Source organism: Pelagimonas varians (assembly GCF_003208435.1).
Lineage (GTDB): Bacteria > Pseudomonadota > Alphaproteobacteria > Rhodobacterales > Rhodobacteraceae > Pelagimonas > Pelagimonas varians.
In genome coordinates, this window is record NZ_QKMF01000001.1 from 1 (window position 1) to 229,589 (window position 229,589).

A 229,589-nucleotide genomic window follows, 5' to 3' on the forward strand; every position below is an offset into this window, starting at 1 on the left:
TTTACATAGATTTGGTGCAAATCCCCAGTCGCTCAGCCACGCTCAACGACCTGCGCCACAGCGTCCTGCTAAAACTCATCTGTAGACCGAATTCCTTTGTTCATCTCCGTCTGTCCTTGGTTTCAAAATTACCAAGCAAACCGTATGCAGATCTAGGGGCACTTCGTCGGTCCTGTTTTGTAAGTAGAGTTTTTTGCGTTATTTTTGCAATTGGTGGCAATATGTTTAATTTCGATGCCGTTGTCGGATCTGCAATTGACTTGCTGTGATGAGAGAGTTCTGTATCCATTGCCAATAAATGCAATGGCAATGGACCATACGTATTTGAGGATTTTTATTCGTGTTTCTTGAGGTATATTAGTGTCCAAAATATCATTTTGTTATTTTTTTCAATTTTGGAGATGGTGATTGAAGGAGTTGTGATTGCTGGATATTTCTTGAGATCTTTGAAATTTCACACTATTTATTTCGTTTTCCATGTCCGACCGTCTAGTAAGAAGCGAGTGAACCCTGCTTGTCGTTAATTCGTTGAGGTTGTGCCAATATAGTCGTTCGAACCTAGACAATCTGTCAGGGCAATTGTTTTTGCAAATATCGTGCTGTTTCATTCCATTTTCTGTCCGCATGCAGCACTGAATTGACCGGGTCTGGCAACACCGTCTGACAGATATCTTTACCATCATCCGAGGAACGCTCGTTTTTAGAGCCGGTGAGCGGCACTGAATTATGGGGATGGATGGCAGCGGGTGACGCTCAGGTACATTGAACCACGTCCGAAATGCTACCGCCGAACGTGGTGGCAATGCATTTGTCCTTACTCAAAATGTTCGGGTGAAGCTGGCACTGTCATCCAGGCGGATGCCTACAAGTGTAAGTAGCACCGGCGAACGGCTCAAAGCCGCCGTTTGGGATGACCGGCGGTCGTGCACTGCTATATCTTCAAACCAGTCATTCGGAATATCTAATGTGGAGGGTTGCGGCCCGCTTGGACCTTGGCTTGGCGTGCGGGCCAGGTCGATGCGATAAATGCCAAAACTTGCCAGATTTCGCCGTCGCTCAAGGCCCCCGAAAAACCGGGCATGCCGCTAGTGAAACCAGTGACGCCGGAGCGGCCCAGAGCCTCCTGACCGCCCAGCTTGGTGTAGTCAAACAGTTGGGTGTTTGAATGATGCCAAGTGTGGCCGGTTTCATCATGCGGGGGAGCAGGTAACACACCGTTTTCGTCAGCGACACGCCAATTTGGCTGACCTTCAAGATTGGCCCCGTGGCAGTCGGCACAATGTTCGGAATATAGCACTGCCCCGGCCGCCAGATCGCGCCCGTCGAATTCATGCCCGGCATTTGCAGTGGATGCAGCTATCAGAAGCACAACAACAGCCCCCCGCATCATGTGACCTCCACCCAAGTTTTCATGCCCGAGGCCTGATGACCCAACATGTGGCAATGCAGTAGCCATTTGCCCGGATTATCGAAGACACATAAGATGTCGCGTGTTTCAAAGCGATCGAGCAGAGTTGTGTCGCGTAAATCCCCTATCGTTCCACCTTCGGCAACTTCGTAAAAGTGATGCCCATGAAGATGGATGCCATGTGAAAAGGACGTGTCGTTGATCAGGCGGATGCGGGCCGTTTCACCGCGTTTGAATCTGGCGAACGGCGTCGTTGGCAGGCCCGACACACCATTAAAGGCCCAGATGTCATCGCCTTCGTGACGACTTCCCATGGCACCACCTTCCATCTTGAGCGTCAAATCATGAACCGGGGTACCGGGTCTGACCACTTGCGCGGCCGGAAGCGCAACGATCTCGGTGTCAATTGGTGACGGATTGTCGCCATCAATTTCAATGCGGCCTAGCTCATAAGGATCTTCGCGGGTTGGAAAATCGAAACGAACGACGTTGGCGACATCGACAATCAGGTCAATACGCTGAGCGGGGGCAAGCACGATGTTCTTGATTGGGCGCGGTGCGGGCAGTGGCATACCATCCAGCGCAACGATCTTGCCTTCCACACCCGCCAGAGAGATCGGAAACACACGGGCCGTGGCGACATTGATCAGGCGCAGGCGCACCCTATCACCGCGCCTTACCATTGAGACAGATGGCAACGCGCGCGCATAATTCCCAAGCCGCCCGCCGTGGGCGAAATCGTGCATATTGCCAAAATCACCCATCAAGGTCCCGTCAGGATCGATACGCCAATCATCAATCAGAACGGTCACATCATGGTCAACCTGCGGCGGGTCACGTTCTTCAACGATCAAGGGCCCATAAAGCCCCCTCTCAACCTGTTCCCAAGACCGGCTATGCGAGTGATACCAAAACGTGCCAGCATCTGGCGCAACGTATGAATAGTCAAAACCACCACCATCCGGCACCGCATCTTGGGTCATTCCCGGTACACCATCCATGGCGTTGTCGATGCGGATACCGTGCCAATGCAAGGCTGTGTCAGAACCAATCCGGTTCTCAAATCGGACGTCCAACCGCCCCCCTTGGGTTACCCGCAGTTCAGGCCCCGGCGTCTGTCCGTTCAGGCCAAGCATTTGCGTGGTTCCATCCCCCTTGGGCAGGATTTGCGCAGTTACCGGTTCAGCTTGCAGGATAAATGGCGCAGCAAATCCGAAGCGTGGAAAAGCAAAAGCCGCCGCTCCGGTAGCAAGAAGGCCACGGCGGGTCAATTCAAGTCCGGTCATTTGCGATACTCCTTGTGGCATGCTTTACAGGTGGCCCCCAATTGGATCATTCCGTTGCTCAGGTCCTCAGGGGTCGACAAGGATTGGGATAAATCGTTTGCGGCCTTTTCCATGCTCTGTGCCTTGGCGCTAAAATCGTCGAACCGATCCCATATCGCTGGCAATGCTTCGGATTTCGGGTCGGTTTCCGGGGCTTGGAAAAGCAGTGGCGTTTGAGCAGCATGCAAGGCGACTGTTTTCGCGGCTGTTCTGGCCGTCTCAACATCAAATGCTACAGTGCCCTTATTCATAGTGCCCATGATCTTCACTGCATCACCGATTGATTTCATGGCGTCCATCCGGGCCATAACAGCCGCGTTTTTCACCCCACCATGCGCCAAAACAACAGTTCCCAAACATGCGGTGACCACCACCGCAGATAGGCAAGATTTTATCTGTTTCATTCTATTTCCCACCTAATTCTAAAGAATACCATTGGCGCGCTGCAACGCGCGAATGTAGGCAATGATGGATACGACATCGCCGCGTGTCAGCCCGTCAACGGCCGCCATGTCGCCAAAACTCCAGTGGTGAGAACGAACACCAGCAGCAACTGCGCGTTGAAAGGATTCGTCACTGTGATGAGACGGTTCATAGATTTTGTGAACCAGCGGCGGCCCCATGCCATTTCTGCCAGAGCCGTCCTTGCCATGGCAATCAATACAAATCGATTGATAGGCTGTTTGACCGATCTGGGCCTTTCCGGAAAAGGCGTCTGGTACAGTGACTGAAACAAGGGCCGCCCCGAATTCAGAAGCGTCGGGCGTAGAAGAGTGCGAATTCGAGCTATTTGCGAATATAGCCCACCCCGCAATACCAGCAGCGAAAAGCGCCCCGGCAATAAGGAATTTGGAAGTCATGTTGTCTCCTTGAAGCGTATGAAGGTTGTTCCCCATGAAAGGGGTTTGCCTTCACGCGCGAGGAGGAGGAGGGTCGAACCCTATTTCGGATCCGTTCGCCATGCTGGCGAAAGGAATGCGAAGGTCCAAGGATGCGGCCACAAACAGCAACAAGCCATCCTGCGTCGTTTCCCGAATTGCCGTACAAACCAAACAAATTGCGCAGCTTTGACCGTCAATGTGGGACATGTCACTATGGTCGCTGCATGGCGGAGGGCAAGGATGGGTGACGGTCGATTTTTGCATCAGCGCAGCGCTGTCCCCCGATCCGACAGAGGAAATCCCCCATCCGCCGAAGGCCAAGATGGTGACAACCACGAGTAAGCACAATGGTTTCAACAATGTCCCCATAAGGTCAAACTGCCTGCTGATGGCGTCAGACGCAAGAGGCAGAAGATCACATATGCTCCATCGGCTGGTTGTCTTAAAGGCTGACCCTTTGTGAAGTTGGACGCTTAAACGTCCGCCGTTGTCTCTTGGACACCAGCTCTACACGCACCCAGCGAACGGCTCTTGTCAGCCCTTGGTGTCGAAGGTAGCGATCTGGCGCGCAGGGAGCTTTGTGCAGGCTGCCCCGCAAGGTAGTAACGAACCCATAGTCACAAATTTTGCTCATCTCGGATCAGGGCAAAAGAACACAATTGTGAATCAGTACTAAGATTTGACCGAAGACGGGTAAATGGATGGAAATCAATTCACTCGTGCTGGCAATTTCAGCTGCTTAGGTGACGTTGATGTAGGCGCGTTCAGGAGATCCGCTTCGAAACTCAGCGCGGCCACTTGGCTCTGTTATTGCGAAAGACCATCTGTAGCGGGAACGTATTTGTCTAATCTCTGTGCGCTTTTATCAATCTGGACATGAAACGTCTAAGCAAATTGCCGGACTAGCTAGGGGCAGAAGATCTTGTCTAAACACAGCCGCCACTGCTGGCCTGCGCAGTTGTCGGGCAATGTTTTCATGGAAGAGGGGGGATGATGCCAACGTCTGCAAACTTCTTTCCAATGACCGTGCAGCGCGTATATTCGCCCGGCATAAAATTGCAGGTAATCTGTCCGGTGCTATGGGCGTTGTTGCCATAGGTTTACCGTCTGCACACACATCAAACCCTTTTTCATAAACCATTCGTACTCAAGCGATTTTTGTGAGTGCGAAAGTCTCTGAACATGCGGACAGGCGTGTCCGTCGCTTCTTTCGTTGCGGGGCACGGCGCGTTTGGGGCAATCGATGTCGATCTGGATTGACAACGATCAATTCCACTTCGCCTGACCATGCGAAAATTACCTGAGCTACTTGATCATTGCACCCGACCCGGACCGTCCATGCTTCGGATCGGGGTGATCAGGTCAAGCCAAAGTGATTTGGAGTGAGCCATGCCAAGACCAAGTGACAAAAAACCGGCGATGACACGGCGCGCGCTTTTGGGGACTGGCGCGATTGCGGGCTTGGGGCTTGCGGCGGGCAGTTCTGCTGCTGCGGGACCAATGCCTGTTCCGAAAAGCTGGGACGAAGACGCGGATGTCGTTGTGATCGGCACCGGTTTTGCAGGGTTCTGCGTGGCTTATGAGCCTGCCAAAACGGGGGCCTCGGTGGCGTTGTTGGAACAGATGCGATCGCCGGACGGGAACTCGATAATCAACGGCGGGCTGCTGGCGGCGGCAGGGACACCTGATCAAGGTGTCGAAGGCAGCGCCGAGAGCCTGCTTTCCGACAAGACGAAGGCCGGTTTGAATCTGAACCACCCGCATTTGGAACGTGTCGTTGCCGAACGGTCTGCTGAGACTGCACAATGGACGATCGACGAGATCGGGGTCGAGTGCTCTGGCATGATGCAATTGGGCGGCCGTTCGGTGCCGCATTCGCTGGCTTTGGCGGCAGGGAGCGGGTCAGGCATTGTGGTGCCCTTGTTGGGCAAGCTTGAGGAAATGGGGGTCAAGCCGAAGACCCGTACGATGCTGCGAAATCTTTTCCGCGATGAGGATGGCCGGGTACGCCGAGTACAAGGGGTGCTGGTGCATGAGCGTAGCGACGCCAAGGATCCCGAAAGCGGTGCGCCCAAAACGATCCGCGCGCGATTACCGACTGTCTCGGTTTTGGCCGCATCGCAGGTCAGAGCGCAGTCGCGACTTGAAGCCTCATCGCACTGAAACATCGCGAACAACAACTCGGGCGGGCGACCGGTCCGTTCGTCCCCAATCGTTCAAAAAGGAGCCATTTTAATGTCTGACAAAATTAAAAACAGGTTTGGAAAATCCGTTACACGGCGTGAAATTCTGGGCGCGGGCGCAGCGGTCGGCGCGACCATTGCACTTGGGTCCGGGGCCAAGGCCGCGCCGATGCCGGAAAGCTGGGATGAAGAAGTCGATGTCGTAATTGTCGGCACTGGCTTTGCGGGTTTGGCGGCCGCCTATGAGGCGCAAAAGGCCGGTGCTTCTGTTGCGCTGCTTGAGAAGATGCGCACACCGGGCGGCAATTCGATCATCAACGGCGGCGTGTTTTCCGCAGCAGGTTCACCGCAGCAGGCTGATGAGGGGATCGAGGATTCTGCCGAGCTGCTCTATCAGGACATGCTCAAGGCAGGTCTATATCTCAATCACCCCGAACTTGCGCGTCTGGCCGCTGAAAAATCGGTCGAAACTTGGCAATGGACCGTGGATGAAATCGGGGCCGAGTGGGTTTCGGACTTGCGCCACATGGGCGGACATTCAGTGCCGCGCGCCTACAAGACCAAAATGGGAACCGGCGCGGGAGTAGTCGTTCCGCTGCTTGCCAAGCTGGCAGAGATGGGCGTTGAACCTCGGACACGGGCGTTGCTCAAGAATATCATCCGCGATGACGACGGACGGGTAAAAGGTGTGGTTGTGCATGACGGCTTTCGCCATCCGGATTTAGAGAGCGGAACGCCTAAGACGATCAAGGCAAACAGGGGCGTGATTTTGGCGACCGGCGGGTTCGGAAACGATCTTGCTTTCCGTACCATGCAAGATCCGCGTCTGGATGCATCTGTGGACACCACGAACCATCCGGGGGCCACCGCCGAAGCGCTTCGCGAGGGGATGAACATTGGGGCCTTTTTGATCCAGCCCAGCTGGGTCCAGCTTGGCCCTTGGACGAGTGCGGATGAAAAGGGATTTGGCCGCTCGCCGTATTTCGTGCAGAGCGTCACAGCCGCCTATGGTTTGTGGGTCAACTGGGAAACGGGTCGCCGCTTTGTGAATGAGTTGGCAGACCGCAAAACCCGTGCCGATGCGATCATTGCAGAGGGAAACAAGGCCATCGCGTTCTGTGACGCGGGGGGATACAAGGTGGCGCGGCGCCGTCTGGGCGACAAGATGCTGGATGGGCTGAAATCCTCGGGCGTCGTCAAGGAGTATCCTACGCTCGAGGCTATGGCGGAAGAGTTTGGCACGCCGCTGGCAAGTTTGCAGGCGACAATCGAGCGGTTCAACGCGTCTGTGGATGCTGGCAAGGACGCCGAAATGGGCCGCTATATGCAAAAAGACCAGTTCAGAATCGGAGCGGGTCCGTTCTATGCAGTGCGCCTGTTGCCCAAAGTTCACCACACGATGGGTGGTCTGGCAATCAGCGCGCGGGCCGAGGCACTTGATGTGGTCTCAATGGAGCCAATTCCGGGGCTTTTTGTTGCGGGCGAGGCCGCAGGCGGCGTCCACGGCGCATCGCGGTTGGGATCCTGTGCCTTCCTTGACTGTCTCGTGTTCGGCCGCATTGCCGGACAGAACGCTGCATCGATGAACAGCTGGAGCTGATCTTAAAATTTCGATGCATAACAATGACATGGCGCAATCTGCGCCGTGTCGTCAGATGGGTTGATCTGACATGTTGAAAGGAGCGGCAGGTGTACTTGCGGAACATACTGATTGCCGGGCTGGCCATGTTGGTCCTGACGGCTGCGTCTGGGGTTTATGTACTGGCGCAAACCGAGAGTTTGTGCGTTCTTGACGCGCAAGATGCCTGTGTCTGGCCCGCTGCGTCGGGAGATGAAAAGCCCCGACAACAAAGAAGCAAATCCCATACGGGCGAACCGGGCATAACGGGCCATGACGGAAAGCCTGCACCGGACCACGTTTGCACGGACTGCCACGCAGAGCCGGACCTGTTACCCGACGGTCATCTGCGCACCGCCGGAATGTCGATGCGTGGCTGCCGGATATGTCACGGCACAGAAGCGGCTGCGTCGCTAGACGACCGGATTTTTCAAAGCCATACGCATTTCTTTGCCGGAGGCAGCTGCGTCAGTTGCCACGAAGATCCCGAAGACGTCTCCGAGCCGGCGACAGAGGTATGCACCTCTTGCCACGGCACGCTTGAGGCCCTCGCGCTAAAGACCGAGCACGTCGAACACGCCAACCCGCACGCTTCGCCGCATGGTGCGCCCTACGCGGAATGCGTGCTTTGCCATTACCAACATGAACCGCCGGACAACTTTTGCGCGACCTGTCACGATTTTGAGTTCGAAATGCCATGACGGGAAACATGCTCCGTAAGGAAAGAACCAGTTTCAAAGAAAGACATGAGTTATGATACGCGTATCTCTGGCATCGGTCTGCTTTATGGTCATCGCGCTAGCGGGTGGAATGGCTTTGGCCACGCCCAAACTGGGCGACGACTGCAAAGCGTGTCACAACAGCAATGTTTACCTGCCCCCGGCGCACCCCAACGTTAGGAATATGACCTCTGCGGTTTGTAAGACCTGCCACTTAGGCACCATGGATCAGGATCAGGCGCGAATAAACTCGCAGATCCAGCAGCAAGACCGAGAACAAGATCGCGAGCAACAGCGCGACCAGGATCAGACCCGGCGGCAGGTCCGGCTTGGCGGTGATCCGGGTGCCAACCCCTTGGGAATCCGGTCCGCCGCACGAAATGTCGATCCGGGCAAAAAGATCGAGCTGTATCTCGACCGTGAGAGCCGGACAGAAACAGAAACCGGTGAGGGCCACGGTGACGACGACAAATTCAGTCACGAACGTCACTACAGTGAGACGAAGATGGCCGAGGATGCCAACAAATGGAGCTACCGGTTCTTGCTGGGGTATCTCTATTCATCGGATATCAACCTTCATCAGTCGGGCTCAAATCTGGGAGCCGGTGGTGGGCACGGGGAAGGCGGGGGCGGCGGGCACGGAGAGGGCGGAGGCGGCGGGCATGATCCGGACGCAGAGTACGACGACGACGGCGATGAGGGTGACGGATCCTATTTGCGACTTGGTGCGAGGGCGGACTACACCAGCTACATTGGAAACGATCAGACCCTGACCTACAGCTTTGCTCTCAATCGGGACGCCTTTACCGGGCTGGAACAGATTCGATATATCGGCCGGGCTAGGCTGGAGTGGAAAAGAAAACTGGACGACGGGTCGTTCAAGATATCGCCTTATCTACAGCGATCCCTCTATGACCGCGCGGACGATGAGGACAAGGCTTTCTGGGCGCTGGGCTTGAACGCCAACCGCCACTTGTCAGTGTCGCCGACCGCAACGCTCAGCTTCACTTTCCGATACAAGCAGCGGCTGTATGATGGTGAAGATGCCGCGCGCAGGGCCGATTTGCGGCTGGGAACGGTCTATCAGGATGCGCTAGGCGAGTGGGGCCAGTACCGTTTGGGAATTGGATTGTCTGCCCGCAATAATCCCAAACATGAAGATAAGCGATACATCGAGCAAATCCTAACCGCTGGTTTTGGCGGGACACTGGCGAATGGGGCGTTCGGGTGGTTGTCCGGTGAACTGGGCCGACGCGACTATCGTGCGGTGGACCGAACGGCGGGCTACACCCGTCAGGACAGCTATATCGGATTGGGCGCGTCTTATGTTGATAAGCGGCTCACGGTCTTGGGCTCCGTCCCGCAACTGTCGTGCCAGACAGAATGGACAGGGTCAAATATTGACGATTATGACGAGACGTCGACCTACTGCTCCGTGCTGTTCGAAAGGCGATTTTGAGGGCAAAGCGAACCACATCAAGGCGAAAGTAAAACCCCGAGATGCCTCTTTTCAACTTTGTGGTTTCTTTTCGAAAGAAACCCTCGAACGTTTCCTTCGTTTTGCGCATCGTGTTGACTGACATAAAAGGCCCCGAACCGATCAGGAACCTGACGTAAGTTCTAAAGTCATTGCTTTTTAAAACAGGCATCATCGGTGCAGCCGCAGGTTTTTTGTCACATGGAGTTGCCATGCAGGAAAGCCAGCCAACGGCGTTTCCCACCCGCCCGACGTCCAGTGGCACATCAGAGAAAATGCCTCACCGAAAGCCCGGTTTGAAGTCAATTGCGCGGTGCAAACGGATACAAGTCCGCACGCGCCAGCCCCAGCAAAGACAGGCCTTTGTTACGCGGTTTGGCAGTGCCGATTGTGACCGGTTTCAGGCTGATTTTCCCAACGATAGAAAAGCCGGGGAGGAACGGTATGAAAGGCGGTGGAGAGGGTGGATAAACCACTGCAAGGGCAAGTGCATACAGATGAAACGGTCAATCTTATGACGGCAGAAAACGACAGAAATTTCTGCATTTCGATTGTTAAAACGGACGACAGCGAATGAACTGTTTGGGTTTACTAGGTGTGACGAGACCGAAAGGCCGGTTCGGAAAAATGCGCCGCACCGCCAAATTCCCGTGCGGGTTAGCACTGACTTTGACTGCGCCTGCATCGGCGGCAGGCTGCATTGAGCAGACGTCGGCAAGCGCGGGTTTGGTCTGTAGTATGCCCACTTTCAGGCTACCTGTGGGTGAGATTTGATACCCGCAGCTTGGTATCGCCGAAAATCCGTCGCTCCAAAGCCAAAGTGTTCCGCCCTGAACTTGTATATTTACTGGTGGAGACCGAATAAAATCCCCCGTTTGATGCAATTGGCTCTTCGTTTCTTTCGTGGAGTCCGCTGTTTGGATGGTCAATGTCTTGGCGGCCATGTGCAACGATCACACCCGCTTTGATCAGGTGTGGTTTCAGGGCTGGAAACTCGGGAAAGATCTGTTGAAACCCCAGCCAGTTGTCTCTTAGCAGTCGCGTTTGGACATCTTCTGGGATGACACCACGCAGAGGGGATTTCCACTCGGGCGGTATAGCTTGGGCCGCAATGAGCTTTTCAACACATGCAGGGTACCAAGACACAAATGCTGTCGGAGAAGTATCATCCACGACGACAGACCCATAGGCACCATGTGTTATGATGACAGAACCCAATTTGCGCAAAAAGGGGTCTGCCTTGACCAGTAAGCTGAATTTTAACCGCAGGCTTTCGTCCGCCTTTCGGACGCCAAGACCCATCATTTGATCGAAACCGTGCCTCTCTTCCCAAAGGCAATTGACCACTGTTTCGGCATCAAGGGCCATCTTTTGCTTGTTTCGGTCCGTCAGGGTGATGCGTATTTGTCCAGCCTGATGTTGTGCAACACCGGCGACACGGCTTTGTAGAAAAAGCTCGATCCTTGAGTCAGCTTCGACGGCGCGACGGATCAAGGCGTTAAATGCAACCTGATCGACAAAGGCCTCTGCGGTATCGAACGCCGCGGTGATTATGTCTGATGCGGCCTCTTTGGGGATAGCGGTCTCTTGAAACATCTGGGGCGGTCGCTGGCCAAGGTAGTGGAGGCTCGGATCTTCAAAAGCCTCGTTGAACCGAGTTTCAATTTGTGTCCAGAACTGTTGCAAGCTTTCGGCTTTCAGGTTGCTATCGCGGTGGACCAGATAACGCGAACCCGGCAATCGGTAACGTGCCCAATCGATTGGCTCGCCAAGGATCGCTTCAATCGCAGGTGCAAACGTCACTGCGTCTTGCACCATGCGATCAGCGGTCGCAAATGAGCGGTCCATCGCATAAAGCATGCCGGTGTGAATGCGGCCTTCGTAATTCAGGCTTGCGCCGGTCAGAACGTCGTCGCGCTGGTCTACTATGGCAACCCGCAACCCGCGCTTGGCCAGCATCAGAGCCGATAGACAGCCCTGGATGCCTGCGCCCATTACGATAGCATCATGCAATGCCATTTGAACTTTCACGCCAAGAAATTGCCGCGTCCAGTCGCCCTGCCACGACTTGATCATAAAGGCTATGATGCACCAATTCGAGGCCTTGTCCTTTTCGGATACCGCGCCGACGACAAGCAGCATTCAGCATTATGTCTCGGATCACATCCTCGCGCCGTTCGGGATCAGAGGCAAAGATCGCTTCGGCATAACTGATCATCACCTTTTCGAGGTCCAGGAAAACTGTTGGTGACATTTCCCAACTACGGTGCGTGCTTTCCGGGTAAAACCGTTTCTTGAACATACGCACTGGTTCAAACACAAACCCTCCTGTGAGCGCCAAAGCAAACAGCCAGGCTCGCTCGGACAGGATTGTCGATTTCGTCGATTGGAATTGCAAGGCGGGATTGCGCAACACCTCCGAGCGGATTACGCCCTTGAACGCTCCGTTAAACCTATCCATCCACATCAGCTCTAACGCGTCGCTTAACCGCCATGGCGATGGCCCCAACAATTCTACGGCACCGCGGGGCTGGTCTGCGTGTGGGATGTGTTTCCAATCCAGCGTGTAACCTTCGCTGTACCCATAAGCCAGAACGGCGTCCGGCGCATCCATAAGAGCAGTGTAAAGTTTGTCGGCAGCCTCCCGCGAGGTCACATCATCATGCGGAACGATTTGGAAAGTCTCACCTGAAGCCCGCGCCATCAGATCCGACATGTTGCCGACCCATGTGAGATTGCTGTTATCGCAGATCACCTGAACGTTTGGCAGATTTGCAAACCGGTCACGCAAAGAGGAGCAAAAGGCTTCGTCGCCGTTTCTATCAGCCAAGATGACTTCGGTGTCTGGCCGGGCGAGCTCTTGGATATTGTGAGCTATGGAATCAAGAAACCTTCCTGACCGGTACATTGGAATAAGATGCGACAAACGTATCTTCGACATGGTCATCAGTTGTCCTTCAAACGATCCAGCGCCATCGCCAGGCTGCAAAGGATTAGCCCAGAAGTTATTGAACCGCCAGATCACGTAAATTTACGGCTCACTGGTTCTTTTCGATTGAGGAGGCACAGTTACATAGGCCAAACCCTTTTAAAAAAGAGATCGGAGGTGATCGCGTCGACGCTAAGGTTTCTGGCGAATAAATCCCCTTCGATGGTTCGGTCTGCGGCGACATCCAGATCAATTTTCCGGCCTATGTACTCTTGCGCGGGTGTCACGGCAACACAGCAAGAAAAGACAGACCTCTTGCTTTGGATAAACGGTGCGGGGTTGCTGCGCTGCTCTGACTGGAGAACCTTTCACAGCATGCGTCCGAAAAACCCTAGCTTACATTTTTAACAGTGCAGTTAAGGCCGCAAATAACGTAGGGATCTGGTCCGCACAGGGCTGGTAACGACAGTGGGTGCCAATGCATTGTTTCGACGTATGCCCAAACCCATTGCCACATTTCAAAGGTGAAACTAGCCTTGCCATAAGAGCTGGATGCTTGGAGGGTGAATGGTGTCGTGGACGAAGACTGTTTTGATGGTTGGAATGCTTTGTTGGTTGGCGGCATCCAAAGCAGATGCGGATAGCGAAGGGCCTGATGCAGGCTATTTGCGTGGACACAGTTTTGTAACGAACTTTGATGCGATTTGCGGTCTTGGCAAAGCGATGTCGAAAGGGTGTGAGGCAATCAGAGGCCGTGAAATTGTCGATGCTTCGTCTGAGCCATGGCGGGGGATAGGCCGGGTCAACTTTTCAAGTGTCCAAATAAGGCAACACTGTACGGGCACGCTGGTATCTGAACGAATTGTGCTTACGGCGGCGCACTGCCTGTACAATTATGCGCGGAAAAAGTGGGTGCAACCGGAAAGCATCACTTTCATAGCCGGGTTTCAACGTGGCTCTGGGCTTGCTGTTTCGCGTGGAGAAAGATTTATCCTGAATGATGTAGAAGATGTCACCAGCCGTGACTTTCAATCGACTCCTGATCAGGATTGGGCACTTTTGGTCCTGCAAGACCCGATCGGACGAGACGTGGGATATATGGAGATTGTCAAATTGGCTCCCGAGGCGCTAGAGCAAATGGATTTCAAATTAGCAGGCTATTCCGGCCTCCGTCCAAATGTTCTTTCAGTTGCTTCTGATTGCGGTCATCCATTGAAAAGTGGGCCCAACAAGATTTTGCAAAAATGTTCCGCCATGCGAGGCGATTCCGGCGCGCCACTCCTTGTTCTCAAAGAAGATAGATACCTAGTCGTTGGCGTGTTTTCTTCCATACTTGATCGGGGAGGGGATTACATGAGCCTTTCAATTTCTGCGTCCGAGTTTTTGGAGGCTTGGTCGCTGGAACAAGGGAATTGAAAACCGGCCCTCGATCTTGGTGCAAAAGGCATTGTTTTTCCGTTGGTAAAAACAGCCGATGAAGCTGCTGCTTGTGTCGCCTCAATGCGGTATCCGCCTGAAGGAATTCGTGGATGGGGCGCATCTGTTGCGCACCCGCGGTGAGGTGTTCCGAGGATGGATTGCCTTCCCGACTTCGGAGAGAAAATTGTTTGTTCTTTGCTGATCGAAACAAGGGAAGCAGTGCAGAATATCGACGCCATTTTCGCAGTTGACGGCATCGACAATTCGATCGTTGCCCCCTTTGACCTATCCACCTCGCTTTGTGTGTCAGGCCAATTCGATCCCCCTAATTTTCTGGAGGTCGTTGGTGCGATTGAAGCCGCCGCGAAGGCCAAAAGTGTACCGCTGGATGCCGGTCCTGCCAACATACAAGCGGAAATCGACAACCTGTTCTCCCGCGGTTACCGGTTGACCGGAGGGTTTGATGTGCTTCAAATCAGGCGTGTCGTGGCTGAACTCGTCGGGAATTTTAGGCTTATTCCGGTGCGACTTAGATGTTCGTCCTATCCGTCAAAAGGCACTGGATGAGGCCCGTAATCCGTTGGTCCCCAGACCTCACGGAGAAGGTCCGCTTTCACAGCCGTAGGTGATTTTCTCGGCGTTTCCTTCAGGCCTGGGTTTCGCCATTGCGTATGGCGGAGTGAATGGCGGTTTTTTCTGCTGACACCCAAGCATAGAAAAAAGTGAAATTTCGAAAACTCTATTCGGAGGCGCAAGGTGAAAGCCAAAGCCGGATACTTCGAAACTCATTTGTCTTACTGGAACAGTGCGGGTGACTGGCAGCTAAGGGGAGGGTAGGGCGGATCGGGCCGGACACGTGACCGCATCTGACAAATACACAAATCAGCTCGACAATGCCTTGCTATGCAGGAGCCATCCACACAGGGGCTTCGCTGTACCTGCGCGGTCGCCACCTCAGGTTGATGAGGGGCCTCGCCATTCACGGCCATCGTGACCTGAACACCCATGTTGCGACAAGCCCCAAGGCCAGCTGTGCGCCGAAAACATGTGTTTTCTAAGTTGCGTAAACCTGTCGACCGTCCATCCACGTCTCGACAACCCGAACGTTTTTGATCTGGTCGGGTGCAACCTCGCGCGGGTCTTTGTCCAATATGACCATATCCGCAAGCTTTCCGGGTTCTAGGCTTCCAATCTCGTGGTCGGAGAAGAGCTGCCAAGCGGCCTCCGAGGTCACCGCCCGGATTGCAGCTTCGACCGAAATTGTTTCCTGAGGTGCCAGAACATAGTCCGGTTCCTTCCATGTGCGGCGGGTCACGGCCATTTCGATCATATGGAGTGGCACCGGATCGGTGACCATGAAATCGGAGTGCAACGTGAATCCGACACCAGCTTGTTGAACGCTGCGGCAGCGGTCCAGAAGCTGAGCTTTTTCTTCTCCGAATACCTCGTCGCGCATCGCGATGCCCCAGTAATGGACGTGACCAATCAGGAAGCTGGCCGAGACTCCAAGGTCGCGCATTCGCGCGATCTGTTCGTCATGCAAGATCGAGCAATGCTCGATCCTGGGCCGTACACGTGACATGTCAATTCCCGCATCAAACAGCGCTTGGCAAGTGTCGAGGATGTTGTCGATTGCGGCATCCCCATTCCCATGGATCGCAAGGTGCCAGCCCTTTTGGGCGCGTTCCAATGCAGCAGCGGTCAATGCCTCAGGTTCCATATAGGCAATGCCCAAGTTGTCACTGTCGAGATAGGGTTCGCGCTGAAGGCCGGTGAAGCCTTGGTTAGAGCCGTCGGCAACCAACTTGTAACCCGATATGCGTGCCAGTGCATTTCCGTCGCCCGGCTTCACATTGGCCTCGTCCCACGTTTCAGCGCCAATCGTATAAAAGGGATAGGCGCGGATCCGGGCCTTCATGCGGCCGGACTGCGCAGCTGCCACCATGACCTGTGCATCGGCGGGGGATTGCGCCAAAGCGCCGAGGCTGAGTTCGGACACTGTGGTCAAGCCAAACTCTGACCATTTTTCAAGAAGCCCCAAGAGTCCGCCAACCGGATCTGCTTCCTTCATGGCAGGATAGTTTTCGGCAATCCGCAGAAAGGCGACGTTGTTTTTTATAACTCCGTTCAGATTGCCGTCGGCATCACGCACAAATTCGCCGCCCGGTGGGTCTTCAACATCATTTGCGATACTGGACACTTCGAACGCCTTTGAGTTTGCGTAGGCGAGATGACCTGAAGCGTTTAGAACGAAAATCGGATGCTCGGTCGAGATCGGATCAAGATCGTCGAATGTCAGGGCATCAGCACCGTCTTGCACCGCTGGGTCGAAGTTGCGGAAGACCAGCCACTCGCCAGCAGGCGTTTCCGCCACGCGCATTGCAATTTGCTCAAGCACAGCGTCCACCGACGTATAGCGGGCCATGCCCACATATTCCATTGTGGCGTCGACCACCGAACCTGTAATCACATGCGTATGTGCATCGATGAACCCGGGTAGGACCACTTTTCCGCCAAGATCAACAATTCTAGCCTCGTCTCCAGCAAGGGCGCGAACCTCGCTGTCAGTTCCCACAGCCAATATCAGGTTGCCACGAATGGCAATGGCCTCGGCTTCGGAAAAGTCGCCATTTACCGTCAAAATAGTGCCGTTGGTGAAGACGGTGGTGACTGTTGCAACTGTCTGCGTTTGTGCATTGCCCTCAGTCGCCATCAGGGCTGCAAGACCTGCAGCAGCCCCACCCGTTTTCAAGAAGTCCCTCCGTCCAAGACTGGCCCAGTCGATGCCCCAATTGCATGACCATCCATTCCCGCTTGCGGCTTGCTTCTTTAAGTTTCGCACGTTGTCATTGACTTGAAAGATTCCGCTGAAAGTACCGCTGCAACAGGGGCAGCCGTAAAGTTCATGTTTTGCCATGTCTCTCTCCAAGTGTTTAGAATTGCCGGCCGGAAGGTGGCTGATGATATCAATAATATTTGCAGAAATAGGGCCTCAGGGAAAGGTTTTGCATGGTTGATGCGACCGAAAATGCCGCGACGTGAACGGCTGTTTACGTCGCTTTGCAGTCCTTCGCCTATGAAAAGCGCTGGGCGGAGGGTCGAACGTGGGATTGGGAAACCTGTGCCCAGCATTTCCCCATCGATGGGTCGTTGAAAACCAAAGGGGCGGTAAGCTCGGCTTAGCGCCCCGAAACAGCCTTATACTTTATTCAGGAGTAACCCAGATCGGCGAAGAATAAGCGCGCTCTTGCTCCCATGCCTCAAGGTGATTTGGCCGATCAACGCCGAATACAAGCGCATCAAAAGTTGTCCAACGGGGCGTTGGGATTTCGAGAACGCGCACATAATAAAAGGCGCGCTGGCTTGCCTCAAAATCTGGATCCTCCCAGAAGGCTTCTAAAAACGGTGCACCGATTGAATTTCTGTAGGTTGCTGTGTCAACGTCAACGGTGTTGCCAACAGGGGGCAATTTATTGTCAGAATCTGGAGTGCGATCGTCCGACCACGCCACATCGTAAACCTGTTCATTGAGAGCACCACTCTCGGTCATCCAGCCTTTAACGATTTGAATGCGATCAAGGTTTGCCCCATTGGGATCACGCACTGCCCGCACCAACAGTTTGGGCGCGGTTGCATTGGCCCCTGAGGTTAAGTCGCCGCCCATCGGCACACCTTTTTCGTAACCGTATTTTGCAAAATCTGAACGGGTCAAATCTGGTTCCACAAAATCAAAACCCGCGAAAACACGCACACGTATTCTGGTGCCTGTTGTCGCGAAAACTTCTTTGCGCATCAACGCATCCCAAATGGACTCTCGGGTGTTTTCGCGTGCCCAAACCGCCGCAAGGCCGGAGGCCAAACCATCAGCATGAACCAGATCATCTGTGGGGTCATCTGGGGTGAAACGGCCGGTAATGCGTTCTTCGAAACGGTGCGGATTCGAACTAGGCTCCACGAGGGAAACCTTCCCAAAAAAGTTGCTTTCCTCAGCCGTTGACAGCCCGGTGTGAGAGTCTGTTGATCCCAGAACGCCAAACTTAAAAGGGTTCACGCCAAAGTCGTCTTCATAAGTTAAGCCGCGCTTCCAAGCGCTCCGAGCGTATTCTCTGGGGAGCATGTCTTCGGTTTTAGGCTCGGGTCCGAAGCTGCCCTTGTCCCATGTGCCATAGTCAGCGAATTCATCGCGAGGGGATAAAAGCGGGTGCGTTTCCCCATCGCCTTTGATCTGTGTAATTTCATAGATCGGCTCCCACCTTTGACGGCGCTCGGCGTAGGCGCGGTCAATCGGTTTGCCCGACATGGTGACATCATCAAACATCAGCCCGTTTGATAGATTTCCGTTGTGCGGGATCGCCAATACGCGCCCCCCAGTAAGGGCTTCATAGTTTTCAAGCCAATCCCAAAGCTTCTCGGGGTCTTCCGTATCGTAGGCACTTAGCGGAATAATTTGGTCTGCCTGTGCTTTGCCATCGCGGAAAATCACATTGCGATGCAAGTTGTTTCCATTGGGGCCGGATGTCCATTCAAAGCCAATCATTGCGGTAAACACGCCGGGCTGGTTATGGTCCTTTGCCGCTTGAGTGATGCGCGGCCACATTGCTTCGCTAAACCCTGTCCCCTCCAGCGGGTCGGTCACGATGTTAAGCGCATCTTGCATCCATGTGTCATACGCCAGCGCTCGGGATTCATCCGTGCGCGGCGCGTAAATCTCGCTGATTTTCGACCCCAATCGTTTGCCCGAAGAATCGGGCTGTCTTCCTCAAGGGCAATTGGCAGGCCCAGGTTTTCCGCATGATCGGTCACCACCAGCCAATCCAAAGGCTGCTGTAAACGGGCAGGCACGCCATTGGACGACATGACTTCTTCGCCCTTCGCAAACCTATATGCATCAACTGGCGTCAAAATCGCGCCAACCAGTCCAGCATCCGCTGAATAGGCCGTGTGCAAATGGGTGTCACCGAAAAAAACCTGATTTGGAAAGTCGTCGTTGATAAACGGGGAGTATTCGATCTCTTCTGTCGGAACCGATCCGAGATCCCCTAACTCTTGCGAAAAGGCCTGAGACGGCGCAACGAACGCGCAACTGGTAAACAAGATACGAACCATGGTTGAATGTGCTGAGACTGACATATTCTAGGCTCCAAATTGGTTTGAAAGTTCAAATTAATTAGTAACGAATTTGTCATGGAAAAACAGGCACCTCAACCTCTGATATCTTCCTCTGACGATTCCATTCCTAGAAAACTGCATCCTTTCCAAATTCCACATGCATGAATTTTGCACTCATAGCGTCCAAATTCGGGCTGGGATGCCAATCAAAATGGCTAACAAAATTGCAAAAGGAAGAACACTTTGGCTCGCCTCAGTTGCGCAAACCCTCTGATGCCTCGCGCGGTGCAACCGTTCATGACGGCGATGCGGATCTGGACCTCCACGACCCGCCGGTCAAAGTCTCGTGCCATGGGGCGCTGTCCCAGCAGTTTCTACAGTGCATCTTCGTTTCTTGCCACAGCACCCGCAGAGATAGCCTTCCACGGCTTGGCGTTTTTGACGGGTGGAATGACGGCGTTCGCGCCATGGTCGGCTATGGCGTCATGGCACTTTCGGGTATCATAGGCACCGTTTGCTGTGACGCTTGCAATCTCTTTTTCGGTCGGGGTTTGGTTGAGCAGGTCAGGCAGGACAGGTGAAACACCGATTTGGTTTCCGGTGGTTTCAACGGCTCGGACTTCCAATGTTTGCCCGTCGACCCCAAGATGGATCTTGCGCCAGACCCGCCGCTTGAGCGCTTCATTGTAGGCCGGCCAGTTTCTGGTCTTGTAGCTCTGGGGGGGCTCATGCGATTCAGCTAGCACACTGGATTCACGACATGAATCCCTCACGGTATTTGTGCAAAAGAGCAGCGGACATTCCTTGTGCTCGACGAAGGGTGCCCGCGTTGCAGTCGCCAAATAAGCAGCAGTTATTCGATTTTCGGCCTGGAGTGCACCTGATCGGGGGGCTCAATTTGCGTGTCGGGTGACTGCAGGCAGTCATTGCTTTTGGGTAGCTATCCGAGTTGCGAAATTTTTTGCAAATCGAAATGCGCGCCTGTGTATGCGTCGAAGAAATGCGCGAAACGTGGATTTTACTGGATTCATGACGTATTGTCAGTTGTTCTAACAGAATGTCAGAAATCACGAAGCACGCTTCTCCGTCCGGTCGGCCCTCGCGTCGCATGGAGCCAGGCAAGGCCGCGCTTACCCGGTCGGCGATACTTGACGCCGGAAGCCAATTTCTTGAATCTCGTCCGTTTCGAGAATTGACCGTTGGCGGCCTTATGGCTGCAACAAAATACAGCCGCGCAACCTTCTACCTATACTTCAATGATCTTCATGGATTGTTGGAAACGCTTTTGGACGAGGTGAAGGGTGGTATTGTCGAAGGGGCGCAAGCATGGCTTTCAAACGAGGGCGATGCAGTATCGGGTTTGCAAAACAGCCTAAGGTCACTTGTCGATGTTGGGTATGAACACGGGACTATCCTAAAGGCTGTCTCAGATGCTGCGCCAAGCGACGCAAGACTGGAACACGTCTGGGAAACTTTCTTGAGTTCATTTGACGAGGTTGTTTCAGCACGCATTTCACGGGATCAAGCCGAAGGTTTCACTCCTGAGTTTGACCCTCTTCTTGTGGCTCGCGCATTGAACCGAATGGATGCGGGTTTTTTGATTCGCGCGTTTGGTTCACATCCAAAAGCAGAGAAAGAGAGCGTTTTTTCCGCAATATCGCACATTTGGCTAGCCACACTTAATCCGTTCGATACGCAGACCTTGGACGGTTTCAAGAGCAATGGAAGCGCGGAAAACTCTTAAACAATCGACAATTGGCAGCTGCGATCCAGCAGCAACGAAGCACGATCCAAACTAGGGGGAGAGAGATTTATGAAACTCAGAAACCGACTGACAGGTACTGCCTGCTTTGCCGCTATAATCGGAGGAATGTGGCTATCACCATCTTCGGCCCAAGAAGTGCCAAAGATGATGATGACGACCGAAATCCCCGAAGGAATTACGACGCCTGACAACATTCAAACACGAGTTGGCGAATTGAACTTTTTTGATGGCGTGCCGGATGTTGAGTCCGCCCAGAAGGTTTATAACCTACTCGACTTCACCCATGCTTATCAGGCGTTTTTGGACGGCACTAAAATCGCTTCAATGGATGCCATACGCAAGGGCATTCTTGAGTTCGGGCCCGCAAACACGACTGCGGTCTTGTTTGAAGGATTGATGGACGCCAAGGCGCTGTTTCTGACCGCCAATACAACCAGCGTCTATATGTTCTCGTGGCTTCAACTGGGCGACGAACCAATGGTGATCGAAACTCCTCCGAACGTGCTGGGGTTCATAAATGACCACTGGTTCAAGTACGTTATCGACTTTGGTAATCTGGGGCCTGACGAGGGGCAGGGCGGTAAGTTTCTGGTTCTGCCGCCAGGCTATGAAGGCGAAGTCCCTGACGGGTATCACGTGGCGCGCACGAACACGAACGGCAATTGGGTAATATGGCGCGGTTATCAAAAGGATGGAACAACCGATTTGGCCATCAGTCAGACCAAAGAACTGTTCCGCATGTATCCGCTATCTCAGAAGGACAATCCACCTGAAATGAATTTCGTAAATGCATCAGGACAGGAGATGAATACAATCCACCGAATGGATGCGGAGATATTTAGTGAAATCAATGATGTGGTGCAATCCGAACCATTGATGGGTGAAAATCCTGAATTGCTTGGCCATCTCGCGGCAATTGGTATCGTGAAAGGCCAACCATTTGAACCCGATGAAAGAATGCAAGCTATCTTGGAAGCTGCTGCTAAGGCGGGATCGGTGACGGTCAAGACGATTATCTCCAAACCCAACGACGAACGGTTCTATTGGTACCCGGGCGAAAGTTATTGGCAAACAGCGTTTCCCGGCGGTGCATATACTTGGGAACTGGATGGAGTGACCGTTCAAGATATTCGTGCGGCGTTCCACTTTTACGCGACCGGAGTTACTCCGGCCATGGCGCTTAAAGCTGTTGGAAAAGGGTCCCAATACGCTTTCACTTATGTAGATTCCAACGGCACCCCCCTGGATGGTGCGAAAACTTACAAAGTCAATGTACCAGCTGACGTACCTGCCGAAGACTTCTGGTCATTTACGCTTTACGACAACCAGACGCGCTCAATGCTCCAGACTGACGCGCAGTTTCCGGCCATTGGGAGCAACGATAGTGATGTCGTTCAAAATGAGGACGGGTCTTATGACATCTACTTTGCGCCTGAGGCACCTGAAGGCAAAGACAGCAATTGGGTTCAAACAGTCCCAGGAAAAGGGTGGAATACAATCTTCCGTCTCTATGGCCCGCTAGAACCCTGGTTCGATCAAACGTGGCGCCCGGGAGACATTGAACTTGTTGACTTTGCTTCGTCAGTAGATTCCGCGAACGCAGAAACCGCTGAGGATATTACACTGCGCATAACAGTGGACGGGCGCGTGGCGGTTTATGGTGTCCAGTTTGATACCGGTTCCACTTCAATTTTGCCCGGGTCGGAAGGAACTCTGTCGGCAATTGCCGAAATGATGAAGGAGCTGCCAGATCTCAAAGTTGCCGTCGTAGGTCACACTGACAACGTCGGTGGCTACGACACCAATCTTGACCTGTCCAAACGACGGGCTGATGCCGTCGTTGCTGACCTTATCAACACCTATGGTATCGACAGCCTGCGCCTGTTTGCAGCAGGTGCGAGCTTCCTTGCCCCTATTGCAAGCAACGAGACCGATGATGGGCGTGCCCTTAACCGACGTGTGGAGCTCGTCAGAGCCCCCTAAGAAACTGGATGGGGGGCATTCGCAGGTGCCCCCCATCCAACGCAGAACCTCGATGCATAATAGAGACCTGCAATCAAAAAGCTGCGTTTCAGTAATGCGGTTCATTCAAACCCATGGATCAATTTGATTTGTGTCAGTAGGTCCAGAATTAGATTGCGCGCCATTGAGATCAAAGAGGCCGCGCGGCAGTGCAGTGTCTGTTTCTTGCCAAAACTATACCCTAGGGGCGGTTTGACTGGCTGCCCCGGACGGCAACTGTCGGCCCTTTGCGGACTTTCACCCACCCTCGGTGATGTTGCGGTGCGGCCCGTCGAACCGGACCTTCGCTACAGTTGCAAAACGTGCGATGGTCGAATTCACACAATGCGAAGTTTAGTTCCAACATATCACGCTAGGCCGACGTCCGTTTTTAGCGATCATATTGCGTTGGTTGGCGCCGGGTGAACTGCTAGTTTTCAACGTTGCTTTCGGTTGCACTGAGATGTAATCGTTTTGAATAAATTGGGGGATTCAGTTTGATCGGAGTCGAGATCTTTGCAGGTGCGGGTGGACTGTCTTTAGGAGCGGAAAACGCGGGCCTCAAAGTTGCTGTCGCAGTTGAGAAGGCTCCTGCTGCTGCCAGCACATACCGGTCCAACCATCCAAATGTTAGATTGTTGTGCGACGATATCAGAGCCGTCGACCCCGCTGCGCTTGGTTTGCCGTCGGAAAGCTTGATCTTGTTTGGAGGGCCACCATGCCAAGGGTTCTCCACCTCCAACCAGCGGACTCGTGGAAAGGAAAACGACAACAACTGGCTCTTCGAAGAGTTTTTGCGTTTCGTTCGCGTGCTGAATCCGGAAATCGTTGTTTTTGAGAATGTTGCGGGAATTGTACACACTTCAACAGGCTATTTTCTTGGTGAATTGGTCAGTCGCCTTGAGCAGCTAGGTTACAAAGTATCTTACTCCGTGCTCGACGCCACTCGCTCTGGCGTACCGCAACGTCGAAATCGCTTTTTCTGTGTGGGATGCAAATCTAAGGCAATCAACATATCAAACAATCTGGGGCGCGAAAGTTCAATAACGGTCGACGATGCAATAGGAGACCTACCTGAGTTGAAGGTTGGAAACTTGGATGATCTGCTGCCGTACGGGCGAATGGCAAACTCCGAATACGCACAGAAACTTCGAGGTGAAAAAACAACCTGCACTGGTCATTTGGTCACAAAAAACGCTGACCATATTGTTGAGCGATACGCGCACATTCCTCCAGGTGGAAATTGGTCAAATATTCCACCTGAACTGATGGGTTCGTATAAGGATGCCACGCGATGCCATACTGGCATCTATAAGCGCCTAGATCCTTCGGAACCTTCAATTGTGTTAGGGAATTTCCGGAAAAATATGCTTATTCATCCATCGCAAGATCGCGGGCTTTCGGTCAGAGAGGCGGCACGCATCCAATCCTTTCCCGATACCTACACATTTTCAGGGTCAATAGGACAGCAACAACAACAAGTTGGAAACGCAGTGCCCCCCTTGATGGCGGAGACTGTTTTTAATGAGATTTTTGATCAGATGTTAGCGAGCCGACCAGTATGAGTGATGGATTAGATATCAACCTCGACAGTCCTTTGGAAGTTAGGCTTAAGGAGCTTGTACAGCTTGAGAATGCTCACAATGAATTCCCCTATACTGGTGATAATCGGTTCGAACTGTACTCAAGTATAAAATCTCAACTCCAGAGGGACTACTATCGAGATATCGATGGGGCGTTGACCAAAGACTCAGGTGGTGGAGCTTACACTCGACACGATCTCGGGCATGTCGACGATGTGATAAGAAAAGCTGGACAGGTATTAGGCGCAAATAGTGACGCTGTTGAACCTGCGATGAATAGGCTTAAACCCTATGAGGTTTTTGTGCTGTTGGTGGCCTGTTTAATTCACGACGCCGGTAACATTGATGGCCGAAATGGTCATGCCAATCGGGCGCGTCGCGTGCTACAGCATGTTGCAGGCAATAGGCTTGATACGAAAGAAATTAGTCTGATTTCCAAGATCGCAAGGGCACATGGCGGTAAAACCACCGCAGGCAGCCCAGATACCATCGGTGAATTACCCATTCGTGACGGCGTTGAGCACATCACCGTGAAACCAAGATTGCTTGCTGCGACATTGCGGTTAGCAGATGAATTAGCAGAAAATGTGCGTCGAGCAAATCGACGAGATGAAGAAGGCTCAAGGTTTCCTAATCTGTTTTGCTCGACGATTTCGGTTAGCGTTGACTACAAGGGCCGTTGGATATCATTGGATTTTGCGGTTGGGGATGAGAACTGCATTCTGTTCGGTAAAGATGAAAAAGGTGACGAAATGTTTCTTCTAGATTACATTTCGCGGCGCGTCGAAAAGACTGAACTTGAGCGTAGATACTGTGACCGATACCTAAGAGGTTTTGCTACTTATGACGGTATCCGAGTGAACGTTGAGTTGCTAAAGGACCATGACGAATGGCGTGCGATTTACTTTGAGTTGATGGAAGACGGTTATCCAACCTCAAACGATCTGGAGTCCTTTCGACGCAGTAAAATTGATGGCAAGTCCATAGCAACCGAGTACAGGGCCCAGTTTGGAGGAGATTCAAAATGAGTAACCCATTCAGCGTCAAGCCGCCCGAAGATTTGACCCCGCAAAACATCGCAGATAATTTCGTTGAAATGTACACGGATTTTCCTAGCCTGAAGGAGCCGATGAACCTCTTTATTCATGGCCCCAGAGGTGCTGGAAAAAGCATAATGTTGCGGAGCCTTGAACGGCAAGTTCAACTACTGATAACGGCTGAAAATCGAGAGCAGCTTCCATTTTTTGCTATCCACATACCAATCAAAAGAGAATTCTTCGGGAATCCAGAGTTTTTGCGGTTGGAAGGTTGGAAAGCAACGACCGTTGGTGAGCACTTGTTGACGGTTCACGCAGCCCAATATCTTTGTGATGCCCTATTTGAAAATTGTGTTGAGTTAACTGAGTCGTCCAAGGCGGAGTTTAGTGGACTTTGGGAAGATTGTGGTGGTGGTAATGACTCAGAAGCGATTGAGGCTTGGAACAGCTTTGAAGATGCATCTCGGTTTTGCGAACGGGAGACCCGTAGAGTTCGACAGTATTATGTTCGGTTGCCAGAGGTCGGTGATAGCGACGTATACAACGGGGCGCTGACAGGTTTAAGTGATTTTCTACTTCTGTTTGTACGCGCATTGATAGCTGAGGGTAGCGTCAAAGACGGTCCTGTTTGCTTCATGGTGGACGATGCTGACAATCTACCGGAAGACTTGCAGAGAGTTCTGAATAGTTGGGTGTCGGCCCGAGTTGCTAAGCTCGCGTGTTTCAAGGTCACTACACAGCTCGCATACAAGACATTCAAGACGATGGATGGACGTATTATTGAAAGCCCACATGATTTCTCTGAGATCAACATTGGAAGCGTTTATACCTCGAACAAGGGCAACTTCGCGAAGCGCATAGAAGCGATTGTAGCCAAACGGCTTAAAAATGCAGGCATCGAACGATCACCCGATGACTTTTTTCCAAAGGATCGTGCCCAACAAACCCGAAGAGATGAAATATTGGAGGATTTGCGCCAAGGTCGAGCTGAGCCATATATCGCCTTGAAGGGTGACGGTCCCTCGAGAAGTAAGGACTTGGCGCAGAGATATGCTATACCTGCTCTCATGAGAGAAGCTGCCGCAACAAAATCGGCTCACACTTTCAGCTACGCAGGGTTGCAATCGTTGACTGACTTGTCCTCAGGCGTGGTTAGATGGTTTTTGCAGCCAGCCTCACAGATGTATTCGGCTGTCCAGAGCGGAATAGATCAAGTCGATGGATCCGACAAGGTGACCGAAATCCCAGTGAGTGTTCAAGATTCCGAAATAGCTATTTGGTCCAAAGAGTTCCGAGAAAAGCTGAATGTTGATCCCGGCGGAACGGCCGGAGAAAACTCAAGAAGTTCACTTCAAAGTATGGGGCACAGCAAAGAAAACTACGAGATGCTAGGGAATTTGCTCGATGCTATCGGCGCTTTCTGTAGAGAGCGATTGCTAGATAAGACTGCCAGCGAGCAGCGCGTATTCTCGTTTGCTTTGAATGACGACCCTAACCGCGAACTGTCCGAAATACTTCACCTTGGAGTGCGCTTAGGCTATTTGCAGAAAACCGACCTTGCGTCAAAAAACACCTTGGGTGGTCGGCGACCGAGGTACATTCTATCGCGTCGGCTCGGACCACATTACCGTCTAGATGTTTCAGGTTATGCAGCGCATTTGTCGGTTACGTGTCAAGATCTCACACTTGCGCTGAAAGATCCAAAGTCGTTTGTCCGCAATCGGCTGAATCCAGCGAAAAAGGATGATGGGCAGGCCACAATTGACTTTGGAGAGCCTCAATGACAGTTTCAGCACGCATAAATAAAGCTGAACTTCCGGATAAGTTCATCTGTAATTCATTAGCTTTTTTGGGGCGATCCAGTTTTGAGGAACGATGCGTTTCGGCGCATGATGAATTGGCTTCGTGCAACTTCGTCTACAAGCATTTCTTCAAGTCCCGTGACGAGGCAAAGCTTGCTACCCACATTCGAAAGAAACTGGGCCTTAGCGAGAAACAAATTTCGGAAATCAATATCAGTGATCCGTTGCAAACTCAGAGGACGATTGCCAATCAATTTATGACAATCGCAGAGATTCCCGATGACATCTCTTTGATCATTGACATAACAACGTTCCGTCGCGAAGAGCTCCTCATTCTACTAAAAGAAATGAGGCGTCTTCCAGAAGCGCTACTGGATGAGGCCAGCTTCGTGTATTCGGTTGCCGCAGAGATGGGCGATTGGCTTTCAAACAATGTGCGCCAAATCAGGCCCGTTATCGGCTACCCAGGTGATATGATTTCGCGGCAAAGCACTCATCTGGTGATTATGGCAGGTATTGAGCACCATCGCGCCGTTGCTGCCATTGATGCCTATGAACCATCAAATATTTCACTTGGTATAGTTCCACTTGAAGATTCAGTTTCTCTAGAAATCCATGAGCGTAACCTTCAACTTCGTGACTATATTGTAAGGCATTTTGACAATGTGACAACGGAATTTGATTTCTCGGCAAAGAGTCCACAAGCGGTGATTTCTAAATTGAGACAAATCGTTAGCAGTCGACCGGATCAAAATACCATCATAGCGCCGTTGAACACAAAACTCTCAACACTTGCCTGTGGCGTTTATGGTTTGGAGAATCCGGCCGTCCAGCTTTGCTATGCCGAAGTGGAAGTTTACAATGCAGGCAAATACTCAACCGCAGGCGATGAGGTGTTGCTAATCCCTTATCGATCATTGGTTTCTAAAGAGTAGCGCTGCCCTGTTGTGATATTATGCGTGGTAGGCGTTCCTGTGCTTGTAGAACTACTGCTATTTGCGCATTGTCGACCCGTAGAAACGAGGCGTCCAGTTTCGCAGCACGCGCTGGCCAACTGCTGACAACAGAACACTGGTTACACATTGCCGCATCCTTCACAACAGGCTCCTAGGGCAACAGATCACTGCCTTTCACATTTCAGTATAAACCCACATCAACACCCGTTTGAATGTCGGCTCAGCCCGGCAATGCAGTCATACCTCGCAGATGCAGCGAAAGTCCGGAACCCGCCCTCGCTGGCGCGTCACCTCATGCTGCGCGAGGACCGAGTGTTGTTGAAGGACTGGGACTAGCCACCGCGCGCATTTGGAACATAGGGTCAGCGACCGCAGTTTTCGAAAATGTTGGCACAACACTGGACGACGGAAATTCAAAACTGGGTGCAGGGCCCAATGCGGATATTGGCCTTCGTATATGCAATCTTTCATAAGCGGGCATTGATGCTGATTGCGGCATTTTGAATGACTGTGGATTGGCTCAGCGCGGCAAATGTTTCTTGGGTGTGCATGGGTTTGGGCTTGAGCGTCGCCCTCTCACGTTATGTGCACTGGGATTTGCACGTCTTGACACCAATGTCGTGGAGACTGGCCATACATGCGTTTGAATTCCCGACTGAATTGCGAGGAGCTTGCATAGCCCACGTTCCGGGCCGCCTCGGCCACGTTCATGCCCCCGGCAATTTTCATGGCGGCGTTGTTCAACCGCATGGACTTCACAAACTGGATCGGCGACATCGTCGTTGCTTCTTTGAACCGGCGATGGAACACGGCGCGGCTCATTCCGACCTGCGCGGCCATGTCGGTGATGGTGACCGGTTCGCTCAATCGGGTGGACAGGTAATCGATGGTTCGGGCGATCTCGTTGCCAACGCCGAAGGCGCGCTTCGCAGCGGGTCCCGCCGCGCCTTTAAGGACGGCATAATACAGTTCGCGCAGGCGCCCTTGTCCAAGCATCCTTGCATCTGCCGGAGCGTCAAGCAGTTCCAACAACCTGTGCAGCGCCTGCGTAAAGCCCGTGTCCCAATGCGCCAGCGCCAACCCCTGCAGGGCTGCGCCATCGGGTCTGCGAATGGTGCCGGCTGCATTCTCCATTTCGAGAGAGAGGTCCCGCATGACTCGCGGATCAAGCGCGATCATGGCACCGATGAGCGGGCACTCTGGCGTAGCTTGAGGCGTGCCCGCCTCAACCGGCATGGTCATTGGGCAAAGCATGTATTGGTTGCTGTCATAGGCGTGTCGATGGCCGTCGAGGATGGCTTCTTTCACCCCGCTGACGATGGCCACAACAGTGGGTTCGTAGACTGCAGGCACGGAGGGCACGGCCTCGGTGACACGGAAGAGCTGCACGCCCTTCAAAGGGGTTTCCACCAGACCTGCTTCGGGGAGGTAGCGTTCAATTTGCTGTTTGATCTGCACCTTGTTCATGATGGTTAGGTGGCATGACAATTGGCGCTTTGCAACACAGATGAGACTATCAGGCATGTATTCAAGATGATCACGCCTATTTTTGTGAAAATGCGAGAGTTATCTACCTTGCCAAGATGAACGCAGACATCCGGCAAAGGCTGGTAGGAGTAAGAAAATGGCTGACAAGACTTTTGGACCAAACGGCTGGACCCCGGAACGCCTGGGCAACCTACAAGGCAAAACCTACCTGATCACCGGTGCCAATGCCGGGGCAGGATTTCAGGCGGCGCGGACATTGCTGACCAAGGGGGCCAGGGTTGTGATGTTGAACCGATCAGCCGAGAAGTCACAAACCGCCGTTGCGGAGCTGAGACAGGAATTTGGAGTCGGTGCCGATGTGTCTTTTATCCGCATGGACCTTGCCTCGCTGGCCAGTGTGCGGGATGCGGCGGCGGAGGTCCTGAAGACGGTTCCGCAGATTGACGCGCTCATGTGCAACGCCGCCATCGCCCAGGTGCCCAAGCAGAAGCTGACCGTGGATGGTTTTGAGAGCATGCTCGGCACCAACCACTACGGCCACTTCCTGCTTTCGGGCCTGCTCATTGAGCGCATTGAGGCCAGCAAGGGCCGGATCGTGATCGTAAGTAGTCTTGGCTACAACATGGGGATCAGGACCATCCAGTTTGACGATATGAACTGGAACAAAAACTATCATCAGAACAAGACCTATTCGCAGAGCAAACTGGCGCAAATGATGTTCGGCTATGAACTACAGGACCGGCTGTCTGCGGCGGGCAAAACTGGCGTCGAAGTCTATGTTTGCCACCCCGGATCGTCGCGGACCTCGCTTATCACTTCGAGCGGAAACCTGATGACACGGATCGCATTCCGGCTCATGTCGTTGTCGCCGATGGTGCAGTCGGCCGAGAAAGGCTCTTGGCCCGAAGTCATGTGCGCGACAGAGGGTGGGCTAGAACAACGGGCACTTTATGGCCCTACAGGCCGCGCCGAGTTTGTTGGCCCGGTTGGCAAGGGAACCCTACATCCACATGCTTATGACAAAACTGCCATGGAGCAGCTTTGGACGATCTCGGAAGAGGCGACAGGGTTCAATTGGTCTTTATGACCCAACCCCAGACGCAATCACCGGCTGGGTGACCGGAACCGGCTGAGATGCTCCCTAGATGGTTGCGTCATTGCGTCATAGGCGGACTTGACCGTCTCCGCCGGATACTGATTGGCGTTGGGAAGCGCCAGCGGCGACACCTGATGCGTGCGAGAAAGCCATTTAACCAACTGCCAATACGCCCTTAATCACCCAAATACTCCTTACACTGCAACGTTCTTACAGATTGCCTTGGGGTCTTTGGCGGCCGCCTATGGCTGTCAGGGCCGAGATGCGATTGCGCGGGGGAGCGGCCCCCAAACTCGTCATATTGAACTGCTGCATGCGACTGGCCGGACGGCTGCAGAAGGCCCATAGCCAACTTGTCGTAACCCTGAGCGCATGGCCGCGGCATCTGGTCGGGAGCTGGCTCTGGAGTTTTTGCGCGTGAGTGTCGGTAAACATGCCTTGCCGGCCAATGGATATGTAGTGATCCATGTTTTCTGCGCCCGCAGAACCGGTCTTTGGGTGGCCGTTAAAACCCGATGTTCGCAAGTTGGTGCAATGCCGCTGGAATAGGAGGGGGATCTCAGTTGACCCGCCTTGGTCCATGTGGGCATGGATCATGTAGAAAAGCCGGTCTATCTGATCACGCTGGACGCGGGGAGATATTCAGCCTTTTAGCAGCTTTCTTCTTTTGGTTTGCAGACATGCGTCGTGGATCTCGGCGTGTCGCCGTGGCAACCGGACACGCAACGGGATGGACGTCGTGGGTATGGCGGCGGCGTTTGTGCAATACCATGTTCAAGCGTATGGAGTGTCCTGCTGTATTTTGGGTTACAGAGGACTCGACAAAGTGATGTGACCTTGCTAAGAGGCGGCTTCCTGCAATTCATTGCAACTTCAAACTGGAAAGGTGGTGTAAACCACATGCAGGTTAGTGTTCGCGACAACAATGTCGATCAAGCTCTTCGGGTTCTAAAGAAAAAGCTCCAGAAGGAAGGCGTCTTTCGCGAAATGAAGCTTAAGCAACATTTCGAAAAACCGTCAGAGAAGAACGCGCGTCAGAAAGCTGAAGCTATTCGCCGCGCCCGTAAGCTCGCACGCAAGAAATTGGAACGCGAAGGTTGATGCAAATCAATCCTTTGTGCTGAAAATTTACCCCCGTTGTCTTTGGCAGCGGGGGTTTTTCGTTTCAAAGAGCTGTCTGCAACTGGTCAGACCGAAAAGCCAAGCTTTCCAAACCGGTCATTCGCATCAAATCATATTTTGGTCCTGAATTTCCCCGGAAACTAGTCCGCAAGGTATCTCGGGAAAATTCGTTATTTTGGAATGGCGTAGGTGTCGAAATTGCCATTTTTTGCACACCCACAGACGGCATGCCCGGCATTTTAGGATTGGACGGTGACCCATGCGCTGTCGTCTTCATTTGACGCCACACATGCCGAAATGAACTGCATCCCTGCAACCCCGTCACGGACGGTTGGAAAATGGATGTCTTGCGGGAGTGGTTCGTTGGCTTGAAAGGCACGAATGGCCCGTGCGGCTTCGCTGTAGATGTTGGCAAACCCTTCAAGGTAACCTTCGGGGTGGCCGCCGGGGATGCGCGACAGGCGTCCCGCGCTCTGGGTTGCGCCAGAACCGTTACGTGTCAGCAGGCGTTTGGGTTCACCAAAGGGCGTGCTCCACAGATAGTTGGGGTCTTCTTGCGACCATTCCAGACCGCCTTTGCTGCCGTAAATACGCAGCTTCAAAGCGTTTTCATTGCCCGGTGCAACCTGACTGCACCACAGCATACCGCGTGCACCGCCTGCAAAGCGCAGCATGATATGGGCATTGTCATCCAGCTGGCGACCGGGAACAAAACTGTGCAAATCCGCCGAGAGCTTTTCCACCTCTAGGCCGGTTGTGAAACAGGCCAGATTGAAGGCATGTGTGCCGATATCGCCAATTGATCCACCTGCGCCAGAGCGGGCAGGGTCAGTGCGCCAGCCAGCTTGCTTTTGGCCGGTGTTTTCCAAGGCTTCGGTCAACCAGTCTTGGGGGTATTCGACCTGAACAACCCGAATATCACCCAGATCGCCGCTGGCAATCATGTCGCGGGCCTGCCGGATCATCGGGTAGCCGGTGTAGTTATGGGTGAGAACAAACAACGCCTCTGCGCGTTCTGCGACCTCTAGCAGCGCCTGCGCATCTTCAAGTGTCGACGTCATCGGCTTGTCGCACAGGACATGGATACCCTGTTCCAAAAACGCTTTGGCGGCGGGGTAGTGCATATGGTTTGGCGTCACAATCGCCACCGCATCTATTCCGTCCTCGCGGGCGGCTTCGGCCACGGCCATGGCATTGAAATCGTCATAGGTCCGCGCCGGGTCCAACCCCAAGGCGGCACCGGATGCGCGGGCTTTGTCCGGTGTCGAAGACAGTGCACCGGCGACCAGATCATATTGCGCATCCAGCCGCGCGGCGATGCGGTGCACCGCGCCAATAAAGGCGTCGTTGCCGCCGCCGACCATGCCCAGTTTGATAGGTTTTTGATAACTCATGTCAGTCTCCTATGCCCAGCATCCTGCGGTTGGCGGCTTCGTCGCTGCCCCCGTCGGCAAAATCGTCAAAGGCTTTTTCGGTGACACGGATAATGTGGTCTTTGACAAATTGCGCGCCTTCGCGGGCTCCGTCTTCGGGATGTTTCAGGCAGCATTCCCATTCAACCACGGCCCAGCCATCAAAATCCATCGCTGCGAATTTCGAAAAGATAGCGCCAAAGTCAACCTGACCATCGCCAAGGGAGCGGAAGCGTCCTGCGCGGTCTACCCAAGGCTGATAGCCGCTGTAGACGCCTTGGCGGCCCGTTGGGTTGAATTCGGCATCTTTGACGTGGAACATTTTGATCCGGTCTTTGTAGATGTCAAGGTTGTCAATATAATCAAGGCATTGCAGCACATAATGGCTGGGGTCATACAGCATATTGGCGCGGGGATGATTGTTCACCCGTTCCAAAAACATCTCGAAGGTGACGCCGTCATGCAAATCTTCGCCGGGGTGGATTTCGTAGCAAACATCGACACCCATTTCGTCGGCGTGATCCAAAATCGGCTTCCATCGCGCGGCCAATTCATCAAAGGCCGTCTCAATCAGACCGGCGGGGCGTTGTGGCCACGGATATAGGTAAGGCCAAGCCAAGGCACCTGAAAAAGTTGCATGGGCATTGATGCCAAGGTTCCGGCTGGCGGTCAGGGCTTGTTTGACCTGATCCACAGCCCAAGCTTGTCGCGCTTTGGGATTACCGCGTACTTCGGGGGCTGCGAAACCGTCAAAACCTTCGTCATAGGCGGGATGCACGGCGACCAGCTGCCCTTGCAGGTGGGTCGAAAGCTCGGTGATTTCCACGCCGTTTTCACGCGCAACACCGGCCAGTTCATCACAGTAGTCCTTGGACGCTGCGGCCTGTGCCAGATCAATCAGGCGGCCATCCCAGCTGGGGACTTGCACGCCCTTATAGCCGCAATCCGCAGCCCATTTTGTAATGCTGTCCCAGCTGTTGAAGGGGGCTTCGTCGCCTGCAAACTGCGCCAGAAACAGGGCGGGGCCTTTGATCGTTTTCATGTGGTAGATCCCTGCAAATAAGAAAATAAGATGGAAAGGGGCGAAGATCAGTATGACCTAGGGAGTGCCCCTTTCCAATGCTTCCTAAACTCTTAGAACGGCGAGTCGGGGAAGTAGAAGCTGGCTGCGTTTTCCTGAGTGATCAGGGTTGCGCCAAGGATATAGCGGCCTGCAACGGGACCGTTGGATTTGAATGCGGCCACGGTCACATCCATCGCAGTTGCAATCATCGATGGCGGGTACAGCACGTCAACGGGGACCAATTCATTGCCCTCCATGATGCCTTTGATGGTTTCCTTCATGCCAGCACCGCCGACAACAAACATACCGTCGCCATCACGGCCCGCCTGTTTTAAAGCCGCGACAACGCCAATGGCGATGTCATCATCTTGCGCCCAGACCGCATCGATATCAGGGAAGCGCGACAAGAAATCCTGCATGACTTCAAAGCCGTCATCGCGGTTCCAGTTTGCATGTTTGTGATCCAGCACATTGATGCCGGACCCTTCGATTTCTGCCATAAAGGCATCGAAACGCTCGTTATCAATGATGGTTGGAATGCCGCGCAGGACAACGATGTTGTCCCCATCCTTGAGCCGACCCTTCATATAGACCGCAGACACGCGGCCCAGCTCGGGGTTGTTGCCCGCAACATAGATGTCTTCGATACCCGGCTGGCTAAGACCGCGGTCCACAACGGTGATCAAAGCACCGGATTTTTTGACGTTCAAAACCGGATCCGTCAGCGGTTCGGATTCAAACGGCAACACAACCAGCGCGTCGATTTGGTGAACGGACACTAGGTCTTCGAGGGCCGAAGCCTGCGCAGATGGATCAGGCGAGTTGATCAAAACCAGATCAATATCGGGATACAGCGCCTCAAGCCGTTTTTCGGCCTGCTCGGCGTGCCAGTTCATACCAGCGGCCCAAGCATGGGTTGGTGTTGGATAGCTGACGCCGATTTTGATCGTGTCCTCGGCCCAGGCTGCTGCGCCTGTTAGGGCCATAACACTGGTCAGTGCAAATGCGCTAAGGGTCTTAAGTTTCATGGTTTCTCCTCCCATGGTGATGGACACACCTTCCCTGTCCGGTGTCTCCGGTCTTGGTCGTTCTGAAAGGGGCAGGGCCCTTATTCGGGTTGTTCGTTAGTCTTCGGACTTTCGGGATTTTCCCCAATCGCCGCGTTGTAGGAAAACCGCCACGATGATGATCAACCCCTGCATGGTGCCATTGAGGTAATTCGAAATCATGTCGGTAAAGTTCAGGATGTTGCCGATGGTGGTCAGGATCAATGCCCCAAGGATGGTGCCACCGATACGCCCGTATCCGCCTTTAAGAACTGTACCACCGATGATGACCGCTGCGATGGCTTCGAGTTCCCAAAGCACGCCGGTCGAAGAGGAGGCAGAGCCAAGGCGTGGCACATAGATGATCGTCGCGAGCGAGACGCAAAAACCTTGGATCACATATGTCATCGTCTTGATCCGGTCGACCTTGATGGCCGAATATTTGGCAACCGCTTCGTTTGACCCGATGGCGGTACAATAGCGGCCAAAAGCGGTCCGGTTGAGCAAAAGCCATCCCAAAATGGCAACCACGATGAACACCCAAACAGGGATCGGCAGGCCAAGGAAGCTGTCGTAATAAACCGGGCGGTAGGTGCCTCGAATGTCAAAGTTCAACGAAAGCGTGCCGCCGTCGGCAAAATAGGTGACCAAGGACCGGTAGATGCCCATGGTGCCGAGCGTGACAATAAAGGCTTCGATCTTACCTTTGGTGGTCAGGGCACCGTTGACCCAGCCCGCGCCGATCCCAAGCAAGATCGATACGCCGCAGCCCAATAGAACAGTGGCCACACCGCTGCCCATGGTATCAATCGCTGCATTCATTGTGATGATCATGACACCGGCGATGGCCGCTGCCATGGACCCGACCGACAGATCAATACCGCCTGCGGTGATTACAAAGGTCGCGCCAACCGCAATAATACCGATAAAGGCAGATCGGGTCAGCAAATTGGTGATGTTGCCTTCGCTTAAAAAGGCGGGATTCAGCAAAAAGCCGATAACGCAGAGGATCACCAGCGCGACAGCGGGACCTGCGGTTTTGAGATCAAAACTAAGCCGTTTGGCGGTCTTTTCATAGTCTGTGGTCACGGCGCTCATCCTTGTCCCTCGTGTTCTGGTTTGGCTTTCAGGCCTGCGGCATAGCGCATGATGTTGGTTTCGGTGATGTCATCGCCTGTCAACGTGCCAGTGATCTGGCCTTCGCGCATGACGATCACACGGTGGCTGATACCGATCAGTTCGGGCATCTCTGATGAGATCACCACAACCGATACCCCTTCGGCGGCCAGTGCGGCGATGAAGTGGTAGATCTGCTGTTTGGTGCCCACGTCGATCCCGCGTGTGGGTTCATCGATGATGACAATACGCGGATCGGTTTCCATGATCTTGGCAAGTAACAGTTTTTGCTGGTTGCCCCCGGACATGTTGCCCACAAGAGTTTGCGGATCGCGGGCCCGAATATCAAAGCGGCGGATGGCGCGGGTCAGGGCGGCATCTTCGGCTTTGGTGTCTAGCCAGTGGTTTTTGACGAAATTCGGAAGGGCAAAGAGCGTGAGATTGGGGCGCATCTTTTGCCCAAGCAAAAGCCCCTTTTCCTTGCGGTCTTTGGTCAGATAGGCAATCCCCAACGCACGGGCATCGGCCACGGATTGGAACTTGACCGGATGTCCGTCGACTCGGATTTCGCCGGATTCTACGGGTTCAAGTCCACAGATCGCTTCAAATACGGTACTGCGGCCTGCGCCAATAAGGCCGGCAAACCCCAGAATTTCACCTTTCCGCAGGTCAAAGCTCATGTCTTGCACGATACCCGCGCAAAGGCCTGTGACTTGCAAAACATGCGGGGCGTCAACATCGGCCTCATGCATGGGGGGGTACAAATCCGACAGCTCCCGGCCCACCATCATCTGTGCCATCGTATCGGGTGTTAAGGTCTCGGCTGCCTTGGTGTCGATCCACTGTCCGTCACGCAGCACGGTGACACGGTCGGCGATTTGTTTCACTTCGGCCAGTTTGTGCGACACGAAGACAATGGCCACGCCGCGTGCCTTGAGCTTTTCAATCTGGCGGAAAAACAGCTGGGTTTCTGCTTCGGTCAACACCGCGGTGGGCTCGTCCATAATCAGGACACGGGCATCACGCGAAATGGCTTTGACCACCTCGACCATCTGTTTTTGGGCGATTGCAAGATCGCTGATACGGTCGGTTGGCGATATATCGAGCCCGACTTCTGCCAATAGACTGGCGACGCTGTCATGCATAGCCTGACGCTGCAAAACGCCGTTTTTGGTCAGCTCGCGCCCGAGAAAGATATTCTCTTCAACCGTCATCTGTTCGGCAAGGTTAAGCTCTTGGTGGATCAAAACGATCCCGAGGCTTTCGGCTTGGCCATCTGCGGGCAGGGTGGTTTCAACTCCGTCCAGCAAGATGCGACCGGAAGAGGGGGGATATAGTCCCGACAGGATTTTCATGAAGGTGGATTTGCCAGCGCCATTTTCGCCGATCAAGGCGTGCACTTCGCCAGCGCGAATGTCCATTGTGATGGAAAAAAGAACTGGCACAGGACCAAAGCTCTTGCTGATCCTCTCAGCGCATAGCACAGGCGCATGGCTATTGGTTTGCCCGTCAGGCATCCTTGGTCTCCTCCCCTTGGTCGTGTCGTCTTGGGGCGGTTTCCGCCTCCGTTAATGAACCTGAGTAAACGTTTTCATGGCTTGTGTAAACCTTTACATCGGGCATGAAAAGGTTTTCCAAGGGGTGTCTGGCCGCTATACGGGTTGGCAAGAGCTTGGAACTAAACGGCGATTGGCCGAATTAGAATTAGCACGAAAAGGGCAGGCACCGGGTGAGTGATACGCCAGATAGACCCATCGGAAAACCGGCCACCATCGAAGATGTGGCGCGTTTGGCGGGCGTTTCGATCGCCACCGTAAGCCGTGCGATTCGAAAGCCGGAAAAGGTTGCAGACAGCACCCGCAAAAAGGTGACGGCGGCCATTGCCAGAACCGGCTACACAGCCAACGCAATGGCCCAGAGCCTGCGCACACAGAAATCCAAGATGGTTATGGTTTTGACACCGTCCATCTCGGACCCTAACTTTCCGGGGCTTTTGACGGGCATGGAAAAGGCGGCGAATACCAATGGCTACGGGGTTTTGATAGCCAACACCGAAGGCTCCATAGCGCTTGAGCAAAACCACATGCGGTTCTTGTCGTCTGGAATGGTGGACGGTTTGATCTTGCTGACGGGACATTTGCCCGTTGCGGGGCAGGAAAAGCCCGCAGGGTTTGCCTATCCGCCGCTCGTTGCGGCCAGCCGTCCGGTTACCGCAGCGCAGGTGCCTTATGTCGGTGTGGATGATATTGGCGCGGCCAAAGTCGCCACCGAGTATTTGATTTCACTGGGGCACAAAAAGATCGTTTATGTTGGGTCCGATGGCACTGATCCTGTTTCTGATTTGCGCTACCAAGGGTATCTGGAAGGTCTCGAAGAAGCCTCTGGCCGGATTGTTCCGTGGCGGGTGGAGGGCGGGCATAGCAACGAAGGTGGCCGGGCGGCGGTGGAACGTTTGTTCATCAAAGACACGCTGCCAACGGCATTCTTTTGCTACAATGATGATGTTGCGGTGGGTGTGATGAGCGCGCTTCGGCTGCGCGGCTATGGGGTGCCGCAGGATTTTTCGGTCATTGGATTCGACGACACTTCGATCGCCAGTTATATCTCTCCCGCTTTGACGACACTGCGCCAGCCGCGCGGGTTGATTGGTGCCGCGGCAATGGACTTGCTGCTCCGCATGGTGTCGGGCGAACCTGCGCTTCAGGACAAACAGTTGTTTCGCGGTGACTTGACGGTGCGCGAAAGCTGCGGACCTGCGCGGGAATAATGGCCGTTGTGGCGGTCTGTCTCATTGCAGGGAACTTTGGACAAAACTGCTTTCCATTCCGACGCAGCCCATGTTCAATCGGCAAACTCATTTCCGAATCTCGCCCAATATTGTGTTGGCGCGTGCCGGATTGTTCACATCGCGTTTGCTAGAATTCAAACGCCCGAAAAAAGGACGGCCCGTGATGTTTAAGGCTCTTGTTGTCACCAAAGATGCGGAAAGTGGTAAAACCGCAGCGTCGGTTCAAGAACTCACTTTGGATGATCTTCCAGCGGGTGAAGTGACCGTTAGTGTCGAGTTTTCGACTGTAAACTACAAAGACGGTCTGTGCATCGGACCGGGCGGTGGTTTGGTTCGGAATTATCCGCATGTGCCGGGTATCGATTTTGCGGGCACGGTCGAAGCGTCAGATGACCCGCGCTATGCGCCGGGTGACAAGGTGGTTTTGACCGGCTGGCGTGTTGGCGAGGCACATTGGGGCGGCTATTCCCAAAAGGCGCGCGTCAAAGCTGATTGGTTGGTGCCTTTGCCAGACGGTCTGGATAGCCGGCAAGCCATGGCTGTCGGTACTGCGGGTTTGACGGCGATGTTGTCGGTTATGGCGCTTGAAGACCACGGTTTGAAACCAGGGCAGGGGCCGGTCTTGGTCACGGGGGCCGCGGGCGGTGTCGGATCTGTGGCCACGGCCATTCTGGCCAGCCTTGGTCATGAGGTCGCTGGCGTGACCGGGCGGCCTGAAACTGCGGATTACCTGCGCGAATTGGGGGCCACCCAGATCGTTGCACGCGAAGACATCAACGAAACAACAAAACGTCCACTTGAGGCGGAAGCATGGTCGGGCTGTGTGGATGCTGTCGGCGGCGCGATGTTGGCACGGGTTCTGGGTCAAATGAAGTATGGCGCGTCGGTCGCCGCGGTGGGCCTTGCTGGCGGCGCAGGTCTGCCCGCAACGGTTATTCCGTTCTTGCTGCGCGGTGTGAACCTTTTGGGGATCGATTCCGTGATGCAGCCTTATGACAACCGGTTGCGGGCATGGCAGCGCATCGCCAAAGACCTGCCAATGGCCAAACTTGACGCCATGGTGCATCCGGCAGGTTTGCAAGACTTGCCGCAACTTGGTGCGGATATTCTGGCAGGCCAGATCAAGGGCCGCGTTGTGGTTGACGTGAATAGCTAACGCAATGTGAATCGGGACTGGCAGGCACAAAGAGCGCCTGCCAGAACCCATCTACTTTTTGTGCTCAAAGAAACCGACTGAATTTCCATCCAGATCAAGCGCATAAAAGAACCGGCCTGCTGGCAGGGAAATGGGCTCTGACACCACCTCTCCTCCGGCGTCCCGGACACGCTGCATGGTGTTTTCGAGCGATCGGGGGGCGGACAAATGCAAGGTCGGGCCACTGCCTTTCGGTGCGGGCGTGCCAGGATATAAGTTAAGCGCGACGCCTTGTTTCGGGTTTTTCGGTAAAAACACCGCCATGGGGTTCGGGCCGTTGTTATCGACGGTCAAATTGGCCTCGGTGACCGCTTGGTAAAAGGCTATGGCACGGGTCATATCCGTGACGGGCAATTCGCCCCAGACAAGAAAGTTTTCAGGTTCATAAGTCATTCAGGTTTTCCTGTTTCTGTTTTGTTCGTATCGCTACTTCCCACAGAGCCCTGTCATAAAATGGCAGTATCTTGCCCAGATCAGATGGATGCTTGACCAGGCTGGCAAACCCCGCTTTTCTACGCTCAAACAGTGCAAAAAGGGGTTTCGTATGCTGGACATCAATTTTGTCAGATCTCAGTTTCCGGCCTTCTCCGAAGCCTCTTTGCAAGGTCAGGCTTTTTTCGAGAATGCAGGCGGATCTTATACCTGCCAACCCGTGATTGACCGGCTGACCCGCTTTTACCGGGAACGCAAGGTACAACCCTATGCCGACTATACGGCAAGCCGTCTGGGCGGGTTGGAAATGGATGAGGCACGCACCGGCTTGTCTGCCCTGTTGGGGGTGGAGGCGGACGAGCTGTCCTTCGGGCCGTCGACCACGCAAAACACTTATGTTTTAGCGCAGGCATTTCGCCAGTTCATGTCGCCGGGGGATGCGATCATTGTCACCAATCAGGACCATGAAGCCAACACCGGCCCTTGGCGGCGTTTGGCTGACGAAGGTTTCGAGGTTCGGGAATGGAAAATTGACCCCGTCACAGGGCGGTTGAACCCCGAAGATCTGGAGCCGCTGTTGGATGAAAGTGTCCGGCTGGTGTGTTTTCCGCATTGTTCCAATGTGGTAGGCGAGATCAATTCAGTTGTGGAAATTACGGCGCTGGCCCATGCAGCGGGGGCTTTTGTCTGCGTTGATGGTGTCAGCTATGCCCCGCACGGATTCCCGGATGTCGGGGCGTTGGGCGCGGATATCTACCTGTTTTCGGCCTATAAAACCTATGGACCGCATCAGGGGATCATGGTGATGCGGCGTGCTTTGGGGCAGTCTTTACCCAATCAGGGGCACTATTTTAACGCCGATAGTCTCTATAAGCGGTTTACCCCAGCGGGCCCCGATCACGCTCAGGTGGCGGCCTGCGCGGGTATGGTCGATTATGTCGAAACACTTGCGGATCATCATGGGGTTAACACTGGCCAAGTGCATGATCTGATGCGCGGCCATGAAACCAAACTGTTGCAACCGTTACTGGAATTCTTGTCTGACCGAAATAATGTGCGTCTGCTGGGGCCGTCCGATGCGCAGGGGCGGGCACCCACCGTGGCTATCTCGGCCAGCACGGCCGGGGCTGACTTGGCCCGACAGCTGGCAGACCACGGGATCATGGCGGGCGGCGGTGATTTTTATGCGGTGCGCGCATTGGAGGCAATGGGAATTGATCCGGCGCACGGGGTCTTGCGATTGTCTTTCACGCATTACACATCGGTTGACGAAATCGAGAAACTTATCAAGGCGTTGCAGGTTGTACTTTAGCGCATTTGGGTCTTGGCTCTTGTCTTTGATGCAGACGATCTATGTCCATTGACATGACACAACCACCTATCATCGTCTGGATGCGGCGCGATTTGCGCTTGCACGACCATACTGCGCTGTTCGAAGCCTCTCGTTCCGGGCGGCCCGTGATTCCTGTATTCATCTGTGACGAAACCGTTCAGGCCTTGGGGGCAGCCCCAAAGTGGCGTTTGGAGCAAGGGCTTTCATGCTTTGCGCACTCATTGGAAGAAGCGGGATCGCGGTTAACCTTGCGGCTGGGAAATGCTGCGATTGTTCTGGACCGGTTGATCGAAGAGACCGGCGCAACCGATGTCTATTGGCAACGGGCCTACGATCCGGAACGCGTCGCCCAAGATACGCGTATCAAAGCCGATTTAACGACACGCGGGATACACGCACGCAGTTTTTCAGGCGCAGTGCTGCATGAACCGATGCAGATCAAGACCGGTCAGGGCGGGGATTACAAAGTCTATTCGGCCTTTCGTCGGGCGGTTTGGCAACGGCCCATCGTGCCCGCGATGCTTGCAAAACCTGATTTGACGGCACCTGAGACATGGCCCGATAGCGACCGGCTGGCGGATTGGGGTTTGGGGCGCGGCATGAAGCGGGGCGGTGCGATTGTCGCGCAACATACCTTGGTTGGTGAAAAGGCAGCGCTGGATCGCCTCTCCGAGTTTTTGGAATCACGGCTGGCGGGCTACGCGGGGGATCGCGATGTTCCGGCGCAGCCTGCAACATCCCGTCTTTCTGCGCATTTGACCTTGGGCGAAATCAGCGTGGCCCGCTGTTGGACCTTGGCATGGCAGGCGTTGGAAACTGGAAACCCCGGTGCCGAGACCTTTTTGAAAGAACTGCTTTGGCGCGAATTTGCAGGCTATTTGTTGTGGCATAGCCCACATATGGGCACAGAAGTTTGGCGACCGGATTGGCAAGGGTTTCATTGGAATGAGGACCGCCATGATCCAAAGTTCATTGCCTGGACGCAGGGGCGTACGGGAGTCGAGCTGGTCGATGCCGGAATGCGCGAGATGTATGTCACAGGTGTTATGCACAACCGGGTTCGGATGATCGTCGCCTCCTATTTGACCAAACATTTGCGGATGCATTGGCGGTTGGGCCAAGACTGGTTTGCGGAATGTTTGACGGATTGGGATGTCGCGTCAAACGCAATGGGATGGCAGTGGGTGGCGGGCTGCGGCCCTGATGCGTCACCATATTTCCGTGTGTTCAATCCGCAAACGCAACAGGTGAAATTTGACGGCAAGGGCGCGTATATCAATCACTGGCTGGCAGAGCACAGGGGCACATCTGCCCACAAAGATGCACTCAGTTACTTTGAGGCTATTCCCGAAAGCTGGAACCTGTCGCCTGAAGCCGCATACCCCGCACCGATAGTATCGCTGGCTGAGGGGCGCACAGCAGCACTTGCCGCTTATGACGACTGGAAGTCCCAAAAACCATAGGTCTAGTTTGTCATCTCTACCAAAGGGGCAGGGCGCAACACCGCTATATCTTGCGTTTTGCCCATTTGCAGCGCTATGTCTTGGGGACCATTCCTTGCACGAGTCTGTCTCACATGCCCACGGCCGCAAAACTCATTGCCGCGCTTTTCCTCGCAGCCCTCGGCTTTGCCGTGTCCGAGTTGATTAAAACCCAGATGCCTGCCAGCACCGGATTTGGCCGGTTTTCGCTGGTCAATGCGGGCATAGGATTTGCTTGCGGCTGGGTTGTTGTGGGGACGCGGGCCGGGCGGGGCTTTGCTGCGGGAATTTCGAACGGCTTTACCGGCGTTGCAGCCTTGGTGTTTTGGGGTTTATTCGTCCAATCCGCAAACGAGATGGTCATCCGGTCGATGAAAAACCGTTACGACGGCGCTGTCGAAGCCTTCGCCGCTGTCTTTGAGCTTTTTGTTCGGTTGGGTGAGAATTTGGTCAATGTTCCGGTGATATCCAGCCTGATTTTGGGCGCAGTCGTCACAGGTCTTGTAAGTGAATTCGCCGCCCGCCATTGGAGGTAACCCCCTGTCTGATTTATTCTTTTACGGCACCCTACGGCATATTCCGCTGTTGGAGCTGGTGATGGGCCGCGCGGCGGACCAGCTTGATTTTGTTCAAGCAGAGCTGCCGGACCACGCTATTTTTTGGGCCAAAGACCAGGCTTTTCCGCTGATTTTGCCGCAAGAGGGCGCGTCGGCCCAAGGTGTTTTGCTGCGCGGTTTGTCCAGCGAAGATGTGGCGCGTCTGAATTTCTATGAAGGCGGGTTTTCCTACGATTTGCGCGTGATGACGGTGATGGCAGATGGCCATGAGGCGTTTGCCGAAGTCTATTTCGCCAATGACGGCGTTTGGGCGCATGGTGATCTTTGGTCCTTGGATGCTTGGCGCGGGCAGTGGGGGCAGATCACCATGGGGGCGGCCCAGGATGTAATGTCCCGATACGGCAGCTCGTCGGCCGCGGAGGTCGCCCAGTTGTTTCCGTTTTTGCGCGCGCGGGCTTGGGCGCAGGAACTGGCTGCTACGCCGGCACCTCAAGAGTTGCGCAATAAAATGACCTCCGAGGACGTGAAAATCACCGGCGATCGTCCGGGGTTTAACGGGTTTTTCCGCGTCAAAGCCTTTACGGCGCGGCACAAACGGTTTGACGGCAGCACAAGCGCCGAGCTGCCTCGCGAAACCTTTATGTCCTTTGATGTGGCTTTGGTGTTGCCCTATGATCCGGTGACGGACCAAGTGTTGTTGGTTGAGCAGCTGCGTTTGGGCGCGTTCAATCGCGGTGATCCGGCCCCTTGGGTGTTGGAACCGATTGCAGGCTTGGTGGACGCGGGCGAATTGCCGACTGCCGCTGCCCACCGCGAAACCGCCGAAGAGGCCGGCCTTGCGCTGGATCGGTTGATCGACATGCCGGCGGTCTATGCGTCTCCGGGCTATTCGACCGAGTTTTTCCATTGCTTTTTGGGGCTCTGCAGCCTGTCAGGGCGCGGGCAACAACAAGGCGGTTTGGCTGAGGAAAACGAAGATATCCGCAGTCACGTCATTTCATTTGACCACGCCATGGCGCTTGTCGATAGCGGAGAAGTGAATGTCGCACCCCTTGCCATGATGTTGCTCTGGCTTGCTCGGCAGCGGCCAAAGTTGCGGGTCCCTTCTTAGGGCATTTGCGGCGCGTTCCAGCCTTGAGTTCACCGGCGCGCGGCCCTAAACCTATTGGGCAACGCGACGAAAGGAACTGGCATGCGCATCGCCTCTGATCTGGCACAGGCCATCGGAAATACACCCCTGATCCGCCTGAATAAGGCGTCTGAACTGACGGGCTGTGAAATCCTTGGCAAAGCTGAATTTATGAATCCCGGCCAGTCGGTCAAGGATCGCGCCGCGCTGTTTATTATCCGCGACGCAGTGGCCAAAGGGTTGCTGAAACCCGGCGGTACAATTGTCGAAGGCACCGCGGGCAATACAGGCATCGGTTTGGCGCTGGTCGGGGCCTCGATGGGTTTCAAAACTGTTATCGTAATTCCTGAAACCCAAAGTCAGGAAAAAAAGGACATGTTGCGCCTTGCCGGTGCAAAGCTGATCCAAGTGCCTGCGGCCCCTTATGCCAATCCCAACAACTATGTACGCTATTCCGGTCGATTGGCGGAAAAGCTTGCCCAGACAGAAGCAAACGGCGCGATCTGGGCGAATCAATTTGACAATGTCGCCAATCGCCAAGCCCACGTCGAAGGCACTGGCCCCGAAATTTGGGAACAGCTGAATGGCAAGGTCGATGGCTTTGTTTGTGCTGTCGGATCAGGCGGCACGCTGGCAGGCGTGGCCGAAGCCTTGCAGCCCAAAGGCGTGAAAATCGCACTCGCCGATCCCGAAGGCGCGGGTATGTTCAAGATTTACACCGGGCAGGACAACCCGGGGAATTCGATCACCGAAGGCATCGGGCAGGGGCGCATCACGGCCAACCTTGAAGGGTTCACACCTGATTTCAGCTACCGCATTCCCGATGCGGAATCGCTGCCGGTGGTGTTTGATATGCTGTCCGACGAAGGCCTGTGCCTTGGAGGATCGGCAGGGGTCAATGTCGCCGGTGCTATTCGTATGGCGCAGGAAATGGGGCCCGGGCACACGATTGTGACCGTGCTGTGCGACTATGGCACGCGCTATCAGTCCAAACTGTTCAACCCTGAATTCCTGTCTGAAAAAGGTTTACCGACGCCGCCATGGATGACCCGTGCACCGGCCAGCATCCCCGGAGTGTTCGAGGACTCATGACCTATCTCACCCGCTGTGTTTTTGCTTGGGCACTTGCCTTGTGTCTGGTGGTGTCTCCGGTGTGGGCTCAAGGGCTTGGTCCTGACTACACCGAATGGGATCAACTTGCCCAGCGGGTCGAAGCAGACCTGGAGCGCGGTGATGCATCGAATGCGCGGTTGGAAAGCTGGCGCAGCGACGTTGTTGTGTGGCGCGACCGGTTTTTAGCGGCGCAAGGCGACAACGATGTCCGGCTGGGAACCCTTCAGTCGCAACTCAAGACTTTGGGACCAGCCCCGGTTAAAGGGCTGGAAGAGGCGGCCGAAATAAGCAGCAGGCGGGCCGATCTGTTAGAAAAAATCGCACGGTTGTCGACGCCGGGTAAACAAGCTGTCGAAGCATTTACCCATGCGGACGGTATTGTCAGCGAGATTGACCAAACCATTCGCAACCGCCAAGCGGATGCCCTGTTGAAATTAGGGCCTTCGCCGATGAATCCGGCGTATTGGCCATTGGCTATCGCAGATCTCAGCAAGTCACTGGCGCTGTCATTTGAGGAACTTGCGAAAAAATGGGCAGCCCCGAGCATCAGGGAAAATGCGCGCGCTCAGTTGCCGGCCATTATTATGTTGCTGTTTATCGGCTTTATGTTGATTTCCCGCGGTCGAAAATTCGCACTGCGGCTGGCAAATGCGGTGCAGACCAGTTCCCGCAGGGGGCGCCGGGTATTGCGGTTCTTGGTGTCACTGGGGCAGGTTTTTCTGCCATTGGCCGGTGTCTATGCCGCGACCCAAGCCTTTGTCCTATCGGGGCTGGCCGGTCCACGATGGACATTGTTCTTGGAACATATTCCGATTTGGTTTGGGATTCTATTGGGGATTCACTGGCTGTCTCAGCAGGCTTTCCACAACAATGACGAAGTTGCTGTTTTGCAGCTTGCACCGGATGAGCGCGGCAAAGCCCAATGGTTTTGTGATGTACTGGCTGTGTTATATGTGGCGCATAGCGCGCTGGTCGTTCTGACCCAGTTCGACAATTATTCGGTCGAGAGCCTGTCTGTTGCTGAATTTCCGCTGCTGGTTTTGTCGGGCTATTACCTGTTTCGTTTGGGCCGGGTGCGCAATGATGCGGCCATGGCAGGAACTGCGGCTGCACGTGAATTGGACGCCGGAGTCTTTCGCTTGCGTTTGGCCAGATTGCTTGGCCGTGCAGCCATGTTCATCGGTGTGATTGGACCGGTTATGGCGGCCATCGGATACACCAAAGTTGGATATGCAGCCATATACCCCACAATTGCGTCGCTGTCCGTGGTTGGATTGGTGTTTGTCTTTCAGGCCTTTTTTGCAGCAGTCTATGCAACGTTACGAAACCAGGACGAAGACACAGAAGAAGGGCTTTTGCCAGTTTTGGCTGGCGTTGCACTGACCCTTTTGGCCCTGCCGGCACTGGCCTTGATCTGGGGGGCCCGCATGGCGGACCTGACCGAATTATGGTCGCGGTTCCGCGAAGGCTTTTTGCTGGGGGACACCCGGATTTCACCGACCGACTTTATACTGGTCGTGATTATTTTTGTCCTCGGTTACATGCTGACCCGCCTGTTGCAGGGGGCCTTGCGCAGCTCGGTGCTGCCGCGCACCAAAATTGATCAAGGTGGCCGCAACGCGATTGTGTCAGGGGTTGGCTATGTCGGAATTTTCCTGGCTGCCGTCATTTCGGTCACCATTGGCGGGCTTGATCTGTCATCCTTGGCAATTGTTGCCGGTGCCTTGTCTGTTGGTATTGGTTTTGGTTTGCAAAACATCGTATCGAACTTTGTGTCCGGTATCATTTTGCTGATCGAGCGTCCGATCTCGGAAGGGGATTGGATTGAGGTCAACGGAACGCACGGGACGGTGCGCGATATTTCGGTCCGTTCCACGCGGATCGAGACCTTTGACCGCTACGATATGATCGTGCCCAACGCCGATATCGTGTCCGGCGTGGTGTCGAACTACACACGTGGCAATGTTTTGGGACGGGTGATTGTGCCCGTTGGGGTGGCCTATGGCACCGACACCCGCAAGGTCGAAAAAATCTTGATGAACATCGCGCGTGACCATGACATGGTTTTGATGAATCCGGCCCCTTCGGTTGTATTCAAGGCCTTTGGTGCGGATTCGATGGATTTTGAAATCCGGGCCATTTTGCGGGACATCAACCAAGGTCTGAGTGTCCGGACCGAGATCAACCATCAGATTGTCGAACGGTTTGCAGCAGAAGGTATCGAAATTCCATTTGCCCAGCGTGATATTTGGATACGCAATCCAGAAGTCTTGCCGGGTGCCACGCCACCAAAAGATGAAAGCACGACATGACCGAGCCCCTTTACCGCCAAGACGCCTATGCGCGCGAAGCTCAAAGTGTTGTGGTCGGCCATACGGACGAGGGCGGCATCTTGATGGAACCTTCCTTGTTTTATCCGACAGGCGGCGGGCAACCGGGGGACAGTGGTTGGCTGGAATGGGACACACGGCGGTTGTCGATTGCTACATCGGTCAAAGCACAAGACGGCACATCTATTTTGGTGCCAGCGGAGCCTGAAGCATTGCCCCCTAAGGGCGCGCATGTGATGCAGGTGCTGGATTGGGAACGTCGCCACAAACACATGCGGGTTCATACGGCGCTGCATTTGCTCAGCGTTGTTGTGCCGCTGCCAGTGACGGGCGGTGCCGTCGGGGCGGGAACAGGGCGTCTGGATTTCAAAATGCCGGAGCCTCCGCAGGATATTCAGCTGTTGGAAGATTCGCTGAACCGGTTGATAGACCGGGATTTGCAGGTAACCGAAGGCTGGATTTCCGAAGAGGAACTGGATGCCAACCCAAGTTTGGTCAAGACGATGTCGGTACAGCCGCCCCGAGGCAGGGGACGGATCCGCTTGGTGCGGATTGGCACCGGCACCGAGCAGGTGGACTTGCAACCCTGCGGCGGCACGCATGTTGCCCGCACGGGCGAGATTGGCAGCCTTCGCATTGGTAAAGTGCAAAACAAAGGCAAGCAAAACCGGCGTATGAGCATCATTCTGGATTAGAGTAGGGCTGGCAGGCTGAGTGTCGGGCCCGTTTTACGGTGTTAAGCGGCATGCGTCTGCATGCTTGGTTCAGGTGTGTGGATGGGTGACGTGACACACCGGGGTCAAGGTTTCTGGTGAGTTTAAGGGGACTGCAAGGTTCACCAAAACAAAAGACCTTTGTTGCGGCCCCACCTCTTACCTGAATGTGCCCTGATCTATCCACCCATCCGAGCCAAGAATAATAACCGTCTCCCCGCATTTGCGGGGCCCCTCGGCGATTTGTCTTGTCACTGCTGTGCGGATAGATCGTTTCGGGCACAGGCAAGAGGTGGCTCCGAAACAAAGGTCAAGGATCAGGTCTTTTTCAAAGGGACGCCGTAGAGTTCGAGCTTATGCCCTTTGAGCTTATAGCCCAGTTTTTCGGCTATCTTTTCCTGCAAGGCTTCGATGTCCGGATCAACAAACTCAATAACTTCACCGGAATTCATATCTATCAGATGATCGTGATGTTCGCGCTCGGCGTCTTCATAGCGGGCGCGGCCGTCGCCAAAATCAACACGCTCGAGAATCCCCGCTTCTTCAAAGAGTTTGACGGTGCGGTACACTGTGGCAATCGAAATACCGGCGTCGCGGCTGGAAGCGCGGGTATAAAGTTCTTCTACATCCGGGTGATCCTTGGAGGATTCTAGGACTTCGGCAATGGTGCGGCGTTGGCCGGTCATGCGCAGGCCCTTGGCAGTGCAGCGATCTGTGATTGTATCGGTCATGGAATGCGTGGCCTACCTAGAATCTGGTCACCCCTCTTAGAGAATGCCGCGCCTCAGGCCAAGACCGAAGGCGCGGTTTATTGCGTCAGTTATACAGGGGTTGGATGCCCATCTGCATGTGCAACGTGTTGACCGTTGCTTCGTCCAGACCCATCGCTTTGGCCAGACTATCCAGATATTGCGCCTCGGCGGCGGTATCGACACGGATGGTCATCAAAGAAGCGGAATAGACCTGCATCCGCTGCGCTTCGGGCGTGTCAGCAGCCAAGGCAGCGGCGTCAACATGCGCCACAAGCTGGTCTTGGACAAATGCCAGATCCTCGGGGTCTGCATCGGCACCGATTGTGTCCAGAAGCTTGGCTTTTTCAGCGGCATCGATATCGCCGTCGCATTTGGCGGCTTGGATCATCGCACGCAGCATCAGGCCCGCGGCTTCCTCGGCCTCGGGGGCGGTGTCTTTGGTGTTGAAACTGTCGAGTATCCCGCCAAGCCCCTGACCTTGGCTGGCTGCGCCTGCGGCCGCCATCATCCCTGCGAGGCCTGCTCCGCCGCCCATGGACGACAAGATGCCGCCCTGAGACCCATCGCTGCCCCCACCTGTCAGAGCCGACATATCAAAACCGCCTTGCAGTTTTTCCATCATCTCAGCCATCGGATTGGCTGTGCCGCCTGCGCCGCCGCCCAGAGCGCCCATCATTGCGCCAAGACCCCCGTCTTGGAATTTGGACATCATATCTTGCATCGGATTGGCTGCGCCTTCAGGCATTTTACCTGACATCATTTGGCCCATTTGCGCCTGCGCTTCAGAGGCCGGCTCCTTGCCTTTGACCTGTGCACCGCCGCCCAATAGGCCGTTCAGCCCGCCGCCGCCTGCAAGTTTGTCGACACCGCGCGCGGTGGCATATCCGATGGCAACCTTGGCCAGCGTACCCATGAGACCCATTGTTCAATCCTTCCGGTTTTGAATTCCAAACCAGAGTGGCAGATTGTCAGCCCTTTGATAGGGGGAAATTTGGGCAATGTGCGGATATGCCCTTAGGTCCCGCAAAATGTCGCGCGTACGATTTCGGCGGGCTGAGGCGGTGCTTGTAGGTCTTCGCTGCCGGGTTGATCCGCAAAAGGATCGGCCAAAACGCGGTTCAACCGGTGGAACAGTGCGTCGTCGCCAGAGGTGGCTGCGCTGATCATTTGCTCCATTCTGTGGTTGCGCGGAATGAAGGCCGGGTTTGACCCCAACATCACCGTTTCGGGATCGGCTTCAGCTTCGATCCGGTCTTGCCAGCGCGCGCGCCAAGCATCGAAGGCGGGGCGGTCTGCGAATTGATCGCGGGCGGTGTCACGGCTCAGGGCCCGAAAGGTATTGGTGAAATCTGCCTGACCATGGTGCATAAGGTTCAGAAGGTCTCCAATCAGGTCGCTGTCTTCGGGGGCCGGGTTTGAAATGCCGATTTTGGCGGCAAAGCGGGCCAGCCATTTTGCGCGAATAAGATAGGGCATCGCGTTGATTTGATTGGTGAACTGATCAACTGCCGCATCAGTGTCCGGCATCAAGAGCACAAGTGAGGTCGCCAGCTGGGCCATGTTCCAGACAATTATGTCGGCCTGAGCGCTATAGGAATATCGCCCATGGCGGTCGATGGATGAATAGCGCGCTTCGGGGTCAAACCTGTCCATGAAGGCACAGGGGCCATAGTCGATTGTTTCACCGGACAGCGTGCAGTTGTCGGTGTTCATCACGCCGTGGATAAAGCCAAAAGACATCCAATGCGCGATCAGCTCTGCCTGCTGGTCCATGACCATTTGCAACAGATCACCGGGATCTTTGGCATAGGGGTAGTGCCGTGCCACTGTGTATTCATAGAGCCTGCGCAACGAATCCACATCGCGCTGCGCGGCAAAGACTTGAAACGTACCGACGCGAATATGGCTTTGGGCGACGCGGGTCAGGACCGCGCCGGGTAGGGGGCGTTCACGGATGACCTCTTGGCCGGTGCGAACCGCGGCGAGCGCGCGGGTGGTGGGCACACCAAGTGCGTGCATCGCTTCCGAGACCACGTATTCGCGCAAGACCGGTCCAAGCCACGCCCGCCCATCGCCGCGCCGGCTGTAGGGTGTTTGCCCCGAGCCTTTGAGTTGAATGTCACGGCGGATGCCGTTTATATCAACAACCTCGCCCAGCAACACAGCCCGCCCATCGCCCAATTGGGGATTGAAATGGCCGAATTGGTGTCCGGCATAGAGCTGCGCCAGTGGTTCCGCCCCATCAGGAATGCTGTTGCCAGCCAGATACGCCGCCAATTGGGGATCATCCGTACCGGTCAGGCCCAGCTCGGCTGCCAGATCAGCGTTAAAGGCAACCAGTGAAGGGGCCTTAACAGGAATCGGCCGCTGCGCGAGGTGCATCGGCGCAGGCAGGCGTGCATAGGTGTTTTCAAAGGGTATGTTTAAGGTCATGAGGGATAGATAGGTCAGTTTGCGCCATTGGAAAACCGGTTAGGCCTCAAAATTCCTTGTGCCGGTCCGGATCCACGGTCAAGGGGCCTACAGCTCTTTGCTCATCAACACATATTTTTCGCGAAGGGCAAAGCGGGACCGCTTGTAAAGGCGTTGGGTGTCCTCATCTTCGCGGTCAACTTCCAAGTGTAAGGCGCGTACGCCGCCTTCGCCCAAGGCTTTGGAAATATTGACCAAGGTTTCGGTCCCCATACCACGTTTGCGCACGGCTGGACGAATGTATAATTCATCGACAAAGGCATCCATACCGCCAAATTCCAGCGACCAGCCGAAAGTAACAGTGATATAGCCAACAGGCGCTTTTCGCGGACCGATCAACCAGATTGCACCATGCGGAGAACCGGCAAGCAAGGGGGCTATCGCTGCTGTCTGGCCCTCTTGCGTTGTGTTGAACCCACGTTCCAGATGAAATGCTGTCACAAGGGGGAGCAGTTTGGGCATGTCGTCTTCGGTTGCCAAATGGAGGGACTTCATAGCCGGGCCAAACGGTCTGTGAGCAGGGCAAAGAAGCCGTCGGCATCGACATCGCCGATAAAGGTGGCATTGGGCGGGCGGTCAGTGACCCCCCACCAATCGGCAACAGTCATACCGCGGGTCAGGTCAGACTTGGTTTCAATTTCGACGTTGATATGGCGGCCTTTGAACAGGTCGGGCTGGATCAGGTAGGCCGTCACACAGGGATCGTGCAGTGGCGCGCCCTCCGAGCCGTATTTTTCTTTGTCAAACCGTTCGAAGAAATCAGTCATTTGGGCGGCTGCCACTCCGACCGCATTGCCAAGGGCCCGAAAGGCATCGTTGCGCGGTTTGGTGACCAGGGCTTTGTGCGTGACGTCCAGCGGCATGACAGTGATCGGGGCACCACATTTGAAAACAATTTCTGCGGCTTCGGGATCAACATAGATATTGAATTCCGCCGCGGGAGTGATGTTGCCCACCTCAAAGTAAGCTCCGCCCATCAGAACTATTTCCGCAATACGCCCTGCAATATCAGGCGCACGCTGCAAGGCCGTCGCGATGTTGGTCAGTGGTCCGAGCGGGCATAGGGTAACTGTGCCGGCTTCTTCGCTGCGCAATGTGTCAATGATATAGTCAACCGCGTGCTGGTCTTGGATTGGCATGACCGGTTCGGGAAGGGTAGGGCCATCCAAGCCAGATTTGCCGTGAACATGCTCGGCGGTGACCAAGCTATGCGCCAAAGGTCGATCACAACCCTGGTATATCTTCGCGTCCGGTTTGCCAGCCAGTTCACACACCATCCGGGCATTGCGGGTTGTCAGCGCCAGCGGCACATTTCCGGCAACTGTGGTGATTCCAATAACGTCAATGTCCTGCGGGGATGCCAGTGCAAGAAGGATGGCCACAGCATCGTCCTGACCGGGATCCGTATCGATAATGATTTTGCGAGGGATCTGGCTGGACATGGGGCGCTCCTATTGATGAGGGCATGTGGTCGCATGCCGCCGGACAAGGATCAAGCGGGTAAGATGCTTGCACAGCTTGACATTTATAGCCTTTTTTGAATAATTCACGGCGAGGGTCTCATTCACCCATCGGGAGAGTTTCCGTTTAGGGAACTCTCCTAGGTAGTTAAAGCTTTGACATGCAAGCGCAAAAGTCATATTCTAAGATATGATTGTTCGTCTTATTACTTGTAAATATTGTAATCATCGCAACAGGTACGGATCGCCTACCTGTAGCTACTGTTTTCGCCCAACGGCCATTCGGAACAGGTGGTGGGTTTTGCCGTTGATAGGCTGCATCGCCGCCGGAGGGCATTATATCACAACGCTCTAGGTGTTACGCGGAGCAGCTTGCTCCACCCAAAACACAAAATTTTGAGCAATGAGGATGGTTGAGCGGCACAGCGCGCTCGGCTTCCTTTAGGGTTTCGCCCATTTCGAATTCGGGGTCGTAAGGCAAGAGGGTGCAGGCAAGAACGCTTGGCCGCGCTGCGCCCTTGCGTTTTACCACCATGCGAGAGCTGGCGCACATCACGTCGTTGGGTGATTTATTCAATATTCCCCAACACTCTGTCGTGATTTCAGGAACTTCCACGGATTCGTCCATCTCGGGAAACAAGACCGTCTGACCGGCATTCAGGGCGTCTATGGCAAAACCTTCCCGCGCATAGAGGGCAGCAAATCCCGCTCGCGATTCAGAATCACTTTCGTTCCACATTGTTCGACCCGCAACCGCCATGGGAATGCTTTCACTTTGAAGCCACCGCATGCCGACCAGGGTTTTTTCAAACGTACCGGTTCCGCGTTCCTTGTCATGATTTTCGGCTTGATGATGATCAATCGAAATCCGCAATGTCAGTTTGCCCGGAAACTCGGCATTCAGCGCAACCAAGCCTTCTTTGACCCGCTTGCGCATCATGGGCAGCATTGCATTGGTCAAAATCAACACGTCATAGCCCGCGGCCAAAGACACGCGGGCCATGTCGATCATTGCGGGGTTCATAAACGGTTCCCCGCCGGTAAAGGCGATTTCCCGAACGCCCCAGTTTCGATCCTCAAGCTGGTCCAGATATTCACGCACTTCGTCCGCCGTGATATAGACCAAACGGTCATTGTCAGGCGAGCTTTCGATATAGCAATTCGCGCAGGTGATGTTGCACAGCGTGCCCGTATTGAACCACAACGTCTGGGGATCATTCAAAGCGACATGCGCACGTTTTTCACCTTTGGCGGTGATGCCGGGGTGTTCGAACTTGCCAATATTGGCGGCTGCAGTGTCTTTCATGGTCGTCCTATGTCTGGTTTGAAATCCATGTAAGGCGACCAGCCCCTTGTGACCAGTGGATGAATATTTGCCTGACGCCATTGTGATGGATCAATTGGGTGTTAGACATTTAACAAAAGATCGGCTAAACGCAGCGAAGACACTTGCCGTTAGCGCTAACGAAACCCAGAGAGGCCCCGACATGGTATCACGCGTCATCCCAGTCGATAATTTTGACCTTGTGATTTTTGGTGGAACGGGGGACTTGGCCCGCCGCAAAATCTTGCCGGGCTTGTTCCGACGATATTGTGCCGGACAGATCCCGGAAGACGCGCAAATCATTGGTGCAGCCCGGTCTGACGAAGGGGACGAAGGGTTTCGCAAATTGGTCGGCGATGCCGTGCGCGAATTCGGTGGTGGCCGCCATTGCGAAGACGGGACGCTGGAGAACTTTCTCGAACGGGTCAAATACGTTCGCGTCGACGCCATGGGCGATGATGGATGGGAAGAGCTTCAGGGCCGTTTGCGCCTAGGCGTTGTCAAAGCATTCTACTTTTCGGTCGGGCCGAGCCTGTTTGGCGCCTTGGCCGAACGGCTGCGCAGTTTTGGTTTGGCCGATGATGACAGCCGGGTGGTTGTCGAAAAGCCGTTTGGCCATGACTTGGAAACCGCGCGGGCCTTGAACGCCACTCTGGCGCAACATTTCAAAGAAGAGCAGATCTACCGGATCGACCACTATCTTGGAAAAGAGACAGTGCAAAACCTGATGGCTGTGCGCTTTGGCAATATGCTGTTCGAACCGCTGTGGAATTCCCAATACGTCGATCATATTCAAATCACTGTCGCTGAAACCGTCGATGTGGGCGGGCGCGGCGGATATTACGACAAATCCGGTGCGATGCGCGATATGGTGCAAAACCATTTGATGCAATTGCTGTGCCTGATTGCGATGGAACCCCCTGCACGATTTGAACCAGACGCCGTTCGGGATGAAAAGCTTAAGGTGATCCGGGCTTTGGATCCGGTGGATTACCATCATATTGCCCGCGGTCAGTATGCAGCGGATGATGATCAGCCGGGTTACCGTGTTCATGTCGGCGATCCGCGTTCCAAAACCGAGAGCTTTGTTGCGCTCAAGTGCCATATTTCCAACTGGCGTTGGGCCGGCACACCGTTTTATCTGCGTACAGGTAAAAAATTGCGTGGACGTGGCTCGGAAATTGCCGTGGTTTTCAAGGATGCGCCGCATTCGATTTTCGGCGATGAAGCTGGCCGTCACAACAATATTTTGGCCATTCGTTTGCAACCAGACGAAGGCATGACGCTGGGGGTTACCATCAAGGAACCGGGGCCGGGCGGAATGCGTTTGATCGACGTACCGCTGGACATGAGCTTTGCCGAAGCACTGGGGGCAGAGGCCGAAGATGTACCAGACGCTTATGAGAGGTTGATCATGGATGTGATCCGCGGCAACCAGACACTGTTTATGCGCGGCGATGAGGTCGAGGCGGCATGGGCTTGGACCGATCCGATCATCGAAGGGTGGAACCGGCGCGGCGAAGTGCCAAAGCCTTATGATGCCGGATCATCTGGTCCGGAAGATGCCCTGATGTTGATGCATCGCGACGGACGCAAATGGCGGGAGATCAAAGCGTGAGCTATGAATTTATTGAATATCCAGACCGCGATATGCTGGCCATTGATTTGGCCAACCAACTGTCGGACGATCTGGAAGAAGCGTTGCGCCATGATACGCGGGCAGCACTGGCGGTTCCGGGCGGGACGTCACCGGGGCCGGTATTTGACAGCCTGTGTGGGTCTGACATTGACTGGAGCCGTGTAGATATTTTGCTGAGTGACGAGCGGTGGTTGCCCGAAGATCACGAACGATCAAACACGCGGCTTTTGCGGCAGAGGTTGCTGGTGAACCGCGCGGCAGAGGCGCGGATTTTGCCAATGTATGCTCCTAAATCGGAGCCAGAAGAGGCTTTGGCTGAGTTGGAAAGCCTGATTTTGCCGGAATTGCCCTTGGCGGTTTTGTTGCTGGGCATGGGCGAAGACATGCACACGGCATCAATTTTTCCCGGTGCAGACAAGCTGGACGAAGCCTTGTCGCCCAAGGCACCGGTTTTGGTGCCGATGCGCGCACCCGGCGCACCGGAGCCACGGATCACTATTTCGGCCCGTGTGTTGGACGGCGCTTTGCGCAAACATGTTTTGATATTCGGCGGGGCGAAACGCGACGCGCTGGAGAAAGCCAAAGGGTTGCCTGCAACGCAGGCCCCGATTAATGCCGTTTTGAACGGTGCCAAAGTCCATTGGGCGGAGTGAATTTATGTGGATCGATCTGAAAAACCATGCCCGACGCGTTGAGAAACGACGTATCGAAGATTTGTTTTCTGATCCGGACCGGGCGGGAAATTTTAGTGTCTCTGCGCTTGGGATGTTGTTTGATTTCTCCAAGACCCAGCTAGATGCAGAAGTCATGGACACCCTGATCGCGCTGGCTCAAGCCTCTGAAGTGGATGCCCGCCGGGATGCGATGTTTTCTGGCGAAAAAATCAACGAGACCGAAGGTCGGGCGGTGCTGCACACAGCCTTGCGCAATCTTGATGGCGGCGCGGTGAAGGTTGATGGCGAAGATGTCATGCCTGAAGTTTTGGCGACGCTTGACCGGATGGAGGCCTTGGCTGAAGAGATCCGTGCTGGTGATTTCACCGATGTCGTCAACATCGGAATAGGCGGATCAGATCTTGGCCCCGTGATGGGCGTTTTGGCCTTGGCACCGTACCATGACGGGCCGCGCTGTCATTTCGTATCCAATGTGGATGGCGCAGATATTGCAGATACTTTGCGCGGCTGCGATCCGGCGCGCACTTTGTTCATCGTGGCATCAAAAACCTTCTCTACTATTGAAACATTGACCAATGCCCGCACGGCCAAAGCATGGTTGGCAGACAATAATGCGCCGATGGACGGCCGGTTTGTGGCGCTCAGCTCAAACGTTCCTGCGGCTGGGGACTTTGGTATTCCGGCGGACCGTGTGCTTGGCTTCGAAGACTGGGTGGGCGGACGTTATTCGATGTGGGGTCCGATTGGTTTGTCACTGATGATTGCAATCGGTGGACCGGCGTTCCGTGCATTTTTGCGCGGTGGTCAGGCAATGGACCGGCATTTTTGTTCTGCCGAGCTTCATGAAAACCTCCCGGTTTTGCTGGCTTTGGTTGGGATTTGGCACAATCAGGGCATGGGGAATGGCACCCGTGCTGTCCTGCCCTATGACAACCGTTTGATGCGGCTGCCAGCCTATCTGCAACAGCTTGAGATGGAGAGTAACGGTAAAAGTGTTGCGATGGACGGCAGTGATTTGCGGGTGCAATCCGGTCCCGTTGTCTGGGGGGAGCCGGGGACAAATGGCCAGCACGCATTTTATCAACTGATCCACCAAGGCACAGCTGTTGTCCCGTGTGAATTTTTGGTCGCCGCCCAAGGGCATGAGGCTGATTTGACCCATCATCACCAACTGCTGGTTGCCAATTGCCTCGCGCAATCAGAAGCATTGATGCGCGGCCGGAGCTTGGACGAAGCCCGCGCCAAAGTGGCGGACAAGTTCGACCGGGATGAGTTGGAGCGACAGGCCCGCCATCGTGTGTTTCCGGGAAACCGGCCTTCGACAACTTTGATATACGACAAGCTGGACCCTGAAACCTTGGGTAAGATCATTGCGCTCTACGAACATCGCGTGTTTGTGGAAGGCGTGATTTTGGGCGTAAACTCATACGATCAGTGGGGGGTTGAACTTGGCAAAGAGCTGGCGACCGCTCTTGGGCCTTTGGTCACCGGAGAAGTGCCGGTGGACGGCAAAGACGGGTCAACCGCGCAGCTGTTGAAGTTTGTGCATACCCACGCAGGGTAGCGATTTTTCGTCGAAAAATCGATCAGCGATTGTTGATAGGTAAGGCAGGTGCAACGCGCCTGCCTTTTTTATACGTCATCACGGAATGTTAAAACCGGCGGCGGCCAGTTCAAAACCTGCGAACTGAAAGGCAGGCGACACGGTGCAGCCCACCAATGTCCAATCGCCGGTGCTGCGTGCGCATTGCCAATGATGCGTTGGTACAATTAGTTGCGGTCGTTGAGCTGCCTCCAAGTCGGGACCTAGAACATATTCGTGCTTTGGGCCTACACTTGTTTCGCTAAGCGACAGGACCAAAGGGGCCCCCGCATAATAGTGCCAGATCTCAGCGGCATCGACACGGTGCCAATGGCTGGTCTCACTGCCTTTGAGCAAGAAGTAGATGCAGGTTCCGGCAGCACGCTCCCCATCTTTTGCCGGTGCCATCCAAGTTTGCCGATAATGGCCACCTTCGGGATGCGGGGCCAATTTCAAATGCGCAATTATCTCATCAGCTGTCATCGACCGTTCGGTCCTCTCAAGATTGGTTAAGATACTAGGGACACTTTGACACCGTCACTATCCGCTTCGAGCAGGAGGCACAAATGGCGGTAATACAGAAGAATATTCGGCAGATGGCTGAGGATATCGTTGCCCGGGAGGGCGGCTATGTAAACGATCCCGATGATCCGGGCGGCGCGACCAAATATGGTGTCACGATCCACACCATGCGGCGATTGGGGATTGATCTGGACCAGGATGGCCGGGTTACGTCCGAAGATGTCAAACAGTTAACCAAAAACAAAGCGGTTGATATCTTTCTAAATCACTATTTTTTGAAACCCCGTATCGCAGAGCTGCCCGCAGTGCTGCATGCGACGGTCTTTGATATGTATGTGAACGCTGGCGGCAATGCGATCAAAATCTTGCAACGTATGCTGAACCAAATGGGCGAAACTGTTGTTGTTGACGGCGCTCTTGGGCCGCAAACTATTTCTGCCTGTGCAAGCGCGGTGTCGCAAGCCCCGGATCATGTTGTCGACGCCTACGGTATTTCCCGGCGCAACTACTACTTCAGTATTGCTGACCGCCGTCCTGCTAGTCGCAAATATGCCCGAACACGGGCAGGGGGCAAAGGCGGATGGATCAAACGTGCCGAAGAATTCATGTCTGATCGCTACCATCTTTCTGAGGCGCAGTTTGCGGCGCGGGTGTCGACATGGGGGTAATTGAACGCATCTTCGGGATGGTTTTTGGCAGCGGGCGCAATGTTGTTGCTGAAACGGCCGAAGTGTTTCGGGTGAATGCCGAAGCAGAGGCGGCCCGCGGCCACGGTCTGCGCGGCGCGGCGCTAGAGCAGTTTGGGAAGGAGTTCAAAGTGGTCCGGCGTGGCTGGTTTGACAGGCTTATGGACGCACTAAACCGGCTACCGCGCCCTGCGATGGCGCTTGGAACCTTGGGGCTGTTTGTCTCGGCGATGGTTGATCCGGTTTGGTTCGCGGCACGCATGGCCGGGATTGCCTTGGTGCCTGAGCCGCTTTGGTGGTTGCTGGGCGCGATTGTCAGTTTTTATTTTGGAGCGCGCCATCAGGCCAAGGGGCAAGAGTACCGGCGTGATCTGGCAGCTTCGGTTGCTGCAGTGCCGCAGGTACTGGAAACGGTGCGCGATGTTCAGGCGCTGGCGCGAGCCTCCCCAGTGGCCGCAAATACATCGGGCGATCCATTTGATGACAATCCGGCATTGGCCGATTGGAATGCCACCCGCCGGTGACCCGTGCAGGGGCAAAGCGCGACAATGTGAAGTCAGCGGGCTAACATAAGTCATTGGCCCGCCGAATTGATCCGCGTATAAACGCGCCATGATAACAGAGCTTGGCCATTTCACCCTGATCCTCGCCTTTATGGTCGCCATCGTGCAAGCGGTGGTGCCATTGATCGGCGCCCATAAACGTCTGCCCGGCTGGATGGCCGTCGCGGAACCCGCTGCCACCACACAATTTGTGCTGGTGGCAGCTTCATTTGCAGCCCTGACATACGCGTTTGTCGTGTCAGATTTTTCGGTTCAACTGGTTTACCTAAATAGCCATTCTGCCAAACCCATGCTGTACAAAGTCAGCGGCGTTTGGGGGAATCACGAAGGCTCCATGCTGCTATGGGTGTTCATCCTTGCACTCTTTGGTGCCATGGCTGCTTGGTTCGGTGGCAATTTGCCGCCCAGCTTGCGTGCCCGTGTGTTGGGCGTCCAAGCGGCGGTCGGCGTTGCGTTTTACGCCTTTATTTTGTTCACATCGAACCCGTTTTTGCGCCTGGATGTGGTGCCAATGAACGGTCAGGATTTGAACCCGCTGCTACAAGACCCCGGTTTGGCGTTCCACCCGCCGTTTTTGTACCTCGGTTATGTTGGGCTGAGCATCTGCTTCAGTTTTGCCGTTGCGGCGCTGCTGGAGGGCCGTGTTGACGCGGCTTGGGGGCGCTGGGTGCGTCCTTGGACATTGATTTCATGGGTCTTCCTGACCATCGGGATCGCACTTGGATCTTGGTGGGCGTACTATGAGCTTGGCTGGGGTGGTTTTTGGTTCTGGGATCCGGTTGAAAACGCATCCTTTATGCCTTGGCTCTTCGCAGCTGCCTTGCTGCATTCCGCCATTGTCGTTGAAAAACGCGAGTCACTGAAAAGCTGGACCATCTTGTTGGCTATTATGGCATTCAGCTTTTCGCTGATCGGCACATTTATCGTGCGGTCCGGTGTTTTGACCTCTGTCCACGCTTTTGCCACCGATCCCGAACGTGGTGTCTTTATCTTGGGGATCTTAGTGATCTTCACAGGCGGGGCACTGACCTTGTTCGCAGCCCGTGCCAGCACCATGCAAGCCAAGGGTATCTTTGGCATAGTCAGCCGCGAAAGCGCGCTGGTGGCGAATAACATCTTGCTGGCAGTGTCTAGTTTGGTGGTTTTTGTGGGCACTATGTGGCCGTTGGTTGCCGAAATGGCTTTTGATCGCAAATTGTCGGTCGGGGCACCGTTCTTTAACATGGCCTTCACCCCGTTTATGGTCATTCTCGGTTTGATCTTGCCCATCGGTAGTATGCTGTCGTGGAAACGTGGTCGCGCTGAACGGGTCATTAAACAACTTGTGCCCGCCTTTATGCTGGCTGTTGCGCTGGCTGGTCTGGTCTGGGCGATGCAGACGGGAAGATCCATGCTTGGTCCGGTCGGTGTTTTCCTTGGCGCTTGGCTTGTCTCCGGTGCGACGATCGATTTGCTCAACAAAACCGGCAAGAAACGCAACTACGCGCGTCTTTTGCGCCTTCCTCGCGCCGATTGGGGCAAGGCGGTGGCACATGGCGGTCTTGGGATCACCATGCTTGGCATTGCGGGCCTGATGGCATGGGACGAAGAGCGCGTGCTGGTGGCCCAAATTGACGAACCCTTTACGGTTGGCCAATTCGAGTTCATCTTGAAAGGCGTCGAAACCGTGCGCGGACCCAACTATGTGTCCGACATGGCCGAAGTTGCGGTTCTAAAGAACGGGACGGAGTTTTCCCGCGTCTTCCCGGAAAAGCGTAACTATCCAGTCCAGCAGATGCCAACCACCGAAGCGGCCATCGACTATCGCTTTTTGCGCGATATCTATGTGGTCATCGGCGATGCGCAGGCTGACGGTGGCTATGTCATGCGGGTCTACATCAAGCCCTTTGCCAATTGGATTTGGGCCGGTTGTATCTTGATGTCACTGGGCGGGTTGCTGAGCCTGTCTGACCGGCGGTATCGCGTCGCGGCAGGCGCGCGCAAAGCAGCCCCGATTGCAGGAGTTCCAGCAGAATGAAACTGCTTCAATCCTTGATCCTAAGTCTGGTTCTGGCGCTGGGGGTTTCCCCGGCGCTGGCCGTCCAACCTGATGAAATGCTGGCTGATCCAGCGCTCGAACAACGGGCGCGCGACATCTCTGCGGGGCTTCGGTGCCTGGTATGCCAAAACGAAAGCATCGACGAATCCAATGCCTCTTTGGCGCGGGATTTGCGCCTTTTGGTGCGTGAACGCATCATGGCGGGGGACGACAACGATGAGGTCGTTGAATACGTTGTTGCCCGCTACGGAGAGTTTGTTTTATTGCAACCCAGCACAGGCGGCTGGAACTGGCTGCTTTGGGCGACGGGCCCTTTGGGGCTGCTGTTTGCCTTGATCATTGCGGCGCGATACTTGCGCGGCCGATCAGCTACGCCCGCTAAACCTGATGCGGGCCTGAGCGATGACGAACAGGCGCGTCTGGACGAAATTCTCAAAAGCTAACGTTGCGGCCCCTTTGCGGGGCTGCTACATCTGCGGGCAGGGTGACAGGATCCCTAGGCTCCGCCATATGCTAAACCTGTTGTTTTGAACATGTTTCTCCTGTTTTTTCAGGTGATACCTCTGGACAAGGGCGGACCTCCTTCCCGATATTCGGGATCGGTATTGCCGAAGCGGAGAGCAGCTCGTGACCCGAGACACTATTTCAATTGAAATTTCCGACCTATCGCAATTTGCCCGCAGCCTGCGGTCGCAGTTGCCAGAATTGAATGACAAACCAAGCCATGTTGAAATGCTCAGCCTAGTGGCGCGCGCCGCCGGTTATCGCAACTATCAGCATTTGCGCGCCCGAAATACGCCGACCCCCAAGGCAGACGGGCGCCGTGTGACTCGCGCCGCGGCGCATTTCGACGATGCAGGGCACCTGCTGCGCTGGCCGGGAAAAACCGCGATCCAAGCCCTGTGCCTTTGGGTGCTTTGGGCCCGATTGCCTGCCCGCCAAACCCTGAGCGAGCGGGAAATTAGCCAGTTGATCGATACCCAGACGGTGTTTCGCGATGCGGCCCAAATTCGGCGCGGTATGGTCGAGCATGGCTTGGTGACGCGCAATCTGGATGGCTCTGCCTATCAGCGTGTCGAACAAGCCCCGCCGCCAGAAGCCCGCGCGCTGATGGTGCAATTTCCCCGGCGCGAAGTCTGACGTTGCGTTTCGCTTTGCCATTCGCGGATCTTCGGTATTTGATACGGACAACAAGTTAACGGAGTTCCCATGAAATACGATACGATCACCTATGGGGTCGCGGAGGATGTCGCGACCATCGCGATCAACCGTCCCGACGTTATGAACGCGCTCAACACCCAGATGCGGGCAGAACTGGCAGACGCCTTTGTTCGCGGCGGCAAAGAGGCGCGTGTGGTGGTGTTGACGGGGAATGGCAAAGCCTTTTGTTCAGGGCAGGATTTGGGCGACCGCAAAAGCGTTGCCGAACTGGATTTGCAGCGGACCTTGAACGACGAATATGTGCCGATGTTGCGGGCGATCTATGAATGCCCTGTGCCAACCATCGCCGCCGTCAATGGACCAGCTGCGGGCGCAGGGGCCAATCTGGCGCTGGCTGCCGATGTGGTTATCGCTTCGGAAAGCGCCTATTTCCTACAGGCGTTTTCGCGTATTGGCCTGATCCCTGACGCAGGCGGAACATGGTTCCTGCCGCGCCAGATCGGTCTTGCCAAAGCTATGGGCAAAGCCCTGTTTGCCGAGAAAATCAGTGCCCGTCAGGCGGATGAGTGGGGCATGATCTGGGAAGCCGTTCCAGACGCTGAATTTGAGATAATCTGGAAGGCCCGCGCCGCCCACTTGGCCAATGGCCCAACCGAAGCCTATGCCCGCATCAAACAGGCCATGCGCGCGTCTTACGACAACACGCTAGAGGATCAACTGTCGCTTGAAGCAACCTTGCAAGGCCAGTGCGGAAAGACGCGGGACTTTATGGAAGGTGTCATGGCGTTTTTGGACAAACGTCCACCGCAATACGAAGGCCGTTAAGCTTTTTTGGCATCTGACAGATTGAAAAGGGCGCGGGTGACCGCGCCCTAATTCGTTTTCCGGCCCCGTCAGGCCCCGCGGCAAAGGCACAAAAAAATCCGACCCCTTTTCAAGGACCGGATTTGATGAATTCGAAAGGGGCTAGAATTAGCGTGTTTCGATGTCTGTATAGTCGCGCTCTGTCTCACCGAGATACAACTGGCGAGGACGGCCAATTTTGTGCGCTGGATCGCTAAGCTGTTCTTTCCACTGCGAAATCCAACCAACAGTCCGCGACAGCGCAAAGATGGGTGTGAACATCGATGTGGGGAAACCCATGGCTTCCAAGATGATGCCCGAATAGAAATCGACGTTCGGGAACAGCTTTTTGTCAGCAAAGTATGGGTCAGCCAGTGCGGCCGCTTCCAAAGCTTTTGCAGTCGCGAGGATCGGGTTGTTTTCAACACCCAGCAGGTCCAGAACTTCGTCCGCGGACTGCTTCATCACAGTGGCGCGTGGGTCGAAGTTTTTATAGACGCGGTGGCCAAAGCCCATAAGGCGGAATGGATCGTCTTTGTCCTTCGCGCGGGCGATATACTCCGGAATGTTCTCGGGCGAGCCGATTTCCTTAAGCATTTCAAGACATGCTTGGTTGGCACCGCCATGCGATGGGCCCCAAAGACATGCGATACCAGCCGCAATACAAGCGAAGGGGTTGGCACCCGAAGACGATGCCAGACGCACAGTCGATGTCGACGCGTTCTGTTCGTGGTCCGCATGCAGGGTAAAGATACGGTCCATGGCGCGCGCCATGATTGGGTCAACAACATATTCTTCTGCGGGAACAGCAAAACACATGTGGATGAAGTTCGCAGCGTAATCCAGATCATTGCGTGGGTATACAAATGGCTGACCAACCGAATATTTGTAAGCCATCGCAGCAATCGTAGGCATTTTCGCGATCAAACGGTGTGACGCGATTTCGCGCTGGATCGGATCTGCGATATCGGTGCTGTCGTGGTAGAACGCGGACATTGCGCCAACAACACCAACCATTGTCGCCATTGGATGCGCATCGCGGCGGAAACCACGGAAGAAGTTGTGCATCTGCTCGTGGATCATGGTGTGGTTGGTGATCGTGCTTTCGAACTTTTCCAGCTCTGTTGCTGTTGGCAGTTCGCCGTAAAGCATCAGGTAGCACACTTCGAGGTAATGCGATTTTTCAGCCAGCTGATCGATCGGATAACCACGGTGCAACAATTCGCCTTTGCCGCCATCGATAAAGGTGATGGTGCTGTCGCAGCTGGCGGTGGATGTGAAGCCCGGGTCATAGGTGAACACGCCCGCTTGGGCATAAAGCTTGCGGATATCAAGAACATCCGGTCCGGCCGTAGGCGAGTGGATTGGCAATTCGAAGGATTGCCCATCGATAGTCAGAGTCGCGGTTTTGGTCGTTTCAGCCATGCGTGTTTTTCCCTTATTCTCGAACGTTGGCGGGCCGCTTTGGCGGCCCACGGTGTTAAATCTTCTATTCGGGAAACCGGCGCGATCTGCGTCAGCTGTCCCCCTTTGAAGCGGCCTGATTCAGCCGATCAAGGCTGACATCCCGTCCAAGCACAAGCATCATATCAAAAACACTTGGCGTAGCGGCCCGACCTGCCAGTGCCGCCCGGAGCGGGCCGGCCAGCTTGCCGAATTTCATGCCGTTCTCCTCAGCAAAGCGGTTTAGAACCGCCTCGAGTTCGTCTCGGGTCCAGCTAACATTTTGCAGCTGCGGCGTCAATGTGCGCAGTATACCACGGGATACCGTATCGAGGTGTTTTGCTGCTTTGTCCTCAACGTCCACCGGACCTTCAATCAGGGCAAAGTGTGCTTTATCAAGGAGTTCTGGGAAAGTCTTTGCCCGCTCCTTGAGGCAATATAGCGCGGCTTTCAGACGCTGCGACTGGACGTCGTTCAAAGCAGGAAGACCGGCAGATTGGCGATAAAGCTGTATTTCATGCAGCAACGCAGCATCATCGGTGACAGCATTGTGCTGGCCGCAGATGTTTTCAAGCTTTTTAAAGTCGAAGCGGGCCGGGGATTTGCCGATACCATCGGTCCCGAACCATTCTTTTGCCTGCGCGTCGCTAAAGAATTCATCATCCCCGTGCGACCAGCCAAGGCGGGCAAGGTAGTTGCGCATGCCAGCCGAGCAATAGCCCATCGCCTGATATTCTTCTACACCAAGCGCGCCGTGGCGTTTGGACAGCTTTTTGCCATCCGGCCCGTGGATCAACGGGATATGCGCATAAACTGGCAAGTCCCAGCCCATGGCAGAGTAGATCCCGATCTGGCGCGCAGCATTGTTCAGGTGGTCATCTCCGCGAATAACGTGAGTCACGCCCATGTCATGGTCATCGACCACAACGGCCAACATATAAACAGGTGTACCGTCGGACCGTAACAAAACCATGTCATCCAGGTTTTCGTTCTTGATACGAACGTCGCCCTGGACTTCATCATGAATGACGGTTTCGCCGGTAGTCGCCGATTTCAAGCGAACCACATAAGGTGCGTCAGGGTAGCTGCTGGGATCGGCGCCGCGCCACGGGCTTTGAAAATGCGTCGAAGTGCCGGCTGCACGGGCGGCCTCGCGAAAGGTTTCGATCTCGTCTTGGGTCGAGAAACACTTGTAGGCCGCGCCTTTGGACAGCAATTCATTGGCGACCTCGGCGTGGCGATCCGCACGGTCGAACTGGCTGATGACCTCGCCATCGAAATCCAGCCCCAGCCAATCCATGCCCTTCAAAATGGCAGCAGAAGCTTCGGGAGTAGAGCGGGCGCGGTCAGTGTCTTCGATCCGCAGCAGGAATTTACCGCCACGGCCACGGGCATACAGCCAGTTGAACAGCGCTGTGCGCGCGCCGCCGATATGAAGGTAGCCGGTGGGCGAAGGGGCAAAACGGGTTACGACAGCAGTCATCTTGGTTAACCTTTTGCTAACAGGGATTAGGGTAGCTTGAGGCGTTCCTTAAACACAGGTCCGGCCCAGAGCAAGCAAAGCGCGTGTTCGGGCCGCTTCAGGGCAAATATGGCACAAGCCTTTCACATGGTTGCAGCAGTGATGCTGGGGCAACGCGGGCACTTGTTTCCATGGTCTCCGGTCTTTCTTGCGGCCGGGATTGGCCTGTATTTTTCTTTGCGCGTTGAACCGGCTCTTTGGATGTTAACGGTGATAGGCCTATGTGGGGGTATCTGTGTTCTTCTTGGGGGGCGGATAGGTCCTGCGTTCGGACCGCTTGTGGCCGCGCTATCTCTGGCGGCGGTCGGGTTTTCACTTGCAGGGGCACGGGCGCATATGGTGGCGGGGCCGGTTCTGGATTTTCGCTATTATGGGCCGGTTCAGGGCCGCATTGTTGGCATTGACCGCTCTGCCTCGGACGCGCTGCGTCTAACGCTGGACCAAGTGGTGCTGGAGCGGATGGACCCTGACGATACACCGATACGGGTGCGGGTTTCTTTGCACGGGACCCAAGGCTACATTGATCCGCAACCGGGCGCTGTTGTGATCCTGACCGGACATCTATCGCCCCCTGGTGGTGCAGTGGAACCGGGCGGTTTTGATTTCCGCCGCCATGCATGGTTCAAGGAACTTGGGGCTGTTGGCTATACGCGCGCGCCTGTCTTATTGCTTGAATTTCCCGGATCCGGACAGGTCTTGTTCAAAGCCCGAATGTGGTTGTCGGAGCGTGTTCAATCGCAGTTGGACGGAGAAACCGGAGCCTTTGCCGCTGCCTTGATGACTGGTGACAGGTCGGGAATGGGCCAAGAAACCCTGCGCACCCTGCGCGCCACAAACCTCGCGCATTTGCTGGCGATTTCGGGGCTGCATATGGGGCTTTTGGCCGGATTTGTGTTTGCATCGGTGCGGATTGGCCTGTTGTTGATCCCCTATGCGCGTCACAACTGGCCGGTGAAAAAACTGGCAGCGGCGGCGGCGCTTTTGGCGGCCTTGGGGTATTTATCTTTGTCGGGAGGCAGTGTCGCGACCCAGCGCGCGTTTATTATGGCCGCGACAGCGCTGACGGCGCTGATGCTGAACAGGCGGGCATTGTCGTTGCGAAGTGTGGCAATGGCGGCCCTCGTTGTCTTGGTCTTTCGGCCGGAGGCTTTGGTCTCGCCGGGGTTTCAGATGTCTTTTGCAGCCACAACCGCGCTGGTGGCGGTGTTCGAGCAGATCACGATATGGCAACAGGGCCGGCAGATGCCGCGCTGGTTCGCGCCGGTGATGGGGTTGGTGGTGTCATCAGCTGTAGCGGGCTTTGCCACAGCGCCGGTGGGCATGGCGCATTTCAATATGGTGTCACAATACGGTTTGATCGCCAATTTGGTCTCGGTGCCCGTTATGGGGGCTGTAGTTGTACCGATGGCGGTCCTTGCGGCGTTGTTAATGCCCTTTGGGCTAGACTGGATTGCGCTGACAATCATGAGCTTTGGGCTGGACTGGATTTTGGGTGTTGCTGCCTGGATCGCCAGCTGGGACGGGGTGACACGGCCGGTTATAGCACCGGAGTGGCGGGTTCTGCCGCTGATGGCCTTCGGTGGGCTTTTCTTGTGTCTTTGGCGCGGGCCGGGACGTTCAGCCGGGCTTTTGCCAGTCGGTGCCGCGATCTTCCTTTGGATGGGCACAGAACGTCCGGTGCTTTTGGTGTCTGACACGGGCACGTTGGTTGGACTTATGACGGAGGAGGGCCGAGCTTTGTCGCGGCCCAAAGGATCGGGATTTGTTGCAGAAAACTGGCTTGAGAACGACGGACAGGGGGGCTCTCAGGAACAAGCGGCAGCCCTTTGGCCCGGTGAAATTGTCGCGCGGGTGGCGCGCGCTGCAATCGGGACGCGCGAAGTGCTGCATTTGCAGGGGAAACGCGCGGTTGCCAGCGTTGAAAGCTGCGAAGCCGCGCAAATTGTGATCTCAAGCGCAGAGGCCCATCCAACGGGCCCTTGCCAAGTGTTGGACCCCACAACCTTACGCTACACGGGCGCTGTCGCCTTTTGGCCAAGCGATACTGGGTTGCTGATGGTCACAGACAGGCAGGTATCGGGGCAGCGGTTGTGGCACGGACCCGAGTCCGAGCCCATGCAGCTTGCCGCCAAAGGTCAATAAGTCCGGATAAGTCCGACCAAACGGCCCTGCACACTGACCGACCCTTCGGGAAGGATGCGAGGCTCATAGGCTGGGTTTGCGGCCTCTAGCACAATCATACCACCACGGCGGCGAAAGCGTTTTAGCGTTGCTTCATAGCCTTCGACCTGCGCGACAACGATATCGCCCTCTTCGGCGTCGCTGCTTTCACGGATCACGACAACATCGCCATCATTGATACCAGCGTCGATCATGGAATCGCCTTTGACTTCAAGCGCATAGTGTTTTGAACTGCCCTGAACCATCTGGCCGGGAACCATCACACCGGGGGGGGCATCATTGATCGCCTCGATCGGGCGACCGGCCGCGATACGGCCCATCAAAGGCAGCTCTGCAATTGCACCGGTCGCAATGGCCAGTGCTGCCGCCGGCACCGCAGCAGGGCGGTCGCCCTCAATCACTTGTGGGCGGAAACCAGCAGGGGCACCGCCCAGACTTTCGGGGAGTTTCACAATTTCGATGGCGCGTGCGCGATGCGCCAGGCGGCGAATAAATCCGCGCTCTTCCAAAGCCGTGATCAGCCGGTGAATTCCCGACTTTGACCGCAGATCCAAAGCATCCTTCATCTCATCAAAACTGGGCGGCACGCCATCACGTGTCATGCGCTTGTTGATGAAATCCAAAAGATCCAATTGCTTTTTTGTCAGCATGACCTGCTCCCAACCTTGTGTCAGGTTTTGTTCTACCCCTGTTCCCGTTTTGTGTCAACGGACCTGTGGGTAAATCAATCAAAGCGGGATGTAATCAACCAATTCGCCTGTTTTGCGTGCCGGGTCATGCGGGGGCCTGACGAGCAAGGCATTCGAAGCGCCAAGCACGCTCAGCAGGCTGGAATCTTGCCGCTCGAACGCGGTCAAGCCACCCTGCGTGACTTCGGCACGCATATAGTGTTCGCGTGGACCATTTTCAGCAATTGGCGCGGCAAGCGGGCATTGGAGCCGTGCTGCGGGGGCCGTGCCCAAACCCTGCATCGCGCGAATAACAGGGGCGACAAAGATGTGCCCGCAAACCATGGCCGAGACTGGATTGCCGGGCAGGCCCATCATCATTGCGTCTGACATGCGACCAGACATCAATGGTTTTCCGGGGCGCATGGCGACTTTGTAAAAGGCGCGGTCCATCCCCAGATCACCGGCCACTTTGGCGACCAGATCGTGATCCCCGACCGAGGCCCCGCCAATGGTGATCACAAGATGCGCATCATCAATCAGGTCAAAAACTGCCCGCAGGGAGGCTTCGCTGTCGCGAGCGATGGGCAACAGCCGCGGCAGTGCCCCAAGGTCGCGCAGCATCGCATGCAGGCCAAAGGTGTTCGACGCGATTATTTGATCTGGTCCCGGATTTTCACCGGGCATCACCAGTTCATCGCCGGTCGAAATCAGGGCAACTTTGGGTTGCCGCGCAACTGTCACTGTCGGGATGTTCATTGCCGCCAAAAGCGCGACATCGTTGGGAGTGAGGCGGCGGGGGGCGCTGATGGTTTGACCAATTCCAAAATCACCGGCGGCCGGGCGGATGTTGTCTCCTGTGCCGATATCATTGATGGTGATCTGATCGCCGACGCGGGTGACGTTTTCTTGAATGGTGACATGGGTGACGCTGGCAGGCACCGGCGCGCCGGTAAAGATGCGAATGCAGCTGCCTTGGGCGATTTCACCATCAAATCGGTGTCCGGCAGCGGCCTCTCCGATCACCTGCAACTTTTGACCAACGTGCGGGTTTTGCGTGCCGTATCCATCCATGGCCGAAGCCGCAAAGGGAGGCTGATCGCGCCGCGCCGTTGCAGGCTGCACCATGACGCGGCCAGCGGCTTGGATCAAAGGCACCTCTTCGTGGCCCAGCGGATTTGCAAGGGCAAAGAGATGGTCGAGCGCTTCGGTGACAGAGATCATTCTTCGGCCTTTTCAAGTTGTTTAGCTTCCCAATCGGCATATGTTTGTCCGCTTGGTAATTTCCAACCTTTCCGCCCATTAGCGGAACGACCGGCTGCAATTGAGGCGGCTGCAGAAGGGCTGGTGAAAGCAACGTCTTCGGTTAGTATGCCTGCCTGACCGTCCTTACGAATGGTTCCGTTTGCGACGAGCTCGTCGTGTAACTTCCAGTAGTAAGTCTTTGGTTGGCGGTCACCGGCCCATTCAGAACGAACCCTAGACCCTTTTCGCATCACGAGTTCGTCCTCAACTTGGATAGCAGTTGCACAAACGTTGTTGCGTTGAACAGTAAATTCAAAAATGAGTTCACTTTTCGTAATTGGTGTTTCGATCTGATGTGGGGATAGAGTGCGTTTTCGAGACTGAAACAGATCCACTCGAATGGCCGGCAACACCATATGAAGCGTTTCTAGAAAACTCTCCATATTCGCGGTGGCAGCTTCGTTCAGGCTGGCCCGTGTCGGGATGTTGCCATTTTCCAAACGCATGACACCGGCATCTTTGGCGATTTCAACCAAGCGGCTTTCCAGATACTTCACGTGGGCTTTGTGCAAACCGTCGCCGGCTGTCGTAACCAGCACTACCTCGTCCCACCAATCTTTTTGGCTGGCGTGTTGGCGCAGCCGGTCGGCCATGTTTTCTGCCTCACCGATATAGGCCAGTGATCCGCTTTCATCTTGCCCCAGCAAGACGTAAACGCCGGTTTGTTTGGCCTCTGGGCGGCGCAGGCCGTCCGGCAGCCGGATCTTTGGGATACGCAAAACATGACCGGTCCAATTGAACACTTCGGCCGTCAGCATCCCGTCGGGGCGGCCGTCTACAAAGTAGAGTTCAAGTGACCGGCCCTTGTTCATGAGGCTTCGTAGCGTCCTGATTTACCGCCGTCTTTCAAGATCACGCGGGTGCCGCCGATCTCCATGGCTTTGTCCACGGCTTTGACCATGTCGTAGACCGTCAGGGCTGCGACGGACACAGCGGTCAGCGCTTCCATTTCGACGCCGGTTTGGCCGGTGGTTTTGACCGTCGCCTCGATCCGCAATCCGGGCAGGTCGGGGTCTTGGGTCAAATCGACGGTTACCTTTGTGACGGGCAGGGGGTGGCACAGTGGGATCAGTTCGGGTGTCTTTTTGGCCCCCATTATGCCAGCCAGACGCGCGACACCAATGACGTCGCCCTTCTTGGCGCGTCCTTCGGTGATCAACGCAAAAGTTTCGGGGGCCATTTTGACCCAGCCTTCGGCAGTGGCCACACGTGATGTCACGGCTTTTTCCGAGACATCAACCATATGGGCGTGGCCTTGGTCGTTGAAATGGGTCAGATCGCTCATGGTGTTTCCTTTACGCGGGCACCGGATTGGCCAGAAGGGTTTGGGTGGCGGCGCGCACATCGTCTTGGCGCATCAGGCTTTCACCAATCAAAAAGGCACGGGCACCGTATCCAGCCATGTCAGCCAGATCTTCGGGTGTGTTTAGCCCGCTTTCCGAGATCAAGAAACGCCCCTTTGGTAGGCCTTGCGACAGCACGCGCGTGGTATCCAGCGAGGTTTCAAAGGTTTTCAGGTTGCGATTGTTGACACCGATCAGCTTTGATTTCAGCTTTAATGCGCGCTCCAACTCGTCTGCATCATGCACTTCGATAAGGGCGTCCATGCCCCAGCCGAATGCAGCGTCTTCCAGCTCGGACGCTTGGGTGTCTGAAACGGAGGCCATGATGATCAAAATGCAATCTGCGTTCAGCGCGCGGGCCTCAGTGACCTGATATGTGTCATACATAAAGTCCTTGCGCAGAGCTGGCATATTGGTGGCGGCGCGGGCGGCCACCAAAAACTCTTTGGCCCCTTGGAATGACGGGGTATCGGTCAAAACGGACAGGCAAGTCGCGCCGCCGTCTTCATAAGCTTTGGCCAGTTTAGCCGGTTCAAAATCCGCGCGGATCAATCCCTTGGAGGGAGAGGCTTTTTTGATTTCGGAAATCAACCCATAGCCGGATTGCGCCGCGGTTATCAGCGCCTCGGCAAAGGGGCGGATCGGATCGGCGGATTTTGCGGCGGCTTCGATTTCGGCCAATGGGCGGGCCGCTTTGTCGGCGGCCACTTCTTCAAGCTTATAGGCTTTGATCTTGTCGAGGATGGTCGTCGTCATGCGTCTGTCCAGTTAATTTCAGTGTCTCCATTGGCTTTAAGCCACGCGTTGACCTTCGAAAAGGGGCGAGAGCCGAAAAAGCCGCGGCGGGCTGACAATGGCGAGGGATGTGCGGTTTTTAAGATGAAATGGTGCTTGCCGTGGATATGAGGCACAAAGCCCTGTGCGTGATTGCCCCACAAGACAAAGGCGCGCGGTTTGGTGGACAGCTCGGTTAGGACTTGTTCAGTGAGTTTGGACCAGCCAAGGTTTTTATGCGCATTGGCTTCGCCCGCTGGAACCGTCAGGGCTGAATTGAGCAGCAATACACCTTGGGCGGCCCAGCTGCGCAGATCTCCGGTTGTCGGAGCGGTTCCCAAGTCTTCGGCCATTTCCTGGTAAATGTTTTTCAGGCTGCGCGGCAAAGCAACGCCGGGTTCTACGGAAAATGCCAATCCATGCGCATGGCCGGGGGTCGGGTAGGGGTCCTGGCCCAAAATGACCACGCGGGTTGTGTCGGGTGAACACGCGTCCAATGCAGCAAATATTTGGCGTTCCGGTGGCAGGATGAGGCGCTGTTCCCCGGCAAGTTTGGTGGTGATTGCGGGAAGAGTGTCTTTGAAAAACGGCAGGTGGGTCCAAGCGGCGGGCGGGGTAAGGGGCATGGATTTTCCCTGTTGTCTGCGGTTTCGTTTTTGGCCGAATTCAGGCGGAATTGGCGGCGGGGAATGGGGGCTCTGCCCCCGTCCTTGCGGACTCCCCCGGGATTTTTGGGGACAGAAGAAACCGGATGCGGCCCTTCTGTTTTATGTGCTGGTCGTTTGTGTGGCCTTTGCCAGTGCTTCGATTTTAGCCAGGGCGGCACCGCTGTCGATGCTGGCACGTGCCATTTCGACACCGATGCGCAGGTCGTCGGCCTTGCCGGCAACGGTTAGGGCGGCGGCTGAATTAAGCAGGACGGCATCGCGATAGGCATTTTTTGCGCCGTTTAATATGGCGCGGAAAGCCATTGCGTTTTCTTCTGGTGTACCGCCAAGGATATCTTCGAAGGGGTGTACGGGCAGCCCTGCGTCTTCGGGATGCACTTCGGCCTCTTTGATTGATCCGTCTTCTTCGAGAGCTGCAACCCAAGAGATGCCGGAAATCGCCAACTCGTCAGTGCCATCGGACCCGTGGACCAACCATGCCCGTTCTGATCCGAGCTGGCCAAGTGTTTCGGCCATGGGGCGAATCAAATCACGGGTGAAAGCCCCGGTCAGCTGACGTTTTGCGCCAGCCGGGTTGGTCAATGGCCCGAGAATATTGAAAATTGTCCGTGTGCCCAGTTCCATTCGAACCGGCATGACGTGTTTCATGGCCGGATGGTGCATCGGAGCCATCATGAAACAAATGCCAACCTCGGCCAGCGCTTTTTCGACGGCTTCGGCCCCGATCATCACGTTGATGCCCATCTGGCCCAAGGCATCAGCCGCGCCGGATTTCGAAGACAGATTGCGGTTGCCGTGTTTGGCGACAACCTGACCTGCGCCCGCCACAACAAAGGCGGTGGCGGTTGAAATGTTCAAGGTGCCTTTGCCATCGCCGCCGGTGCCGACAATGTCCATCGCGCCGGCGGGGGCTTTAACCGCGTTGCATTTGGCGCGCATCACAGCGGCGGCAGCGGAATATTCATCAACGGTTTCGCCGCGGGTGCGCAGCGCCATCAACAGACCTGCAATTTGGGCTGGTGTCGCGTCGCCGTCAAACAAGACGGTAAAGGCTTGTTCCGCCTCGCTGCGGGTCAAAGGGCGGTCGGCCGCGGTGCCAATCAGCGGTTTTAAAAGATCGCTCATGCCGGTTCCTTGGTCAGATCGAGAAAGTTTTGCAGCATTGCGTGGCCATGTTCGGACCGGATCGATTCGGGGTGGAACTGGACGCCCTGAATGGGCAGGCTTTCGTGTTGCAGGCCCATGATGGTCCCGTCTTCCAGCTCTGCTGTGACTTGCAAGCAGGACGGCAGATCATCGCGGCGCACGACCAATGAGTGATAGCGTGTGCCCAAGAGAGGTGAGGGCAGGCCTTTGAACACGCCTTTGCCTGTATGGCGGATTTCGCCCATTTTGCCGTGCACAATTTCATCGTGGCGCACGACCGTACCGCCAAAGGCCTGACCGATGGTCTGATGGCCAAGGCACACACCCATCAGAGGGGTGCGGGTTTCGGCTGCGGCTTGGGTCAGTTCGAGACAAATACCAGCTTGGTCAGGGTCACACGGACCGGGGGACAGCAAGATCGACGATGGTTTTAACGCCATCGCATCTTGCACAGTCAGGCTGTCATTGCGGTGAACAGCAACATCTGCGCCCAATTCACCCAAGTAGTGAACAAGGTTGTAGGTGAAGCTGTCATAGTTATCTATCAGAAGAAGCATCGAATTACGCTCTTATGGCTGGCGGCGGGCCGCTTGGTCGCGGTATACATGCACAGGCAGGCCAACCGGCGTCAAGAGGTGCAGGACGGCAAGAGCAGGCGCAAAGCGCCGCAAAACGGGTGAGGACGAGCACATGGCACGTGGTTTCTTAGGCGGAGCGATCTGGGGTGTGGTGATTTCCGGCGTAGGTGCCGGAGCACTGTCTGTGGCGATGGGCCCAGCCGATCGGGATCGGTTCGCCGCTGTTGGGCAAGACAATATCCCGCTTGTGGCCGAGGATTTGGTGCAAGCGCCCGAACCTTCGCAAATCCCTGAAATGCCTGTGGAACCCGAAACGCCAAAGGCATCAACGGTGCCGTCAGAGCCGGATGCCGAACCGATTTCCGAGCCGGAACCCGAGCCAGAACCCGAACGAGAACCCGAGCCAGAGCCGGAAACTTCGGCAGCTGAACCCGCTATAGACCCGGCCAAACCGGGCCGCCGCCCCAATCCGGAAACCGCATTTGAGACACCTCAAGCGCCGGGCGGTGCTTTGGATGCACCGCAAGCTCCCTTTGCCGTGGGAGCCGACACCGCTTTGCCAGTTCCACCAACCGTTGGCGGCGCGCCTGTTGCGCCCGCCGGGGCGGAGCCTTCCTCGGAGGGCGCACAGGTGACTGTGGCCACCGATGCACCGGTTTTGCCCGCGGCGCAATCAGCGGTTCCCGGAGCACCTGAACCCGAAACATCGCTTGATATTTCGACCGAACCCGCACAGCCACCGCTTCCTGCGATATCGGCCGAAGAAACCGCATTGATCACTGAAGAAGCGCCAATTCCGGATAACGCGCTGGTCGCGTTGATTCCGCAAGAGGCTGAGGAAGAGCCCGTCCGACAAGAGACGGCTGTTGTTCCCGAACCTGTTCCTGCACCGCAACCTGCGCCGATTGCAATCGTGCAGCCCACCCCTGAGGCCGATCCGGATCGCCCTGCCATCGGCAAGCCCGCCGGATCGCTTTTGGACCGGACACAAGCCGTGCCTGCATCGCGGCTACCGCGATTGGGAAGCGAAGCAGATCAACCGCTTGAGAGCGCCGAATTATCGGGTACGCCATTGGTGCAGTTCGCAGTGAAGCCTAATCCGGTGCCCGCCGCTGACGTGCCGCGCATTTCCATCATTTTGATCGATGACGCGGTGGACACTTGGGGGCCAGAAGCAATCAAAACCCTGCCTATTCCGGTCAGCATTGCCATTCCTCCCTCGCACCCCGAGGCCGCAAAAACCGCAGCAGAATACCGCCAGTTGGGCTTTGAAGTCTTAGCGATGGCAGATATTCCGCTGGGCGCGACTCCCTCGGATGTCGAAGTGACCTTGTCAGGTACTTTGCAAGCTGTGCCAGGCGCGGTTGCTGTCTTGGAAGATCCGGACGGCGGTCTGCAATCGAGCCGCGATGTGTCCAGTCAGACGGCGACCTTTCTGGCAGCAAGTGGCCATGGTTTGGTCATGATGCCCAAAGGGTTGAACACCGCGCAGCAATTGGCGTTGAAGGCGGGTGTCCCCTCGGCCAGTCTGTTCCGTGATATGGATAATGACAACCAGGATGCTAGTGCAGTCCGTCGGGCTTTGGATCAGGCAACGTTTCGCGCCAAGCAAGAAGGGGCAGTGGTGATGTTGGGACGGTTGACAGCCAACACGCTGTCCGGTGTGATCCAATGGGGCCTGCAAGACAAAAACGCGAGCATCGCAATTGTGCCGGTTTCTACAATCTTGCAAGAGGCTGTGGCGCAGTAACGGACAGGGAACCGTTTCAGCCATCAACAGTGTCACAGCCGTGCGCGTTCCGGAGTTTGACCAAAGTTTGGCAATCCACGGGCCTCTAAGCCGATAAAATTGTCTTTGAGTCCCCTCTTGGCAATTGAACGCAGGGTGTTAAGCTGATCGCTTTAGAAAGACTTTGGGTGGCTGAAATGGCATTCTTGCGTTTGATGAGATCAGATTTTTTCACCGCTCTCGTGCCTTTTGAGGAGGTGTTTTCAAATGGGAGGCGGGCTTTGCCTGACCCGCCGACGGCAGAAGTATTTGAAATCCAGTACGATGTTTCGAGACCCGTTTTGGAAAATGATACGGATGTTCCCCCCCCTATAGAAGTGGACCTGTCTGGGATTGGGGATGAAGAGAGGGATTTCAATCCTGCCCTCTTAGAGCCTCACTACGACGCCGATCATTTTGAATTCGTGGGCAATAGTGATGCCGATGTCCCGGCATTCTCAGGGCAGGGTGCTACCGGGCCGACAGAGCCGGACTTCACACCAGTGACCATGGTCGCCGTTTCTGGAGATGGTCGCGGTGATCCTGACCCCGAACCGGACCCAGCAGTGGTTGAAGACAATGATCCGGACCCCGCGCCGGAACCGGTTGTGCAACCAAATACGCCAGCAGCGCCGACAGACATGGGGCGCAGTTCCGGGGCCACTGCGGGAACCCCATACGATTCGCCGCGCACTCCTGCTCCGGGGGATGACAATGCTGTATATGGCCGTGCGCCCGATGCCACACCTGAGGTCATCCCGGATTCCGGCCCCGTCACAACTTACACCAGCGGCGGGGCTGCGGCGACATCCTATAACGTCACCATCGATTTTACCGGCACTTGGACGACACAATTGCAGGCGGCCTTTATAGACGCTGCCGACTATCTAAGTACCATCATTCTTGCCGATATTCCTGATGTGATTGTTGATGGTTTGCCCGTTGATGACATCACGATCACCGCCACGCTTGAGGCTATTGACGGCGTCGGAGGCACCCTTGGCAGTGCTGGCCCGCGCGATGTGCGCTTTGACGGGACGTATCTTGCCTCGACCGGGGCGATGACCTTTGACAGCGCCGATGCGTCAAACCAGTTTGGTATCGGAAACTGGGAAACCATTGTCTTGCATGAAATGTTGCACGCGATGGGCTTTGGAACCTTGTGGTCCTACATGGGGCTTACCAGCGGATCGGTGGCCAGTGGCGATATGCGGTTTACCGGGGTGAATGCCTCTGAAACCTATTTGATAGAATTTCCGGGTGTCGCAGCCTCTGACCTCGGGTCGGCGCTTGGGGTGCCGATTGAAACGGATGGCGGCGCAGGAACAGCGGGCGGTCATTGGGATGAGGTGTTGTTCGATACGGAGATTATGACCGGCTATGTCGATCCCGACAGTTTCGTTTCGGATATGACCATCGCGGCACTTGAAGACATGGGATACGACACCGTCTTCGACAACCCATACGATGGGATAGACCTGTTTGGTCCGACACCTGCCAACCCGTTAGCAGATTTGTTTGCCTAAGCCTTTTGCGAAAAACAGGGCCGTAAACTTGGGCATTTGGACCTATGGGGCGGCCCAGCCCTCAAGCGTTGTTTCTAGATCACCGTAGCCTGTCTGGCGATGTTCAAAGCGCAGGCCCATGCGCTCAGCATGGGCACGGGCCATTTCCACCAGAGCCGGATCATGTGTTTGAGCCAGATAAACCAAGGCTTCGTAATTTCCGAAATACATGGACAAAAGCTCCGGATGCCGATCAAGGCCCAAGGGCTTCCAAACGAAGCTGTCGAACTGGCGTACCAAAAAATCCGTCAAAAAGAAGGACGTCACTTCGCCCCTGTCTTCAAAGGCTTGCACCCCGTCAAAGAAGGCATAGCAATGCGGACCTTGGACCATTTCAACGCCAAGCTCGGCGCAGGCAGCTTGTAGCAACCCACCGGTGCCGCAATCGGCATAGACGACATAGATTTTGGCGTATTGATCTTTGTGTTTCGCAACTGCATCGCGCACCGCATCGGTGATACGCTCGGGATGGACGTGTAAAATTGCGGGCAGGCAGGTCAGATCCAGGTGATCCCACCCGTTGCGGGCTTTGATATCAAGGATTTCGCGGGCCAATGCCCCGCAGGCCAAAAGCAAAATTTGCCCGTCGCCGTCAGGGGCCAAGCCAGTGGTCGCCAGTGTGGCGTCGTCAGCTGTGTGAGTCATCGAAGGGGACATGCGCCAGACCCCAGCGGGCCAGCAGCGCAACAATCAAAAGGACCGGCAGAACATTCACCACACCCCAAGCTGAAACGGCCATAACGGTCACTGCAGCGGCAGCGATGACGGAGACAAGTAGTAGCGCAAAGGATGTTACAGGCATTTTCGATTCCTCTTGAGGCGAGTATGTAACAGATAGATCTAAAGAAAAAGCACGTTTTCACGCCCAGTTTGTTTCCGAGGCGTTCCTCCGCCTAGAGACCAGATTTCCGCTTCAACTTGATGGCGGTTCCATAGGCGACAATTTCCGAGGCACCGCGGGTAATGGTCGATGTTTGAAGACGCATGCAGACAATCGCGTCGGCCCCCATGGCGTCGGCATCCGCGATCATTCGGTCCAGCGCCTGTTCGCGCGCACCTGCCATCAGGGATGAATACCCGCTCAACTCGCCTCCGACGATGGATTTGAGCGCAGCAACGATATCGGTGCCAACGTGTTTGGCGCGCACAGTTGCACCGCGTACCATACCAAGGGTCTCAACAGTTTCATAACCGGCAACGTGTTCAGTGGTCACAATCAGCACACTCAATACTCCATTTTGTCGTAGTGGTCGTCGTCTTCGCTGTTAAGCCGGTCTTGGATGACGCGATAAACGACATAGGCTGCGATGGCGGCGGGGATCAAGGCAAGCCAGGCAAAGGGAATGGATATTGCCGCAAGGATCAACGTGGTGATCCAAAAGGTGGCGACTGCGCCAGCCAGACAACACACAACAATCAGTACAAATCTATCTAGTTTCATCCGGCTCTCCCTTACTTAAACATAGGGCGGTTATGAGATAAAAAAAGACCCCGGCGATGTGCCAGGGTCTGATCGTTTGCCATGGGCTGCGGGATTTAACCGGCCGCCAATTGGTTGTGCTTGCGCGCCATGTATTCTTTGGCGGTTTCAACCGCGACCGCGGCGTCGCGACAATAGGAATCCGCGCCGATGGCTTTGCCGAACTCTTCGTTCAAAGGAGCGCCGCCAACCAAGACGACGTAGTCATCGCGGATGCCCATTTCGACCATCGTGTCGATTACCACCTTCATATAGGGCATGGTGGTGGTTAGCAGGGCCGACATGCCCAGAATGTCGGCCTCTTCGGCCTTGATCGCGTCGATATACGCGTCAACGGCGTTGTTGATGCCCAGATCGACAACTTCAAAGCCCGCGCCTTCCATCATCATCGACACTAGATTTTTGCCAATGTCGTGGATGTCGCCTTTGACCGTGCCAATCACCATTTTTCCCATACGCGGCGCGCCGGTTTCCGCCAATAGCGGCTTGAGGATGAACATGCCGCCCTTCATCGCATTGGCGGCCAACAGAACTTCGGGGACGAACAAGATGCCATCGCGGAAATCGGCACCGACGATTGTCATGCCACCGACAAGGGCTTCGGTCAGGATGCGGTAAGGTTCCCACTTGCGTTCCAGCAAGATATTGACGGCCTCTTCGATCTCTTCTTTGAGACCGTCATAGAGGTCGTCGAACATCTGTTGAACAAGTTCTTCGTCGTTGAGTTCGGACAGGATGATGTCGTCTTCTTCGTCGGACATTGGGGGCGTTTCCTTCATGCTGGCAGGTCGCGGCTGCACGTGTTCTTACGCGACTATTCTTCATTTTTACCTTCGGTCAAATGCCAGATTGCGACATTGGGCACTCTGGCAACGACTTTGGTGCTTTGATCGGGTTTTAAAACGACGGTTTCTTGTGTGTGTTCTTATTATGTTCTAACGTGTGGTATGTCTGATCCCTTGCGCCCTGTTGATCCCGATCGCCGCAAAGGCCGCGCGGCGCTGAGCCGTGATTGCGGTCGTTTTGAGCGGTTCTCCAAGGTGGACGAGGGGGATGGCTGGGACATTCCAGAAGACTTGCCGGTGATCCGCACCGAGATCCGCGAAGAGCGTCCGCGCAGTGTCATCAATTACGTGCGCTCTCCGGATTTGCCGTTTGACCGGACCTTGAACCCGTACAGGGGATGCGAACACGGATGTATCTATTGCTTTGCCCGCCCGACACATGCCTATCTGGGACTGTCGCCCGGTCTTGATTTCGAAACCAAACTGATCACGCGGCCTGATGCCCCCAGTGTTCTGGAGCGCGAATTGCGGTCCAAGCGCTACAGTGTTGCACCATTGGCGATTGGCACCAACACGGATCCCTATCAGCCGATTGAACGTGATCGCGGCATCATGCGCGCCTGTCTTGAGGTGTTGCGCGATTTTCGCCATCCGGTGGCGATTGTCACCAAGGGCACGCTGATCGAACGCGACATAGATATCCTGAGCGATATGGCGGCGCAGGGGCTGGCGCGGGTTGGGGTTTCGGTAACCACATTGGACGCGAGGCTGAGCCGCAAGATGGAGCCGCGCGCGCCTGCGCCGGTCCGCCGAATGCAGATGATCCGCCGGCTGACGGATGCTGGCATTCCCGTGCGCGTTATGGCCGCTCCGATGGTGCCAGCGCTGACTGATCCCGAACTTGAGGCGATTTTGGCGGCGGGCCGCGATGCCGGGGCCGATGCGGCCAGCTGGATTATGCTGCGCTTGCCGCTGGAGGTGGCACCTTTGTGGCAAGACTGGCTGAAGGTGCATTATCCGGATAGGGCAGGGCGTATCATGGGTCATCTGCGCGACATGCACGGCGGCGAAGCCTATTCGGCCGACTGGCACAAACGGATGCGTGGCCAAGGTGTATACGCCGATATGATGGCGCAGCGATTCCGCAGAGCGGTTCGCGCCTTGGGTTTGGCGCAAGAAACCGCGGCTTTGCGATGCGATTTGTTTCAACCGCCGCTGCGCACCGGTGATCAGATGAGTCTGTTTTAGGGAATGCGCCCCAAATTCCGTTGACGGAATTTGCAAATTCCATTGATGGAATTTGGGTCCCGCCTGCCACGATCTAGCGTAGAATCCGGACCGGGTGGTTGTTGCAAAAGATGACAGTTTGCCCGGCGTTTTCGACGGCGTGAAAGCCGCGTTTGTGTACTTCTGCCAAGAACCTGTCACGTCCAACTATCCTGTCGATATCCCGAGATTGACGACGCACTATTCCACCCTCTGCCGCTGCACGGGCAGAGAAGACAGAGTGCATCCAATCCTCAGGTCTTTGAGTGAACGGTATACGAGCCATGCCCGAAGCCTGCCCGCATTTCAGTTAACACTCGCTTAATGCTGTTCAGCCGCGGCGGCGTTTGTTCTTTCGGCTCGGGGCCGCACCACCGGCGTCGGTTCCGTCACTTTCCGAACTAAAACCACCCATCTTTTCAGTGATCAGTTCCAGCGTCGGGCTGTCACCCTTTGGAGTGTTTTCCAAGGCTTCGCGCATGGCCCGCAAGTGGTTCGGCATGGTGCCACAGCAGCCGCCAATGATCTTGGCCCCTGCGTTGCGTGCCAGAACCGCATATTCACCCATCAGTTCGGGTGTGCCGTCATAGTGTATGTGGCCGTCGTGGTACTTTGGAATGCCTGCGTTGCCTTTGGCAATGATCGGGGTTTGCGTACCCTGAGCCACAAAACCCTTGATGGTGCGCAGCAAATCCGATGCGCCGACGCCGCAGTTGGCCCCAAAAGCGATCGGCGTGTTGGGCAGGCTGTCCACCAGTTGAACCATCTGCGCCGAGGTCAGACCCATCATGGTCCGGCCTGCGGTGTCAAAGCTCATGGTGCCGCACCAAGGGGCACCGACATTGGCAAAGGCTTCGGCAGCGGCGCGGAATTCTTCGGGGGCAGAAATCGTTTCAACCCAAACCACATCTGCACCGCCGTCCATCAGGCCCTTGGCGGTTTCTTCGAACATCTCAACGGCGCTCTCGTGGCTCAGCGATCCGGCTTCTCCCATGATTTCGCCCGTTGGTCCGACAGAGCCGGCAACGATGATTTCGCGGTTTGCGGCATCGGCAACTTCGCGGCCCAGTTCAGCTGCCAGTTTTGACAGTTCATAGGCGCGGTGACCGGCGTCATGCAGTTTGAGGCGTGACGCATTGGCGCCAAAGGAATTGGTCAAAAACAAATCTGAACCCGCATCTACAGCGCCGCGATACAGCGCGCGGATCTTGTCTTGTTCAGTTTCGTTCCAGAACTCAGGCGCGTCACCGGACTGAAGGCCCATGTTGAACAAATTGGTGCCCGTGGCCCCATCGGCCAACAGCCAATCACGGGTTTCCAGAGCGCGGGAGAGAGCATTGGTCATGGGGTCTGCCTTTATAGGTTTGGGCGCGGTTTTTCACATCCCGCACTTATAAGCAAATTCATAATCTGCAAGATGGTTATGAATTTGGCGGCTATTGTCGGCCAATGATTTCATAGCTGTTCTGAATACCGGTTGGCATGTCCGACCAATCCAGTGCTTGTGTCCGAATTTGATGCGCCCAAAGGCAAACTGCCACAAGGCCTCTTAGTCTAAAACACGTTCTGCATTCGGGACGTGAAAGAACAGGGCCATTGAATAGACCGGTATTCTGGCCAGATTGAACCAATACGCCCCAGCCTCTCGCAAGATAGTTTTGGAGTTGGGCCCCCACTTTCTGCGTCCTTTTACATGCTGGCTCGGGAATACGGTGAGGTCAGAGTACCCGGCCCAGTAGAAAGATATCCAACTTCTGGGCAGGTGAAAACTGTCGGTGACAACACGCACAGAACTGCCTTCGGGAATTTGTGGCAATGAGAAGAGCGCATTTTGGAGCGTCGATCTGGCCTCGGGTTCAACGAAAATTGCGGTATCGGGGACACCAAGGTCGATTGCATGCCGAGCCATCAAGGCTGCAGCAGACGGCAAGTTTTCCGAAATGCCAGCCCCCGTGAAAACAATAGTCTTAGCTTTCCCCGATAGATAGAGCCTTGCGCACGTTGTGGCCCGTTGTGTGACCATCGGCTGCAGTTTTCCGGTTGTATAGGAAATTCCACCGCCTAAACACACAATAACATCAGTGGGCGCTAGATCGGTCCCAGAAGGCCAGATGTTTGCACGGGACGACACGACAACAATAGTCAATGTAGCAAGAAAAAGGCCGGACCCGAATAGGCCCAGCCTGAGAAGTAGTTTGATTATTCCCATTCAATCGTGCCCGGAGGCTTGGAGGTGATGTCATAGGTACAGCGGTTGATGCCCTTGACCTCGTTTATGATCCGCGTTGCGGTTTCACCAAGGAAGTCGTGGGTAAATGGATAGTAGTCCGCAGTCATACCATCGACCGATGTCACAGCGCGCAGGGCGCATGCGAAGTCGTAGGTGCGGCCATCGCCCATGACGCCAACGGTGCGCACAGGCAGGATGGCGACAAAGGCTTGCCAGATGTCGTCATACAGACCGTGTTTGCGGATTTGGTCGATGAACACGGCGTCTGCTTCGCGCAAGATCTCAAGCTTTTCGCGGGTGATTTCACCGGGGCAACGAATGGCAAGGCCGGGTCCGGGAAAGGGGTGACGGCCGATAAAGCTGGTCGGCAGGCCCAGTTCCAGACCCAAGGCGCGGACCTCGTCCTTGAAAAGCTCACGCAGGGGTTCAACCAGTTTTAGCCCCATTTTCTCGGGTAGGCCGCCAACGTTGTGGTGCGATTTGATTGTCACCGAAGGGCCGCCAGAGAAGGATACCGATTCAATCACATCGGGGTAGAGCGTACCTTGGGCCAGGAATTCGGCCCCGTCGATGGTGTCGGCATGCTTCTGGAACACGTCGATGAACAGCTTGCCGATGATCTTGCGCTTGGTTTCCGGATCAGATTGACCGTCCAATTCACCCAAGAACAGATCGCTTTCGTCGGCGTGAATCAGCTTGATGTTATAGTTGTCGCGGAACATGGCGACCACTTCGGTGGCTTCGTTCTTGCGCAGCAATCCGTGATCGACAAACACACAGGTCAGCTGATCGCCAATGGCTTCGTGCAACAGAATCGCCGTGACCGAACTGTCGACGCCGCCGGACAAGCCACAGATCACCTGTTTGTCGCCAACCTGGGCGCGGATCTTGCCGATCATTTCTTCGCGGTAGGCACCCATGGTCCAATCGCCGGAAAAGCCGGCCAGTTTGACAAAGTTCTCATAGAACTTTGCGCCGTTGGGGGTGTGGTGCACTTCGGGGTGGAACTGCACGGCATAGAAATTGCGCGACACATCTGCAGTGATCGCATAGGGCGCGTTGGGTGAGGTGCCATAGACCTCAAAACCGGGGGCCAACTGGCTGACATGGTCGCCGTGGCTCATCCAGACCTGTTCGCGGTCGGTATCATCTGTAAACCAGCCATCTAGCAAAGGCAGGGACTTGACCGAAGGCGTGACATAGGCGCGGCCAAATTCGGCGGTGCCATGGCCGCTGGTGACGGTGCCGCCCAGCTGCTGCATCATGGTCTGTTGACCATAGCAGATGCCAAGGATCGGCAGGCCAAGGTCAAAGATTTCCTGCGGCGCGCGGGGGCTTCCCTCACGGGTCACACTATCAGGTCCACCGGACAAGATGATCGCACGCGGCGCCATCTGTTTGACCATGTCGATGGTCACGGCCTGATAGGGGTGGATTTCGCAATAGACGTTCAACTCACGCAGGCGGCGCGCAATCAATTGCGTCACCTGAGAGCCAAAGTCGATGATCAAAAGGCGGTCATGCTGGGTGCTGTTCATGGCCTCGCGGATAGTCCGCGCGCGGGCTATGTGCAAGCCTTTTGGACGTGTTTAGAGCAAATCTGCCAATCCGTCAGGGTAAAGGGCGACGCGGCCAGCACGTGCTTTGGCCAATGAGATCCATTTCGCGTGCATTTCGATGCCGTCTTGTTCGGCAAAAGACAGCTGGTCGGCTGCGTAGATGTCAGCGTTGACAAAGCGGGCTTCGAAGATCAGCGCGATCTCATGACCGGTGTGGCCATGGTGGGTGAATAGGTTTTCCATCACGCCAATCTGCTGCAGGTCGCAAATTTCCTGACCAGTTTCTTCGCGCAGCTCGCGGATCAACGCGTCACTGGCGTGTTCGCCGAATTCGATCCCGCCGCCAAGGGGGCGCCAGCCTTTGATCTGTGCGTTATCGTCATGGACCGGACCAGCAAGGACATAGTCGCCGCGCCGAAAGATCGCGATGGTCAGTGCGCGCACCTGTTGACGCGGGCGCCAAGGCGGCGGGATTTGTGCAACATCGGGGCGGGGACCGTGGTCATGTCCGCCGCCGCATCCGCAACCCGATCCGCAAGACTGATCATGTGGCATGTGCTGTTTCCTTGTTGGGCCGGTTTGCCATGTGTCGATGTTCGGCTTGTGCACATGTTTGGCGTGCAAACGCCTCATTGACAACGGGGCATAAGAAAACAAGCCTAAGGGTGATTTGACCGTATGGCTTGTAAAAGGAATGTCCTATGTCGTGGCTCCCCACTTTGATCACCAAAACCCCCGAAGAAGGGTATGATCTGGCTATCAAACTGTCACGTATGGCCGTGAAAAAGACCCAGCCGGATGATGCGGCGCGCGGTGCGATGCGGCCCGACTATGCCAATAGTGCCGATAGCCTGACACAGGTGTCACATGTTGTTGCGACCAATTTTCAGACAGTGGCGCAGGCCAATAATTTCTGGCGTGACTAATCGAAGACCCCGAGCGGGCAACGCGCCAATCTTTTAGGGTTTTACAAGCAGGCCAGTGGCCGGAGCGGTGCTTTGCTTGGGTCGCGGGCGTGTCGATGGCGGCGGCGCGATAACAGTGCCGGGATCTTGGGCGATCTGTTTGCGCATGGCGCGAGGCGAGACATCGCGCGCTTCATATTCGGCGCAATCCTTGGTCTCTTTGTTGCACATCGTACAATAGGTTATGTCGCTCGCCGGATCTTCAAAACAGCATCCGATGGAACTGTTGGTTTCGATGGTGAAGGTGTCCGGGGTCTGGCTGCACAAAAACAGGTTTGAATTGGCTTCGCTGCGGCTGATCGGGGTGCGTTTGGCGGCATGTGCTTCGCTGCACATCATCATTGCGGCACAGGCGAGGGCGGCGGTTTTGAAAAACAGGGACATGGCAGGACTTTCTGGGTTGGGAAAGGGGCGTGTGTCTGCCCCTGACCCTATAGACCTCAGGATACTTTTATAGTCTGGCTTGCCCTACCGAAGGTATACCTTACTCAGCGGGCGGTTTGCTCTGCGCGTCAAACACTTCAAGGGCAGCGTTTAGCGCGTTGATTGCTGCGGGCATGCCGCCATAAAGCGACATTTGCCAAATGGCTTCGGCGATTTCTTCTTGGGTCAGCCCCGCCTTGAGCCCGCCTGCGATATTGACCTTGAGCTGGGGAGCGGTTTGTCCGCCCAAAGCAGTCAAGGCGGCAATGGTCGCCAGATAGCGATCACGCAGGGGCAGACCGGGGCGGGCATATTGGCGGCCATAGGCAAAGTCCACAATGCCTTCGGCCATTCCGGGCAGCAGATGGCCATAGCGCGCGTTCAATGCGTTTTCCATTCCGGGGTTGAGCTGCTCTGACAAGATACGGCCGGTTTCTGTGGTATTGGTCATTTGAAATATCCCATGCAAATTAGAAGTTTAGAGATGGCGAATGCGCGGAAAAGATCAAGACGCAGCCGCAGAAAAGGTGTTTGGTATTCTATAAGAGGGCACTGCATAGCACTCTACCTGCGCAAGCCTGCAGAATGGGCAGATCAAGGATAGGCTGATGACCAACATTGTTTACATCGCGACCAGTTTGGACGGGTATATCTCTGCGCCGGATGGAAATCTGGACTGGTTGTCGATGGTGCCGAACCCCGATGACGACGACTTGGGCTTTGCCGCGTTTATGTCACGCGTGGATGTTGTGGTTATGGGGAGGGTCACATTCGAGAGCGTTGTCGGTTTTGACGTCGGTTGGCCGTATCCGGTCCCCGGTCTGATACTCAGCAGGTCTTTGACGCAGATCCCTGCGGGCTTTGAAGACAAGGTTCAGATCATCAGCGGCACGCCCGAACAGATCATCGCGCAAGCGGGCGAGTTGGGACATGAAACGCTTTACATAGACGGCGGTAAAACCATTCAGGGGTTCCTTCAGGCTGACAAGATTGATGAGATGATCCTGTCCGAGCTGCCGGTCTTGCTTGGGGGCGGTGACCGGTTGTTCGGGGGCTTGGTTGCGCCGCTTGAATTTGAACATATCGGTGTAGAGGTGTTGTTGGGGCAGATCACCAAGCGGCACTATGTGCGCAGGCGTGACAAATAGGACTTGTCTGCCAAAAGGCCCCCGCACAAAACGGCGGATAGGCGGATAGGCGGATAGGCGGATAGGCGGATAGGCGGATAGGCGGATAGGCGGATAGGCGGATAGGCGGATAGGCGGATAGGCGGATAGGCAGGGTAACCATCATCCATGGCCCGCCATAAGCGGCTAGCCCATACTCTCGGCTTTGGACGCGCCGCGCTTTTTGCCGCGTTCAATGTCTTCGTTCCAGGACCAATAGGCGATGCCAGCCCATGTCACCAAGTATATCAGACCGACAATCATGACAGCTTCGCCGGGGATTGGTCCAATGTCGGCGCGCTGGGCGGCCTCGTCGAAACTTGTGGCGGCGGTGGGGTGCACAGTCAGTTTGCCCGCAAAGGCGAGGGACTGAATAACCAATATCCAAAGATAGTTGCGCCGGATGCGCCTGCCAATCGCCGTCATGATCGACACATGGTAAGTCGGCTTCATATAGTCGTCGGCCAACACCTTTTGCCAATCCTCTTCAAGGTGGAGATCGCCGTCATACAGCATGGGCGCATAGAAATGCGTTTCCAGCCAGCGGGCACGCGCACGCCAAACGTTGAAATACCGATAGCGACGGGCCTCAAGCATCAAGAACAAGATGATCAGCACCCCAACCAGCACCAAAGGCAATGGAGACGCATCAGGAGAGGCAAAGCTGATGGACAGCGCCACACCCAACGTGACCACAGCCCAATTGGTGGTGGTATCAAGACGGGTGCGCCAGATGGTGCTGCGATACACCTCGCCACGATACAAATGTGCCACGGCGCCAAGCTCGGCCGGGGTCAGCGTGCTGCGCTTCTTGTCGTCCATACCTATCTCCTCCTCAGGAAGGGCTATCCTGGCCCAGCGTCCCGACATCGTCAAAGGCCGCTTTGACGCGGCAAATGTCGCTTTTGCGTGTGGGGTGCCGTTAACTTGCAGCGGGGGGCGCTGGGCATGGGATATGAAAAGCCCAAGCGAATATCAGGACGGATACGAACCCATGGCAGAACCAGCGCGCAAAAGAACTCGTGGCGGTGGCGGCGCAGCCCGCAGGGCAGAGCGCACCGCAGTCAGCATCGAAACCGCCAAATACATCGAACGCAACATCCCGAACTATGAGGTGTTGACCGAAGATGCGCTGGATATCATCGAGCAAAACGCCGAAACTGTTCTGGAAGAAATCGGGGTGAACTTTGTAGATAACCCTGCCGCTTTGCAGCGCTGGCGCGATGCTGGCGCAGATGTTCAGGGTGAACGGGTGCGTATCCCGCGCGGATTGGCCCGCAAGCTGTGCGAAACCGCCCCTAGCCAATACACCCAGCATGCCCGCGATCCGAATAAATCGGTTGTCGTCGGGGGCAAGAATTTGGTTCTGGCACCTGTCTATGGCCCGCCGTTTGTCCGCGATGCCGAAGGCGGGCGCCGGTATGCCACGATGGATGATTTCCAAAAATTCGTGAAGCTGGGCTACATGTCGAAATGGTTGCACCATTCTGGCGGTACAGTGTGCGAACCCACCGATGTGGCCGTAAACAAGCGCCATCTGGATATGTTGCTGGCGCATATGACTCTGTCCGACAAACCGTTCATGGGGTCGGTCACTGCGCCCGAACGCGCCCAGGATTGCGTCGAGATGTGCGAAATCCTGTTCGGCAAGGAATTCGTTCAGGAAAATACCGTGATGACTTCGCTCATCAACATCAACTCTCCGATGCAGTTTGATGACGTGATGATGGGGGCCCTTGAGGTCTATGCCAAGAACAACCAGGCCTGCATCATTTCTCCGTTCATTGTGGGGGGGGCGATGGCTCCGGTTTCTGTGGCCGGAACGCTGACGCAGGTTCTGGCCGAAGTTCTGGCCGGTATTGCCTACAGTCAATTGGTGCGCCCCGGCGCTCCGGTTATTTTCGGGGCCTTTGTGTCGTCGATCGACATGGGGTCGGGGGCACCGACCTTTGGTACACCCGAGGCTGCGCTGATCACCTATGGCGCTGGGCAGCTTGCCCGCCGCATGGGATTGCCCTACCGGTCTGCGGGTTCGTTCTGCGGATCGAAACTGCCGGATGCGCAGGCAGCCTATGAAACGGCGAATTCGTTGAACATGGGCTTGTTGTCGGGCGTGAACTTTATGCTGCATTCCTGCGGTTGGCTGGAAGGCGGGCTGGTGTCATCGTTCGAGAAGTTTGTCATGGACGCAGATCAGCTCGGGGCCTTGCACGGGCTGGCCAAGGGCGTGTCCGTTGACGAAAACGCCCAAGCTATGGATGCAATCCGTGAAGTGGGGCCGGGCGGGCACTACCTTGGGTGCGCGCATACACAAGCCAACTTCAAAGAAGCCTTCTGGAAGACGGAGCTACTGGACTACAAGCCTTTCGAAACATGGTCCGAAGAAGGCGGGCGCGACACGGTGGCCTTGGCCACAGCACGGGTACAAAAGCTGTTGGACAACTACAAGCAACCACAGCTGGATCCAGAGATAGCAGAGGCTTTGACGCAATACGTTGCCGACAAAAAGGCGTCGATGCCGGATAGCTTCACCTAGGCTTTGTGTCTGGCGGCTATTGCCGGAGATTTTCAGCGGGCGGTCCGATCGAACGCGCCCGTACATCTATACTGCGCCCTCTTTCCATGGCAGTTGGGGGGCGCACAGCATTTTCTGTTAGGGATTTGCAGTGCCCAATAGTCGGGCTTCGCCCATCATAGCGACCAAAACCTCGACATGCCGGCTCACTGAATAGCCCGAATCGTCTCCTTTGCGGCGATCGTTCAAATCTGCCTCAATTTCCATAAGACGCATTAACGCAGCACCGGACCGTGGAAGGCTGCCGTAGCCTAACAAACGGTGCAATTGCGGGTTGCGGCGATAATCTTGAGATCCGATGCGAGCTGCCCGGATCAACAAGCGTGGGCGGCGTAGGTCTTTGAGAATGCTTAGGATATCTTTCATTTCTGAACTCCAGTCCAATGTGATTCTGATTGAACTTTCGCACAGGTTGTGCGGTGTTGCGCAACGCAACGGCTGGGCGTTCGCAGGGGTTAGGAACGTTTAGACTTTGGGCACAATGATGGCATTTGTGCGGCTTTGTTAACCTAGCAGTAACAGACACACGTCTAGGTTGCGACATCCCCAGCTGGGGATAAATCTGTGGAAAACAGCCGATAACAACGGGAATGCGCAAAATGGGCGAAGTCATCTTGGACACAGCGGGTACGGGGCTTCCTAAGTGGGTGCCAGATGCGGCGCGTGTCTATCTTGCGCACACGGAAAAAGGGTGTTCCATCCGCGAACTTGCACGTCAGGCTGGCTGCCATGCCTCGACGGTATTGCGTCAAGTGCGCCGGATCGAAACCCGCCGTGATGATCCCTTGGTCGATGCCGCGTTACGCCATCTTGGTCAGACGCGTGCTGCCACAGATACATCCAACAATGCTGCTGCACGTCTTGTCGAAAAGGACATGAATTCGATGAATGCAGCCCAATCACTCCCGACACCGCCCGATGAGATGACATTGTCGCGCGAAGCCCGCCGCGTTTTACGCCGCCTGTGTGAAAGCGGGGCCGTTTTGGCCGTTGCGGCGGAAATGGACAAGGCTGTGGTGGTGCGTGACACCGGCGAAGGCGGCAGTGCCCGCACCGCAGTGGTCGAAGTGCAAATTGCCGAAGCCATGGCGCTCAAAGACTGGATCGCCTGCGACACACCGGGCCGGATATCGCGCTATCGTATCACGGCCGCAGGACGCGCAGCTTTGAACCGTATGGTCGCTGAGCAAGAAAACCGGGTCCGCGGATTTGCAGAGGCGCAAGCGGGCTTTGATTCAGGACGTGAGGCCGAGGCGGCCTTGGATGAGGTTGATCGCGACCCGCGTGTGCGCAAGGGCCGCTATTTACTGGCCGAAAGCCCGCTCACAGCCCTTTCGCGCCGCAAAGACAAAGAAGGTGTACCGTTTCTGGCCGATCCTTTGGTGGCGGCGGGTGAACGTCTGCGCGAAGATTTCGAGCTTGCGCAGCTGGGGCCGCGCGCCGCCCAGAATTGGGATCAGTTTTTAACCTCGGATACGCCAGCTGACAGCTCAAAGAAAAAAGGCGCTGACGTGGCCCAAAGCCGTTTGCAAGCAGCGCTCAAAGATCTCGGACCGGGGCTTGGGGATGTGGCTTTGCGCTGCTGCTGTTATCTGGAAGGATTGGAGACTGCGGAAAAGCAATTGGGTTGGTCTGCACGGTCCGGCAAAGTTGTTTTACGGATCGCGCTGCAGCGCCTGCGCCGTCACTACGAAGAGCTATCGGCGCGCGGCGGTGACCTCGTCGGCTAATTCACGCCCATTATAACCCAAAAAGGCCCGTCAGTGAGACGGGCCTTTTGAATGTCGGGCAATCCGGAGATCAAGCGGCGGATGCGGCTTTTTCTTCGAGATGCTTCATCAGGTTTTCGGGGCTGGATACGCCATAGGGGTCTTCGCCGTGGTTGTCCGACAGGCCGGGCTCTTCGAACCAAGCTTCAACTTCACCGTCGTTGATGATCGCGGCGTAACGCCAGCTGCGCATGCCAAAGCCCAAGTTGTCCTTGGCGACCAACATGCCCATCTTGCGGCTGAATTCACCGGAGCCATCAGGAATAACGCTGACGTTTTCCAGGTTCTGGCTTTCGGCCCATTTGTTCATCACAAAGCTGTCGTTTACAGACAGGCAATAGATCGCATCGATACCGTGCTTGGCGAAATCCGCCGCGCCTTTTTCAAAGCCGGGCAGCTGGTATGTCGAACAAGTCGGGGTGAAGGCACCGGGCAGCGAGAACAAGATGACGCGCTTGCCTTTAAAGTAATCGGCAGTTGTCTTGTCTTCCCAACGGAAGGGATTTGGACCTTCGATTGACTCGTCGCGAACGCGGGTGTGGAAGGTCACGTCGGGGAGGGTGAAGCCAGCTTTCATAAGGCACCTTAACAGTTTGGAATGTTTCTAAACTGGAGCTAACGCGACCCGCCGCGAGTCGCAAGCGCATTTGGCACATTTAAGACGTGACTTTTCAGATGCATGGCAGCAATTCGCAGAACGCAAGACTAAAGGTGCGAATTGTGGATTAGGTGCAGGGGGAAATCGTTACAATTGGGGATGCGCCGCTGATGTCTCAGCAAAGCTCTACTGGAAAAACCCCCTGCAATTCCTTAGTAAGGACGTAGCGTTAAACCTTCGCGGGGAAAAAACTGTGCGTGATCTCAAAATTCCATCCGAGCGGCATCCTGAAAAGGCCCATCGCCCGGACAATGCCCAACCCAAGAAGCCGTCTTGGATTCGAGTCAAAGCGCCCGGCGGCGAAGGATATAACGCCACGCGCCGCATTTTACGCGAACACAACCTGTCGACAGTCTGCGAAGAGGCCGGCTGCCCGAATGCGGGCGAATGCTGGAGTCAGGGACATGCGACCATGATGATCATGGGCGAAATCTGTACCCGCGGCTGTACATTTTGTAACGTTGCAACCGGCAAACCCGATACGCTGGATGCGTTTGAACCAGGTCGCGTGGCTGATGCGGTGCAAAAACTGGGTCTCAATCACGTTGTGATCACTTCGGTTGACCGCGATGATCTGAAAGACGGCGGAGCCGAGCATTTTGCCCAGACCATTCGGGCGATTCGCCATCGGTCCCCCGGCACAACAATCGAAATTCTGACGCCTGACTTCCTCAAATGCACCGATGATGTTTTGGAAGTTGTAGTGGATGCGCGCCCCGATGTGTTCAACCACAACCTTGAAACCGTGCCGGGTCTGTACCCGACAGTGCGCCCCGGCGCGCGCTATTTCCACAGCTTGCGCTTGTTGCAAAGGGTCAAAGAGCTGGACCCGACCATTTTCACCAAATCCGGTATCATGGTTGGCCTTGGCGAAGACCGTCAGGGCGTGACGCAGGTGATGGATGATATGCGCGCCGCCGACATCGATTTCCTGACAATTGGCCAATACTTGCAGCCAACACCAAAGCATCACGTCGTTGACCGCTTTGTCACACCGGACGAATTCAAAGCTTATGAAAAGGCCGCGTTCGGCAAAGGGTTCTTGATGGTCTCTGCCACACCTTTGACCCGGTCCAGTTATCACGCTGGCGATGATTTTGATCGGCTGCGCAAAGCCCGCGAAGAAAAGCTGGGCCAAGCGTAAACGTGCAAATCAGGCTCTTGAGCCAAATAAGCGGGTAGGGGGCTAAGCCCCCAACCCAACGTATCGAGACGAACAGTTTACTTAGTGCCCGGCGCTGGCAGAGCTTTGATATAGGCCGCAACAGCAGTTCGATCTTCTGCGCTCAGATGGCTAAAGTTTTCCACAACCTCTGCCATATGACCGCCAACACTGTCGTAGTCAGGTGTGAATCCGCTCTCTAGGTAATAGGCAACGTCTTCGGCTGACCATGTCAGTTTGTTTGGTGTCAAAGCCGGAATGCTGCCTTTGCCCGACGGGTTCGGGGCACCTGCCATCCAGCGCCCTGTATCTAGCCCGCCCAAAATGTTGCGCGGTGTGTGACATTCGGCGCAATGCGCCTGCGCCTCGGCCAAATAGCGCCCCCGTTCCAGTTCTGGTGGCACATCGATGACCCACTGATCGTTGAAAAACAAGAATTTCCAGCCGCCCAAAGACCGGCGAATGTTGAACGGAAATCCGACATCATGCGGTTTTGAAGGGACCGCGCTGGCGGGCAGGGTTTGCAGATAGGCGTGCAGATCCGCTATGTCCTGATCCATCATCTTGTTGTACGCATTGTAGGGGAATGCGGGGTAGTAATGCTGGCCTTCGGGCGACACACCGCGTGTTACCGCATTTGCCAATTCCAACAGCGTCCAGCCGCCGATCCCTTGTTCAGAATCGGGCGATATATTGGGCGCATAAAACGTGCCAAAATCAGATGGAAAGGCCATTCCGCCAGACAGGGTCAGCTTGTCTTCCGCCCCCGGTACATGGTGGCAGGACGCACAGCCCGACGCGGTGAAAACATGTTCCCCCTTGATGCTATCCCCGGTTAAATTGGCGAAACGCTCTGGTGCGACCCGGTTTGGGGCTGTCAGCCAGAGACCAGTTGCGGCGCTGACAACAGCCGCCGCAACCAGTAATTTCAACAGCCCACGCACGGCTTATTGAGGTGCGCGATAGGTGTCGTGGCAACCTTTGCACGAACCACCCAGCTTGCCCATATTGGGACCAATTGCGTCTTTGCCGGTTCCGGCTGCCGCTTGCATGGCAAGGGCGGCTTCACCAAAGGCACCCCATTTTGCCATCACATCGTCGATGTTTTCCCAGATCACCGGCTGTGCGCGGGTGCCGTCAATTGACATGTTATCTGTGCCTTCTGGCCACAAGGCGGCCTGATGGATTGACGAAACCGCAACCAAATTATCTGCGGCGGCCTGTGCGGCCTCGGCACTGTAGTCGATCTGGCCTTTGGCCATCCCGCCAAGAATGCCCAAATTCAACGCCATCAAATTGAATTGCCCCTGACGGGCTTTGACGGCCTGAGGCAGTTCGGCAACGGCACCAGTGGCGAGCGTGGCGAGAACTGCTACGGTGGCTAAAGTCTTTTTCATTGGTATCTCCCTGTTCTTCAATACTTGTCAGCATAATAGCGCTGAGCAATGTGGCAATCCTATACTGCATCCCCTCACTTGACCCGCTCACATTATTGTGGGTGCTTAGGGGACGTTGGGTTGATTTTAAAGTGAAGTGGAGTTGGGCATGCGCCTTTTGACAATCGTGCTGGCCTTGGCCCCAACCTTGGGCTTTGCGGAAATATCAGCCGAATTATCGCAAGCAAGAGAACGATATTTGTCTTTTGATTTCAAGGGGATATGGGTGGTTGTGCAGCAAGAGGCCGAAGCCGGAGAGCCCATCGCCCAAAACATGCTTGGCGCGGCTTTAACGACCCAGGACGGCACCAAGGGGTTGGATTATGATCCCGCAGCCGGCCTTGATTGGTATGAAAAGGCGGCTGCACAAAATCTCGACAAGGCTGTCTATAATCTGGCGCTGTTTTGGCAAGAAGAACATGACGGCTTTGAACCTGACTACGATCTATCACAGGTTTTGGCAGAAAAAGCTGCGGCCTTGGGTTATGTGCATGCGCCGGTTTTGATCGGGGACATGTATGCGGCGGGAAAAGGGTTTGAGCAAGATGACCTGAAGGCGCTGATCCACTACAGACGAGCGGCTGACATGGGGTCATATTCCGGTTTGCGCGCAGTGGGTTATGCTTATTTTCACGGTCAGGGAATTGAACGTGATATCACCCAGACCCGATTGTATCTTGATCGGGCTGTGGCCGCAGGTGACACGCGCTCGATCCCTGATTTGGCGTATCTTTATGAGGGCGACGAAGGCATCGCAGCTGATCCTTTGCGGGCCTATACCTTGTATCTGTACGGGGTGACTCGCGGAAATGCCAAGGCGGCAATGTGGTTGGCCAAGTTTTCAACCGACACGCGATTCGACGGCGTTTGGCGTGATCCGGTCAAAGGCTATGCCTATTGTCTCAAGGCGCTTGCATTGGGGTTTGATGACGATGACAGCCGCGCCCAATGCGACGGTATGGCGTCAAACCTGTCGGTCAAACAGCGCGCCACAGCCCAAGCTTTGGCTGAGGATCTGTAGCGCGCCGCGATTACCTTTGGGTGTTTGCCAAAGCGGCCCGCACCGCGCCGATCAAACGGTCGATGTCTTGCGGTGTGGTTGCCCAATTGGAAACGCTGATCCGAAACCCTTTGCGTCCCTGCCATGTGGCGGGGCCAAACCACGCCTCGCCCGAGTTTTGTACATGCGCGGTGATCTCGGCGCAGGCGTCTTCGCGCCCGGGCAGGGTGGCAAAAACCTGATTGAATGCCACATCATGTGGAATCTCAAACCCAAGCGCGCGCAAACCCTTGGCAACGTCCAAGGCGTGGCTGTGAAACCTGTTTACCATGTCCTTTAGGCCGGTTTGGCCCAACGAAAGCAGCGCCGCCCAGGTTTCCGCTCCGCGGGCCGCGCGGCTGAATTCCGGTGCCAAATCCGCAGGTGTTGGATCAACCGCAGGCAAATAGCCCGCCCCAATCGCCATCGAGGCGCGCATCTCTTCGGGGTGTTTGCACAGGGCAATGCCGGAATCGTAAGGCGCGTTCAGCGTCTTATGGGCATCGACAACCCAACTGTCGGCGCGCTCAAGTCCGGTCAATCTGTTCCCAATCTTGTCGCTAATACGCGCCCAAAGGCCAAAGGCCCCGTCAACGTGTAGCCATGCGCCAGCGGCCTCGCACTTGCCCGCGATCTGGTCGAACGGGTCAGATGCGCCGGTGCAGACATTGCCCGCTTGGGTCAAAACAATACAACTGGCGTCAAGATCGGGCAAAAGTTCGGCGCGCATCCGGCCTTGGGCATCGGTTGGAACAAATTCGATGTTGTCGCTGCCCAGACCAATCATGCGTAGGGATTTTAGCACCGTGGCATGAATCTCCGCGCTGGCAACCACCCTCAGGGCAGGGGCTCCGATCAACCCTTTGCCGCGCGCGTGGCCTAGCCGGTCCAACTGGCGATCCCGCGCGGTGGCCAGCAAGGTCAGATTCGCCATGGTCGCGCCAGTGGTAAAGCACCCTTCGACCTGCGGCGGTAGGTCCAGCAAGCCGGTGACCCAGTCAATGGCCGTACTCTCCATCGCCACGACTGACGGACCTGTGTCGGCGTTTGCGCATTGATCCCATGCGCTCAGCATCGCCCGCGCACCAGAGGCGGCAGGCAAGCTGCCTCCAATCACATAGCCAAAATAGCGGCCAGCGGCGCTGGCAACGCTACCGTTTGCGCCTGCGCTTTCTATCAAATCCAGCACGTCATCCGGCCGCATCCCATTGTCCGGCAAGGGGAAACGCAGGTTGGCAATATTGGCTTTGTCGGCACAAACCGCCCGCGACGACAGGTTTTGCAAGTACTTCCCGCCTTTTTCTGCACCCGTAGCAAAGGCTAGGGCTTGGCTGCGCAGGGGATCTGGATCTATAGTCATATCGTCAACAACCTATATAGGAAAACCTCTATATTGACAATCGACGATATAGATCAGGAGTCAAGCGTCAAGGTTTTTGCGGCGCTGTCCAGTCCTGTGCGGCTGCAAATTTTACTGTGGTTATTGGACCCGCGCCCGCATTTTCCGGTTCAGCGCGATGGGGAACTGGTCAAAGACGGGGTTTGTGTCGGGGCAATCACCGAAAAAACCGGTCTGACGCAGCCAACAATCAGTGCGCATATGAAAAAACTGGCCGGTGCCGGATTGGTCACGGGGCAGAAATTCGGCAACTGGATTTTTTATAAGCCGGATCGGGATCGTTTGGCGCGCTTCGGCGGTGCGTTGCAAGACGCGGCGCTTCGGCCGCCGCGTTAACATCCACAAAGCGTGAAACCCCGATCAGTCTTCGAAACGGACCTTGCCGATAAAAGGCAGGTTGCGATTTCGCTGCGCAAAATCAATGCCATAGCCGACAACAAATTCATCGGGGATTTCAAATCCAATCCAATCGGCACGAATATCGACTTCGCGGCGGCTGGGTTTATCCAGCAGTGCAATGGTACGCAGGCGGGCAGGGCCGCGCGATTCCAACAGATGAATGACGTGATTCAGCGTGTGGCCGGTATCGACAATATCTTCGACCAGCAACACGTCGCGCCCTTCGATAGGGCCGCGCAAGTCTTTGAGAATGCGCACTTCTCGGCTCGATTCCGTTGCGTTCCCGTAGGAAGAGGCCTCAAGAAAATCCACCTCGACCGGCATGTCCAATTCGCGCACCAGATCCGCGATAAAAACAAAGGACCCGCGCAGCAGACCGACAACAACCAGCTTATCCGTCTCGGAGAAGTCGTTTTGGATTTCGCGGCTGAGTTCTTCGATCCGCGCGGCGATGGATTTGGCCGAAATCATCTCGTCTACGACATATGGACGCTGTGTCATGGCTTTGCCCTTGTATTTTCCGCGTTAGAATACGACATCTTACCGACAAGTCACGGCCAGAAAGTGCTCAATGATCGCATTTTGCATAGCCGTTAACGCCCCGGTCGCAAGAGAGCAAGATGCCTTCCCATTCCGAGACAAAACGCCTGCCTTACTCCGCCCAACAAATGTATGACCTTGTTGGGGATGTGGCGAGCTATCCGAAGTTTTTGCCGTGGACGGCTGCGGCCCGTATAAGGTCCTCCGATCAACATGCTGATCACACCGAAATGCTGGCTGATCTGGTGATCAGTTTCAAAGTGTTTCGTGAACGTTTCGGCAGCCGTGTGCGTTTGTTCCCGGGCGAGATGCGCATTGAAACCGAATATCTAGATGGACCGTTCAAATATCTGGTGTCGAACTGGCGCTTTGTTGATGCGCCTGATGGCGGTTGCGACGTGTCCTTTGACGTGGATTTCGAGTTCAAAAACGTGATTTTGCAAAAGGCTGCGGGTCTGTTCTTTTACGAGGCCATGCAGCGCATTGTCCGGGCTTTTGAGGGACGGGCGCAGGTTCTTTATGACACATGACTGGCTGATCCCGGCTTTGGCCGATCCGCCCCCCGAGGCGCTGGACATGATGCGTTTGTCTTTGGTGGATTGGGCGGCCTGCGGAATAGCCGGCCGGTCTGAACCTGTCGCGCAAATCACCCGCGCCATGGCATTGGATGAAGGCGGAACAGCTCAGGCATCGCTGTTTGGCGGCGGCCAAGTGCCTGCCCGTGCGGCGGCTTTGGTCAATGGGGCAACCAGCCATGCGCTGGATTACGACGACACACATTTCGCCCATATCGGCCACCCGTCTGTTGCCGTGAATTCCGCCGCTTTGGCGATGGCGCAGCTACAAGGTGCGGATTTCGATGCATTTTGGCGCGCCTGTTTGGCTGGTTGTGAGGCTTCGATCCGGATCGGGTTGGAACTGGGGCGCGGACATTATCAGGTCGGGTTTCATCAAACCGGCACGGCCGGAGCCTTTGGGGCGACAGTTGCCGCAGGGGTTCTTTTGGGGCTGACCAAAGGCCAAATGGCACATGCCATTGGCTTGGTCAGCACCCGCGCTTCGGGGTTGAAATCGCAATTCGGAACGATGGGAAAACCTTACAACGCGGGGATTGCGGCCTCGAACGGGGTTGAGGCGGCTTTGCTGGCGTCACGGGGTTTTATCTCAAATCCGGATGCTTTGACGGGCCAGAACGGGTTTTTGCCGACGCATCATGCAGACGGCACGGGCGCACAGCCGGACGGGTGGTTGATGACCCAAATCAGTCACAAGTTTCACGCCTGTTGTCACGGGTTGCATGCGGTGCTTGAAGCTGTAGAGACGTTGAAACCCTGCGATCCAGCAGCGATTGAACGCATAGACATCGCAACCCATCCGCGTTGGTTGACCGTGTGCAATCTGCCCGATCCGAAAACCGGTCTTGAGGCGAAATTCAGCTATCGGGCTGTGGTTGCCTTGTCATTGTTGGGATTTGATACTGCGGCGCTGTCGACCTATGAGGACGTGGTTCTGTCGCATCCCGAGTTGGCCGGACTACAGAGTAAAATCAACGTGACGGGCGATGCAGGTCTCCCTGAAACCGCATCGCGGATTTCCATTGTGTCTTCTGAAAGTGTGGCTGCCTATTTTGACTTGAACAGCCCGATAGATGTTCAAACCCGATCCGCGAAAATCAAATCCAAAGCCAAAGCTTTGACCGGCGACGACGCCCTTTGGCATGCGGTTGCAAACGAAAACCTGCAGCAGATTGTGGCTCTGATCGGCGCTGCCTAACGTGGATTTTCTCGGCGTTTTGCACTGGCTTTCTTGAAACCCCTCAGACTGCATTGTTTCCACGGCTTTTAGGCGTGCAAACAAAAAGGGGCCCCGCGAAGGGCCCCTTTGTTATGTCGCAAGCGTACGAAAATCAGCTGTTGTGATCGTAGGCGCGTTCGCCGTGCACCATCAGGTCCAGCCCGTTGGTTTCGGTTTCCGCGTCAACCCGCAGCGGTGTGATGGCTTTGACGATAAAGATCAGCGCCACTGTCACAACTGTGGTGAAGATCCCCACGATGACCAAGCCGCCCAGCTGGGCCGCCCATGTGCCAGCGCCAAAGACGGCGATCATGATTGTGCCAAAGATGCCGCCAACGCCGTGAACCGCAAACACATCCAGTGTGTCGTCGATTTTCAACTTGTTGCGTACCAAGGTCACCGCTTCCTGACACAGCACACCGGCGATGGCACCGATGGCCAAGGCTTCTATCGGGCCGACAAAGCCGGATGCGGGGGTGATCGACGCCAGACCGGCGATTGTACCGGTGACAAGGCCAACCAGCGATGCTTTGCCAAACTTGATCTTTTCCCACAAGGCCCATGACAGCGATGCTGTTGCCGCTGAGATATGCGTTACAGTCAGCGCCATGGCCGCGCCGCCATCTGCCGCCAGTTGAGAGCCGCCGTTAAAGCCGAACCAGCCGACCCAAAGCATGGCCGCACCGATCATGACATAGCCGGGGTTGTGTGGCGGAGTGTTGTGGTTTTTGCGCGGGCCAAGAAAGACCGCAATCAAGATCGCTGCCAGACCGGCTGTTTCGTGCACCACAATACCGCCTGCAAAGTCTTTGACACCGATCTCGCCGAAAATGCCACCATCTGCCAGAAATCCGCCGCCCCAGATCCAGTGAACCACCGGTGCGTAGCACAGCAGCATCCAAAGGCCGGAAAACAGCATCACAAAACCAAATCCGATGCGTTCGACATAAGCGCCGACGATCAGCGCCGGTGTGATGATGGCAAAAGTCATCTGAAAGGCAAAGAACAGCACTTCTGGAAGTGTGCCTGACAGGCTATCCGCCGTAACACCGTTCAAGAACGCTTTGTCCAAGCCGCCCCAAAAACCGGTTCCGCCGCCGCCAAAGGCGATGGAGTAGCCGACAGCCAGCCAAAGCACGCTCATCAGGCAGGCGATGGCGTAGCAATGCATGAAAACGCTGAGCACGTTGCGCGCCCGTACAAGCCCGCCGTAAAACAATGCCAAACCCGGCAGTGTCATGAACAGCACCAGCGCAGTGGCGACGATGATCCAGGCGGTATCCGCTCCGTTCATTGGTCTTTCCCTTCAGTTGTCCCGTTTGACAGGGCTTCAAGCGGGATTCGGACGCGGAAAAAAGATGCAAGGTGGTTTCAGGCTGCGTAAATCTGCGCCGGTTTGCGTATTGCTCAAAATATAGGCTCTAAAATTCCAATACGCCCCAAAATAGGGCGTTTTGGAATTTTTCAATTTGCGTAGCAATTGGGCGGCAATTGATGTGCCTGCTTAGTTTGAGAGCGCTACCAAGATCAAGGACAGGGCGTGCAGGGTGGCCGCGCTGCGGACCTCGGCGCGCCCCAAGGCTCCGTGTTCGACGGTTTCGCTGGTGACGCCTTGGGCGGTGGCAAGGGCATAGCAGACCCTGCCTTCGGGTTTGAAATCAGAGCCACCGGGCCCTGCGATGCCGCTGATCGCCACGGCAATATCGGCCTTGGCGGCGGACAGTGCCCCAAGCGCCATCTCGCGCGCGACCTCTTCGGAGACGGCACCGTAGGTTTCCAATGAGGCCGGGCGGACGCCCAGCATTTCTGCTTTGGCGGTGTTGGAATAGGTGACAAAGCCGCGTTCAAAAATCGCCGAACTGCCCCCAATGTCGGTCAAAGCTGCTGCAACCTTGCCGCCTGTGCAGCTTTCGGCGCAGGTGACGGTCTTGCCCTGAGTGCGGGCAAGATCCAGAATTTGGGCTGCAAGCGCTTCGGTCACATCAGCACCCCGTGATAAAGAGAGGCAAGCGCAATGGTGCAAATCGCGGCGAACAGGCCAGCGACAACATCATCCAGCATGACTCCCAAAGGGGTGCCCATACGGTCGGCTTTGCCAATCAGCCACGGTTTGGTGATGTCAAACAGCCGGAACAGCACAAATCCGGCGATCCAGCCGGGCCACAGCCGCCAGATCTCGATCCCCATCATGCCGGCACCGAAGCTGACCGGAAACAGGGCGATCCACTGACCAACCAATTCGTCGATCACCACCCAGCTGGGATCATGGTCTTTTTCGGTCACGGCATTGGCGGTGACCTGCGCAGTTGCATACCACCCCAATCCAAAGGCGAGGGTGGTCAGCGCCACCAGCAAGGTGAACCCGCCTATCTGGTGCACAAGATAGGCCAAAGGCAAAGAGGCCAGCGATCCCCAGGTCCCGGGCGCAGGTTTCAAGAACCCGACATAACAGAGCGATGCGATAGCTTTCATGTTTTCACCAATGTTGCGGTGGCAAGCGCCGCAATCCCTTCTTCGCGTCCTGTAAATCCCAGCCGCTCCGAGGTTGTCGCCTTGATCGACACACGATCAGAAGGCAGCCCCATAATACGGCCCATTTCGGCCATCATAGCGTTGGCGTGTGGCCCTACTTTGGGCCGTTCGCAGATCAAAGTGCAATCGACATTGCCGATCTCAAACCCCTTGTCGCGGGCCAGATCGCAGGCATGGCGCAAGAAAATCTCGCTCGCGGCCCCTTTCCACTGCGGATCAGAGGGCGGAAAATGGCGGCCGATGTCACCCATCGCCAGCGCGCCATAAATCGCATCGGTGACCGCATGCATGCCGACATCGGCATCGCTATGACCTTTCAGTTTGCGATCATGCGGCACGCTGACCCCGCATAGAATGACATGATCACCCTCCTCGAAGGCGTGTACGTCAAAGCCGTTGCCAAGCCGTATGTCCATGCTGTTCTCCTTAGGGGCCAGTAATTGTGCTGCCCGATCAAAATCATCGGGGCCGGTTATTTTCAAGTTCCGCTCATCACCCGGAACGATGGCGACGTCCATCCCTGCGGCGCGTGCCACTTCTACATCATCCGCCGCGCCGCCGGGGTGGGCGCGGTGCGCGGCTAGAATGGCAGCGTAGTGGAAGCCCTGTGGCGTTTGGGCGCGAAACAGCCCGCTGCGATCGCGGGTGCCGGTGACACGTTGCGCCGCGCCGGTCCAAAGCGCATCCGTTACCTCAAGGGCAGGGGCCGCGCCTGAGTAGGCTTCAAGCGCGTCCAGCACCGATTGTGCAACCGGCCAAGGCAGGCAAGGGCGGGCGACATCGTGAATAAGAACGTGGTCGGGCGGCGATATTGCCAAGGCCTCAAGCCCGTTTCGGACCGATCCGGCGCGATCTGCTGCACCATGTACCAGCGTCACTTCCAAGCCGTTGATTAGATCCATAGCGCGGGTTTCATCGTCCGGGTGGATGACCATAATGACCTGATCCAGCGCGCAAAACGCCTCAAGCGTCCAGCGCGCGACAGGTTTTCCGGCGACCTCTTGCCATTGTTTTGGCAGTGGCCCTTTGGCTCGGGTGCCGCGCCCTGCGGCGACGATGATGGCAGCTGTTGTCATGGTCTCACCTTCTACTGGCACGGGTTTATGCGCTGCGGCGCGCATTCGCAATCTGGCAAGAGAGGTGATTAAATATTAGGCAGTTGACAGGAATTGCTGCGGCGCAACATGCAAAAATGGCTTGAAATATTGTAGAGTATGGGCGCAGGGGCTACGTAATAGGCAATGCACAAGGATTAGGCGTTTGGGCTTTTCTCTCGGAAAACAAAGGATATCGGCACCTGTGATACTCGCCCCTCTGGCGGGAATCACCGATTTGCCGTTCCGCAATCTGGTGTCCAGCTTTGGCGCAGGCTTGGTGGTGTCCGAGATGATTGCATCGGGCGAATTCCTGACAGCCCGTCCCGGCACCCGTGAAAAGGCAGAACTGGGCGCGCAAATCGAAAACACATCGGTCCAGATCGCGGGCCGTGACGCGGGGGCCATGTCCGAAGCGGCAAAGCGTGTGGCTGACATGGGCGCGCGGGTGATTGACATCAACATGGGGTGCCCCGCGAAAAAGGTCACAGGCGGTTGGTCCGGCTCTGCTTTGATGCAGATGCCAGACCATGCACTTAGCCTGATCGAAGCCGTCGTGGCGGCGGTGGATGTACCAGTTACGCTCAAGACGCGGCTGGGTTGGGACGGCGCATCAATCAACGCGCCAGTGCTTGCGTCCCGCGCAGTTCAAGCCGGCGTTCAGATGGTGGTGATCCACGGCCGGACGCGCTGTCAGTTTTACAAAGGTCGGGCCGATTGGCACGCGATCCGCGCGGTCCGCGAGGCGATTGACGTGCCGTTGATTGCCAATGGCGATATTGTCGGATCAGGATCGGCGCGGGCGGCTTTGCGCGGCTCTGGCGCAGATGGCGTGATGGTTGGACGCGGCACGCAAGGTGCGCCTTGGAAGCTGGCGGAAATTTCGGCGGCGCTCTATGGGACGCCGCAACCGGACATCCCATATGGAAAGGCCTTTAGTGACATGGTTTCAGGCCATTACGAAGCAATGCTCGGCTTTTACGGTGAGGTGCTGGGCAATCGCTGCGCCCGCAAACATCTGGGCTGGTATATGGACCGCGCCGCGACCCCGCGTGCGCTTAGGGCCCGCGTATTGACTGAAAAAAGCAGCGCAGAGGTGCTGCGCCTGCTGCCCGAAGCCCTAGCCAACGACATGCAGGAGGCCGCATAATGCCACAATCTGATGCTATCTGGTCTTCTTTGCCGGTTCCGGCGCTGTTGATTGATCCCGATCAAAATATCGGTGGTGTAAACCCTGCTGGCGAAGGCTTTTTGAACGCGTCGTCCAAGTCCCTGATGGGGCAACCGGTCTGGGATCGTGTTCATATTGACGCCCCGCTTGAGGAAAGCCTGGCCCGTGCGCGAAAAAATGGCACGGCACTTTTTGTGAATGATGTGGATGTGGGCACCGGCAATCGCGCGCCTTTGGTGTGTAATTTGCAGATTGCCCCGCTGCAGGGGCGGATAGGCTGGATGATGATGCTGATTTCACCGCGCGAATTGGCGGGGCGGATGACGCAAAACCATTCGGTGAAATCCGCAGCCAAATCCGCCATCGGCATGGCCGAAATGCTGGCGCATGAAATCAAGAACCCGCTGGCGGGCATCACCGGCGCGGCGCAGTTGGTCAGTATGAATTTGCCGCCAGAAGACCTTGAACTGACCGATCTGATTGTTGAAGAAACCCGCCGGATTGTGAAACTGCTTGAGCAGGTCGAACAATTCGGGAACCTGTCGGAACCTGTCCGGCGCGAGGTCAACATTCACGATGTGTTGGACCGGGCCCGCAGATCCGCGTCGCTGGGCTTTGGTGGTCATATGACCATCATCGAAGACTATGACCCGTCCTTGCCCATGGCATCTGGCGACCCTGACCAGCTTGTCCAGGTGATCCTCAATTTGCTTAAAAACGCATCAGAAGCTGCGGATTCCAAAGGCGGCACCATTCGGTTGCACACCTATTACGACCATAGTTTTCGCACTCGCCGTGCGGATGGGTCGGCGCAAACCCTACCGCTGCAAATCGAAATCATCGATGACGGCAAAGGCTTGCCGCCGGACATTGCCAGCGATGTGTTCGATCCCTTTGTATCCGGCCGTGAAAACGGCACAGGCCTCGGCCTCGCTTTGGTGAGCAAAATCATTTCAGACCACGACGGCTGGATTTCGGTGGACAGTGTCCCCGGCCGGACCGTTTTTCGTATATCGTTGCCCCGCGCTGTTACAAAGCCGACGGGCCATGCCAAGGAGACTAAGTGATGGATGGAACCGTCCTTGTTGCCGATGATGATCGCACAATCCGTACCGTTTTGACCCAAGCGTTGACCCGCGCGGGGTGCAAGGTGCACGCCACCTCAAGCTTGACCACGCTTATGCGCTGGGTCGGCGAGGGCAAAGGGGATGTGGTGATTTCCGATGTGGTGATGCCGGATGGCAATGGTCTGGAAATGCTGCCTAAGATCCATCAAGACCGGCCCGGTTTGCCGGTGATTGTGATTTCGGCCCAAAACACCATCATGACCGCCATTCAGGCCGCCGAGGCCGAGGCATATGACTATCTGCCCAAGCCGTTTGATCTGCCCGATTTGATGAAACGCACCGCCAAGGCGCTGGATACGCGCAACCGTGCGCCACGCCGAGAAGAGCCGGTGACCGGTGCAGATGCGCCCGAAGAGCTGCCCTTGGTTGGCAAGACGCCAGCGATGCAATCGCTCTACCGTTTGGTCGCGCGGGTGATGAATACCGATTTGCCCGTTTTGGTGACGGGCGAAAGCGGCACCGGCAAGTCTTTGATTGCCAAGGCATTGCACGATTTTTCAGATCGGCGGAGCTTGCCTTTTGTGACCGTCACGGGTGCCGATTTGACAGAGCTGGACGGGCCTGCACGGGTTCTGGCGCGGGTGCGCGGCGGTACGCTTTTGATCGACGAAATCGCGGATATCGATGACGAAGTTCAAGGCCGCATCGTGCGTATGATGGATGTGCCGGGGGACCACGTGCCGCGATTTATCGCGTCTTCGCAGTATGATGCCACGTCCTTGATTGAAGACGGCAAGGTGCGCAAGGATCTGTTCTATCGTCTGGACGGGGCCGCCATTGAGGTGCCGGGCCTGCGTGAACGGGTTGAGGATATTCCCCTTTTGGCGCAGCATTTCCTGACCCGCACCGAACGTGACGGATCTCCGCGGCGGGTGTTGTCAGATGGTGCAGCAGAGCTGTTTCGCGTCTATTCATGGCCCGGAAATGTGCGCCAGTTGGAAAACGCGGTGCGCCGCCTTAGCCTGACCAGCCGGTCCGAAGAAATCAGCCGGTCCGAAGTTGAAACCGTTTTGGGCAACCAGCCGGACACGGGGCCGGTTCTGCGCGGCGGGGATGGCGACAAGCTGGGCGATAGTGTTGCGCGCCATCTGCGCCGGTATTTCGATCTGCACGGTGCTTTGTTGCCGCCGGCGGGTCTGTATGGCCGGATTTTGCGCGAAGTAGAGGCCCCGCTGATCGAGATCGCCCTTGAGGCAACGGGCGGGAATCAGGCCAAATGTGCTGATTTATTGGGAATCAACCGAAACACTCTCAGAAAGAAAATCACAGAGCTTGATATTAACGTGACACGCCGCCGCAAGTTGATGTAAAAGGGTCACATAACTGTGGCGCCGATGCTTTGTTGTGTTGGAAAGACCACAAAATGTGGCGGTAGCTGGCTTGGGGAACCCTAAGTCGGCGCATCAGTAAGAGGTTTGGCTGTGGCCACTAGGGCACGCTCTTGGACATGGAGCCGGTTTACGCGGCTGCGCCGGAAACGGCGTGTTCAGAATGCAATGACGTTGACTGTGGTCGCGTTGGGGCCGATTCTGGCGTTGGTGACTTTTTTGGTTTTGGGCCCTCTGGATCAGGGGGCCACAGAAATCAGTCTGCGTTTGGTCATTTTGGCCGATCTGGTTTATGTGATGCTGCTGGCCGCGATGGTTTTGGGGCGTGTTGCCAGAATGATCGCGGACCGGCGGGCAAAATCTGCCGGATCACGCTTGCACATGCGTTTGACCGCCGCTTTTGCCTTGATGGCATTGTTGCCAACCATCACCGTTGCGGTTTTCGCGGTTCTCACCATCAATATCGGGCTTGAGACATGGTTTTCCAGCCGTGTGCAAAACGTGGTCGGGGCGTCGCTGGCTGCAGCAAAATCCTATGATGAACAACAGCGGCAGGGGCTGACGCAGGATGTCTGGGCGTTGGGGGGGTTTGTTGACGCCAGCCGCAGCCGCAATTTCAGCATGGACGACGGCGATCTGCGCCAAGTGCTAAGCCAGGGCCAAGGTCAAATCCAGCGTGGTCTGCGCGAAGCCTATATCATCAACGGGGACGGCGAAATTCGCGCCCGCGGCGAACGCAGTTATTTGTTTGATTACGAAAAACCCGATGAGGCACAGTTTGACGGACTTGCCGATACGCCGGTTGTGTTGATCCCGGACTGGCCCAATAACGAATATCGGGCGTTGATCCAGTTGCGCGCCTTTAACGACCGCTATTTGTATATCAGCCGCGAAGTTGACGGCGCGTTGCTTGAACTGCTGGACGAAACCCAGGAAACCGCGCGATTATACCAACAACAAGAAAGCGAGCGTGGGCGTCAACTGTTTGATTTTGCTTTGCTATATCTTGGGTTTGCGGTGCTTTTGATCCTTGCGGCAACATGGGCCGGGTTGTGGTTTGCCGAACGCCTCAGCCGCCCTGTTGGCCGTCTGACTGGCGCGGCGCAACGGGTCGGGACAGGCGATCTGGATGTTCAGGTCTTCGAAGACGACGGCAATGACGAAATCTCCATGCTGGGCCGGTATTTCAACCAGATGACCCGTCAGTTGAAAGGGCAACGCGAAGAGTTGCTGGAAAACACCCGCCAGATTGAACGCCGCCAGCGATTGTTCGATTCCGTTTTGACCTCTGTTACCTCTGGCGTTGTCGGGCTGGACGCGGATGGCAAAGTGACTTTTGTGAACCGGTCCGCCGAAAGGTTGCTTGGCTGGCATGAAACCCACCGCTCTGACCCGATTTCGGTTGCTGTTCCGGAATTCGGACCAGTCTTTGATCGTTTGCGCGATGAGGGCCGCGAGACGGTTCAAGAAGAAATCAAAGTCAGCCGTGAAGGCCAGATGGAAAACCTGTTGGTGCGGGTCTCGCGCCGCCGCAGGACCGATGGCAGCCTTGAGGGGTATGTTGTGGCTTTTGATGACGTGACCGATCTGGTCAGCGCACAGCGCACCGCAGCATGGGGGGATGTCGCGCAGCGGATCGCCCATGAGATCAAGAACCCGCTGACCCCCATCCAGTTGTCCGCAGAACGCATTCGCCGCAAGTTTGGCCGTCAACTGGATGAAAAAAGCGCCGAGCAGCTGGAAGATATGACCGATGTCATCATCCGCCAGACCGGCGATTTGCGCCGCATTGTGGACGAGTTCTCGAAATTTGCACGGATGCCGGAACCGGAACGCAAGCCCGAAGATCTGGGTGAATTGTTGCGGGCTGCTGTATTGTTGCAAGACAACGGCCAGCCGCACGTGCGTTTTGTATCGGACATTTCGCGCAAACCAATGCCCGCGGATCTGGATTCGACCATGATCGGGCAGGCGCTTACCAATCTGATGAAAAACGCCGGCGAAGCGATTGAGAGCCTGCAAAAGCAAGGGGCCCCGGACGGGCACCGGCCTGAAATCCGCGTATCGGCCAAGCTGATCGACGAAGGCAGCGCAGAAATTCGTATTATGGACAATGGTATAGGCCTGCCTGAAGACCGCGCCAGCCTGTTTGATCCATATGTCACCACCCGCGATGAGGGCACCGGCCTTGGCCTGCCCATCGTGAAGAAGATCATCGAAGAACACGGCGGCACGCTGGTTCTTGAGAATGCACCGGCCTTTTCGGATGGTGCCAATATAGGGGCTATGGCTGTGATCAAACTGCCGCTGACCAAAGCGGTTGACGGCGAAGATCACGCCCGGCTTTTGGAAGGAGTTTAACATTGGGTTTGGCGAGGAGCATGACATGAGCGATATTCTAATCGTCGATGACGAACGTGATATTCGGGAACTGATCGGGGATATCCTTGAAGACGAAGGATATACCACCCGGTTGGCCGGCAACAGTCAGGATGCAATGGCCGAGATCGAGGCGCAGCCACCGGCGCTTTTGATCCTCGATATCTGGCTTAAAGACAGCAAGATGGATGGAATCGACATCCTCAAATGCGTCAAGCGTGACAACCCCGATGTGCCCGTTGTGATTATCTCGGGCCATGGCAACATTGAAATTGCCGTCGCTGCGATCAAGCAGGGGGCGTATGATTTTATCGAAAAGCCTTTTAATATTGACCAGTTGCTGGTGGTCATCCGCCGCGCAATGGAAGCATCCTTGCTGCGCCGTGAGAACAGCAAGCTCAAGCAGGGGGATAGCAAACCCTCCGAGATGATTGGCGACAGCGCGTCCTTCCGTATTTTGCAAGGTCAGCTTGATAAGGTCACCAAATCCAATGGCCGCGTTATGCTAAGCGGTCCGGCTGGCAGCGGCAAAGAAGTGGCGGCGCGCTATGTGCATGCCAATTCCAACCGTGCCAACGCGCCCTTTGTGACCGTCAATTGTGCTGGCATGGAACCCGAAGTCATGGAGCCGATGCTCTTTGGCTATGAGGGCGGCCAACGCGGTGTTGAACCCGGTCTGCTGGAACAGGCGCATGGCGGGGTGATCTATTTTGACGAAGTGGCGGACATGCCATTTGGGACGCAATCCAAGATCCTGCGGGTTCTGGTGGATCAGCAATTCACCCGTGTCGGCGGATCTGACAAAGTGAAAGTGGATTTGCGGGTGATCAGTTCGACCAACCGCAATCTGCAGGACGCTATTGCCTCGGGCCTGTTTCGCGAAGAATTGTATCACCGGCTGAATGTGGTGCCGATTGCTGTGCCGTCCTTGGCCGAGCGCCGCGAAGATATTCCGGTTTTGGCACAGTATTTCATTGAGCACTGCAATCAAAACCAAGGTCTGCCGCTGCGGATGATGTCCGAAGATGCGGTTGCTTTGATGCAAACGATGACTTGGCCGGGCAATGTGCGCCAGCTTAAGAACCTGATCGAACGGGTGTTGATCCTGGGCGACGGAACCGGCCCGATTGAGGCGCGCGAATTGCCTCAGGACGCTGGCCCAACCGAAAGCGACGATGGCCGTGTTGTGTTGTCCGGCACTCTGGCCACCTTGCCGCTGCGCGAAGCCCGTGAGGCCTTTGAACGGGAATACCTGCTGACACAGATCAACCGGTTTGGCGGCAATATCTCTCGCACGGCATCCTTTGTCGGGATGGAACGCTCGGCGCTGCACCGCAAGCTGAAGTCGCTTGGGGTTGTGACGTCGCAAAAAGCCGGCGCGCGGGTGGCCCAATTGGAAGAAGAAGTGGAAGAAGCCTCCTGATCGGGGCTTTGGTCGTGTTCGGGGGTGACATGCGGTTAGCAACCAAGGGTCTGTGCCTGAGTTTGGCGGTATTGGCTGTGGCGGGATGCGCCGCGCCAAGAGCTGATCAGGGGGTGCCGCAAACAATGGCTTTTGCCCAGATCGATGCAGAAGAGGCCAAGATCGCCGATTTGGCAGACGCGATTGCGCGGTTGTCACCATCGATTGATCCGGATGAAGCGGCGCGCGTTGCCCGCATCGCAGTCGAGGAACCCCTGCAATGGGCGCGTGATTGGGGCATGGAAGACGCCCCTTACATTCACAATATCAAAGTGAACCGGGGGACCAAACCGCGCGGATTGTGCCGGCATTGGGCGGATGATTTGCAAGCCCGCATGGCCCGCGAAGGGTTTCAAACGCTGGATTGGCATCGGGCAATTGCCAATCACGACAATATATTGGTGGAACATTCGACCCTGATTGTGTCGGCCCGCGGCGCATCTATGGAACAGGGGATTTTACTTGATCCATGGCGGCTCGGGCAGGGGGAGCTATTCTACAGCGCCGTGCGCAAAGATCCCAAATACGACTGGGTGCCGCGCCAAGAGGTGTTTGCCCAAAAACGTGAATGGAAAGAACGCCGCGCTGCCAAGGCTATGCGGTAGACCGGTGGGATTGCCAGCCGTGCAGACATTTCTAATCCGGATTGGTCTCCGGTCGCGGGCCTAAGTTTTTAGCAAATGCAGTGGCCTGCCATGCAAGGGCTGCCGTCTAAACATGCCAGATGATTGACGGTGGCGCAGGGGCGTGTCATGCCTCGGATCTAAACCATTAAAGAGGATGGGCATGAAGGTCATCATTTGCGGGGCAGGGCAGGTCGGCTGGCAGATCGCGCGGCATTTGTCTGGAGAACGGAATGATGTGACCGTTGTCGACAACAATCCCGAACTGGTCCGGCGCGCCACCGACACGTTGGACGTGCAGGGCATTGCAGGCTTTGCCTCCTATCCCGATGTTCTCGAAAAGGCAGGTGCGCGCGACGCAGATATGTTGATTGCCGCGACTTATTCTGACGAAGTCAATATGGTCACCTGTCAGGTGGCCCATTCGGTTTTCGAAGTTCCGCGCAAGATTGCGCGGCTGCGGTCTCAAAGTTACCTGACCGCGATTTATTCTGACCTATATCGGCGCGACCACCTGCCTATTGACGTGGTGATCAGCCCCGAACGCGAAGTCGCAGAGGCGGCCTTGCAACGTTTGGCGGCCCCCGCAGCCTTTGACACAGAGACTTTTCTAGACGGCGGCGCGCAGCTAATGGGGCTGTCCATCGAAGAAGACTGCCCCGTGGTGAACACACCGATCCGCCAGCTTAGTGATTTGTTTTCGACACTGCGGTCCGTTGTTGTTGGTGTGCGCCGCGAAGGTACTTTGTTTGCGCCCGAAACCAGCGACCAATTGTTTGTGGGTGATAGCTGTTATGTCATGGTCCATCAGGACGACATTCCACGCACTTTGGAAATTTTCGGCAAACGCCTGCGCAAACAAGAACGGGTGGTCATTGTCGGCGGCGGCAACGTCGGTCTGGCTGTGGCCAAGCACCTTGAGGCGGGCACCAGCCGTGTGCGCGCCAAAATGATTGAACGCAAACGCAAATGTGCGGAGCATGCCGCAGAAGAGCTGGAGCGCACAATTGTGCTGCATGGCGACGGTATGGATGGGGCGTTGCTGGCCGAGGCGGGGGCAGATCGCGCGGATGCGACGCTCTGCGTGACTGACGATGATAAGGTCAATATGCTCTCTGCCGTGCGTGCCAAGGCGGCGGGCTGCAAAATGGTGATTGCGCTGATCAACGATCCGACTTTGGTGCCGTTGATGGAACCTTTGGGGATCGATGCCTATATCAACCCGCGCCAAACCACAGTGAGTTCGATCTTGCGCCACATTCGTCACGGGCGGGTGAAATCTGTGTATTCGATTGGTGACGCAGAGGCAGAAGTGATCGAGGCGGAGGTGTTGTCCACGTCGCCGATTGCGGGCACCAAAGTCCGCGATATCGATTTTCCCGAAGGCGTGTTGATTGGTGCGGTGCGCAAAGGTGACAAAATCGTGCGGATCACCGGCGGTCTGCAAATTGATGAGGGCGATCACATCGTCTTGTTTGCGCTTAGTCAGGATGTCGCCGAAGTGGAACGCCTGCTTCAGGTCTCGATCGACTTTTTCTAACCCGAGAGGCCCCGCCATGCCGAAAGGCCCCGCCCTGAACAAGGCCGCCCGATGAACACGATCAAGAACCTGCCGTTTTTCCTGTTGATGTTGGGGATTTCGTCGCTTTCGGCGATGGTTCCCGCGACCTATGCCTTGATGATCGAGGAATTTCACGACGCGCGGTCGTTCTTTTATGGCGGGTTGATCGGGCTGATCATGACCGCAATGTTTGGTATCGCATTGGCCACCCGACCTCACAACGGCAGCGCCCTTAGCCAGTTGGTGGCCTTGCTGGCGGGTTTTGCCTTGTTGCCGGTCTTGCTGGCTGTCCCGTTTCAAGAAGCGGTGCGGAACACGTCCTTTACCAGTGCCTACTTCGAAATGGTGTCTGCGATGACCACCACAGGGGCAACCTTGTTTGATCCAAGCCGGTTGTCCGGACCCGAGCACCTCTGGCGGGCCCAAGTGGGATGGATGGGCGGTTTGTTGATGTGGGTTTCTGCCTCTGCCATCCTTGCGCCCTTGGCTCTTGGCGGCTTTGAAGTCACGGCCGTTGGCGCTCCCGGTCAGACCTTGATCCAAGGCGGGGGGCGCGGCGAAAAAAATGACCCAGCTGCACGTCTGTTACGCAGCACCCAAGTGCTGTTCCCGATTTACACCGGCCTGACACTTGCGCTGTGCGTGATGCTGTTGGTGGCGGGTGATCCGCCCTTGGTGGCGCTGAGCCATGCGATGTCCACCATGGCAACATCGGGTATTTCCCCCCTTGGCGGTGTGCAAGGCAGCCCCAGCGGAATGCCCGGTGAGATGATCGTTTTTTGCTTTTTGTTCTTTGCTCTGTCGCGGCTGACGTTTTCAGCGGACACGGGGCATAAAACCCGCAATGGACTGTTGTTTGATCCAGAGTTTCGCATGGGGCTGGTGATTGTCCTGATAATCCCGGCACTGCTGTTTTTGCGCCATTGGGTCGCCTCGTTCGAAGTTGGCGAAGAGCAAAACCTGCTTGCGGGCTTTCGGGCACTTTGGGGCAGTTTGTTCACCGCAATGTCCTTTTTGACGACAACCGGCTTTGTCAGCGGCGATTGGGGCGCGGCGCAGGGCTGGTCCGGCCTGTCGACGCCGGGGATCATCCTGATTGCTCTGGCGATCTTTGGCGGCGGTGTTGCAACGACAGCGGGCGGGGTGAAACTGCTGCGGGTCTTTGCCTTATACGTCAACGGTGCGCGTGAAATCGAGAAACTGGTCCACCCGTCGTCGGTTGGCAGCTCTGGCCCGGTGATGCGGCGGATCCAGCGCAAAGGCGCTTTTATCGCTTGGGTGTTTTTTATGCTTTTTGCGGTGACCTTGGCGATTTTGACGATGATTTTCGGGCTTTACGGGTTGGACTTTGAATCCTCGGTCGTATTGACCGTAGCCTCCTTGTCCAACACCGGGCCGTTGATTTCAGCCGCTCCATCGATCCCGATTGATCTGATTGCACTGCCGCCATCCGCCAAACTGGTTTTAAGTGGGGCGATGGTCTTGGGGAGGCTGGAATTGCTTGCGATTATTGTGATGATCAGCCCCGATATCTGGCGCGGATAGGACACTGTTTGTAAAAGCGCGATTTTTGCGCTGGCAACTCGTTAATTAGTTGGACATACTCATTTGAATGAGGGACGGCCCGTATTGGGGGCACAAGCAAGAATAAAAGGCAATTCAATGGCTTCGGATAGACAGAACCTGCAGGACGCTTTTCTAAATCACGTCCGCAAGACCAAAGTTCCGGTGACGGTTTTTTTGATTAACGGGGTGAAGCTGCAAGGCGTGATCACTTGGTTTGACAATTTTTGTGTGCTGCTGCGTCGCGACGGACAGTCGCAACTGGTATACAAGCATGCGATTTCGACCATCATGCCAAGCCAGCCCATCAACCTCTATGACGGTGAAGACGCCTCTTGAAGGAACATTCCGCGCATGTGACCCGCGCTTGGGTTCTACATCCTGACATTAAATCGGATCGGGGCCGGCGTGATGCGTCTATGGCCTTGGAAGAGGCTGTGTCTCTCGCTCATGCTTTGCCTGAGCTTGAGGTGGTCGGTTCGGATATTGTTCCGCTGCCCAAACCGCAGCCGGGAATGCTGTTTGGTTCTGGCAAAGTTGCAGAACTGGCGGCTAAGCTTGAAGCCAATGACGTCGAACTGGTGCTGATTGACGGGCCGGTGACACCTGTCCAGCAACGCAATCTGGAAAAAGAATGGGGGGTCAAGCTGCTTGACCGAACCGGTCTGATCCTCGAGATTTTCTCGGATCGGGCAGCAACGCGCGAAGGTGTGTTGCAGGTCGAAATGGCGGCTTTGTCCTACCAGCGGACCCGCTTGGTGCGTGCATGGACCCACCTAGAACGCCAGCGTGGCGGGCTTGGCTTTGTCGGTGGTCCCGGTGAAACCCAGATCGAAGCAGACCGCCGTGCCATTGACGAACAGTTGGTGCGCTTGAAGCGTCAGCTTGAAAAAGTTCAGAAAACCCGTGAATTGCATCGAAAAGCGCGGGCCAAAGTGCCCTATCCGATTGTGGCGCTTGTTGGGTATACAAACGCCGGAAAATCCACACTTTTCAACCGGTTGACCGGCGCAGAAGTGATGGCGAAGGACATGCTGTTCGCGACGCTTGACCCAACCATGCGGTCGGTGCGTCTGCCTACCGGGGCGGATGTAATTTTGTCCGATACGGTTGGGTTTATCTCTGATCTGCCGACCGAGCTTGTGGCCTCTTTCCGCGCCACCCTCGAAGAGGTTCTGGCTGCAGATGTGATTGTGCATGTGCGCGATATTTCACACGCCGAAAGCGCCGCGCAGGCCCGTGACGTCGACACAATTCTGGACAGTCTGGGGGTCGACAAGCGCACGCCGCAGGTCGAACTGTGGAACAAGCTGGACCGGCTCGATCCCGAAGAGGCAGATGCAGTCCGCCAGCGCGCCGCGCGCGAGGATACGATCTTTGCGGTCTCTGCTTTGACTGGCGAGGGCTTGGATGAGTTCCTTGAGGAAGTGACCCGCGCTTTGGGCGAAGAACAACGGGTTGAGGATTTGATCTTGGGGTACGAATTTGGGCGGCAACGGGCTTGGCTCTTTGAAAAGGGTCTGATCGAGGAAGAAGCGCAAGAGGAAGACGGCTATCATCTAACCGTGCGCTGGTCTGCCAAAGACAAAGCCCGCTTCGAAAGTCTCTAGCATCGTGAGGGCAGGCGGTTAACCGGCTGCCCATTTCATGTCAAACAAAGCCTGTGCCATTTTCAGCCGTGCGGCCTGCCGTTTAGACGGCGTGGCGGGCGTGTTTGCCCAAAGCCCAAGGGCGAATGCACGGCACAAGAATGCTGCCACCTTGGGATCGGCGGTTTGCGGACCGTAGCCTTGAGCGAGCGCTGGCAATCCTGCTTGTCCCAAGTCCAAAGCCAGTGAAAATAGATCTCGAAATGGTTCGTCCTCTCTCGCGTTTTCAAAATCGATTCCAAAAAGCGCGTCTTCGCCTTGGATTAGATTGCCCAGCGTGAGGTCGCGGTGGGTAATTGTTTTTGCCGATGGCAACCCGCGCAGGTCCAGTGTTTCATTTGCAAGATGCGTAGCAGCCGCAACAAAAGCGTCGGCTTTGGGCGGTGTACGAGTGCCGTCTCCGCACTGTTCGACCAGCCGCAATAGCCATGTTTTATGCCCAGCTGGCCGGAATGGATGGGGGCGCAGACTATGACTGTGATAGTTTGCAAGCCATTGACCGGACTGCAGTGCAATCCAACCTAGTCGCTCTGGCTGATCGCGAAGATCATCTGCCAGTGTCGTTGTTCCGGCGTCTTGCATCACCATTGAACATAGATCGGCATCAAAGGCCAGAACCTCGCTTGCCCGATAGGGACCGGTGTTCATAAGGTTGGCAACCGCGCATTGCCGCGTGGTTTGGGCGGCGGCTTTGTCGGCATTGCCGGGCCCCCAGATTTTGACCACAGCGGGCACCGGTGCTTCGGTGATCCGAAACACCGTGGCGCGCAGAGGTGCGACCAGTGGTTTGAGCGGCAGCAGATCCCCTGACCAGTCCGGCCACAGCCGCCGCACGGATAGGCTTGCGCCCCGATATGCGGTTTCAGCATCAAGGTGGGTGGCCAAATTCATAAGCGGCTCATGGTTTGGTTAGTTTGGTGATCCCAACCGAGGCAGCCCGTGCCAAATCAACATCCAGCGACATCGGAATATACTCTCCGCGCCGCCAAAGCTGACCAAGATCATCATAGTGGCGCGACAAGAAATGCCCGGATTGGCCGGTCGAAATCACAAACACCGAGCTGTCGGGGTCGGCAAAGTCATAGACGCCGCGATAGGCTGCGCCATGCACATTGGAAAAGGGCGTCGGCCCGATACCCGAGGTGCGCCCGCGCATCAACGTGTTGTCGCCGCCCGATGTGGATTGGGTGATATTCACAAAGGACCGTAGAATTGGCACATCGCCCAAAACCGTGTGTTTGTGTGTGGCTTCATGGGCAGTGCCCCAGCGCAGGCTTTCGAGAGCGGAGCCGTGGTTTTCCTCAATCCAGATCAGCGCATCGTCCAGCGCAAGGCGAGAGATGTCAGCGCAAGATTCGATCTTGACCGACCGGATAACGTCGCACCACTTGGACGCACCGCCGACATTGCGAAACACCCGTTCGATGAACAAAGGCTCTACATGGGTGTATTTATCGGCCAACGTCCCAAGGTCGTCGCGGATCAGACGTTCTTGCAACGCGCGAATCCACGCCGCATAAATCAGCGGTTCGGGCAGATATTCGTTCATCTCACCGTTCCAATTGGCCAGCAGATCCAGCGCGCGTTGGCGCAGCCGTTCCGGTGTGCCTGCCGCGGCCGCTTCGCCGGTGTACCATAAATCGCGGCCCATCAGCGGCAACAGGCTGCGGGCGGTGACGGAAACGGTATCGAGCTGGGCTTCGATGAAACTGTCGCGGGTGTGGACTTTGCGGCCCTGCATCAAGCCCTGCCACCGCTGCACCCGCTGGCTGTCCCCCCAGTCAAAACTGACGTGATTGGGAAAGGACCGGTCGACGGTTTTGTTGTTGGTGTTGCCAACGATGCCGCCTTCGGGGGCCAGAAATTCAGGGTTGGAGGAATAGGGCAGGGTGCCTTGCCAGCGGTTGTCCGCGACCCAACCGGGGGAGGGCATGCGGCCTTGGCTTTGGTGATTTGGGCTGCGGCGCGGCATGGCGCCGACCAGTTTCATCGCGACGTTCGAACCGTCAATCAAAGTCAGGTTCTGCGACGGTGCAATATGGATGCGCGACAGATCAATGGCGTCTTCGACGGATGTTGCGGTCATCAGGCCAATGGCTGCCGACATAGAGGTGTCTTTGGGGGACAGCGCTGTCCAAGACAGGGCGACGACATGTCCCGGCGGGGTCACCGCCTCAAGATCATAGGTTGAGCGCGGCAGCACGGGGCCGTTGTCTGTCCAGCGCAGGGTCAGCGTAATCGGCGCGGCGTCTTTGATATTGATGATCGATTTGCGGGTGACAAACGGTTTGAAACCGTCCGGTGTGCGGTATTCTTCGGTATTGTCAGGATTGATTTCTTCGATGAACAGGTCTTGGTCATCAAGATAGCTTGACGTAACCCCCCAAGCGAGCTTTTCCGACCGTCCCACGGCAATGGTTGGGATACCCGGAACGGTTCCGCCAATAACGCCGCCTTCGGCCAGTTCCAACCTTGCGAGATACCAAAAAGCAGGTGCGGTGAAGCCGAGGTGCGGATCGTTTGCCAAAAGTGTGCCTTGGCTGGCACTGCGTCCGGGGGCGGCGGCAAAGGCATTCGACGCGCCGGCCAAACCGCGGCGCGGGGCAGCTGGCAAGAAGGTGTCATCGGGTTGATTGGCTGCCAACCGGTTCAAAGGACCGGGCACAAGGCTGGCGTACTCGGGCAGGGCCGCAACCCCGATCCCCGGCATATCGGGCAAAATATCGGACAGGCGTTGATTATCGTCGAGCAGGAGCGAAGTGCGCGCCCGCAGCACTTCTTCGGAAATATGGCCCGACAATTGCAGGGACATCAGCTTCATAATGGCGATGGAATCTGCGGGTTGCCACGGTGCCATGGGGGCGTTGAACACAAACAATTCCGGCGCGCCGCGCCCAAGGCTTTTGCTGTTGATCTCGGAAATGCGGGCGTTGACGCCGGCGGAATAGGCCTCAAGCGCATCAAGCGTAGCTGCATTTTGGTGCGGCACCGATTGCACGGCCAGCGGATACAGATCGAGACGGCGCAGCAAGGTGTCGGTTTTCAAGGTGCGGGTGCCAAAGATCTCGGACAACCGGCCCTGCGCGGTGCGGCGCAAAACTGTCATTTGCCACAGGCGGTCTTGGGCATGGGAATAGCCAAGTCCAAAGAAGGCATCGCGGTCGGACAGTGCCATAATATGCGGCACTGCGGCGTTATCGCGGATAATTTCGATCGTGGCGGTTATGCCAGAGACGGGCAATTCTTTATCGTAATCGGGCAAGGATCGTTTGGCGAGATATTGCGTGGCCAAAACGCCCAAAACCACTGCAACAACAGCCAAAGTTGACAGACGGAGCAGCCACCGGAACACAAGCACCATTTCCCTTGTCCTCGCCTTACGTTAGTTGAAAGTGAGATTGGACCTAACTGGTGTGCGGCAACTTGCCAAGGGCTGGGGACGAAGTGGGAGATTGAGAATGGCGAAATTGGCGTTTTTGGGCCTGGGCGTAATGGGCTACCCGATGGCGGGACATCTGGCGAAAGCCGGGCATGAGGTCACGGTGTATAACCGGACGGCCTCCAAGGCAGAGGCTTGGGCCTTGGAATTTGGCGGCGAAGCTGCCGCAACCCCGCGCGAGGCAGCGGCGGGCGCAGATTTCGTGATGAGCTGCGTCGGCAATGATGACGATCTGCGCGGCGTTTGTCTGGGCGATGACGGGGCCTTTGCCGGAATGGCGCAGGGCGCGGTTTTTGTCGATCACACCACTGTGTCGGCGCTGGTGACGCGCGAATTGAATGCGGTTGCGGGCGATTTGGGCGTGAAATTCGTTGATGCACCCGTGTCTGGCGGGCAAGCCGGGGCCGAAAACGGTCAGCTGGTTATTATGTGCGGCGGCGAAGCGGCTGTTTATGATCGTGCCGAGCCGGTCATGGCGAGCTATGCCAAACTGTGCAAGCGCCTTGGCGAAAGCGGCGCGGGACAGATGTGCAAAATGGTCAACCAGATATGCATCGCCGGTCTGGTGCAGGGCTTGTCCGAAGGCTTGCATTTTGCCGAAAAAGCCGGGCTGGATGGCCGCGAGGTTGTTGAGGTTATCGGCGGCGGCGCTGCGGGCAGCTGGCAGATGGTAAACCGGTTTGAAACCATGATCGACGGCGCGTTCGAGCATGGCTTTGCGGTGGACTGGATGCGCAAGGATCTGGGGATTTGTCTGGACACAGCTGATGAAACCGGAGCGTCTTTGCCTGTCACAGCGTTGGTCGATCAATTCTACAAAGATGTTCAACAGATGGGCGGCGGGCGTTGGGATACCTCTAGTCTGATCAAACGGTTGAACAAGTGATGATGTGCCCTCAAGGGGGCCGTTGTTAAGCGGACTTGGACCTTTGGTCCAAGGCTCTCTCTTCTCGGCCCCCAACCTGTCCTTCCCCCGTAGTCGGGGGAAGGGAGCGCGCTGCAGGCCTACCCTGCCAAAGCAGTCTGGTCGGGTTTTGCGGCTGTATTTGCCCGAGCTGGTGCCGAAGCGATCAACTTGCAGTGATTAACTGGATGTTTATCTCTTGTTGGAAACAACGCTTGGCTGCCTTTGGGGAAACACCCATTTTAGCAAGGTGATGCAGGGCGAATGCGATTTTGCCCATTGTCTTTTCCACAGACGTGCCTTTATGTTACACAATAGGTGCGTGTGACTTTTTACACCGCCAGAGAGTTTCGCTGTTTTTGGACCTTGATCAGTATCTAGCTGACCCAAAAACAGGCCGATTGGGCCGAAAGGCCAATTTACTGTGCCCGGACCGCGACATGCGACGGGCCTCGAACGGGCGCCGCCCACCGCACTTGGTGGGATGAGCGTCGGAGAAGAAACGCGATGAAGCGCGCGACACACATGAGGCATCAGGACGGGGCGCATTCGCCCCGCCATGCCCGCGCGCCTATGCTCGCCCTTACAAGCCACGCCTACCGCACTTCTGCACCACCTGGAATGATCACGGGGATTCCCCCCTCTGTTCGGTCCGTGTTGGACAGGGGATCGGCCGCGTGCAAACGGATAACATGGCTAAGAAAATGCTCATCGATGCCACCCATGCGGAAGAAACCCGCGTTGTGGTGGTCGACGGAAACAAGGTTGAGGAATTCGACTTTGAATCAGAAAACAAGCGCCAGCTAGCTGGCAATATCTATTTGGCGAAGGTGACACGGGTTGAACCGTCGTTGCAGGCTGCCTTTGTGGATTACGGTGGAAACCGCCACGGCTTTTTGGCCTTTTCGGAAATTCACCCCGATTACTATCAGATCCCGATCGCGGATCGTAAGGCCTTGATGGAAGAAGAGGCCGCTTTGGCTGCTGCGGCAGCGGAAGAGGATGATGAACGCGACAAGCCAAAGCGGTCGCGGACCCGGACACGTCGCAAACCCAAAACCGCCGATGTGCAGGCCGACGCCAAGCCCGACACGGCCCCTGAGGTGAAAGCTGCTGACGGTGCGGTCGATGCGGCTGCGCCCAACAAGGCACCTGATGCACCGCGTGAGATCAGTGGTATGGAAACCATTGATTTGAACGACGGGGACGATAGCGAAGCCGGTGCGCCGGGCGAAGGTCTGTCGCCGATGGAAACTGTGCACGAGCAGTTGATCGCCGAACCTATTGATTCTGTAGAGGATGTTCAGCCGGAAACGGAGACCGCGCCTGCTGACGTGGTTGAAAGTGCCGAGGCCGAGGTCGTTCCTGCGGCTGACGCTGCCGAAGACGTTCCCGCGGAAGCCGGTGAAGCAGAAACCATTGCGGCAGAGGCCGTAGAAGTACCTGCTGTGAGTGACGAGGTTGAGACCGAGGCCGAGAAACCACAGCGTCCTATGGCTGCTGATTCCGAAGACAAACCTGTTGTCGTCAGCGCGGATCCATCCGAAGTGACTGATGCGCCGGACGAAGCGGCAGCGCCGGTTGCCGAAGAAGCGGCAGCGCCAGTTGCTGAAGATGCGGCAGCGCCAGTTGTTGAAGAAGCGGCAGCGCCGGTTGTTGAAGAAGCGGCAGCGCCAGTTGCTGAAGATGCGGCAGCGCCAGTTGTTGAAGAAGCGGCAGCGCCAGTTGTCGAAGACGTTGCCGTTGACGCTCAGGATGACACCGAAACCCCAGAGGCACCGGCCCAAAAGGCCAAAGCATCCGAGCGCGATTCTTCAATCGAATCCGTGGCCGATGATGACAGCGAAGAAGACATCCGTCCGCGCCGTAAACCTCGCCCGCGCCGGTATAAAATCCAGGAAGTCATCAAAGTTCGTCAGATCATGTTGGTGCAGGTCGTCAAAGAAGAGCGCGGCAACAAAGGCGCTGCTTTGACCACTTACCTGTCTCTGGCCGGTCGTTATTGTGTCTTGATGCCCAACACCGCGCGCGGTGGCGGAATCAGCCGCAAAATCACCAACGCTGTGGACCGCTCAAAGTTGAAGTCGATCGCTAATGAGATCGACGTTCCAACCGGTGCGGGTCTCATCATTCGGACAGCCGGTGCCAAACGCACCAAAACCGAAATCAAGCGCGACTATGAGTATTTGCAGCGTCTGTGGGAGCAGATCCGCGAGTTGACGTTGAAATCCTCGGCCCCTGCGAAAATCTACGAAGAGGGCGATCTGATCAAACGCTCGATCCGCGATCTTTATAACCGCGAGATTGACGAAGTGTTTGTAGAAGGCGAGCGCGGCTACCGCATTGCCAAGGACTTCATGAAGATGATCATGCCGTCCCACGCTAAAAACGTGAAAAACTACAATGAATCGATTCCGCTGTTTGCGCGCTATCAGGTCGAAAGCTATCTGGGGGGGATGTTTAACCCCACTGTTCAGCTGAAATCCGGTGGCTACATCGTGATTGGCATCACCGAAGCGCTGGTTGCGATTGATGTGAACTCGGGCCGCTCAACCCGCGAAGGGTCAATCGAGGACACCGCGACCAAGACCAACCTTGAAGCTGCCGAAGAAGTTGCACGCCAGCTGCGGTTGCGCGACCTTGCCGGTCTGATCGTCATCGACTTTATCGATATGGATGAGCGTAAGAACAACGCCGCCGTTGAAAAACGCATCAAGGACAAGCTGAAAACAGACCGTGCCCGCATCCAAGTCGGCCGCATTTCGGGCTTTGGCCTGATGGAAATGTCACGTCAGCGTCTGCGCCCCGGTATGATCGAGGCAACCACGCAGCCTTGCCCCGCCTGTCATGGCACCGGTTTGATCCGGTCGGATGACAACATGGCTTTGCAGGTTCTGCGCCAGATCGAAGAGGAAGGCGTGCGCCGCCGGTCTCGTGAGGTTCTGGTGAAGTGTCCGGTCTCGATTGCGAACTATTTGATGAACCAGAAACGCGAACACATCGCCCAGATCGAGTCGCGTTATGGCATGTCGGTGCGCATCGAAGGTGATCCGCATTTGGTTGCGCCCGACTTTACTGTCGAAAAGTTCAAGACCGCGACACGGGTTGTGCCTGTGGCCGCAGCACCTGTGGTGTCGGTGGACACCTCTTTGATGGATTTGATTGACGAAGAGACCGAGGCCGAAGAGGTCGAGATCGAAGAGGCGGAAATCGTCGAGGAGCCCCAAGAAGCCAAGGAAAAACCGGAAGCGGTTGAAACTGGCGAAGATGGCCAGCCGAAAAAGCGCCGTCGTCGCCGGCGTCGCAAACCTTCCAAATCCCGTGAAGAGGGCACCGAAGGGGTTGAGGCTGACAAAGTAGAGGGTGCTGCCGAAAAAGCAGGTGAAGCGAAAGCCGAGACAAGTTCGGATGCGCCAGAAGCGCCTGCTGAAACGGTTGACGGAGAAGAAAAGCCTAAAAAGCGCCGGTCGCGCCGGTCCCGGTCGCGCAAAAAGCCAGCCGATGCAGCAGCAGAGGGTGTTGAAACACCAACAGCAGAAGCGACGCCTGTTGATGCGGCTCCGGCTGAAGCAGCACCTGCGGATACAGCCGCGCCTGTTGCGGATACAGCGATTGCAGATGCGCCCGTTGTTGAAGCGCCCGTTGTTGAAGCTCCTGTAGCTGAAACGCCTGTGGTTGAAGCGCCTGCTGCCGAGGTCGCGGTTGTTGAGGCAACTGCGGTGGAAGCCAAGCCTGATGCCGCAGAGCAAGCAGCTCCGGTTGCCGAAACTCCGGCACCTGAGCCTGCGGTTGATGCGGCTCCTGAAGAATCTGCCGCTGCTCCTGCCGAGCAGCCCGCAGAGGCTGTTGCTGAAGAGACCAAACCGAAACGGGCCCGCACGCGCCGCAAAGCGTCGGATGTGATTGCATCCGTTGGCGTGGCAGTGGACGCGCCGGTCAACGGTGAAACCTTGGTGGCTGAGGAGCCAGCAGCTGCCGTTGCGGCCCCCGAAGCTGCAGAAACCGCCACGCCAGAGCCGGAAACGGCCCCTGACAGCGACAAGCCCAAGCGACGTGGTTGGTGGTCCTTAGGCAGTTAAGCCAAAACAAGAAAAACCCCGGCCATCGCGCCGGGGTTTTTGATTCTCTGCGTTATTAATTGTTCTGTGGGGCGAGCGAGGCCAAATCCGCAGTCCGTGTTAGGCTTTGCGCAATGTCCAGATCATCACCGCGCCGTCTTCGGATTGATCGACCAGCGCATGTCCGGCCTCATGGCAATAATGGGGCATGTCGATCACTGCGGCAGGATCGTCGGTGCGCACAATCAACACATCCCCGATATTGAGCGCCTGCATACGTTTGCGCGCTTTGAGAACGGGGAGGGGGCATAGCAGCCCGATGGCATCAAGTTCATGGGTCATGGGTGTGAGATAATCGCAATCCGCACCGACGTCCACGAGGATGTGACCGGATGTGCGCGTGACGGCGCGGCGGCGATAGCCTATGACCGCAGTATGTTTGGAATCGAAATCATCGACGCATCGCTTTTGCCCGCCATGTTTGTGGCGCTGCTGGCTGGAATTGTCTCTTTTCTCAGCCCCTGTGTGCTGCCTATTGTGCCGCCCTATCTGGCCTATATGTCCGGGATGAGTATGGGTGACGTCACCGAAGGCCAAGGCCGGGGCCGCATCATTATGGCGGCTTTGTTCTTTGTTATGGGCCTGTCGACCGTGTTCATCCTGCTGGGCTTTACCGCCAGTTGGATCGGGTCGTTTTTCTTGCAAAATCAGGTGCTTTTGGCACAGATTTCAGGTGTTGTGGTCGTGATTTTCGGTCTTCATTTTCTGGGCGTATTCCGCATCGGCTTTCTGGACCGCGAGGCACGCATGGAAACAGGTGAGGCAGGCGGATCGGCCTTTGGGGCCTATGTGCTGGGTCTGGCCTTTGCCTTTGGCTGGACACCTTGCATCGGGCCACAGCTGGGCGCGATCTTGTCTTTGGCGGCGTCAGAGGCATCGGTGGCGCGCGGCACGCTGTTGCTTGCAGTCTATGCTGCGGGTTTGGGCATTCCCTTTTTGCTTGCGGCGATTTTTCTCACCCGCGCTATGGGGTTGATGAACAAAATCAAACGCCACATGGGGTTGATTGAGAAAGTCATGGGGCTTTTGCTTGTGGCCGTTGGTTTGGCGCTGATCACTGGTGCCTTTTCAGCGATGGCCTTTTGGCTGCTTGAGACATTTCCGGCGCTGGCCACCTTGGGCTAACGGCTGATATTGCCATCAAATCATGTGTCTTATTGTGGGCTTACTCTTGCCGAAATGGCGGGGTAGAGTTTTCCTCAAGAGAGGTGATTTGTCATGGTCCAGCAAACCGTTGCCAAGCGGCGGGTGTTTTATATTCCCGGATATGATCCCATTCATCCGCGCCGCTACCGCGAGCTGTACCGCAAAGAGGGCGCGGCGCAGGCGCAAATTTCCGGCTATGACTTGAGGCTGAAGCCCAAATCCGGCGGCGGCACCTATGGCTGGCACGTTCATGCAGAAATGGGCGGTCAGGCAGTGCAAGCTGACGTCGAGGTGCTGGTATGGTCCGACATCGTGCGCGGCAGCATGTCGAACACCATCCCCGCGACCTATGCGCAATTGGTCCGCACGGCGTGGGAATACATCGCCACCGGCGCGCTCTGGCGGTTGATGAAACTGCGCAAAGGGCCGGTGATAGCGGCGCTCTACCCGATTGGCGCACTGATCTTGCAACTGCTGGTAGCTGTTTTGCTGGGCTGGGCGGGGTTTGCCTTGGTTGATCTTGGCCGCCCGTGGCTGGGGCCCGTTTCCACCGTGATTGGCGCGGCGGTTTTCGGGGCAGTTGCATGGGCTGTGCTGCGGTGGTTTCAGGCCAAAGACGGCAAACTGTTCGCCTATTATCTGATGCATGATTACGCATATTCGGCGCAGTTTCGCGGGGCAAATCCCCCTGATTTGGAACAGCGCATGAGCGAGTTCGGCAAGGTGATTGCCGAGGCGCTCAAGGGCGATGGCGATGAGATTTTGGTGGTCGGGCACAGCTCGGGCGCGCATTTGGCTGTGTCAATTCTGGCGGATATGATCCGTGCAGGTGAAGTGCCCAAAGACGGGCCGAAACTGGCGTTTCTCAGCCTCGGGCAGGTGGTGCCGATGGTGTCTTTTCTACGCGGAGCGTATCGGCTGCGGGCTGACCTGCAATTCTTGTCCAGCCAGGAGGCGCTGACTTGGGTTGATGTGACCGCGCCCGGCGACGGCTGCGCCTTTGCGCTCTGTGATCCGGTGGCCGTGTCCGGTGTCGCGCCAGCGGACAAACGCTGGCCTTTGGTGTTTTCGGCGCAATTCACCAAATCGCTCAGCCCTGCGCGTTGGAAAGAACTGCGATGGAAGTTCTTTCGGCTGCATTTCCAGTATCTGTGCGCCTTTGATGCGCCTTTGGACTATGATTATTTCCAAATCACCGCTGGTCCGACCCTGCTAAGCGACAGGTACGCAGGCAGGCCGCCGTCGGGTAGCCGGATAGACTGGCCGGTCTCCAAATACACGAGCACACAGCCATGATCCCGCCCAAACCCGCAGCGCGCGGTGAAAAGACGTCGCTGTGGCGGTATATGAAACTGTTTCGCCAAGATATTTTGTCGGCGCAGCCCGCCAAGCTTTACCGCGCGTGGATGGCGGAATTTAAAACCCCGTTTTTCCGGTCCTACCTGATGAATCAGCCAGAACTGGTGAAGACTGTTCTGAAGGACCGGCCCATGGATTTCCCCAAATCCAGCCGTATCTCGGAAGGATTGCGACCGCTGCTTGGAGAGTCGGTTTTTTTGACCAATGGCGCGACATGGGAGCGACAGCGGCGCATCATTGATCCGGCATTTGAAGGTGGGCGGCTGCGCGATACCTATCCTGCGATGTGGGCGGCCAGTGTCGCGGCGCAATCGCGTCTGGCGGCGCAAGCGGGGCAGGTGGTTGAGATTGAGGAGCTGGCCAGCCATGCGGCGGCAGATGTGATTTTCCGCACCTTGTTTTCCATTCCGATAGAAGATGATTTGGCTGCAGCGGTGTTTCGCGAATTTCGCGCCTATCAACGCAGCCAACCGATATTGAACCTAGCGGCGTTTTTGCCGATCCCGTCGTGGATGCCGCGATTTTTTCGCAAGGATACCAAGGCCGCGGCCAATCGTATCCGCAGTTTGATCCGGCAATTGACAGACCGCCGTATGGAAGAAATCAAATCCGGCACCGCGCCCGATGATCTGGCGACCAAGATCATGACCACCAAAGACCCCGAAACGGGCGAGGCGTTCTCGAGTGAAGAAATGGTCGATCAAGTGGCGATCTTCTTTCTTGCCGGACATGAGACCAGCGCCAGCGCCCTTGGCTGGGGGCTGTATCTGATGGCGCTGTTCCCTGACTGGCAAGACAAGCTGGCGCAAGAAGCACAAGACACAGGCCTAAGCGGCACTTTTTCGGAGGTCAGCAAGCTGCGAGTTAGCCGTGATGTGTTTCGCGAAACGCTGCGGCTATACCCGCCGGTTCCGATGATGGTGCGCGAAGCCAGTTGCCCCGAAACATTTCGAAACCGCGACGTGCCCAAAGGTGCGCAGATTGTTCTGAGCCCATGGCATTTGCACCGGCATGAACGGATCTGGGACAGGCCGGACGACTTTGATCCGGGCCGGTGGCAAACCGAGAATGGCAGGCAGTGCGCGCGCGATGCCTATATCCCGTTTTCGGCGGGCGCGCGGGTCTGTACGGGGGCGGGCTTTGCCATGGTCGAAGGCGTTCTTTTACTGTCCTTGCTGCTGCGGGATTTAGAAGTTGCGCCAGTGGAAGGCCGGATTCCGGTGCCCGAAGCGCATCTAACCGTACGCGCCCGCGACGGAATTTGGCTCAAAGTGACCAATCGGTGATCGCCGGTTTTAATTCAGTGACCGAATAAAATTGGTATACCATTTCGTTAGCGCTAAACCACTCAGGGTGCTCTACCCAGCACGGCAAGGCTCGTTTAAGGAAGGCGTAAATACGTTTTCCAACGAGGATCAGACATGGCATTTGAAAAGCAAACCCAGCAGATGGCATCGGGCAAGGGCTTTATTGCGGCGCTTGACCAATCGGGCGGCTCAACCCCCAAGGCCCTGCGTCTTTATGGTGTCACCGAAGACATGTATGACGGCGATGAGGCGATGTTTGGCGAAATCCACGCCATGCGGTCGCGGATCATTCTGGCCCTTGATTTCACCAGCGAAAAAGTCATCGGTGCGATCTTGTTCGAACGCACGATGCGCGGCGAAGTCAACGGCAAGCCAACGGCGCAGGCGCTGTGGGAAGATCGCGGTATTGTGCCCTTCTTGAAGATCGACAAAGGTCTAGAAGACAAAGCCAATGGCGTTCAGTTGATGAAGCCTATTGATGGTCTGGCCGCAACTTTGGCAGATGCCAAAGGCTTTGGTGTATTTGGTACCAAGGAACGCTCGGTTATCTATGAAGCCAATGCAGACGGCATCAAAGCGGTTGTTGCGCAGCAGTTCGAGCTGGGCAAAGAAGTGGTTGCCGCTGGACTGGTTCCGATCATCGAACCCGAAGTCGACATTCATTCAGCCACTAAGGCAGAAGCCGAAGACATTCTGAAAGCCGAAATCGCGGCGCAACTGGATGCACTGGCGGATGACCAGACTGTTATGCTCAAGCTGACTATCCCAACCCAGGACGGTCTATACGACTCGCTTGCGGATCATCCGCGCGTGTTGCGGGTTGTGGCCCTTTCGGGTGGCTATTCAACGGATGAGGCTTGTGATCGTCTGTCGCGCCAACCCAAAATGATTGCCTCGTTTAGCCGCGCGTTGACAGAAGGCCTGTCAAAACAGCAAAGCGAATCCGAGTTTAATGACGCATTGGGAAGCAACATTACAAAGATTTTCAACGCCTCTGCCTAAGGTTTTTTGGCCAAGCAGAGGGTGAAAACCTGACAAAACCCCGCCGGACAGCGTCCGGCGGGGTTTTTTCTGTCTTGGCGTCAAGCAGACCGGTTAACGTTGGCCCGCTTGTATGCTGCGGTAATCTGCAAGGGTTTTGCCCGGTTCATCCACAAATAACCCCGGCAGCGGCACCAATGTGGTGATCCGGTCAACCCGCAGGCTTAGGAATGCACCGGTGGTATCGCTGTAACACACACAAGACCAAACCCGCCCCCAATAATCGAGATGCAGCGGCCGCACGTCGTGGGTGTCTTCGCCGGCCACCAACCGCAGCCGTTGGTGGGCGCGAATGGCCCCTCGAATGGCTGGCATGTGCACAAAGCCGCGCGCGGCCTCGGAAAACCCTTCGGTCGCAAATCCGAAGGGGGCAGGCGGCGGGCCTGATTCCTCGGGCAGCACCGCGTCGATCTTGCCCGACAGGCTGCGGGCATCATCGCTGAAATCCTCCAGCCCCGATGCGGCAAGAGTCGCCAAAGCCAGATGCAGCGCTTCCAATTCGCCTTCGGTCAGGTTCAGAGGCGGCAGTGTGACGGCGGCGCGCACGGTGTAGCCATATCCGCGGGTGCCTTCGACCGGCACCCCGGATTCGGCCAATGTCTCCATATCGCGGTAGATCGTGCGCACCGAGACCGCCAAATCCTGCGCCATCGCCTCTGCCGTGTGCAGTTGTCCGTCACGCAACCGTTGCATAAGGGCGTATAGCCTGTCCGACCGCTTCATTTTTGCCCCATATTGCTGTCGCTCCTGACAAAATCCTGACAACTGACAGTCTCATGACAAATTGGACAATGCAACGCGTCGCTTTGGCGCTTTTCGTGGGGACAAAGGCGCATTAGATACCATAAGTAACATTTATCAGGGGGCGACATGCCCCTTCGCGTTAAGGAGAAACCCAATGGGTATTGGAAATATCGGCCTTCCGGGCCTTTTGCTGATTGCAGTTGTTGTACTGGTTCTGTTTGGCCGCGGCAAAATCTCGTCGCTGATGGGCGAAGTGGGCAAAGGCATCACAGCGTTCAAAAAGGGCGTGGATGAAGGCAAAAAAGAGATCGAAGACACCGCCGCTGATGAGGCCGTCGACGTGACCCCAGCGGACGAAAAAGACAAGGTTTAAGCCATGTTTGACTTCTCCATGGGAGAGTTGCTGGTCGTTGGGGCTGTCGCGCTGATTGTCGTGGGTCCCAAAGATTTGCCGGGGTTGTTTCGAAATGTCGGCCAGTATGTGGGCAAGGCGCGCGGAATGGCGCGCGAGTTTAGCCGCGCCATGAATGACGCTGCTGAAACCACCGGTGTTGGCGACGTCGCCAAATCGTTCAAAGCGGCCACTGATCCTGTGGGCACAGCCATGGATGGCGTCAAAGATGCTGCCAAATCCATGAGCGGAATCGACCCCGACAGCAACACCGGCAAATTGTCCAAAGAGCGCGAAGAGGCCAAGAAAAAGATCGAGGCCAATGCTGCGCGTGTGGCCGCCAAACGCAAGGTGCGCGAAGCCGAAGAGGCCAGTAAAAAGGCCGAAGAGCTGGAACAATCACTGACGCGCGATGACAGCCCGGCCAGCGACGGCGGGCCTGATGCAGGCGGCGACGCTGGCGGCGATGGGGGGAACGCATGAGCGCGACTGAAAACGATATCGAAGACAGCGCTGCCCCATTGATCGAACATCTGGCCGAGCTGCGCACGCGGCTGATCCGGGCCGTGATCGCTTTTGTGATTGGGATTTCGATCTGTTTTATTCCGATCAACGGCGAATTCATCGCGGGTCATATCCTCGAATTCCTGTTGAAGCCGATTGAAGATACTTTGCGAACGTTGGGCGATCCGTCTCCGACGTTGCAGTACACATCGCCGCAGGAATATCTGTTCACGTTGTTCCGCATTTCTATGGTGTTTGGCTTTGGGATGGCCTTTCCGGTCATTGCGCACCAGCTTTGGCGCTTTGTGGCACCGGGGTTGTACAAGACTGAAAAGAATGCGTTTTTGCCCTTTATCATCGCCTCACCGGCGATGTTCATGCTTGGGGCTAGCTTTGCGCATTTCGTGGTGACACCGCTGGCTATGGCGTTTTTCCTTGGCTTTGCTGATGTCAGCTCGATCTTGAACCTTCTGGCCGCTTCTGCACCGGATTTGCCCGCTGACGCGGTTGTGACACCGCCGACGGAAGAGGGCATCAAGGTGACCTTCTTTGGCAAGGTCAACGAAAGCCTTGATATCACGCTGAAATTTATCATGGCCTTTGGCCTGTGTTTCCAGCTGCCTGTCTTGTTGACTTTGATGGGCAAGGCCGGGTTGGTCAGTGCCGACGGGCTTGGCAGTGTGCGTAAATATGCGATGCTGGGCATTTTGGTTCTGGCCGCACTGGTGACACCGCCAGATGTTGTGACACAGCTGATTTTGTTCACAGTGGTTTACGGACTCTATGAGATCTCGATTTTCTTGGTTCGTATGGTCGAAAAGAAGCGCGAAAAAAATCTGCGTGAGCAGGGCTTGTGGTTCGAAGACGACGATGAAGAGGCAGAAGACCCTTTGATTGCCGAATTTGACGCTGATGAAAATTCAGAGGATGAGGACAAGAAGTGATCGATCCTCTGAATGATCCGATGGAACGCATTGCCGCGGCGCTGGAGCGTATGTCTCCCGCGCCGTTGGCAGCCCCCGATTTCAGCGCCGAGGCTTTTGTCTGGCACACTGGTCCCGAGCGGCTGGAACCGGTTATTAACGTCAGCCGTGTGGATTTGTCTTTGCTTTTGGGCGTTGACCGGTCGCGCGATACGCTGCTGGCCAACACGTTGCAATTTGCCCGTGGGTTGCCCGCCAATAATGCCCTTTTGTGGGGGGCGCGCGGGATGGGAAAATCCAGCCTTGTCAAAGCGGTCCACGCCAAAGTTCAAGCCGAAGGCCTGGATCTGAAGCTGGTTGAATTACAGCGCGAAGACCTGCCGACTGTGGCCCGCTTGATGGATATTTTGCGTGGGGCTCCGTTTTGCTTTGTGCTGTTTTGTGACGATCTTAGTTTTAGCCATGACGATCAGCATTACAAAAGCCTCAAGGCTGTGCTGGATGGCGGTGTGGCCGGACGGCCCGACAATGTTGTGCTTTATGCGACGTCGAACCGACGTCACTTGATGCCGCGTGACATGATCGAAAACGAGCGTGGCTCGGCCATCAATCCGTCTGAGGCGGTTGAGGAAAAAGTATCTCTGTCCGATCGGTTCGGCCTTTGGCTGGGCTTTCATCCGTGCAGCCAAGACGAATATTTGGCGATGATCCGTGGCTATTGTACGGCGCATGGCGTGACGATTTCTGACGATGACCTGCGCGCCGAGGCGATTGAATGGCAGGCGACACGCGGGGCGCGCTCGGGGCGGGTTGCTTGGCAATATTTTACCGATCTGGCCGGTCGCAAGGGTGTTTCCATTTATTAAGGCCCCCTGTGCCCATTGCCCCATTGAACGGGAATTTGGATTTGGAACAATCGCTTGACTGCGATGTCTTGATTGTTGGCGGTGGGCCGGCTGGCTTGGCCTGCGCCGCACAGCTGCCTACGCATTTTAGCTGCCTTGTGGTGCATCAAGACGCCGAAATTGGCAAACCGGTGCGGACCTCTGGCGGCAGCTGGGTGGCCGATCTTCAGACGCTCGGCGTGCCGGATCATCTGTATCAAGTCATCGACGAGATCGAGATCCGGTCTGACAACCAGCGCTCTTTGCATCAGATGCAACGCCACAAAATGGCGGTGCTGGATATTACCGGCACCTACCAATGGCTTGCCGATCTGGCCCACGCAGCAGGGGCCGACATCCGTACGGGGGCCAAGTTCCTCTCAACTGTTGTGAAGGGTGATACGCAGGTTTCGCAAGTGCGGTTCAAGGGCGAAGGCACGCGAACAGTGCGTTCAAAATACCTGATCGACGCCTCAGGCACACCGCGCGCCGTTCTCAGCGCCCTTGATCTGGGCAAGCGGGCCGAGCGGGTCGGTGTCGGGATTGAATATGAATACGAGATCGAAGAAGCCCCGATGAACCGGGCCGTGTTGTTTGTCGGGCAACCGGTTCTCAAAGGCTACGGCTGGATTTTTCCGGCCCCGAACAATCATTTGCGCATCGGTGTCGGGGTGATCCAGCCCGACACCGATATCTCGCCGCGTGATATCATGGAACCGCTTTTGACCCCCGCGTTTCTAGACAGCTATGGGTTAAGACTGGGCAAGCGTATTGCGGTCAATGCGGGCATTATCCCGTCCGAACCCTATGACCCGCGTTTGGTATTTGATCGGGTGATCCGGGTCGGGGACAGCGCCAATATTGCGACGCCAACTGTCGGCGAGGGCATCCGGTTGGCGATAGAGATGGGCCGTGATCTGGGGCAGCGCCTATGCGACGTCAAAGATCAGGGCAGCCCTGCGCCGCTGGCCCTGTATCAACGGCGCTGGCGAAAGCGGTTTATGCTGCAATATTTGTTTGGCTTTTGGGCAAACCGAAAAATTTCGCGCTATGGTGTGGCGCAATGGGACAAATCTATCGCACGGGTGGCAAGGATGTCCGAAAGTCAATTGGCAGCGCTTATCCGTTGTGAATTGCCCTTGAACCGCATGCTGTCTGCCGCTTGGGCACAGCTAAAGGCGCGGGTTTGCGCATGGTTCTCGTAAAACGGCCCTTGGGATTGTGCGTCTGCGCACGCTTGGAACCATTCTAACGACTTTTAGACCGCAATGATCTGCGATATATGTATGATTGAAGAAGCAGGAGCCCCCTATGTCCCGACCCATCGTCGGCATCATCAGCAATTCATATCTGCTGAATGATCAATACCCAGCCCATGCCGGTGGCACGATGAATTCCGAAGCCGTTTCAGGCGTGTCGGACTGTATGCCGATCTTGATCCCCGCCGATCCGCGCTTTGTATCCGTGGCTGAATTGATGGATGCGTGCGACGGGTTTTTGCTGACAGGCGGACGGCCCAATATTCACCCCGAAGAATACGGCGAAGATTACACCGATGCCCATGGGGATATGGACCGCGCGCGCGATGCGATCACCTTGCCGTTGGTGCGGGCCTGCGTCGAGCGGGGACAACCTTTCTTTGGCATTTGCCGTGGCTTCCAAGAGGTCAATGTCGCAATGGGTGGCACCTTGTATCCGGAAATTCGTGATCTGCCCGGACGGGACAATCACCGCATGCCGCCCGACGGCACGCTTGAGGAAAAGTTCGAACTGCGCCACCTTGTGTCTTTGGAAGAAGGCGGGGCGTTTCACCAATTGTTCGGTGCGGCGCAGGTGATGACCAACACACTCCATGGGCAGGGCATCAAATCCGCCGGTTCCCGGATCAAGGTCGAAGGCCATGCACCGGACGGAACTCCCGAAGCGATTGTTGTGCGTGATGCTCCGGGCTTTACAATGTCTGTGCAATGGCATCCTGAATGGGACGCAGCCAATGATCCGGTTTCGCGCCCCTTGTTCCAAGCCTTTGGTGCCGCGGTGAAATCCTTTGCTGCGGACCGCAAGGAACAGCTGCGTCAGACGGCGTAAACAGCGCCGCATAATTTGGTGTTTTAAACTGAAATGCCCGGGCTGAACCGCCCGGGCATTTCTTTTGAATTCAAAGGGGTCAGACGAAAAAGCTGAACTCTTTGTTCAAGGGAAGGCTGCGGGCGCGGGTGCCCGTCAGGTCGAACAGGGCGTTGGCCAAGGCCGGCGCGGCGGGCGGTGTGCCGACTTCGCCAATGCCGCCGATGTGTTCCTGGGTCTCAAGGATACGGACATTGACCTTGGGCATTTGTTGCATGCGCAGCGGGTCATAATCGGGAAAGTTCTGTTGTTCGACCTCTCCGGCGTCCCATGTGATCTCTTCTCCGATGGCGGCTGAGAGGCCGTAAGCCATACCGCCAAACAGTTGCGCTTCGATAATGCTCGGGTCCAATGCCACACCGGGGTCGGCTGCAATCCAGGCCTCGGTCATTTTGATATCGCCATCGACCTCTGCCACCTCGATGACAATCGCGGTCGGGGTGCCAAAGCTGTAGACCATCGCGACGCCGCGCCCTATGCCATCAGGCGTCTCGCCGGTCCAGCCGGACATCTCTTTGACCGCAGCCAGAACGTTATAGGCCGGTTCCCATTCATCGCGGGTCAGGCCAAGGCGGAATTCCATCGGATCAACGCCCGCCTTCTGTGCCATTTCATCGATAAACACCTCGGAAAAGAAGCCGTTAAAGCTGGCCCCGACAGAGCGCCAGAATCCCATAGGCGGGTTGGTGTCTGCCAGATAGCCGCGCACCTTGTAGTTTGGAATGCCGTAAGGTTGGTTGAACAGGCTGTCAGTGATCGAACGATCCGGCCCACCTGGGGCAAAGCCCATCCAGCGACCCATAGCTTGACGTGTGACTGATGGTGCAGAGACGCGGGCGTCGAGCATCACAGCACGGCCGTCTTTGACCCCGCCGGTCATGCGGGCAATGGCGCCGGGGCGGTAAAAGTCGCGGGCCATGTCTTCTTCGCGGGACCATGTGACCTGAACCGGCGTGCCGGGGATCGCCTTGGCAACGCGGGTGGCCAGAACCGAAAAGTCGAGCTCGCCGCGGCGACCAAATCCGCCGCCCATCAGGGTGGTTTCGACAATAACATCGTCCGTGTCCAAACCTGCTTCATCAGCGCAGGCGCTTTGGGTGAAGCCGGGGGCTTGGTTGCCCGCCCAGATCCGTAGCTTGCCACCGTCAAACCACGCGGTGGCGTTTTGCGGCTCCATCGTGGCGTGGCTGAGAAAGGGCACGCGGTATTCGGCGGTGACCTCGGTTGCGCCTTCGGGCAGCGCATCTGTGTTGCCATCATCGCGCAGGGTTGAATTCGGCTCTAGCTCAAAACCGGCTTCGATTTTAGCGAAAATGGCGTCGGTCGTGGCCTCATACGGCGCGTCCTCCCATTCTATCTCGATCGCTTGCAGGGCTTGCATGGCCAACCAGGTGTTGTTGGCTATCACGGCCACTCCGTCGCCCATGTCGACGATCTTTTCGACACCGGGCAGGTCGCGGGCATCGCGGTCATCGTAGGATTTCATGCCGCCGCGTTTGGGAGACATCCGGACCGAGGCAAATTTCATGCCGGGCAGGCGGGTGTCGATGCCAAATTTTGCGGTGCCGGTGGATTTTCCGGGAATGTCGACACGCGGAATGGAGGTGCCGAGGATTTTCCAGTCGGACTGCGGGCGCAATTTGACCTTCGGTGGATCAATCTCGGCGGCAGCCATGGCCAATTCGATATAGGTAAGGGTGGTGCCGTCCGGGGCAATGACGGTGCCGTTCTCGGTTTTCAGGTCTTTGGCTTTGACGCCCAATTGCTGCGCCGCTGCCTCTTTGAGCATTTCGCGCGCTGCTGCGCCCGAAACACGCATTCTATCATAGCCGTCGCGCATGGCCGTGGAGCCACCTGTGACTTGCAGATTCAGGACTTTGCCGACTTTGCCCATGACGCTCGCCAATGCGTGTTGCAGAGCGCTGTCGTCATAGCCTTTGGTGTTCATTCCTTCGCCCATCAGGGCGGAATTGTAGTAGGCCTGCGCGGGTTCGCCGTGCAGCACTGTGACCATGTCCAGCGTCACATCCAGTTCTTCGGCCAGCAGGGCGGCCCAAGTGGTATGGGTGCCTTGGCCCATTTCGGCGCGCGGAGCGATCAGGGTGATGCCGTCGGCGTTGATCAGAACAAAGGGGTTGAGCGCGGCCTCATCCGGACCTGGTTTCAACGGGTTGGGCGCAGGTTTGTTGACATACCACGCCCCGACGGCGACGCCGCCAACAATGGCAAGCGATCCAAACAAAAACGTGCGGCGGGCGATTTTTCCGATTGATGCCATGGGTTAGCTCTCCAGTCCTGCGGCGTCTTTGATGGCGGCGCGAATGCGCGGATAGGTTCCGCAGCGGCATAGGTTGCCAGCCATGGCTTCGTCGATGTCTTCGTCAGTGGGGGTCGGGGTGGTTTCCAGAAGCGCTGCGGCTTGCATGATCTGGCCGGACTGGCAGTAGCCGCATTGTGCGACCTGATGATCAACCCAAGCCTGTTGCAGCTTGTGCATCATGTCCGGCGTGCCCAGACCTTCGATGGTTGTGATGTCGCCATCAACATCGGACAGGGGCATTTGGCACGACCGCACGGCCTCGCCGTTGATATGCACAGTACAGGCCCCGCAGGCGGCCACGCCGCAGCCGAACTTGGTTCCGGTCATGTTCAATGCGTCGCGCAAGACCCACAACAGGGGAACGTCATCGGGTAAATCGACCTGATGGGCCGTTCCGTTGACAGTGATCGACTTGGCCATGGAAATCTCCTTCTCCGCGCTGTTCTGACAAAATGTGAGAAAAGTGTCAGGATGTCAACTGTGCGTTTGACAAAATCAACAAATATTGTCAGAAAGTCCGTATGAAAGACGATACAGGTAAAGAGGCTGCGAAGGTTCAATTGATCCTAACGGCGGCACTGCAGACATTTGCGCAATATGGGTATCGCAAGACCTCGATGGAGGATCTAGCGCGGGCGAGCGGTATGTCACGTCCGGCGTTGTATCAGTATTTCCGAAACAAAGAAGATCTGGCTTGCAGTTTGGTGCGCGGATATTTCACTGACGCGGCGCAAAAGGTAGCCGAGGCTTTGGCGCAGACCGGAACGCCCGAGGCGGTTTTGGAAGCGGCATTTCGGGCCAAACTGGATGGCATGGAGGCGCTGCTGTCTTCGGCGCATGGGGAAGAACTGCTGGAGTTGGGGCATTCCGTATCGGCCGATGAGGTAGTCGAAGGCGTGGCGCGGATTGAGCAGCTGTTTACCCAGTGGTTGCAAGCGCAATTGGCGGCAGGAACGGTCCATTTCGACGCTGAAGCCGAGGAGGTTGCGCAGGTTATCATGGCGGCGCTGGATGGGATCAAGAGGCCCCCCTTTGACCGGATCGACCGCAATCTTGTGCTTCTGGCCAAATTATTCGGGCGCGGATTATCACGCTAAAACAAATCATTGGACGCTGTTGTTAAGCGGGGCGGCCCCTTTGGGGCCGCGCGCGATATCTCGTCATCCGGCTCCGCCTGCTTCCTCGGGTTGGCATCCGGACGATCCGGGGCGCAAGGGCCGCGCCGGTTAGACTTCGCCGCCGGCGATGCGGATGTCCTGACCATTTACGCTGCCCGAGTTTTCACCGCAAAGCCAAAGAGCAGCATCCGCGACCTCTTGGGGGGTGATCAGCCGACCATGCGGGTTGAGATCCGTCATCAAGGCGCGGGCTTTTTCTTCGGGCAGGCCGGTGCGGTCCATGATCGAGGCAACATTGCGGGTGATAATGTCGGTCGCAACATAGGCCGGGCATAGGGCGTTGAAGGTGTAGGGCTTGGTTGCGTAATCGGCGGATAGGGCACGGATAAGGCCCAGCAATCCATGTTTGGTGGCGCTATAGCAGGGCGCGCCTTTCAGACCGCGCACCCCGGCGATGGAGCTGATGGCAATGACGCGGCCCCAATCGGTTTGGGTCATGGACCGCAGGCTTTCGCGGATGGTTAAAAATGCGCCATCCAGATTGGTCGCTGTCATGTTGCGCCAAAATTCGAGATCGGTTTTGAGTATCGACTTGCCCTCGGCGATGCCTGCATTGGGCACACAGATTTGAATGGGGCCATGCGCCGTGACGGCACCTGCGATGCCTTGGGTGACCGATAATTCATCGGTGACATCCATCACCAGCGGGTGGATGCGGTCGCTGGCAGCTTGTTCCAGAACGTCGGCGCGGCGGCCGGTAATGGTGACTTGTGCGCCATTGGCAGCAAGGCTTTGGGCGATGGCAAGACCAATTCCGGTGCCGCCGCCGGTGACAATGGCGTGTTTGTTGTTGAGCATGACGTTCCTCCGTTGAAGGCTAGCCTAGCGGGGGCGGGGCGTAAGGCAAGGCAGCGGCTGGCATGTGACGCAACGACGCTTGGCTTTTGAATTCACGCATGCGAATATGTTTTGAAATAAGGAGGAGTCCCCTGTATGTTCCGCACTGCTTTTGCCATGGTATTTGCCGGCACCGCTGCCTTTGCCAGTGAAGATATCGCCGATAAGTACCCCCAATCCGAGCTTTACGACAAACCGGTGCAGGTCATTCCCGGTGTATATTCCGCCATCGGGGCGACCGCGCCGCCGACCTATGAAAACGCGGGTCATAACAACAACCTGTCGTTTATCGTTACTGGGGACGGTGTCGTGGTGATCAATGGCGGCGCGTCGGTTCGATTGGCTGCGGCGCTGCATGAAGAAATCAAAGCCGTGACCGACCAACCGGTTAAGCTGGTGATCAATGAAAACGGGCAGGGGCATGCGATGCTTGGCAATGCCTATTGGACAGATCTGGGTGTTGATGTTCTGGCCCATGCCGATGCGATCCATGAAATGGTGGAGCGCGGCGATTTTATTTTGCAAGGGATGCAACGGTATAACAAAGACAAGGCGGAAGGCACGCGGGCCGTGCCAGCGAACCTGTCGTTCGACGACAGATATGTGATCGAGATGGGCGGTCTGACGATCGAGGCGCTGCACCTTGGCCCTGCCCATGATCCCGGCGATGTTCAGGTTTGGATACCAAGCAAAGGCATTGTGATTGCGGGAGACATCGCATTTCACGAACGCATGCCGCCGATCTTTCCGGAAACCGATACCAGCGCCTGGATTGAAACTTTTGAGGGGCCGTTTGCCGGTCTGGGGGCGACTTATGTGATCCCGGGGCACGGTCATCCGACAAACATGGCGATGGTGACGATGGGAACCGTGGATTATCTGCACGACTTGCGCGAGAAGATTGGCGCGCATATTGACGCAGGAGGCGATCTGGCGGGCGCTTATTATGTTGATCAGGACCGGTGGAAGCATCTGGATACGTTCGAAGAACTGGCAACGAAGAATGCCGGCCGGGTCTTTGAGCAGATGGAATGGGAATGAGGGGCCAGCCCCTCTTGGCCTTGCGGCCAATTCACCCCGGGATATTTTAGGACAAAAGAAGCATTAGGGGATACCTTGTGAAGTGGATTGATATGCCGCCGGTCTGGCTGGCGGGGGCGCTGGGTTTGGCCTGGTGGCAAAAGACGTATTTTTCGCAAGGACTCAGCTTTGGCCCTGGTTTCGCTGATTTTTTTGGCGGCATTTTTATTGGTGGGGGGCTTATTCTTATGGCTTTGGCGGTGCATGAGATGCGCCGATATCACACCACAATCATTCCCCATCAAACGGCCAGCCGGTTGGTGTCTTCGGGCATTTTCAAACGCTCGCGCAATCCAATCTATCTGGGGGATGTCATGATCCTGACCGGATTCATTTTGTATTGGGATGCGGTGCTGGCCCTGCCTTTGATTCCGGTGTTTTTCTGGATTTTGGAAAAGCGGTTCATCGAGCCGGAGGAAGAGGGGCTACGACGAAAGTTTGTTGCCGATTTCAAGCGGTACTCGCAACAAACCCGCAGGTGGCTTTAACTTTTTCAACTATTGTGCTTTACAGCGCGCGCTGCCTGTCGCTGCAGCGCCTTTTGGTAAAGGCGAAATGCGAATTAACGCCTCATCAGGGGCGTAGGAGTACCTGAGCATAAAGGGGAATACCGTGAAAATAGGGACGCCGTTAGAGGTCGAAGCTGGTGAGAATCGCGTTGCGATGACACCGGACTCGGCGCGTCAATTGCAGAAACTGGGTTATGATTGTGTGATCGAAGCCGGAGCCGGTGCGAAAGCCGGATTTTCGGATGCCGATTACACCGCCGCAGGTGTCGAAGTTGTCACAGGGGCCGACGCCCTTTGGTCAGCCTCTGATATCATTGCCAAGGTTCGCATTCCACAAGAAGCAGAGTTGGGCCGTCTGACCGCAGATAAAACGCTCATCACTTTCTTCAATCCGGGCGGCAACGAAGCCGGTTTGGAACAAGCCAAGGCAACCGGCGGTAGCGTCATTGCCATGGAAATGGTGCCTCGCATTTCGCGTGCCCAGAAAATGGATGCATTGTCGTCCATGGCCAACATTGCCGGTTATCGGGCTGTAATCGAAGCAGGCAACAACTTTGGCCGCTTCTTTACCGGTCAGATCACTGCGGCGGGTAAAGTGCCTCCGGCGAAAGTTCTGGTTGTTGGCGCCGGCGTTGCCGGTTTGGCCGCGATTGGGACATCTACTTCGCTAGGTGCAATCACATATGCATTCGACGTGCGCCCCGAAGTGGCAGAGCAGGTCGAATCGATGGGCGCTGAATTCGTCTATCTGGACTTCGAAGAAGAACAGCAAGATGGCGCAGCCACCGGCGGTTACGCCGCCGTGTCCAGCCCCGAGTTCCGCGAAGCCCAGTTGGCCAAGTTCCGCGAATTGGCCCCTGAGGTTGATATCGTCATCACCACGGCCCTGATCCCCAACCGCCCAGCCCCCAAGCTGTGGACGGCGGATATGATTGCGGCGATGAAGCCCGGTTCGGTCATTGTTGACCTTGCAGCGGAAAAAGGCGGCAACGCCGAAGGCACCGTCATGGACGAGAAGGTTGTCACCGAAAACGGTGTGACCATCATCGGCTATACCGATTTCCCATCGCGTATGGCGGCGCAGGCTTCGACCCTGTATTCCACCAATATTCGCCACATGATGACCGATCTGACCCCTGAAAAAGACGGTCAAATCAATCACAACATGGAAGACGATGTAATCCGCGGCGCGACTGTTGCGCATGCCGGTGCCATCACCTTCCCGCCGCCGCCCCCAAAAGTGGCCGCGATTGCAGCCAAGCCCAAGGAAGTTGTTCCCGAGCTGACGCCAGAAGAAAAACGCGCTGCCGAAACGGCCGCGTTCAAAGCGCAAACCAAGAACCAAGTGACGTTGCTTGCCGTTGGCGGGGCGTTGCTTTTGGCGGTTGGCCTTGTCGCGCCGGCCAGCTTTATGCAGCACTTTATCGTGTTTGTTCTGTCGGTCTTCATTGGTTTCCAAGTGATCTGGGGCGTGGCGCACAGCTTGCACACACCTTTGATGGCGGTCACCAACGCGATTTCATCCATCATTATTTTGGGTGCATTGATGCAGATTGGATCCGGCTCTTGGCTGGTGATTATTCTGGCATCGCTGTCGATCTTCATGGCGGGGATTAACATCTTCGGCGGCTTCCTTGTAACACGGCGCATGCTTGCCATGTTCCAAAAATCGTAAAGGACCGGGATTATGGATTTTGGATTCACAATTGCCGCCTATGTGGTTGCGGCTGTTCTGTTTATTCTGTCGCTGGGCGGGCTTTCGGGCCAGGAAAGCGCTAAGCGTGCTGTTTGGTACGGTATCGCGGGTATGGGTCTGGCCGTGGCGGCGACGCTTGTCGGACCGGGCTCCGGCTTTTGGTTGTTGTCGCTGATCTTGATCGCGGCGGGCGGTGTTATTGGGTACATTGTAGCCACACGTGTACAAATGACCGAGATGCCACAACTGGTTGCTGCCATGCACAGCCTTGTTGGTCTGGCAGCCGTGTTCGTGGGCCTGAACGCCCATATCGAACTGGGCCGTGTTCTGGCCATGGACGACACAGCGCGCCACGCTTTGGAAGGCTTCGCTGGTCTTCTGGCGCATAAGTCGCCGGTTGAGATCAACATTTTGCGCGTCGAAGTCTTCTTGGGCATCTTCATTGGTGCGGTGACTTTCACCGGTTCCGTGGTGGCCTATGGCAAACTGGCAGGTAAACTGACGTCATCGGCGCAAAAGCTGCCGGGTGGCCATATGCTGAACGCTGCTGCTGCTGCTCTTTCGGTGCTGTGTCTGGTTTGGTACTTCAACACCGGCGGTTTCTTTCCGCTGTTCTTGATGACACTGGCGGCGCTGTTTATCGGCTATCACCTGATCATGGGTATTGGCGGCGCGGACATGCCTGTGGTTGTCTCGATGCTGAACTCTTATTCGGGTTGGGCTGCGGCTGCGATCGGCTTTAGCCTTGGCAACGATCTTCTGATCGTCGTTGGTGCGCTGGTTGGCTCTTCTGGTGCGATCCTGAGCTACATCATGTGTAAGGCGATGAACCGTTCGTTCGTCAGCGTTATTCTGGGCGGCTTTGGCGGTTCAACCGGTCCCGCAATGGAAGTCGAAGGCGAGCAGATCGCAATCGACGCCGATGGCGTGGCACAGGCTTTGGAAGAAGCCGACAGCGTTGTGATCATCCCCGGTTACGGTATGGCCGTGGCTCAGGCCCAGCAGAATGTTGCTGAACTGACCCGCCGTCTGCGCGCAGCTGGCAAAGAGGTGCGTTTCGCGATCCACCCCGTTGCGGGCCGTTTGCCCGGGCACATGAACGTGCTGCTGGCCGAAGCCAAAGTGCCGTATGACATCGTTCTGGAAATGGACGAGATCAACGACGACTTCCCATCGACCGACGTTGCGATTGTTATTGGTTCCAATGACATCGTGAACCCTGCGGCGCAGGAAGATCCCAACTCTCCCATCGCCGGTATGCCGGTTCTGGAGTGCTGGAAAGCCAAGCAGGTGTTCGTTTCCAAGCGTGGTCAAGGCACCGGTTATTCCGGCATCGAAAACCCGCTGTTCTACAAGGAAAACACCCGCATGTATTACGGTGACGCCAAAGCATCCCTTGATGAGTTGCTCAAGCGTATCGACTAACCAAGCGCGGTTTTTAAAACCAAGGTCCGTCCCCTGTAAAAGGGGGCGGGCCATTTTTTTGTGCACTGTCCTCAGAGGGGGCCTGAAACGCGACAATCGAATTGACATTGAGGGGTTTGCATATTACCAAGTAAAAAACTCAGGTATTTATGTATTATGGCTACACGACAAGCAGCGCACGCATATTGGTCCCGCCTTTGGGTGCAGCATATGGATGTCAGTTACGACCCTTTGCTGGAAACTTTGCGGATCGTTTCGGCACACTTGGGTCACGACGGTGTCACACAGTCAGAAGAACCGGTTGCAGATATGTTGCTGCAATTGCCGCGGCTATTGGCCCGCGATCCGGCGTTCAATCCCCCCGGTCAATCGACCCGCAGCTTTGATGAAAGCTGGATTTTGGCGCTCAGCGGCGCGCTGCGACTGGCCGACGCCGACAACTACCGGTTTTTATTACTGTCACGCATGACGCCGCAAAGCGCGTCCGAATTCCACTTTTTGCTGCGTCATGCGTTAACGATCTTGGATGAAGCAGGGTAGGTCTAGACCAGCTCTGTTTCGATCTGGGCCCCTTGTTCCAAGGTGCGGTGCACGGGGCATTTGTCGGCAATTTCAATCAATCGGGTGATCTGTTCCGATGTCAGATTGCCTTGCAAGGTAATGCGCCGCTTGAACCGGTCGATACGGGTGTCCTTGGCGGTTTCTGCGTCTTGGGCATGCACCTTGTCATGCACCACATCGACTGAAATCCCATCCAGCGGCCAGCCTTTGCGCCGCGCATACATGCGGATGGTCATCGAGGTACAAGCCCCAAGGCCCGCTGCCACAAAGCCATAGGGTGACATGCCACGATTGGTGCCGCCATAGGCCAGCGGCTCATCCGCGACGGCGTGATGGAACGGTCCGTTCTGCACGTCTTGCAAAAAGCCGGCCGCATCAGCCTCGGACACGCGCACCACGCCTTCGGGGGCACCGATAGGGGGGGCAGGTGGGCGTAGATCCAAATAGCGCCCGACCCAAGCGGAAATCACTTCGGCGGCGTATTCTGCATCGCATGGATCGGTCACTAGATGATCGGCGTTGTCCAGTGTGACAAAGCTTTTTGGGTGTTTGGCCGCAGTAAAGATCTGCGTGGCGTTTGAAATGTCGACAATCTCGTCGCGCGGCGCATGCAGCACCAACAGCGCGCGTTTCATACCGCTGATGATTGGCCCAAGGGTTTCTGCCTGCACGTCTTCGACGAACTCCTGGCCCAAAATAACCGGTCTGCCGCCCAGCATGACTTCGGCGCGGCCATTTTCACGGATTTCCCCCAGCGCATCGCCAAAGTTATGGGTGACATGGCCCGGATCAAACGGTGCGCCGATTGTTGCCACAGCCTTTGCCGACGCGATTTCAGGCGCAGCACGTAGCACCGCCGCGCCGCCCAATGAATGGCCGATCAACAGGCTTGGGGCCATGCCGCGCCCCTCCAAATAGGTCGCAGCCGCCCGTAAATCGCCGACGTTTGAGGTGAACGTCGTATTGGCAAATTCACCTTGGCTGTGGCCAAGGCCAGTGAAATCGAACCGCAAAACGGCGATACCCATGGCAGACAGGCGGGCGGCAATGCGGCGAGCGGCGGGAATATCCTTGCCGCACGTAAAACAATGGGCAAACAAAGCGGTCGCCAGATGCGGACCGGTGGGCAAGTCCAACCGCGCCGCCAGCATTTCGCCGCTGTGGCCGGGAAAGGTGATACGTTCAGTCGGCATGTGATGTCCTGATTGACCAAGGCACAGCCGCAGCGGCGTGCCCTTGGTTGGTGATTGTTTGTAGATGTCTTTGGGCTAAAACTGCGCGCAGGACGGTCGCCATGCAAGGGATGTGTCGGCCAGATGACACGAAGGTGAGGGACGTGAAGTTTATAGTGAAGGCTATTGCGTGGATGGCTGGGCTGGCCTTGGCCGTGGGCGTAGGGGGCGCGGTCCACCCAATGGGCGATTCTTGGGCCGTGTTTCGCGTTGAAATTGCAGTAATTTTCGCATTGGCGGTGATTTGGACCGATTGGTCGAAACAGATCCGTTGGGGGCTGGCCGGGTTGGTGTTCGGACTGCTTGGCTGGCATGTGTTACAAAGCCGAGGGGCGGCTTTGGTGCAAAGTGACCTGACCTTGTTCCAGCAAAACCTGCTGTTTGACCGGGCAGATGGCGGCGCGCCGATATTGGCTATGATCCAAAAGACCGGGCCGGATTTTATCGTGTTCCAAGAAGTGTCTGATCGCAACCGCCCGATCTTGAAACAATTGCGGGGTGACTACCCGTTTCAACAAGATTGTCCGTTGGCCAGCAATCTGGGCGAAGCGGTTTTGTCGCGCCACCCCATGGTGGCTGGAACAGGGTTTTGTTCGAGGCGCGATGGTTTGGCTGCAATGCAAGTCCGCACGCCTGATGGCCCGGTCTGGATTGGCTCGGTGCATTTGAGTTGGCCTTGGCCGAAAGGGCAGGCGGCGCAAGTGGATCAAATCTTGCCAGACATGGCCCGCCTGACCGGTCCCGCGGTGCTGGCCGGTGACTTTAACGCCGTTGCCTGGTCTCATACCGTGGCGCGGATCGGGGCGGCTACGGGGACGACGCGGCGCGGTCCCTTTCGGGCAACCTTTCATTTGCCGGTCTTCGGCTTGCCAGTTGGATTGGATCATGTTCTGACCAGTCCTGATTTTTCAGCAATGGTGCAGCGGACTCCCAAAGCGGGCGGCGATCATCATGGCAGTTTGACCCATTTGGAGTGGCGAAATGACGGCTGACCTTTTTGGTATCGGTCCCTTTTTATTTGAAGATCCGCGTGAACGGTCCGAGAGAGCCAAATTGACCGCCTTTCTCAAGGCCACTGGTTTGGCGGGATTTTCACGTGATCCTACCTTAGGCGGTCATGTCACAGGTTCAGCGTTTGTTTTGTCACCGGACGGTGGCTCGGTGTTGTTGACGCATCACGCAAAACTGGACCGCTGGCTGCAATTGGGCGGGCATTGTGACGGGATTTGCGACGTCCGGTTTGTGGCGCTTAAAGAGGCTTATGAGGAGTCGGGTTTGGCGCATATTCGCATGCTGAAAACGGAGGTTCTTGACCTTGATATCCACGTCATCCCGGCCTCGGCAAAGGAGCGGGAACACCTGCACTATGATCTGCGGTTCTTGATGCAAGCAGAGGTCGGGGATTTGCATATATCCTCTGAATCCAAAGCGTTAAAATGGGTGCCTTTGGACCAATTGGAGCAGTATTCAACCGACCCTTCGGTGCTGCGTTTACGCAACAAAGCCCGTGACTTCGGGGGGTAACGGCCCGGCAGGGCGTGGCCGCTGCACAAAAGTCAGTACAAGAATTGGCGCAAAACCGAATGCATTCGGTCCGTGTTGTAAAGCAGCACGAACAGGCCTGTCACAACCATCACCTGCGTGACCAGTCTAAAATCCATCCCGCGATAAATCCCGACCAAAAACATCGCGATCCCCACTGGCAAAAAGATGATCGCGGTGACGCCGCTGAGCAACCATCCGGCTGCAGTGATGCGGGATTCTTTTCGCGATTCGGCTTGGGTTGGGGCTGATACCGCATCGGCTGCGACAAGTTCAGTGTCCAGATCCTCTGATGGCATATCATAGAGCGCGGACAAGGTGTCGCGCTTGGCAGGTGTTGGCGTGTCTATTGCATCTTCCAGCATCAAGGGAGCAGGCCGGTCGACCAAATCGGGTGCTCCAAGACGGACGGTTTTCTGTGTTTCGGCACCGGGTGTTATCCGGGCGCGCTTGGGGGACACATAGCTGCGCAGCCGGATGAAATCCTCGGCATCCAGCAGCACATCGGGCGAATACCATTCAATAATATCCGCTGACGAGATCTTGAGTGCGAACAAGACTGTGTCGGACAAAATTTGCGCGGCCGCCTCATCTTCGGTCGGCGTTCCGTCCTTGGTGACAACCTCGAGCATCATGCGCGGGCCATAATCGCTGTATTCTTGCGGAGTAACACGCAGGCCAAAAACGCCGCCACGGACCATATCGGCAGTTTCACTGACACGTGATCCGCCTTTTGGATGGGGGTCCAACCGTGCCAGAACACGGCGCGCGGCCTGCAAGTAGGGGCGTGGATCTAGATCCCGTGCATCGGGCAGAATCAACCCCGCATATGGATACTCAGTGGCGTTCATAACATCCTCACAGACTTAAAATACGTGTCGTGTGGATATGTTATTGCGCCCGAATTTGGTGAATTTCGGGCGCAATAAAGATTTTACTAGAATTTTATCGCCCTGCTTTGACCGTAATGGTTAACGCAGGGTAAATTTTAGCGGTCGATCCGAATGGCAGAGGCGGCGATTGCCTGTTGATAGACCGTTGCCGCGTTCCATTCGTTCAGCACGCGGTAATTTGGCTCGCCCTGTTGATAGCCTTTGCCGGGCTTCCAGCCTTTCTGGCGCAAGAAGTTGGCGGTCGAGGCCAGCGCGTCGGCTTCGTTATAGAAATCGACGCGGCCATCGCCATTGCCGTCTACACCGTAGCGCATCGCATTTCCGGGCAGGAACTGGGTGTGCCCCAGTTCGCCGTGATACGCGCCTTTCTGGTTGGCACTGAGCATACCGCGATCCACCATTTTCAAAGCGGCGATAGCATGCGGCTTAAAGAAAGCAGAGCGGCGGCAATCGTAGGTCACAGTCAAAATAGACGATACAACGGTTGGCGCGTTTTTGGGCCACATGAATTTACCGTAGGCAGTTTCCATCCCATGGATTGCAATGATAATTCCCGCAGGCACCCCGTAGCGCTTTTCCAAACTGGCGTAAAAATTGGCATTGCGCGCTTTGCGTTTCCGCGCTGTTGCCGCAAATCCGTCAAGCGACCCGAGGCGAATTTTCACAAATTTATCAAAGGAGTATTTGACGCCTTTCTGGCTGCGATCCGCCTTGATGGTGCCATTTGAATAGCTGGACCCCATCAAGGCATCTATACCGCGGCTTTTGACACCAGCCGCTTGGGCGTCGCGGGCGAATTCTTTTTTCCAGGCATTGAAGCCCGAAGAATCGTTGCCGCAGCTGGCGGCGAACGCGGGGCCTGCGGTCAAAAGAGTAAGGCAAAGGGCGGTCACAAAACGGCGCATCAGGCTCTCCGGAAATGGGTTACATCCCCGCGACGATACTCGGTTTGCCCCCCAAGCGCCAAGGGGGAATTCCTGACTGTATGGGCCTGAACCGGCTGATGCGTTTGCTGCGGTCTTGGGTCACGCAAGTGGGGGCTTGTGAACACATCAAGGATTTAGCATCTTTGTAACTGCGTTAAAGTCAGGCCTCGTTCATCAAGGAAGCGCAATGTCAGACCGTTCAATCTTCCGGATAGAGTCCCTGTGCGGGGCAGTGCTGTCTCTGGTGGCATGCACGCTCCCGCCTGAGCGCGAGTTTCCGAAGGATTCGGACCAGATAACCCTAGAAGACATTTGCTGTAAAACCATCGATGTGTATCCCGATCCCATCGTTGATCTGATGGAACCAAAGGCCGAAACATCGAGGTTGTTGAATGGCAGTCATTATATCCGCCGGCCCTATCTGGAAGACAAGACCCAGACCCATGCCTATATTCTGCGCCACCTTCAGCCGATGGATATCTTGCTGACCAGTGACAAAAGCCAAGTCAGCGGCTGGCTGATACCGGGGTATTTCACCCATTCGCTGCTATATCTCGGAACCGAGCAGCAGCTGCAAAGCGCGGGTCTTTGGGATGCGACCGCGCTTCGACCTCATCTCGGCAAAATTCGCGCCGGAAATCTGTTTTATGAGGCAACACCGCCGCAGGTTACTTTTTCACCAGCGCAGGACATTTTCGATGTGGATAGTGTGGCGGTTTTTCGCCCCGATCTATCCAAAGGGCAAAAGCGGGCCGCCATTTCCCGGATGATTTCCCATCTGGGTAAGCCATTTGATATGCGCATGGATCTGGCGACCGCTGATTGCCTGTTCTGTGCCGAACTGCTGAACTTGGCACTGCCGGAGCTGAACTTCAAACGACAAAGCGCTTACGGTCGACAGCTGATCGCGCCGGATTCGATTGCCGTTCAAGGCCTTAACCCGCAGTCTAATCTCCGGTTTATTGGCGTTGTTTTCGGGCAAAGGCAGATGGCGGAAACCGGTTCAGCTGAAATGCTGGCGGCCACGATCCAGCGTCATTGGCCGGATCGATCCCGTCCTAGTGAAGCGAACTGAGGACTGGCCGTGCTGCATCTGCCAAACGTTCGATCATGGTTTTTGCGGGCGCGGGCGGCCGTCGTTTGGAATAGGCTGTTGGGGGGGCAGGGCGCGATTGCAGGGAGCTGGACGCCGTTTGGATCATGGATTGCAGGGCGTCAGCATCGGGCAGACTGACTTGCGGCCGCTCATTGCGGTTGACGCTTCTGGCATTGCGGTTTGGTGAAAAGCTGTCCGCCAGCCCTTCGACAAAACGCAAACGCGGAATATGGACGTCTGACGATGGCCACAGCAAATAGGTCGCTGGCAAATTGAGAGCCAGAGGAAACAATAAAAATGCCAGATGGGCGCGTTTGGCGTCTTCGTGTGTGTCGGGGCCTTTTTCCAGATCGGTGACACAGACCGCCATTCTGGTTTCGTGGTCGCTATAGGTCACCTCGACATGTGTGGAAAACCGGTCGCAGATGACAATCACACCGGTATCGGTTTGCTCGATGGCAGCGACCACTTCGCGGAGCCTTAACAAAGCCGTGGACAAGATTTCGGTGACTTTGGACAGGGACACAAAGCGGTCTTGTGTGAATACCAAAGATGCGGTGGTGGAAGGGTGGCGCAACATGTCCTCTTGCTCCTGAAGTGGGGGCTTTGGCGGAGATGATGCCTTTGGTCTGCGGCTTTGATACGGCTGCTTGGAGCTAAATATGGCAAAAGTTGGGAAGGGTGGCCGCAGCGGTGCCGCAATGGGCAGCAATTCTGGCCAAAAGGCCGCAAACCGCCCGGTTTGCCATCCAAAAGCCGCAAACCCGCGCCGGATTTAATAAAATACGTGGCATTTTCAAGGCCGCTTCTGCGCCTGAAACGCGAAAAAGGCCCCCAAAATGGAGGCCTTTTCCAATCTGAAATCCAAAGTGGATTAGCAGCTGTAGTACATACCGAACTCAACAGGGTGCGGTGTGTGTTCGTACAGCTCGATCTCTTCCATTTTGAGGGCGATATAGCCGTCAATCTGGTCTTTGGTGAACACGTCACCAGCGATCAAGAAATCGTGGTCCGCAATCAAGCATTCCATGGCTTCGCGCAGGCTGCCACAAACTGTCGGGATACCGGCCAGTTCTTCTGCAGGCAGGTCATACAAGTTTTTGTCCATGGCTTCGCCAGGATTGATCTTGTTTTTGATGCCGTCAAGGCCGGCCATCAGCAGAGCTGCAAAGCACAGGTAGGGGTTTGCCGCTGGATCCGGGAAACGGGCCTCAACGCGCTTGGCTTTGGGGCTTTCGGTCCAAGGAATACGAACACAACCCGACCGGTTGCTTGCCGAATAGGCGCGCAGAACGGGGGCTTCGAAGCCCGGGATCAGACGCTTGTAGCTGTTGGTCGATGGGTTGGTGAAGGCATTCAGCGTTTTCGCGTGCTTCAGGATGCCGCCGATGAAATACAGCGCTTCGTCCGAAAGGTCAGCGTATTTGTCACCCGCGAACAAAGGCTTGCCGTCTTTCCAGATCGACATGTTCACGTGCATACCGGTGCCGTTATCGCCATAGATTGGCTTGGGCATGAAGGTTGCCGTTTTGCCGTAGGCCTGTGCCACGTTGTGGATGACGTACTTGTATTTCTGCAGCTCGTCGGCCTGTTTTGTCAGGCTGTCAAAGATCAGACCAAGTTCGTGCTGGCACGATGCAACTTCGTGGTGATGCTTGTCGGTTTTCATGCCGAGACGCTTCATCGTCGACAGCATTTCAGAACGGATGTCCTGTGCGTCGTCGATTGGGTTTACCGGGAAATAACCGCCCTTGATGCCGGGACGGTGGCCAGTGTTGCCCATTTCATATTCGGTGTCAGTGTTCCACGATGCGTCGATTGCGTCGACTTCGTAGGACACTTTGTTGATGGTGTTCGAGAAGCGAACATCGTCAAAGAGGAAAAATTCTGCCTCTGGACCCATGTAAGCAACGTCGCCGATTCCGGAAGACTTCAGGTAGGCTTCGGCTTTTTGAGCGGTGCCGCGTGGGTCACGCTCGTAGGATTCACCAGTGTCAGGCTCTACGATTGAGCAATGCACACACATGGTTTTTTCGGCGTAGAAAGGATCGACATAGGCGCTGTCGCAATCTGGCATCAGTTTCATGTCTGACGATTCGATCGATTTCCAGCCCGCGATGGAGGAGCCGTCAAACATGAAGCCCTCTTCGAGGAAGTCTTCGTCGACCAGATCAACATCAACAGTTACGTGCTGCAGCTTGCCGCGTACGTCGGTAAAACGAATGTCGACGTAGGCGACATCTTCGTCTTTGATCAGCTTGAGCAGATCTTGTGCGCTCATATCACTATTCCCTTAGTTGCTTTGTTCTATTGGTTCATTTGGAGCGGCATCGAATTTTCGTCGAAAATTCGCGCACCCCAAGATGTTGGAGACCCCGAAAGGGGTTACAGCGCGTCCGAGCCGGATTCACCGGTCCGAATGCGGATGGCTTGTTCGACGGTCGAGACAAAGATCTTGCCGTCGCCGATTTTGTCGGTCTTCGCTGCCGATGTGATGGCTTCTATAGCACCATCAACCTGATCGTCATCCAAAACGATCTCGATCTTCACTTTGGGCAGGAAATCGACGACATATTCCGCACCACGATACAGCTCGGTATGGCCTTTTTGACGGCCAAAGCCTTTGACTTCGACCACGCTGAGACCCTGGATGCCGGCGTCTTGCAGCGCTTCCTTGACCTCATCAAGTTTGAACGGCTTGATGATCGCTTCGATCTTTTTCATGGCCAGAGCTCCCCTTCTGAAAATCCAAATTTCTTGCAGTGAGGGAGACCACTTCTATTCAGGAGGGACAATCGGTTAGGGTGACGCAGGTGGATTTTGATGTGCTGAAAAATTCATCACGCCTAATTAATATGCGTATTGCCCAATTTATGGGCGAAATTGAATCGGGTGGGTTTTGACTATGGCTGAGGTACTGACGGCTGCGCAGATGCGGCGCATCGAAGAGTCCGCGATTGCAAGCGGCGCTGTAACTGGGGCGACCTTAATGGAGCGGGCCGGGCAGGGCGTTGTTGATGCGATTCTGGCTCATTGGCCAGAGCTGAACCACTCAGAGGACGCAGGCAGTGGGATGGCGGGAGAGGGTGCGGTTCCGACAGGGCTTCCGCTGCGGGCGGTTGTTTTGTGCGGGCCGGGGAACAATGGCGGCGACGGATTTGTTATTGCTCGCTTGCTTAAACGCAAGGGCTGGGCTGTTGAGGTTTTTCTGTTTGGCGACCCGCTACGTTTGACCGGCGATGCGAAGCTCAACTACACCCGTTGGTGTGCTTTGGGGTCCGTTCAGTCCGATCTGGACCTTATAGATCGTTTCGCCGACGCGGGGTTGGAGGCCGATCTCTTTGTGGACGCCATTTTTGGCACCGGTTTGACTCGTGCTTTGCCCGATAGGCTGGCCGATCTTTTGGGGAAGGTCGCTGGCTGTAGAACCGTTCGAACTGTTGCCGTGGATATTGCCAGTGGGATTTGCACGGACAGTGGCCGGATGTTGCAACCGGCGGACCCGCAGCCTGCGGTTTCGAAGGCAAGTTTCGATCTGACCGTTACGTTTCACCGCGCCAAGCGCGGGCATCTGTCCCAAGAGGGGGCATTGGCAAGCGGACATTTGGCGATTGTCGACATCGGGTTGGATCTAGCGCATCAAACATTGCGCCGGAAACTTGCGGTTCCTTCGCTGGAAGATGCGTGTCTTGGCAGCATTTCCCACTGGGTGGGGCAGACGGATGACGCGAACCCTGCCTTTGACGTGCCCCTTGCTGGGGTATTGGCCAAGGATGCTTTTGGCCATAAATTTCGGCATGGTCATGCCTTGGTGTTCTCGGGCGAGACCTGCAAAACCGGAGCTGCGCGACTGGCGGCGCGCGGGGCCTTGCGGATAGGCGCGGGGCTGGTGACATTGGCTGTGCCGGGCAACGCGTTGTCCGAAGTGGCCGCGCAGGTCACTGCCATCATGATCGCGCCGGTGTCCGGATCGGGGGACGCTTTAAATCTGTTGCAAGACAGCCGGTTAAACGCACTTTGTATCGGCCCCGGATTGGGGGTGGCGCTTGCACGCAGCTTGGTGCCGATTGCCTTGAAGCAAACCCGTGCTGTGCGCCGGTCGGTGGTTCTTGATGCGGACGCATTGACGGCCTTTGCGGCGGCTCCGGATGATTTGTTTGCACTGTTGCATTCGAACTGCGTGCTTACACCGCATTTTGGCGAATTTACCCGTCTCTTTCCCGATCTTGCGCAAAAGCTTGTCGCACGGCCTACCCATGGGCCTGCCTATTCGCGGTATGATGCTGTGTGCGAAGCGGCAGATCGGGCCGGATGTGTTGTGTTGCTTAAAGGGCCTGACACTGTAATCGCCAGTCCGGAAGGGCAGGTTTCGGTCAATGCAGCTTTGTTCGAAAACCAAGCTCCTTGGCTGGCAACCGCCGGATCAGGGGACGTTCTGGCAGGTTTCATCACCGGCCTCATGGCACGCGGTGTTCCGGCCATGCGGGCCGCCGAAATGGGGGTTTGGTTACATGCGCAATGCGGTCGCAATTTGGGCCCCGGGTTGATCGCCGAGGATCTGCCGGAAGAGCTGCCCCATGTGTTTCGCTCAATTCTGTCTTAGCCGCATGCTGGAACGGGGCAAGCCGAGGCAAGTTCCAGCCCGTCCGCATAAAGGATGTGAGGGGCGTCAAAGCGCAACTGGTACAGGTCCAACTCAATCACGCCGACGGATCGGATAAACTCGCCGTCAATCAAACGCCCGGCAGGCACCAAAGCCTGCGAGGCACCGAACAACACACCGGCCCGCCAGTCCCTAACCAACAATTCTTGGCGCGCTGGCACAACCGCGTCGCGATCCGGGCGCGACACGCCCAAAGTTCCACGACGAATACCAATAGCGTCTACTCGGCGACGGCAAGTCGATACGTCCGCCAAGGTCGCAACGCCGCTGTCGCGGGTGACCACCCGATCACCGGCGTTCAAAAACTCAACCGGAAGCGCGCCGTCCAGCGTTAGCACCACCATGCCGGCGGGCAGCGCATTCCAGGCGTGATCAGGCGCGATATGGCGCGCGGGGAATAGAGTTCCCAATGGGCACCGGACCGTTTTAGGCTGCATTGGCGGTATGCCTCTTGTGACTTCCGCCCCTTTATCGCCACAATATTCCAACATCCGGTAAATGCTGTTGATTTTAATCGCATGCGTGGTGCATTTTTCCTCTCGCACTTCTGCAAAAGCTTTGCTAAACCCCGCGGCACTGGGACCGGCTAAAACCGAGTCACCAGTATGGATGCGGGTGTGGCGGAATTGGTAGACGCACCAGATTTAGGTTCTGGCGCCTATGGCGTGGAGGTTCGAGTCCTCTCACCCGTACCAGTTTGTTATTTATCATTGATAAGAAATGTAACACCTTGAATGAAAAAGGCCATTTCTGAGGTTCGAACCCCTTTTCTTCGACTAAACGATGGTGGCTTGGCAAAGACGAGCCTGAGCACGATCCGCTTAAGGTTAAAGCTTCCTATTTTCCATATTTTATAGGGGTTTGCTTGGAACTGCATCGAGAGTTCGAACGTTTCGCCAAAACTTAGCGCTGGAACGGACAATTTTTCAATTTCAGCGTCGTTTGCTGCATTCTGTTTGCGAAGCTCCTATACACGGGCTTCGTATGCACCAGCGTTAGCATCGGCTTCTATCCTTACGGCCCGGTTGAGGTTTAGCTCTACCATTTTTTCGATCTCTTGTGACTGAGTGCTACGAATTCTGACTTCCCACGCATCGCGAAACATTTGCTCTGCGACATTTAACGGTGTCTGATCCGGAACTACTTTTCCTAAAAGCTGTTCGAACTCGTTTTCTACTTTTTGTTTTGGCGTGGATTTTCCGCGCTCAGGACAATTTCGGTATTGGCAAAGGTAGTACGGGTACTTTCTACCGGTGTGACATTGAGACCAACATGAAGTTATTCGCCTGCCACAATGTTCACAAACTAGAAAGGATCGCAAAGGAATATCTCTAGATAAATTCTTTCGCGCTGGAACAACATTTTTTCCTTCCAGTCTTTCTTGGATCGTTAGGTAGGTATCGTATGAGATTAGTGGAGGGTGTTTGGCTTTGGTAAGTGGTACAGCCCAATTTTCATATTCAAGATACCCAGCGTATAGATTGCAACGAAGCATCTTTGTGATGCCATCGATTCTGAGTGTTTTAGATCTAATTCCCTTTTTTTATCTCGGCTTTCTATCCAAGAATCGCAGTACCTCCATTGGCAGTTGGAATTTACCGTCGGAGAACCTTTGCAGAGCATCTGAAATGATGGACGCAAGGGACTCTTTCCTAACTAGAGTCTTTCCTCCCATTGGTGATTTCTCATATATGTTGCCATTCGGGGGCTGGAAAATCCAATAACCTGCCTTTAATCGCTCAAGGCTACGGCTATGTGAGCGTTCAACAATGTCCTCGCGTTCATAATCCAAAACTACAGCAACAACATGCTCTTGTAGTCGATCTGCAGCTCTGTTGCCGAAGGTCTATTTCGAGCTGTCCAATAGTGCTCCGAGTGATCCAATTTTTGAGCGAAGTTTTGCGTGTGTTACAATTTCGCGAGCCCGGCGGCTACCGTCTTCAACAATTACCACGTATTCACTATCATTTTCGTTCTCCAACGTTTCGATCAGTCTTTGCATGCCAGCGCGGATAAACAATCGCCCCGATTTAGAGTTATGAAATACGTCGGCCACCTCGTAGCCCTTCGCGTCGCCGTGCTTGCATCGACCTTGTGAGCAGCCAGATGAAAGTTTCTGAGCGGCGGATTTATCGGGTGCTGGGCCAACATCGATCCATACAACAGCGGGTGCCGAAGGGGCGTGCTGACGAAGACCGACTAAGACCGGTTCCGTTAGCGTTGCTTCGCTATTTGTTTGTGCCTACGACCCGAAATGCGCGAATATGTTATTTCAGAACGGACATTCGGATAACTTGCAGCATAAGGCACTTTGGGCTCAAAGCCGCCATGTGGCAGCGCACCAACTCGCCTGAAGCGAAGCGCTAGGTGACAACGGCTGACCAGTGACCGATCTCAGCCCGAAGCAGACATGGCCTGATTGTACGGTTATTTGTGTAGTGGACAGTTACACAACCGAGCTGTGCGCCTTCACTGCGGAAAAATGCTAATTCGCCGGGCTGGCACTTAGGTCTGCTGTTGTGATCGGATGCTAAAGCACCCTCTTAAGAAATTCGATTTGTGTGGTCACGGCCTTCACAAAACTCGGACTGTCTTCCCACAATAGCCCAAAGTGCCCGCCCGCGATAATTGCTTTCTCTTTCGGTCCGGCAATCCGATCAAACACTGCGTTTTGTAGCTCGGGGTTGCAGTGGACCATCTCATCGTTCCGGCCGTTCATCATGAGGACCGGCATATTGAGATGTGGAGCGGTAACCAAAGGAGAACAGGGAACAGTCGTCCTTGGGACAACGCGGGTCACTTTGTTTTCCCAGCCGCTTCCATGGCGACCGCCATATTCCAGGAACCACCGAAACGCCTGTGGCGGCGTCAGCAGTGAGGGCGCATTTATCTGGTCAAGCGATACAACGGGCATAGGTCCAACCACATCGGCGGGCCCTCCGCCAACATCTCCAGTTTCAAACAGTTCGCTGAGGGTATCAAACGCATTTTGGTCTGCCGCTCCATCGGGCCAAGTCGCTCCACATACAGGTATTTGGGCAACGATTGCCGAAACGTCCCGGATGAGAGCGCCTGCTACCATAACGAGACCACCTGAGTAGCTATCCCCCCAAAGAACGACGCGATCTGTCTGATGGGACGTTCTGAGAAACCTGACAGCGTCACGGTATCCTCGTGCCTGCACCCAAGGGTTTATCTCTTGCCTTGGCTCACCACCACTTAAACCGAAGTTTCTATGATCATAAAAAAGAACATCAAACCCTGCTTCAAAGATGGCTTTCGCGTAACGATCAACCATCATCGTGATCGTCGCGCTAGTCCCGTGGGTCATAACGATTGTGGGTTTGGAGGTTTCCGCATGACAATAATGCCTGCCTCGCAAAGTGGCGTTTTCGGAAACAAATTCGACTTCTTGATACATGTGCCGTTCCATCTTTAATTGATAGAAGCAGTGAAACAGCGCATGTGGGATATACGCATGAGGCAAATGTCCCATTCGAAAGAAATTGATGTCTCTTTCTTTGGGACAAACACCCTATCCGTCGGACAGAACTTTAACAATTAGCTCTGATCTGCTGCGTACACCGACCTTTTCGAGTGCTACAGTGATCTGATTGCGCACTGTTTTTTCAGATTTTCCGAGAGTGGTGGCAATTTCGCGGTTGCCCATGCCTTTGACGACCAAGTCAACAACATCTCCTTCCGCTTCAGTCAAATGATAGCTGCCTCGAACGGGTTTAGATGATGTTGTTTCGGGTAAGAATGCGCGGAGGCTCGAGAGGAACGCCGCCCAAGCTGGTTCGTTTTCAAGCAAGATGTGGTTTGCGCTATCTAAAGCGACAAACTGCGCGTCAGGAATTGCAGCGGCTAGTTTGCGCCCTTCATCAAACGGAATGCGCGCATCGTCCTTGGCATGAAAGATTAGAGCCGGGACGCAGAGCTTCGCTGCATCTGCCAAAACGTCAATTTTATGCATAACCTTTAGGGTGCGCAGAGCGATCTGTGGCGAAGCGCTCTCTCTTTCAAGGCGTCGCCACCAACTGTGCTGTTCCGGCGTGCCAGATGGAACAAACAGGTGGGTAAACACCTGATTGAAGGCTGGCACCTCGTTGCCCCAACCAAGTTGAACTAGGTTTGCGAGAGTATCCGCCTCAAGCTGTGCATTTTTCGCATCGCTACGCGCCAACATGCCCTGTCCATATGCACCTATCAGAACGAGCCGTTCCACTTTTTCAGGATGTCGCAAAGCGAATGCGATGGACAGAGCGCACCCTTGTGACAGGCCCAATAGAGTAACTGGTCCACTAATGGTGTCCGCCACGACTTCCAGATCGGATAACCAAGCATCGAAACTAATGTCGTCAACATCACGATCTGAAAGCCCGCAGCCGCGTAAATCATACCGGATGAATCGATGATCCCGGGCAAGCTCTTTCAACCAATGCTGCCATATAGGGTTCTCTTCATCGTGCGCAGCATGGCTCAGCCAATTTCCGGCCTTAAGAATCGTTGGGCCCACACCCATTTCTGCCACCGCAATACGGGTCCCATCATCTGCAGTAACGAAAGAAACCTTTTGACGCGCATGGTTGGATGCAGTGTTCATTTTTTTAGACTAGCAGAAGCGGTTTGGGCAGTCAGCCCCGTGGTTCAGGCGAAGTAATACGACAAGCAAAATTCGGAGGTTTCACCTCGCGTTTTGAAGCTTTCGGAGCGCCCCATGCCGCCAGCATCGCGGCCATATTGGAACGAGGCATGAACTCAACACGTCCTGACCGATCCGGTGCACTTGGTCGCCGCCGATATGAGCGTTCGATGTTGGACGGGCGTTGCGTCATGCGTCATGCGGCTTGCTCTCGATGTGGCGCGCGGGACATCGGTTTCTGGCCGAGCCGGAAGAATTCGATCACGCGCATTGGGCCACCGCAGCAGGGGTATGTTTCGCGCAAGGTGGGCGGGGCAGGTTCCGCCCACAACTCGACTTTGCCACGCTAAGATGCTGTTTTCTTGCATTTTCCCCAAAATGTGCACCTTTTTTGACGCTTGCCATATAGCCTCCCAGACCAACAGTGCATCGGGCTCTCTTCATGATCCTCGAGTCAGGTAAGACGTTCAGGGTTCGAAAGCCAACTGGATCATGTTTTACGTGCTATTGCCGGAGTGCTCGCTCCCAGCGAAGAAGTTCAACGAAAACTTGGTTCGAGGTTTGTGCCTTCAAGTGTCCCATCTTACTCCCAAACTTGCACACAGATGCCCGTCAGCGCGTGTAAAACCACGGTTTGTTGTGGATACCCCCATCGCGTGGCCCGCAGGCAACCAAGAATGTGCAACGCTGTGCGCATAATTCCTGCGCGGAGTGTAATTGGCAGGGCAGCATAGCATCATTTCCAAAACTCAAAACCGGTTGGCGGGCAGGAGTATATCGCGGCCTTTGATTAACCGGCGGCCAAGGTGTTGTGCTGACAGCTGCAAAACAGGTTGAAGGCCAGCTTTTGGGCGCTCGGCAGCATGCTTTGTGTGTGCCTGCCGGCAACAGATGGGCGGGGTTGCGACGCTGAAACATCTGTGTCGAACGACAGTGGCGGCCGTTGAAGCAGGTGACCGTCAATGTGCGTGAAATTACAGATGGCTTCAAAGTAAAGTAGATCAGTGGTAACTGGATCGAGTTCAACACCTCTGACCTGCCTCACACCGCCTTTGACAAGCGCGCGCCGGACGCCACAAATTGCGATCAAGCGGAGTTTCCAAAAGCCGCATGAACATGAAACAAGACCCAATCTTGTCTCGAAAAACAGAACTGTTTCATACACGCCATTGACGGTGAGCATGGCTTCACCGTTGAAGTCTGGAGCCGGATGTCCCTCCAATGGCGGTTCCGGCCCCAAAATCTGATGATGTCATGGCAGCGATCTTTGGAATAATATAGGCGGGGCAGGGCACCCTTGGGGTATTGCGCCGGTCAACTCCAATCCGGTGGTGCGGACAGAGCGCGGTTTGCTGTCATTCGTCTCCCGACACATCAATAATCCGGATTTGGGGCATAATCCGCTCCGCTTGTTCCTTGTTCAGGTGCAAGGGCGGCTTGCTTTCACACCTGAATTCGTTGAACTTTCAGCTTTGTCTTCAGGTCTGTTTTGCAAAACGCGTGCAAAAAACAAGTCTGTTCCGAGATGTCCAGCATCTCACGGGCGACATCATCGCTTTCGTTGGTTTCCAAATAAACATGCGTTTCCAAAGGATCGGCCTGGCCCGCTTTGCCCGTACCGCCAGACGCGCCGCCAAGCGAGAAATGACTATCTTGAACAACGCGGTAATCGCTCAGATCCAAATTCAACATTTTCACGAAGCGACCAAACTGGGTCATGAAGCAGAACCCGATACCGGCACTGACATAGCTGTTGGCATCTGGTGCACGTCCCAATCCGCCATTTTCGGGCGCTTCTTCGGACAAGAACTTGAACGAAGTCCCGTGCGGGCTGTACTGCAATTGCAGGATTTCTTTCATCCCGTCTTCGCGCAGCGTGCAGGTGGCACCGATATTCAAGGTCCGGTTTTGCTCATCAGCAAGCGAAGAGCCTGCCTTGGCAGTTCCGCCTTGTACCGGTTTTTTCGGTGTAACGCCTTCGGGCCAAACCACCGGGTCAAATCCGGGATCGGCAATTGGATGGGCTGCGGAAAAATGGTCGCCGGGATCAGGGTAAACCGCACCGTCCATGCGCGCCGCCTTGCCATTCCCTATTTCGGTGCCGTTTTTGGACAGGGTGAACAGGCTTTCCAGTTGGCCGCGCATGAGCCCGTTCAAGGGCGAGGCATACACAGCGTTCATCAAAAACTGGGCCAGCGCGCTATCATCAAGATCACAATCAATTTCAACCAACAGCTCAACCGGCAATGCCCCCCCAACCATCGTACGTTTCGGCATGGAACCGGTCATTGTATAGTAGTTGTCTTGAGTCAGCTTGAGTTTGCGGATTTCTACTCCCTGCTTTTTGGCCAGTGCCGTGATCTCGTTCATGTAGCTGGCGATCATTCCGGTTGTCAGAAAGGCCAACGGGCAGGGCGCGGCGTCGTGCCCGTCAAGGTAGGGGCCCTCATCGCTGGCCAGGCGCCAGGTTTTTCCGGTGCGGCTAGACGCAACCAATGCCTCTTTTTGAAAAACCGACAAGGACCGAACCCAAGTGCGCAAACTGTCCCCCATCCGGTTCTGAGGGGGGGTGATGCCGACTTCTTCGGCGTTGACGAGGTCAAAGAATAGCGGGATCCCGCTATCAACGAGTACATTTGGGCCTTGCGCCATGAGGATCTCCTTAGACAAAGCTTGAGCCGCCCGCGCGGATTTGTTCCGCGCGGGGTGTGAAAAAGTCGCCTGACAAAAGTCAGATGTATTGTGTATTTCTAGTCTGCAGCGCCGGTTTCCGGCTGCAAATTCCCGATGCCGGAATAGCTGATCAGATCGGTTATGGTTAGTTTTTCAGTCCGCTTCTCAAAGACTTCGATGTATTCAACCATTGTGTTGGAATGCTCACGCATCATCCCTTCGGCGCGCACTGCGTCACCTTTCTGGATCGCCGCATAGATTACTTTGTGTTGCGAGTTTCCGAGCTTGAGACGAAAGAGGCTCCGCTCAACACCTTCATCCGTCGATAGCACTTGTCGATCAAAAACCATGGACCCGACTTCCAGCATCGGAAGGTGGCTGATTCGGGTACACGTGAAGCCAACGAAATCATTGCCGCAGCCATCCAGTATGGTTTTGTGGAATTGCGCGTTTTGATGTTGGAATAGCTTGAGGGACGCGTCATCCATGTTGCCTGCTGCCAACAATCGGTCAATTTCATCGATGGCCGCCCCGAGTGACGGCAACATATTGCCCCGTCCGGGCGATTGCGCAATCAGGCGCGCGGCCAGACTTTCGAGATGTCCACGTACCTGAACCGCTTGCAGAATGTCTGCGACTGTCGGGCTGTGTACAAGGTATCCCCGCCCTTCGCCGCGACGAACGACACCTTCTTGTTCCAGTAATCGCAATGCCAGACGTACAGGCGTTCGCGAAACGTTATACGCCTCACATAGCCGCGCCTCAGAGAGCCGTTCCCCCTCGGAAAACGTGCCGTGGAAGATGTCATTGCGAATGCGTGCCGCGAGTTCTGTGTCAATTGAGTCCATGGCGTTATTCACCTCACTTGGGATCCCAAAGTCAAGCGGAATACGTGGAAATCTGCCGGATTCGCAAAATATTCCTTGATTTGGGATCCCTAAACGGTGTTTCTTAGCCTCAATCCACAAGGAATCGGTACTTTCGGGGACTTGAGGAAATGTTTGGGATCCCGAAACCAATCCGGTTGTTGGACCCGAGCCAGGGAGGAAAACATGGCATTTTCACGTATCACTTTGTCCATCGCGCTGGCATCAGCGCTTGGCTTTTCAGCACATACGGCAACGGGTGAAGAACTGAGCGTCGCTACCTTTGTGCCGCCGCAGCATCACACCAACACAGTGTTGTTCAAATGGTTCGGTGAAGAACTGGAAACGCGTTCGGGCGGTTCGCTTTCGATGAAGCTGTTCCCCGCGGGTCAATTGGGGGCAGGGCCGGTACAACAATACAAACGGGCCGTAGAGGGGGTCGCCGACATTACCTTCGGAATCGCAGCTTATTCGCCTACGTTATTCCCCAAAACCATGTTGGCGATTTTGCCCGGAAAAGCAGAGAGTTCTGGTGAGGCGACCAAACGCTTGTTGGCCGTTTTTGATGAACATCTGGCCAGTGAATACAGCGACGTAAAGATGATTGCCTTGTCCACAGCGGCGGGTATCGGCATTGCCGCGACGCGCGATGTGTCCACGCTTGACGGGTTAAAGGGACGCAAAGTTGTACCCTATGCTGCGCTGACCACGCCAATCATCGAAGCCATGGGGGCTGTTCCGGTGCAAATGCCGGTTACTGAAATGTATACCGGCTTGTCGACGGGGACGATCGATGCGGCCTATGCCACCTACAACAACATGACTGCACCGTGGAATTTTTGGGATGTTGCGTCGCATTTTGTAACCAATGTTCCGGTCCAACATGCAGTGATCTTTGTTGTGATGAACAAAGAGCGGTACATGGGTCTGAGCGATGAACACCGCGCTATCATCGATGCGCTTTCGGGCGATCTGGCATCGATGAAACTGGCAGACAGCTTTGACGGTGCCGATGCAAAATCCCTAAAAATCATGGGCGAAACTGATGGCAAAAACTATGAGCTGATCGCCGTTTCTGATGACGAGCGCGCCAAAATGGATGCCGCTGTGGCAGATGGACTGAAGGTGATCTTTGCTGATTACGCCGAGCGCGGGATCGACAATGCCGAAACCATCTACAACGCAATCAACAAGTGATTGCGTCACCCGCCGGGGGCACGTTCCCCGGCAAATGAAACCGAACCACCAACTCTAATCAATCACAAAAGGAGGGCGAAACATGCCTGGTTTCCTGCGTTTGCTGGACCGTGCGTTGTTGTGGATATCAATTGTCTGCGGCGGGCTAACCCTGATTTTCATGACCGGATTTTCTGTCTGGAATGTTCTGATTATGCGCAAGGCATTCAATTCGCCCATCGTCGGGGCCGAAGATCTGTTGATCTTGGCGCTGGTGGTGATTGTCGCTCTGTCCATCCCTCTTGGGGCCCGCACTGGCGCTCATATCGAAATCGAAGTGCTTGAAGCGCATATGTCCGCAAAGTTTGCCAAAATCTCGATGGTCGCAGTCAAGTGCCTCGGCCTTGCTCTCTTGATCATCATGGCCTGGCGTCTTTGGCATGCGGGGCAAAGTGCCGTGCGGTTTGGCGAAACCACACAGCAGCTCCTGATTTCTTTTGAACCGTTTTACTACCTGCTTTCACTGTCTGTCTCGCTTTATGCCATTGTGTTGGTCTTCGACATTTACGGGCTGTTGCGGTCGAACCATATTGAACCTCTGCGGATCAATGGTGGCCCGTTATGATCAGCATGACCCTCCTTGGGCTTTTTGGCTTGCTCGCCCTATTTGTCCTTTTGGCATTGCGCATGCCTGTCGCCATTTCGATGCTTGCCGTCGGGTTTGCCGGAACGATCATCGCCAATGCCAACAAACTTATCGGGGTTGGCATGTCGTCAGATCAGGCTTGGGCGCGCGGCTTGAAAATCGCCTATTCCAATCTGGCTGGCGAAACATTCGAGGCCGCATCGAACTTCAACTTGCTGGTGATCCCTATGTTTGTCCTGATGGGCAACTTGGCGGGGGTATCGGGCATGTCCAATGACCTTTTCACAGCGGCGTATCGCTGGATGGGCCATATGCGCGGCGGGCTGGCATCCGCAACCATCGCGGCCTGCGCAGGGTTCGCGGCTCTCTCGGGGTCATCCCTGGCCTCAGCCGTTACAATGGGCCGTGTCGCCCTGCCTGAAATGAAGCGTTACAAATACTCTGACAGTCTGGCTACCGGGTCAGTGGCAGCGGGCGGCACGCTCGGGTTTTTGATCCCACCGTCCGGTGGGATGATCATTTACGCAGTTCTCACCGAACAATCGATCGGGCGTTTGTTCATGGCTGGGGTTTTTCCCGGCATCGTCCTCACTCTTTTGTTCATCGGCGCAATCTATCTGACGGTGCTTCGCAAGCCCGAAGCCGGTCCGTGTGGTGAACGATCCAGTCGCCAAGAGAGAATGGCCGCTCTGTGGCAAGCGCTTCCTATTCTCGGTGTCGTCATGGTGACCATTGGCGGTATGTATACCGGCTTTTTCACCCCTGTTGAGGCGTCCTCGGTCGGTGCCTTCTTTACCTTCCTTGTGGCGGCGATGCGGCGCTCCTTGACGCTCCAAGCGATGAAATCGGTGATTTTGCAGACGATGAATGCGACCGCGACGGTCTTTTTGATCATCATTGGCGCCTTTGTCTTTATCCCCTTCATGTCGCTTACCGAATTGCCCGCGCAATTGGTGGTGATCCTGACATCTTTGCCCATTGGTGACATCGGCGTCCTGCTGGTGATCATTTTGGCCTATATGTTCCTAGGCATGTTTCTGGAATCCATGGCGATGTTGGTGCTTACCATTCCGGTGGTGATCCCGATTGCGATTGGGCTTGAATGGGATCTGATCTGGTTCGGCATCATTGTGGTGATTGTTCTGGAGATGGGCATGATCAGCCCGCCGGTGGGCATCAATGTCTTCATCGTGAAATCCATCGCGCCCGAAGTGCCCATGGCCCAGATTTTCCGCGGGATTTGGCCGTTTTGGTTCGCCATGGCGGCGATGATCGGCCTTCTCATTCTTTTCCCTCAGATCGCGCTTTTCTTGCCTCAGACAATTGTCGGCGGGTAGTCGCAACAGGATGTAACCTATGAAACCCCTTTCCAAATTTCCCCCGCTTCAGCACTTTGTCAACGGTGTATGGGTTGATGCTGAAAACGGCGCTGTTTTTGATGTGATGAACCCTTTGGATGATGGCTTGTATGTACAGGCCGCCAAAGGCACCGATGTAGACATCCAAAAAGCGGTTGCTGCCGCCAAAGCCGCCTTTGCGACCTATCGCGAAACCCTGCCCAAAGAGCGTGAACGCTGGCTGTTGCGCGTGGCCGAGATCATGGAGGACCGCAAATCCGAGCTTTTGGACTGTCTGGTCGACGAAATCGGTTCACCGATCCAAAAGGCCATGTTCGAGTTTGAAAAGGGTCTGACAATGGTGCGCGCCGCTGCGGGGCTGTGCCGAAACGTACGCGGTGAGACCATACCTTCCGATGCGCCGGGAAAATTTTCTATGTCGGTCCGCGAACCTCTTGGCGTGGTGGCGGTGATCACCCCGTTTAACGTTCCGTTGATCAAAACCTCGCGGCTTGTGGCCAACGCTTTGGCTGTCGGCAACACGGTTGTGCATTTGCCCTCCGAAATGGCCCCGCGCCTCACCACCTTGTTTGCAGGCATTGTTGCCGAAGCAGGCTTTCCAGAGGGGGGCTATAATGTCGTAACTGGCTATGGCCATGAGATCGGTGACGCGCTGACAAGCCACAAGGATGTCGACTTTGTCACCTTTACCGGATCAACAATGGTGGGTCAGCACATCAATGAAATCTGTGCCAAAAACAAAACCCCGAATACGCTTGAACTTGGCGGCAAAAGTCCGACCGTCATTTTGGCAGATGCGGATTTGGACAAAGCCATGCCATTGGTTGCGCGGTCGATCTTTATGTTCGGGGGGCAAGCTTGTATCGGGTCAAGCAGGTTTTATGTCGAGCGCCCGTTGTTTGACGAATTCGTCAAACGGTTCTCTATGATTGCCAGCAAAGCAGGCATGGGCGATTTGCGCGATCCAACCACCGTTATTGCCCCGATTATCTCGGATCGTCAGCGACAACGCGTCAAAGACCACATCGCTGACGCCGTCGCCAAAGGCGCAACGATTGCGGCCGGCGGCGATTGGGAAGGCAACCGGTGCCAGCCCACATTGCTGACCGGTGTGACCGAAGAGATGACCGTGTGCCGGACCGAAACTTTTGGGCCGGTCACGTCAATCTACCCAATCGACAGTTATGAAGAGGGCTTGGAAAAGGCCAATGACACCGAATATGGCCTGTCTTCTGCGATTTTCACTAAGGATATCAACAAGGCTTTTCATTTCGCCCGCCATATCGACGCCGGAATGTGCCATGTCAACGGCCCGACCATCCATGACGAAGCGCATGTGCCGTTTGGTGGCAATGGTGAAAGCGGTGTCGGCCGCGAGGGGACCGATGCCGACATGGAAGCGATGACCGAGCTGAAATGGATCACAATCCAGCTTTGAACATTGCGTATAATTCGAATGGCTACCAAGGACATTTTTATGTTTACTCTCTATCACCACGGATCGTCGGTTTGTGCCGCTAAAGTGCGCTTTGCGATGGCGGAAAAAGGGTTGGATTGGGAAGGTGTCTATATCGACATCCTCAAAGGCGAACAGTTCAATCCGGACTATATGAAACTGAACCCAAAGGCGGTTGTTCCGACGCTGACACACGATGACACTGTCATCGTCGACAGCACAGTGATCGTGGAATATCTCGATCAAATCGCCCCGGATACCAGCGTTCACCCAACCGATCCAGCACAGCGCGCGCAAGCCCGCTATTGGACCAAAGCCGTTGACGAAGACCTGCACCCTGCCTGCGGTGCGGTGACTTTTGTCTGCTCCCATCGCCACACCGTTTTGAAAAATCTGGGCGCGGACGGTGTGAAAAAGTTTCTAGAGGCGACGCCAGCCATGTCAGTAACATCCAATTGGAAAGACCTGAAAGACGGCTATACGCGGTACGGGTTCGACGCCCCGGGCGCGGCGGAAAAGGTCAAGCTTTACGACAGCTACCTTGCCAAAATGGAAGCCGCGCTTGACGGTAGGCCTGAGGGGGGGCTTGAGGGTGGAAATGACCGTGGAAATAACTGGCTGGTTGGCAACGCATTCTCAATCGCGGACATTGCCATGACGCCTTATGTTAACCGGCTGGCGATGATGTCGATGCGTGGGATGTGGGAAAACGGCCGCTTGCCCAATGTCGAAAAATGGTTCGCCCGGATCGAGGCGCTTCCGAATTTTAAGACGTGCCTGATCGACTGGGTGCCCGAAGACCTGACCAATGATCTGCGAGACAACGGTGCCCAAAGCTGGCCCGACATTGCCAAGATCCTTGAAATCGAAATTTGATACGAGAGGAAGAACCTATGGGACGTTTGCAAGGTAAAACCGCTGTCATCACTGGTGCCGCACGTGGGATCGGGGCCGTCATGGCCAAACGCATGGCCGAAGAGAGGGCCAACGTTGTCGTCACGGATGTTTTGGACACTACCGAAACTGTCGAGGACATCAAAAAGGTAGGCGGAACGGCCATTGGGCTGAACGTCAACGTCATCTCGGATGACGACATCGCCATCATGGTCGCGACAACCGAAAAGACCTTTGGCAGACTGGATATATTGGTCAACAACGCGTCGATTTTTGCTGCGTTGGAGCCGAAACCGTTTTTGCAGATCGAAAATGAAGAGTTTGACAAGGTCATGACCGTCAACGCACGCGGAGTGCATCAGGTCACCCGTGGAACTGTCCCGGCCATGATACGCTCAGGCGGAGGCAAGATCGTCAATATTGCATCCGGCACGTTTTTCTACGGGCCTCCGGGACTGTCACATTATTCCGCGTCCAAGGGGGCCGTGATTGCGATGACACGCGGACATGCTCGCGAGTTGGGGGACAAGAACATTCAGGTCAACGCCATTGCCCCTGGACTGACAGAAAGCGAGGCGTTGCAAGGTCACGCAGGGTTTGATCCGGCGCGGGGGCCGACGGTGCAATCGCGTTCCATCAAGCGTGACATGCTCCCCGAAGACTTGCTGGGCACGCTGATGTACCTGATCACACAAGACAGCGATTTTGTGACGGGTCAGACGCTGAATGTGGATGGCGGCAAAGTGAACCTCTAAACTAAATCCCCGCGGCGTTTAAGCGCTGTGGGGCGGGGGAGCCGTAGACAAATTGTGCAGAATGAGAGGGTTTATTGGCCCTGAGTGTTACGTCTTTTCCCGGTTGCAAGGGGGGAGGCGCAAGCACCAAAAGCGATTGGCCTCAGGCACGGCCAAGGGCCAAAGTGAACCCCGATCGGTCTTATCATGCAAGGCGGTCCAATGCAGGGGCATAGGTTGAGCGCCACGAGGTTTCCCAAGATTTCCCCAAGCAACGCAAAAAGTCCTTGAGGGGGCAGCAAGTGGGATGAAGATCTAAATCGCCAGCCAGTCTGGATACACAATCTTGGACTACCAGCCAGCACCCGGGCGGCACTTCCCAAGCCGGTAATGCATGCAATCGTGGGCAAGGTTGCGTGGCCAAAGGCCGTGTCACCATGACTAACAAAACCGATTGTTGTCTCAAGTGTGTCCGCGTTGAATTTGCGAACAGGTCAAGTGCGGCGCGCTTGAGCCGAGACATTGTTGTGGTGGGTTGCAAAGTGATCCTTTGCCCCCCAGCGTGGCCCGCTGGAACCTCCTCCAGCCAGATCCGGCAATCACAAAACGGATCATGGTCGGCGTTAAATTGTGGCAGACTTTGACGATCCAGATACCGGTGCCGGAGCGGCCTAAAACTTTGCACCCAACCAAAACCAATTTGGAGAGGACCGTCATCCAAGATCACCCATTGCGCAGCGCCGTTAATGAGAGATTGAAAGGGGAAGGGCCCCCATAGGACGCCCTGAAAGCTGCGTAAAATCTGATGTCACGCTTGGGGGAGCGTTCGGCAAACAGGTCAAAACCTAAAAACTCTTTCTGCACCATCGCAGACGCCGGTGGAATGCTGGGTGGATCGAAACCCGATGTATTTATGGGTATTTTTTAGAAAGTCACGTGGGCCTGTGCCCCGGCGAAACCTTCCTCGCCGCTGCTTTTACATTTTCAGGAGCTTGTCCGCTTGGGTCTCTTCTCCTGATCGGTGTCAAATGATGGCGGCACGGGGGGGAGCCGCGCCGCTTTTGGAAAGTTTACTTACCGGACAGTTGCTGTAGCGCCGTCGCCCAGTCTTCCACATGGTAGGTCCGAACGATCTTGCCCTCTTCGAATTCGTGAATATCGATCGTCAAAATATCAAAGCTACGGCCTTGGCCGTCGACTCCAAAAAAGGGGGCGACAGGCGTACCGGTTGCACGGCTCCGAACCACAACTGTGTCACCATCTTCGTGCATATCCTGAATCGCCCAGTCCAAATCGGGCATCAGTTGCGCGAACCCACCCATCTGGCCAATAAACGCGTCGCGGCTTTTGTTCTCACCGGTATAGTTTCCGATGCTGATCCACTCGGAGGTTGACGCGTTCTGGAACGCCTCAACCATGGCCGCATCACCGGGGTTGCTTAGCAAATCGTAGAATACGGATGCAGTTTCTTTGTTGTCGGCCAAACCAGCCGTTGCTGACAATACAAACGCCAGCGAAGTGGCTCCAAACAGGCTTTTCATAGTCATCTGTGTACCTCTGAGTGTTTTCATTGGACGGATCATCAATCCGCGTTTCAAACAGATAACGCTTGAGATTATTCTGGATTACCCGATAATTTCAGATGAATTAATTCTGCTGAGGCGAACAATGATTGAGAAACTGCGCAGCATCGCAATCTTTTCAACAGTGGTTGATCAAAACTCGTTCCGCGGGGCATCTCTTTACCTTGGTCTCGCCCCGTCGCGCGTTAGCGAAGTTGTCTCCCAGCTCGAAGCGGACCTTGGCGTAACGTTGCTATACCGGACAACGCGTCAGCTCTCGTTAACCCATGAAGGGCGGCTTTTGCATGAAAAGGCGCAGACCATGTTGGCCGCCGCAGAGGCCGGGCTTGATGCGGTTAGCACATTGTCACACGAGCCTTCTGGCTCTCTTCGCGTGTCAGTGCCTGCATTTATCGCGCAAACGCAGCTCATGGACCGGTTTGCAGAGTTTTTGGCCAAATACCCCAGTGTGGATGTAAATTTTCATTTTTCCGACCGGCGCTCTGATCTCATAAAAGATGGCTTTGATGCAGTTATAAGGGCCGGATGGCTTGACGATAGTGAGTTCATGTCGCGTAGCATTGGCCACACCGAACGTTTTTTGGTCGCCAGCCCTGAATATGTGACGTCAAAGGGCGCACCCACATCTCCCAAGGATTTGGAGAACTGGGACTGGATACGGTTCAAAATGCGCACCGCGCAAACGGAGCTTACGTCACCCTCAGGCGATACCGTTTCCGTTTTGGGAAAGTCGAATGTAACCGTGAATTCGGCTGAGGCACTGCATGAATTTGCAATCCGGGGATTGGGGGTTTCCAGTGTTCCCAAACACTTGGCATCCCGAGGGTTTGAGCGTGGAGAATTGGTCCATATCTTGCCTGAATGGAGCCTGCGGCCTTTGGGCTTGTACGCTGTTTGGCCAAACCAGTCGCGTCGCGAAAACCTGACAACGCTATTTGTACGGTTTTTGTCAGCAAGCGAAACCACCGCAGGTGTCGAGTAACCAAGCTTGCGCGGCCCCGCCAAGATTTGACATCATACATCTGGTCAACAATGTGGTTGTCGCCGCAAAACTGGAGTTTCCACATTGCCAAAGCCTTGGTCGGGGCAGTGCCAGGTTCTGTGTATGACGGTGTGGCAGACAACACCTTGGCGCACGATGACTTGGATTTGGAATTCAACGCCAGTGACCAGGTGGAACTGACACACCTCTGGATACAGTCTATAAATGTGGATGAACCGCTTGTCTTTCAGGCATAGGCACCCAAAGCGGTGCCGAAACCGGATAGAAACGGTCGGAGGTTGTGGACAGCCAAGGATCGGTGGTTTGGGTCTTTGCGTTCCAATTGTCAGTGCCGCGCTGTCTCAGTCAGTCCTGAACTTTGACGACTTGTCCGCTTGAGGCCAGCGGCGCAGAATCCCTGATTGTTCCCATAAGTTGATAGGCCAAAGCGGCAGAAAGAGGCGGGCCCTCGAGCGCGGTCATTGCATCTGCCAAGGGCACGGCGCTGCCTTCAAACAACAAACAGGCAACCAGCGTTTGAGAGGCCGGTCCCATCGCTGGCCAATACATCCGCGTGCCGTCTGGCAAGGGCGGCAGATCATCCGGCATCAGCAGGTTCTGCCCGCCCAGCACCCAAGGCGCTGCGGTATAGGCATTGGGCACAATCACCGATAGGCTGCCCGCGTCATCTATTGAAAAGCACATTACTTGGCCGGGCCGGTCCGTTGTCACCGACAATTGGATCAAGCTGTCAGGGCAAGCGGTCAACAGGCGGTTGAAGTCGGATGTCTTGCAGATAGGGTAGTGGTCTTCGCGGCCGCCAAGCGTTTGCAGTTCCATACGGGCGGGTCCAATTCCTTGGATCAATCCGAGAAGCGGTTCAAACCCGCTTTGCCCCTGTTCAAACCGCGGATCCAATCCGGCACGCAAATGTGGGGCCAGTTGCAAGGCGGACAGATCAAGCGTGCGGGTCGCCAGCAAATCCGGACCATCCGACAACCGCAAAACCAGCTGAAACCGGTCGGCATCGATCAGGCGAATGGTTCCGGATAGATAAAACCCCTGTGGCGGGGCTGCGCCGCGCAACACACGCGGCGCGCGCGCATCTTGGATCATTGCGGTGATGGATTGTGCCGATGAAAACCACGCTTCTATCGTGATGTCAGACAAGGCCTGCCCAAGCGGCGTTTCAAAACCGGACCGTTCGTTGACAAAGGCCCCAATGGTGATCTGGTCGCGGGCTTGCGGCACAGATTGTTGAAGCTGCGCCACAGCTTGTGTGATGCCGCCGCGCGGGGTTGCGGCCATCGCGGTGCCTTGGGTGCTGACAGGGACGTCCGAGGTTTTCGCCAAGACCCGCCCGTCGCTCAGGGCTACAAGGGTCAGGCGCAGCGTCGCGCTGCCCGCGCCGATACCGGTTTCGCCCACCAAAACAAATTCCGCCTCTTGGCGCAGGGTGGTGGATATTGCTTGGGTCCATGCTTCTTGGCCCTGACGTCCCCGGACCAATGCCAGAGTGCTGCGCAAATCAGCACTGCCCGCCAAAATGCGCGGCTTGGCTGGCCAATCAGCAACCATCAATTGCGCCACCCGGCTCATGATGGCTTCGACCTGCGCCATGGGCAATGCGCTGTCCATCGGCGGGGGCGGGGCAAGGGCGATGCGGCTGCCCGTCGGCATATCCGAAAAGCGGACCAAGGCCGCAAGTTGGCTGGACAGTGCCGTTTCTTCAGGGGTTTGCGCAGCGGCAGGGGACATGGCCGCAAACATCAACGTCAGGGATACAAGCGCCAGTCTAAGCGTCAGGTTTAGGGTTTCACGAGCAGGGTGTTTCATTGCGGCTCAGTTTCCCTTGGGGATTTCAGTCAACACGGAATCGGCGCTGCCGGGCAACAGGCTGGGCGATTGCCGCAGGTCCGAAAGGGCCAACCCCTTGTCGATATAATTGCGCAGCTCGCTCAGGTAGATCTGGCCATCAGCGTCTTTGTCGGCTTTGCCGCGCAGCCCTTCGAGTGCGAACCACGAAAAGGCTCCGTGCTGTTTTTCAGGCAGCCAGTGCGCGAATTGCGGGCTTTGAAAATCGGTTGCGGTCAGGACCGACACTTTGGCTTTTTCAATCGGGGCAGCGATGGCGACGCCAAAGGCACCCGAGACACCGGGCACAAGGCTGCCTTGGCTGGACAGGCCGGAAAAACAGGCATCAAGCAGCACAGTGACACGCGCTACCGGCAGGTTTTCAAGACGGCGGATCAGCATATCAAGCGGATAGGCCCCAAAGCCGGGTTCGGCGGCAGGTACATCCACGGGCAACAAATATCCAATCGGCAGGCCTTCGCTGCGAAACACCGGTACGCCATGGCCGGAATAGAAAACGATGATTTCATCGACAAAACGGGCGCGGCGAAACAATTTGCCTTCGGGCAGGTCATCGGTGCCGAAATACCGCGCCATTCCGATAGAATTCAGATCGGTTTCAATCAAGATGTTTTCCGGAACGACGCCCAACATGTCTTGAAACAATTCGGCAAAGGCGACGGCGTCGTTATGGGCGTATTCGACGGGGGGCGCTTCGGCATATGTGCGGTTGCCGATTACCAAAACCAAAACGTCATCGCGGAGCGGTACGGGCGGTGCTGTAGGAACCGGCGCAGGGGCAGGCGGCGCAGCCGGTCGCGATGTGGCCAGCTGCGGGGCGGGCATATCGGGCAGGTCCGGCCATAAGGACTGTGGCAAAGACCAAAGCCGCGCCGTCAGATCCCAACTGCCGGTCAGGATCTGTCGGCCATCGTGGCTATAGGCGACGGCATCAACCGATGCTTCGTGGCCGGAAAACGACTGGATGGGCTTTCCGGTTTCGACATCGCAAATCCAGGCCGTATTGTTCCAGTCACCTGTCAGAATTGTTTTGCCATCACGTCCAAAAGCCACTGATCGGATCGATGCCCCATGGCCGGGGAACACGCGGGTTTGCTGACCGGTTGCGACATCCCATAACCGGGTTGTGCTGTCCCAGCTTCCGGTCAGGGCGGTTGCGCCATCGGGGCTGAAATCTACCGATAGAACCGCCGCGTCATGGCCGGTGAGAACTTGCACTTGCTGCCCTGTTGCGGTGTCCCAAATTCGGGCGGTGGTGTCAGCACTGCCGGTCAAAATGCGGGTGCCATCGGTGCTAAACGCGACTGATGTCAGGGCGTCGCCATGGCCTTCGAATTGCCGGATTTCGCGGCCTGATGCGACATCCCACAGGCGCGCCATCCCATGGTTGGTCGCCGCCAGCGCGTGTCGCCCACTGGGGCTAAAGGCGACGGCAGTGATCCGGTCGGCCTTGCTGTCAAACTGCTGCAATTGCGCGCCGCTGACCGCATCCCACATGCGCATTGTGCCATCCATAGAACCCGTTAGAACGCGGGCACCATCCGGGCTAAAAGCAACCGAGGTGACGCGTTCGTCATGCCCTTCAAAGCCGATAATTTCGCGGCCTGATGCAACATCCCACAACTGCGCGCTCCAATCCCAACTGCCCGTCAGGACCTGGGTGCCGTCTGGGGAAAAGGCAACGGATTTGATCGCGCCCTGATGGCCTTCAAGGACCCGCGCTGTGGTCTGTTCGGTTTGGGTACAGGCGGCGTCCGCCCAGAAAACCAGAAACGCCAGCGCGGCGGCATGGACAAGGTTTTGGCCAAAGCGTTCGTACGAGATATGTTTCATTGCAGGCGCTTTCTGTGAAAGGGGCAGAGCGGTGCGCTGCGGCCAAACCAAGGCGGCCGCATCACATTTTTATCGTGGCTTACCAAGTGATGGTGATATTGCCGTCTTTGTCAGTGTTCATGGTGCCCGGTGCCTGTGTATCGGGCTGTGCGGTTGGGGCGGCTGGCTCTGCAGGTGCGGTTGGTGCAGGAGGCGCGGCAGCTTCGGGCGGTTGTTGGGCCGGGGCTGCGGCAGCATTGGCCTCGGGGTCATAAGGGGGGTAGCCGCCAACGGGCACCACCAAGGTCACCTCGACCCGGCGGTTGATCGCAGCGGTTGGAGACGCCGGAGTTTTCAGACGGCTTTCCCCCCAGCCGACCGATAACAAGCGGGCCGGATCAATGGGGAAGTTGTTGATCAAATACCGCCGCACTGCATCTGCGCGCCGTTCGGACAGCTGTTGGTTATAGCGTGCATCGCCGCGAGAATCCGTATGACCAGCGATAAGATAGGTATACCGCCGCAGCCGGTTTGATGCCAAAGCATGCCCCAGCGCGCCCAGATCCCGACGCGCTTGCACGCTCAGATCAGAGCTGTTGAGGGCAAAGAACACCTCAAGATCAACGCTGACGCTGCGTAGCAAATAAACCGTGGTGCCGCGAATTTCGGCGGCTTCGGGCATCGCCGAGGATTCTTGTTGGCCTGCAATCGGCGCCAGTTGGGTGATCAAACCTTCGATATCTGCCGATTGATCCCCCCAAGCGGGCATAGTGGCTGTGCCAAAGCACAATGCGACGGCAAAGGCCTGCTTCAAGCTGCGTGTTGCGTTTTTCATATGCCTCTCTCCTTTTAAGACTGGATGCGGGTCAGTTGCCGCGCAAAAGATCGTTGATACCGCCGGCCGACATTGGCGCGCCTAGACCATTGGATGGGTTTGCCGGACGAACGGATTCCGCGGGCCGGGATGGGGCGGCGTGCCCTTGGTCCCTGCCTTGGGCTGCGATGTCGCGCAACAGGTCCGACTGGGCCAGAATTGCGGAAATCCGTGTGCTTTTGTTAAAGCTGCTGTCGTCGGTTTCCGTCATCCCGCCGCTGTGGTGCAGCGCCACCGGCCGCATCTGCCGGTCAAACAAGATTGAACCGGAACTGCCGGGCTGGGTGTCACAGCGGTGGCGCAAAATCGGGCCGTCTTCTTGGGTTTTATCGGCAAAGCAGCGGAACCGTGTCATGACCTGCGGGCGGCCGAGCGGGTGATGAATGACCATCAGACTGTCGCCGGGATCAACATGGGTTTCGACAAAATCAAGCGGTGTCACATCGGGCGGGACGTCTGTCAGCCGCACAAGGCTAAAATCAAGAAATTCGTGCCAGTCAGAGGGGTTCACAGACAGCCGGTAGCGGTTGTTGTCCTCTTCGCCCTGCCTCAGATAGCCAATCAGGATGGACGCCGCCAAAAGCGTATGGCCGTCATGACCGGGAATGCAGTGATGGTTGGTGATCACCCATCCACCGGGCAAAACCGACCCTGTGCAGGTGCCCAGTCCGCGCGTGCCGTCAGGCCCTTCGCTGAGCAGATCAACCCGCCCCACCGCCAAGGCCATTTGGCGGATGGGGTTGTCCAAGGGCAACTCGCGGATCGGCTCAAAGGCCCCTTTGTTGGCCGCAATATAGGTGCTGGCATTGCCGGTGCTTTCGCGCGGCAGAAGGTCGGTTTGACCATAGTCTTTGGGGTCGAAATACGCCATCTGTGCGGCGGCGCTGCCCGATATGGCGGCCAATACGGCGGCCAGAACCATAGGTTTCCAACGGTGTGTCATTGCGTTTGCTCCCCTCAATTGAACATGCCCGGCACCAGAGTAAAGTCGCGAAACTCGACCTCTGTGGTCTCACTGCCCCAGCTGGTGGCGGTGAGGCCGATGCGGTTGAAATTGTCTTTGACCGAGGTCTCCATGGTGCCCAGCTCGCTCCAGGAGCTGGTGGCAGGATCGAAGTATCGAAATTTGAAAAAGGATCCGAATTTGACGACCTGCAAAATGCCTTCGTCGCCGCCTTGTGGTGCTGAAAACGCCCCGGAGTTGCCGGAATGCCGCGCCAGATCAGTGGCATGAGAGGTGCAATCATCTGAATAGGACCCGCCAATATTCAGCCCTTTTTGATTGATCGGCCCAAAGGTAATCTGTTTGGTTGATCCGTGTTCTGCCCCGTTCCAAAGCGTAATTCCCGCAGTGGTATTGCTGTGGCGTGTGCCCATCCGATAGCGGACCTGTGCCACCCAGGCGTCGCGCGGCGGCACAGCGACAGACAAGATTGGTGCTGTATTGCGATTGCAGCTCCAAACGCCGTTGTGGCCACCTGTGGTTTGCATCCGCACCGCTGATCCGCGAATTTCGTGGACCGAATTGCCGTCTGGATCGCTCCATTCGAAATCTGCGAAATCCGTGCCTGCAAAGGTTACAGGTTCGCCCAAACGCAATTTGGCATAGTACGCGGGGAACCAGCGATCCGGTTCGGTTTCGCCAGCAATGATGCGAAAGTTGGAAAAGGTCACTGTAACCGGTTCAGATCCCCATGTTTTGGCGATCATGCCGACCTTGGAAAAGGCATCGCGGACCGACGCTAGCGTCGTGCCGATGTGTTCCCAGTTTCGACGTTCCGGCGCTTTGACATAGAACGAAACCTTGTCGCCATCGCGCGAGATGCGCAGCCGTCCGCTGCTGCGGCCATACTTGATGTTGAACAAGCCTTCGCTGCCCAATTGATAGCGCAAGTCATTGGCACCGCTCGAACAATCAATTGCATTTGATCCTGCGACACCCAGATCACCGGTGTCTGAGGGGCCAAAGTACAGGTTATGCACGGGGGCATCTTCGAATTCACCGTTCCAGACAACAAGCCCGACATGGCTGCGGCCGATCCGAGCCGGCAGATCAAAATCCACTTCGGCGGTCCACCGGTCAACGGGCGGTGTATCCACGGATAAAATCGGCGCGGTGCTGCGGTCGCAATTCCACATGTCTCGGCCACCGCTGGCTTTGATTTTGACCGTATCGTCGGTGATCTCATGGATGGAATCTCCGGCTGGATCATTCCATTCGAAATCTGCAAAATCCTCGCCCTTGAAGGTGAATTCCCCGTCATTGGCCAGTTTGCCAATGTAGTCCGGTGTCCATGTTTCCACATCTGCATGACCGGGGATCAGGCGGAAATCGGCAAACGACGCGACCACCGGTTCAGAGCCCCAAGTCTTTGTAATCAGGCCGACATGGGTCAGGTTGTCTTTGCCTTCGACCTGCATCGAACCAACATGGTGCCAATTGTGCATATGTGGAGATTTGAAATAGAAGCTGAGGGTGTCGCCTTGGCGGGCCATACGCAGCCAGCCGCGCCCGCCGCTATACTCGACGTTAAACCGGCCTTGCGTATCGTCGCGGCGGCTGAGGTCGCCATTGCCTGCGGAACAGTCTTCGCGGTAGGAGCCGCCAACAGGCAGGCCCTTGGTTTCTGCAGGGCCGAAATAAAGTGAATGCACCTTTGAATTTTCGGAGGCCCCATTCCAAAGCGCGAGACCAACATGGGTGCGGCCAATGCGGGCGGGCAATTGGAACCAGACCTGTGCAGACCATGTATCCAAGGCTGGGGCAGGCACCGATAGGATAGGCGCAAGGCCGCGGTTACAGTTCCAGATGTCGTGGCTGCCGGGCGCACGCATGTGAATCCATTCCTTGTCCACTTTGTATTGACTGTCGCCTTGGGGGTCTGACATGTTCCAAGCGCTGCCCGCGACGCGGTAGCCTTGCGGGCCGACATCGCGGATTGCGGTTTTGTCTGGCGCGTCCAGCTCTTCGGCAGCACCGCCGCTGCCAAAAAAGCCCTGCGGCAGGTCGCGGCGTGCTGTCAGCTGAAAGAAGTCGCCATCGCCCTCTGACACACTGGGCAGCCAATCGGATTCGCCGCCGTCGCTTTCGGTTTTGGACAGGTTGACGCCGCCTTTCAGTTCAAGCGGCGCTTGGTCCGTGTCGCCCAGATCGGGCATAAAGGGAATGTCGACAGTGGCAGTTTGCGGATCTGCGTCAGGGTCAGCATCCGGGTCAGCTGCGGCATCCGTTGCAGGGGCTGTTGCGGGATCGGTCGGGGCCTGTGCGACCGGTTCACCTGCGGCGGCTGCTGCTGCGGCCAGTTCGGCGGCTTCGGCTTCACGCGCGGCGATCAGTGCCTTCAGTTCTTCGATCCGTGCAATCGCGGCTTTTGAAAAACGGCCAGTGGGATAGGCATCCAAATAGGTCTGCACCACCTCGGGGTCTTGGCTGATAACCAGCGTTGTCCACAAGGTGATTTCGGCCATGGCTTCGGTGATGTCATCGGGGCTTGTCGGGCCTGCGGATTGCGGGAAGTCATCCAGAGGCGCGGTGAGCCGGCCAGGTAAGGCAAAGACAAAATCGCCGCGATCATAATCCGGATCACGCAGTTTTCCATAGCGCGGGGTTTGCGAATCTTCGGTGTAATTCACCATTGTATCAGACAGATACAGCCCCAATTCGGTGCCGGTCAGATACCCGTCGCCGTTGGAATCCGCATCGCTTTCGCCCGCTAGGGCGCGCAGGAACAGGCGGCGGAAGGTGCCGTCATCGCTGACTTGTTGTTCCGCATCGCCAGAGGTCATGAATTGCCGCGTCGGCAATGTAGTGATCCGCGTGATCGCGGCGGGGACTGCGCCGGCGCGGGTGGTAAAGATCGTGCCGCTAAAGCAGCTGTCAAAGATCGCCAGAACATGTTTGGAATCGGCCAGACGCATCAGCCCGCCAAAGTCGCGCATATGCAGCGCTTGGACCTTAAAGGCAGGTTCGGACGGCGCGGGGGCGTCGATGGGCACCAAGAACCCTTCGCCCTTGATCGAATGCCCATGACCTGCGTACCACAGCAGCAGGCGGGCTTGGGGATCGGCCCCTTGGATGGCGAAAAATTCACGAAGGGTTTCGCGCAAACCGGCACTGTCCAGATTTTCTGCAAGGGTCACTTCGAACCCCTGATCGGTCAAACCGGCGGCGATGTCGCGGGCATCTGCGATGGCATTGGACAGGCTGGGCCAGCCTTGGGAATAAGCGTCATTGCCGATCACCAGTGCGTAGCTGTTTGCATATAGTTCAACATGGCCAGCGACGGGCGCTGTGGCATCGGGGGCGGCGCGCAGCTCAACAGTCAGACCGCGCGATTCAGCCAAGGCGGGGGTGCCAAGGGCGATGGGCAAAAGAAAGGCTGTGCCAAGGGCAAATGTGCGAAACATAGCGATATCCGTTTTCAAATTCCCTGGAAATGGACGGTGCTGTCTGGGCAGCACCGTCCGTCAGCTTTGGGGAGGGTTAGCGGTTAGCCCCAAGGCCGATTTTTTGAACATCAAAGCGGTTGCCCACCATTGAGATCCGGGCTTGGACACCCAACTGCTCTGCCATCAGACGCAAATTGCGATTGAGACGGGCAGTGTCGGAACATGTCTCGTACCAGTATTCGGCCGATGTCATGGTCACCCGCACGGGGCGGTGGTGATCGTAGCCTTTGAAAACAACCAGATACTCTTCGATGCGGGTCATTTCCTCGGGGGCAAAACCGCTAAAGGCCAAGGTGTAGGCGGTGGTCAAACCCACGCAGCCGGTTGTGGCCATTGGTGCGGTTGTGACAGGTGCCATGCCTGCTTGTGGTGCAGGTGCTTGCAGTGGAACCTGAGCGCGGGCAGGTGACAGGGCATCCAGTTTGATTGCCAATACCGCGCCGACGTCTGCAGCAATCCGGCGGGCTTCGCCGCCGACCTGTTCCAACACGCAATCGCGGTTACAACCCGGTGGCAGAGGGGGCAGTTCGCCGGGGCCATAGGCCACTTCGAAGTTGCCCATCGCGCGGCCGGTTTGCACGTGAACCATGCGGCCCGTGACGCGGATGCGAAGATCGATCACACCGGGGGCATAAACGTTCTGTTCAGCCGAGGCATAGATCTGGAACACAACCACCGCATCGATCGGCACGTTTGGCACGCGCTTGGCGACGGTCAGCAATTCGGCATCGGTGCGGCGCACGCGGGCCGGATTTGTCACAGCCATGGTTACGGCGGTTTCGTCATACACCGCAAAGCCCATTTGCTGCATTTCGTTGGACAAAGCCAGCAGAACGCGGTTGAACACCCGTGAATTGCGCGGAACCGTATCTTGGTCGGCGTCTTCGCCCATAATCAACAGGTTGGGCTGTTCGCCCGCCATGACAGGTGCGGCGGTGAGAGACAGAGCCAACATGAGCGGAAGCGCCATGAAGGATGTCATCAAGGCCTTGATGAAAGGTTTCATTGAAAAGGTCTCCTTTTGGGCCAGTTCAGGACCCCGAACCAGAAACAGTCCGGAAGATCGCAACAGGTTTATCTAAACGGGGCCAGTTGTTGGCCCGATTGGTTGGGATGATCGGGGCCCTATGGCGGGCCGCGATTTTGGGGTTAAGGCTGGACGATTATCCGGCCATCAGGCCGCACGATGACTGAGCCGGACCGTTCAAGGTTCGGATCACAATCCACACCCGGTTCGGGGGCGAAATCATCCAGATCCAAAGCACTGCCTTGGGCACCGGTCACCCCCACGGGGCAGGGCGGCAGAGCAGGAACATAAAGCCCGCTGACCTGCGGCGGTGTGATCGGCTTGACCGCCGCGGGCGGCGCAACTGGTGCAAGCGGCTGGGCCACATCGATTAGCGTGAATTCGACCCGCCGGTTGACTGCGGAATAGGGATCCGCAGGATCGCGTGGGTACATCTCACCCCAACCCGCCACTTCAAGACGCCAAGAGGCGATCCCATGGTGACGCATCAGATACCGTTTCACAGCCCAAGCACGGCGATAGGACAGATCCATGTTGTAATCATGGGGCCCACGCGCATCGGTGTGACCGGCAATCAGATAGCGGTGGCTCGCCAATTCGGGCGCACGCAGCGCTTCGCCAAACAAGTCCAGATACTGCCGCGCAGGCGGTGTCAGGAACGCGCTGTCATAGGCGAAATACACCGTGACATCCAAGCTGTAGCGGTAATCCAAGATGATCGGCCTGCGATCAATGATGATCTGGACCGGACGATCAAGGACAACCGGTGGCAAGAAGGCCCCCGGCAAGTGCCCGACCACAGGCGCAGTGGTTTGCCCCGCAATCGGGGCCAATGACCTGATGATGGCCGTGACATTGTCGGCATGAGACCCGTCTATGGGCGATCCGCTAACGATGGCGCTGTTTTGCTCTACTGTGTCGGCGTAGGCCGGTGGCAGTGCCCAAGCAATGAGGGCAAACAACGTTGGTAGTACAGTCAATATTTTGTGCATAGCGGCTCCTCCTGCTGTTATGCATTCGGCTTCCACTCGTTACGTTCACCATTCAGCAGCAAACCGTTTCAAGTTTCGCCGATGTATTCAGTTTACGTTATATCTGGTTTTCTGTATTTGAGGTGGATCAAGGACCTCGGGTGCCGCTATTTTGACGGGGCAATTGTGATCGTCACACTGGCGGAAGACAGCCGAGTGTCCGGCAGGTCTGCAAAAATCGTGTCGATCTGCGCGGCGGTTTTGGTCGCAATTGGGTCAAAGCTGATCCCGCGCAACACCTCTGGCAGATCATCCGTGACATTGCGGGTGGTGGCCATGCATTTTAAACGCTCTTCACCCAGCGTGTCGGCATTGATGCGAAACCGGAACGGATCTTTGCGCGGGTCGGGCAGGGCGTGCAGCACAAAGGGTGTCAGCATGTGCCCGTCGGCAAAGTCCTTGCGGTAAAGGTTGGGCAGGACCTGCGTCACATCCCCGACCGCATCAATATAAAAGCAATACAGCCACACCCGCCGGTCAGCGCGAAAATAGACCACCAGCTCTTCGCCGGGATGATAGACCGGATCGTCGCCTTTGGGCGAGGTCATCAAAATGGCAAAACTGTCGGTTCCTTCGATGTCCGCATCCAAACCGGCGTTGCGCGGCGCGACGGCGATGTCCCCTAGCTGATCGCGGCGCAGGCGGGTTTGCCAACTGGTGGATCCTCCATCGGCGTCCAGCAAGGTCAGGGTCAGGTCGATGACTGTGTCAAAGACCCAATAGGTGCCGCGCAGTTGGTACAAGCCTTCGGATCCGTCGCGATCCGCGATACGGGTCAGCGGGTCCAGATCACGGGCCGACAGGGACGCCCCCAAAGCGGGGCTGAGGTCAAATTCCGGTTCGATGATCTGCAAACTGCGGTCGGTCAGCGTATTGGAAGTGCCTTCAACCAGTGCGGTGATCAAGCGGTCTTGGAAATAGCGGCCAAAATCGGGTTGGGCACCGGACCCTTGGTAGAAAACCCCAACCGGAACCAGGCGGTTCATGTCAGGGGTTTGATCCGCCAAAGCACGGGCAGCATCAGCAAGAGCCGCCTCTAGATCACGTGCTGTATCCACCATCGCCGATGCGGTGACCTGCGCGGGCACGTCATAGCGGGCGGTTTGCGCAATCGTTTGACCGGTGTCCTTGGCAACCGCCTTTAGCGCCAGAGAGACTATTCCATTGCGAAAGGCCAGTTGCGGCAACGCGACGATATCGACCTCTTGATTGGCTGCCTCAAGCGCGGCAACCGGATTGCCGCCCGCATCGCGAAGCGCGCCTGTTTTGTGCAGATAGGCCAGAACCGCGCCGATGCCGTTGCCGTCCATGACGTCAAAACACCCGCCTGATTGGGCTATTAGATTGGCCAGCAAGTCACCATAGAGTTGGTCAGCCGCTGCGGCACTGATGGGTTGGTTTGCGGGGTCAAATGGCCAGATGCCGAGTTTGGCTTTGGTCTCACACACACCCGCCTGAGCTTTGAGAGCGTTGCTGAATTCTGCGGTCAGGTCGGAAAGACTATCGGCCTGCGCCATAGGTGCCGCGTTCAAGGCGGCAGCCAACCCAAGGACCAGCCCAAAACGCTGCGCTTTTTGTGGAATAAAACGATGGATGAAACCCGTCATCGACTCGATCTCCGCTTATACATTCTAATTATATGATGTTTTGGCGGTTGAATCTATGGGGGCGGATTTGAAAGGGCCATTTTGCACCGGCGGTGGGGAACCATGTGCAATAAAAAAGAGCCTGCGTGATGTCTCCGCAGGCTCTGTTCATTCAAAAGGCGCGAAAATCAGGACGCCCGTGCAACCCGAAACTCAAAATCGCGCAGGGTTTGCGGTTTCATTTCGATGGAAAACCCGGGGGCCTGAGGGGCCATATAAGCCCCGTTTTGGACCACGCAGGGGTCAACAAAATGCTCATGCAGATGGTCGACATATTCGATGCGCTTGTTGTCTTTTTCGGTGGAGATCGCCACGTAGTCGATCATCGACAGATGCTGGACATATTCACAAAGTCCAACGCCGCCCGCATGCGGCCACACCGGTAAATCGAACTTCGCCGCCATCAGTTGCACCGCCAACACTTCGTTCAAGCCGCCCAATCGGCAGGAATCGATCTGCACGATGTCGATGGCTTCGTTGGCGATGAACTGTTTGAACAAAATACGGTTTTGACACATCTCGCCTGTGGCAACCTTGATCGGGGCAACAGCCTTGCGGATTTTCGCGTGGCCAATCACATCATCAGGGCTGGTGGGTTCTTCGATGAACAAGGGGCGGGCGAAGTTTAGTGCCTTGACCCATTCAATGGCTTGATCCACTTCCCAAACCTGATTGGCGTCTATCATCAGGTTCATGTCTTCGCCCAGTTCTTCGCGGGCGATGGTCAGGCGGCGAATGTCATCGTCCAAATTTTGGCCGACCTTAAACTTGGTATGGGTAAAGCCTGCTTCGCGGGCCTCGCGGCACAGGTGGCGCAATTTGTCGTCCGAATAACCCAGCCATCCCGCCGAGGTGGTGTAGCAAGGGTATCCTTCGGCCTTGAGCTTGGCGATACGTTCGGCCTTGCCGGGCTCGGCGCGGCGCAAAATGTCTAGCGCTTCGTCTTTGGTCAGGACGTCGGTGATGTAGCGAAAATCGACCAGTTTGACGATTTCCTCGGGGGACATGTCGCCAACCAACTGCCAGACAGGTTTGCCCGCTTCTTTGGCCAGCAAATCCCACACGGCGTTGACCGCCGCGCCGGTTGCCAGATGGATCGCACCCTTGTCCGGTCCGATCCAGCGCAACTGGCTGTCACCGGTGATGTGGCGCCAAAACCGGCCCATATCTGCGCGGATCCAATCCAGATCAAGGCCGACCAACAAGGGTTTGATCGCATGGATGGCGGCGACGCAAATCTCGTTTCCGCGACCGATGGTAAAGGTCAGCCCGTGCCCCTCATGATCCCCATCCGTATGTAGCACCACATAAGCGGCGGAATAATCGGGGTCGGGGTTCATAGCGTCCGACCCGTCAAGCGAGTCGGACGTCGGAAACCTGAGATCATGGGTGCTGAGCCCGGTGATCAAAACCATCAGCCCGCAACCACGGTTTGATGTTGTACGCCAAGTCCTTCGATGCCCAGTTCCATTTTATCGCCGGGTTTCAGATAGACTTCGGGTTTTTGACCCAAACCAACTCCCGGAGGTGTTCCGGTCGAGATCACATCGCCGGGCTGGAGCGACATGAATTGCGACAGATGGGAGATCACGGTTGCGACGTCAAAATGCATGGTGGCGGTTGAGCCGTCCTGATAGCGATGGCCGTTCACCTCAAGGTACATGGGCAGGTTTTGCGGGTCTGCAACTTCGTCGCGTGTCACCAGCCAAGGGCCGATGGGGCCGAAGGTATCGCAAGATTTGCCTTTCACCCACTGTCCAGAACGGTGCAGCTGAAAGTCGCGTTCAGACAGGTCGTTGACGACGCAATAGCCGGCTACATGGTCCAGCGCGTCTTCTTTGCTAACGTATTTTGTGTGTTTGCCGATCACCACACCCAGTTCGACTTCCCAATCGGTTTTGACCGAAGTGCGGGGAATTTCGGTATCATCGTTCGGGCCACAAACAGACGAAGTTGCCTTGAAGAAAATCACTGGCTCTTCGGGAAGGGCCAAGCCGCTTTCGGCGGCGTGATCGGCGTAGTTAAGCCCGATACAGATGAACTTGCCAACATGGCCGACGCAGGCTCCAATGCGCGGCGATCCATCTACAACCGGCAGGCTGGCGGGATCAACGCTGCGCAGCTTATCAAGGGCCGCATCGCCAAGGGTGTCGCCGGCAATGTCATCAATCACGCCGGAAAGATCACGGATCTGGCCATCTGCATCCATCAGGCCGGGTTTTTCAGCGCCAAGCGCGCCATAACGTAATAATTTCATTGTAAGTCTCCTGAATTTAGATTGACCAGCCGCCATCGATTGCGTGGGCTTGGCCGGTTGTAAAGGCGCTGTCGTCACTTGCGAGATACAGGGCAAGAGCGGCGATTTCTTCGGGTCGGCCAATGCGGCCCATGGGTTGGCGGGCGATGAAATCCGTCAGCGCGGTTTCATAATCGCCGGTGTCGCGCAGGCGTCCATGCATTGACGGGCTGTCCACGGTGCCGGGGCAGATGGCGTTGCAGCGAATACCCTTGGCAACAAAATCAGAGGCGATGGCTTTTGTCAGCCCGATCACCGCAGCCTTGGACGCGCCGTAAGCAAACCGGTTTGGAACTCCGATCACAGAAGAGGCCACCGAGGACATGTTGATGATCGATCCGCCGCCATTTTCCAGCATGGCCGGCAGGGTCAGTTTGATCATCCGGTACATCGCGGTGACATTCAGTTCAAAGCTGAAGTCCCAGTCCTTGTCCGTGCAATCCAAAATCGTGCCATTGGCGACAAAACCGGCACAGTTGAACAAGACGTCCAAAGTCGGCAAGTCAGCGGCCGCTGTGGCAACGGCGTCTGCATCGGTGACATCCAAAAAAAGCGGCGTGATGCCGGGCAGGGCGGCCAGCTCGTCCAGTGCGGATTGGTTGATGTCGCTGGCTATGACCTGCGCGCCCTCGGCGGCAAAAAGTTCTGCCGTGGTGCGGCCGATCCCTTGGCCTGCGGCGGTGATCAGGATGGTTTTTCCGGCCAAACGGCCTGAGGTCTGGGTCATAGTTCAATCCACATGAAAGACTTCGGTCATCATCGACCATTGTTCGCCCGGTGCGCGGGTGCTTAGGGGCTGTTGGCACGGGTCTGTCAATGTCCACCATTCAACGGTTTTGGGGTCGTCGGCCATCCGCGCCAGATCGGCAGCGATGTCGGCGCCATGATATTCCCAATAGCCAAATAGCAGGTTTTCCGGTTCACGCAAAAAGATCGAATAGTTGCGGATGTTACTGCCTGCGATTTGTGCCAGCACTTCTGGCCAGACAGCCGCGTGCAGGCGTTTGTAGTCGTCGATCCTGTCGGGTTTGAGCCCGATCAGCATACCCATACGTTGCATTACGCGCCCGCCTTTATTGTCTGGGTCGGGGTCAGTTGATCGATTGCCGTCCAATCCCAGTGAATCCCCAATCCGGGGGTATCAGACGGAATACCATGACCGTCCTCGATCTGCATGGCGCTGGCGGTGATACTGTCCAGCTGCGGAATGTATTCCAGCCATTTGGCATTCGGAATGGCGCAGACCAGCGGCAGATGCAGTTCCATCAAGAAGTGCGGACAAACCATAACGTTAAACGCTTCGGCCAGATGCGCGACCTTGAGCCACGGGGTGATGCCGCCGATGCGCGCGACATCGACTTGCACAATGCTGGCCGCGCCCATCTGAAGGTAATCTTTGAACTGGCTCAGCGAATACATGCTTTCGCCGACAGCAATCGGCACGCTGGTGCGCCGCGCCAGTTCGACATGACCGGCGACATCATCAGCGGGCAGGGGCTCTTCGAACCAGCCGATGCCATGGTCTTCTAACACGCGGGCGCGGCGGATCGCTTCGGATAGGGTAAAGCCCTGATTGGCATCGGTCAGGATCTCATAGCCATCGCCGACAGCAGCGCGCACGGCGGATAGGCGGGCGGCATCTTGGGACAGGTGCTGAGATCCGATCTTGATCTTCGATCCGCGAAAGCCCTGTTCCTGCATGGCCAGCGCATCTTCGACCAAGGCCGATTGTTCCAGATGAAGCCAGCCGCCTTCGGTGGAATACAGCGGAATGCGGTTACGGTTGCCGCCAGCGGCTTTCCACAAGGGCAGACCGGTCTTTTTGCAATGCAGATCCCAAAGCGCGGTGTCGATGGCGGCTAAAGCGAGTGATGTGATCGCCCCGACAGCCGTAGCATGGGTGGAAAACATCAAATCGCGCCAGATATGATCGATCCGCGATGGATCGCGCCCGATCAACTGCGGTGCCAGCGTGTGTTCCAACAGTGCCATGACGGACGGTCCGCCCGTGCCAATGGTATAGGAATATCCCGTCCCGCTGGCCCCGTCGCTGTCGTAGATTGTGACAATCGGGGTTTCCTGGCTGACAAAGCTTTGGATTGCATCCGTACGCTTTACCTTGGGGGCCAGATCAACCATGCGCAATTCGATATGGGTGATAACTGTCATAACATCAGCTCCTTATCGCAGTGCCGCTGGCCGCATCAAAGACGTGGCATTTATCCAGTACAAGGCGGAAAGTCATCTGTTCGCCGGGGCGGACAGGGCGTGGGTTGAACATCTTGGCCTGCACCTCGATCCCGCCAAAGGTTGTGAACAAAATGGTTTCGGTTCCCAGCGGTTCGGTCAAGGTGATGGTTAGATCAACCTGATGGATTTCGCCCACCTCATCAACGGCATGGCCAAGGGGCATCAGGTTATCGGCGCGAAAGCCGAATTGCACATCCTGACCTTCGCGGACCAAGCCGCGCGCGCCAACGGGAACCGGCAAGGACTGCCCATCGGTCAGTTGAATGTTGCCGCCCCTGACGGTGCCATCCACAAGGTTCATCGGCGGCGATCCAATAAAGGTGGCGACAAAGGTATCAACGGGGGTGTTGAACAGCTCCAGCGGCGTGCCGACCTGAACGATATGACCGTCGCGCATCAATACAATACGGTCTGCAAGGGTCATCGCTTCGACCTGATCGTGGGTCACATAGATGATGGTATTGCCGATTTTCTGGTGCAGTTTCTTGATCTCGGCGCGCATTTGGGTGCGCAGCTTGGCATCCAGATTCGACAGGGGTTCGTCAAACAAGAAGACATCCGGGCTGCGGACAATGGCGCGCCCCATGGCAACACGCTGTCGCTGGCCGCCCGACAGCTCCGCCGGTTTGCGGTCCATCAACTCATCCAGACCCAAAATGCCGGCTGCCTGATCGACCGCAGTTTTGATCTGCGCCGGTTCTTGCTTTGCGATATGGAGCGAGAACCCGAGGTTTTCGCGCACCGTCATATGCGGGTAAAGCGCGTAGTTCTGGAACACCATCGAGATGTTGCGTTCGCGTGGCGGCAGGTCATTGACCACCCGCCCGCCAATGGACACCTCACCGCCCGTAATGTCTTCGAGACCGGCAATCATCCGCAGCGTTGTGGATTTTCCGCAGCCCGACGGGCCAACCAAAACGACGAATTCTCCATCAGCGATATCAAGGTCAATGCCGTGGACCGCCTGATGCGCGCCATATTTTTTGACGACATTGGAAAGGGTTACTTCTGTCATTGTCTTATCCTTTGACGCCGCCGAAGGTCAGGCCGGCAATCAGGTGTTTTTGAACAAGGAAGGTCAGGATCAGCGCCGGAATAATCATCAGCACTGCAAGCGCGCACATGCCGCCCCAGTTGATGGTGAATTCAGCGGTGAAATCCAAAAGGCCAACCGGCATGGTTTTCGATCCAACAGATCGGGTCAACTGCGATGCCAATGCAAATTCGTTCCATGAGGTGAGAAAGGCAAAGATTGCAGCCGAGGCGACGCCGGATTTGGCCACCGGAAATTCGACCTTCCAAAAGGCCTGCCAGCGGGTGCAGCCGTCGATCTCGGCGGCTTCGTGCAGTTCTTTCGGGATTTGGCGGAAAAATCCGTCGGTCAGCCAGATCGTAAATGGCACGTTCATCGCAACATAGACCAAGATCAGGCCCAAATGGGTGTCGATCAGGCCGACTTTGGCGAAAACGATAAACAGCGGCAACGACAGTGCCACGCCCGGAACCGCCCGAAACAGCATCAAGCCAACAAAGTAGCCTGACTTGCCTTTGAACTTGTAACGCGCAAAGGCATAGCCGCCGGACATGCCGATCAAGATGGCGATAGCAGTCGAGACGACCGAGATGATGAGAGAGTTGCGAAAATAGCTGAAGACCGGCACGCCGCCTTCGCCGGCACCGCCGAACATGGCGCGATAATGGTCTAGCGTGAAACTCGGGTTCCAGACAGGCGGTTTCGCCATGATCTCGACCGTGGGGCGAAAGGAATTCAGCACGATCCACAGGCCGGGGATGCAGATGATCGCCATGGTCAGGAACAAAGCGGTAAAGTGGAGCGCGGCCAGAATGCGCTTGCGATTGCGGTGGGTTCTATTGCGATCCATGTGGTTATCCCCCCATGCCGATTTCAGCGCGCGCAGCGCTGAGTTTGCGGAAAAAATACACGGTGAAGAAAATCGACAGCAAGATCGACACATAGCCCATGGCGTTGGCCAACCCCATGCGGGCATCGACATAGCCGGTGCGGCTCATCAGGGTCCACAAAAGCTCGGTGCGCCGTGCGGGGCCACCGCCAGTCATGATCTGCACGATGTCATAGGCGCGCGCCACATCGAGGCTGCGGATGGTCATGGCGATGTAGATAAACGGCATGAGGAAGGGCAGGCTGATATGGCGAAAGCTTTGCCATGGGGTGCAGCCATCGACTTTGGCGGCCTCCAGCGGGTCGCGGGGCATGGCGAACAGACCGGCAAGGATCAAGATTGCAAAGACCGATGTGCTCATCCAGATCTCGGCAAAAGCAATCGAGAACATCGCCAGTTTGCCATCCACCAGCCAAGGCAAGGCGACGTTAAAGCCCATGGATTGCAAGACATTGTTCACGAGGCCGATGTTGTCGTTAAAGATGAACTTGAACTGAAAACCGACCAGAATGGGCGAAAACATCATCGGGAACATTAAGACCGTGCGTAGGGTGCGCTGGCCCCAAGTGACCTTGTTGACCAGCAGGGCAATCCCCAGCCCCAAAAGCATTTCAACGTTCAGCGCGATGGTCAGGAATAAAACGGTCCGGCCAAAAGCGGCCCAGAACTTGGCGTCTGTCAGAATTTTTTCGTAGTTATAGGTTCCAATCCATTTCCACAGCGTCGACGGCCGCGTCAGCTTGTACGGGGTAAAGCTGGAATAGAGCGAGAAGATCAGCGGGATCAAAACCACTGCGGCAATCACGATGATCGCAGGCAACAGTAATAGAAACCACTCGGGCAAGCGGCGGCGGGGCATGGGTCACCTATCAGGATCAATGGGGCAATAGCCGGAGGGGCGGGGAGTACAAAGTCGCCCCTCCGGCTGTCGAAATCCGGGGTTTAGTAGTAACCGGATTCGCGCATCAGCTCGTCCACGGCTTCGGCCGCATCATCGAGCGCTTCTTTGACGGTCTTGTCGCCAACAATCGCTGCCTGAAGTTCAGGGAAGACGATATTGGTGCTTTCGCCCCATTCCGGAATAGGCGGCACGGCAAAGGCGTATTCCGCACCCTTGGCAAAGGCTGCCAAAGATTCCGCGCGAAAGGCATCGTCACCGGCTTCGGCGGCGGCAACATTGGCTGTCCATACTGCAGAACGTGTCGGAAGCGAGCCACCGGCAGATTCCGCCAGCTGGCTTTCTTCGCTGGTCAGGAAGGTGACAAGCGAGACAGCCGCGTCTTGGTTTGCGCAATCATTGGTGACCGAAAACCCGTGATGTCCGGACCAACCGGTGCGGGTCACAGAGCCCATGGGCTGTACTGCAACGCCGACATTGCCCGCAGCCTTGGACGATTCCGGATCGTTAAAGAAACCTGCCCAGCCCGGCCAATCAAGGTTAAGCGCAACGGTGCCCGAGGCAAAGCCCTGACCAAGGTCATCCCAGACGTAGCTGGTGGTGCCCGCAGGAACGGCTTTGGCTTCGTACAGATCGACAAACCACTGCAAGGCGCGCTGACCGGCGTCCGAGTTGAAGATCGGTTTTTTATCTTCGTCTAGATAATTTCCGCCTTCGGCAACAACCATCTCATAGAAACGGCCAACGATGGCTTCGTCTTTGCCAGCATATTGGGTGCCGTAGAAATTGGGCGGATCCGCAAAGAAGATCGCCTGATCCTTGACCTGTTCCCAAGTGTCGGGCACGGCCAGATCATAGCCATATTCAGCTTTGAACGCCGCGGCTTTGGCCTCATCCGTGTAGTTCGACTTCAGATAATACAGCACCGAAACGTCAAACTGAGCGCGTGGCAGCATCAACAGCTCGCCGCCAACGGTGGACGCCTTGATATTGCCGGGAACGAATTCACCAACAGTTTCGGCGGCAACCTTGCCTGTCAGGTCAACATAAAGCCCTTCGTACTGTGGGGCAAAAGATGAATGGTTTGATCCGACGCACCATTTTGTGGTGCCGGCTGCCATGTCTGATTTGATTTCTTTGTCGATTTCAAAGTGGCTCTTCTTTGAAATGATTTCGACTTTTGCACCGGTCGCCGCCTCCCAGTCGGCGATGCGGCCATACAAGCCTTCATACTGCTGTCCACCGATCAGTTTGGCTTCGATTGTGACGCCATCAAAGCTTCCGTAGTCAGCGGCCAAAGCCGATTCGGCGACGGTCGTAATTGCCGTGGCTGCCAGTAAGCCACTTAAAATATTAGAATTTCTCATCACTTCCTCCCAATTTCGTGGTTGGTGTCCACGATTTCTCGCTGTTGCGATATTCGAATATAAATCAATTATTCAAAAATAAATCAAGCTTGACAGTGAAGGTTGTTTTCGTGACCCTGAATGATGTGAATGCGAAATTGAGGAAACGCTATGGACGACACCGGTGAGAAATATCGCGCTCCGGCCTTGGAAAAAGGGCTCGATATCATCGAGTTGTTGGCAGACCACGGCGAAGGCATGACCCAAGGTGAGGTGGCCAAAGCGCTGAACCGGTCCCAAAGCGAAATTTACCGCATGCTGTCGACACTGGTGCGGCGCGGGTATGTATCGCGGACGCCAGCGGGGGACCGTTACACACTCAGCCTCAAGATGTTCACGATCAGTCAACGTCATTCGCCGATTGGACGGGTGATCGAAGCGGCTTTGCCGATGATGCGGGCGGTGACGCGCAAAGCCTGGCAATCGTGTCACTTAGGCATGGAAAGCAACGGCGATATTGTGATTGTCGCCTCAGCGGAATCCCCTGGAAATTGGGGACTTGCCTTAAGATCGGGCACGGTGGTGGGGTTGTGGAACACCGGGACGGGGCGGGTCTTGGCGGCCTTTCGATCAAACGAAGAGGTGGACGGATTGATCGCAATCCACCGCCGCGCCATTGGCGAGCCCGAGCTGGACCGTGCCGAATTCAACAGCCATTTGGACAGGATCCGCCGCGTCGGTTATGAACGAATGCCATCGGCCACAACGATCGGTGTGACCAACATTTCGTTCCCGATATTTGGTCCGTCCGGAGAAATCGCGGCGGCGCTTAGCTGTCCGTATTTGAAGCGGGTCGATGATCATGTGGTTCCGAGCGAAGCGGAAATCGTCAAGATGTACGGTGAAATGGCGGCCGAGCTGACAACGCTCTATTGCGGCGGCACGCCCTACAAACGCGAGACAGAAAAATGAAGCTGACAAAGCGGCAGATTGGCCAGACCGGCCTGATGGTTCCAACCTTGGGTTTTGGCGGCGCGCCTTTGGGCGGATTGCTGGGGGCCGTTGATGCTGATGAGGCCGCGCTGACCTTGCGCAGCGGTTTTGACAGCGGAATGCGCTATGTCGATACCGCGCCGTTCTACGGGTTTGGCCGGTCTGAACGGTTGATCGGGGACGGGCTGCGCGGGCGTGACTATATCCTGTCGACCAAGGTTGGCCGGTTGCTGGTCCCCGGCGCGGCCGAGGATCCCGCCGCCATGGGTTGGCCCGACGCGCTGCCGTTCCATCCGGTATATGACTACAGTTATGACGGCATTATGCGGTCCGTTGCGGATTCACTGCAACGTTTGGGTCTGGACCGGATCGACATCTTATATGTGCATGACATCGGTGAATTGACCCATGGTGTGCAAAATGCGGGCCATTTCCGGGATCTTGCCAAAGGCGGCTATCGGGCTTTGGATGAATTGCGAGTGTCTGGCGTGGTCAAGGCGATCGGGCTGGGTGTCAACGAAGAACAGGCCTGTCTTGATGCTTTGGACATCGGGGATTGGGATGTGTTCTTGTTGGCGGGGCGCTACACTCTGCTAGAGCAGGGGTCGTTGACCGGACTGATGCAGATCTGCGCGGATCGCAATGTATCAATCGTGCTCGGCGGGCCGTTCAACTCTGGCATTCTGGTCGGTGGCCGCACGTGGAATTACAGCGAAGCCCCGCAAGAGGTGATCGACAAGGTCGCCGCATTATCCGCATGCTGCGCAGAGTATGACGTGCCATTGCCCGCTGCGGCACTTCACTTTCCACTGGCCCATGCTGCGGTGGCGTCGGTCATTCCGGGGCTGCGCAGCCGCAAGGAACTGGCCGCGACCCAAGAGTGGATTCGCACAGATATCCCGCCAGCGCTTTGGGCCGATATGAAGGCCAAAGGCGTGCTTGATCCCCAAGCCCCCGTTCCGGGTGAAAACCTGTATCGCGCCGGTTGAACGCGCCAAACGCGCCCCATACATCATTATTGGCCTGTTTTCCTTAGGGGACAGGCCCTGCATGCCAAAAGCAGCTTGCGCGGGCGGGCGTGCATGCTAGAAGAGCGCAGATTTATTCATGTGCTGGGGTGCGACGCGCCACGGCCAAGCCGAAAAGAGGACGAAGCATGCAGGTCACCGAGACCCTGAACGAAGGCTTGAAGCGCGGTTATTCGATCGTCGTATCAGCCGCTGAGCTGGACGAAAAAGTCACTGCCAAGCTGGTAGAAGCGCAGCCCGAAGTTGAGCTGAAGGGCTTTCGCAAGGGCAAGGTCCCTATGCCATTGCTGAAAAAGCAGTTCGGCCAGCGCCTGATGGGCGAAGCGATGCAAGAAGCCATCGACGGTGCCATGAACAAGCATTTTGAAGACAGTGGCGATCGTCCTGCGTTGCAGCCAGAAATCAAAATGACCAACGATGACTGGAAAGAGGGCGACGACATCAACGTCGACATGTCCTACGAAGCATTGCCCGTTGTTCCGGAAATCGATCTGTCGGTCATCGCAGTCGAAAAACTGGTTGTCAAAGCAGACGACGCAAGCGTTGACGAAGCGCTGGCTTCTTTGGCCGAAACCGCTCAGGATTTCGAAACCAAAGACGGCGCAGCTGAAGATAAAGACCAGGTTGTCATCGACTTCTTGGGCAAAGTTGACGGCGAAGCCTTTGAAGGCGGCGCGGCTGAGGATTACCCTCTGGCCCTCGGAACCGGTTCCTTCATTCCGGGTTTCGAAGAGCAGCTGATCGGTGTCAAAGCCGGCGACGAAAAGAACGTTGAAGTCAAATTCCCCGAGGAATATGGCGCGGAAAACCTGGCCGGCAAAGACGCTGTGTTCGAGGTCAAAGTCAAAGAAGTCAAAGCGCCCAAAGCTGCTGAGATCAATGACGAGCTGGCCACCAAATTCGGTGCCGAAGACCTTGATGGCCTGAAGGGTCAAATCCGTGAGCGTCTTGAAGCTGAATACACTGGTGCCGCACGTCAGGTGATGAAGCGCGCAATGTTGGACAAGCTGGACGATCTGGTTTCCTTCGATCTGCCGCCGTCGCTGGTCGAAGCCGAAGCTGGCCAGATTGCGCACCAGCTGTGGCACGAAGAAAACCCCGACGTTCAGGGCCACGACCACGATCCGGTTGTCCCAACAGACGAGCATAACAAACTGGCCGAACGCCGCGTGCGTCTAGGCTTGTTGTTGGCCGAACTGGGTCAGAAAGCCGAAGTTGAAGTCAGCGAAGCGGAAATGACTCAAGCGATCATGAACCAGGCGCGTCAGTACCCGGGTCAAGAGCGCCAGTTCTTTGACTACGTCCGTGAGAACCCGCAGATGCAGCAACAGATGCGTGCGCCGATCTTTGAAGACAAAGTGATCGACCACATTGCTGAAAAAGCTGAAGTGACTGAAAAAGAGATCTCCAAAGACGATCTGCAAAAAGCAGTTGAAGCGCTCGACGACGAGTAAACGTCTGTTGATTGAATTGGGAAAGAGCCGCCTATTCGGGCGGCTCTTTTTTTGTGTACGGCGTCGGGGCAGGGCTTAGGAGGCGAGAGATTTTCGGGGCATATCCGTCTGCACCGTCCAGGGCGCGCTTTCTGAGCTGGTTGTATGAAACGAAGCCACCTGATTGCTGAGTTTTTGACTGTCCCCTTGCAAAGACTTGCTGATGTCAGCCGTTTCCAAAACCATGGAAGCGTTGCTTTGGGTCACATGATCCAGCTCGGACACTGCGCTATTGATCTGCGACAGGGTTGATGACTGCTGGATCAAGCTGCCCGATATCTCTTTGATGTTTGACGAAATGACACCGACCTCGTCAAAAATTTGGTTTAGCTGGTGGCTGGTCCGTTCGACCAATTCGACCCCCTCAGATACATGTCCGGTGCTTTCATTGATAAGTTTGGTGATGTCGCGGGCAGAATCGGCCGAGCGTTGCGCCAAGGCCCGCACTTCGGTCGCAACAACGGCAAACCCGCGGCCCGCTTCGCCAGCGCGGGCGGCTTCTACTCCAGCATTGAGCGACAAGAGGTTCGTTTGAAACGCCAGATCGTCGATTACTGTGATGATCTGAGAAATCTCACCAGCCGAAGTTTCGATCCGGCCCATGGCTTCGGTAGCGTCTGCTACGACACGTCCGCTGTCTTGTGCCGCCAATCGGGTGTTGCTGGCGATGTCGTTAACGTTGCGAGCGTTTTCAGCGGCGGCCGTGGCGTTCGAGGTCAGCTGTTCGATCGCGGCAGCGGTCTGTTCAAGCGTTGCTGCTTGGGTCTCGGTGCGTTTGGATAGCTGATCGGAGGATTGACGCATCCTATCACTGCCTTGGCTGATGGTCAGATTGGCCGCCTTCACTTGCGATACGAGGAATTGTAACTGATCAAGCGCATCATTAAAGGCCGCAACCAGCAGTTGGATATCGGGTAGCTCTGATTGGTCTAATCGAAAAGACAGGTTTCCATCTTTCAAAGCATTCAATCCGGCAGCGACAGAATCAATTCCAGCCTTGCGGTCGGTCACATCGCTGGCAATCTTGATGACCTGTGAAACTTCGCCAGCGGCATCTATTACAGGGGCATAGGTGGCCTGAATCCAGATTGTTGTGCCGTCTTTTCGGAGCCTCGGAAACTGATCCGTAAATGATTTTCCGTCGCGCAAACCCGTCCAAAATTGGGTGTATTCGGCGCTGTGACCATAGTCTTGGTCCACAAACATCGCATGCTTTTGGCCGTGAATTTCCTGCAATTCATAGCCCAAGGCCGATTGAAAGTTTTTGTTTGCATGTGTGATTGTGCCATCGGGCTTGAAGTAGATGACTGCCTGGGACTGTTCAATCATCTGCAAGAGAGCCTGCTCATTGTCCGTAGGCTGTTCGTGATTTTGGCGCTTTTTGCCGAAAAAATTCATTTCTAATCCTCGTTGTAGGCTACCAGCATCGGGTGGGAGACACTGGAAACTGCCCGCAAATGGTGACCAATTTACTAAAGGAATATTTGAAACTATCCTTTCGGGGAAATTTTCCTTGCTGTAACTTTATCAGCCATCCTTGTCGCATCATCCAACCACGGCATGGCCTCGGTTTTGCAAACAGCGAATGACGATATTGCGCTGTTCGGTTTGGCTGGCATCCTGTGCAGCTGCGGCTCCGGCAACAGCTCCGATACCCGCACCCGCCAATACGGTCTCAGAGTCGCTGTCTTCGTCAAGCGCGCCAAAAATCGCCCCGCTGGTGGCCCCAATGACCGCACCCGCTGCGCCGACCCCCTGTTGGGTTGTTTCCGCGAGATGTTTGCATGATTTGAGGTCGACGCCGAACATCGCGTTGCGCGGTCCGTCGACAATGTAATCGCGCTCTATTGGCGGGGTGCAAGCTGCCATCGCCATCGCGTTGATAAGAAGAATGATTTTAAAGTTTTCCATATCGGTATACCTAGATGAAGTCAGATTGTTTGATCCGTGGACGTCATCTAGCCAATGGTGCTGCGATCAGGAATTGACTGTTTGTGCATAGACATCAGACCAAATTGCATGGGCCAAGGAACTGAAGTCTGATTTACCACCTCGAAAGATTTGTCGTGCTAACTGACCCTGAATGATTTTGCCAACCCTCTGTTATTTGGCCAGTTAGGATGTTTTGAATGCCACGCAAATACCCGACATATCCGTATATTGAACCTGTCACCTGCGGTAAGTCGGATGAGGAAATTGCCTTGATTGTGCGAAAGCTCACGGCGCAAAACCCTGAACTCTCGATGCAAGACGGCGGCCCGCTGGATTCGCTGTGCCGCGCGTTGGAGGTCGACGTTGAGTATTCGGATCAACCAAATGAGGTGCTTTTGGATGTTCCGCTGGCCCGAAATGCTGTGATCTATTTGGCAAAGGATGCCAAAACGCGGCACGACCGTTTGGCAACCGCGACGGGGCTTGGCCACTGGCTTTTGCATGTGCCACCCACCCGCAAGGCGCACCCTGACTTTGGCATTCAAGCACTTTATGCGCCAACAAACCCTGATGCATTCCAAGAGGCACGGCGCTTTGCCTTTGCGCTTTTGATGCCGATCGAGGCGTTCAAGAGCTTGTGGTATGAGGGCGGGGGGCAGTTGACGGCTGAAACATTGAATGTGCCGACACAGTCGGTTTATGACCGGGCAAAGACGTTGGAACTGTCGTAAACATTTGGCAAGAAGGGACGGGCTGGGCCTTTTGTTCTATGTGACAAGCAACAAGAAAAAGGCCGCCAGAGCGATGCTCGGGCGGCCTCAAACTTGAATTGTCCAAAGACAGATTAGTCTTCGGATGTCTCTTCAGCGTCTTGAGCCGGAGCGTCGTCGCCATCTTCATCGGCGGCGGAGCCCAAATCGTCAAACAACTGGGACACTTCGAATTCAGCTTGCGCTTCTTCTTCAGCGGCCAGTTCTTGGATCGACTTACCCGAGGCTTGCAGTTCTGCTTCTTCAACAGAGCGTGCAACGTTCATTTGGATTTGAACGGTCACTTCGGGGTGCAGAACAACATCAAGGGTGTGTAGACCCAAGATTTTGATTGGATCGATGATCACAACCTGCTTGCGATCAATCGAGAAGCCTTCTTCGGTGGCAACTTCGGACGCGTCACGGGTGGTGACCGAACCATACAGGTTGCCGCCGTCAGACGCAGAACGAATCACGATGAACTGCTGTCCATCGAGCTTCTCTCCAAGCGCTTCGGCTTCTTTTTTGGTTTCCAGGTTGCGCGCTTCAAGCTGTGCTTTTTGGGCGTCGAACTGAGCGATGTTCTCTTTCGAGGCGGTCAGTGCTTTGCCTTGCAGCAGCAGGAAGTTACGTGCGTAACCGGCTTTGACGTCAACGACTTCGCCCATTTGGCCCAATTTGGCCACACGTTCCAGAAGGATAACTTTCATTGTCAGTTCTCCTTATTTCACAGCATATGGCAGCAGAGCGAGGAAGCGGGCGCGTTTGATGGCTTTTGCCAATTCACGCTGCTTTTTCGCAGACACTGCGGTGATACGGGAAGGAACGATTTTGCCGCGCTCAGAGATGTAGCGTTGCAAAAGACGGGTGTCTTTGTAATCGATCTTAGGTGCGTTGTCGCCCGAGAAGGGGCAGACTTTGCGACGGCGGAAAAACGGTTTTGCAGCCATGGTTTAGCTCCTCTTCTTGGGGTTAGTCGCGTGGGCGACGTTCGCGGCGGTCGCTGCGTTCGTCACGTTTTTGCATCTGAACCGAGGGACCTTCGGCGTGCTCGTCGACGCGGATGGTCATGATGCGCATTACGTCATCATGCAGACCCATCAGGCGTTCCATTTCCTTTACGGCCGGTGCAGGTGCATCGGTGCGCAAGAAGGCATAATGGCCCTTACGGTTCTTGTTGATTTTGTAGGCCATCGTTTTGACACCCCAGTACTCGGATTCAACGACTTTACCGCCGTTATCCGCAAGCACTGTGCCAAAATGTTCGACTAGGCTTTCAGCCTGCGCGTTGGACAAGTCCTGACGCGAAATGAAAACATGCTCATATAGCGGCATGTGCACTCCATTTATATCTAGGCGTATTTCAAAGGGCCGGGCGCTGATCCTTCCGCCCCAACCCACGAGAGACTACGCGGTTCAAAACAAATTGCGAAAGGATGGCTCCTTCTACACGGTTTTATCTGCCGCGCAAGGGCCGCGGCACCGCTTTGTCCGGCATATCCCGTGTGGCCTGAAAGGACGCCTGCAAATTCCCCTGAACGCGCCCAATTTACGTCATTTTTTAACGGAATTCTGGAAGAGTTGAAACAAGGGACACCAGTTATGGAAATCGCAATGGCACAGCTCGCAAAACAAGATCCGACTATGCAGGTTCCATCGCGGCTTGTTCAGCGGCTGCTTTTGTCTTTGTTTGGATGTTCGACAGGTGTTGCGGCATTGGGAATTTGGATAGTCTCTGGCGTTGCCGCAGATCCGGTGATGTTGATGATCAAATTGGGTGTCTCGTTGTTGATGCTTATAATCGGTCTAAGTTGCCTGATGCTCGCACGGGAATGAAACGGCGATCTCGCGGTTTTGTGATTGTGCGAAAAAACACTAACCGTGTTGGAAATGCGGTAATTGTGCACAGCCCCCGATAGGTTAGCTCCTTGGTGTAGATGATACGCACACAAGGAAACCGCGATGAAATCTTTGCTTTTGGCCGCCGCTTTGACCGCAGCCCCAATGGCGGCACTTGCCGCTGACACATATACACTGGATGCAAGCCACAGCCAGATTGTCTTTAGCTACAATCATTTGGGCTATTCGACCAGCTACGGGATGTTTTCCGGGTTTGAGGGCGAAATCAAATGGGACCGCGAAGAAGTAACCAATTCATCTGTCACCGTTGCCTTTCCTGTGCGCAGCATGCTGACCGGATGGGAAGAACGCTTTACACATTTCATGTCACCTGACTTTTTCGACGCTGCCGATGATGAAATGGTCAGCTTTGCTTCAACGGGCATCGAAGTCACCGGCGATACAACCGCGAAGATCACTGGAGAGCTGACATTGAATGGCGTGACCAAGCCGGTTGTTTTGGATGCGACGTTGAACCAAGAGGGCGATCACCCGATGGCGGGCAAGCCTTGGGCCGGTTTTGATGCAACAACAACTGTGGTTCGGTCGGAATTCAATCTGGGGGCCTTTGCGCCATACGTCAGCGACGAAGTCCAACTGATGATCTCGGTTGAGGCGATGAAAGCGGAATAAGCTCTTTCAGCGAAGCAAACGAAAAAGGCCCCCGCCAGTTCTTGGTGGGGGCCTTTTTTGTGGACGGGTGTTACGGGCGGGTTGCTGTCAGCGACAAAGCCACATCCACGGCAAAGCCAAGCTGGCCTGCGTCTTGCATTGCCTCACCAATACCAAAGGCCCGGCGATCCAATGTGACCATTCCAGTCATAGTGGCCGTGTTCCCGTCCAGTGTCAGTTCGAACGGGAAGGCAACGGGAACATCTTGGCCGCGCAGGGTTAGGGTGCCGCTTGCCTGATGCACGCCGTCCACGCGGCTGAGCGTTGCGGTAAACCTGGCTGTCGGAAACTTTGCTGCGTCAAAATAGTCACCGCCAAGGGCCTGCGCAGTGACGGACCCAAGGGATACAGACGCAATGGCGATTTCGACATCGACCTGTCCCAGATCCGCATCATCGCCTTCAGGCTCATACCGGATCGCAGCGGTCCAATCTGAAAACTGGCCGGAAACCGCATTGCCGAATTGCTGGACTGTCAGGTCAATCGCACCGCTTTCAACATTCCAGTCAGAGGCAACCTGCGCCAATTCCGCAGGCGCAGCTGCCGGGTGTTTGGCAAACAGTCCAAGGCCAGCGCCAATGCCAATGGCCCCGATCCAGACCACCAAGGCCGCAACAACCGGTTTCAAACCCAAGGGTTCATGGGGTTTGGGGACGGTGAGTGTGTGGGTCTCGCCGGGCAACATGCGCGCCAAGGTTTGATCACGGTCCCAAACGGCATGCTTCAAAGCCCCGCCGATGTGCAAAATCAAGGAGATCACCAAGACACGTTCGAAAATAATGTGCATGGCCGCTGCGATTTCGGCCAGTTCCGGGCTTTGCGGTACAAACGGCAGGTTTTGTCCCAAGGGCCACAGGATCGGAGCAAAACCTGATGTGGCGGCATGTTCAATCCATCCGGAGATTGGAACCAACAAAAGCGACCCATACAGCAGCTTGTGCACGGTTTCGGCGGCGAAATGTTCAAGCATGCGGTCGGGATGCAGCGGGGCCGGTTTCGGTTGGCTCATTGCCCACACGATCCGCAAGACAGCAACTGCAAATACAGCAATGCCGAGCGTTTTATGGGCCGAGAACAGCTGAACCTTCCAGGCAAGTGCGTCTGGCCCGTCTTGGGGGGCTCCATTTGCGATGATGCCAAGGGGGATCATCACCATGATCCCTGCGGCGGTGAGCCAATGCAGGATTTTGGCAGCGGAGCCATAGCGGGCGGCGGAATTGTGTAACGGCATGAGGGGTGTCCTATCAGCGGGGCTGTACTGGTCATACCCTCCGCTGCGTTTCGCGCAATCTGTGCCAATGCACAGCAACGGTGCAGGGCACGCGTATCATGGATGCTGCATTGTATTCAGGCATGGCCGTTGCACGAGAGGCTTCAGGATTGTAAGGGCTTGGGTCAGGATAAGAATAAATTAAGGAGACAGGCATGACCCGCGCTTTCATCTTCCCCGGGCAGGGGGCACAATCCATCGGGATGGGCAAGGATTTGGCAGAGGCCTATCCACAAGCCCGCGCTGTGTTCGACGAGGTCGATGAGGCCCTTGGTGAAAAACTGTCTGATCTGATCTGGGACGGCGATATTGCCGATCTTACCCTGACTGCAAATGCCCAACCGGCTTTGATGGCAACATCAATTGCCGCTATGCGGGCGCTCGAAGCAGAAGGTGTTTCGATTGAGGCTGCGTCTTTCGTTGCGGGCCATTCGCTTGGCGAATATTCGGCGCTGACAGCGGCCGGGGCTTTGACGGTTACCGACGCTGCAAAGCTGCTGCGCGCGCGCGGTCTGGCGATGCAGGCGGCGGTGCCTGTGGGCCAGGGGGCGATGGCGGCTATCCTTGGTCTTGATCTTGCAGCAGTGCGCGATGTGGCCAGCCAGGCGGCACAGGGCGAGGTTTGTGCGGCGGCTAATGACAATGATCCGGCACAGGTTGTGATTTCCGGCTCGAAAGCGGCGGTTGAACGCGCGGTTGTGATTGCCAAAGAAGCCGGTGCCAAACGGGCACTTTTGCTGCCCGTAAGCGCGCCGTTCCATTGCGCTTTGATGGAACCTGCTGCTGAGGCAATGGCCGAAGCGCTTGAGAGGGCTCAGATTTCAGCGCCAACCGTGCCACTTGTGGCCAATGTTGTGGCCGAAGCTGTCACCGATCCGGCGATGATCCGGTCATTGTTGGTTGATCAGGTCTGCGGGTCTGTGCGCTGGCGCGAATCTGTTGAATGGATGGTGGCCCATGAGGTGACCGAATTCTGGGAAATCGGCGCGGGCAAAGCGCTGTCCGGCATGGTAAAACGCATCCACCGCGGTGCTGCGCTGCGCAATGTCGGTGCCGCTGCGGATGTGAAGACCGCTGCAGAAAGCCTGAACGGCTGAGGCGAGCGCAAAACTTTTGGGATAAAAGTTTTGTAAAAGTTTTAGGTAAAACTTTTGCGCCCGTGGATGGGGCAGAGGAAGGACAAGAAATGTTTGATCTTACTGGTAAGTGCGCTTTGGTGACCGGTGCTTCTGGCGGTATCGGTGGTTCTATCGCCAAAGCGCTGCATGGTGCAGGCGCAACTGTGGGCCTGTCTGGCACCCGAACAGAACCGCTTGAGGCTTTGGCCGCAGAACTGGGCGAGCGTGCTTTTGTATTGCCATGCAACCTGTCCGATGCCGATGCTGTGAATGCATTGCCAAAACAGGCGGCCGAAGCGATGGGATCCGTTGATATTTTGGTCAACAACGCCGGCATCACCCGTGACAATCTGTTTATGCGCATGTCCGAAGACGAATGGCAGAGCGTTATCGACGTGAATCTGACGTCGACATTCCGGCTGTGCAAAGGCGTTATGCGCGGCATGATGAAATCGCGTTGGGGCCGGATTGTGAATATCTCTTCCATCGTTGGGGCAACCGGCAATCCGGGGCAGGGCAATTATGCCGCTGCCAAAGCGGGCATGATCGGCATGTCCAAATCATTGGCCTATGAAGTGGCATCGCGCGGTATCACAGTAAACGCAGTCGCCCCCGGCTTCATTGCCACGGCAATGACGGACAAGCTGAATGACGATCAAAAGTCTGGCATCATGGGCCAGATTCCCGCAGGCCGGATGGGCAGCCCCGAGGAAATTGCAGCCGCAGTGTTGTATCTTTCCAGCAATGAAGCCTCATATACCACCGGTGCGACGTTGCATGTGAACGGCGGCATGGCCATGTTGTAACCACTGCGCCAAACAGGCAGCGGCGTTGGAAAGCATTTGCCATCGCCTCAGCCTGTGTTATAGGCGCGCAGGAATAGGTTTGGGCAGATTCCATCTGGCCAGACTGGCCCGGCGAGCCGGGGGACGAGCCGCCCGAAAGGGCAATCCATGCCACCCCGGCTTGGGGATAGGGTAAACGGGCCAAATGGCCTGCTAGAAGTGAGGAAAGAATATGAGCGACATCGCAGATCGCGTTAAGAAGATCGTTGTTGAGCACCTGAGCGTGGAAGAAGACAAGGTCACTGAGGCCGCGTCTTTCATCGACGATCTGGGCGCAGACAGCCTCGACACCGTTGAGCTGGTTATGGCCTTCGAAGAAGAGTTCGGCATCGAAATCCCGGACGACGCGGCAGAGACCATTCAGACGTTTGGCGATGCGGTTAAGTTCATCACAGAAGCGTCTTAAGCGCTACGTGTGACAGAATTACGAAACGGCGTCCCTTCGGGGGCGCCGTTTTTCGTTTCTGCGCGCCAAAGGATTGGGGCACCAATGAGCAGACAGGTGCCAAGTCAATAAACGTCATGAAAAAGCCCTCTCGAAAGAGAGGGCTTTTGTCGTTTCAATGTTGCCGTTCAATGAGCGGCGCAGGTTCAGCCGTCAAAATCGACTTCTTCGACCAGTTTCAAGGCTGTGGCGCGGTGGCCGGCAACGGTCATGAGATTGACGCTGTCCGCGTCGAAGGACCCCCAGCTTTTGACCAGATCTACCGCTTCTGAACCCGGTGCGATGGGGTATTCGAAATTCGCCTCTGCATAGATTTCCTGAGCCATTGGCGATGACAGGAATTCCATCATTTTCAAAGCATTCTCGGGATTTGGGGCGGATTTGGTCATTGCGACGCCAGAAACATTGACGTGGGTGCCAGCGTCTTCGAAGGTCGGGAAGAGCACGTTGACCGAATTGGCCCATTCTTGCTGTTCGCTGTCGGACAGCATTTTTCCCATATAATAGGTGTTGCCCAAGGAAATATCGCATTCGCCGGACCAGATCGCCTTGACCTGTGCGCGGTCATTGCCCTGAGGTTTGCGCGCGAGGTTAGACTTTACACCTTCAAGCCAGGTCTTTGTTTCTTCTGCGCCGTGGTGTTCGATCATCGCCGAGACCAGACCGATGGTATAGGCGTGGGTGCCGGAACGGGTGCAAATGCGGCCCTTCCATTTTGGATCGGCCAGATCTTCGTAGGTGGTGACTTCGCCGTCGGCAACACGATCCTTCGAGGCATAAACGATGCGGGCGCGTGTGGTCAGGCCCCACCAATGTCCGTCGGGATCGTGGTAGATGTCCGGCACATTGGTGGTCAGGACATCAGATGTCACGGGCTGGGTCAAACCGGCGTTCACCGCCGCCGCAAGACGCGAGATATCAACCGTAAAGATCAAATCCGCAGGGGAGCGTTTGCCCTCGGCCTGAAGGCGTTCAATCATACCCTTGTTCAAAAACGCGACGTTCACATTGATGCCGGTTTCAGCGGTAAAGGCATCGGTCAGGGGCTGAAGCAGCGCCGGTTCACGATAAGAATAGATGTTGATTTCTTCCGCAATCGCAGGGGCGGCAACGGCCAGTGCAGTCAGGGCGGTGGTGAGGCGCAAGAACATTTGGTTCTCCAGTAAGATACAAAGTTTGTCTGCCGGTTTTTTAGCCTGACTAAAACAGTCAGGTCAATACCTGATTGGGTTAGTCGGGTTTAAATTATTGAAAGGGTCACGTCGCTTTTTCGGCCCGTTTTGCGGCGTCCCAAAGCGTGTCCATCTCTGCAAGATCGCTGTCGCTTGGCGCTTTGCCCATGGCCTGCAGCTGCGCCTCAATGAATTCAAACCGGCGGGTGAATTTGGCATTGGCGGCCCGCAAAGCGGCCTCGGGGTCTATTTTCCAGTGTCGGGCAAGGTTTGCCATGACAAACATCAAGTCGCCGAATTCCTCGAACCTGTCTTCGGGGGTTGGGGCTTCTTGTACCTCCAAGACCTCCTCGGCCAGCTTATCAAGAACCTCATCGGTGCTTGGCCAATCAAACCCGACACGTGCCGCGCGGTTTTGCAGTTTAACCGCCCGCATCAAGGCTGGCAGCCCCATAGCAACCCCGTCAAGAACACCGGATTGGGCCTTGGATGCGCGCTCCGCTGCTTTGATTTTCTCCCAATCGACAGTTTGCTGATCTGCGGATTTATCTGGGTTTTCATCCCCGAAAACATGCGGATGACGCGACACCATTTTGTCTGACATGGTGTCGGCTATATCGTTGAATTCAAAATATCCGGCTTCTGAGGCCATTTGCGCGTGAAACACCGATTGGAACAGCAAGTCTCCCAACTCGCCTTTCAGCTCGTCCCAAGCTTCGCGTTCAATGGCGTCGGCGACTTCAAAGGCTTCTTCAATGGTATAGGGGGCAATGGTCGCAAATGTCTGTTCCAGATCCCAAGGGCAGCCGCCATCCGGATCGCGCAACCGGCGCATGATTTCCACAAGACGCGGCATGCCGCCTTTTGGATCATGGACCAAGGTGTCAGAGGCGGCTTTCGTCAGGTCGGTCATTGCATATCCCCGTGGTTTTGCGTCAACAAGAGGGATGCGGCATCAAGACAAAGGAGTCCAGCCATGGCAATTGTGAACCGGATTGCGGGATTTGCGCAAGACATGGCGGGCTGGCGTCAACACATCCACCAAAATCCTGAACTGGGATTGGAGTGCCACCAAACCGCGGCTTTTGTAGCGGACCGGTTGCGGGAATTCGGCGTTGACGAAATCCATGAAGGAATCGCAACCAGCGGCGTCGTGGCGGTGATCAATGGCACTGGGGACGGCCCGGTGACCGGATTGCGGGCCGATATGGACGCCTTGCCGATGGAGGAAAAGACCGGCGCGCCTTATGCCAGTCAAATCGCCGGACGTATGCATGCCTGCGGTCATGACGGGCACACAGCAATGTTGCTGGGGGCGGCGAAATATCTGGCCGAAACGCGCAACTTTACTGGCCGCGTGGTGCTGTTGTTCCAACCCGCAGAAGAAATCATCGGCGGTGGCCGGATCATGGTCGAAGAAGGGGTGATGGACCGCTTTGGCATCGAAGAAGTCTTTGCCCTGCACACCGATCCCTTTGGCACTTTGGGCGAATTTCGCACCAACGGCGGGCCGATTATGGCAGCGGTGGATGATTTCACCGTCACCGTGCGCGGGACGGGGGGGCATGCGGCCTATCCGCAAAAATGCCGTGATCCGTTCCCTTGTGGACTGGCGATTGCGCAGGCGTTGCAAACCATCGTATCGCGCAATGTCAGCCCTCTTGAACCGCTGGTGGTTTCAATGACGCAATTTCACGGCGGATCCGCAATGAATGTGATCCCCGGTGAGCTGATGATCGCAGGCACCGCACGCAGCTTGACACCGGACGTGCGGGCGCTGGCCGAAACGCGCATTCGCGCCATCGTCGAAGGGCAGGCGGTGGCCTTTGAGATGGAGGTGGAGCTGGACTACGACAAAAGCTATCCGCCCTCGATCAATCACGAGGCGCAGGCGATGTTTGCGGCCAGTGTTGCGCGCGAGGTGTCGGGGCAGGTCATTGACGATTTGCCGCCCGAAATGGGGGCCGAAGACTTTTCCTATATGCTTGAAGCGCGTCCGGGGGCCTTTTTGTTTTTGGGTCAGGGGATTGGCGCGTCTGTTCATCACCCTGAGTTTGATTTCAACGATGAAGCCGCTCCGATTGGGGCGTCCTTCTTTGCCCGCTTGATCGAGACCCGTCACAAAGCCTGAGGTCAGGCCAGTGTCCCATGCAGCGTGACGTCACGCTTGAGCTTTAACAGGATCTGAATGAGGATCAGGCGCAAAGGAGATCTGCCAATGCCCATCGTGAATTCTATCGCCGCCATGCAAGATGATATGACAGCATGGCGCCGCCATTTGCATCAACACCCCGAACTGGGTCTTGATTGCTTTAAGACGGCTGCGTTTGTGGTTGAAAAGCTGAAAGAATTCGGGATCACTGATATCCATGAAGGGATTGCTCGCAGCGGTGTGGTTGCCATCATTGAAGGGCGTTCAGAGGGCCGTACAATCGGATTGCGGGCCGACATGGATGCCCTGCCGATGGACGATTTGTCAGGCACGGACCATGCTTCGACCGTGCCGGGGGTTGCGCATACCTGCGGGCATGACGGGCACACGACGATGTTGCTGGGGGCGGCAAAATATCTTGCCGAAACCCGCAATTTCGCAGGCCGTGTGGCGCTGATTTTCCAGCCGGACGAAGAGGGCGGCGGCGGAGGCCGGATCATGGTCGAAGAAGGCATGATGGAGCGCTTTGCAATCGACGAGGTCTTTGGCATCCACAATTCACCCGAAGACGCCGAAGGCCACATTTTGACCGCGCCGGGGCCATTAATGGCAGCGGTGGACAGTTTTCAAATCAATATCAAGGGCGTTGGCGGGCACGGCGCAATGCCATATTCCACCCGCGATCCGATCATTGCGGCTGTGGCGATGGTGCAGTCGATCCAGTCGATTGTGTCGCGCAATGTCGATGCAATTGATCGTTTGGTGGTCAGCGTCACCCAGATCCACGCAGGGACCAGCCACAACATCATTCCGGACACCGCCTTTCTTGAGGGGACGGTGCGCAGTTTTGACAAAGACGTTCAGGCATTGGTCATGGAAAGGATGGCGGATATCGTCGAACATCAGGCCAAAGTCTTTGGGATGGAGGCCGAACTGAAATACGAGCAAGGCTATCCAGCGACTGTAAACCATACTGCCCAAGCCGCTTTTGCAGCTGAGGTTGCCCGTGACGTGGTCGGGGCTGATCATGTTGACGGGAACTGCAAACCGATCATGGCCGCCGAAGATTTCAGCTACATGCTTGAGGCGCGGCCCGGTGCCTATTTGTTTTTGGGGCAGGGCGGCGGACCAGTGTGCCATCACCCTGAGTTTGATTTCAACGATACGATTGCGCCGATCGGTGCCAGCTTTTTTGCACGCTTGGTAGAGAAAGCCTTGCCCTTGTGATCCGATCTGCGGCAGAATTTGATCAAATGTGACGGGCTGGTCGTTTGTGCCGATGCACGTCCCCCATGTTGAAACAGAAAAGAGCCGCAACGATGAGCCTGGAAGACGCAAAAACCGAAGTTGATCATGCCTTTACCCGCACGGATTTAAAAGGACCGTCCTTTGAAAACGTCTTTGGAGGGGCGGCGTCGTTTTTGCGGCGCCGGTATTCCAAGGACTTGACCGGTGTTGACATTGCGGTGACGGGATTGCCATTTGATCAAGCGGTGACCAACCGGCCCGGCACCCGCTTGGGGCCGCGCGCCATCCGCGAGGCCTCTTTATTGCAGCCCTGCGATGCGCCCTATGGTTGGGGCTATGACGTGCTATCGGAATTCGCCATCGCCGATTATGGCGATATGGCATTCGATTATGCGCGGCCCGATTTGGTGCCCGGGCTGATCGAAGCGCATGTCGCCGGTATTATGGCACAGGGCAGCGCCTGTGTGGCCATTGGCGGCGACCATTCGGTCACCCTTGGCTGTTTGCGAGCCCATGCAGCAAAACACGGCCCTTTGAGTGTTATTCAGTTTGATGCCCATACCGATACTTGGGCCGATGATGATGCTGCACGCGTCGATCACGGCACCTTTATGTATAAGGCGGCCAAAGAAGGTATTGTTGTCCCTGAAAAATCGGCGCAGATCGGCATTCGCACCGACAACCCCGATACTATTGGCTTTAATATTCTGGATGCGCGCGCGGTTCATGCCCAAGGACCTGAGGCGATTGCCGGTCAGGTGCGCGAGATTGTCGGCGATAGCCCTTGTTATATCACGTTCGATATCGACGCGCTTGATCCGGCCTTTGCTCCCGGAACGGGAACGCCGGTCTGGGGCGGGCTGACCAGCCATCAGGCTGCCGTGATGCTGCGCGGTTTGGCCGGAATAAACATGGTTGGCGGCGATGTTGTCGAAGTGTCCCCCCCATTTGACACAACTGGCGCAACTGCAATCGCCGCCGCCCATGTCGGGACCGAATTGCTCAGTCTTTGGGGATGGACCCGTCGCTGATCGATGATCGAATTTTCGCCGAAAATTCACCTTGTCCGCAAACAAGGCTTTCAGAATCGTCAGCGTCTTGGCATGGCGTTGGCAAGTCACATTACTCAGAGCAGAGGCCGCCGTGCGCATGGTATTTTTCGCGATTCTTGTCGTCGTTGTGGGCGTGTTGGGCTGGGTGCGTCTGGCACCGTCCGATCCTGCGGTTTGGCATGTCGACCCGCAGGTGTCCGCAGATCAGGATCTGACCAATGGTGTCCGCCGGCGGGTTGTTTTAGGCGAGGGCGGTTTTGCCCGGTTGGACGCACAAATTATGGCAACACCACGCACCGAGTTGCTGGCAGGTTCCCCCGAAGATGGGCATGCAACCTATATTACCCGCAGTTTGTGGATGGGTTTTCCGGACTACACCAGTGTTCAGGCCCAAGGTGATGTTCTTGAGATCTGGGGCCGGGCGCGTTTTGGCCGGTCAGATGTCGGGGTAAACAAAGCCCGCGTTGACGGCTGGTTGGACCAGCTAACGCAGAACGGCGCTTGACCCGAGCAGCGTGATGGGCAATTCAACTGGGATGATCCCATTTGAACGCTTGCAGAAAATCAAAGAACGTCTTGAGTATGTTGAGGCCCGCATGGCCCTCGGCGAAGGCGATATTGCGCAGCTTGGCCGTGAATATTCAGAGCTGAAACCGGTTGTGGACCAGATCCTTGACTGGGAACGTCTGGTTGCCGATCTCGCTGAGGCCGAAGCGATGCTGGATGATCCAGAGATGCGCGAACTTGCTGAAGAAGAACTGCTCGGCCTGCGCGAACGCCTGCCAGAGGTCGAACACGCGGTTCAGTTGTCTTTGTTGCCCAAAGACGCAGCAGACGCCCGCCCGGCTATGCTGGAAATTCGTCCCGGAACCGGCGGCGATGAGGCGGCCTTGTTCGCCGGTGACCTCGCGCGGATGTACCAACGCTATGTTGAGCAACACGGCTGGCGCTGGGAAGTCATCGAAGAGGCGACATCAGAGCTGGGCGGTATCCGAGAGCTGGTGGTGCGTATCAAAGGCGACGGTGTTTTTGCGCGGCTCAAGTTTGAATCCGGTGTGCATAGGGTGCAGCGGGTTCCGGAAACGGAATCGGGGGGGCGAATTCACACCTCGGCAGCCACGGTTGCGGTACTACCCGAGGCCGAGGAAGTTGATATTGCGATCAATCCCGGCGACATTCGGATCGATACGATGCGTGCCTCCGGGTCTGGAGGGCAGCACGTGAACACCACGGATTCGGCCGTGCGGATAACCCACATGCCTTCCGGGATTGTTGTCACCAGCTCGGAAAAATCACAGCACCGGAACCGCGATATTGCAATGCAGGTTCTGCGGGCGCGCTTGTTTGATCTGGAACGCCAGAAGGTTGCGGATGAGCGATCTGCGCACCGCAAATCGCAAGTCGGGTCCGGAGACAGGTCCGAGCGAATCAGAACCTATAACTTCCCGCAGGGGCGTCTGACCGATCATCGCATCGGGCTGACCCTGTACAAGCTTGACCAGATCATGCAGGGCGATCTGGATGACATCATCGATGCGTTGACAGCGGAGCATCAAGCCGCGTTGTTGGCGGAATTGGGGACTTAACCGATGCGCGGGGCAGAGCTGTGCGCGCGTGCCACAAGGCAGATGACTGCGGCGGGTGTTCCGGATGCCGGGCGCGATGCGCGGCGGTTGTTGGCGCATGTGCTGAAGGTGCCAGCGGGCAGATTGACCTTGTTTTTACCTGAAGATGTGGCTGCTGACCTTGAAGGTGCCTTTAACGTTTTGGTTGAAAGACGCTGCGAACGGGTGCCGGTCAGTCATTTGATCGGGCGGCGCATGTTCTATGGCCGCGAGTTTTTAGTGACGCCAGAGGTGCTGGACCCGCGTCCGGAAACGGAAACCTTGATCGAAGCGGCCCTTGCCGGTCCGTTTGAGCGAGTGCTGGATTTGGGGACCGGCTCGGGGTGCATTCTTTTGACATTGCTGGCTGAACGGGACGGCTGTGTGGGTCTGGGCGTTGATCTGAGCCCCGAAGCGTTGCATGTGGCGTTTTGGAACCGCAATGCGTTGGGGCTGGACGGGCGCGCGGCGTTTGAGGTTGGCAGCTGGTATGATCCGCTGGCCGGTCAATCTGAACGGTATGATTTGATTGTGTCAAACCCACCCTACATCGCATTGAATGAAATGGCGGACTTGTCTCCGGAGGTGCGCGACTACGAGCCGCGCCTTGCGCTCACCGATGAGGCAGACGGTCTGACGGCCTATCGCTTGATCGTGGCAGGGGCACCAGCCCATCTTGAAGATGGCGGGCGGATTTTGGTGGAAATTGGCCCGACCCAAGGTGCAGCCGTCAGTGCCATGATGGTGACATCCGGATTTACCCAAGTTAGCGTGATTCCCGATCTTGATGGCCGAGATCGTGTGGTCTCTGGCAAAATACACGCAAAATAGCGCCAATTAGACGGGAAACCGGGAATTTCGTGCCATTGCCTCTTGTTTTGAAGGCAACCTTATGGTTATTCAGTCTTAGTTAGGAAAGTGGATCGCATATATGTGTCCGCCCCGACGGTAAGCCACACATAACGGTGATCGGTAATTTGGCTGGTGCATGACGCATCCCGAACGGTCCCTCCACAGTCGAAAACAGGCTGAGTATCAAATCATTATGCGCTCTTCCAAATCCCGTTCGCGGAACAAGAACAACCGCAATCGCAGCAACAATAATAACAACCTTGGCAATGTGATCAATCGTGTCTTTGACAGCTCGGGTCCCGAAGGCAAGGTTCGCGGTACACCGCAACAGATTATTGATAAATATAATCAGTTGGCCCGCGACGCCACTCTGAGCAATGACCGGGTTGCTGCCGAAAACTTTCAACAGCACGCTGAGCATTATATGCGTCTGCTGAGCGAAGCGCAGCGCGAGCAAGATGCGCGGCGCGAGCAGCAGGAAAAAGAAAACCGCGAACGTCAAGCTCAGCGCGATCAGCAGGAAAAAGAAAATCGCGAGCGTCAGGCGCAACGCGACCGTGAGCGTACTCAGCGAGAGTCGCAGCCAGAGGAACAGCCCAAGCCTCGGGTGCAGCAACAACCTGATCCGTCTCAGGCTGAACAGCCTGACGTTATAGAGGTGGTAACACCAGAGGACGCAGGTCCGGGACTGGTCGAAACGCCCGAAGCGCGTGCCGAAGCGCAGCCTGAACCCACACCCGCACCGGTGCCGAAACCCGCTGCCGAAGTTACAGCCGCACCAGTTGAAACGCCGGTTGCGGAAGAAAAACCAAAAGCTGAAAAGCCGAAAAAACCGCGTGCGCCCCGCAAACCGCGTGCGCCGCGCAAACCTAAGGCTGAGAAAGTTGCGGAGACCGCGCCAACATCTCCGGCAAGCGACGCACCTGACGCCGCAACCGAATAACTCCGGCGACAAGATACAAATAAAAAAGGCACCCAATCGGGTGCCTTTTCGCGTTTTGGTTAGACGTCGTCTTCGAATTGTCGCGCTAGGGCGCAGAAGGCTTCTAGCGGGACCTGTTCGGCGCGCTCTGTGGGTTTGATCCCCGCAGCCAGCAGACGATCCTCAATATCCGGAGACAAGGTTTTGAGGGCAGAGCGCAGCATTTTTCGGCGCTGGTTAAAGGCCGCAGCGACAACACGTTCCAAAACCTTGGCTTTGGCCGGAAAGCGCGGCTCGGGCAGGGCGGTAAGATGTACCACGGCGGAATGCACTTTGGGCGGCGGCGAAAAAGCTTCGGGTGGCAAGGTCAGCGCGATACGTGGATCGGCGCGCCATTGCGCAAGGATCGCCAAGCGGCCATAGGCCTTTGATCCGGGTTGGGCGATGATCCGCTCGGCAACTTCCTTTTGGAACATCAAGGTCAAGGATGACCAAAAGGGCGGCCATTCTTTGGGGGTCAACCAGCGCACCAGTAGTTCGGTGCCGACATTGTAGGGCAAGTTGGCGCAGATCGCGATGGGCGGTGTCAGATGCTCAAGCGGATCAATTTTCAGGGCATCGCCTTCGACAAAGGTAAATCGGTCGGGATAGATATCAGCGATTTGTTGAAGCGCCGGCAGGCAGCGGCTGTCTTTTTCGATGGCCAGCACGTGGCGTGCACCTTCGGCCAGCAAGCCGCGTGTCAATCCGCCGGGGCCGGGACCGACCTCGATCACATCGGTTTGGGACAGGTCTCCGGGGATGCGCGCAATACGGGAGGTGAGATTGAGGTCGAGCAAAAAGTTTTGCCCAAGCGCCTTGCGGGCCTTTAAATCATGGCTGGTGATGACATCGCGCAGAGGCGGTAGTGAATCAATTTGGGTCATAGAGATACCGTGCGGCACGCGGGCCAAATTCCATCGATGGAATTTGCAAATTTCGCGGGCGAAATTTGGGCGGCGCTCATGCGGGAGCCGACTGCGCTAGGGAATGGGCCATTGTCAGGGCCTCGATTGTAGAAGACGGGTTGGCTAGGCCTTGGCCCGCAATGTCGAAGGCCGTGCCATGATCAGGCGAGGTGCGGACAAACGGCAGGCCCAGAGTGACATTGACACCTTTGTCGAAATCAAGCGTCTTGATCGGGATCAGTGCCTGATCGTGATACATGCAAATCGCGACGTCGTAACGGGCACGGGCTGCGGCATGGAACATGGTATCGGCAGGCAGGGGGCCGGTGATCTGCATGCCTTCGCGGCGCAGCTTGTCCAGAACGGGGGCAATGACTGTGATGTCTTCGCGCCCCATACGGCCACCTTCACCAGCATGCGGATTGAGACCGGCCACTGCGATGCGTGGTTGTTCCAGACCGAAGTCATCGACCAGCGCCTTGTGGGTGATTTTGATACGGCGTTCCAGCAGGTCTGCCGTGAGCTGGCCTGGGACTTGCTCCAATGCGATGTGAATGGTCACCGGAACCACCCGCAACGCAGGTGAGGCGAGCATCATGACAACTTCGTCCGCGCCAGCCAAATGGGCCAGAAATTCGGTGTGGCCGGGAAAAGAAAAACCTGCGCCTTCAGCCAAGGCTTGTTTGTGGATTGGCAGCGTCACCAGACCGGTGGCCAGCCCGTTGATGACCAGATCCACGCCGCTTTCAATGGATGCAATGACACCGCGGGCCTGTGTAGGCTGCGCTGTGCCGGGCGTGCGCGGGCCATTAAAGGGCATGGGCAGGATCGGAAGGCCATGCGGGGCGGCCGCAACCGCATCTCGCGGATCATCGAGAACCCTATGCGGAACCGTGCCGGGCAAATGCGCGGGATCGCCAATCCAAAAGAACGGAACTGTATCGCGCAATTGTGCCCAAGCGGCTTCGGCCAGTTCGGGCCCTATGCCAGCAGGATCACCGCAGCTGACCGCCAGGGCCAGCTCTGCGGTGACCTTCTCGTTTGGAAAGCTCATTTTACAATAATGCGGGCATCTGCACGCAGTTGCGCAAGATAGCCATCCGCCAATGAGCCAACCCGTTGATTGCGGAGCCCCATAATCACTTGCTCCCGGTCTACTTCTTCGGCGATTTTGCTGGTGCGGCCACAAAGCATCAAGAACACTAGAGTTTGGCCATTGGCCCGCGTCAGGGCTGTGGACACTTCACCGGGGTCCAGTTTGGACAGCTCATAGGCAACATCCGTGGGAATATCTGCCGGGGGCAGGGTGTCGCGCTGCAATACTTCGGCAGGCTGGCCTTTTGCCACACCATAGAGGTCATCGCAGCGGTCAACGGTGTTTTTCAAAACGCGTGCCCGCGCCATAGTTTGATCGGATTGTCCGCCCGGCATGTAATAGGCCGCATACTCAATGGCTGAAATTTCGGGCGGCGTGTAATCGCTTTCCTCGATTTCACGCAGTTGGAACAGGGCGATCGCACCTTCCAGAGGAAGCGGGTCTGTGACCTCTCCGGGGCGCAGTCCCAAGAGCAGTGGTTGCAGCTGCGGGGGCAAATCGGCCAGGTCGCGCCAAGGCATGCGGCCGCCATTGCCACGGGTTGCGGTGGCCGAATACCGGCGGGCTTGGGCCGAAAAGGCAGACACACTTGTCAGTTCGGCGATGCGTTCGGCGCGTTGTTGCAGCTGGGTTTCTTGGCCCGGCGGGACAGGCATAATGATTTCCGAAATCAGGACACGGATATTGCTGCCGCCCCCTTTGGACAAGGCCCGGTCAACTTCGGTCTCGGTCACGCCAGAGCGGCCTGCAAAGCGTTGCTGCACCAACAATCGCCAGCTGAGACCGGACCGGACAAAATCACGAAAGGTTTGTTCTTCAACACCGGCGGCACCAAGGGCCTGGACAAAATCTTCGCGGGACATATTCGAGCGACTGGCGAATTCAGCCATACCATCAAGGACTTCTTCGTCCGTCGGACGAATGCCGGCGTCTCTTGCTGCTTGGATACGCAAGCGGTCGTCAATCAACTGATCGCGGGCACCATCAAGTGGATTTCCGGGCGCGCGCATCAGTTTCAGCATTTCGGCACGTTGTTGTAATTCATACCCGGTGATCGCCTGATCGTTCACCAAAATGGCCGGTGAAAACAGCCCTTGGGCAGGCAGCATAGCCGGGGTGAATGCAAGCGTCGCCACAAGGGCCAACGGGGAAAGGATACGGGTCAATGGGCGCATGTGCGTCGATACTCCTTGGCGCTGCCGCCGGTGCTGAATCCCTTCAGCGCGACAGTCAGGTCGAAATCGGTTGACGGTTCCAGATTGGTGGCAGACGCATATTTCCGTGTCGCCGCCAGCTCTACCTGGACGCATTCGTTCTGGTATTGCAGGCCAAGCCCAAGGCGGTCAAGCCGCTCATCTGAAAGATCGTAGCGGACCTCGTAGTTTGAGCTCCAGTAGGGGGTCATTCGATAGGTTGTTTCAAAGGTCCATTCGGTCTGAGCATCGTCGCGATCTTCGTCTGGATCTGCGACCAGCATCAGATAAGAGGCTGTCAGGTCGAGCTTTTTATTGCTCCAGGTGGCACTGGCTTCGGCTTTGGCTGCTTCGGCATCTTCGTCCAACAAACCACGTGCACTCAGCGACAAACCGCTGGGGTGGGTATAACGGGCTGCAACCAGCCAATCAGACGTAAGGCCGCTGAGGCCTGACGAACGCGTAAAGTCCGTGTCCTCGATATCGCGCCAGGATTTGCCCAAGGTCATGGCAGCCGTCCAGCCGGTCGGGGCCTTGTGCAACCAACGCAGGCCTGCCACCACTTGGTGTCCGTGTTCACGGCGGTCCTGGGCGGGAAAACGCGACAAGGCCAACAGGTTGCCTTCGTCAAATTCAACGCGGGTGCTTTCGTCGTTGGGATTGTTCGGGCGCTCGCCGCCAACCCAGCCGTATTGCACAATCGGTTCCACCAAACTGCGGCCACCGTCTGCCCAAGTGCGCTGCAGGGGCAGGCGAAAATCAATCGCCACGCCGGGGGTCGCTGCCGACACGATATCATCCGTAGTGTCGTCTTGTTCGGTGCGATAATGATCCAGCCACAGATGCGTCGAAACACCTGCGCGCAGCCCGCCTGCGAGGGTCCAGCGATCACGCCAGCTGACTTCGCCGTTGAACCGCGCAACGTCGCGGCCATCGACATCGGTGTCGTCATCCGTGCCGTCGGTCGGGGTCGAGGAATAGCGATAATGAGCATGTGCAACGCCGGTCAGACGCAATTCGCCGCCAATGGATGAAGGGTAAAACCGCCGCTCACTGCCGAAGCTGATAGAAATTGCCGGCTGGGTGTCATTGTCTTCTTGTTCGCGCAAGGATTCGAGGTGCGCCAGATCCATCCATGTGTATTCAAGCGCCCGAACCCGGTCGATTTTGATTTCGCTCAGCAGGCGGTCTTGGGACGAGATGTTATAATCGTTCAGGTAAGAGGCGTCCAAAACGGCGTTGAGGTCAAAGCTGAGTTTGAAGCCACGCGGCAATTCGTACTCGCCTTCTGCAAAAAGGTAACCGCGCAGTTGATCCTCTTCCAGCGTATCTTTGGACAAAGCGCCAGTCAGTTGGATGTCCCCTTTGACAAAGGCCTGACGGTAGCGAAACTCCAAAGTCTTGGTTTTCGGGGACACATAGGGGGTTAGCAACAGATCTTTGTGATCTCCAAACGGGATAAAATAGGGAACCCTGATACCAGACCCAAGCAAGGTTGACGTGTGAAGCGATGGCACCATGAAACCGCGTGCCCGTTTTAGCGTCGGGTCTGGAAGGCGCATGTGGGGCAAATACATGATCGGGATGTCGAGAACCCGCAACTGCGCTTCGTCAAAATAGAGCTGCCGTTCTTCTTGGTCGTGAACAACCCGTGTGGCCCGGATTTGCCATAGCGGCGTGGCACTGTGTTCGCAGACTTGGCAGGACGTGACGGCAACCTTGCTCAGCTGGGTGTAGCGGCCACCAACGCGGCGTGCCTCGACTGCGGCAAGTTGCAATTGTTGATCCAGAACCATGCGTGCACCGGTCAGCAGGCCGTTTTGGAATTCTTGATCCAAGGTCGCATAATCGGCGGTTAAAATCGTGCCGCTTTGATCGACAACGCGCACGGGTCCTTCGATCTGCAATTCATTGGTGCTGCGGTCATAGGTGATTTGCGTGGCGCTCAGGCGGATGCCGTCATGCAAGGCCTCGACATTACCGGTGGCCACAAGGCGATCGCTGTCTTCGACAAAAACGGAATCAGCGACCAGAAGGGCCGGTTGTGCAGGATCACTGTTGTCTTGCGCAAAGAGCGGGGCCGTGGACCCAAGCAACAGGCCAAGAGTCAGAACGATATGGCGCATCATCCATCCTCCATATGCAGTAACAATCCAAGCGCCAGCAAAATGGACGCAATAGGCGGCACCCAAGCTGCTATTATTGGCGACAACTGACCGCTTTCCCCGAAAATTTGGGCAAAGTTGCGGATGTAGTACAGGCTAAAGCCGAGCAAAACAGCCGTGAGCACAGACAGGCCGGTGCGGCCCAAGCGGGCGGGGCGCATCGTAAAGGCAGCCCCGATCAAGACCATCGCCACCAAGAACAACGGCTGCGCCAGTTCCATATGGAACCAGACGGTGTGGCGGCGGGCAGAAAACCCGGCCAGCTCCAGATCAGCGATAAATTTCGGCAAATCCCAGATCGCAATTGCAGAAGGTTTGCCGAACCGGTCACGGATGCTGTCGCGGGTGAGGGTCGAGGTCAATTTCAAGGTTTCATGGGCCTTGGCCCCGGCCTCGGGGTTCAGACCGGCGGCCAACGGCCAGGCCTTGGCTTGATCCAAAAGCCACGCACCATCCGTCAGGCTGGCGCGGCTGGCGGTAATCCGCTGTCTGGGCCCGCCGTCGGGGGCATAGCTGACAATGCTGACATCATACAAAACGGTGGCTTCGGGATTGGCGCGGCTGGCCCTGATAACGGCTTGACCTTTTGGGCCACCCTGACGCAACCACAACCCTTCGGGACCGATTGACAGCGCTGAAGAGCCGTCGTTCTGATGACTTTCGCGCAGTTCCACGTAGCGTTTTGACGTGGCAGCAACGATCGGGTTCATCATTCCGACCACCAGTCCGCCAATGATCAGAACCACACAGACCGGACCGACCAAGGCCACCAGACCAGATCTGCCGACCGCCCGTGTAACCACCAATTCAGAGGAGCGCGCCATGCTGAGGAACATCGCCACAGTTGATAAAATCATCACCAGCGGCAGGATCTGATACAGGCCCTCAGGCAGTTTGAGCGCCACGAGTTGCAAGACCTGTCCGAAGTTCAAACCGTCTTCCATACGGCGCATTTCGTCGATCAAATCCAGCAAAAGCTGGAAAATAGCAAAAATCGCAAACACGGATAAAAACAGCCACAGGAACCGGCGGGCAAAGTAGAAATGCAAGGTCATGCAGGGGCCTCCTGCTTGGGTCTGCGGCGGGGCCGATAGGTGCCGGCTGCACGCCAAAGCATGGTCAAGACCATGGCAAGCCCGACCAGACTGGGCAGATAGACCAAAGGCCAAAGCCGAGGATCGCTGCGGGCAGGTTCTGTGATCAGGCTTTCCACCAGTTTGATCACCACCAGCAAAAAAATCGCACCGATAATCTGCTTGGTCACTCCGAAGCGTGAAAACCCACCGGAAATAAGTGCTGAAAACCCGACCAAGGACGCAATCAGACACAGCAATGGCGCTTGAAAGCGCGTATGCGCCTCTTCGAGAACTTCGCCTTCGGTTTTTTTGGTTTCCTCGGCAATGGCGGCCGTCTGGAACAGCAATTCCGCAGTCGGAATTTGATTGACCCTGCGCCGTTTTACACCGGGTTTGGAAATCAAACCGGAAATGTCATGTGTCAGATCGTTGAAATTGGTGGTGGACAGCTTGTTTTCAATCAAGTCCAACGTTTGAGCCATGCCCGCCAACATGACCAGTTTCGGCCCGGCGTCGTCGCGGACCAAAAAGGCGCGTTCTGCGGTATATGTGACTTCGCGGCCTTTTGTGCGGCGGTCTGACAAGAACACATCATGCAGCTCGCCATCGGGGGCAATGTCGCGGATGTAAAAGGTAATCCCCTTGGAGGGGTGCAAAAACGTGCCTTCGCGCAGTAGGCTGGCGGTCACGGAACCGGCAATCTCTTGTTCACGCAGGCGCAGTTGTTCAATCGATTTTGGCACTAAAACATGGGTCAAAATCGACATCATCAATCCAACAACCAACCCGAATGCAAACACGGGGCGCGCCAACCGCCAAGGCGAATATCCGGTGGATTGTACAACGGTCAGCTCACTGTCGCCTGACATCCGGTTGGTCACATAGACGGTCGCGGCAAAGGCCGACATCGGCAAGACCAAGGCAACAACGGATGGCAATGACAGTGCGGTGAATTCCATGAACACACCCGCCGAATGCCCGTCCGCAATGAGGGAGTCGAACAAAACAACGGCCTTGTTCACCCAGTAAACTGACACCAGCACTAGGGCGAAAAAGCCAAACAACACCATAAGTTGCGACAGGACATATCTGTCGAATCTTTGCAAACGAAGTGTCCCCCCGGAAGTGACTTCGCCTTGTACACTAGTGGACCTTTTGATCGGGGGAAAGGTGGCTCTGGTCAATTGCGGCGCACGAGGCTAGGTCTTGAGCGAGGTTTAGCCAAAGGAACACCTATATGACCGAGCTGCGCGCTTTCTCTTTTGCCCCTGTTGATCTGGATGCCCTGGCCGAGGCCGAAGGTCGGGTCGCGGTTTTGATCCCCGAAGAGGGAACGCTAAGCCCGGGCGTACGGCGTTTGAACCGCTTGACCAAAGGTGCCGTTGCGCGGGTTGTCGAAGACGCTTCTTGGGCCAAGAAAAAATCCGGCGATGTGGTCACATTGGCCTTTCCCGCCGGCATGAAAGCCGAAGCTGTTGATATTGTTGTGCTGGAACGCCGCCCTTCGGTGATTGAGGCCCGCAAGGCCGGTGCAAAACTGGCCAAGTCAGCCGGTAAATCGGCGCTGACAGTCCTGTGCGAAAACGTCAAACATCCAGCGGAGTTTGCCATGGGGCTGGCGCTGCGCGGCTATGATTTTGCAGTGCGAAAATCGGCTGAGGTCGAGCCTTTGGGCGCGGCACTGGTTATGTGCAAAGACCACGAACAGGCGGAAGACGCTGCAACATCGACCCGCGCGGTTGCCGAAGGCGTTGTTTTCACGCGCGATCTTGTTTCAGAACCTGCGAACGTTCTGACAACGACAGAATTTGCCAACCGGTTGGTTGCGCTTGAGGATCTGGGTGTTGAAGTCGAAGTTTTGGAAGAGGACAAGTTGACCGAGCTGGGCATGGGCGCGCTGCTTGGTGTCGGCATGGGGTCGGCGATGCCCTCCAAAGTTGTCATCATGCGTTGGAACGGCGGCGAGGGCGAACCTTTGGCTTTGGTCGGCAAGGGCGTTGTGTTCGACACCGGCGGTATCAGCCTGAAACCGGCCCCCGGCATGGAAGACATGACCATGGACATGGGCGGTGCAGGCGTGGTTTCCGGTGTGATGAAAACGCTGGCCCTGCGCAAAGCCAAGGCGAATGTGGTCGGGCTGGTTGGTCTGGTGGAAAACATGCCGTCCAGCACGGCGCAGCGACCCGGTGATATCGTGACCTCGATGAAGGGCGACACGATTGAAGTTCTCAATACCGATGCCGAAGGGCGTTTGGTCTTGGCAGACGTGATGTGGCACGCGCAGATTTCGGAAAAACCGCGGGCGATGATTGATTTGGCGACATTGACCGGCGCGGTGATTGTTGCGCTTGGTCATGACAATGCCGGTGTGTTTTCAAACAATACCGGCTTTGCCAATGACTTCCTCAAAGCGGCCAAAGCAGAAGGCGAAGGCGCATGGCAATTGCCACTGGCGCAGGTCTATGATGATCTGCTGAAATCGGCCAAAGCAGACATCAAGAATATCGGTGGCCGCGCCGCAGGGTCAATCACCGCAGCGCAATTCTTGCAGCGGTTTGTCAAAGACGATCTGCCATGGATCCATTTGGACATCGCAGGTGTGGCCCAAGACACCAAAGAAACCGCATTGGCTCCCAAGGGGGCAACAGGTTGGGGCGTTATGGCGCTGGATCGATTGGTGCGCGACACCTTCGAAACCGAAGCGGACTAAACCAGTGGGGGCCGCGTTCTTCTACCACTTGACACAGCACTCGCTTGAGGAAACTTTGCCAACCCTATTGGGCAAAGCCCTTGGGGCTGGCTGGAAGGTGGCGGTTCGCGGCTCTGACACAGGGCGGATGGAATGGCTGGATCAACGGCTTTGGCTTGGCGGCGAAGACAGCTTCTTGCCGCACGGTTTGATTGGCGGCCCGCATGATGCATTGCAGCCGGTTTTGCTCACCTGCGGCCCCCAATCTCCCAATTCCCCCGGTTGCTTGATGACCGTGGATGGCGCAGGTGTCTCTCCCGAAGAAGTGGAGGCACTCGAACGGGTCTGCATCTTGTTTGACGGGCATGACCAAGAGGCGCTTGAAACCGCCCGTAACCAATGGCGCTCTCTCACAGCGGCAAAATGCAAAGCACAATACTGGTCCGATGAATCCGGCCGCTGGGAAAAGAAGGCCGAGAGCTAGGGGTTTCTTCTGTCCTTAAATATCCCGGGGGTTTGGGGGCTGGCCCCCAATTGGTCGGGCAAACCACGTCACCGCTCTAATATCATTTTACCGTCTTTGATCTGGATGCTGTCAAACCGATCCAGATAGGTCATGCCCAAAAGAGATGTGTCCATCTCACCTCCGTTGACATAGGCAGGCACGGCTTGATCTTGGAATGGTCCCAAGATGACTGTATCCAGTGTTACTGGGGCCGTGTCGACAGGGCCGTTGGCGGTCATGGCCTGAGTAAAGAACACCAGATTTTCTGGATCAAGACCGATCCTGTCCGCGTCTGATTGTGTGATAACCACCGATGTTGCACCGGTATCAACCACGAATGGCACGCTGCGGTTGTTGACGGTCAGATCAACGTAATAATGGCCATCCTCAGCGCGGGGCAGTTCAACCCGGCCATCTTCGGTGAACACAGTTTGCACTGGTATAACAGATTGGCGGATGTCGCCCCAAAGGCCGATCACTGCCAAGGTGCCAACAAAGATAAACACCCAAGCAGAGGCATCGCGCACCATTTTGCTTAGACCTCCCTTGTTTTGAACCACATACCAGCTGACCAAAACCGCAGCCAAGACACTCATGTAAATCAGGTTGCCGATTTCGAAATCTTGCATGGTGCACTCCTTACTGGATCATAGTTGGTTGCCGTGGCAGCCCATTGCAAGATCAAGCCAGACCAATTCCGAAATCGCGCAGCCCGTCTAGAATCAATTGAACAGCCAAAGCGGCAAGCAACATTCCCAGCAAACGGGTTGTGACGATAATGCCTGTGCGCCCCAATGCCTTTTCGACCCGGCCAGCTTGTAAAAAGAACGCCAAAGCAATCAAGAGAACCAGCAACATCACCGCCAAGACGCCGCCCAAAGCAAAAGCGCCGCCAGCCTGATCCGCCAGCAAGATCATTGATGCGATGGATCCGGGGCCAGCCAGCATCGGAATCGCCATTGGAAAAACCGACGGGTCTGGAAAATCTTCTTCTTCGGCGCGATCTTCACGGCGCTTGGTGCGGCGTTCAAACAACATCTCCAGAGCTGTCAAAAACAGCAATATGCCGCCAGAAATTCGAAAGGCCGACATCGAAATACCGATAAACCCCAGCACAGCGTCGCCGAAAAAGGTAAAAAGCGTCAATACTCCAGCGGCTACAATACAAGATCGGTAGGCCACTGCGCGCCGGTGCACGTCATTGGTGCCATGGGTCAGCGCAATAAACACTGTGGTCAGCCCGATAGGGTCCATGACCACAAAGAGCGTGACAAATGCAGTGATGAGAAATGTCGTATCCATAAGACGTGCCTATGGGGTCGCGGCCCCATAGGCAAGAGTTTAGCTGGCTTGCGCTTTCTCAAGCTTTTCCAGTGCGAATTCCCACATGGTTTCCGCTTTGGCCAAACCGCCGCGAACTTCGGCGTATTTGCGGTTCCAAACTGCCAGATCGCCCGCACGGCTGCTTTCGTACAGTTCAGGATCTGCCAGTTTTTTGGATAGTTTGGTTGCCATGTCTTCCAGTTTGTTCACCCGTTCTTCACATTTGCGAACATCGGATTTGAGCGCCAGAATATCATCGCGCGAGGCGCGTTTGGGTTTCGGAGCTGCTTTGGCTTGTTTAGCTGACTTCGCGGGTTTTTCAGGCGTCAACAGCATGTTGCGATATGCTTCGAGGTCGTCCTCATAGGGTTTGACCGTGCCATCCCCCACAAGCCACAGCCGGTCTGCTGCCATCGACAGCAAGTGCA

Annotated in this window: 211 protein-coding genes, 1 tRNA gene and 4 pseudogenes (1 of these 216 running past the window's edge); 105 read left to right on the forward strand and 111 right to left on the reverse strand. The window is 56.0% G+C overall.

Features of this window, described 5'->3' with window-relative positions; all coding sequences use genetic code 11:
• A partial coding sequence (locus C8N36_RS24340; RefSeq protein ID WP_211318214.1) for a hypothetical protein occupies positions 1-269 on the forward strand: 269 nt, incomplete at its 5' end.
• A gap of 692 nt (positions 270-961) precedes the next feature.
• Here the strand turns inward: C8N36_RS24340 and C8N36_RS00005 are convergent.
• Genes C8N36_RS00005 through C8N36_RS00020 form a run of 4 tightly spaced genes read right to left on the reverse strand, consistent with a single transcriptional unit; the run spans position 962 to position 3,593 of the window.
• Positions 962-1,390: a c-type cytochrome gene (locus C8N36_RS00005; protein ID WP_245910680.1), complete on the reverse strand. Its 429-nt coding sequence runs from the start codon at positions 1,388-1,390 to the stop codon at positions 962-964.
• On the reverse strand, positions 1,387-2,694 hold the full coding sequence (locus C8N36_RS00010; RefSeq protein ID WP_097802978.1) for a multicopper oxidase family protein: 1,308 nt from the start codon (positions 2,692-2,694) through the stop codon (positions 1,387-1,389). Before C8N36_RS00010 ends, C8N36_RS00005 begins: the two co-directional genes overlap by 4 nt.
• A complete protein-coding gene (locus C8N36_RS00015) occupies positions 2,691-3,137 on the reverse strand; it encodes a c-type cytochrome (protein WP_097802977.1) in 447 nt (148 codons plus the stop codon). Before C8N36_RS00015 ends, C8N36_RS00010 begins: the two co-directional genes overlap by 4 nt.
• An 18-nt stretch (positions 3,138-3,155) precedes the next feature.
• A complete protein-coding gene (locus C8N36_RS00020) occupies positions 3,156-3,593 on the reverse strand; it encodes a c-type cytochrome (protein ID WP_097803026.1) in 438 nt (145 codons plus the stop codon).
• Between the two features lie 1,410 nt (positions 3,594-5,003).
• Here C8N36_RS00020 and C8N36_RS00030 point away from each other — a divergent pair.
• The 4 genes from C8N36_RS00030 to C8N36_RS00045 all read left to right on the forward strand — a co-directional run bounded on the left by C8N36_RS00030 (position 5,004) and on the right by C8N36_RS00045 (position 9,593).
• Positions 5,004-5,777, forward strand: coding sequence for an FAD-dependent oxidoreductase (locus tag C8N36_RS00030; protein WP_097802975.1), 774 nt, complete (start codon positions 5,004-5,006; stop codon positions 5,775-5,777).
• A 72-nt stretch (positions 5,778-5,849) separates the two neighbouring features.
• Complete coding sequence (locus C8N36_RS00035) at positions 5,850-7,397, forward strand: flavocytochrome c (RefSeq protein WP_097802974.1); 1,548 nt, start codon at positions 5,850-5,852, stop codon at positions 7,395-7,397.
• Between the two features lie 89 nt (positions 7,398-7,486).
• Positions 7,487-8,116 (forward strand): cytochrome c3 family protein, encoded by a 630-nt coding sequence (locus C8N36_RS00040; protein WP_141467935.1) that lies wholly within the window; start codon positions 7,487-7,489, stop codon positions 8,114-8,116.
• Between the two features lie 52 nt (positions 8,117-8,168).
• Positions 8,169-9,593 (forward strand): surface lipoprotein assembly modifier, encoded by a 1,425-nt coding sequence (locus C8N36_RS00045; RefSeq protein WP_141467933.1) that lies wholly within the window; start codon positions 8,169-8,171, stop codon positions 9,591-9,593.
• A 771-nt stretch (positions 9,594-10,364) separates the two neighbouring features.
• Here C8N36_RS00045 and C8N36_RS00050 read toward each other — a convergent pair.
• The gene (locus C8N36_RS00050) at positions 10,365-11,630 is read right to left on the reverse strand and encodes an FAD-dependent oxidoreductase (protein ID WP_170125753.1); all 1,266 of its coding nucleotides are present in this window, start codon (positions 11,628-11,630) and stop codon (positions 10,365-10,367) included.
• Positions 11,617-12,558, reverse strand: coding sequence for a glycosyltransferase family A protein (locus tag C8N36_RS00055; protein ID WP_141467931.1), 942 nt, complete (start codon positions 12,556-12,558; stop codon positions 11,617-11,619). Before C8N36_RS00055 ends, C8N36_RS00050 begins: the two co-directional genes overlap by 14 nt.
• 549 nt (positions 12,559-13,107) lie before the next feature.
• On the opposite strand from C8N36_RS00055, the gene C8N36_RS00060 reads away from it, so the two are divergent.
• Together C8N36_RS00060 and C8N36_RS00070 are read left to right on the forward strand one after the other, a co-directional pair.
• A complete protein-coding gene (locus C8N36_RS00060) occupies positions 13,108-13,956 on the forward strand; it encodes a trypsin-like serine peptidase (RefSeq protein ID WP_097802970.1) in 849 nt (282 codons plus the stop codon).
• Positions 13,957-13,974: 18 nt separating this feature from the next.
• A pseudogene (locus C8N36_RS00070) lies at positions 13,975-14,526 on the forward strand (aldolase/citrate lyase family protein); the annotation flags it as partial.
• Positions 14,527-15,013: 487 nt separating this feature from the next.
• Here C8N36_RS00070 and C8N36_RS00075 read toward each other — a convergent pair.
• The 4 genes and pseudogenes from C8N36_RS00075 to C8N36_RS00090 all read right to left on the reverse strand — a co-directional run bounded on the left by C8N36_RS00075 (position 15,014) and on the right by C8N36_RS00090 (position 19,841).
• Positions 15,014-16,711, reverse strand: a complete 1,698-nt coding sequence (locus C8N36_RS00075; RefSeq protein WP_245910681.1) for an amidohydrolase — start codon at positions 16,709-16,711, stop codon at positions 15,014-15,016.
• Positions 16,712-17,164: 453 nt separating this feature from the next.
• Positions 17,165-18,616, reverse strand: a complete 1,452-nt coding sequence (locus C8N36_RS00080) for a DUF3604 domain-containing protein (RefSeq protein ID WP_110767728.1) — start codon at positions 18,614-18,616, stop codon at positions 17,165-17,167.
• A complete protein-coding gene (locus tag C8N36_RS24650; protein ID WP_255253597.1) occupies positions 18,592-19,089 on the reverse strand; it encodes a DUF3604 domain-containing protein in 498 nt (165 codons plus the stop codon). Before C8N36_RS24650 ends, C8N36_RS00080 begins: the two co-directional genes overlap by 25 nt.
• Before the next feature lie 194 nt (positions 19,090-19,283).
• Positions 19,284-19,841 (reverse strand): annotated as a pseudogene (locus C8N36_RS00090) (transposase).
• Between the two features lie 437 nt (positions 19,842-20,278).
• On the opposite strand from C8N36_RS00090, the gene C8N36_RS00095 reads away from it, so the two are divergent.
• The 6 genes from C8N36_RS00095 to C8N36_RS00120 all read left to right on the forward strand — a co-directional run bounded on the left by C8N36_RS00095 (position 20,279) and on the right by C8N36_RS00120 (position 28,191).
• On the forward strand, positions 20,279-20,812 hold the full coding sequence (locus tag C8N36_RS00095) for a TetR/AcrR family transcriptional regulator (protein ID WP_306456903.1): 534 nt from the start codon (positions 20,279-20,281) through the stop codon (positions 20,810-20,812).
• Between the two features lie 69 nt (positions 20,813-20,881).
• Positions 20,882-22,816, forward strand: a complete 1,935-nt coding sequence (locus C8N36_RS00100; protein ID WP_097802966.1) for a DUF1214 domain-containing protein — start codon at positions 20,882-20,884, stop codon at positions 22,814-22,816.
• A 515-nt stretch (positions 22,817-23,331) separates the two neighbouring features.
• The gene (locus C8N36_RS00105) at positions 23,332-24,399 is read left to right on the forward strand and encodes a DNA cytosine methyltransferase (RefSeq protein ID WP_097802965.1); all 1,068 of its coding nucleotides are present in this window, start codon (positions 23,332-23,334) and stop codon (positions 24,397-24,399) included.
• Positions 24,396-25,445 carry an HD domain-containing protein gene (locus C8N36_RS00110; protein ID WP_097802964.1) on the forward strand — a complete coding sequence of 350 codons (1,050 nt, stop codon included), beginning with the start codon at positions 24,396-24,398 and terminating at the stop codon, positions 25,443-25,445. Before C8N36_RS00105 ends, C8N36_RS00110 begins: the two co-directional genes overlap by 4 nt.
• On the forward strand, positions 25,442-27,238 hold the full coding sequence (locus tag C8N36_RS00115; RefSeq protein ID WP_097802963.1) for an ORC-CDC6 family AAA ATPase: 1,797 nt from the start codon (positions 25,442-25,444) through the stop codon (positions 27,236-27,238). Before C8N36_RS00110 ends, C8N36_RS00115 begins: the two co-directional genes overlap by 4 nt.
• The gene (locus C8N36_RS00120; protein WP_097802962.1) at positions 27,235-28,191 is read left to right on the forward strand and encodes a hypothetical protein; all 957 of its coding nucleotides are present in this window, start codon (positions 27,235-27,237) and stop codon (positions 28,189-28,191) included. The genes C8N36_RS00115 and C8N36_RS00120 overlap by 4 nt, the downstream gene beginning before the upstream one ends.
• 597 nt (positions 28,192-28,788) lie before the next feature.
• Here the strand turns inward: C8N36_RS00120 and C8N36_RS00125 are convergent.
• Positions 28,789-29,679 (reverse strand): AraC family transcriptional regulator, encoded by an 891-nt coding sequence (locus C8N36_RS00125; protein WP_097802961.1) that lies wholly within the window; start codon positions 29,677-29,679, stop codon positions 28,789-28,791.
• Positions 29,680-29,836: 157 nt separating this feature from the next.
• Between C8N36_RS00125 and C8N36_RS00130 the strand changes: the two genes are divergently transcribed.
• Both C8N36_RS00130 and rpsU read left to right on the forward strand, forming a co-directional pair.
• A complete protein-coding gene (locus C8N36_RS00130; protein WP_097802960.1) occupies positions 29,837-30,787 on the forward strand; it encodes an SDR family oxidoreductase in 951 nt (316 codons plus the stop codon).
• Positions 30,788-31,696: 909 nt separating this feature from the next.
• Positions 31,697-31,897 (forward strand): 30S ribosomal protein S21, encoded by a 201-nt coding sequence (gene rpsU / locus C8N36_RS00135; RefSeq protein WP_040700433.1) that lies wholly within the window; start codon positions 31,697-31,699, stop codon positions 31,895-31,897.
• 260 nt (positions 31,898-32,157) lie between these two features.
• Here rpsU and C8N36_RS00145 read toward each other — a convergent pair whose 3' ends face one another.
• The 5 genes from C8N36_RS00145 to C8N36_RS00165 form a co-directional block, all read right to left on the reverse strand.
• Positions 32,158-33,312 (reverse strand): Gfo/Idh/MocA family protein, encoded by a 1,155-nt coding sequence (locus C8N36_RS00145; protein WP_097802958.1) that lies wholly within the window; start codon positions 33,310-33,312, stop codon positions 32,158-32,160.
• 1 nt (position 33,313) lies between these two features.
• Positions 33,314-34,372 carry a sugar phosphate isomerase/epimerase family protein gene (locus C8N36_RS00150; protein WP_097802957.1) on the reverse strand — a complete coding sequence of 353 codons (1,059 nt, stop codon included), beginning with the start codon at positions 34,370-34,372 and terminating at the stop codon, positions 33,314-33,316.
• Positions 34,373-34,464: 92 nt separating this feature from the next.
• Positions 34,465-35,421: a substrate-binding domain-containing protein gene (locus C8N36_RS00155; RefSeq protein WP_097802956.1), complete on the reverse strand. Its 957-nt coding sequence runs from the start codon at positions 35,419-35,421 to the stop codon at positions 34,465-34,467.
• A 96-nt stretch (positions 35,422-35,517) separates the two neighbouring features.
• A complete protein-coding gene (locus tag C8N36_RS00160; RefSeq protein ID WP_097802955.1) occupies positions 35,518-36,537 on the reverse strand; it encodes an ABC transporter permease in 1,020 nt (339 codons plus the stop codon).
• Positions 36,534-38,072 (reverse strand): sugar ABC transporter ATP-binding protein, encoded by a 1,539-nt coding sequence (locus tag C8N36_RS00165; RefSeq protein ID WP_097802954.1) that lies wholly within the window; start codon positions 38,070-38,072, stop codon positions 36,534-36,536. Before C8N36_RS00165 ends, C8N36_RS00160 begins: the two co-directional genes overlap by 4 nt.
• 212 nt (positions 38,073-38,284) lie before the next feature.
• Here C8N36_RS00165 and C8N36_RS00170 point away from each other — a divergent pair, with 212 nt between their 5' ends.
• Both C8N36_RS00170 and acuI read left to right on the forward strand, forming a co-directional pair.
• Positions 38,285-39,322, forward strand: a complete 1,038-nt coding sequence (locus C8N36_RS00170; RefSeq protein ID WP_217992777.1) for a LacI family DNA-binding transcriptional regulator — start codon at positions 38,285-38,287, stop codon at positions 39,320-39,322.
• A gap of 184 nt (positions 39,323-39,506) precedes the next feature.
• Entirely contained in the window at positions 39,507-40,499 is a 993-nt protein-coding gene (gene acuI, locus C8N36_RS00175) for an acryloyl-CoA reductase (protein ID WP_097803024.1), read from the forward strand.
• Between the two features lie 51 nt (positions 40,500-40,550).
• Here the strand turns inward: acuI and C8N36_RS00180 are convergent, their stop codons facing one another.
• Positions 40,551-40,931: a VOC family protein gene (locus tag C8N36_RS00180; RefSeq protein ID WP_097802953.1), complete on the reverse strand. Its 381-nt coding sequence runs from the start codon at positions 40,929-40,931 to the stop codon at positions 40,551-40,553.
• Positions 40,932-41,082: 151 nt separating this feature from the next.
• On the opposite strand from C8N36_RS00180, the gene C8N36_RS00185 reads away from it, so the two are divergent.
• From C8N36_RS00185 to C8N36_RS00215, 7 genes are all read left to right on the forward strand, one after another.
• Positions 41,083-42,282 (forward strand): aminotransferase class V-fold PLP-dependent enzyme, encoded by a 1,200-nt coding sequence (locus C8N36_RS00185; RefSeq protein ID WP_097803023.1) that lies wholly within the window; start codon positions 41,083-41,085, stop codon positions 42,280-42,282.
• Between the two features lie 53 nt (positions 42,283-42,335).
• Positions 42,336-43,766 carry a cryptochrome/photolyase family protein gene (locus C8N36_RS00190; protein WP_097803022.1) on the forward strand — a complete coding sequence of 477 codons (1,431 nt, stop codon included), beginning with the start codon at positions 42,336-42,338 and terminating at the stop codon, positions 43,764-43,766.
• Between the two features lie 113 nt (positions 43,767-43,879).
• Entirely contained in the window at positions 43,880-44,320 is a 441-nt protein-coding gene (locus tag C8N36_RS00195) for a TrgA family protein (protein WP_097802952.1), read from the forward strand.
• The gene (locus C8N36_RS00200; RefSeq protein ID WP_245910683.1) at positions 44,292-45,452 is read left to right on the forward strand and encodes an NUDIX domain-containing protein; all 1,161 of its coding nucleotides are present in this window, start codon (positions 44,292-44,294) and stop codon (positions 45,450-45,452) included. Before C8N36_RS00195 ends, C8N36_RS00200 begins: the two co-directional genes overlap by 29 nt.
• Before the next feature lie 81 nt (positions 45,453-45,533).
• Positions 45,534-46,562 (forward strand): cysteine synthase A, encoded by a 1,029-nt coding sequence (locus C8N36_RS00205; RefSeq protein ID WP_097802951.1) that lies wholly within the window; start codon positions 45,534-45,536, stop codon positions 46,560-46,562.
• Entirely contained in the window at positions 46,559-48,895 is a 2,337-nt protein-coding gene (locus tag C8N36_RS00210) for a DUF3772 domain-containing protein (protein WP_170125756.1), read from the forward strand. The genes C8N36_RS00205 and C8N36_RS00210 overlap by 4 nt, the downstream gene beginning before the upstream one ends.
• Complete coding sequence (locus C8N36_RS00215; RefSeq protein WP_097802949.1) at positions 48,892-49,608, forward strand: alanyl-tRNA editing protein; 717 nt, start codon at positions 48,892-48,894, stop codon at positions 49,606-49,608. The genes C8N36_RS00210 and C8N36_RS00215 overlap by 4 nt, the downstream gene beginning before the upstream one ends.
• A 335-nt stretch (positions 49,609-49,943) precedes the next feature.
• On the opposite strand, the gene C8N36_RS00220 is transcribed toward C8N36_RS00215, so the two are convergent.
• The 6 genes from C8N36_RS00220 to C8N36_RS00245 form a co-directional block, all read right to left on the reverse strand.
• Positions 49,944-50,357: a Fur family transcriptional regulator gene (locus C8N36_RS00220; RefSeq protein ID WP_097802948.1), complete on the reverse strand. Its 414-nt coding sequence runs from the start codon at positions 50,355-50,357 to the stop codon at positions 49,944-49,946.
• Positions 50,358-50,442: 85 nt separating this feature from the next.
• Positions 50,443-51,300, reverse strand: coding sequence for a DUF533 domain-containing protein (locus C8N36_RS00225; protein ID WP_097802947.1), 858 nt, complete (start codon positions 51,298-51,300; stop codon positions 50,443-50,445).
• 92 nt (positions 51,301-51,392) lie between these two features.
• The gene (locus tag C8N36_RS00230) at positions 51,393-52,811 is read right to left on the reverse strand and encodes a protein adenylyltransferase SelO (protein ID WP_097802946.1); all 1,419 of its coding nucleotides are present in this window, start codon (positions 52,809-52,811) and stop codon (positions 51,393-51,395) included.
• Positions 52,812-52,898: 87 nt separating this feature from the next.
• Positions 52,899-53,345 carry a GNAT family N-acetyltransferase gene (locus C8N36_RS00235; protein WP_097802945.1) on the reverse strand — a complete coding sequence of 149 codons (447 nt, stop codon included), beginning with the start codon at positions 53,343-53,345 and terminating at the stop codon, positions 52,899-52,901.
• The gene (locus C8N36_RS00240) at positions 53,342-54,292 is read right to left on the reverse strand and encodes a nucleoside hydrolase (protein WP_097802944.1); all 951 of its coding nucleotides are present in this window, start codon (positions 54,290-54,292) and stop codon (positions 53,342-53,344) included. The genes C8N36_RS00235 and C8N36_RS00240 overlap by 4 nt, the downstream gene beginning before the upstream one ends.
• A 376-nt stretch (positions 54,293-54,668) precedes the next feature.
• Complete coding sequence (locus C8N36_RS00245; protein ID WP_097802943.1) at positions 54,669-55,616, reverse strand: radical SAM protein; 948 nt, start codon at positions 55,614-55,616, stop codon at positions 54,669-54,671.
• A gap of 181 nt (positions 55,617-55,797) precedes the next feature.
• Between C8N36_RS00245 and zwf the strand changes: the two genes are divergently transcribed.
• Genes zwf through pgi form a run of 3 tightly spaced genes read left to right on the forward strand, consistent with a single transcriptional unit; the run spans position 55,798 to position 59,511 of the window.
• Positions 55,798-57,252: a glucose-6-phosphate dehydrogenase gene (gene zwf, locus C8N36_RS00250; protein WP_097803020.1), complete on the forward strand. Its 1,455-nt coding sequence runs from the start codon at positions 55,798-55,800 to the stop codon at positions 57,250-57,252.
• A complete protein-coding gene (pgl, locus tag C8N36_RS00255; RefSeq protein ID WP_245910684.1) occupies positions 57,249-57,926 on the forward strand; it encodes a 6-phosphogluconolactonase in 678 nt (225 codons plus the stop codon). The genes zwf and pgl overlap by 4 nt, the downstream gene beginning before the upstream one ends.
• A 4-nt stretch (positions 57,927-57,930) precedes the next feature.
• Positions 57,931-59,511, forward strand: coding sequence for a glucose-6-phosphate isomerase (gene pgi, locus C8N36_RS00260; RefSeq protein WP_097802941.1), 1,581 nt, complete (start codon positions 57,931-57,933; stop codon positions 59,509-59,511).
• Positions 59,512-59,589: 78 nt separating this feature from the next.
• Here the strand turns inward: pgi and C8N36_RS00265 are convergent, their stop codons facing one another.
• Positions 59,590-60,012, reverse strand: coding sequence for a cupin domain-containing protein (locus tag C8N36_RS00265; RefSeq protein WP_097802940.1), 423 nt, complete (start codon positions 60,010-60,012; stop codon positions 59,590-59,592).
• A gap of 83 nt (positions 60,013-60,095) precedes the next feature.
• Between C8N36_RS00265 and C8N36_RS00270 the strand changes: the two genes are divergently transcribed.
• The 6 genes from C8N36_RS00270 (at position 60,096) to C8N36_RS00295 (ending at position 65,324) form a co-directional block, all read left to right on the forward strand.
• Positions 60,096-60,719, forward strand: a complete 624-nt coding sequence (locus C8N36_RS00270) for a holin-associated N-acetylmuramidase (RefSeq protein ID WP_245910685.1) — start codon at positions 60,096-60,098, stop codon at positions 60,717-60,719.
• Positions 60,710-61,261 (forward strand): holin family protein, encoded by a 552-nt coding sequence (locus tag C8N36_RS00275; RefSeq protein WP_097802938.1) that lies wholly within the window; start codon positions 60,710-60,712, stop codon positions 61,259-61,261. The genes C8N36_RS00270 and C8N36_RS00275 overlap by 10 nt, the downstream gene beginning before the upstream one ends.
• Positions 61,262-61,349: 88 nt before the next feature.
• On the forward strand, positions 61,350-63,317 hold the full coding sequence (locus C8N36_RS00280) for a heme lyase CcmF/NrfE family subunit (RefSeq protein WP_097802937.1): 1,968 nt from the start codon (positions 61,350-61,352) through the stop codon (positions 63,315-63,317).
• Entirely contained in the window at positions 63,314-63,781 is a 468-nt protein-coding gene (locus C8N36_RS00285) for a cytochrome c-type biogenesis protein (protein WP_097802936.1), read from the forward strand. Before C8N36_RS00280 ends, C8N36_RS00285 begins: the two co-directional genes overlap by 4 nt.
• A gap of 184 nt (positions 63,782-63,965) precedes the next feature.
• Complete coding sequence (locus C8N36_RS00290; RefSeq protein WP_176527059.1) at positions 63,966-64,478, forward strand: DUF2087 domain-containing protein; 513 nt, start codon at positions 63,966-63,968, stop codon at positions 64,476-64,478.
• 69 nt (positions 64,479-64,547) lie between these two features.
• Positions 64,548-65,324: an enoyl-CoA hydratase-related protein gene (locus C8N36_RS00295; protein ID WP_097802935.1), complete on the forward strand. Its 777-nt coding sequence runs from the start codon at positions 64,548-64,550 to the stop codon at positions 65,322-65,324.
• A gap of 147 nt (positions 65,325-65,471) precedes the next feature.
• Here C8N36_RS00295 and gltA read toward each other — a convergent pair whose 3' ends face one another.
• Positions 65,472-66,767, reverse strand: coding sequence for a citrate synthase (gltA, locus tag C8N36_RS00300; protein WP_097803018.1), 1,296 nt, complete (start codon positions 66,765-66,767; stop codon positions 65,472-65,474).
• A gap of 91 nt (positions 66,768-66,858) precedes the next feature.
• Positions 66,859-68,268, reverse strand: a complete 1,410-nt coding sequence (gltX, locus tag C8N36_RS00305) for a glutamate--tRNA ligase (RefSeq protein WP_097802934.1) — start codon at positions 68,266-68,268, stop codon at positions 66,859-66,861.
• 108 nt (positions 68,269-68,376) lie between these two features.
• Between gltX and C8N36_RS00310 the strand changes: the two genes are divergently transcribed.
• On the forward strand, positions 68,377-70,449 hold the full coding sequence (locus tag C8N36_RS00310; RefSeq protein WP_097802933.1) for a ComEC/Rec2 family competence protein: 2,073 nt from the start codon (positions 68,377-68,379) through the stop codon (positions 70,447-70,449).
• Here C8N36_RS00310 and lexA read toward each other — a convergent pair.
• The 8 genes from lexA to C8N36_RS00350 form a co-directional block, all read right to left on the reverse strand.
• The gene (gene lexA / locus C8N36_RS00315) at positions 70,443-71,138 is read right to left on the reverse strand and encodes a transcriptional repressor LexA (RefSeq protein ID WP_097802932.1); all 696 of its coding nucleotides are present in this window, start codon (positions 71,136-71,138) and stop codon (positions 70,443-70,445) included. The genes C8N36_RS00310 and lexA overlap by 7 nt on opposite strands.
• Before the next feature lie 78 nt (positions 71,139-71,216).
• Entirely contained in the window at positions 71,217-72,380 is a 1,164-nt protein-coding gene (locus tag C8N36_RS00320; RefSeq protein WP_097802931.1) for a molybdopterin molybdotransferase MoeA, read from the reverse strand.
• Positions 72,377-73,273 carry a GIY-YIG nuclease family protein gene (locus C8N36_RS00325; RefSeq protein ID WP_097802930.1) on the reverse strand — a complete coding sequence of 299 codons (897 nt, stop codon included), beginning with the start codon at positions 73,271-73,273 and terminating at the stop codon, positions 72,377-72,379. The genes C8N36_RS00320 and C8N36_RS00325 overlap by 4 nt, the downstream gene beginning before the upstream one ends.
• The gene (gene moaC / locus C8N36_RS00330) at positions 73,270-73,746 is read right to left on the reverse strand and encodes a cyclic pyranopterin monophosphate synthase MoaC (RefSeq protein WP_097802929.1); all 477 of its coding nucleotides are present in this window, start codon (positions 73,744-73,746) and stop codon (positions 73,270-73,272) included. Before moaC ends, C8N36_RS00325 begins: the two co-directional genes overlap by 4 nt.
• 10 nt (positions 73,747-73,756) lie before the next feature.
• Positions 73,757-74,560, reverse strand: a complete 804-nt coding sequence (gene trpC, locus C8N36_RS00335; protein WP_097802928.1) for an indole-3-glycerol phosphate synthase TrpC — start codon at positions 74,558-74,560, stop codon at positions 73,757-73,759.
• On the reverse strand, positions 74,557-75,204 hold the full coding sequence (locus C8N36_RS00340) for a uracil-DNA glycosylase (protein ID WP_097802927.1): 648 nt from the start codon (positions 75,202-75,204) through the stop codon (positions 74,557-74,559). Before C8N36_RS00340 ends, trpC begins: the two co-directional genes overlap by 4 nt.
• A gap of 141 nt (positions 75,205-75,345) precedes the next feature.
• Entirely contained in the window at positions 75,346-76,371 is a 1,026-nt protein-coding gene (gene trpD, locus C8N36_RS00345; RefSeq protein ID WP_097802926.1) for an anthranilate phosphoribosyltransferase, read from the reverse strand.
• On the reverse strand, positions 76,368-76,949 hold the full coding sequence (locus C8N36_RS00350) for an anthranilate synthase component II (RefSeq protein ID WP_097802925.1): 582 nt from the start codon (positions 76,947-76,949) through the stop codon (positions 76,368-76,370). Before C8N36_RS00350 ends, trpD begins: the two co-directional genes overlap by 4 nt.
• 133 nt (positions 76,950-77,082) lie before the next feature.
• Between C8N36_RS00350 and C8N36_RS00355 the strand changes: the two genes are divergently transcribed.
• Both C8N36_RS00355 and C8N36_RS00360 read left to right on the forward strand, forming a co-directional pair.
• Positions 77,083-78,720 carry a divergent polysaccharide deacetylase family protein gene (locus C8N36_RS00355; protein WP_170125757.1) on the forward strand — a complete coding sequence of 546 codons (1,638 nt, stop codon included), beginning with the start codon at positions 77,083-77,085 and terminating at the stop codon, positions 78,718-78,720.
• Between the two features lie 260 nt (positions 78,721-78,980).
• Positions 78,981-80,264 (forward strand): leishmanolysin-related zinc metalloendopeptidase, encoded by a 1,284-nt coding sequence (locus tag C8N36_RS00360; protein WP_170125758.1) that lies wholly within the window; start codon positions 78,981-78,983, stop codon positions 80,262-80,264.
• A gap of 42 nt (positions 80,265-80,306) precedes the next feature.
• Here the strand turns inward: C8N36_RS00360 and C8N36_RS00365 are convergent, their stop codons facing one another.
• The 5 genes from C8N36_RS00365 to C8N36_RS00380 form a co-directional block, all read right to left on the reverse strand.
• A complete protein-coding gene (locus C8N36_RS00365) occupies positions 80,307-80,948 on the reverse strand; it encodes a DUF1638 domain-containing protein (protein WP_097802922.1) in 642 nt (213 codons plus the stop codon).
• Complete coding sequence (locus C8N36_RS24040) at positions 80,932-81,105, reverse strand: hypothetical protein (protein ID WP_170125759.1); 174 nt, start codon at positions 81,103-81,105, stop codon at positions 80,932-80,934. Before C8N36_RS24040 ends, C8N36_RS00365 begins: the two co-directional genes overlap by 17 nt.
• Before the next feature lie 91 nt (positions 81,106-81,196).
• Entirely contained in the window at positions 81,197-81,526 is a 330-nt protein-coding gene (locus C8N36_RS00370; RefSeq protein ID WP_097802921.1) for a YbjQ family protein, read from the reverse strand.
• A gap of 2 nt (positions 81,527-81,528) precedes the next feature.
• A complete protein-coding gene (locus C8N36_RS00375) occupies positions 81,529-81,744 on the reverse strand; it encodes a hypothetical protein (RefSeq protein ID WP_097802920.1) in 216 nt (71 codons plus the stop codon).
• Between the two features lie 95 nt (positions 81,745-81,839).
• Positions 81,840-82,544: a corrinoid protein gene (locus C8N36_RS00380; protein ID WP_097803017.1), complete on the reverse strand. Its 705-nt coding sequence runs from the start codon at positions 82,542-82,544 to the stop codon at positions 81,840-81,842.
• A gap of 186 nt (positions 82,545-82,730) precedes the next feature.
• Between C8N36_RS00380 and C8N36_RS00385 the strand changes: the two genes are divergently transcribed.
• Positions 82,731-83,816 (forward strand): PA0069 family radical SAM protein, encoded by a 1,086-nt coding sequence (locus C8N36_RS00385; RefSeq protein WP_097802919.1) that lies wholly within the window; start codon positions 82,731-82,733, stop codon positions 83,814-83,816.
• A 349-nt stretch (positions 83,817-84,165) separates the two neighbouring features.
• Here C8N36_RS00385 and bmt read toward each other — a convergent pair whose 3' ends face one another.
• The 4 genes from bmt to C8N36_RS00410 form a co-directional block, all read right to left on the reverse strand.
• Positions 84,166-85,179: a betaine--homocysteine S-methyltransferase gene (gene bmt / locus C8N36_RS00395; RefSeq protein ID WP_097802917.1), complete on the reverse strand. Its 1,014-nt coding sequence runs from the start codon at positions 85,177-85,179 to the stop codon at positions 84,166-84,168.
• Positions 85,180-85,383: 204 nt separating this feature from the next.
• Positions 85,384-86,043, reverse strand: a complete 660-nt coding sequence (locus tag C8N36_RS00400) for a YdcF family protein (RefSeq protein ID WP_097802916.1) — start codon at positions 86,041-86,043, stop codon at positions 85,384-85,386.
• The gene (gene guaA, locus C8N36_RS00405) at positions 86,034-87,602 is read right to left on the reverse strand and encodes a glutamine-hydrolyzing GMP synthase (protein WP_097802915.1); all 1,569 of its coding nucleotides are present in this window, start codon (positions 87,600-87,602) and stop codon (positions 86,034-86,036) included. The genes C8N36_RS00400 and guaA overlap by 10 nt, the downstream gene beginning before the upstream one ends.
• 51 nt (positions 87,603-87,653) lie before the next feature.
• Complete coding sequence (locus C8N36_RS00410; protein ID WP_170125760.1) at positions 87,654-88,178, reverse strand: NUDIX hydrolase; 525 nt, start codon at positions 88,176-88,178, stop codon at positions 87,654-87,656.
• Positions 88,179-88,324: 146 nt separating this feature from the next.
• Between C8N36_RS00410 and C8N36_RS00415 the strand changes: the two genes are divergently transcribed.
• Positions 88,325-88,549 (forward strand): hexameric tyrosine-coordinated heme protein, encoded by a 225-nt coding sequence (locus tag C8N36_RS00415; protein WP_097802913.1) that lies wholly within the window; start codon positions 88,325-88,327, stop codon positions 88,547-88,549.
• Between the two features lie 33 nt (positions 88,550-88,582).
• Here the strand turns inward: C8N36_RS00415 and C8N36_RS00420 are convergent, their stop codons facing one another.
• Positions 88,583-88,972 carry a hypothetical protein gene (locus tag C8N36_RS00420; protein WP_097802912.1) on the reverse strand — a complete coding sequence of 130 codons (390 nt, stop codon included), beginning with the start codon at positions 88,970-88,972 and terminating at the stop codon, positions 88,583-88,585.
• Between the two features lie 100 nt (positions 88,973-89,072).
• Entirely contained in the window at positions 89,073-89,462 is a 390-nt protein-coding gene (locus C8N36_RS00425) for a carboxymuconolactone decarboxylase family protein (protein ID WP_097802911.1), read from the reverse strand.
• Positions 89,463-89,619: 157 nt separating this feature from the next.
• On the opposite strand from C8N36_RS00425, the gene C8N36_RS00430 reads away from it, so the two are divergent.
• Complete coding sequence (locus C8N36_RS00430) at positions 89,620-90,159, forward strand: dihydrofolate reductase family protein (RefSeq protein WP_097802910.1); 540 nt, start codon at positions 89,620-89,622, stop codon at positions 90,157-90,159.
• Positions 90,160-90,324: 165 nt separating this feature from the next.
• On the opposite strand, the gene C8N36_RS00435 is transcribed toward C8N36_RS00430, so the two are convergent.
• Positions 90,325-90,999, reverse strand: coding sequence for a DUF2270 domain-containing protein (locus C8N36_RS00435; protein ID WP_097802909.1), 675 nt, complete (start codon positions 90,997-90,999; stop codon positions 90,325-90,327).
• A 172-nt stretch (positions 91,000-91,171) separates the two neighbouring features.
• Between C8N36_RS00435 and C8N36_RS00440 the strand changes: the two genes are divergently transcribed.
• The gene (locus C8N36_RS00440) at positions 91,172-92,713 is read left to right on the forward strand and encodes a trimethylamine methyltransferase family protein (protein ID WP_097803016.1); all 1,542 of its coding nucleotides are present in this window, start codon (positions 91,172-91,174) and stop codon (positions 92,711-92,713) included.
• A 117-nt stretch (positions 92,714-92,830) separates the two neighbouring features.
• Here the strand turns inward: C8N36_RS00440 and C8N36_RS00445 are convergent, their stop codons facing one another.
• The gene (locus C8N36_RS00445; protein WP_097802908.1) at positions 92,831-93,118 is read right to left on the reverse strand and encodes a DUF6477 family protein; all 288 of its coding nucleotides are present in this window, start codon (positions 93,116-93,118) and stop codon (positions 92,831-92,833) included.
• 233 nt (positions 93,119-93,351) lie between these two features.
• Between C8N36_RS00445 and C8N36_RS00450 the strand changes: the two genes are divergently transcribed.
• Positions 93,352-94,482 (forward strand): DUF6456 domain-containing protein, encoded by a 1,131-nt coding sequence (locus C8N36_RS00450; RefSeq protein WP_097803015.1) that lies wholly within the window; start codon positions 93,352-93,354, stop codon positions 94,480-94,482.
• Between the two features lie 70 nt (positions 94,483-94,552).
• On the opposite strand, the gene C8N36_RS00455 is transcribed toward C8N36_RS00450, so the two are convergent.
• Entirely contained in the window at positions 94,553-95,098 is a 546-nt protein-coding gene (locus tag C8N36_RS00455) for a peroxiredoxin (protein WP_097802907.1), read from the reverse strand.
• 274 nt (positions 95,099-95,372) lie between these two features.
• Between C8N36_RS00455 and lipA the strand changes: the two genes are divergently transcribed.
• Complete coding sequence (gene lipA, locus C8N36_RS00460; protein WP_097802906.1) at positions 95,373-96,323, forward strand: lipoyl synthase; 951 nt, start codon at positions 95,373-95,375, stop codon at positions 96,321-96,323.
• Between the two features lie 77 nt (positions 96,324-96,400).
• On the opposite strand, the gene C8N36_RS00465 is transcribed toward lipA, so the two are convergent.
• Complete coding sequence (locus C8N36_RS00465; protein WP_097802905.1) at positions 96,401-97,285, reverse strand: c-type cytochrome; 885 nt, start codon at positions 97,283-97,285, stop codon at positions 96,401-96,403.
• Positions 97,286-97,288: 3 nt separating this feature from the next.
• Complete coding sequence (locus C8N36_RS00470; protein WP_097802904.1) at positions 97,289-97,738, reverse strand: c-type cytochrome; 450 nt, start codon at positions 97,736-97,738, stop codon at positions 97,289-97,291.
• Between the two features lie 148 nt (positions 97,739-97,886).
• Between C8N36_RS00470 and C8N36_RS00475 the strand changes: the two genes are divergently transcribed.
• On the forward strand, positions 97,887-98,798 hold the full coding sequence (locus C8N36_RS00475; protein ID WP_097802903.1) for a tetratricopeptide repeat protein: 912 nt from the start codon (positions 97,887-97,889) through the stop codon (positions 98,796-98,798).
• A 10-nt stretch (positions 98,799-98,808) separates the two neighbouring features.
• Here the strand turns inward: C8N36_RS00475 and C8N36_RS00480 are convergent, their stop codons facing one another.
• Complete coding sequence (locus C8N36_RS00480; RefSeq protein ID WP_097802902.1) at positions 98,809-100,176, reverse strand: pyridoxal phosphate-dependent decarboxylase family protein; 1,368 nt, start codon at positions 100,174-100,176, stop codon at positions 98,809-98,811.
• A 33-nt stretch (positions 100,177-100,209) separates the two neighbouring features.
• Between C8N36_RS00480 and C8N36_RS00485 the strand changes: the two genes are divergently transcribed.
• The gene (locus tag C8N36_RS00485) at positions 100,210-100,551 is read left to right on the forward strand and encodes an ArsR/SmtB family transcription factor (RefSeq protein WP_245910686.1); all 342 of its coding nucleotides are present in this window, start codon (positions 100,210-100,212) and stop codon (positions 100,549-100,551) included.
• Positions 100,552-100,575: 24 nt separating this feature from the next.
• Here C8N36_RS00485 and hpt read toward each other — a convergent pair whose 3' ends face one another.
• A complete protein-coding gene (gene hpt, locus C8N36_RS00490) occupies positions 100,576-101,115 on the reverse strand; it encodes a hypoxanthine phosphoribosyltransferase (RefSeq protein ID WP_097802901.1) in 540 nt (179 codons plus the stop codon).
• Between the two features lie 119 nt (positions 101,116-101,234).
• Between hpt and C8N36_RS00495 the strand changes: the two genes are divergently transcribed.
• The gene (locus C8N36_RS00495; protein ID WP_097802900.1) at positions 101,235-101,684 is read left to right on the forward strand and encodes a type II toxin-antitoxin system RatA family toxin; all 450 of its coding nucleotides are present in this window, start codon (positions 101,235-101,237) and stop codon (positions 101,682-101,684) included.
• On the forward strand, positions 101,674-102,927 hold the full coding sequence (locus C8N36_RS00500; RefSeq protein ID WP_097802899.1) for an MmgE/PrpD family protein: 1,254 nt from the start codon (positions 101,674-101,676) through the stop codon (positions 102,925-102,927). The genes C8N36_RS00495 and C8N36_RS00500 overlap by 11 nt, the downstream gene beginning before the upstream one ends.
• Before the next feature lie 133 nt (positions 102,928-103,060).
• Here the strand turns inward: C8N36_RS00500 and C8N36_RS00505 are convergent, their stop codons facing one another.
• From C8N36_RS00505 to C8N36_RS00520, 4 genes are all read right to left on the reverse strand, one after another.
• On the reverse strand, positions 103,061-104,242 hold the full coding sequence (locus C8N36_RS00505; RefSeq protein WP_097802898.1) for an ammonium transporter: 1,182 nt from the start codon (positions 104,240-104,242) through the stop codon (positions 103,061-103,063).
• 210 nt (positions 104,243-104,452) lie between these two features.
• Positions 104,453-104,929 (reverse strand): CinA family protein, encoded by a 477-nt coding sequence (locus C8N36_RS00510; RefSeq protein WP_097802897.1) that lies wholly within the window; start codon positions 104,927-104,929, stop codon positions 104,453-104,455.
• Positions 104,926-105,420 carry a phosphatidylglycerophosphatase A family protein gene (locus C8N36_RS00515; RefSeq protein ID WP_097802896.1) on the reverse strand — a complete coding sequence of 165 codons (495 nt, stop codon included), beginning with the start codon at positions 105,418-105,420 and terminating at the stop codon, positions 104,926-104,928. Before C8N36_RS00515 ends, C8N36_RS00510 begins: the two co-directional genes overlap by 4 nt.
• On the reverse strand, positions 105,417-106,556 hold the full coding sequence (locus C8N36_RS00520) for a bifunctional 2-C-methyl-D-erythritol 4-phosphate cytidylyltransferase/2-C-methyl-D-erythritol 2,4-cyclodiphosphate synthase (RefSeq protein ID WP_097803013.1): 1,140 nt from the start codon (positions 106,554-106,556) through the stop codon (positions 105,417-105,419). Before C8N36_RS00520 ends, C8N36_RS00515 begins: the two co-directional genes overlap by 4 nt.
• 184 nt (positions 106,557-106,740) lie before the next feature.
• Between C8N36_RS00520 and dusB the strand changes: the two genes are divergently transcribed.
• From dusB to hflX, 10 genes are all read left to right on the forward strand, one after another.
• Positions 106,741-107,724: a tRNA dihydrouridine synthase DusB gene (gene dusB, locus C8N36_RS00525; RefSeq protein ID WP_097802895.1), complete on the forward strand. Its 984-nt coding sequence runs from the start codon at positions 106,741-106,743 to the stop codon at positions 107,722-107,724.
• Complete coding sequence (locus C8N36_RS00530; protein WP_097802894.1) at positions 107,724-108,812, forward strand: two-component system sensor histidine kinase NtrB; 1,089 nt, start codon at positions 107,724-107,726, stop codon at positions 108,810-108,812. The genes dusB and C8N36_RS00530 overlap by 1 nt, the downstream gene beginning before the upstream one ends.
• Entirely contained in the window at positions 108,812-110,182 is a 1,371-nt protein-coding gene (locus C8N36_RS00535) for a response regulator (protein WP_097802893.1), read from the forward strand. Before C8N36_RS00530 ends, C8N36_RS00535 begins: the two co-directional genes overlap by 1 nt.
• A gap of 105 nt (positions 110,183-110,287) precedes the next feature.
• Complete coding sequence (locus C8N36_RS00540) at positions 110,288-112,561, forward strand: sensor histidine kinase NtrY-like (protein ID WP_425451768.1); 2,274 nt, start codon at positions 110,288-110,290, stop codon at positions 112,559-112,561.
• A 25-nt stretch (positions 112,562-112,586) separates the two neighbouring features.
• Complete coding sequence (ntrX, locus tag C8N36_RS00545) at positions 112,587-114,002, forward strand: nitrogen assimilation response regulator NtrX (protein ID WP_097802891.1); 1,416 nt, start codon at positions 112,587-112,589, stop codon at positions 114,000-114,002.
• A 29-nt stretch (positions 114,003-114,031) separates the two neighbouring features.
• Positions 114,032-114,646 (forward strand): hypothetical protein, encoded by a 615-nt coding sequence (locus C8N36_RS00550; protein ID WP_097802890.1) that lies wholly within the window; start codon positions 114,032-114,034, stop codon positions 114,644-114,646.
• A 181-nt stretch (positions 114,647-114,827) separates the two neighbouring features.
• Positions 114,828-116,204 carry a Trk system potassium transporter TrkA gene (trkA, locus tag C8N36_RS00555; RefSeq protein WP_097803012.1) on the forward strand — a complete coding sequence of 459 codons (1,377 nt, stop codon included), beginning with the start codon at positions 114,828-114,830 and terminating at the stop codon, positions 116,202-116,204.
• Positions 116,205-116,255: 51 nt separating this feature from the next.
• A complete protein-coding gene (locus C8N36_RS00560) occupies positions 116,256-117,770 on the forward strand; it encodes a TrkH family potassium uptake protein (protein WP_097802889.1) in 1,515 nt (504 codons plus the stop codon).
• 117 nt (positions 117,771-117,887) lie between these two features.
• Positions 117,888-118,127 (forward strand): RNA chaperone Hfq, encoded by a 240-nt coding sequence (hfq, locus tag C8N36_RS00565; RefSeq protein ID WP_097802888.1) that lies wholly within the window; start codon positions 117,888-117,890, stop codon positions 118,125-118,127.
• Positions 118,124-119,398 carry an HflX GTPase family protein gene (gene hflX / locus C8N36_RS00570; RefSeq protein WP_484237532.1) on the forward strand — a complete coding sequence of 425 codons (1,275 nt, stop codon included), beginning with the start codon at positions 118,124-118,126 and terminating at the stop codon, positions 119,396-119,398. The genes hfq and hflX overlap by 4 nt, the downstream gene beginning before the upstream one ends.
• An 18-nt stretch (positions 119,399-119,416) precedes the next feature.
• Here hflX and C8N36_RS00575 read toward each other — a convergent pair whose 3' ends face one another.
• Together C8N36_RS00575 and C8N36_RS00580 are read right to left on the reverse strand one after the other, a co-directional pair.
• Positions 119,417-120,328 (reverse strand): aminoglycoside phosphotransferase family protein, encoded by a 912-nt coding sequence (locus tag C8N36_RS00575; RefSeq protein WP_097802886.1) that lies wholly within the window; start codon positions 120,326-120,328, stop codon positions 119,417-119,419.
• Positions 120,329-120,335: 7 nt separating this feature from the next.
• Entirely contained in the window at positions 120,336-122,798 is a 2,463-nt protein-coding gene (locus C8N36_RS00580; RefSeq protein ID WP_097802885.1) for a penicillin acylase family protein, read from the reverse strand.
• Between the two features lie 91 nt (positions 122,799-122,889).
• Between C8N36_RS00580 and C8N36_RS00585 the strand changes: the two genes are divergently transcribed.
• Complete coding sequence (locus tag C8N36_RS00585) at positions 122,890-123,762, forward strand: NAD(P)-dependent oxidoreductase (RefSeq protein WP_255253596.1); 873 nt, start codon at positions 122,890-122,892, stop codon at positions 123,760-123,762.
• Positions 123,763-124,472: 710 nt separating this feature from the next.
• On the forward strand, positions 124,473-127,859 hold the full coding sequence (locus tag C8N36_RS00590; protein ID WP_097802883.1) for an Rne/Rng family ribonuclease: 3,387 nt from the start codon (positions 124,473-124,475) through the stop codon (positions 127,857-127,859).
• Between the two features lie 99 nt (positions 127,860-127,958).
• Here C8N36_RS00590 and C8N36_RS00595 read toward each other — a convergent pair whose 3' ends face one another.
• Positions 127,959-128,180, reverse strand: coding sequence for a sulfurtransferase TusA family protein (locus C8N36_RS00595; protein WP_097802882.1), 222 nt, complete (start codon positions 128,178-128,180; stop codon positions 127,959-127,961).
• A gap of 93 nt (positions 128,181-128,273) precedes the next feature.
• Between C8N36_RS00595 and C8N36_RS00600 the strand changes: the two genes are divergently transcribed.
• The 4 genes from C8N36_RS00600 (at position 128,274) to C8N36_RS00615 (ending at position 132,712) form a co-directional block, all read left to right on the forward strand.
• Positions 128,274-129,023 carry a cytochrome c biogenesis CcdA family protein gene (locus C8N36_RS00600; protein ID WP_097803011.1) on the forward strand — a complete coding sequence of 250 codons (750 nt, stop codon included), beginning with the start codon at positions 128,274-128,276 and terminating at the stop codon, positions 129,021-129,023.
• Positions 129,024-129,116: 93 nt separating this feature from the next.
• Entirely contained in the window at positions 129,117-130,340 is a 1,224-nt protein-coding gene (locus tag C8N36_RS00605) for a hypothetical protein (protein WP_097802881.1), read from the forward strand.
• Positions 130,337-131,689: a cytochrome P450 gene (locus C8N36_RS00610; protein WP_097802880.1), complete on the forward strand. Its 1,353-nt coding sequence runs from the start codon at positions 130,337-130,339 to the stop codon at positions 131,687-131,689. The genes C8N36_RS00605 and C8N36_RS00610 overlap by 4 nt, the downstream gene beginning before the upstream one ends.
• A gap of 135 nt (positions 131,690-131,824) precedes the next feature.
• Complete coding sequence (locus C8N36_RS00615) at positions 131,825-132,712, forward strand: fructose bisphosphate aldolase (RefSeq protein WP_097802879.1); 888 nt, start codon at positions 131,825-131,827, stop codon at positions 132,710-132,712.
• Positions 132,713-132,805: 93 nt separating this feature from the next.
• Here the strand turns inward: C8N36_RS00615 and C8N36_RS00620 are convergent, their stop codons facing one another.
• Positions 132,806-133,474, reverse strand: a complete 669-nt coding sequence (locus C8N36_RS00620; RefSeq protein WP_097802878.1) for a helix-turn-helix transcriptional regulator — start codon at positions 133,472-133,474, stop codon at positions 132,806-132,808.
• A 175-nt stretch (positions 133,475-133,649) separates the two neighbouring features.
• Here C8N36_RS00620 and C8N36_RS00625 point away from each other — a divergent pair, with 175 nt between their 5' ends.
• From C8N36_RS00625 to C8N36_RS00650, 6 genes are all read left to right on the forward strand, one after another.
• Complete coding sequence (locus C8N36_RS00625; RefSeq protein ID WP_097802877.1) at positions 133,650-133,868, forward strand: twin-arginine translocase TatA/TatE family subunit; 219 nt, start codon at positions 133,650-133,652, stop codon at positions 133,866-133,868.
• Positions 133,869-133,871: 3 nt separating this feature from the next.
• The gene (locus C8N36_RS00630) at positions 133,872-134,369 is read left to right on the forward strand and encodes a Sec-independent protein translocase subunit TatA/TatB (protein WP_097802876.1); all 498 of its coding nucleotides are present in this window, start codon (positions 133,872-133,874) and stop codon (positions 134,367-134,369) included.
• Entirely contained in the window at positions 134,366-135,334 is a 969-nt protein-coding gene (gene tatC / locus C8N36_RS00635) for a twin-arginine translocase subunit TatC (protein WP_097802875.1), read from the forward strand. Before C8N36_RS00630 ends, tatC begins: the two co-directional genes overlap by 4 nt.
• Before the next feature lie 20 nt (positions 135,335-135,354).
• Positions 135,355-136,179: an ATP-binding protein gene (locus tag C8N36_RS00640; RefSeq protein ID WP_097803010.1), complete on the forward strand. Its 825-nt coding sequence runs from the start codon at positions 135,355-135,357 to the stop codon at positions 136,177-136,179.
• A gap of 41 nt (positions 136,180-136,220) precedes the next feature.
• Complete coding sequence (locus C8N36_RS00645) at positions 136,221-137,402, forward strand: NAD(P)/FAD-dependent oxidoreductase (RefSeq protein WP_170125761.1); 1,182 nt, start codon at positions 136,221-136,223, stop codon at positions 137,400-137,402.
• Between the two features lie 106 nt (positions 137,403-137,508).
• The gene (locus tag C8N36_RS00650; RefSeq protein ID WP_097802873.1) at positions 137,509-138,285 is read left to right on the forward strand and encodes a gamma-glutamyl-gamma-aminobutyrate hydrolase family protein; all 777 of its coding nucleotides are present in this window, start codon (positions 137,509-137,511) and stop codon (positions 138,283-138,285) included.
• 79 nt (positions 138,286-138,364) lie between these two features.
• Here C8N36_RS00650 and C8N36_RS00655 read toward each other — a convergent pair whose 3' ends face one another.
• Together C8N36_RS00655 and C8N36_RS00660 are read right to left on the reverse strand one after the other, a co-directional pair.
• Positions 138,365-140,602, reverse strand: a complete 2,238-nt coding sequence (locus C8N36_RS00655; RefSeq protein WP_097802872.1) for a xanthine dehydrogenase family protein molybdopterin-binding subunit — start codon at positions 140,600-140,602, stop codon at positions 138,365-138,367.
• Positions 140,603-140,605: 3 nt separating this feature from the next.
• A complete protein-coding gene (locus C8N36_RS00660; protein WP_097802871.1) occupies positions 140,606-141,064 on the reverse strand; it encodes a (2Fe-2S)-binding protein in 459 nt (152 codons plus the stop codon).
• 101 nt (positions 141,065-141,165) lie between these two features.
• On the opposite strand from C8N36_RS00660, the gene C8N36_RS00665 reads away from it, so the two are divergent.
• Positions 141,166-141,741: a TetR/AcrR family transcriptional regulator gene (locus C8N36_RS00665; RefSeq protein ID WP_097802870.1), complete on the forward strand. Its 576-nt coding sequence runs from the start codon at positions 141,166-141,168 to the stop codon at positions 141,739-141,741.
• Positions 141,742-141,870: 129 nt separating this feature from the next.
• On the opposite strand, the gene C8N36_RS00670 is transcribed toward C8N36_RS00665, so the two are convergent.
• Positions 141,871-142,620: an SDR family NAD(P)-dependent oxidoreductase gene (locus tag C8N36_RS00670; RefSeq protein WP_097802869.1), complete on the reverse strand. Its 750-nt coding sequence runs from the start codon at positions 142,618-142,620 to the stop codon at positions 141,871-141,873.
• A 135-nt stretch (positions 142,621-142,755) separates the two neighbouring features.
• On the opposite strand from C8N36_RS00670, the gene C8N36_RS00675 reads away from it, so the two are divergent.
• From C8N36_RS00675 to C8N36_RS00695, 5 genes are all read left to right on the forward strand, one after another.
• On the forward strand, positions 142,756-143,700 hold the full coding sequence (locus C8N36_RS00675; protein WP_097802868.1) for an MBL fold metallo-hydrolase: 945 nt from the start codon (positions 142,756-142,758) through the stop codon (positions 143,698-143,700).
• Between the two features lie 77 nt (positions 143,701-143,777).
• Complete coding sequence (locus C8N36_RS00680) at positions 143,778-144,227, forward strand: methyltransferase family protein (protein ID WP_245910687.1); 450 nt, start codon at positions 143,778-143,780, stop codon at positions 144,225-144,227.
• Positions 144,228-144,351: 124 nt separating this feature from the next.
• Complete coding sequence (locus C8N36_RS00685) at positions 144,352-145,923, forward strand: Re/Si-specific NAD(P)(+) transhydrogenase subunit alpha (protein ID WP_097802866.1); 1,572 nt, start codon at positions 144,352-144,354, stop codon at positions 145,921-145,923.
• Between the two features lie 12 nt (positions 145,924-145,935).
• The gene (locus C8N36_RS00690; RefSeq protein WP_097802865.1) at positions 145,936-147,369 is read left to right on the forward strand and encodes an NAD(P)(+) transhydrogenase (Re/Si-specific) subunit beta; all 1,434 of its coding nucleotides are present in this window, start codon (positions 145,936-145,938) and stop codon (positions 147,367-147,369) included.
• Between the two features lie 210 nt (positions 147,370-147,579).
• Entirely contained in the window at positions 147,580-147,909 is a 330-nt protein-coding gene (locus C8N36_RS00695; protein ID WP_097802864.1) for a hypothetical protein, read from the forward strand.
• Between the two features lie 2 nt (positions 147,910-147,911).
• Here C8N36_RS00695 and C8N36_RS00700 read toward each other — a convergent pair whose 3' ends face one another.
• Entirely contained in the window at positions 147,912-149,123 is a 1,212-nt protein-coding gene (locus C8N36_RS00700; RefSeq protein ID WP_097802863.1) for a bifunctional alpha/beta hydrolase/OsmC family protein, read from the reverse strand.
• A gap of 143 nt (positions 149,124-149,266) precedes the next feature.
• Here C8N36_RS00700 and C8N36_RS00705 point away from each other — a divergent pair, with 143 nt between their 5' ends.
• Both C8N36_RS00705 and C8N36_RS00710 read left to right on the forward strand, forming a co-directional pair.
• Positions 149,267-150,154 (forward strand): endonuclease/exonuclease/phosphatase family protein, encoded by an 888-nt coding sequence (locus C8N36_RS00705; RefSeq protein WP_170125762.1) that lies wholly within the window; start codon positions 149,267-149,269, stop codon positions 150,152-150,154.
• Entirely contained in the window at positions 150,144-150,686 is a 543-nt protein-coding gene (locus tag C8N36_RS00710) for an NUDIX hydrolase (RefSeq protein ID WP_097802861.1), read from the forward strand. Before C8N36_RS00705 ends, C8N36_RS00710 begins: the two co-directional genes overlap by 11 nt.
• Before the next feature lie 32 nt (positions 150,687-150,718).
• Here C8N36_RS00710 and C8N36_RS00715 read toward each other — a convergent pair whose 3' ends face one another.
• The gene (locus C8N36_RS00715; RefSeq protein WP_097802860.1) at positions 150,719-151,555 is read right to left on the reverse strand and encodes a hypothetical protein; all 837 of its coding nucleotides are present in this window, start codon (positions 151,553-151,555) and stop codon (positions 150,719-150,721) included.
• Between the two features lie 137 nt (positions 151,556-151,692).
• Positions 151,693-152,502, reverse strand: a complete 810-nt coding sequence (locus C8N36_RS00720) for a lytic murein transglycosylase (protein WP_097802859.1) — start codon at positions 152,500-152,502, stop codon at positions 151,693-151,695.
• A gap of 208 nt (positions 152,503-152,710) precedes the next feature.
• On the opposite strand from C8N36_RS00720, the gene C8N36_RS00725 reads away from it, so the two are divergent.
• The gene (locus tag C8N36_RS00725; protein WP_141467928.1) at positions 152,711-153,598 is read left to right on the forward strand and encodes a C40 family peptidase; all 888 of its coding nucleotides are present in this window, start codon (positions 152,711-152,713) and stop codon (positions 153,596-153,598) included.
• On the opposite strand, the gene C8N36_RS00730 is transcribed toward C8N36_RS00725, so the two are convergent.
• The 3 genes from C8N36_RS00730 to C8N36_RS00740 form a co-directional block, all read right to left on the reverse strand.
• Positions 153,582-154,199, reverse strand: a complete 618-nt coding sequence (locus C8N36_RS00730) for a hypothetical protein (protein ID WP_097802857.1) — start codon at positions 154,197-154,199, stop codon at positions 153,582-153,584. The genes C8N36_RS00725 and C8N36_RS00730 overlap by 17 nt on opposite strands.
• Before the next feature lie 294 nt (positions 154,200-154,493).
• A complete protein-coding gene (gene glnA / locus C8N36_RS00735) occupies positions 154,494-155,900 on the reverse strand; it encodes a type I glutamate--ammonia ligase (RefSeq protein WP_097802856.1) in 1,407 nt (468 codons plus the stop codon).
• A 104-nt stretch (positions 155,901-156,004) separates the two neighbouring features.
• Complete coding sequence (locus tag C8N36_RS00740) at positions 156,005-156,343, reverse strand: P-II family nitrogen regulator (protein ID WP_097802855.1); 339 nt, start codon at positions 156,341-156,343, stop codon at positions 156,005-156,007.
• A 181-nt stretch (positions 156,344-156,524) separates the two neighbouring features.
• On the opposite strand from C8N36_RS00740, the gene C8N36_RS00745 reads away from it, so the two are divergent.
• On the forward strand, positions 156,525-158,222 hold the full coding sequence (locus C8N36_RS00745; protein ID WP_097802854.1) for an NAD(P)H-hydrate dehydratase: 1,698 nt from the start codon (positions 156,525-156,527) through the stop codon (positions 158,220-158,222).
• On the opposite strand, the gene C8N36_RS00750 is transcribed toward C8N36_RS00745, so the two are convergent.
• Positions 158,219-158,719 (reverse strand): Hint domain-containing protein, encoded by a 501-nt coding sequence (locus C8N36_RS00750; RefSeq protein WP_097803009.1) that lies wholly within the window; start codon positions 158,717-158,719, stop codon positions 158,219-158,221. The genes C8N36_RS00745 and C8N36_RS00750 overlap by 4 nt on opposite strands.
• A gap of 174 nt (positions 158,720-158,893) precedes the next feature.
• Here C8N36_RS00750 and C8N36_RS00755 point away from each other — a divergent pair.
• A tRNA-Leu gene (locus tag C8N36_RS00755) sits at positions 158,894-158,977 on the forward strand.
• 1,151 nt (positions 158,978-160,128) lie between these two features.
• Here the strand turns inward: C8N36_RS00755 and C8N36_RS24795 are convergent.
• Positions 160,129-160,338, reverse strand: coding sequence for a hypothetical protein (locus C8N36_RS24795; RefSeq protein WP_170125763.1), 210 nt, complete (start codon positions 160,336-160,338; stop codon positions 160,129-160,131).
• Between the two features lie 5 nt (positions 160,339-160,343).
• On the opposite strand from C8N36_RS24795, the pseudogene C8N36_RS24045 reads away from it, so the two are divergent.
• Positions 160,344-160,484: pseudogene (locus C8N36_RS24045) on the forward strand (IS3 family transposase); the annotation flags it as partial.
• Positions 160,485-160,812: 328 nt separating this feature from the next.
• Here the strand turns inward: C8N36_RS24045 and C8N36_RS00770 are convergent.
• From C8N36_RS00770 to C8N36_RS00795, 5 genes and pseudogenes are all read right to left on the reverse strand, one after another.
• Entirely contained in the window at positions 160,813-161,703 is an 891-nt protein-coding gene (locus C8N36_RS00770; RefSeq protein ID WP_170125764.1) for an alpha/beta hydrolase, read from the reverse strand.
• A gap of 114 nt (positions 161,704-161,817) precedes the next feature.
• Positions 161,818-162,888: an alpha/beta fold hydrolase gene (locus tag C8N36_RS00775; RefSeq protein WP_097802851.1), complete on the reverse strand. Its 1,071-nt coding sequence runs from the start codon at positions 162,886-162,888 to the stop codon at positions 161,818-161,820.
• Between the two features lie 235 nt (positions 162,889-163,123).
• Positions 163,124-163,252, reverse strand: a pseudogene (locus C8N36_RS24800) (IS91 family transposase); the annotation flags it as partial.
• A 1,118-nt stretch (positions 163,253-164,370) separates the two neighbouring features.
• Positions 164,371-165,579, reverse strand: a complete 1,209-nt coding sequence (locus C8N36_RS00790) for an OsmC family protein (protein WP_097802849.1) — start codon at positions 165,577-165,579, stop codon at positions 164,371-164,373.
• 98 nt (positions 165,580-165,677) lie between these two features.
• Positions 165,678-166,448 (reverse strand): GntR family transcriptional regulator, encoded by a 771-nt coding sequence (locus tag C8N36_RS00795; protein ID WP_097802848.1) that lies wholly within the window; start codon positions 166,446-166,448, stop codon positions 165,678-165,680.
• A 204-nt stretch (positions 166,449-166,652) separates the two neighbouring features.
• On the opposite strand from C8N36_RS00795, the gene C8N36_RS00800 reads away from it, so the two are divergent.
• From C8N36_RS00800 to C8N36_RS00825, 6 genes are all read left to right on the forward strand, one after another.
• Complete coding sequence (locus C8N36_RS00800) at positions 166,653-167,663, forward strand: TRAP transporter substrate-binding protein (protein WP_097802847.1); 1,011 nt, start codon at positions 166,653-166,655, stop codon at positions 167,661-167,663.
• An 82-nt stretch (positions 167,664-167,745) separates the two neighbouring features.
• Positions 167,746-168,267, forward strand: a complete 522-nt coding sequence (locus tag C8N36_RS00805) for a TRAP transporter small permease (protein ID WP_097802846.1) — start codon at positions 167,746-167,748, stop codon at positions 168,265-168,267.
• Positions 168,264-169,625: a TRAP transporter large permease gene (locus C8N36_RS00810; RefSeq protein ID WP_097802845.1), complete on the forward strand. Its 1,362-nt coding sequence runs from the start codon at positions 168,264-168,266 to the stop codon at positions 169,623-169,625. Before C8N36_RS00805 ends, C8N36_RS00810 begins: the two co-directional genes overlap by 4 nt.
• A 19-nt stretch (positions 169,626-169,644) precedes the next feature.
• Positions 169,645-171,084, forward strand: coding sequence for an aldehyde dehydrogenase family protein (locus tag C8N36_RS00815; RefSeq protein WP_097802844.1), 1,440 nt, complete (start codon positions 169,645-169,647; stop codon positions 171,082-171,084).
• Between the two features lie 39 nt (positions 171,085-171,123).
• Positions 171,124-171,978, forward strand: coding sequence for a glutathione S-transferase family protein (locus C8N36_RS00820; protein ID WP_097803008.1), 855 nt, complete (start codon positions 171,124-171,126; stop codon positions 171,976-171,978).
• Positions 171,979-171,995: 17 nt separating this feature from the next.
• A complete protein-coding gene (locus C8N36_RS00825; protein ID WP_097802843.1) occupies positions 171,996-172,751 on the forward strand; it encodes an SDR family NAD(P)-dependent oxidoreductase in 756 nt (251 codons plus the stop codon).
• A gap of 1,049 nt (positions 172,752-173,800) precedes the next feature.
• Here C8N36_RS00825 and C8N36_RS00830 read toward each other — a convergent pair.
• The gene (locus C8N36_RS00830; protein WP_245910688.1) at positions 173,801-174,301 is read right to left on the reverse strand and encodes an ester cyclase; all 501 of its coding nucleotides are present in this window, start codon (positions 174,299-174,301) and stop codon (positions 173,801-173,803) included.
• A 97-nt stretch (positions 174,302-174,398) separates the two neighbouring features.
• Between C8N36_RS00830 and C8N36_RS00835 the strand changes: the two genes are divergently transcribed.
• A complete protein-coding gene (locus tag C8N36_RS00835) occupies positions 174,399-175,295 on the forward strand; it encodes a LysR family transcriptional regulator (protein ID WP_097802841.1) in 897 nt (298 codons plus the stop codon).
• A 366-nt stretch (positions 175,296-175,661) separates the two neighbouring features.
• Here the strand turns inward: C8N36_RS00835 and C8N36_RS00845 are convergent, their stop codons facing one another.
• The 17 genes from C8N36_RS00845 to C8N36_RS00925 all read right to left on the reverse strand — a co-directional run bounded on the left by C8N36_RS00845 (position 175,662) and on the right by C8N36_RS00925 (position 196,742).
• Positions 175,662-177,131: a DUF4384 domain-containing protein gene (locus C8N36_RS00845; protein ID WP_097802839.1), complete on the reverse strand. Its 1,470-nt coding sequence runs from the start codon at positions 177,129-177,131 to the stop codon at positions 175,662-175,664.
• Between the two features lie 6 nt (positions 177,132-177,137).
• On the reverse strand, positions 177,138-179,003 hold the full coding sequence (locus C8N36_RS00850; protein WP_097802838.1) for a WD40 domain-containing protein: 1,866 nt from the start codon (positions 179,001-179,003) through the stop codon (positions 177,138-177,140).
• Positions 179,004-179,082: 79 nt separating this feature from the next.
• Positions 179,083-179,817 (reverse strand): OmpA family protein, encoded by a 735-nt coding sequence (locus C8N36_RS00855; RefSeq protein WP_097802837.1) that lies wholly within the window; start codon positions 179,815-179,817, stop codon positions 179,083-179,085.
• Positions 179,818-179,848: 31 nt separating this feature from the next.
• Positions 179,849-180,799 (reverse strand): trypsin-like serine peptidase, encoded by a 951-nt coding sequence (locus C8N36_RS00860; protein WP_097802836.1) that lies wholly within the window; start codon positions 180,797-180,799, stop codon positions 179,849-179,851.
• Positions 180,800-180,813: 14 nt separating this feature from the next.
• Positions 180,814-184,263 (reverse strand): caspase family protein, encoded by a 3,450-nt coding sequence (locus C8N36_RS00865; protein WP_097802835.1) that lies wholly within the window; start codon positions 184,261-184,263, stop codon positions 180,814-180,816.
• A 76-nt stretch (positions 184,264-184,339) separates the two neighbouring features.
• A complete protein-coding gene (locus C8N36_RS00870) occupies positions 184,340-185,311 on the reverse strand; it encodes a hypothetical protein (RefSeq protein WP_097802834.1) in 972 nt (323 codons plus the stop codon).
• Between the two features lie 143 nt (positions 185,312-185,454).
• Positions 185,455-186,324 carry an OmpA family protein gene (locus C8N36_RS00875; protein ID WP_097802833.1) on the reverse strand — a complete coding sequence of 290 codons (870 nt, stop codon included), beginning with the start codon at positions 186,322-186,324 and terminating at the stop codon, positions 185,455-185,457.
• Positions 186,325-186,470: 146 nt separating this feature from the next.
• Entirely contained in the window at positions 186,471-187,970 is a 1,500-nt protein-coding gene (locus tag C8N36_RS00880) for a DUF4384 domain-containing protein (protein ID WP_097802832.1), read from the reverse strand.
• A 167-nt stretch (positions 187,971-188,137) separates the two neighbouring features.
• The gene (locus tag C8N36_RS00885; RefSeq protein WP_097802831.1) at positions 188,138-189,424 is read right to left on the reverse strand and encodes an L-fuconate dehydratase; all 1,287 of its coding nucleotides are present in this window, start codon (positions 189,422-189,424) and stop codon (positions 188,138-188,140) included.
• Positions 189,424-190,266 carry a fumarylacetoacetate hydrolase family protein gene (locus C8N36_RS00890; RefSeq protein ID WP_097802830.1) on the reverse strand — a complete coding sequence of 281 codons (843 nt, stop codon included), beginning with the start codon at positions 190,264-190,266 and terminating at the stop codon, positions 189,424-189,426. Before C8N36_RS00890 ends, C8N36_RS00885 begins: the two co-directional genes overlap by 1 nt.
• 16 nt (positions 190,267-190,282) lie before the next feature.
• The gene (locus tag C8N36_RS00895; protein ID WP_097802829.1) at positions 190,283-191,032 is read right to left on the reverse strand and encodes an SDR family oxidoreductase; all 750 of its coding nucleotides are present in this window, start codon (positions 191,030-191,032) and stop codon (positions 190,283-190,285) included.
• 3 nt (positions 191,033-191,035) lie between these two features.
• Positions 191,036-191,365 carry an L-rhamnose mutarotase gene (locus tag C8N36_RS00900; protein WP_097802828.1) on the reverse strand — a complete coding sequence of 110 codons (330 nt, stop codon included), beginning with the start codon at positions 191,363-191,365 and terminating at the stop codon, positions 191,036-191,038.
• On the reverse strand, positions 191,365-192,474 hold the full coding sequence (locus tag C8N36_RS00905) for a mandelate racemase/muconate lactonizing enzyme family protein (protein WP_097802827.1): 1,110 nt from the start codon (positions 192,472-192,474) through the stop codon (positions 191,365-191,367). Before C8N36_RS00905 ends, C8N36_RS00900 begins: the two co-directional genes overlap by 1 nt.
• 4 nt (positions 192,475-192,478) lie before the next feature.
• On the reverse strand, positions 192,479-193,570 hold the full coding sequence (locus C8N36_RS00910; RefSeq protein ID WP_097802826.1) for an ABC transporter ATP-binding protein: 1,092 nt from the start codon (positions 193,568-193,570) through the stop codon (positions 192,479-192,481).
• Positions 193,571-193,574: 4 nt separating this feature from the next.
• Positions 193,575-194,438 carry a carbohydrate ABC transporter permease gene (locus C8N36_RS00915; protein ID WP_097802825.1) on the reverse strand — a complete coding sequence of 288 codons (864 nt, stop codon included), beginning with the start codon at positions 194,436-194,438 and terminating at the stop codon, positions 193,575-193,577.
• 4 nt (positions 194,439-194,442) lie between these two features.
• Positions 194,443-195,336: a carbohydrate ABC transporter permease gene (locus C8N36_RS00920; RefSeq protein ID WP_097802824.1), complete on the reverse strand. Its 894-nt coding sequence runs from the start codon at positions 195,334-195,336 to the stop codon at positions 194,443-194,445.
• A gap of 83 nt (positions 195,337-195,419) precedes the next feature.
• Entirely contained in the window at positions 195,420-196,742 is a 1,323-nt protein-coding gene (locus tag C8N36_RS00925) for an extracellular solute-binding protein (RefSeq protein ID WP_097802823.1), read from the reverse strand.
• A 150-nt stretch (positions 196,743-196,892) separates the two neighbouring features.
• Between C8N36_RS00925 and C8N36_RS00930 the strand changes: the two genes are divergently transcribed.
• The 3 genes from C8N36_RS00930 to tig all read left to right on the forward strand — a co-directional run bounded on the left by C8N36_RS00930 (position 196,893) and on the right by tig (position 200,196).
• On the forward strand, positions 196,893-197,693 hold the full coding sequence (locus tag C8N36_RS00930) for an IclR family transcriptional regulator (RefSeq protein ID WP_097802822.1): 801 nt from the start codon (positions 196,893-196,895) through the stop codon (positions 197,691-197,693).
• Positions 197,690-198,703, forward strand: a complete 1,014-nt coding sequence (locus C8N36_RS00935; RefSeq protein WP_097802821.1) for an aldo/keto reductase — start codon at positions 197,690-197,692, stop codon at positions 198,701-198,703. The genes C8N36_RS00930 and C8N36_RS00935 overlap by 4 nt, the downstream gene beginning before the upstream one ends.
• 167 nt (positions 198,704-198,870) lie before the next feature.
• Complete coding sequence (tig, locus tag C8N36_RS00940) at positions 198,871-200,196, forward strand: trigger factor (RefSeq protein ID WP_097802820.1); 1,326 nt, start codon at positions 198,871-198,873, stop codon at positions 200,194-200,196.
• 75 nt (positions 200,197-200,271) lie between these two features.
• Here the strand turns inward: tig and C8N36_RS00945 are convergent, their stop codons facing one another.
• Together C8N36_RS00945 and C8N36_RS00950 are read right to left on the reverse strand one after the other, a co-directional pair.
• On the reverse strand, positions 200,272-201,633 hold the full coding sequence (locus C8N36_RS00945; RefSeq protein WP_097802819.1) for a methyl-accepting chemotaxis protein: 1,362 nt from the start codon (positions 201,631-201,633) through the stop codon (positions 200,272-200,274).
• Positions 201,634-201,780: 147 nt separating this feature from the next.
• Positions 201,781-202,146, reverse strand: a complete 366-nt coding sequence (locus C8N36_RS00950) for a glycine zipper family protein (RefSeq protein WP_097802818.1) — start codon at positions 202,144-202,146, stop codon at positions 201,781-201,783.
• 218 nt (positions 202,147-202,364) lie between these two features.
• Here C8N36_RS00950 and C8N36_RS00955 point away from each other — a divergent pair, with 218 nt between their 5' ends.
• Positions 202,365-202,898 (forward strand): ImmA/IrrE family metallo-endopeptidase, encoded by a 534-nt coding sequence (locus tag C8N36_RS00955; protein ID WP_097802817.1) that lies wholly within the window; start codon positions 202,365-202,367, stop codon positions 202,896-202,898.
• A 113-nt stretch (positions 202,899-203,011) separates the two neighbouring features.
• Here the strand turns inward: C8N36_RS00955 and rplI are convergent, their stop codons facing one another.
• From rplI to rpsF, 3 genes are read right to left on the reverse strand one after another with little or no spacing between them, the layout of a single operon-like run.
• On the reverse strand, positions 203,012-203,626 hold the full coding sequence (rplI, locus tag C8N36_RS00960) for a 50S ribosomal protein L9 (RefSeq protein WP_097802816.1): 615 nt from the start codon (positions 203,624-203,626) through the stop codon (positions 203,012-203,014).
• Between the two features lie 12 nt (positions 203,627-203,638).
• Positions 203,639-203,866 carry a 30S ribosomal protein S18 gene (rpsR, locus tag C8N36_RS00965; RefSeq protein ID WP_097802815.1) on the reverse strand — a complete coding sequence of 76 codons (228 nt, stop codon included), beginning with the start codon at positions 203,864-203,866 and terminating at the stop codon, positions 203,639-203,641.
• Between the two features lie 22 nt (positions 203,867-203,888).
• Entirely contained in the window at positions 203,889-204,251 is a 363-nt protein-coding gene (gene rpsF / locus C8N36_RS00970; RefSeq protein ID WP_097802814.1) for a 30S ribosomal protein S6, read from the reverse strand.
• Between the two features lie 279 nt (positions 204,252-204,530).
• Between rpsF and C8N36_RS00975 the strand changes: the two genes are divergently transcribed.
• Both C8N36_RS00975 and C8N36_RS00980 read left to right on the forward strand, forming a co-directional pair.
• Positions 204,531-204,752 (forward strand): hypothetical protein, encoded by a 222-nt coding sequence (locus tag C8N36_RS00975; RefSeq protein WP_141467924.1) that lies wholly within the window; start codon positions 204,531-204,533, stop codon positions 204,750-204,752.
• A 126-nt stretch (positions 204,753-204,878) separates the two neighbouring features.
• The gene (locus C8N36_RS00980) at positions 204,879-205,448 is read left to right on the forward strand and encodes a YceI family protein (RefSeq protein ID WP_097802812.1); all 570 of its coding nucleotides are present in this window, start codon (positions 204,879-204,881) and stop codon (positions 205,446-205,448) included.
• Positions 205,449-205,518: 70 nt separating this feature from the next.
• Here the strand turns inward: C8N36_RS00980 and C8N36_RS00985 are convergent, their stop codons facing one another.
• Positions 205,519-206,718 carry a cytochrome b/b6 domain-containing protein gene (locus C8N36_RS00985; protein WP_097802811.1) on the reverse strand — a complete coding sequence of 400 codons (1,200 nt, stop codon included), beginning with the start codon at positions 206,716-206,718 and terminating at the stop codon, positions 205,519-205,521.
• Positions 206,719-206,912: 194 nt separating this feature from the next.
• On the opposite strand from C8N36_RS00985, the gene fabD reads away from it, so the two are divergent.
• The 3 genes from fabD (at position 206,913) to C8N36_RS01000 (ending at position 209,126) form a co-directional block, all read left to right on the forward strand.
• Positions 206,913-207,854 (forward strand): ACP S-malonyltransferase, encoded by a 942-nt coding sequence (fabD, locus tag C8N36_RS00990; protein WP_097802810.1) that lies wholly within the window; start codon positions 206,913-206,915, stop codon positions 207,852-207,854.
• Between the two features lie 89 nt (positions 207,855-207,943).
• Positions 207,944-208,681: a 3-oxoacyl-ACP reductase FabG gene (gene fabG / locus C8N36_RS00995; RefSeq protein WP_097803007.1), complete on the forward strand. Its 738-nt coding sequence runs from the start codon at positions 207,944-207,946 to the stop codon at positions 208,679-208,681.
• Between the two features lie 211 nt (positions 208,682-208,892).
• Complete coding sequence (locus C8N36_RS01000) at positions 208,893-209,126, forward strand: acyl carrier protein (RefSeq protein ID WP_097802809.1); 234 nt, start codon at positions 208,893-208,895, stop codon at positions 209,124-209,126.
• Between the two features lie 185 nt (positions 209,127-209,311).
• On the opposite strand, the gene C8N36_RS01005 is transcribed toward C8N36_RS01000, so the two are convergent.
• Both C8N36_RS01005 and mazG read right to left on the reverse strand, forming a co-directional pair.
• On the reverse strand, positions 209,312-210,316 hold the full coding sequence (locus C8N36_RS01005; protein WP_176527058.1) for a Fe(3+) ABC transporter substrate-binding protein: 1,005 nt from the start codon (positions 210,314-210,316) through the stop codon (positions 209,312-209,314).
• 106 nt (positions 210,317-210,422) lie between these two features.
• Positions 210,423-211,250: a nucleoside triphosphate pyrophosphohydrolase gene (mazG, locus tag C8N36_RS01010; RefSeq protein WP_097802808.1), complete on the reverse strand. Its 828-nt coding sequence runs from the start codon at positions 211,248-211,250 to the stop codon at positions 210,423-210,425.
• A gap of 63 nt (positions 211,251-211,313) precedes the next feature.
• On the opposite strand from mazG, the gene C8N36_RS01015 reads away from it, so the two are divergent.
• The 7 genes from C8N36_RS01015 to C8N36_RS01045 all read left to right on the forward strand — a co-directional run bounded on the left by C8N36_RS01015 (position 211,314) and on the right by C8N36_RS01045 (position 218,188).
• On the forward strand, positions 211,314-212,468 hold the full coding sequence (locus C8N36_RS01015; protein WP_097802807.1) for a M20 aminoacylase family protein: 1,155 nt from the start codon (positions 211,314-211,316) through the stop codon (positions 212,466-212,468).
• An 87-nt stretch (positions 212,469-212,555) separates the two neighbouring features.
• On the forward strand, positions 212,556-213,716 hold the full coding sequence (locus tag C8N36_RS01020) for a M20 aminoacylase family protein (RefSeq protein WP_097803005.1): 1,161 nt from the start codon (positions 212,556-212,558) through the stop codon (positions 213,714-213,716).
• A 92-nt stretch (positions 213,717-213,808) separates the two neighbouring features.
• Entirely contained in the window at positions 213,809-214,768 is a 960-nt protein-coding gene (speB, locus tag C8N36_RS01025; RefSeq protein WP_097803004.1) for an agmatinase, read from the forward strand.
• A gap of 118 nt (positions 214,769-214,886) precedes the next feature.
• A complete protein-coding gene (locus C8N36_RS01030; RefSeq protein WP_306456902.1) occupies positions 214,887-215,294 on the forward strand; it encodes a DUF1499 domain-containing protein in 408 nt (135 codons plus the stop codon).
• 31 nt (positions 215,295-215,325) lie between these two features.
• Entirely contained in the window at positions 215,326-216,375 is a 1,050-nt protein-coding gene (gene prfA, locus C8N36_RS01035) for a peptide chain release factor 1 (protein ID WP_097803002.1), read from the forward strand.
• A gap of 3 nt (positions 216,376-216,378) precedes the next feature.
• On the forward strand, positions 216,379-217,224 hold the full coding sequence (prmC, locus tag C8N36_RS01040) for a peptide chain release factor N(5)-glutamine methyltransferase (protein WP_097802806.1): 846 nt from the start codon (positions 216,379-216,381) through the stop codon (positions 217,222-217,224).
• 214 nt (positions 217,225-217,438) lie between these two features.
• Positions 217,439-218,188: a DUF4167 domain-containing protein gene (locus C8N36_RS01045; RefSeq protein ID WP_097803001.1), complete on the forward strand. Its 750-nt coding sequence runs from the start codon at positions 217,439-217,441 to the stop codon at positions 218,186-218,188.
• Between the two features lie 59 nt (positions 218,189-218,247).
• Here C8N36_RS01045 and rsmA read toward each other — a convergent pair whose 3' ends face one another.
• The 6 genes from rsmA to lptF form a co-directional block, all read right to left on the reverse strand.
• Complete coding sequence (gene rsmA / locus C8N36_RS01050; protein WP_097802805.1) at positions 218,248-219,093, reverse strand: 16S rRNA (adenine(1518)-N(6)/adenine(1519)-N(6))-dimethyltransferase RsmA; 846 nt, start codon at positions 219,091-219,093, stop codon at positions 218,248-218,250.
• Positions 219,094-219,169: 76 nt separating this feature from the next.
• Entirely contained in the window at positions 219,170-220,168 is a 999-nt protein-coding gene (pdxA, locus tag C8N36_RS01055; protein WP_097802804.1) for a 4-hydroxythreonine-4-phosphate dehydrogenase PdxA, read from the reverse strand.
• Positions 220,165-221,385 carry a peptidylprolyl isomerase gene (locus C8N36_RS01060; protein ID WP_097802803.1) on the reverse strand — a complete coding sequence of 407 codons (1,221 nt, stop codon included), beginning with the start codon at positions 221,383-221,385 and terminating at the stop codon, positions 220,165-220,167. The genes pdxA and C8N36_RS01060 overlap by 4 nt, the downstream gene beginning before the upstream one ends.
• On the reverse strand, positions 221,373-223,532 hold the full coding sequence (locus C8N36_RS01065; protein ID WP_245910689.1) for an LPS-assembly protein LptD: 2,160 nt from the start codon (positions 223,530-223,532) through the stop codon (positions 221,373-221,375). Before C8N36_RS01065 ends, C8N36_RS01060 begins: the two co-directional genes overlap by 13 nt.
• Positions 223,529-224,623, reverse strand: coding sequence for an LPS export ABC transporter permease LptG (gene lptG, locus C8N36_RS01070; RefSeq protein WP_097802802.1), 1,095 nt, complete (start codon positions 224,621-224,623; stop codon positions 223,529-223,531). Before lptG ends, C8N36_RS01065 begins: the two co-directional genes overlap by 4 nt.
• Positions 224,620-225,750, reverse strand: coding sequence for an LPS export ABC transporter permease LptF (lptF, locus tag C8N36_RS01075; protein WP_097802801.1), 1,131 nt, complete (start codon positions 225,748-225,750; stop codon positions 224,620-224,622). The genes lptG and lptF overlap by 4 nt, the downstream gene beginning before the upstream one ends.
• Before the next feature lie 131 nt (positions 225,751-225,881).
• On the opposite strand from lptF, the gene C8N36_RS01080 reads away from it, so the two are divergent.
• On the forward strand, positions 225,882-227,354 hold the full coding sequence (locus C8N36_RS01080) for a leucyl aminopeptidase (protein ID WP_097802800.1): 1,473 nt from the start codon (positions 225,882-225,884) through the stop codon (positions 227,352-227,354).
• A 4-nt stretch (positions 227,355-227,358) separates the two neighbouring features.
• The gene (locus C8N36_RS01085; protein ID WP_097802799.1) at positions 227,359-227,817 is read left to right on the forward strand and encodes a DNA polymerase III subunit chi; all 459 of its coding nucleotides are present in this window, start codon (positions 227,359-227,361) and stop codon (positions 227,815-227,817) included.
• 68 nt (positions 227,818-227,885) lie between these two features.
• Here C8N36_RS01085 and C8N36_RS01090 read toward each other — a convergent pair whose 3' ends face one another.
• The 3 genes in view from C8N36_RS01090 to C8N36_RS01100 are tightly spaced (at most 52 nt apart) and all read right to left on the reverse strand, a layout consistent with a single transcriptional unit that may run on beyond the window.
• Positions 227,886-228,467 carry a retropepsin-like aspartic protease family protein gene (locus C8N36_RS01090; protein ID WP_097802798.1) on the reverse strand — a complete coding sequence of 194 codons (582 nt, stop codon included), beginning with the start codon at positions 228,465-228,467 and terminating at the stop codon, positions 227,886-227,888.
• Positions 228,468-228,519: 52 nt separating this feature from the next.
• The gene (locus C8N36_RS01095) at positions 228,520-229,140 is read right to left on the reverse strand and encodes a MarC family protein (RefSeq protein ID WP_097802797.1); all 621 of its coding nucleotides are present in this window, start codon (positions 229,138-229,140) and stop codon (positions 228,520-228,522) included.
• A 39-nt stretch (positions 229,141-229,179) separates the two neighbouring features.
• Positions 229,180-229,589, reverse strand: the end of a protein-coding gene (locus tag C8N36_RS01100; protein WP_097802796.1) for an ABC-F family ATP-binding cassette domain-containing protein. It continues 1,450 nt past the right edge of the window; only the last 410 of its 1,860 coding nucleotides appear in the window; the start codon falls outside the window, past its right edge; its stop codon occupies positions 229,180-229,182.

What these genes read in the sequence shown, in the direction of transcription:
- prmC (WP_097802806.1), top strand. Translation starts at nt 216,379, where the DNA reads ATGCGCGGGGCAGAGCTGTGCGCGCGTGCCACAAGGCAGATGACTGCG.
- C8N36_RS00815 (WP_097802844.1), top strand. Translation starts at nt 169,645, where the DNA reads ATGAAACCCCTTTCCAAATTTCCCCCGCTTCAGCACTTTGTCAACGGT.
- C8N36_RS00520 (WP_097803013.1), bottom strand. Translation starts at nt 106,556, where the DNA reads ATGACAACAGCTGCCATCATCGTCGCCGCAGGGCGCGGCACCCGAGCC.
- C8N36_RS00670 (WP_097802869.1), bottom strand. Translation starts at nt 142,620, where the DNA reads ATGCTCAACAACAAACACGCCATTGTCACCGGCGGCGGCACCGGAATT.
- C8N36_RS00005 (WP_245910680.1), bottom strand. Translation starts at nt 1,390, where the DNA reads ATGATGCGGGGGGCTGTTGTTGTGCTTCTGATAGCTGCATCCACTGCA.
- C8N36_RS00830 (WP_245910688.1), bottom strand. Translation starts at nt 174,301, where the DNA reads ATGAAAACACTCAGAGGTACACAGATGACTATGAAAAGCCTGTTTGGA.
- C8N36_RS00920 (WP_097802824.1), bottom strand. Translation starts at nt 195,336, where the DNA reads ATGCCCCGCCGCCGCTTGCCCGAGTGGTTTCTATTACTGTTGCCTGCG.
- C8N36_RS01060 (WP_097802803.1), bottom strand. Translation starts at nt 221,385, where the DNA reads ATGCGCCCATTGACCCGTATCCTTTCCCCGTTGGCCCTTGTGGCGACG.
- C8N36_RS00665 (WP_097802870.1), top strand. Translation starts at nt 141,166, where the DNA reads ATGAAAGACGATACAGGTAAAGAGGCTGCGAAGGTTCAATTGATCCTA.
- C8N36_RS00595 (WP_097802882.1), bottom strand. Translation starts at nt 128,180, where the DNA reads ATGACCCATGAACTTGATGCCATCGGGCTGCTATGCCCCCTCCCCGTT.
- C8N36_RS00690 (WP_097802865.1), top strand. Translation starts at nt 145,936, where the DNA reads ATGGATTTTGGATTCACAATTGCCGCCTATGTGGTTGCGGCTGTTCTG.
- C8N36_RS00615 (WP_097802879.1), top strand. Translation starts at nt 131,825, where the DNA reads ATGGCATTTGAAAAGCAAACCCAGCAGATGGCATCGGGCAAGGGCTTT.
- lptG (WP_097802802.1), bottom strand. Translation starts at nt 224,623, where the DNA reads ATGACCTTGCATTTCTACTTTGCCCGCCGGTTCCTGTGGCTGTTTTTA.
- gltA (WP_097803018.1), bottom strand. Translation starts at nt 66,767, where the DNA reads ATGGCTGAAACGACCAAAACCGCGACTCTGACTATCGATGGGCAATCC.
- C8N36_RS00495 (WP_097802900.1), top strand. Translation starts at nt 101,235, where the DNA reads ATGCCTTCCCATTCCGAGACAAAACGCCTGCCTTACTCCGCCCAACAA.
- C8N36_RS00560 (WP_097802889.1), top strand. Translation starts at nt 116,256, where the DNA reads ATGAACACGATCAAGAACCTGCCGTTTTTCCTGTTGATGTTGGGGATT.
- C8N36_RS00750 (WP_097803009.1), bottom strand. Translation starts at nt 158,719, where the DNA reads ATGCAGCCTAAAACGGTCCGGTGCCCATTGGGAACTCTATTCCCCGCG.
- C8N36_RS24650 (WP_255253597.1), bottom strand. Translation starts at nt 19,089, where the DNA reads ATGTCAGTCTCAGCACATTCAACCATGGTTCGTATCTTGTTTACCAGT.
- C8N36_RS01095 (WP_097802797.1), bottom strand. Translation starts at nt 229,140, where the DNA reads ATGGATACGACATTTCTCATCACTGCATTTGTCACGCTCTTTGTGGTC.
- C8N36_RS00375 (WP_097802920.1), bottom strand. Translation starts at nt 81,744, where the DNA reads ATGAAACTAGATAGATTTGTACTGATTGTTGTGTGTTGTCTGGCTGGC.
- C8N36_RS00265 (WP_097802940.1), bottom strand. Translation starts at nt 60,012, where the DNA reads ATGACAGCTGATGAGATAATTGCGCATTTGAAATTGGCCCCGCATCCC.
- C8N36_RS00045 (WP_141467933.1), top strand. Translation starts at nt 8,169, where the DNA reads ATGATACGCGTATCTCTGGCATCGGTCTGCTTTATGGTCATCGCGCTA.
- C8N36_RS00915 (WP_097802825.1), bottom strand. Translation starts at nt 194,438, where the DNA reads ATGGATCGCAATAGAACCCACCGCAATCGCAAGCGCATTCTGGCCGCG.
- tatC (WP_097802875.1), top strand. Translation starts at nt 134,366, where the DNA reads ATGAGCGCGACTGAAAACGATATCGAAGACAGCGCTGCCCCATTGATC.
- glnA (WP_097802856.1), bottom strand. Translation starts at nt 155,900, where the DNA reads ATGAGCGCACAAGATCTGCTCAAGCTGATCAAAGACGAAGATGTCGCC.
- C8N36_RS00480 (WP_097802902.1), bottom strand. Translation starts at nt 100,176, where the DNA reads ATGACTATAGATCCAGATCCCCTGCGCAGCCAAGCCCTAGCCTTTGCT.
- C8N36_RS24040 (WP_170125759.1), bottom strand. Translation starts at nt 81,105, where the DNA reads ATGCCTGTAACATCCTTTGCGCTACTACTTGTCTCCGTCATCGCTGCC.
- C8N36_RS00860 (WP_097802836.1), bottom strand. Translation starts at nt 180,799, where the DNA reads ATGACACACCGTTGGAAACCTATGGTTCTGGCCGCCGTATTGGCCGCC.
- C8N36_RS00865 (WP_097802835.1), bottom strand. Translation starts at nt 184,263, where the DNA reads ATGTTTCGCACATTTGCCCTTGGCACAGCCTTTCTTTTGCCCATCGCC.
- C8N36_RS00160 (WP_097802955.1), bottom strand. Translation starts at nt 36,537, where the DNA reads ATGAGCGCCGTGACCACAGACTATGAAAAGACCGCCAAACGGCTTAGT.
- hfq (WP_097802888.1), top strand. Translation starts at nt 117,888, where the DNA reads ATGGCTTCGGATAGACAGAACCTGCAGGACGCTTTTCTAAATCACGTC.
- C8N36_RS00660 (WP_097802871.1), bottom strand. Translation starts at nt 141,064, where the DNA reads ATGGCCAAGTCGATCACTGTCAACGGAACGGCCCATCAGGTCGATTTA.
- C8N36_RS00420 (WP_097802912.1), bottom strand. Translation starts at nt 88,972, where the DNA reads ATGTCCCTGTTTTTCAAAACCGCCGCCCTCGCCTGTGCCGCAATGATG.
- C8N36_RS00400 (WP_097802916.1), bottom strand. Translation starts at nt 86,043, where the DNA reads ATGGGAATAATCAAACTACTTCTCAGGCTGGGCCTATTCGGGTCCGGC.
- C8N36_RS00610 (WP_097802880.1), top strand. Translation starts at nt 130,337, where the DNA reads ATGATCCCGCCCAAACCCGCAGCGCGCGGTGAAAAGACGTCGCTGTGG.
- C8N36_RS00180 (WP_097802953.1), bottom strand. Translation starts at nt 40,931, where the DNA reads ATGACTTATGAACCTGAAAACTTTCTTGTCTGGGGCGAATTGCCCGTC.
- C8N36_RS00155 (WP_097802956.1), bottom strand. Translation starts at nt 35,421, where the DNA reads ATGAAACTTAAGACCCTTAGCGCATTTGCACTGACCAGTGTTATGGCC.
- C8N36_RS00575 (WP_097802886.1), bottom strand. Translation starts at nt 120,328, where the DNA reads ATGAATTTGGCCACCCACCTTGATGCTGAAACCGCATATCGGGGCGCA.
- C8N36_RS00295 (WP_097802935.1), top strand. Translation starts at nt 64,548, where the DNA reads ATGAAATACGATACGATCACCTATGGGGTCGCGGAGGATGTCGCGACC.
- C8N36_RS00500 (WP_097802899.1), top strand. Translation starts at nt 101,674, where the DNA reads ATGACACATGACTGGCTGATCCCGGCTTTGGCCGATCCGCCCCCCGAG.
- C8N36_RS00325 (WP_097802930.1), bottom strand. Translation starts at nt 73,273, where the DNA reads ATGAACAAGGGCCGGTCACTTGAACTCTACTTTGTAGACGGCCGCCCC.
- C8N36_RS00380 (WP_097803017.1), bottom strand. Translation starts at nt 82,544, where the DNA reads ATGTCCGACGAAGAAGACGACATCATCCTGTCCGAACTCAACGACGAA.
- fabD (WP_097802810.1), top strand. Translation starts at nt 206,913, where the DNA reads ATGACCCGCGCTTTCATCTTCCCCGGGCAGGGGGCACAATCCATCGGG.
- C8N36_RS00855 (WP_097802837.1), bottom strand. Translation starts at nt 179,817, where the DNA reads ATGAAAAACGCAACACGCAGCTTGAAGCAGGCCTTTGCCGTCGCATTG.
- C8N36_RS00805 (WP_097802846.1), top strand. Translation starts at nt 167,746, where the DNA reads ATGCCTGGTTTCCTGCGTTTGCTGGACCGTGCGTTGTTGTGGATATCA.
- C8N36_RS00350 (WP_097802925.1), bottom strand. Translation starts at nt 76,949, where the DNA reads ATGCTTCTTCTGATAGATAACTATGACAGCTTCACCTACAACCTTGTT.
- C8N36_RS00430 (WP_097802910.1), top strand. Translation starts at nt 89,620, where the DNA reads ATGACCAACATTGTTTACATCGCGACCAGTTTGGACGGGTATATCTCT.
- C8N36_RS00365 (WP_097802922.1), bottom strand. Translation starts at nt 80,948, where the DNA reads ATGACTCACACAGCTGACGACGCCACACTGGCGACCACTGGCTTGGCC.
- C8N36_RS00790 (WP_097802849.1), bottom strand. Translation starts at nt 165,579, where the DNA reads ATGGCGCAAGGCCCAAATGTACTCGTTGATAGCGGGATCCCGCTATTC.
- C8N36_RS00800 (WP_097802847.1), top strand. Translation starts at nt 166,653, where the DNA reads ATGGCATTTTCACGTATCACTTTGTCCATCGCGCTGGCATCAGCGCTT.
- C8N36_RS00900 (WP_097802828.1), bottom strand. Translation starts at nt 191,365, where the DNA reads ATGCAACGTATGGGTATGCTGATCGGGCTCAAACCCGACAGGATCGAC.
- C8N36_RS00945 (WP_097802819.1), bottom strand. Translation starts at nt 201,633, where the DNA reads ATGAATTTTTTCGGCAAAAAGCGCCAAAATCACGAACAGCCTACGGAC.
- C8N36_RS00275 (WP_097802938.1), top strand. Translation starts at nt 60,710, where the DNA reads ATGGGGGTAATTGAACGCATCTTCGGGATGGTTTTTGGCAGCGGGCGC.
- acuI (WP_097803024.1), top strand. Translation starts at nt 39,507, where the DNA reads ATGTTTAAGGCTCTTGTTGTCACCAAAGATGCGGAAAGTGGTAAAACC.
- C8N36_RS00355 (WP_170125757.1), top strand. Translation starts at nt 77,083, where the DNA reads ATGGCACGTGGTTTCTTAGGCGGAGCGATCTGGGGTGTGGTGATTTCC.
- C8N36_RS00695 (WP_097802864.1), top strand. Translation starts at nt 147,580, where the DNA reads ATGGATGTCAGTTACGACCCTTTGCTGGAAACTTTGCGGATCGTTTCG.
- C8N36_RS00530 (WP_097802894.1), top strand. Translation starts at nt 107,724, where the DNA reads ATGCCACAATCTGATGCTATCTGGTCTTCTTTGCCGGTTCCGGCGCTG.
- C8N36_RS00190 (WP_097803022.1), top strand. Translation starts at nt 42,336, where the DNA reads ATGACACAACCACCTATCATCGTCTGGATGCGGCGCGATTTGCGCTTG.
- C8N36_RS00740 (WP_097802855.1), bottom strand. Translation starts at nt 156,343, where the DNA reads ATGAAAAAGATCGAAGCGATCATCAAGCCGTTCAAACTTGATGAGGTC.
- C8N36_RS01000 (WP_097802809.1), top strand. Translation starts at nt 208,893, where the DNA reads ATGAGCGACATCGCAGATCGCGTTAAGAAGATCGTTGTTGAGCACCTG.
- C8N36_RS00770 (WP_170125764.1), bottom strand. Translation starts at nt 161,703, where the DNA reads ATGTATCAAGAAGTCGAATTTGTTTCCGAAAACGCCACTTTGCGAGGC.
- C8N36_RS00515 (WP_097802896.1), bottom strand. Translation starts at nt 105,420, where the DNA reads ATGAAAGCTATCGCATCGCTCTGTTATGTCGGGTTCTTGAAACCTGCG.
- C8N36_RS00080 (WP_110767728.1), bottom strand. Translation starts at nt 18,616, where the DNA reads ATGCAAGATGCGCTTAACATCGTGACCGACCCGCTGGAGGGGACAGGG.
- C8N36_RS00925 (WP_097802823.1), bottom strand. Translation starts at nt 196,742, where the DNA reads ATGAGAAATTCTAATATTTTAAGTGGCTTACTGGCAGCCACGGCAATT.
- C8N36_RS00435 (WP_097802909.1), bottom strand. Translation starts at nt 90,999, where the DNA reads ATGGACGACAAGAAGCGCAGCACGCTGACCCCGGCCGAGCTTGGCGCC.
- C8N36_RS00100 (WP_097802966.1), top strand. Translation starts at nt 20,882, where the DNA reads ATGAAACTCAGAAACCGACTGACAGGTACTGCCTGCTTTGCCGCTATA.
- C8N36_RS00095 (WP_306456903.1), top strand. Translation starts at nt 20,279, where the DNA reads ATGGCTGCAACAAAATACAGCCGCGCAACCTTCTACCTATACTTCAAT.
- C8N36_RS00835 (WP_097802841.1), top strand. Translation starts at nt 174,399, where the DNA reads ATGATTGAGAAACTGCGCAGCATCGCAATCTTTTCAACAGTGGTTGAT.
- C8N36_RS00020 (WP_097803026.1), bottom strand. Translation starts at nt 3,593, where the DNA reads ATGACTTCCAAATTCCTTATTGCCGGGGCGCTTTTCGCTGCTGGTATT.
- C8N36_RS00625 (WP_097802877.1), top strand. Translation starts at nt 133,650, where the DNA reads ATGGGTATTGGAAATATCGGCCTTCCGGGCCTTTTGCTGATTGCAGTT.
- C8N36_RS00820 (WP_097803008.1), top strand. Translation starts at nt 171,124, where the DNA reads ATGTTTACTCTCTATCACCACGGATCGTCGGTTTGTGCCGCTAAAGTG.
- C8N36_RS00730 (WP_097802857.1), bottom strand. Translation starts at nt 154,199, where the DNA reads ATGTTGCGCCACCCTTCCACCACCGCATCTTTGGTATTCACACAAGAC.
- mazG (WP_097802808.1), bottom strand. Translation starts at nt 211,250, where the DNA reads ATGACCGACCTGACGAAAGCCGCCTCTGACACCTTGGTCCATGATCCA.
- C8N36_RS00220 (WP_097802948.1), bottom strand. Translation starts at nt 50,357, where the DNA reads ATGACCGATACAATCACAGATCGCTGCACTGCCAAGGGCCTGCGCATG.
- C8N36_RS00630 (WP_097802876.1), top strand. Translation starts at nt 133,872, where the DNA reads ATGTTTGACTTCTCCATGGGAGAGTTGCTGGTCGTTGGGGCTGTCGCG.
- C8N36_RS01015 (WP_097802807.1), top strand. Translation starts at nt 211,314, where the DNA reads ATGGCAATTGTGAACCGGATTGCGGGATTTGCGCAAGACATGGCGGGC.
- C8N36_RS00445 (WP_097802908.1), bottom strand. Translation starts at nt 93,118, where the DNA reads ATGAAAGATATCCTAAGCATTCTCAAAGACCTACGCCGCCCACGCTTG.
- C8N36_RS00620 (WP_097802878.1), bottom strand. Translation starts at nt 133,474, where the DNA reads ATGAAGCGGTCGGACAGGCTATACGCCCTTATGCAACGGTTGCGTGAC.
- C8N36_RS01090 (WP_097802798.1), bottom strand. Translation starts at nt 228,467, where the DNA reads ATGCAAGATTTCGAAATCGGCAACCTGATTTACATGAGTGTCTTGGCT.
- C8N36_RS00035 (WP_097802974.1), top strand. Translation starts at nt 5,850, where the DNA reads ATGTCTGACAAAATTAAAAACAGGTTTGGAAAATCCGTTACACGGCGT.
- trpD (WP_097802926.1), bottom strand. Translation starts at nt 76,371, where the DNA reads ATGAGCGATCTTTTAAAACCGCTGATTGGCACCGCGGCCGACCGCCCT.
- C8N36_RS01045 (WP_097803001.1), top strand. Translation starts at nt 217,439, where the DNA reads ATGCGCTCTTCCAAATCCCGTTCGCGGAACAAGAACAACCGCAATCGC.
- C8N36_RS00440 (WP_097803016.1), top strand. Translation starts at nt 91,172, where the DNA reads ATGGCAGAACCAGCGCGCAAAAGAACTCGTGGCGGTGGCGGCGCAGCC.
- C8N36_RS00910 (WP_097802826.1), bottom strand. Translation starts at nt 193,570, where the DNA reads ATGACAGAAGTAACCCTTTCCAATGTCGTCAAAAAATATGGCGCGCAT.
- C8N36_RS00980 (WP_097802812.1), top strand. Translation starts at nt 204,879, where the DNA reads ATGAAATCTTTGCTTTTGGCCGCCGCTTTGACCGCAGCCCCAATGGCG.
- C8N36_RS00215 (WP_097802949.1), top strand. Translation starts at nt 48,892, where the DNA reads ATGACCGAGCCCCTTTACCGCCAAGACGCCTATGCGCGCGAAGCTCAA.
- C8N36_RS01065 (WP_245910689.1), bottom strand. Translation starts at nt 223,532, where the DNA reads ATGATGCGCCATATCGTTCTGACTCTTGGCCTGTTGCTTGGGTCCACG.
- C8N36_RS00240 (WP_097802944.1), bottom strand. Translation starts at nt 54,292, where the DNA reads ATGTCCAGCCAGATCCCTCGCAAAATCATTATCGATACGGATCCCGGT.
- C8N36_RS00890 (WP_097802830.1), bottom strand. Translation starts at nt 190,266, where the DNA reads ATGAAATTATTACGTTATGGCGCGCTTGGCGCTGAAAAACCCGGCCTG.
- C8N36_RS00475 (WP_097802903.1), top strand. Translation starts at nt 97,887, where the DNA reads ATGCGCCTTTTGACAATCGTGCTGGCCTTGGCCCCAACCTTGGGCTTT.
- C8N36_RS00640 (WP_097803010.1), top strand. Translation starts at nt 135,355, where the DNA reads ATGGAACGCATTGCCGCGGCGCTGGAGCGTATGTCTCCCGCGCCGTTG.
- C8N36_RS00885 (WP_097802831.1), bottom strand. Translation starts at nt 189,424, where the DNA reads ATGGTTTTGATCACCGGGCTCAGCACCCATGATCTCAGGTTTCCGACG.
- C8N36_RS00505 (WP_097802898.1), bottom strand. Translation starts at nt 104,242, where the DNA reads ATGAACGGAGCGGATACCGCCTGGATCATCGTCGCCACTGCGCTGGTG.
- C8N36_RS00235 (WP_097802945.1), bottom strand. Translation starts at nt 53,345, where the DNA reads ATGAAGTCCCTCCATTTGGCAACCGAAGACGACATGCCCAAACTGCTC.
- tig (WP_097802820.1), top strand. Translation starts at nt 198,871, where the DNA reads ATGCAGGTCACCGAGACCCTGAACGAAGGCTTGAAGCGCGGTTATTCG.
- bmt (WP_097802917.1), bottom strand. Translation starts at nt 85,179, where the DNA reads ATGACCAATGCTCTCTCCCGCGCTCTGGAAACCCGTGATTGGCTGTTG.
- C8N36_RS00600 (WP_097803011.1), top strand. Translation starts at nt 128,274, where the DNA reads ATGTTTGGAATCGAAATCATCGACGCATCGCTTTTGCCCGCCATGTTT.
- C8N36_RS00165 (WP_097802954.1), bottom strand. Translation starts at nt 38,072, where the DNA reads ATGCCTGACGGGCAAACCAATAGCCATGCGCCTGTGCTATGCGCTGAG.
- C8N36_RS00415 (WP_097802913.1), top strand. Translation starts at nt 88,325, where the DNA reads ATGTCGTGGCTCCCCACTTTGATCACCAAAACCCCCGAAGAAGGGTAT.
- C8N36_RS00015 (WP_097802977.1), bottom strand. Translation starts at nt 3,137, where the DNA reads ATGAAACAGATAAAATCTTGCCTATCTGCGGTGGTGGTCACCGCATGT.
- C8N36_RS00895 (WP_097802829.1), bottom strand. Translation starts at nt 191,032, where the DNA reads ATGACCCAGACCTCAGGCCGTTTGGCCGGAAAAACCATCCTGATCACC.
- C8N36_RS00590 (WP_097802883.1), top strand. Translation starts at nt 124,473, where the DNA reads ATGGCTAAGAAAATGCTCATCGATGCCACCCATGCGGAAGAAACCCGC.
- C8N36_RS00115 (WP_097802963.1), top strand. Translation starts at nt 25,442, where the DNA reads ATGAGTAACCCATTCAGCGTCAAGCCGCCCGAAGATTTGACCCCGCAA.
- moaC (WP_097802929.1), bottom strand. Translation starts at nt 73,746, where the DNA reads ATGAGCGATCTGACCCATTTCAACGACCAAGGCCACGCCCATATGGTT.
- C8N36_RS00905 (WP_097802827.1), bottom strand. Translation starts at nt 192,474, where the DNA reads ATGACAGTTATCACCCATATCGAATTGCGCATGGTTGATCTGGCCCCC.
- C8N36_RS00280 (WP_097802937.1), top strand. Translation starts at nt 61,350, where the DNA reads ATGATAACAGAGCTTGGCCATTTCACCCTGATCCTCGCCTTTATGGTC.
- C8N36_RS00725 (WP_141467928.1), top strand. Translation starts at nt 152,711, where the DNA reads ATGTCAGACCGTTCAATCTTCCGGATAGAGTCCCTGTGCGGGGCAGTG.
- ntrX (WP_097802891.1), top strand. Translation starts at nt 112,587, where the DNA reads ATGAGCGATATTCTAATCGTCGATGACGAACGTGATATTCGGGAACTG.
- C8N36_RS00810 (WP_097802845.1), top strand. Translation starts at nt 168,264, where the DNA reads ATGATCAGCATGACCCTCCTTGGGCTTTTTGGCTTGCTCGCCCTATTT.
- C8N36_RS00195 (WP_097802952.1), top strand. Translation starts at nt 43,880, where the DNA reads ATGCCCACGGCCGCAAAACTCATTGCCGCGCTTTTCCTCGCAGCCCTC.
- pdxA (WP_097802804.1), bottom strand. Translation starts at nt 220,168, where the DNA reads ATGAGCTTTCCAAACGAGAAGGTCACCGCAGAGCTGGCCCTGGCGGTC.
- zwf (WP_097803020.1), top strand. Translation starts at nt 55,798, where the DNA reads ATGGTATCACGCGTCATCCCAGTCGATAATTTTGACCTTGTGATTTTT.
- C8N36_RS00145 (WP_097802958.1), bottom strand. Translation starts at nt 33,312, where the DNA reads ATGAGTTATCAAAAACCTATCAAACTGGGCATGGTCGGCGGCGGCAAC.
- gltX (WP_097802934.1), bottom strand. Translation starts at nt 68,268, where the DNA reads ATGACTGCTGTCGTAACCCGTTTTGCCCCTTCGCCCACCGGCTACCTT.
- C8N36_RS00320 (WP_097802931.1), bottom strand. Translation starts at nt 72,380, where the DNA reads ATGATCTCTGTCACCGAAGCGCTCGACCATCTCTTTGCCCTTGCAAAT.
- C8N36_RS00935 (WP_097802821.1), top strand. Translation starts at nt 197,690, where the DNA reads ATGAAGCTGACAAAGCGGCAGATTGGCCAGACCGGCCTGATGGTTCCA.
- C8N36_RS00230 (WP_097802946.1), bottom strand. Translation starts at nt 52,811, where the DNA reads ATGACCTTAAACATACCCTTTGAAAACACCTATGCACGCCTGCCTGCG.
- C8N36_RS00060 (WP_097802970.1), top strand. Translation starts at nt 13,108, where the DNA reads ATGGTGTCGTGGACGAAGACTGTTTTGATGGTTGGAATGCTTTGTTGG.
- C8N36_RS00825 (WP_097802843.1), top strand. Translation starts at nt 171,996, where the DNA reads ATGGGACGTTTGCAAGGTAAAACCGCTGTCATCACTGGTGCCGCACGT.
- C8N36_RS00650 (WP_097802873.1), top strand. Translation starts at nt 137,509, where the DNA reads ATGTCCCGACCCATCGTCGGCATCATCAGCAATTCATATCTGCTGAAT.
- rsmA (WP_097802805.1), bottom strand. Translation starts at nt 219,093, where the DNA reads ATGACCCAAATTGATTCACTACCGCCTCTGCGCGATGTCATCACCAGC.
- C8N36_RS00385 (WP_097802919.1), top strand. Translation starts at nt 82,731, where the DNA reads ATGTCTGATCCCTTGCGCCCTGTTGATCCCGATCGCCGCAAAGGCCGC.
- C8N36_RS00720 (WP_097802859.1), bottom strand. Translation starts at nt 152,502, where the DNA reads ATGCGCCGTTTTGTGACCGCCCTTTGCCTTACTCTTTTGACCGCAGGC.
- C8N36_RS00245 (WP_097802943.1), bottom strand. Translation starts at nt 55,616, where the DNA reads ATGAAAGACACTGCAGCCGCCAATATTGGCAAGTTCGAACACCCCGGC.
- rpsR (WP_097802815.1), bottom strand. Translation starts at nt 203,866, where the DNA reads ATGGCTGCAAAACCGTTTTTCCGCCGTCGCAAAGTCTGCCCCTTCTCG.
- C8N36_RS00700 (WP_097802863.1), bottom strand. Translation starts at nt 149,123, where the DNA reads ATGCCGACTGAACGTATCACCTTTCCCGGCCACAGCGGCGAAATGCTG.
- speB (WP_097803004.1), top strand. Translation starts at nt 213,809, where the DNA reads ATGAGCCTGGAAGACGCAAAAACCGAAGTTGATCATGCCTTTACCCGC.
- C8N36_RS00930 (WP_097802822.1), top strand. Translation starts at nt 196,893, where the DNA reads ATGGACGACACCGGTGAGAAATATCGCGCTCCGGCCTTGGAAAAAGGG.
- C8N36_RS00120 (WP_097802962.1), top strand. Translation starts at nt 27,235, where the DNA reads ATGACAGTTTCAGCACGCATAAATAAAGCTGAACTTCCGGATAAGTTC.
- C8N36_RS00535 (WP_097802893.1), top strand. Translation starts at nt 108,812, where the DNA reads ATGGATGGAACCGTCCTTGTTGCCGATGATGATCGCACAATCCGTACC.
- C8N36_RS00775 (WP_097802851.1), bottom strand. Translation starts at nt 162,888, where the DNA reads ATGAACACTGCATCCAACCATGCGCGTCAAAAGGTTTCTTTCGTTACT.
- rplI (WP_097802816.1), bottom strand. Translation starts at nt 203,626, where the DNA reads ATGAAAGTTATCCTTCTGGAACGTGTGGCCAAATTGGGCCAAATGGGC.
- C8N36_RS00150 (WP_097802957.1), bottom strand. Translation starts at nt 34,372, where the DNA reads ATGAAAACGATCAAAGGCCCCGCCCTGTTTCTGGCGCAGTTTGCAGGC.
- C8N36_RS00870 (WP_097802834.1), bottom strand. Translation starts at nt 185,311, where the DNA reads ATGAAACCTTTCATCAAGGCCTTGATGACATCCTTCATGGCGCTTCCG.
- C8N36_RS00875 (WP_097802833.1), bottom strand. Translation starts at nt 186,324, where the DNA reads ATGCACAAAATATTGACTGTACTACCAACGTTGTTTGCCCTCATTGCT.
- C8N36_RS00125 (WP_097802961.1), bottom strand. Translation starts at nt 29,679, where the DNA reads ATGAACAAGGTGCAGATCAAACAGCAAATTGAACGCTACCTCCCCGAA.
- C8N36_RS00950 (WP_097802818.1), bottom strand. Translation starts at nt 202,146, where the DNA reads ATGGAAAACTTTAAAATCATTCTTCTTATCAACGCGATGGCGATGGCA.
- C8N36_RS00425 (WP_097802911.1), bottom strand. Translation starts at nt 89,462, where the DNA reads ATGACCAATACCACAGAAACCGGCCGTATCTTGTCAGAGCAGCTCAAC.
- rpsF (WP_097802814.1), bottom strand. Translation starts at nt 204,251, where the DNA reads ATGCCGCTATATGAGCATGTTTTCATTTCGCGTCAGGACTTGTCCAAC.
- C8N36_RS00110 (WP_097802964.1), top strand. Translation starts at nt 24,396, where the DNA reads ATGAGTGATGGATTAGATATCAACCTCGACAGTCCTTTGGAAGTTAGG.
- C8N36_RS00050 (WP_170125753.1), bottom strand. Translation starts at nt 11,630, where the DNA reads ATGGCATTGCATGATGCTATCGTAATGGGCGCAGGCATCCAGGGCTGT.
- C8N36_RS00185 (WP_097803023.1), top strand. Translation starts at nt 41,083, where the DNA reads ATGCTGGACATCAATTTTGTCAGATCTCAGTTTCCGGCCTTCTCCGAA.
- C8N36_RS00310 (WP_097802933.1), top strand. Translation starts at nt 68,377, where the DNA reads ATGGCACAAGCCTTTCACATGGTTGCAGCAGTGATGCTGGGGCAACGC.
- C8N36_RS00210 (WP_170125756.1), top strand. Translation starts at nt 46,559, where the DNA reads ATGACCTATCTCACCCGCTGTGTTTTTGCTTGGGCACTTGCCTTGTGT.
- C8N36_RS00795 (WP_097802848.1), bottom strand. Translation starts at nt 166,448, where the DNA reads ATGGACTCAATTGACACAGAACTCGCGGCACGCATTCGCAATGACATC.
- C8N36_RS00130 (WP_097802960.1), top strand. Translation starts at nt 29,837, where the DNA reads ATGGCTGACAAGACTTTTGGACCAAACGGCTGGACCCCGGAACGCCTG.
- C8N36_RS00675 (WP_097802868.1), top strand. Translation starts at nt 142,756, where the DNA reads ATGTTCCGCACTGCTTTTGCCATGGTATTTGCCGGCACCGCTGCCTTT.
- C8N36_RS01080 (WP_097802800.1), top strand. Translation starts at nt 225,882, where the DNA reads ATGACCGAGCTGCGCGCTTTCTCTTTTGCCCCTGTTGATCTGGATGCC.
- C8N36_RS00975 (WP_141467924.1), top strand. Translation starts at nt 204,531, where the DNA reads ATGGCACAGCTCGCAAAACAAGATCCGACTATGCAGGTTCCATCGCGG.
- C8N36_RS00880 (WP_097802832.1), bottom strand. Translation starts at nt 187,970, where the DNA reads ATGACGGGTTTCATCCATCGTTTTATTCCACAAAAAGCGCAGCGTTTT.
- trpC (WP_097802928.1), bottom strand. Translation starts at nt 74,560, where the DNA reads ATGACGACGACCATCCTCGACAAGATCAAAGCCTATAAGCTTGAAGAA.
- pgi (WP_097802941.1), top strand. Translation starts at nt 57,931, where the DNA reads ATGTGGATCGATCTGAAAAACCATGCCCGACGCGTTGAGAAACGACGT.
- C8N36_RS01030 (WP_306456902.1), top strand. Translation starts at nt 214,887, where the DNA reads ATGGTATTTTTCGCGATTCTTGTCGTCGTTGTGGGCGTGTTGGGCTGG.
- C8N36_RS00580 (WP_097802885.1), bottom strand. Translation starts at nt 122,798, where the DNA reads ATGGTGCTTGTGTTCCGGTGGCTGCTCCGTCTGTCAACTTTGGCTGTT.
- C8N36_RS00410 (WP_170125760.1), bottom strand. Translation starts at nt 88,178, where the DNA reads ATGCCACATGATCAGTCTTGCGGATCGGGTTGCGGATGCGGCGGCGGA.
- C8N36_RS00470 (WP_097802904.1), bottom strand. Translation starts at nt 97,738, where the DNA reads ATGAAAAAGACTTTAGCCACCGTAGCAGTTCTCGCCACGCTCGCCACT.
- lexA (WP_097802932.1), bottom strand. Translation starts at nt 71,138, where the DNA reads ATGCTGACAAAAAAGCAATTGGATCTTTTGGATTTCATCAACAAGCGC.
- C8N36_RS00055 (WP_141467931.1), bottom strand. Translation starts at nt 12,558, where the DNA reads ATGACCATGTCGAAGATACGTTTGTCGCATCTTATTCCAATGTACCGG.
- C8N36_RS00605 (WP_097802881.1), top strand. Translation starts at nt 129,117, where the DNA reads ATGGTCCAGCAAACCGTTGCCAAGCGGCGGGTGTTTTATATTCCCGGA.
- C8N36_RS00850 (WP_097802838.1), bottom strand. Translation starts at nt 179,003, where the DNA reads ATGAAACATATCTCGTACGAACGCTTTGGCCAAAACCTTGTCCATGCC.
- C8N36_RS00745 (WP_097802854.1), top strand. Translation starts at nt 156,525, where the DNA reads ATGGCTGAGGTACTGACGGCTGCGCAGATGCGGCGCATCGAAGAGTCC.
- C8N36_RS00985 (WP_097802811.1), bottom strand. Translation starts at nt 206,718, where the DNA reads ATGCCGTTACACAATTCCGCCGCCCGCTATGGCTCCGCTGCCAAAATC.
- C8N36_RS00030 (WP_097802975.1), top strand. Translation starts at nt 5,004, where the DNA reads ATGCCAAGACCAAGTGACAAAAAACCGGCGATGACACGGCGCGCGCTT.
- C8N36_RS00955 (WP_097802817.1), top strand. Translation starts at nt 202,365, where the DNA reads ATGCCACGCAAATACCCGACATATCCGTATATTGAACCTGTCACCTGC.
- C8N36_RS00550 (WP_097802890.1), top strand. Translation starts at nt 114,032, where the DNA reads ATGCGGTTAGCAACCAAGGGTCTGTGCCTGAGTTTGGCGGTATTGGCT.
- hpt (WP_097802901.1), bottom strand. Translation starts at nt 101,115, where the DNA reads ATGACACAGCGTCCATATGTCGTAGACGAGATGATTTCGGCCAAATCC.
- C8N36_RS00225 (WP_097802947.1), bottom strand. Translation starts at nt 51,300, where the DNA reads ATGGGTCTCATGGGTACGCTGGCCAAGGTTGCCATCGGATATGCCACC.
- C8N36_RS00715 (WP_097802860.1), bottom strand. Translation starts at nt 151,555, where the DNA reads ATGAACGCCACTGAGTATCCATATGCGGGGTTGATTCTGCCCGATGCA.
- rpsU (WP_040700433.1), top strand. Translation starts at nt 31,697, where the DNA reads ATGCAGGTTAGTGTTCGCGACAACAATGTCGATCAAGCTCTTCGGGTT.
- guaA (WP_097802915.1), bottom strand. Translation starts at nt 87,602, where the DNA reads ATGAACAGCACCCAGCATGACCGCCTTTTGATCATCGACTTTGGCTCT.
- fabG (WP_097803007.1), top strand. Translation starts at nt 207,944, where the DNA reads ATGTTTGATCTTACTGGTAAGTGCGCTTTGGTGACCGGTGCTTCTGGC.
- C8N36_RS00655 (WP_097802872.1), bottom strand. Translation starts at nt 140,602, where the DNA reads ATGGCATCAATCGGAAAAATCGCCCGCCGCACGTTTTTGTTTGGATCG.
- C8N36_RS00205 (WP_097802951.1), top strand. Translation starts at nt 45,534, where the DNA reads ATGCGCATCGCCTCTGATCTGGCACAGGCCATCGGAAATACACCCCTG.
- C8N36_RS00450 (WP_097803015.1), top strand. Translation starts at nt 93,352, where the DNA reads ATGGGCGAAGTCATCTTGGACACAGCGGGTACGGGGCTTCCTAAGTGG.
- trkA (WP_097803012.1), top strand. Translation starts at nt 114,828, where the DNA reads ATGAAGGTCATCATTTGCGGGGCAGGGCAGGTCGGCTGGCAGATCGCG.
- C8N36_RS00340 (WP_097802927.1), bottom strand. Translation starts at nt 75,204, where the DNA reads ATGCCCCTTACCCCGCCCGCCGCTTGGACCCACCTGCCGTTTTTCAAA.
- prfA (WP_097803002.1), top strand. Translation starts at nt 215,326, where the DNA reads ATGATCCCATTTGAACGCTTGCAGAAAATCAAAGAACGTCTTGAGTAT.
- C8N36_RS00010 (WP_097802978.1), bottom strand. Translation starts at nt 2,694, where the DNA reads ATGACCGGACTTGAATTGACCCGCCGTGGCCTTCTTGCTACCGGAGCG.
- C8N36_RS00285 (WP_097802936.1), top strand. Translation starts at nt 63,314, where the DNA reads ATGAAACTGCTTCAATCCTTGATCCTAAGTCTGGTTCTGGCGCTGGGG.
- C8N36_RS01020 (WP_097803005.1), top strand. Translation starts at nt 212,556, where the DNA reads ATGCCCATCGTGAATTCTATCGCCGCCATGCAAGATGATATGACAGCA.
- C8N36_RS00455 (WP_097802907.1), bottom strand. Translation starts at nt 95,098, where the DNA reads ATGAAAGCTGGCTTCACCCTCCCCGACGTGACCTTCCACACCCGCGTT.
- C8N36_RS00270 (WP_245910685.1), top strand. Translation starts at nt 60,096, where the DNA reads ATGGCGGTAATACAGAAGAATATTCGGCAGATGGCTGAGGATATCGTT.
- C8N36_RS00710 (WP_097802861.1), top strand. Translation starts at nt 150,144, where the DNA reads ATGACGGCTGACCTTTTTGGTATCGGTCCCTTTTTATTTGAAGATCCG.
- C8N36_RS00845 (WP_097802839.1), bottom strand. Translation starts at nt 177,131, where the DNA reads ATGAAACACCCTGCTCGTGAAACCCTAAACCTGACGCTTAGACTGGCG.
- C8N36_RS01005 (WP_176527058.1), bottom strand. Translation starts at nt 210,316, where the DNA reads ATGTTCTTGCGCCTCACCACCGCCCTGACTGCACTGGCCGTTGCCGCC.